Origin of the sequence: Dyadobacter soli (assembly GCF_900101885.1) — a bacterium.
Classification (GTDB): Bacteria; Bacteroidota; Bacteroidia; order Cytophagales; family Spirosomataceae; genus Dyadobacter; species Dyadobacter soli.
On record NZ_FNAN01000004.1, the window covers coordinates 113,588 to 344,273 of the forward strand.

Sequence of the window (230,686 nt, forward strand, 5' to 3'; positions counted from 1 at the left end):
AAAGAATGCGATTACCGTCGTCATGATCGGGCAGACGAGGTAAGCGAACGACGCCGCTTTCACGCTGATGTGGTTCATCACGTAGATAAAGAAAAACCAGTTGGCCGTCAGTAAAACGCCGCCGATCAATGTCAGGAATGCAACCTGCCGTTTCCCCGTTACCGGCATTTCCCTGAATGCCGCGACACTCTCTTTCAACACTTTAACCCGCACAAACAGGCTGATCACCGCCATCACCGCCGCGCACATAAACACGCGGTAGAAGAGGATATCGAGCGACGGGTAGCCTTTCAACGGCTTCAACGCCAGACTGAAAAAACCCCAGATCAGGAACGAAACAAATGCGGTGAGGTAGTATTTGGAGAATTTCATCGAAAGGCAACGCAGCTTGGTAGTGTATGCGAAGCTAACAGCGAAAACCGGCGGGCGGTTCTCCGGCCGCGGCGTTAGTTGTCAAATTTACAGTAAAAACGGAACCATACCCGGCTTATTTGGCTTGATTAATAAGGTACTATTGAATTAAATATGACATTTTCCGACATCCGGCTGGTGGCTACCGATATGGACGGTACGCTTTTGAACTCCAAACACGAAATCCACGAATCCTTTTTCCCTGTTTTCAGAAAACTCAAAGATCACGGGATCATTTTTGTAGCAGCCAGCGGTCGTCAGTATTTTAACCTCGCCAAGACCCTCGATGCGGTGAAAGACGAAGTCATTTTCGCAGCCGAGAATGGGAGTTATGTGGTGTTTAAGGATGAAGAAATCCACATTCAGGCCATCGATCCGGAGATTACCCGCGAGCTGATATTGATTGCCCGAAAGATTAAAAACACCTACCCGATCATTTGCGGGAAGAAAAAGGCATACGTCGAAAACGACGACGAGGAGTTTATCAACCATCTCAAACTGTATTTCGAGAGGTACGAAGTAGTCAAAGACCTGTGCGAAATCACCGACGACCAGTTCCTGAAATTCACATTATGCGACCTGGCCGGCTCCGAAGTGAACAGCTATCCGCATTACAAAAAATACGAAGAAGCATTGCAGGTGAAAGTATCCGGCCCCATCTGGCTCGATATTTCCCATAAAAAAGCCAATAAAGGCCGGGCAATGGAGGTTTTACAGGAAAAATTCAAGGTTACCGCCGAGCAAACGATGGTTTTCGGAGATTACCTCAACGATCTCGAAATGCTCGAAAAGGCGCATTACTCCTACGCAATGGCGAATGCGCACCCGGATATCAAAAAAATAGCCCGTTTCATCGCCAAAAGCAACGATGAAAACGGGGTTGTAGAAGTCCTTTCGGAAATCACGGAGTAAGGCAATGCCCTACTCCGTAATCGAATGCTTTATTCCGTATATTTTTTGAAGATCGAAGTGGCTGTGTGGCCGCCGAAACCGAAGGTGTTGTTCAGCGCGTAATTCACAGTCTGATTCAGCGATTTGCCCAACACGATATTCATTCCTTCCGGAATCGCCTCGTCGAGATTTTCGGTATTGATCGTGCCCGGAATGACGTCATTCTTCACCGCCAATGCACAAACGATGCTTTCCAATGCACCCGCCGCACCCAGCAAGTGGCCGGTCATGGACTTGGTAGCGCTAATCGCCACTGGATGATCGCCGAACACGGTTTTCATACCATGCAGCTCGCTCATATCTCCCAGGCCGGTGGAAGTCGCGTGCGCATTCACGTAGTCGATTTTGTCGGCTGAAATACCGGCTTCTTTCAATGCTTTCCGCATCCCCAATGCCGCTCCCATGCCGTCCGGAGGGGTTCCGGTGAGGTGGTAAGCATCCGCAGCCATTCCACCGCCAACGATTTCCGCATAAATTTTAGCACCTCTCGCTTTGGCATATTCCAGATCTTCGAGGATCAATGCCGCCGCACCTTCGCCCATTACAAAGCCGTCGCGGTCTTTGTCGAATGGCCGTGAAGCCGTCGCGGGGTCGTCGTTTCTTTTGGAAAGTGCCTGCGCCGCGCTGAAACCGCCCAATGCAGAATAGATAATCGCCGCTTCCGACCCACCGGCAACCATCAGTTTGGCCTTACCCATACGGATCGTGTCGAATGCGCTGATCAACGCGGTGTTGGAAGACGCGCAAGCCGAAACAGTACAGTAGTTAGGGCCGTGCAGCTTGTGCCGGATCGAAATCACACCTGCCGCGATGTCCACGATCATTTTCGGGATAAAGAACGGGTTGAAACGCGGCACACCGCCCGATGCGTGGAATTCCAGCAACTGGTCTTCGAATGTACCCATACCGCCGTTTCCTGTCGCCCAGATCACGCCCATATCGTGGCGGTCTTCCAGGCTGATGTCTGCAAAATCCAGACCTGCGTCCTTAATCGCCGTGTCCGACGCCGCAATGGCGTACTGGGTATGCAGGTCGTATTTTTTAAGCTCCTTCTTTTCAATATAGTCTTCGGGATGGAAATCCTTCACCTCGCAACCGAACTGCGTTTTGAATTTGGAAACATCCATTTTCGTAATGGTAGCAGCACCGCTTTTACCATCTACAATATTTTGCCAGAATTCTTCCACAGAATTCCCCAGCGGAGAAATAACCCCCAGGCCGGTAACTACTACTCTTTTCATACAGTTTGATAATTTGATCCAGGACATCAGGAGCGGTTAGTCAACCTCCTGAGTCAGTGTATCTTTGAAGATATCGTCGACCAGTTTCTGCACCTTCGGGCCAATCAGCAGGATGGCCGGGATGACGATCAGATACGACATGCTCCAAGATTTGAGCCAAATCACCAAAAAATTGGTAACAAATCCAATATTTAGGGAAATCAAAGCGAAGGAAATTATCCCGGTCGTAACGACGCCCATAATCATGGCGAATGCGATTTTCTGTCTCATCTCGGATGTGATTTTTGTGGTTTGAAGGTTACTTTTTGACAGCCCTTGCTCAGGCCGTTTGGAGGTCGACGTTCGGGTTCATCGCCTGCAATGCAGCCGCCGGATTGCTCAAAAACAGGTTGAATACATCCGCAGTGCGGCCTGTCAGGATTTCGTAGGTATTATTTTCAAATGCTTCCACGAGCTCGTCGGCCACTTGTTTGGCAGGGATACCATTGGTAGCACCACCTATCTCAGCTGAGAAGTCGGTATCCACCAGCGGAGGAAGGATTTCGAATACTTTGATATTGGATTTATTCAATGTGATGCGCAGCGATTGGGTGTAGGAATGCAATGCGGCTTTACTAGCAGCATAGGTAGGCAGGAAATGGTTCGGAACAAGGCCCGCAATGCTCGAAACCGTCACGATAGCGGCCTCATTGGCTTTTTTAAGCAACGGCAATAGTTTCTGGTTGAGGCGGATAATGGCCAGGTAATTGGTAACGATTTCCTCCTCGGCCAGCGTTGCGGCGTCCTGGTCGCCGTCCAAGTGATAATAGGATGCTTTTCCGGCATTGTTGATCACCACATTCAGGTCAGGAAACTCGCTTTCCAGCCGTGCCACGAATGCATCGGTTGCGTCTTTATCCACGACGTCAAAAACGATCGGAGTCACATTGCTGAGCTGTGCGGCCGCTTTTTGCAAACGGTCTTCACTCCGGCCGGTGATGATCACATGGTTACCTTTTGCTGAGAATGCCTTTGCGAATTCGAGACCGATACCAGCACTTCCGCCGGTGATCAGGATTGTATTTCCAGTAGTTTTCATTGCAGTTTTGATTTTAAATATACCAATCGGTATATTATTTGGGGAAATTTAAACCGGTGTCATCCGGCGCTGTTCTGGTGAATTGAAATTCACATGACAAAAATATACTGATCGGTATATTTTTGCAAGAAAAATCTTAAAAACTTTTGGTGTATCCACAAGAAACGGCCTGGCTATTCACCAGGCCGCTATTCTATTTCCCATAGCCAATGCTTTACTTGGCGCTCACCCGCCAGATAGTGTTCCCGGAGTCGTCATTTACCAGCAACGACCCGTCGTTCATCACCGTCACATCCACGGGCCGACCGTAGACCTTCTTTTCACTTTCTACAAAACCCGTAAGAAAATCCTCCGGCTTACCCGACGGCTTTCCATTCTTAAATGGAACAAAAACCACCTTATAACCCGACAATTTCGAGCGGTTCCAAGAGCCGTGCTGGCCTACGAAAGCGCCGTTTTGGTACTTTGCTGGAAATTGGGTTTTGTTATAAAATGCCAACCCCAGAGAAGCCGTATGCGACCCGACCGGCACATCGGGTACAATGCTTTTCGCCACGAGGTCGGGCCGCTCGCCTTTGCGGCGCGGATCTTCATTCGGCCCGAAATAGGCATAAGGCCAACCGTAAAAACCGCCTTCCTTCACGCTGGTAATATAATCGGGAACGAGGTCGTCACCCAGCTTATCGCGCTCGTTCACGGCTGTCCAGAGCATTTTCGAGCCGGGAGCCCAGTCCATTCCCACGGGGTTGCGCAATCCGCTCGCATACACGCGCTCACCCGAGCCGTCGGGGTTGATTTCCAGGATATTCGCCCGGCGCTTTTCCTCGTCGATGCCATGGTCGGCTACATTGCTCGCCGAGCCCACCGAAATGTATATTTTGCTGCCGTCGGCATTCGCCAGCAGGTTCCTAGTCCAGTGATTGTTATAGCCGCCCGCCGGCAGCTCCACTATTTTCTGGCCTTTGGAAGTGATTTTGGTTTCCCCGTCCTTGTAAGGATAGCGATAGAGGCCATCGGTGTTGGCCACGTAGAAAAAGCCATTCAACACCAGCATTCCAAGCGGTTTATTGAGTTTTTCCAGAAAAATCTCCCGCATTTCGGGCGTACCGTCCTTGTTCACATCGCGCAGGAGCGTGATCCGGTCGGCGCTCTTTCTGGTACCCGATTCGGCTACGAAAACATCGCCGTTCGGCGCAATGTAAGCCCAGCGCGGACTATCGAACTTGTCCGCGAATTTTGTAACTACGAAACCCTCAGGTGCGGTGGGCATTTTGCCTGCGGGCCACCCGGCTTCCTCGGGCCGGTTTTCCACAGATTCCGTCGCGAATGGTGCGGGTAATGTGAGGCTGTCGGTTACCGTCGCAACAGAGTCCGGGCCGCTCTGTGCCACCTCTTCTTTTTCCTTCTTGTCACTGCCGCAGCCGGCAAGTGTCGTCAGCGCCAGCATACTTATGATCGTCAAGTGGTGTTGGTTCATATGGATGTGTATTAATGTAAAAAGCTGGTCAGGAGCGTCACACTCCCAACCAGCTTTTACAATAATAATGCCACTGTCCGGCGGTTACACCAGCCCCCGCTCCTTCAAAACCGCCTGTTCGTCACCGGTAATGTATGCAAACACTTTCAACGAGCCGTTCAGGTGTTGCAGGAAATAGATCACGCTGAACTCGATGGAATCGGGCTGGCCATCCTTTTCGTAAAACGATTCCCAATACACCTCCACCATATAATGCAGCTCGTTCAGCTCGGTAATGTCCAGCTGCCGGATCTCCATTTTGGTAATGCCGATGGAACGGTAAAAATCGTAGCCTTTTGGAACGCGATCGAGAAACTCGTGGTCGTTTTTCCCGCCTATAATGCCCATGGGACTGGCTTCTACAAAAAAATCTGCAAAAGCCTCCGCGGTATCCTCTGCTACTGCATTTCCGGCGAGCCCTTCGGCAAACCGCTTTTCATACGCTTCAAAAAACTGTTCGATCTGATCATTGATATCTGCCATTGTCATGAATTCATTGGTTCAAATAGCTTTGGGAGAAAGAACTGTGCCATTTCAGCGGCCTCAGAACGAGATAGGTATGAGCACCGTGGTTTTGTCCCAGCCTATGTGCATTTTGGCTTGTCTGTCGGACGCTCCTTTTTCAAACACAATCGAAAAGTTTTCGATCGGCGTCTCTACTTTGTTCACATAAGCCACGATACGCAGCACGTCATTGGCCTCCTTGTATTTGAATGCACCCCAGTAATCGACGTCGGTGCTTAGAATGATCGTCCATTCCTTCTCGTTCGGGATCGTGAACATCGAGTAGGTACCTGCTTTCACCTTTTTGCCGCCAAAAGTAGCGTCTTCATAGAATTTGATTTCGGTAGATTCATCCGCACCCAGGCGCCACACTTTGCCGTAAGGCTCTTTTTTCCCAAAGATTTCACGACCATTCAAGAACGGACGGCTGTACGAAACCTTCACCAATGCTTTCTCTCCATCTTTACGGTCGTGCGCAAAATGGTCCGGGAAATAAGCAATGTCGCGCGGGCTCTTATCCAGCCCCCTGAATTTCTGCGCATTCGCCCCGAATGCGATCACCATCATCAAAAGGGCCAGGAAAATGTTCTTTTTCATGTTTTGGTTTTTGTTAAAGATTTTGAATGCTAATGTTAGGAAAAGTTTTTCGAGTTTCAGGATTTTGCTAAACTCACTTTTTGTAATGGAATCTACATTTCAATATCTTGATCGCATCAGGTGATACCGAATATACCAAGCGGTGCTCCTCGTCTATCCTGCGGGACCAATAACCGGAAAGATCTCCCTTCAACGGCTCGGGTTTTCCGATTCCATCAAAAGGAGATCTTTTGCAATCCTTTATCAATTCATTAATCCTTTTCAGGATTTTCCTGTCTGTCTGCTGCCAATGAAGGTAGTCTTCCCACCCTTCATCGTGAAAGAGTAGCTTCATTCTTCAATAAGCGCCCTTTCATGGAAATTCTTCCCACCATTTTCCAGGTCTGCGATCGCTCTGAGCAACCTTTCCCTATTTTCTTTGCTACTCAGCAAGTATTCCGTAGTATCCTGCTTTTCCCTCTTGGCTTTATCGACCTTGCTTTTACCAGCCATTGCCAGTTTCAGTTTACTCCAATCAACCGTTATTCTCATAGTGTGATGTGTATAAATTAGTTTATACAAATATAAAAAACTGAACTGACAATCAGCAGGCTCTATGCAATTGCCTTACCATTCAAAACAGGTCGCGGGTCTTTCGTATTGCCAATGATCGCGAGGCTTCTTTTGAACTCTACTTGCACATTTTCACCTTCAAACTTGCACCGCACGGTTTCGTAATGTGCGGTTTCGATGAAGCGCCAGGTCATTTCGAAGGTAGTATCGTCGATCCAGGCGCCGTTTGCGGCGATTTTGGTCTTTTTCTCTCCGGGAACGGGGGTTAGTACCAGTTTGAGCGGCATGGTCGATAAATCGGTAAGACCGATTTTCCAGTTACCCAAACCATTTGCCACAAGGTGTTCGCCTTTATCGTCGGTCACGCGGAAGAGACACCAGCCTTTGTCGAATTCGAAGGATACTTTATTAATTTTCAAATCATTATCCGCCAATTTGAACGACTTCCCATTCATTTTTGCCGCCAATTCGGAAGCAGGTTTTCCAGGCGTGAGCGGTAATGCGAGCGAGCCGATTTTTTTCTGCATTTCGGCTTGAACACCTTTATCGGCAGGCACACCCGTGGCCTTCACTGTCGGAAGGATGTGGTTCCAGACATGGTTCAAAATGCCTTGCATATCGCCGGTTTCACTGGTAATCGCTATCACCATGTCTTCCTTAGGCATTACAATGCAATATTGCCCGAAAGCGCCGTCGCCGCGGTAGGCACCATTGCGGCAGCGCCAGAACTGGTAGCCATAGCCTTGCTGCCAGTCGTCGTCCTCGGGCTTGCGGTTGCTGCCTTTGGACATAATATGCGAGCGCGTCGCCTCTTCCACCCACGCCGCGGGAAGAATGCGCTTGCCATTGTATTCCCCTTTTTGCAAATACAACTGCCCGAACTTGGCAATATCTTCCGTCTTCACCCGCAATCCCCAACCGCCGGTATTAATGCCTTTCGGATCCACTTCCCAGTCCACATCCTCGATCACCAACGGCTGGAATAGGCGTGGTTTGAGGTATTCGAGCAGGGTTTGGCCCGTCAGTTTCTGAATGATCGCCGACAGCATGTAGGTAGCCCCGCTGTTGTACACGAAAAACGTCCCCGGTTCATGCTCGACAGGCTGCGCCAGAAACGATTTCACCCAATTATCGCTACCCGATTCCCGCAATTTGCCGGTCGTGTCCTTATCGTGGCCTGTCGACATGCTGAGCAGGTCGCGCACGCGCATGGCCGCGAGGTTGGCACTAATGGTTGCAGGTTTGTCTTCCGGGAAAAACGAAACGACTTTATCGTCCACTTTCAGCTTCCCCTCTGCTACTGCAAAGCCGATGGCGCTGGAAGTGAAGCTTTTGCTAAGTGAGTATAAGGTGTGTTTCAAATCCGGCGCATAGGGCGCCCACCAGCCTTCGGCGACCACCTTTCCCTGGCGCAGTACCATCAGGCTGTGCAGGTTCAGCCGGTCGGTTTCGACGGCATTGGCAAAGTCCAGAATGCCTTTGGCCGACATGCCCTGCGCTTCCGGCGAGCTGCGCGGCAACTGTCCGTAGCTAAGCGACGAAGCCCAGGCCGACGCCGGGATTGCGCTGATTACACCCAATTGAAGGGCTCCAAACCCTAATTTTTGAAGGAATTCCCTGCGGTTGTATGACATGATCGTTATAAATGCTGGTGATCGAAAATTTCTGGCGAACCGGCGGACCGGCGAACCGGCGAACCGGCTCGCGGGCGGACAGTCAGCATTTGCGCAGGTAGTCTTATCTTTGCACCAATCACAAAACAAATGACCGCATGCCGGAGACCGCAACTTCCTTCCAATCGCTTGGATTGTCCGAACCATTACTAAAAACCATCGCTGAACAGAATTATACTCAACCGTATCCGATCCAGCAGGCCGCAATTCCAGCCATTTTGAAAGGAAATGATGTGCTCGGCATCGCCAAAACAGGCTCCGGCAAGACGGCGAGTTTCGTGCTGCCCATCCTGGAATCATTTCAAAACAGGCCGCCAGCGAAAAACCGCCACATTACGGCCCTGGTGCTCGTGCCTACGCGCGAGCTGGCGGTGCAGATCGGTACGGTGTTTCAGACTTTTGGCGAACGGCTTCCGCGTAAGGTGAAAACATTGGCGGTATTCGGCGGCGTGTCCATTAACCCGCAGATGATCGCATTGCAAAATGTGGAAATACTCGTTGCCACGCCGGGCCGCCTGCTTGAACTGCTATCGTACAAAGCACTCAGCTTGTCGGAAACGCGTATGCTGGTGCTGGATGAAGCCGATAAAATGCTGAATATGGGTTTTGCGGATGAAATGCGGGACATTTTCTTCCTGCTTCCCAAAAACCGCCAGAGCATTCTCTTCTCGGCAACTTTGGGCGACGAGGTCGATAAAATCAATAAAAACCAACTGAGAAACCCGATTCGGATCGAGATCGAGGAAGAAGAGCAGAATCTTGACCTGATCAAACAAACCGGCTACTTCGTCGATCCCGACCGGAAAGGGCCGCTATTGAGATATTTGATTAAATCACAGCAAATGAAACAGGTGTTGGTGTTCGTTTCGGCCACCCGGACGGCGGATAACCTTGTTGAAAAGCTGAAAAAGAACGGCATCGACGCTATGGCAATGCATGGACAAAAAAGCCAGGGTGCGCGCACCGAGGCTTTGAATAAGTTTAAATCCGGAAAATTGAATGTATTGGTGGCAACGGATCTGGCATCACGGGGTATCGACATCCAGTTTTTGCCCTATGTGATCAATTTCGAGTTGCCGCGCTCGCCGAAGGATTATGTGCACCGCATTGGCCGCACAGGCCGTGCCGAGAATCCGGGCGAGGCTATTTCACTCATTTGCCCCGAAGACGTCCATCACTTCAAGATTATCCAGAAAAAAATGGGTAAACGCGTTGAAATGATGGAGTCTTACGATATCGAGCTACACGGTTTTTAAAGCTATTTCTTCTTCGCCGCCAGCTCCACGATGTCCTTCTTGCTGCCGGTCCAGAATGCGATTTTACGGCGGTTATAAGTGTAGGTAACCGCCACCGAATCACCCCAGCTGATCACGGCCGGGTAGGAATATTCGTCTTCCTTTTTACCGGTCGCAATGTCGGTTTTGTCGGTCCAGTTCTGGCCGTCGTCGTACGAAAGGATCAGGGAAAGCGGTGAGCGGGAGCCCCAGTTGTGGTCGTCGGGATTGTAAGCGAGTACCAATGTGCCGTCGGAGAGTTTGGCAAGGTCGATACCGCTGTTTGGATTAGGCAATGCCGTTTTTTTAATGGTCGACCAGGTTTTACCGTTATCCTTCGAATCGCTGCGGCCGATCACGCCACCGGTCGTGCGCACAAGCATATGCACATTACCCGGCTCCGATTCCCACAATGTAGGCTGGATAGCGCCTTTTCCTTTGATCTCCGTCGTATCGATCTTGAAATACGGGCTTGCCGTCCAGGTTTTGCCCTTGTCCGTGCTGCGGTCTACAAAAACCTCCCAGCGGTTCACTTCATTGGAAGCACCTGCGAGCCAGTCGCCATTGGAAAGTTCGATCAGTTTATCCTTTACCGGCCCGCGGCCACCCTTGTCGCCTTTTACCAGTTCATAGGCTTCCGACCAGGTCGCACCGTTATCGGAAGAGGTTTTCACCCACGTTTCCCAATGTGCGATCTCCTTCCCTACTTTGAAATACAAAATCACCTTACCGTCGCCTGTCTTCTGCAAAACCGGGTTCCAATGCGCATCTTCCCGGATTTTGGCCACTTCAACCGGTTCGCTCCAATGGCCGGGACGACCTTTCGAAAGCCAGATACCCACGTCAGGGTTCTTCTCTTCCGTGCCCCCAAACCATGCAATCAGAAACTGACCGTCGTCGAGCCGCACCAATGTGGACGCGTGGCATTGCGGGAACGGACGCTGATCGCCGAAAACAAACTCCTTGTCATTGGTGAGTGAATCCAGTTTTTTGTCCTCCGCTGTTTCAGTCTGTTTCGAACCGCAGGATGTCATCACAATGGAGCCCAGCAGCAAAGTAGCCGCCAGCCACCTGGATTGCTTTTTGTATTGTAGCATGGATTAAAAGATAGGTTGAACGTTTTGCAGAATACCCGCACAAACTGGAAAAGGGCTATTATTTGAGCAACTTCTTCAATTCGTTCATCACCGCGGCGGGTGCGTGCTCTTCGTAAAGAATGCTGTAAACCGCGTTGGTAATGGGTAAATTAACGTGATAAGTCTTATTGAGCTCCTGGATACTCCTGGTAGCGTAATATCCTTCGGCAATCATCTTCATTTCGAGCTGTGCAGCTTTCACGCTATACCCCCGCCCGATCATATTCCCGAACAACCGGTTGCGGCTGAACTGCGAATACGCCGTCACGAGCAGATCGCCCAGGTACGCGGATGAGCTCAGGTTCCGCTCACGCGGATCGAGCGCCGTTACCAGGCTTCCGATTTCCTGCATGGCATTAGACACCAGCACGGCCTGGAAATTATCGCCATACCCGAGCCCGTGCGTGATCCCGCACGCAAGCGCGACGATATTTTTCATTACGGCTGCATATTCAACGCCGTACAGGTCGTCGAGCGCGTTGGCCGTTACGTATCGGCAGGTCATCAATTCCGCGAAATCCTCCGCTGCCGGGCATTCGGTCGACGCGATGGTGAGGTAGGATTGTTTTTCCAAAGCCACTTCCTCCGCGTGGCACGGGCCGGCGATCACGCAGGTATCTTTCATTTCGATGCCAAAAGCTTCCGCCGCCCAATCAGTAACGAGGGCATTCTGGCCCGGTACCATACCTTTAATGGCGGATACGATGCGTTTACCCTGCAAATGCTTCGCCGATAAATGCTGTAATGACTCCTGGATGAATGCGGCGGGAACCGCGAGGATAATGTAGTCCGCTCCTTTTACGGCGTCGGTGGTCTTTTCAAAAACCTTCACCTTCTTCGGCGAAAGTACCACGTCGCTGAGGTAGCTCGGGTTGTGGTTGAACTTGCGGATATGGTCGATATCCTTCTGGTTCCTAAGCCACCAGCGGATTTGAACGTGATTTTGTTCGCAAAGAATCTTGATCAGGGCAGTCGCCCAGCTTCCTCCGCCTATCACGGCAATTTTAGTATGATTTAAAAAACTCATCCGGCGGGAATGTCAGAATTTGGCTGAAATATGGGCCAAAATAGCTGAAAATAAAAAATCCTTGCAGCAAAGCCGCAAGGATTTTCCTTTTTAACCTAAACTAAATCGAACTTATTACTTTTTTACAACGCATCAGTTCGGGTTTTCATTTGATTTTTTTCCATCTTTTTTCGGTTCCTCCTTCTTTTTCTCAACCAGGTCACCGTTATTGAGGTTTTTGGATACAGCAATATACGGTCCGGAGATAATTTTGTCGCCGGGTTTCAGGCCCGAGAGGATCTCGATGTTCTCAAAATCGCTGATACCCGTCTTCACTTCCTTCATTTCCGCCTTGCCGGCTACGTCGATAAATACCACCTCCTTAATCACTTCCTGCTTCTTCGGTTTCTTCTCGTCGTCTTCCGCTGGCTGTGCATTGTTATTCGAACCGTCGCCCGAACCCGGGATCACCTGCGCAGTGCCTCCGCGCGTGGTAACGGCCGCGATAGGTACCGTCACTACACCATTTTTACGCTCGGTAATGATCTCCACCGACGCCGTCATCCCTGGTTTGAATGGGTAAGACTTTTTCGAACGCGCCGTCATCAGGTCTTTAAATGAATCATTCAGAATTTTCACCTTCACCTGAAATTCCGTCACAGCGTCCGCAGAAGTACTTGCTGCCGCGGTTGACGATGAGGAAAGCGATGCCAGGCCTGCTGCCGTGTTGGCGATTTCCTTCACCACGCCCTTGAACTTGCGGCCCGACGAACTGTAAGCGTCCACGTCGATTTCCGCAGTATCGCCGATCGAAACCCGCACGATATCGTTTTCATTCACATTCACACGCACTTCCATGTCGGCGAGGTTGGCAATGCGCATCATTTCGGTACCGGCCATTTGTGAAGTACCCACCACGCGCTCACCCGCTTCTACGTTCAGCAACGACACAATGCCGCTTACAGGCGCGAAAATGCTCGTTTTGCGCAGGTTTTCAGCCGCATCGCGCATACTTGCCTCGGCGCTCTTGATATTGAAAAGTGCGGCCGCCACGTTGGCTTTCGCCGATTCCACATCCTGTTGCGCCACGCCGAAGTTCGATGCGAACCCTTCGAAATCAGCCGATGAAATCACTTTGTCGGCAAAAAGCTTCTTATTCCGGTCAAAATTGGCTTTTGCTTGTACCAGCCGTGCTTCCGCCTGGGCTACCAATGCTTTGGTTTGCTCATAATTGGCTTTGCTCGAATTTACCGCAGCCTGCGCTCGGGCCATCAGGGATTCGTAGTTATCCGGACGGATTTTTAGTAACAACTGCCCTTTCACCACCGAATCACCTTCGGCGACATTCAATGCGATGATCTCACCAGAAACGTCCGGACTGAGCTTCACTTCCACTTCCGGCTGCACTTTTCCCGACGCACTTACCCGTTCGATGATATCCGATTTTTTGACAGTCGCGTATTCCACTTCGGTTGTTTTGGGTTTGCCGATCAGTCCGGCCTGTTTCGCCCCGAACAATCCACCGAAAAGTAGCACAACGACACCTCCCGTTATCCACCAGATCTGTTTCGAAGATTTACGTGCCATATTTTTTTGATTACAATTTTTTAGAGATAGTTGCTGATAGTACGGGAATTCTAGAAATCAGAGAGCGGTCGGTTCATATAGAAATCCAGGATTTTAGTCCTGAAAACGTAGTCATATTTAGTCTGAACGAGGTTGCCATTCGCTCTGTCGAGGTTGGCCTTGGCGATGTTGTACTCCACCGAGTTGATCGCGCCCACGTCGAAGCGCACTTGTGACACACGGAATGTTTCCGTCAATGCCCGCACCTGGTTTACGGTCGCCGAGTAACGTTTGGCAGCATTCGTCATGTCGATGTAAGCCTGTTCCACATTTTTGCGGATGGTCAATTGCACCTGCTGCGCCTGGTACTCGTAGGTCTTTTGCTGCAATTTGGCATTTGCCACATTGTATTTCGTCCTGAAATTATTGAAGATCGGGATCGACAGGTTTAGGTTAATCGCAGAGTTACGGTTGAAGTCGAGCTGGTTGAAATAGCGAAAATTCTGTGTGGAGCCGTTTGGAATCGTCACTCGCTGCATGATCGGGATCGTTTTGTTATCGATTACGATGAAGTCGGTCGGCGAAGGAAGTTCCTCGATGGTGTTTCCCGTACCATCTCCAACAAAGCGCTTTTTCGGCGCCGCACTGGAATAGGCCGTGTACACACCGCCATTCAAAGTCAGCGTCGGCATTCCTGCTCCTTTGGCGAGATCGACATTGATTTTAGACGCTTCGATCCGCATGTTGGCGGCCTTCATTTGCGGGAGGTTGTTCAATGCGGTCTCATAAATTTCCTGAATAGTCGCGTCGTAAGCCTGCATAGTGGGGTCCTTTACCGGAATTTTCACCACATTAATGACTTCGCTGCCCGGCATGTTCATGTATTGTTTCAAATTCAGTTTGGCCGTTTCCAGATTATTCTGGGCATTTACGAGGGAAAGTTCGTCGTTGGCCAACTGCGATTTCAGGTCGAGAAGATTGCTTTCCGCCAATGTACCTGCTTCCACAAGCTTGGTGGTACGTTCTACCTGCAATTGCGAGGCATCCACCTGCCGTTGCGCCACGATGATCAGTTCTTCATTGGTCACTACCTGCAAGTACGAAAGTGCCACATTGAGCATAATGTCGTTACGGGTCGCTTCCAGGTCTTTGGCGCTCGCCTGGTAGTTGGCGTTGTTGAATTTGATACTATTACTAATCTGAAAACCGCTGAAAAGCGTCACCTGTCCACCGAGCTGGTAGTTGTTCGAACTCACATTCTGCTGTACGAACTGGTTGGTGAACGGGTCGATGTTACGACCGGAACGGAAACCCTGGCTGGCGCTGAAACTGATGCTCGGCCACCGCTGCCATTTCGACTGCTCGTAGGTGTTACCATTGGTTTGCACCGTAATTTCCGATTGCTTAACCTGCGGGTTGGTTTCCAGGGCGATCCGGATGCAGTCCTCCAGCGAATAAGTATTCGCCGGTTGGCTCACATTTTGCTGCGCCAGCGACACTGTCATTCCACCGAACAATGCCAAAACCAGTGCGGAATAGCGTAAAGAATGAAACATAAGCGGTTTAGAGTTAGATGATCAATATTAAGGCTTACCTCAAAATGCGACCATCCATTTGGTACGGACGGTTGCATTTCCGTGGTAAAGGGCGATTTATTGCAGGTACTTTGGGATCAATGGAAAAAGAGGTAGCCGAGCCAAATTCCCGCGATGACGCCTATGAAATCGGCGATCAGGCCCGCTACAATGGCGTATCTCGTATTCTTGATCCCAACCGAGCCGAAATAGAGCGCTACGATGTATAATGTAGTGTCCGCCGATCCCTGGAAAATACATACCAGCCTTCCTACGAATGAATCGGGGCCAAATTCCTTCATCGCGTCGATCATCAATGCACGTGCGCCGCTGCCGCTGAGGGGTTTCATCAATGCCACCGGCAATGCGTCGGTGAAATCGGTATTCATGCCTGTTGAAGCAAATACCCATTTCAAGCCGTCGATCAGGTAGTCCATCGCCCCGCAGCTGCGGAATGCGCTGATCGCCACCAGCAACCCTACCAGATAGGGAATAATGGTAACCGAAGTGGTGAATCCGCCTTTTGCGCCCTCGATGAATGCTTCGAAAACATTGACCTTTTTATACATCGCCCAGGCAAGGAATCCCGCGATCACAAAAAGCAGTACCGAATTTCCCGCCAGGATTGAAATCGTTTCTATCTGCTCTTTCGGCAAACCGGATAAATACCACAAGATCAGTGCGATCATCGCCGTCACGCTGCCGAGGCCAAGCATTACTGTCCGGTTGAAGAGGTTAATCTTCTGCCAGGCCGCCGTGATAATCATAGCCACCACCGTAGTCACATACGTACCTACCACGCAGGGAATGAACACATCAGAAGGGCTCTCAGCACCCAGGATCGCCCGTTGCGCGATGATCGAGAGCGGGATGATCTGCAAACCGGAAGTGTGCAGTACGAGGAACATAATCTGTGCATTGGAGGCTGTATCCTTGCTCGGGTTCAGCTCTTGCAGGCTTTGCATAGCCTTCAAACCAAACGGCGTCGCTGCATTATCGAGGCCGAGAAAATTCGCGGAGAAGTTCATGATCATCTGGCCATTGGCCGGGTGATCTTTGGGGACTTCGGGAAAGAGTTTGTTGAAAAATGGGCCTATAAATCTGGCGATTACGTTGATAATCCCTGCTTTTTCACCCACATTGAGGATGCCCAGGAAGAATGTCATTACACCCGTGAGCGGCAATGCGATATCCATCACAGCCGTTTCGGCCATTTTGAGCATCCCTTCTGTAATGGCTTTGAAGGTTAGCACATCTCCTGTAAAGATGAATTGCAGGAATGCTATCAGAAAGGCGATGACAAAAAAAGCAACGAAAATGTAATTTAAAGCCATGTCAGGTTAGGGGGTGCGAAAGGCGGGATTAGTAATGATTTGTTTATAATGCATTGAGTAAAATATTTCTTTTAATGCAAATAACAAAGGTATATTGCAAACAGGTAGACCTATCAACAAACCTCAACGATTTTCCATGAAGCGTTACAGCTTTTTACTCCTCCTGGCACTATTGTGCTGCAACAAGCCCAAAAACAACGGTGAAACCGCCTCGTCCAACAGCGACGAACCCACGAAAGCCATCAACGACACCATCCCGCTCACGCGCGAAAAAGTAGAAAACAGCCCGGTAGCGAGTTACAGTGAAAAAGTCAAAGACGAGCTCAACGACTGGCGACTAGCGGTAGACGTGTACGAAACGAAACAGACCTTTAAATTCCTGATGAAGATCGAATATATGGTCCAGGAAGCGGAGGACACGCTCACCATCCCCAATTTCGGCATCATGCCCAAAGTAGAAATCCGTAAAGGCCCCGAGAAAGAATCCTGCATCGTAGGCTTTCTGGACAAGCAGGGAGAATTTAAAGAGTACAAGCTGATTGCTTTGAAAGAGAAGCAGTTGAAGATTTCGACTTTGAAGTATTATGGGCGGGCGCGGTATCGGGTGAGTAAGTGAGAGCTTAAAGGTATATAGGAGCAAAAAAGGTGCACAAAAATGCACCTTTTTTGCTTAAATGATCAGATATGTTTAGTTTAGCTTAAAAAGAGCATTCTATTGCACCTTGGTAATACAATAAGGAAACGACGCAAGAGCCTTCGCATTACACAAAATGTGCTGGCCGACATTTCCGGCGTAGGATTGAGAACCCTAAAACAGCTGGAACAGGGAAAAGGCAATCCAACATTCGATACTTTGGAAAAAATTGCCGATGTGCTTGGAATGGAAATGGTGCTTCAAATCAAATCTATGGATGCATAATCATGAGGCAGGCGGATATTTTGTACAAAGGAGAGGTCGCCGGTCTGCTTACACAGCACAACGACGGCACATTCAGCTTCACCTACAACGAAGCGTGGATGTCGAACAGCCAAAAACCTGCCGTTAGCCTCACATTGCCTAAAATTACCCGACCATATCATTCCGAAACGCTGTTTCCTGCTTTTATTAATATGCTACCGGAGGGGTTCAATAAACAGATCATCTGCAAATCGTTGAGAATAGATGAAAATGACTATTTCGGCCTTTTGCTGAATGTCGCAGAGCATGACGCCATCGGAGCCATTACCGTAAAACGCACAGCTGACTCTGCATGACATTGCCGGTAATTAAATACTGTCCCGGTACGCTTGCCCCGGCAATTGGCACAAGGAAATATTGCCAGACAATTCTTCACGCTCGGACAGGAGGCCGGGCTAAGTTTAAACAGATTCGATCTACTTTCGATGAAATGCTTTTTAACAGCGGAAAGGTGCAGCCCCTGATCAATGCTTCCTTTCTGAACGATCGCTCCAAAAGAAGCTATTTGCAGGCATATCAAACCCGTTTAAAAATCCTCACCAAAATTCACCGCTGATTGTAAGAGAATTACTCCAAAACAAGCCGCACATTTTCCGAAGAACCGTCCCTACTAACTAGCCGCAAATAATATGTTCCTCTCGGCAGATCGCCGACTGATAATGCAATGGTTCGTTCCTGTCCGAAAGCGGCCGCTGCATATTGCTCCGCCGCCTGAACCATCCTAACCTCCTTCGCGCCGGCTCCGCTAAACAGCATGATGACTTGCGGCAATTGCGTTACGTCGTATTTATCGTCAAACCGAATTTTCACCTGATCTTTCGCCGGATTAGGAAATATCTTGTAGATCGGCGTCCCTTTCGCGCAGTTGTCGACACAAATTGTAATGCCTTTCTGAACCGAGCCAAAACAATTGCTAACGGTAATGTCTATGCCATAGCAGTTGTTGACGTAGGAATTGAAATAAGCGGTTCCACCATTTGAATTCAGAATCGTATTCCCCGGATCGCTGGACGTCCATATGCCGAATTGTGTGCCCGGCTCGGCGGTGTAAGCATTCAGCATCACGCCCGCACCATTGCACATGAAATCGGGCGAGCCGCCGCCGTTGGCGGTTACAAGTAGTGAGGCGGGTAACGGGGCGCTTCTTTTGATGTTGATGGAGGTGCTGAATGCCGATGTAGTGCCGCACACCGAGGAAGTGGCGGAAACTTTTACGGTACCATCGGAAACACCGGTAATTTGTGCAGAGTTGGTATTTCCCGGCGAGTTTGCGGTAATGCCGCCAGTCGCCACCCAGTTATAACTAGTCGCATTGCTCGCACTTGCGGTAATTGTTTTGGGATTACAAAGTAGTATATCGGGTGAATTTATAACCGGTTTGGTAGGAAGCGGTCTGGTAATGGTCAGCTGAGACGATGTTGTCAGGCCAGGAACATCATTTCTCGAAGTAGTCACCTTAATAACACCGCCCGCACCTGCATTGGGCGTAAGCGTAACGATATTCCCGCTCCCTGAGATCGACCATCCGGCCGGATAGGTCCATACGTAGTTAGTCGCATTCGTTACTGGATCTACCGAGACGTTGATCGGAGCCGTGCCGCAATTGATTTGGTAACTTCCGCTTTGCGCAACTCCATTGATTTTAATATTGCCAGGTGTGCCCAGGTAGCGGATGGGGATGATTTTAGTTTGCGTTATGCCTACCGGGCATTGGTCGCACTCTTGGTTCGATGGGTTGGGCTTTCCAGTGGAAGTGACCTTCACTACTCCATTTCCATTGGTATTGTTCCAAATAACTGTAATCTGACTCTTACCACTTGCTTCAAGTATGGAAGGATTGTCAGTTGAGCCACTCACTATAACACCATTAGTCACTTCCCATTTGTACTTGCAGCCTGCACCCTTATTACAAATTGAGAACGAATTCATTACAACAGAGTAGTCATGTGCCACATTATTGGGAAGTGCATAAGAACAAGTGTTATTTGGAACTCCACAATTTAGGGTCAACGATTGCCCTTCGGCATTTACTAATAAGCCAAAGCAATAAAATACAAATGCAACCAGACCGCCTACTTTTTGAGTTTTCATAGTGCTGTATTTAAAAGTGAAAAGTAAAGTTTAACCTGCTAATGTAATTTGGCTCTATTCCAATATGCCGGTCCCGGTAATTATACCCGCCCCTCTGATTTCTGGACTTTTGCCATTGATAAGAGAAAGCCATGCAAGTTTCCACAGATGCAGAAAATCGCTTGTTGATTTGATATTTATAACCGCAAAATGGCCCCAGGCTCAGATCAACAATTGTCGTCCAGGTCTCTGGAGAAGAATATTGGTAGTTATTATTCCAATAAAGCCAGACGTCCATTCCGTAAAGCAGTTGACCCACTTTGAGGTTTCGTCTGAACTCATAACCAAAGGACGTAACGATGTTGAAAACTCTTCGGTGGAGCCAGAATTCAGCATCGGCGGGCAAAATGCCGCTCGAATCAGCACCTCTGGCATCTTTTTCACTTAACCATGAAATGTCCCCAACTGACCACCGAAAAGCACCTCTCGGATTATGGGCATGTTTTAGTGTAAAAAATGGGTTCATGCCCGATGGACTTCTAAACCGATACGCATCCAAACTGATATCCCACCGGTAGTCCGTACTAGCGTGACTATTGGAAATCTTTTCCGGAGGCTTCTTTTGCTCCTGACAATGAGCGATTTGCATTGAACCGACCAGCCCGAAAAGGGCCATAGCAATTAAGTAGCACGTTCTCTTCATATTATTTATATTTTTCGTACAAATAAACTGAGAACAAACCAAACCGATTCTGGGATAAAACAGGATCGGACCTACAAAAAGGAAGGAAATTCAGCGCTTGGCTCGAAGCTTGCTGACGTAGTTTTCAGAGATGCCTAAGTACGATGCGATGTACTTCTGGGGCACGCGGTTGAAGAGCTCGCGGGAGCGTGTGCGGAACGATTCCAGCTTCTCGGAGGCGGAGAGCGTGCGCATGTCACGGAGGAGGTCTTGATGGGCGAGCAGCAGGCGCTCGGCGATAATGCGGCCAATGCAGCATGCTTCGGGGTGATTAGCGTACAATTGGTAAAGATCGGCCCGGGAAATGTAGATGAGTACGGAAGATTCCAGCGTTTCGATGCATTCCCGCGAGGGCGCCTGCCTAAGGAAGCTGTCCGCGGCGTGGAAGAAGTCGCCCTCGCTGGCAAACCAGTCGGTGACATCCCGGAAATTGTCCTGGCCGTCGGCAACGTGGTGGTAACCCCGTATGAGACCCGCTTGCAGGTACCAGAGCTTGTCGCATACCTCGCCCTCGGCGAGCAGTATCCGCCCCTTCGGTACTTTCACGATTTTGAGCATTTGCTGGAACAATATCCTGGTTTGGTCTTCGACGGGCAGGATTTCACTCAGGGAGGAAATGAATTCGTAATACATATGATATAGTGTGCTTGTTGTGACTGTAAGTTGAAAATTTTCGGTCACATTTCTATACTACAAACGGGCACAAAAAAAGCCCGGATAACCGGGCTGTATTAGAATTTGTAAGAAGCGTAATTTATGCGTTAAACACGAGGTCCATCTTCTCACGGATAGTCAATAAACGTTTGCGGTCGCCGCCGGAAACTTCGGCCGATGCCCAGCCCGAGTAACCGATCTTTTGCAACGCTTTGTTCACGTCGGCCCAGTTGCAATCGCCTTCCATGAACTCGACATCGAAACCTTTCCAGAGGCCCAGGTCATTCTGCTTTTTGAAGCTGAATTCTTTCAAATCCAGTTTGAGAATGCGCTTATTCAATGCTTCGATCCAGGAAACCGGGTAGCCGTAACGCAGCACATTGCCCACATCGAAATACCAGCCTACCATCGGGTGCTTGAACTCGTCGACGTAGCGGGCAGCTTCCAGCGGACTGATCAAAAACTGGTTCCACACGTTCTCAAACGCGATTTTAACGCCTGTTTTCTCCGCAACTGGTAACAGTTTCCGGATTTCCGCTTGCGAGCGTTCGTAGGCTTCCGCATAGGTAACGTTCGCATTCACGACGCCCGGCACCACTAGCACAGTGGTGCCACCATATTGCTTGGTGTCGTACAATGCTTTTTCAATGGATTTGACGCATTCTTCGCGTTTTTTGGGATCCGGATCGGACAATGGAAGCTTCCAGTGCATGGAGTTGACGGTTCCCGGCAGTTCGAGGCCGGTCTTGTCGCGGGCAGCCAGTACTTCCTTCATATCCAGCTTATCGGGCGAATCGAGTTCGACGCCATCGTAGCCCAGGTCTTTCAGCAATTTGAATTTGTCCATAATCGACAAATCCTCTTTCACCATACCCCATTTCAGGCTTTTCTTCACCATCGGGCGTGCGGCTGCGGCCGGCATAGCATTAGCTGCTTCGGTGCTCGCTAGCACCGAAGAGCCCACCGCCACGGCAGATGCTGCCATGGCGGTGTTTCTCAGAAAATCTCTTCTTTGCATAAGGTATCAGGAGAATGCAGTGATACCTGGTTTGGCCACCTCTACAACCGGTGGTTTCATATCGAAGCTGTAAGTATCGGGTCCAAGCTTCTCGGTGGAGTTCAATGCCTCGTTCCAGGTAACGCGCTTACCGGTGTAGGACGCCATTCTACCCATAATGGCGGTCAATGTGCTGTGCGCCATGAATTCGCCGTCGTTGATGAGCTTACCGCTGCGGATAGATGCAAATAGTTCGTTGTGCTCTGTCTGGTACATATCGTTTTGCGCGCCTTCGTATTTCCATGGATTGGCACCGGTGATCTCGTGTACGTTACGTGCACAGTTCACCATCGCACTTCCTTTTGTACCGAGTGTTTGTACGAGGTAGCTGTTTTCGCAGTTAGCTTGCTGACGCGAGTGGTGGAAGCCTTTCACGCCATTGTCGTAATCGTAAACGACCGAGAAGTGGTCGAAGATGTTACCGAACAAAGAGTCGGTGCGAACCTGACGACCGCCTGTCCCTACCGCTGAAATTGGTAACTTGCCACCCATTGCCCACGCCATCATATCGATGCTGTGTACGGCCTGCTCCACGATGTGGTCACCGGCGAGCCAGGTGTAGTAAGTCCAGTTACGGAGTACGTATTCCGCATCTGTCCAGCCCGAAACGCGTGGGAACGACCACAGTGTACCGGTGTCGTAAGTGTTATAGATAGCCGTAATGTCGCCCACCGCGCCATCGAGGATCCGTGCGAAGCTCGCACGTTTCGGCTCGTGGTAACGCCAGCAGAAGCCCGACATCAGGGATACATTCTTTTGCTTGGCCAGTTTCGCTGCGTCCAGCACTTTGCGAACACCGGGAGCATCTACTGCCACAGGTTTTTCACAGAAAACGTGCTTACCTGCATTGATAGCCGCCGTGAGGTGCTCGGGACGGAAGTGAGGAGGCGTAGCGAGCAACACTACATCCACACCCGAATCCAGCACTTTTTTGAATGCGTCGAAACCAATGAACTTACGGCCTTCATCCACTTTCACTTTCGGGCCGTGTACTTTGGTAAGGTTTTCGAGCGACGCGTCCATTTTGTCCTTGAAAATGTCGCCCATTGCCCACAATACCACGTTCGGGTCGGCTTTCAGCGCCTGGTTGGCAGCACCGGAACCGCGACCACCGCAACCGATCAAACCTATTTTGAGGGTATCGGCGTTTACGCCTGCAAAAGCGCGATTGGGGTTCAGGATCGCGAAGGTCGGTAGCGTGCTACCAGCCAATGCAACTCCCGCCATTTTCAAAACATCTCTCCGAGAAGTACTCATTGCAATTAAGGATTAGGTGATGGAATGACTGTTTTTAACTGATTTATCTGTCCGTAATGCCAGTGATACAGGATCTTAAAGGCATTAAAGTTAATGCAAAACCACAATATTTCCTGCTAATATAATCCAAAATTTCCATTTGCGTGCTCGACCACACACAAAAGTTAAGATATGTTAAGTTGACATTTTATGTAGTTTTATATCTTCGAACTCCGAAATACTGAATATGATTCTTGAGAACTTATTACTGATCATCTCGCTGCTTTTCGTGGTTTCAATGCTCACCATGCTGAGCGAAAAGATCGGCATTTCCTACCCTATTTTCCTGGTCATCGCGGGTCTGCTGATCAGCTTCATTCCCGGCATGCCTCATTTCCAGCTCGAACCGGATTGGGTATTCCTCATTTTCCTGCCGCCACTGCTTTATGAAGCCGCCTGGAATACGTCGTGGAAAGATTTCTGGGCTTCCCGGCGGGCCATCGGGCTGTTATCGATTGGTTTAGTTGTATTTACGGCGACGGCCGTGGCCTACATTTCCCACGCATTGATCCCAGGCTTTACATTGGCAATGGGTTTTGTGCTCGGAGGCATCATTTCGCCTCCCGACGCCGTGGCGGCGACGTCCGTTCTGCATGGTATCAAAGTCCCGAAACGGGTAGTGACAATACTTGAAGGTGAGAGTCTGGTAAACGACGCATCCTCGCTGATCGTGTTCCGCGTGGCGCTCGCGACGATCGAAACCGGCAATTTCGTGCTCTGGAAAGCGGGTGCGGATTTTCTGATGGTGGCTGTAATGGGTATCGTCATTGGCCTCGCCATTGCACACGTGCTGTATGTAGTGCACCGCTTTTTCCCGACTACACCGAGCATCGACACCGCATTGACCTTCATTTCACCCTACTTAATGTACATCGCTGCCGAGCATTTCCATTACTCGGGTGTGCTGGCGGTTGTGAGCGGCGGGCTGTTCCTGAGCTTCCGGGCGCATGAATTGTTTAGTTACCAATCACGCATGCAAGGCAATTACGTGTGGCAAACCGTGACATTCCTGCTGAATGGTATTGTATTCATACTCATTGGCTTGCAGCTCCCCGAAGTAATTCAGGGCCTGAACGACTATACCATCACCGAAGTGGTCAGCTATGCCGTCATTATCAGCATCGTAACAATCCTGATCCGCATTGTCTGGGTATTTCCAAGTACCTACCTGCCCCGGATACTTTCCGCCTCGGTGCGCAGAAAGGAGAAGCGGCCCAGCTGGCAAACAGTCTTCATCGTAGCGTGGAGCGGCATGCGCGGCGTAGTTTCCCTGGCCTCTGCATTGGCGGTACCACTTTTAATGAACGGAAAACCATTCCCCCACCGCGACCTGTTCCTTTTCATCACGTTTGTAGTTATCCTGTTCACACTCGTTTTTCAAGGACTTAGCCTGCCAACTTTAATTAAATGGCTAAAAATCGAGGACAATGACGACAGTCTTGAAAAAGAGAATGCGATGATGAATTCACGGCTGGCGGCTGTGAGCCTCGATTACATGAAGTCGAACTACGACGCGGAAATACAAGATTTTGAACCGTTCCGGCTGTTGAAAGACCGCTATGAGAAGATCATCGAAATGTCGGACTACAAGCTGCTGCATTCGGAAGACAACAGGTCTATCGACCACGTGCGCAAATACCGCAAGATGCTCGTCGAAATTATTGGGGTCAAAAGGGAGGAAATTGTGAAACTGCGACAGGAAAGAGCTTGCTCCAACGAGCTGATCAGGACGAAAGAAAACGAACTCGATCTCGAAGAAGCAAGGCTCAGAAAGTCTCCCTAAGCGGGCCTCCCTAAGCGGTCAATCCCATTCCACTTCTACCACATAGTCGCGGAGGTCGATTGTCGTAAATCTTTCGTTATTCTGGCGTTTGAGCGACACCTTACCGTTTTGAACTTTTGCCACCTGTTGCGCGATCACATCCTTTTCGCTCTTTTTGCGGTAAATAGCTACCATCGAGTCCTGGCTGGTCACTTCCACCTCGCACGTACGGCCTTTGGCAGTGATCAGTTTGGAATTATTAGGTAAATAAGGCGCTTTCGCGAGTGCCAGCGCGCGGGAAGCCTGCGGCACGCCGTAGCCTACGAAGTTATTACCATAAGGATACAAATGCGATGATTTCTCGATCAGCGAAATCAGGTCCTTGTTGGAAAGCTGGGGATTAGCTTGAAGTAAGCACGCGGCAAAACCGGTAATTACGGGAGCCGAAAGCGACGTACCATATAATGAGAAACAGGAGACATTGGGCTTCACATAAGACAAAAACTCCGGCCCGACGCTACTGTAACCGATTCTATTCCAAAGCTTTCCATTAGTCGCACCAACCGAAAGTACTCCTTTCGCATCCGCAGGGGCGGAAACAATGCCCCAGCTTTTATCGTCACCCTCGTTACCGGCGGAAACGATGATCATAATGCCTTTTTTATCGGAAGCAATCTGTGCTGCCTTGCTGATCGCGCTCGTTTTACCGTCCATTTGAGACGGCTGGTAGTTCTCTTTCGGGTCTGAGAAGCCTTTGGCATAACCTAATGAAGTATTGATCAAACGCACGCCGAGGCTGTCCATCCATTCCATTGCCGCGATCCAGTTGTCTTCTTCGCCACGATACTCGCGCATCGAATAATCGGTGCGGGCGAGATAGAATTTCGCATTGGTAGCCATACCATATTGCACCTGATCCTGGTAGTCGATGCCTGAAATGGCTGCAAGTACCTCGGTACCATGCATATCGGAGAACGACTCGGCGGTGCTGAACAGCAAATCGCCGGGGCGGCCCGGCTTCACGTAATCGCGAATGCCTAAGATCCTTTTATTGGAAAAAACCTGTGAGAGCGAAAGTGAAGAATCGGCACCGTAGAAACCCGCGTCAATAACCCCGATGGTAACGTCTTTGGCGGTGATGTTTTCTTTCAAAAATGCATTGGCCTGCACCTGCGACATTACCGGCGCCATTTGTGCTTTTTCGGTCGGCTGCGTACGTGCGATGTAAAAGCCAGGATCGATCATGACCACATCGGCTACGAAATCCAGTTCCCTTACTTTCATCGCCTGCTCGCTCGTGAGGTTGGCCGATACTGCATTAAGCCATTTGGACCGGTTGATGATATTGACAGACTGTTCGCGCAATTTGGATTCGTAAGCTTTATTGACCGGCAAATCGGTTTCATCCGAAAGTACCAGGCCCAGTTTCTGCCGGTTTTCCAACGTGAGTGCAGACACCGCGGGGCTTGTACCCAGGTCTTTATTTTTCAGATAAATCCAATATTTGGGGCTTGCTGACAACACCAACGGCACAAATACGAACGCAAGCAAAAGCAGTCTTCTCATCAACGGTTTTAGTTAGGTATTCTTAATCAATTTGGTATAATAATACTTTCAAAACTGCATTTGCACGGCAATAAAACCATTCCGCGCGCAGGCAGATGTTTAGAATTTTTGAACAAGATAAACGTAATTTTACAAATTAAATTACCTGATCCGAAAAAATACAGACATGCGATATTCCCCCATCGACCAAAAGCTTTTTATTGAAAACAGACGCCGTTTAACGACATTACTCAAACCCAAATCGCTCGCCATTCTCAACGCCAACGACATTATGCCGACCAACGCCGACGGCACAATGGGTTTCAAACAAAACAGCGATCTGTTCTACCTCACCGGCGTCGACCAGGAGGAAACAATCCTGCTCATCTTTCCCGACCACCCCGACCCGAAGTTCCGCGAAGTGCTTTTCCTCCGCGAAACCAATGAGACGATCGCCGTGTGGGAAGGCGAAAAACTCACCAAAGAACAAGCCCGCGCCGCCACCGGCATCCAGAGCATTTATTGGACCCACCAGTACGATACCGTGTTCGGCAATATCATTTTCGAAGCGGAAAATGTGTATCTCAACACCAACGAGCACACCCGCAACGACTCGTACGTGCAGTCGCGTGACGCGCGGTTTATCGAGTATTTCAAAAGACAATACCCGCTTCATAACCTCGTACGCCTCGCGCCACTAATGCACCAGCTCCGCGCCGTTAAGCAGCCGCAGGAAGTTGCATTGCTGCAAACGGCTTGCGACATTACCAAACAAGGTTTTGAAAGGGTATTGAAATTCGTCAAACCTGGCTTGCACGAGTTCGAAATCGAAGCCGAGCTGCTCCACGAGTTTGTCCGCAACCGTTCGAAAGGTTTCTCCTACCAGCCGATCATCGCTTCCGGCGCGAATGCGTGTGTGCTGCATTACATTCAAAACAACCAGGTTTGTAAAGACGGGGACATCCTCCTCCTCGACGTAGCCGCCGAATACGCCAACTACGGCGCCGACCTCACGCGCAGCATACCCGTGAACGGCCGCTTCACCAAGCGCCAGCGCGATGTGTACGACGCTGTACTCCGCGTTTTCAAAGCCGCCAAAAGCCTGCTCGTACCCGGCAACATCTGGGACGAGTACCACCAGGAAATCGGCCGCATTATGGAAAGCGAGCTCATCGGCCTCGGCCTGATCACCAAAGAGGACATTGAAAAACAGGACCCGGAATCGCCTGCCTACAAAAAATACTTCCCCCACGGCACCTCCCACTTCCTCGGCCTCGACATCCACGACGTAGGCAACAAATACCGCCGCTTCGAAGCCGGCATGGTCTTCACCTGCGAGCCCGGCATTTATATCCGCGAGGAAGGTTTGGGCATTCGGCTGGAAAACGATATTCTGATTACCGAGAATGGAAATGTGGATCTGATGGCCGATATCCCGTTGGAAGCCGAGGCGATCGAGGAGTGGATGAATGGTAAGTGATTCTTTGTAAATTTGTTGGGCGCTATAAACATTTCTAATGTTGGTTATGAAAGAGGGGGTTATTGAAGATGAGGAGCCCACGAAAGAACAGATACTTGCTGATTTGAAGGAAGATTTGGTGGCATTAAAAAACGGCACGCTTGAAACTCGTCCTGTTAAGGACATTTTGAATGAGCTGTAAAATGGAAGCATTGATAGCCAGCTAATTCATCCAATGCTATTACATGCCTACGGCATTTGCATCTTTGCTGGATTGCGGCTGCTACCGATATTGCATCGCTAACGCGATTCACAGCTTGGGAAGTGCCGCTAGGCACGCAACATTGGTAGCAAAAAGAGACCATTTAAATTAAAAATCCCGTAGGGATGTAACAACATTTGATAGATAAAACTTAAACATACACTTATGATCAAAAAACAAGAACTCTCCGCGCAGGACGCTATCACCGAGGCGAAACGCTACTTGAACAACGCAAAGGACATTCTGCGGGAAAAAGGAGCGAAAGAAGGAGGGCATTATCGGGATGCTAAATACATCAAAATGGCCGGACACACCGCCTATTCCGGTGTGCTGTTCGCGTTGGATCATTACTTTGGCAAGAAAGGTAAAGGCAGAAAGGACGTAGACTGGTATCGTGTAAATCTGTCGAAAGAAGATCGTAAAATACTCGACTCTTTCACTACCGTTTATGAACAATTACACCTTGTAATGGCATACGACGGCGTAGGGCATGACGAGGTGGTAAAAATTGGATTTAGAGAAGCCGAGCGCATCATTGCTTGGGCGGAAACTCGAACAGAAGCCGCCTGAGATAATTGTTGTTACATGCCTACGGCATTTGCATCTTTGCCGGGTTGCGGCTGCTACCGATATTGCATCGCTAACGCGATTTACAGCCTGGGAAGTGCCGCTAGGCACGTAACATTGGTAGTAAGGGCAGAAACCATTAAATCGAAAATCCCGGAGGGATGTGACAACAATAAAGACTTTTTAACTTAAACATACGCTATGATCAAAAAACAAGAACTCTCCGCGCAGGAAGCGATAACCGAAGCTAAGCGCTACTTGAACAATGCAAAGGACATTCTGCGTGAAAAAGGTGCTAAGGAAGATGGTTTTTACCAGGATTCGAAGTACGTAAAAATGGCCGGACATACTGCTTATTCAGGCGTCCTTTTTGCATTAGATCATTATTTAGGCAAGAAGACTAAAGGCAGAAAAGATGTTGAATGGTACAAGTCCAATCTGGCTCAGCAGGACAGAAAAATATTGCAAACGTTCGTATCCGTATATGAACAACTACACCTCGTGATGGCCTACGACGGTGTCGGGGATGCTGAGGTTGTAAAGCTCGGCTTTCAACGAGCTGAAAGAATCATAGACTGGATAGAGTTACGTTCTGCGGCCTGAACTATAACATTGCAGCATTGCAAAGCCGGGAGATTCCGCATCTGCCCGGCTTTATTTATGAATACAAATTACATTGAATGGACCTGTTACCCGAAGACATCTACAAACTCCTCATTTCCTTCACCCTCGGCGGGATTATCGGCGCGGAGCGCGAGTACCGAAGCAAGTCGGCAGGACTGCGGACGCTGATTTTGATCGCGATGGGGTCGACCTTGTTTACAATCCTATCCATTAAAATCAGTTCGGATGCCGGGCGGATCGCGGCGAATATCGTGACGGGTATCGGTTTTATCGGCGCGGGGATCATTTTCCGGGAGAATAACCGGGTGGTCGGGATTACCACGGCGGCGATCGTGTGGGTGACGGCGGCGGTGGGAATGGGTATAGGGGCCGGGTTTTACGAGGTCACGATCGTTTGTTTCGTCATTTCCGGGATGACGCTCGTGATCCTGGCGCCGGTACAGAAGCTGATCCGGCGGAAAAGCCAGATCCGCAACTACCGCATTATGTGCGTGTACCAGCGCAAGACTTTGAAAACCTACGAAAACCTCTTTAAGGAATACGATTTAAAAATTCTGCGCGGTGAACAAAGCCGCATCGGCACGCATATCACCGGTAGCTGGACGTTACAGGGTTCGGAAAGAAAACACGAAAAACTCACCCATCACCTGCTCAACGACGCCGATATCCTCGAATTAGACTTTTAACCGGCAGTTACAAATGATATTAGTTTTTTATTAAAACTGATATCAATCATGCCGTAAATTGAGCCAAAACGGCCATCACTACGTTATAAATAGCCGGGAGGAAACTTTATACCGGCAAACAGGCATTATAGCAATAACCCGGCATCCATCATGTTTATACGGCCAAAACCGGTAAACGGGATCACAGACAATAGTTATGTCCGATATTACTAAACAGAAAATTTGGGAGATCGTCGCTTCGAACACTTCGGCCGGCGAGGCTGAGTGGTTGCAGCAAAAAAGTGCTTCCGCACCGGGCGTAACAACGCCCTTTGAACTGATGACGGCCTTCGTGGCCGCACCCCGGTTTTTAGCCAAAAAAATCATCCATACCACCGACACCGAGAAGGCTGCATTGAACCTTGAAATCCCCGGACTTTCAGTCGAAGGCTGGTCGCTCGTACGGCTTAGCCGCGTGTGGCTGCTCACGCAGCTCGACCCTTCGGACAAGGACGAATATGTCAAAAACATCGAAACGCTGTTCGATACGGCGGAAATGAACGAGCTGGTTGCGCTTTACTCGGCTTTACCGCTGCTTTCTTATCCCGATCAGTGGCTGTTCCGCGCGACGGACGCGGTGCGTTCCAATATGGGTTTCGTGTTCGATGCGATTGCATTGCATAACCCCTATCCCGAAAAGCATTTCAGCGAGCTGGCCTGGAACCAGCTGGTGCTCAAAACGATATTTAACGACAAGCCCATTCATTTTATAGAAGGACTGGAAAACCGCACGAACGAGAAGCTGGCGGTGACGCTTTCGGACTTTGCGCATGAGCGCTGGGCGGCCGGACGCAGCGTACCCGCACAGGTATGGCGACTCGCCGGAAAATACCTGAACACGGCATTGCTGGCCGATATGCAGCATTTGTTTGATTCGGAAAAAGAAGAAGACCGTCAGGCGGCCGCATTGGCGTGTGGCGAAGCGACGCTTCCTGCTGCCAATTATCTTTTGGCAAAATATACCGATCTGGAAAAATCCGTAAAATCCGGCGCATTGACCTGGGCCGACCTCGAACATTGACATTATGTGCGCTAACCACACCGAAATAACCCCGAACCCTTCGCATTTCGAAGACAGCGAAGAAGCCAGCCAGGCCCCCGCGCACCGCGACATCGCCTGGAACGATTACAAGGACCTCATCAAAGGAATGCGGTTTTTCGACCCGCATATCCACATGGTCTCCCGCACAACGGACGATTACCAGGCCATGAACCAGGCCGGAATCGTGGCGCTGATCGAGCCTGCATTCTGGGTAGGCCAACCGCGGACAGGCTTATCGACATTCAAAGACTATTATAGCAGTCTGGTAGGATGGGAACGCTTCCGCTCCTCGCAGTTTGGCATCAAACATTACTGCACCATGGGGCTGAACTCCCGTGAAGCGAACAACGAGCCGCTGGCGGAACAGGTAATGGAGATTTTACCACTATACATTTATAAAGAAGGCGTGGTAGGCGTGGGCGAGATCGGTTTCGACGACCAGACACCCGCCGAAGAAAAGTACTACCGCCTCCAACTCGAACTCGCCAAGGAAGCGAAACTGCCGGTTCAAATCCATACTCCGCACCGCGACAAAAAGAAAGGTACCGAGCGCAGCATGGCCATTGCATTGGAACATGGTATCGACCCGTCGTGGGTGATCGTGGACCATAACAATGAAGAAACCGTGAAAAGTGTGCTCGACCAGGGCTTTTACGCCGCATTTACCATTTATCCTTTTACCAAAATGGGTAATGAAAGGATGGTGAAAGTGGTGGAACAATACGGTCCGGAACGCATTATGATCAACTCTGCTGCCGACTGGGGCATTTCCGATCCGCTAGCTATCCCGAAAACAGCTGCGTTGATGAAAATGCGCGGCATTTCCGACGAAACCATCCGTCTTGTCACTTACCAGAATGCCATCGATGCATTCGGTAAAAGCGGGCAGATCGACGTGACCGATTTCGAATCGGGTTACGCGGTGGATCAGACGGAGAAATTTCATGGCAACAGCATTCTGAGAGGCGGCCAGCAGCCTGCTCCGGTCAAAGACTTTTTAGTGATCAATTAAAGTGAGCAGCCTCAAACCCTATTTGCAGCTGACGCGCCCTGCTAACCTGGTAACCGCCATTGCGGACATCCTAGCCGGTATGGCGATCGCGCAGTTTACATTCTCGGATTTCTCCTCCGCATTGCTCGTACTTTCCACGCTCGGCCTTTACGGCGGCGGTGTGGTGATGAACGATGTTTTCGATGCCAAACTCGACTCGGTAGAGCGGCCGGAGCGACCGATTCCAAGCGGTAAGGTGCCGCTGGCGCAGGCCACTACGATGGGCATTTCGTTATTACTTTTGGGCATTATCGCGGCAGGCGCATTCAGTTTACAAAGCGGGATGATCGCGGTCGTGGTAGCAATGCTCACGGTTTTGTACAACCGTTTTGCCAAGCATCATGTATTCTTCGGTCCGCTCGTGATGGGCATGTGCCGTGGCGGTAACCTGATCCTCGGCATGAGCGTATTGCCCGAATCGTTCCAGCAATGGGCATTCATTGCGGTTTTCCCGATCATGTACATCGGCGCGATCACGCTGATCAGCCAGGATGAGGTGCATGGCGGAAAGAAACGGACATTATACATTGCCGCATTCCTTTACCTGGCCGTGCTCGCCGCCCAGCTGACAATCGCGCAGGGCAAGGGTAACTTTTTATTCACGATTCCATTTGTATTGCTGCACGCGTGGTTCATTTTCCGGCCGCTTTGGAATGCAATGCAGAATCCGATTGGCCCGCTGATCGGGAAGGCCGTTAAAGCAGGGGTAATCTCCTTAATTGTCATGAATGCTTCGTGGTGTGCAGCATTTGGGCTACTACCTATTGCTATCGCAGTGCTTGCATTGCTGCCGCTTTCGATGTATTTGGCGAAGGCATTTGCGGTTACTTAATATAGGGAGTAACGGAGGAAAGGGAGGATGGAGGAAGTGATACTGAATGGTGGTTTCTGCCTAATAAATTAATTGGACGATGACGGGACGGGGAAAACCTTGTAATTTTAGTCTTTATATCAATGATTTTGAGCTTAATATTCAATACCCACTTTTGCTAGTGTAATGCAAAATTCAATGCAACCCATAAAACAACGTTTCCAGGTGGAGTACAACTATGCTGTATTTTTCACCCAACATCTTTTTGACACCCAGAACCCGTTACTGAAAGATTTTTTTCAAGAATATACCGAACAGGGCTTTCAACGCAAGGCCCTGGTGATCGTGGACGAGGGGTTTGAACAGACACAGCCGGATTTGAAATCCAATATCCGCACCTATTTCGCACAAAATGCGGCACACATCCAGCTCGCTCCCGAAATCATTTCGGTACCGGGCGGCGAAGCTTGCAAAAACGACCCGTCGCAATTCGACAAGCTCGTGGAAGCCGTCGACGTTTTTGGTATCGACCGGCATTCATTTGTGATCGGTATTGGCGGAGGCGCCGTGCTCGACCTCGTGGGTTACGCGGCCGCGGTTTCGCACCGGGGCATCAAGCTGATCCGCATTCCGACGACCGTTTTGGCACAGAATGACTCGGGCGTTGGCGTCAAGAACAGCATTAATTTCCACGGCAAAAAGAACTTCCTCGGCACATTTGCACCGCCGGTGGCTGTTTTCAATGACCTTACCTTCCTGCGTACCCTCGACGACCGCGACTGGCGCGGCGGTATCGCGGAAGCCGTGAAAGTAGCATTGATCAAAGATGCCGCTTTCTTTGAATGGATCGAGGAGCACGCGACGGCGATCGCAGCACGCGATGAAGAGGCTATGGCCTACCTCATCCACCGCTGCGCCGAAATGCATACCGACCACATTGCCGGCGGCGACCCGTTCGAGTTCGGCTCCTCGCGCCCGCTGGACTTCGGTCACTGGGCCGCGCACAAGCTGGAATTCCTGACCGGTTTCCAGGTGCGTCACGGCGAGGCGGTGGCCATTGGTATTGCATTGGATTGTGTGTATGCCAATAAAATAGGCATGCTGGCCGAAAGCGACCTGCACCGCATTATCGATGTGCTAACCAAAGTCGGTTTTGAATTATACCATTCAAAACTTGCTGAAAACGATAAAATCAACCTCCGCAACGGCTTGCACGAATTCCGCGAGCATTTGGGCGGCAGGCTTACCATCATGCTTTTGGAGAAGATTGGAAAAGGAGTGGAAGTCCATGAGCTCGATGCCGACATTATCGCACAGTCGGTGGATTACCTCGAAAGTTCCAAAAACATTCCTGCATGATCACGCCTTACGGACACCTTACCTATTGCAGCAACATCCATCCCGGTGAAAAATGGGAAGACCATTTCCGGTCGCTGCGCGAAACGTTACCATACATCCGCGAGCAGCTAGCGCCGGGCAGGCCATTTGGGCTGGGCCTGCGCGTGGCGAACGAAGCGTCCATTGAGCTCAGCAAGCCGGAAGTACTGGAAGAATTCAAAACCTGGCTCGCAGGAAACGGCATTTATGTGTTTGTGATCAACGGCTTCCCGTATGGCGGCTTTCACAACACCCGCGTAAAGGACGACGTGCACACGCCCGACTGGACGACGCAAGACCGGCTGGATTATACCAAACGCCTGTTCAACATCCTGGCCGCATTGCTGCCCGCCGATATGCACGGAGGTGTTTCCACGCCCCCATTGTCGTACCGGCTTTGGTGGAAATCCGAGGCTGACAAGCAGCAGGCTACCGAAACTGCGACCGACCACATCCTCGAACTCCTCGACAAGCTGATCCGCATCGAAAACGAAACCGGCAAGTTCCTGCATTTGGACATCGAACCCGAACCGGATGGCATTCTCGACAATACCGGGGATTTCGTAACCTGGTATACCAATATGCTGCTTCCAAAAGGCACTATTTATTTGGTAGAAAAGTACGGGATCGATGGTGAGGCGGCACAGGCGCTGATCTTGAAACACATTCAGCTCTGCTACGACATTTGTCACGCGGCGGTGGGTTTTGAAAAACCGGAAGACATTGTCGATTCGCTGAATGAATACGGCATTCAGGTCGGCCGCATTCAGGTGAGCTCGGCATTAAAAGTGAATTATAATATTGAAAAGGAAATCAAGCGCAAGGCCATTGAGACCTTCGACGAGCCGGTATACCTGCATCAGGTGGTAGCCCGCCACGACGACGGCCATTTCACACATTATCCCGACCTGAAAGAAGCATTGACCGACTGGGACGAAACCCATGAAGAATGGCGCGTGCATTTCCACGTTCCGCTGTTTGTGAGTACTTACGGCGTGCTCGACTCGACCCAGGGAGATATTGTGCAAACACTCGCATTACAAAAAGAGAAGCCATTCTCGACTTATCTCGAAGTGGAAACCTACACCTGGGGCGTCCTGCCGGAAGACATGCAGAAACCCATCGGCGAATCCATCGTGCGCGAGCTCGAATGGGTGAAGAAAGTTTTGAATTATGAATAAAACCGTAGTTATCGATATTGTAGGACTAAGCGCCAACCTGATCGGCGAGCATACGCCGTTTCTGGATGCTTATGTCAAAAAACGGCATCTGACGCCCATTAAACCCGTGCTTCCGGCTGTTACTACTACTTCCCAAAGTACCTATGTGACGGGCAAATGGCCGGCGGAGAATGGTATCGTCGGCAATGGCTGGTACGATCGCGAGGATTCGGAGGTAAAGTTCTGGAAACAGTCGAACAAGCTTGTGCAGGGGGATAAAATTTGGGATAATGCGCGAAAGGCCGACCCTAATTTTACCGTTTCGAAGATGTTCTGGTGGTATAATATGTACTCCACCGCCGACTGGTCGGTAACGCCGCGGCCGCAGTACCACGCCGATGGCGTGAAAGCGCCCGATTGCTACGCCTACCCGCCCGAGCTGCGCGATGAATTGCAGGCCGAACTCGGCCAGTTCCCGCTTTTCAACTTCTGGGGGCCGAATGCGAATATCAAATCCACCCGCTGGATCGCCGATGCTTCGATGTCCGTAGAAAAAAAGCATAATCCTACGCTGACGCTCATTTACCTGCCGCACCTGGATTATTGTTTGCAGAAATTCGGGCCGGATTTTTCCAAAATCAGCAAGGAACTGAATGAGATCGACGAGGTTGTCAAAGACCTGATTCTATTCTATGAGGCTCGTAATGCAAAGATCATCCTGCTTTCGGAATACGGCATCAACCCCGTGAACAACCCGATCCATATCAACCGCATTCTCCGTAATGAAGGGTTGATTTCCGTGCGCGTAGAGCGCTGGTATGAGTTGCTGGATGCCGGTGTTTCCAAAGCATTCGCCGTGTCCGATCACCAGATTGCACATGTTTACCTCAATGATCCTTCGGTGAAAGAGCGGGTCATGCAGGTGTTGAAAAAAACGCCGGGTATTGACCTTGTTCTCGATAAAGCAGCGCAGAAAGACTACCATATCGATCACGAGCGTTCGGGAGATATTGTGGTGGTAGCCAAACCGGACAGCTGGTTTACCTACTACTACTGGCTCGATGACGCGAAAGCACCGGATTACGCGCATTTGGTGGACATTCACCGTAAGCCCGGCTACGATCCCGTAGAGATGTTTATGGACCCGAAAAATCCGCTGATCAAACTCCGTGCAGGCTATAAACTGGCGCGCAAGCTGCTCGGTTTCCGGTACTTGATGGACGTCATTCCGCTGGATGCGACGTTAGTCAAAGGCTCGCACGGCGGCATTAACATTCCCAAAGAATATTACCCGATCATCGTCACCGACCAGGCAGCCGAAAAGCAGGAGCTGGAAGCGGTAGACGTGTATGATGTAATCTGGAAACATCTGATTTAAAATCAATTCCAAAATTAAAATGGCTTTCATGACGTTGTTGTAGAAACGTACTACTACACCTCATGAAAGCCATACTTCGCCTTACGCTCATTCCGCTGGCATTCGCCATAGCCATTTTCGCCTGCAAATCCGATGATCCGGAAACCCCGCAGGACCCCGAGCTTCCGGAAAACACCATCGATTCCAAAGACATTTTCCCGGCACTATCGTTCGATCAGCCGGTGGATCTCGTGCAGGCCCCCGGAGACAGCAGCCGGTTCTTCGTTGTTGAGCAAGGCGGTACCATTAAAGTGTTTTCCAATGCTGAAAATGTCTCTTCCAGTTCTACTTTTTTAGATATTAAGAGCAAAGTTAGAGCCGGCGGCGAGCGCGGGTTACTCGGCATCGCATTCCATCCTGATTTTAAGACGAATGGCTATTTCTTCGTCAACTATACCGCCGGCACGCCGCTGAAAACGGTGATAGCACGCTACAAAGCCACGAGCACCGCCCAGGCCGATCCCGGTAGCGAGGCCATTCTTTTTACATTCAACCAACCTTATGATAACCATAATGGCGGTTCGATGCAATTCGGGAAAGATGGCTTCCTCTACATTGCCACCGGTGACGGCGGCAGCGGCGGCGATCCGCAGAACCATGCGCAGAACCTGAAAAGCCATTTGGGCAAAATCCTGCGCGTGGATGTAAACGGAACCGCAAAAGGCAATTACAGCATTCCTTCGGATAACCCGTTTGTCGCGGGTACCACCGGCAATCTGCCCGAAATTTACGCCTATGGCCTCCGCAACCCGTGGCGCATCAGCTTTGATATGGGCGGTGATAAGCTCTTTGCCGGTGATGTCGGCCAGAATGAGCGGGAGGAAATCGATATTATCACCAAGGGCGGTAACTACGGCTGGCGTATTAAGGAAGGCGTCGATTGCTATAATCCTTCATCCAACTGTGACCGCCCTGGACTCATCGGACCGGTGCATGATTACGACCAGGACGACGGCGACCGCTCCATTACCGGCGGCTATGTATACCGCGGCACGGCCATTCCCGCGCTCGCGGGCAAGTACATTTATGGCGATTACGTGAGCGGCCGCATATGGGCGCTCGAACTCGATGGCGACACCCGTAAAAGCAACACGCTGGTCATGGAAGGCAAGGGCAATATTTCGTCTTTCGGGCAGGATATCAAGGGTGAAGTGTACTATTTGAACTATGGCCAGGGCAAGGTTATGAAGGTGGTTAACGGAAATTTAAATTGAAAAATTAACCGGTCGTCCTATCTTTGCCGGAAATTTAAAACTATTAAAATGTCCAAGGTTCTTATCATTGGCGCAGGCGGTGTCGGTAGTGTTGTGGCACACAAATGCGCATTGAACAGCAATGTTTTCACCGAAATAATGCTCGCCAGCCGCACCAAGGCGAAATGTGATAAAATAGCAGCCGAAATCAAGGAAATGCATGGCGTCGACATCCAGACCGCACAGGTGGATGCCGATATCGTGGCCGAAACGGTACTGCTTATCAAGCGTTTCCAGCCCAAAGTGTTGATCAATGTGGCATTGCCTTACCAGGATCTGACGATCATGGATGCCTGCCTCGAAACCGGCGTACATTACCTCGATACCGCCAATTACGAACCAAAAGACGTTGCGAAATTCGAATATAGCTGGCAATGGGCTTACCAGGAGCGCTTCAAAGAGGCCGGTCTGATGGCCGTCCTCGGCTGCGGCTTCGACCCGGGCGCTACGCAGGTTTTCACCGCGTTCGCTGCCAAGCACCAGTTCGACGAAATGCATTACCTGGACATTATCGACTGTAACGCAGGCGATCACGGCAAAGCATTCGCAACCAACTTCAACCCCGAAATCAACATCCGCGAGATCACCCAGCCGGGCCGCTATTGGGAAAACGGCGAATGGGTCGAGATCCCCGCGATGTCCATCCATAAGCCGATCGATTACCCGGGCATTGGTCCGAAAGAAAGCTACGTGCTATACCACGAAGAGCTCGAATCATTGGTTAAAAACTTCCCTACCCTGAAACGCGCCCGTTTCTGGATGACGTTCGGCCAGGCTTACATTACGCATTTGAATGTGCTGGAAAACGTAGGTATGACGAGCATCAAGCCGATCAAATTCAATGGCATCGATATCGTTCCTTTGGAATTCCTGAAAGCGGTACTGCCCGCTCCCGATACTTTGGGCGAGAACTACTCCGGCCAAACCTCTATCGGCTGCCAGATCAAGGGTATCAAAGACGGTGAAGAGAAAACCTACTACGTTTGGAACAACTGCGACCACGCCGAATGCTACCGCGAAGTACGTGCACAGGCGGTGAGCTACACGACGGGCGTTCCTGCCATGATCGGAGCAATGCTCATGCTGACAAACGACGAATGGATGAAGCCGGGCGTTTACAATGTAGAAGAGCTAAATCCCGATCCTTTCATGGACCTGCTGAACATTCACGGCTTGCCGTGGCACGAAGCAGTGAACATAGAGCTTCCACACGAATACTAATCAATGCAAAGAGGCGGTTTGAAAACCGCCTCTTTTGTTATCCTTCCATCGTAATCACCGCCCGGGTGCAGACCCCTCCTATCGGCGGATTGAACTTCGAAACTTTCACAGTCACTTTCTCCACCGTCGGGTAATGCTCCCGTATTTTTTCAATTACATTAAAACCAATGTGCTCCAAAAGCTTGGCCGGTTCTTTCATAACCTTGGCCGTGAGCTGGTAAATGGTTTCGTAATTGACGGTCTCGCTCAGCTTGTCGTGCTGGGCTGCGCGGAAAAAGTCCGTGGTAATGGTAATGTCCAGGGCGTATTTGTTACCGATGCGTTGCTCTTCGGGGTAATAGCCGTGGTATGCAAAAAATTCGAGTCCTTCGAGACTGATCGTTCCCAATGGTGGTAATTAGATTTGGTCAAAAAATGAACCGCCGCCCGATTTCTTCGGTTGGCTGCTTTCTCTCGGCCGGTTGATACCCGCCGAAGAATCCCTGGCCTTCTCTGCCACCTTATGCATTTCCGCCAGCACTTCCTCGGCCTCTTCCGCGGCAGTTTTAGGCGTTTGTCTTGGTCTGTTATAGGCAACCGGCTCTTCGCGAACGGGTTCCGGCTCGGGCGCTGGTGCCGGCTCAGGTTCCGGAACATGCGTAGCGAACGGCGCAACAGCCGGGATTTCTTCTTCCGCCTCCGGCTCAGGCTCACCGGGCAGCTCGGGATCGACTTCGAATACCGGTTCCGCTTCTGGCTCTTGCTCCGGTTCGTTTGCCACCTCGAATACCACTTCCGGCTTATCGTCCTGTAAAATCACTTGTGCCTCAGGCTCATCGGCAGGCTCCTCGATTTCGATTTTCACCGGCTGCTGGAATGTGATCTTCTTCGGAATCTCGATCTCGGCAACGTGCTTTTTAATGTCCTCCATTTTGTTGAGGACCGATTCTTTATCGTATTTCTGCTCGAAACGTTCTACGGTTTCCAGCGCGCTATTGGCCAGTGAACTAAGCTGTACAATGAGGTTGTCGCGGAAGTTCTCGATGGCACGGAAATCGCGTTCCTGAAACTTTACTTCCTGTGCAAAATCCTCCTTGAATTTGGCCAGACGATCTTCCGTTTGCCTGATGATCTGGCTTGTACGCTGTTCTGCTTCCGTCACCAGCTCGTTCGCCGTCACGCGCGATTCTTCGATCCTTTTTTCCGCGTTTTCGTTGGCTTCTTTCTCGATTAACTTACTGGTATCCTCGGCTGCTTTTAAGGTTCTGAATAAGGTTGATTCGATATCTTTCAACTTCGCCAATTCCTTCTCCGCGTATTCCAGCTGCATCTTAAGCAAGTTGTTTTCGCTTGAATACCGCTCCCATTCCTGAGACAAAGAGTTCAGGAAAGCATCGACTTCGTCCGGGTCATAACCTCTGAAAATCTTTTCAAAAGTGTGCTTGCGTATCTCAATAGCGGATATTTTCATGATGCATTCTTTGCTTTGATGCCTGAGTAAAAACGGTCGTGTAAGTTAAAGATATATGATTCATTTTTCAAAGTATTTACCAACATTACCATATTATAAGTATTGGCTTATAATACCTCCCAAACGGATATCATGCGGTCGTCGCTGCACGAAATCAGCTGGTTCTCAAAGCCCGTCCAGAGCAGCTTGTTCACAGACGTTCCATGCCCCGCATGACGTGCCCGGTCGATAATTTTTTTAAGCTTGAATGTGGCTGCATCCCACAGTTTTATGGACTTATCCATACTGCAAGTTGCGAAGAGGGAGCGATCGGGACTGAATGTAATGTCGTTGATCGCGTACATGTGCGCGGGGATGTCGGAGACGATGCCGTATGCATCATTGACGTCCCATATTTTCAGGTGCGCGTCCCGGCCGGTGGTGAACAGGTATTTACCGTCCGGTGAATACTTAACGGAAAAAACCGAGTTAGTATGCGCCTGGATGGTCTTTTTTAATTTAAAACCGTCGAGATCGAAGATATGGACGTTGCAATCGCTGTCGCCGGTGGCGAATTCGTTGGTCTCCAGATTCACCGCAATGCTGCGAATGCTCTTGCCCGCTATTTTTATATGTTTCTGAATGGAAAATGACGGAATGTCCATCACTACCACCACGCCGTCGCCTACCGCAACGAGCGCTTTGTCGCCTGCGAAACGGATGTCGAATATGGCTGCATTCGTAATTTTGGAGGTTTTTTCAATTGTATTTTCCTGCGTATTCAAAACCTGAATGCCCTCGAAGTTCTGTCCTATCCAGACCGAATCGCTGCTTTCATGCAATGCAAGCGCATACACGGAGGTACCGGCGCGCGCGACGAGTTTTCCCAGATCGGGCTTTTGAAGGTCCCATTGGATTACAAAGCCATCGGCGCCCGCAGAATAAAAGCCGCGGCCTGTTGCATCAGAAATAATTGTATAAACACTGTCCCTATGACCGGAAAAAGTATCTACTTTGCGAATATTCATTCTTTATATTTTTGTAGCAAACAGTATTACCATGCCCCTCGTTCATTCCGAAAAGATCGAAGATAGCAGCACATTACTGCTCTGGAAACTGACGGAAACCGAAGCGGAACTTCAATATGCTCTGGGTAACGGCTTTAACCAGCAGGAACTCGACCGGATTTCCCACCCGCAAAAAAAGCGGGAATGGCTCGCCAGCCGGATGCTGATCAAAACGCTGGCCGAACAATTCCGCATTAATTACGTGGGCATTCACAAGGACGAGCACGGCAAGGCTTTCCTGATCGACAACGATTCGCACATTTCCATCACCCACACCGCCGAGTTTGTAGCCGTAGCCATTAATCCTACCGCCGCCGTAGGCATCGATATGGAAAAGACCGATCCGAAATTGCAGCGGACTTCAAAAAAATACCTTTCCCCTCCCGAGTACGATCACGCACAGGACGAAATGGACCGCCTTTGCATGTACTGGTGCGCGAAAGAAGCATTATATAAGTTGTACGGAAAGAAAAAGATCAGTTTCAGGGACTCGATTTTTATCAGCCCATTCGAAAATCCTGACATCATCCTCAGGGGAACGCTTACCGACGAAGACCTCGTCGTCCCTTCCAACATCCACGTCCGCTGGTTCGACGGCCATTGCCTGGCCATCGCGCTCTGATCAGCCTTCGGGCAGCTCGTCGAGCGTCGATTTCAATATTTTCTCGATTTCCCGGATTTTGTCCTGCTCGCTCGTTTTTTCGTAAGACAATATAAGGTTACGCAATACCCGCTGCACAATTTCGAGGTTCGTACAGGGCTGGTAGAATATGTCTTTGGATTTGATATTCAGCTGCGCGATGTAGTGATCGATATCCGTTTTGGAAAAGATAATCCCGCGGTTGAAAACATTGATATAGAACTGCGTTTTGTCGCTTTTATAAGTCAATACAAAAAGATTAGGCAAATTCACGCCGTAAACCGGCATGCCCAGTTTTCTTGCTATCAATAAATAAATCACGCACAATGTGATCGGGTTACCGCGCCGGCTTTCGAGCACGGAATTGATCATCGAGTTCGTGGGGGAATGGAAGTTCTTGGTATTCGCCGCGAAATTCATCACTCCGAAGAAAATGCTATTGATCCGCTTCACCTGGTCCACCGCGTTCATCTCTTCCTGGAACTGGATCCAGATGTCGTAGTAAAGCTGTTCGATGGTAGTTTTCAACTTTTCCATCGACAAATCGGGATAATGGTAAGTAGCGATGATCCACATGCCTTCGAGCAGGTCGAGCCCGCCGCCGTTTTTCCACGCTTGTAACCGTTCGATCATAATGCTGAGCTGCAATTCGTGGATCAGCTCCTCGATTTTACGCTGCACGATCGGGTTAAAACTATCTTCCCATTCGGTCTCCAGAAAAGGTATCACTGTTCCTCCCAACGACAATATCTTCCCTTCAACATGCTGACTCACTTCATGATCTTCATCATCAAGCAAGGATATCAGTGCCTTGATTTCTTTCTGGTTCATTTTCCTCAAATCTGCGTTTTACAACCAACGGATAAATAAAAACATTTTTTTTTAATGGACGTCAAATTTTCTACTTTTGCCCGGAAAAAAAGCGGTTTACAAACCGTTTTGAAGACCATCTATACCACCATATTCTCTTAAAAAACGCACATAACGCATGAAAATTCTCGTTACCGGAGGGGCCGGTTTTATCGGTTCCCATACCGTTGTAGAGTTGCACAATGCAGGGTTCGAACCGGTCATTATCGACAACCTGTACAACTCCAATCTCAACGTTTTAGAAGGAATCAAAAAGATCACCGGCAAGGAGTTTCCGTTCTACGAAATCGACTGCAATGATGCCGACAAGGTAAGGGCCTTGTTTGAAAAAGAAAAGTTCGACGGCGTAATCCACTTCGCCGCATACAAGGCTGTGGGTGAGTCGGTTGAAAAACCTTTGAACTACTACGAAAACAACCTCATTTCCTTGCTGGTGCTGCTTCGCGCGGCACAGGAATTCAATGTCGATAAGTTCGTATTCTCCTCCTCGTGTACGGTATACGGCCAGCCCGAAAAGCTGCCGGTAACCGAAAGCACGCCGCGCCTGCCGGCCAACTCGCCGTACGGCAACACCAAGGCGATCGCCGAGGACATTATCCGCGACCATGTGCATTCAAAGCCGGGCATCAAGGCAATTTCATTAAGATATTTCAACCCGATCGGCGCACACGAAACGTCGCTCATCGGCGAGCTGCCGAATGGTGTTCCGAGCAACCTGGTACCATTCATTACGCAAACCGCTGCGGGCCTGCGCAAGTCGCTTACCGTGTTCGGTGACGACTACAACACGCCCGACGGCACCTGTATCCGCGACTTCATCCACGTGGTAGACCTCGCAAAGGCGCACGTGAAGGCGCTCGACCTGCTCGAATCGCAGACGGATACTAACTATTATGATGTATTTAATGTAGGAACGGGCGAAGGTTATACCGTTTTGCAATTGATTAATACTTTTGAGGAAGTAAACGGCGTGAAACTCAACTATACCATCGGGCCACGCCGCGAAGGGGACGTAGAGCAGATTTACGCGCAGTCCGACAAAGTAAATAATGTAATGAAATGGCATGCCGAGAAAACCATGGCGGACGCATTGCGCGACGCGTGGAACTGGCAATTAAAACTTCAAGCTCAAAAATGAAAAAAATCTTGATTACGGGAGGAGCGGGTTTCATCGGCTCACATGTGGTTCGCCGGTTTGTCAACTTTCACCCGGAATATCATATATATAACCTCGACGCGCTTACGTACGCCGGTAACCTCGAAAACCTGCGCGACATTGAAAATGCGCCGAACTATACATTCGTCAAAGGCGATATCGTCGACGCGACGTTTATCGACAAGCTGTTCGCTGACAACGACTTTCACGGCGTGGTACACCTCGCGGCCGAAAGCCACGTGGACCGCTCGATTTCCGATCCGATGTCATTTGTGATGACGAATGTGGTGGGTACGGTAAATCTTTTGAATGCTGCTAAAAAAGCATGGAAAGACGATTTCAGCGACCGTCGTTTCTACCACGTTTCTACCGACGAGGTGTACGGTGAGCTGCACGATCCGGGCACATTCTTCCTGGAAACGACTTCATACGACCCACGCTCGCCGTATTCGGCTTCAAAAGCGTCTTCCGATCATTTTGTAAGGGCATACCATAACACTTACAAGCTGCCGGTAGTGATCTCGAACTGTTCGAACAACTACGGCCCGAACCATTTCCCCGAAAAGCTGATCCCGCTGATGATCCACAATATCATCCAGCAAAAACCACTTCCGGTTTACGGAAAAGGTGAAAATATCCGTGACTGGTTGTTCGTGGAAGACCATGCGATCGCGATCGACGTGATTTTCCACAAAGGCGCCAATGGTGATACATACAATATCGGCGGCCACAACGAATGGAAGAACATCGACCTCGTGCATTTGCTTTGCGAGATCATGGACCGAAAGCTTGGCCGCGGAGAAGGTGAAAGCGTGAAACTGATCACTTACGTAACCGACCGTGCCGGACATGACCTGCGTTACGCGATCGACGCCACCAAATTGTCGGAAGAACTGGACTGGAAACCTTCATTGCAATTCGCGGAAGGCCTGGAAAGAACGGTTGACTGGTACCTGACCAATCAGGACTGGCTGAACAACGTGACTTCCGGCAACTACCAGAAATATTATGACGAAATGTACCAGGATCGTTAATCCGGCCATTTCCTTACTCAATTGAAACTCTATTTATGAAAGGCATTATTCTGGCCGGCGGTTCCGGTACGAGGTTACATCCGCTTACATTAGCGGTAAGCAAGCAGCTCATGCCGGTTTACGACAAGCCGATGATCTATTACCCGCTGTCGATACTGATGCTGGCGGGTATCCGCGAAATCCTGATCATTTCGACACCGCACGACCTGCCGCATTTCGAAAAACTGCTCGGCGACGGCAGCCGCCTGGGTTGCGAATTTACCTATGCGGTACAACCTAGCCCGGATGGCCTGGCGCAAGCATTCATTATCGGCGAGGAATTTATTGGCGACGATAAGGTTGCATTGATCCTCGGCGACAATATCTTCTACGGATCGGGCCTTTCGACATTGCTCCAATCCAACAACGACCCCGACGGCGGTGTAATTTTCGCCTACCAGGTACATGATCCCGAGCGTTACGGCGTTGTAGAGTTCGACAAAGACAATCATGTGATTTCCATTGAAGAAAAGCCGGTTGAACCCAAATCCAACTATGCGGTGCCGGGCTTATACTTCTACGACAACGATGTGGTGGAAATCGCGAAAACTATCCCTCCTTCCCCCCGCGGCGAGCTCGAAATCACGGATGTGAACCGGGTATACCTCGAACGCGGCAAATTGAAAGTAGGTGTCCTCAACCGCGGCACGGCATGGCTCGATACGGGTACATTCCAGTCGCTCATGCAGGCCGGGCAGTTTGTTCAGGTAATCGAAGAACGCCAGGGTTTAAAAGTGGGCTGCATTGAGGAGATCGCGTACCGCATGGGCTTTATTAATGCAGAACAACTGCGTGAAATTGCCCGGCCATTGCTGAAAAGCGGCTACGGTACTTATCTGGAACGCATTGTAGCGAACGCCTGACGGCCAGTCGCATCCGGGATTAGCACATATTATATTCGAATGAAGTTTTTGGTAGAGGAAATAGAAGAATATTCCGAGGCCCACACGGAAGATGAGAATGCATTGCTGAAATCCCTTAACCGGGACACACATGCCAACGTTCTCAGCCCCCGTATGCTCTCCGGACATATGCAGGGGAGGTTTCTTTCGATGATTTCCAGGATGATCCGGCCCGACCGCATCCTGGAAATCGGTACGTATACGGGCTATTCGGGCATTTGCCTCGCCGAAGGCCTCAACCCCGGCGGCAAGCTCGTCACCATCGATGTGAACGAGGAACTTGAAAGTTTCACCAGGCGCTATTTCGACCAGACGCCTTTCAAAGATCAGATCGACTACCGCATCGGCAATGCGCTGGATATCATTCCGACGCTTACCGACACATTCGACATCGTTTTTATCGATGCGGATAAAATCAATTATTCTGCTTATTTTAACCTCTGCCTCGACAAAACCCGCACAGGCGGCTTTCTTATAGCCGATAATGTGCTCTGGAGTGGCAAAGTCGTGGAACAGTTGAAAAAAAATGATAAAGACACGCAGGCATTGCTGGATTTCAACCGGATGGTGCACGAAGATCCCCGGGTTTCCAACATACTGCTACCAATCCGCGACGGATTGATGATTCTTCAAAAATTATAGTACTCAATAGTCCAGGCGAGCATTTACTTTTTTATGGCCAGAACTTCCATTAACAACATCATCTCTTTTGTTACCGTCCTGCTGCTGACTGCCCATGCAGTTATCGCGCAGGCCCCCGAAATCCCGTCCAGCGTCTCATTCGGCGGCATTACCGTCAAGTTCGATAGAGGTGCGCAGGATATTATCGAGGAAGACGTCAAAAGTCTGATGTCGAACCGGAAATTCTGGGAAGAAAAAATGGACCGGGCCATTATGCACTTCCCTATCGTGGAGGGCATTCTGATGGACGAAGAGGTTCCGATCGATTTCAAATACCTGGCTGTTCAGGAAAGCTCTTTCCGTCCCGACGTCGTTTCGAGCTCGAATGCGGTAGGTTACTGGCAGTTCAAACCCGAAACGGCACGCGAACTGAACCTGCGTGTGGATAATGATGTGGATGAGAGAAAGAATATCAGCTCGTCAACACACGCCGCAGCATGGTACCTTAAAAAGAACAACCAGCAGTTCAACAACTGGGTAACGACATTGTATTCCTATTACCAGGGTGCGGGCGGTGTAAAAAAAGTGGTTCCCGCGAGCTGGGCATACGCACGCGAAGTGACGCTCACCGGCAAAACCGACCGCTATATGCTCCGCTTTTTTGCCCACAAAATCGCATTGGAAGCCGGTATCGAGCGATATAAGTCGCCGAATGCCTATGTTTTGATGGAATCCGATTACGGCAAAGGCCAGTCGCTCGACGAGATTGCGAAATCACTTGGCGTTCCGGCTGCCGAGCTGAAAAACCATAACAAATGGCTCAACGACGACAAAATCCCGAACGACCGTGAATACCTTGTAACATTGCCTGTGCCGGTAGACCAGGTAGCGTCTGTTCGTGAAAAGCTTTCTCTGCCTGCTCACCAGACGGCGGTTGCTTCCGTTTACGAAGACACTGGTTATCCCGTATTGAAAAAGTCCGCTGTTCAACTGGAAGAGCCTAATTCGCCCACACTTTACGAAATCAATGGCTTACCGGGTATCGAGGCCCGCGCCGGCGACAAGCCTAAAACACTGGCCAAAGCAGCGGGCATTCGCACGCCCCGCTTCATGCGCTATAATGACCTGCTGGCAGATATGCCGCTCGTTCCGGGACAAGTATACTATTTGTCGCGGAAACACAGAAAAGCCGACACGCCCTCGCACGTGGCACGCCCCGGCGATACATGGCTGAGCGTTTCGCAACAATATGGTCTCCGGTTGGTAAGCCTTTTGAAATTCAACAGAACCACGAGCCGCAACTACCCTATCCAGACCGGACAGGTGCTTTTCCTGACCAAAAAACGTCCGCGCAAGCAGCCGATCGAGATCATCGCCCCACCGCAACCAACTGCACCTGCTAAAAAGGATTCAGTCATCGCTGTTGTGCCTCAAAAAACGCCGGCGGCGGCCACTACATCACCCGCTGCATCGAATAACGACATTCCCAGCAATCCGTCGGGCCGGAAGAAATACACGCCTGTTTTGGTTGAAAAAAGTGAAAGCAGCGTAACAAAAGAAACCGAGCCTGCTGCGGCACCTGCCGGAGCCGCTGTTGCGGGAGCTGCTTCATCAGCCGGGAAAACTGCCGGAAATGCAGCGGGGTTGTACAAACCTTCCGGCAAAAGCAACGCAGGAACGCCTACACCTGCCGCGGGAACGCCCGCCGCAGGGACGCCTGCCGCAAACACCAACGACCGTGTCGTGATCATTACCCAGGACGATACGAACAGCACATTTAAATCAACCGAAGAGGAGAAACCTGCTGCTAAGGCTGCTACGCCGGGCAAAGTTGTAACGCCAAACACTACGCGTACGACCGCCTCGTCCGGCTCTGTGTACACACGTATGCGTGCAGAACGTGCGGCGGAAGGTGAAAGTGAGACTCCGGCTAAGAAAGAAAATGAGCCTGCCAAATGGAGCAATGACGAGGAGAAAACCGAGGCAACAGCACCAGCGGCGACGAGCTACCATACCGTGCAGTCGGGCGACACGTATTTCGGCATTGCCAGCAAATACAACCTGTCGTTGCGTGAATTGCTGACGCTCAATAACCGTTCGGCGCAAAGCCGCCTGGTAACGGGCCAGCGACTAATCGTTTCGAAATCTGGTGAAGCAGCTGCACCGGCGGCCCCAACCAAAGTAGCTGTGGAACGCCCCGCTCCTGCTTCGACATTCAAAACGCCCGAGGAAATCAAGCAAGAAACCAGGCTTGCCGCCACGCCCGGCAGCGAATTTCATACAGTTCAGAGCGGACAGACCTATTACAGCATTTCAAAAGCTTACGGCATTTCCATCAAAGAACTGCTTGACTTAAATAACCTGAGCGATTCGGACCGTTTGAAATCGGGTCAGAAGCTGCGTGTGAAAAAAGGCGAAGGTGGTGAATCGACTGCCGAAAGCCAGCCCGCCGGTGCACAAACGCATACGGTGGCGCCCGGTGAAACGCTTTTCCGCATTTCCCAAATCTACCATATCAGTGTGGACGATATCAAGAAATTAAACAATATGTCCGGAAATAGTGTTATGGTGGGACAAAAACTTAAAATACCTCAGCAATAAGCTGTTCCATTATGATTCTCATTGAAAATACGTGCGTTAGCGACGACATCGAAGACCAGGAGTTTGTCTGTAACCTGGACAAATGCAAGGGTGCATGTTGTGTGGAGGGAGATTCCGGCGCACCGCTGGATGAGGATGAGCTCGCAATTCTCGATGAGATTTATCCCGAAGTAGAGCCCTACCTCACCGAAGCCGGCAAAAAAGTGATCGCCGCCGAAGGCACCTGGACCAAAGACTGGGACGGCGACTACGTGACGCCGATCATCAACGGCCGCGAATGCGCTTATGCTATTTACGACCAGAAAGGCATTCTCAAATGCGGCATTGAGGAAGCTTACAATGATGGTAAGATCAGTTATAAAAAGCCGCTTTCCTGCCATTTGTATCCGATCAGGGTTACGAAATACGAACAGTACCACGCGCTCAACTACGACCGCTGGGAAATATGCAGCCCTGCGTGCAGCCTGGGCCAGCAATTGAAAGTACCGGTTTACAAATTCCTGAAAGATCCCCTGATCCGTGCTTACGGCGAGGATTGGTACCGCCAGCTTTCCGACGAAATCGACGAGAGACAACAAGCCCGCGCCAACGAGCATGAAAAAGGGGAATGACTTTTTCAATGACGTTTACGACGTGGTAAGGCAAATTCCCGCAGGCCGTGCCACTTCTTACGGCGCCATTGCCGCGTATCTTGGCAACAAGCGGGGCGCAAGGCAAGTAGGCTGGGCAATGGGCAGCAGCTATACCGAAGACGGCATTCCGGCACACCGCGTGGTGAACAAAGCGGGAGAACTCAGCGCCAGCCAGCTCTTTGAAACACCTACTACCATGCAGGAACGCCTCGAAAGCGAAGGTGTGAAGGTAGCAAACAACCGGATCGTCGACTGGGCAGAATGCTTTTGGGATCCTGAAAAAGAATTACATTGAATTAAAAAATCCCGGCCTTCGAAAAAGACCGGGATTTTTTATGGATTCAGCATTCATCATTGCAGCGAGATCATTTTGGAACTGGTGCTCTCGATGTTCACTTCCTTTACCTTTTTGTCTTTTTTGTGCGACAGCTCGAAATAGTAAGTTCCGTCGCCCATTTCGTCGAGGTTGAACACGCGGCGGTATTTCGTATCGCGGTCGTTGAACACTTCCGAGTAGAAGATTTTACCGGCTTTGTCTTTAAGCACCACACGTAGTCTTTCATTTGCACTTTTGTCAACCGAGAGGCGCACTTTGTTGCTGTCCCCGATTCTGTACAATGCAGCGTCAAAAGTTACCGCGCTGGCGGTCTCTTTTTCTTCTTTGTTTTTCTTTTTGTCAGCCGCAAAAGATGTGAAAGACAATGTGAGCGCGAAGGCGCTGGTCAGGATGGAAGCAATTGAGATTTTCATGGCTAATAAGTATTTAAAGTTTGGCTCTGTACAATCGCACAGTTGACTTTAAATAAAAAAAGGATGTGCCAAACGTGGTTTTCATAAACCAAACGCCGGCACATCCTACTTTTAATACACTGACAGTGAGTAGATTACATTTATTTTCAAAAAACTTTCAACTACTTCGTGACCGGTAGCTGGCTGTTCGGTACCGAACATTTGTGCCTGAAACCGAACGCGTTATAGGCGGCACGCGGGCGTGTTGCACGTGGCCGTGTTGCATGGGGTCAAATTTTTCCTCTGCTTTCGTTGGCAATCTTCTGGATCATCGGCAGCCTGCTGGCGGGTATCGGGTGGCGATAATCCCAGAATGCCGACACGCAGACGATCTTCCATTCACCGCCGATCTTTTCAAGCAGCCTTACCTCTTTGCTATGGTGAAAATTCTTCTCGGATTTATCGCTGTTGAACTGGTCCCAGGTAAGGTAAGCGACATCATCGTCATAAAATTTGAAAATCATATTCTTACGCTCCACGATCGGGTGGCTGGATACCGGTTCAGGGTTCGACTGGATGTATTTACCTACCTGCTTGTTGATATCCGTCCAACCTACATTCGAATCGAACGTACCGTCATCATTACTCCAAGCCTGAAATGCATAGTCGGTTTGCGCATAATTCGATTTCCAGGCATTGAAATCCCGGGCGAAAAATGACTTTGTTTCATTTTCTATGACTGCTTTAATGGCTTGTTTCTCTTTTTCCAGATTGGCTTGACGGGCAGCTTCCTCCTCTTTGGCTTTATCCTTGCACGAAACACATAGTATAAAGCCCAACAAAATGACTGACAGTGTTTTCATATTGCAAAAGTTTAGTTTGTTAAATAAATAACCGAACTCAATCTTTCAACGAAACATCCATCAAATAGCGTGAAATACACACCTGATTTTATCAGAAAGTTAATATTTTTTTGGATATATGCAAGAAAAAACCCTGGAATTGTGTAACCGTTTCCAGGGTTTTTGAATCTTAATATTTTGCAAAGAAAATGCCGGCTGTTTATGCCTGGGGCACATATCGTTTCCCGGCGCGGTCGTGTAGTAACCAGAGGCCTATGAAAGTAATCAACCCATTGATAATGAGCCTTTCGAATCCAAATTTATAGCCATTGAACCACTCGGCGGAATGGTCATTGATAATGTAGGTCAATATCGGGGCAAGAATGCAGACGAACGGAACGAAGCGGTCCTTCACCGGCCGTTTGAGGAATGCTCCGAAAGAGAATAATCCAAGCAGCGGCCCGTAAGTGTAACCCGCCAGGTCGAATACCGCCGTGATCACTTCCTTATTATTCATCCGGTTGAAAATCAGGATCACCAGGTAGAAAACTACCGAGAAGCCCACATGCACCCAGAACTTGATCGACGACCGCTTTTCTTCCGGGCGCTTTTCGATATTCATAAAATCGATACAGAATGCGGTCGTCAGTGCGGTAAGCGCCGAATCGGAGCTCGCATAAGTAGCCGCGGTAATCCCGAGCAGGAACGTAATGCCTACCACCAATCCGAGGTGGTTCAATGCGAGCATTGGGTAGAAATCGTCCGTTTTCGGAGTTGTGGGAATACCTTGCGCCTCAGCATATACGTAAAGCAATGCGCCAAGCGAGAGGAAAAGGAAGTTGACGATCACGAGAACCACCACAAACCAGAACATGTTCTTCTGCGCCTCACCGATGTTTTTACAGGTAAGGTTCTTCTGCATTAAATCCTGGTCGAGGCCCGTCATCACAATGGCGATGAACACACCGGCGAAGAACTGTTTGAAGAAGTTTTTGGGGTCGTTGGTGTCCCAGTAGAATATTTTGGAATACCCGCTCTTTTGAACGCTGGTCCAGATATCGCCTATCCCGTTCAAATTCAGCTCGCTGGAAACCAGTATGATTGTCAAAATCACCGCGGTTATGAGGAAAAACGTTTGCAGCGTGTCCGTCACGATAATCGTCTTGACCCCGCCTTTGAATGTATAAATCCAGATCAGGAATATCGTAATCGCCACCGCCACTTCGAATGGAACACCCAGCGGCTTGAACAATGCGAGTTGCAGCACCTGCGCGGCCACGTACAGGCGCACGGCCGACCCTATCGTGCGCGAGAGCAGGAAAAAGCCCGAACCGGTTTTGTATGACCAGAAACCGAACCGCTGTTCGAGGTAGGAATAAATGGAAATCAAATTCAGCCGGTAATAGAGCGGCATCAGCACCGTACCTATCACAAAGTAGCCGAGAATGTACCCGATCACCACCTGGAAGTATGAAAACTGGATATTCGCCACGGCGCCCGGCACCGACACGAACGTGACGCCCGACAGCGAAGTACCGATCATCCCGAACGCCACCAGGTACCACGGCGACTGCCGGTTGGCGGTAAAAAAAGTGTTGGTATCCGCTCCCCTGGAAGTAAAAATGGACACTGTGATCAGCATTCCAAAATAAACTACCAGTATCGCCAGGGATATGTAAGGGTTCATTAAAGTGGGTATTTGGGGATTCAGGAGTGGATTAAAAGGCGCTTAAAAGCTTCGGATAGTCTCCGTTTTTAATTAGATTTGCTAATCAAACAGAAATTTGGTTGTTATGCAAGCGCTCACAGAAACAGAGCTGGAAATTCTGGAAGAAACCGTAGATACGGATATTAAAAAGCTGGTTATCTACAATGACGACGTGAATACCTTCGATTGGGTGATCGATACGCTGATCGAAGTTTGCGGTCACAGCAACGAGCAAGCCGAACAATGCACGATTATTATCCATTACAAAGGCAAATGCTCCGTCAAGGAAGGATCTTTCGAAGAGCTGGCCGGGATGCGGAACGAAATTTGCCGGAGAGGCATTTCAGCGGAGGTGCACTAAGCTGCCCAGCCTTCGCCAAGCATCATCAACACTCAGCATCTTCTCATGAACTACCCCTCACGTCTTATTGAGGAAGCCGTCTCCGAAATTTCCCGTCTGCCGGGAATAGGCAAAAAAACCGCATTGCGCCTGGCACTGCATTTGCTGAAAAGAGACGAGGAGCAAACCCGCTCGCTGTCCGATGCATTGCTGAACATGCGTACCAAAACTACCTACTGCACCCGCTGCCACAACATCGCCGACGACGTACTTTGCAACATTTGCAGCAATAACAAGCGCGACCAGACGATTATTTGCGTGGTGGTGGACACGCGCGACGTATTGGCGATCGAATCGACCAACCAGTACCGCGGCTTGTATCATGTGCTCGGCGGCATTATCTCGCCGCTGGAAGGTATCGGTCCGTCCGATCTCGAAATCGACTCATTATTGTCGAGAATTGAAAAACAGGAGGGGGACGAGGCGGTTCAGGAAGTGATATTGGCATTAAGCCCTACTATGGAAGGCGATACCACCGCTTTTTACCTGCAAAAAAGGCTGAAAGTTACGGGCGTCAAGATAAGCACTATCGCAAGAGGTATCCCCATTGGCGGAGACCTGGAATATGCGGACGAGATCACACTCGGCCGCAGCATTGTAAGCCGGGTGGCTTACGATTAACACTAAACACTTGATGTACTATTATGAATAGAACAGACTTTTTGAAGACACTCGCCGGCAGCGCACTGACTGTTAGCGCATTGGCTGAGCAATCAATCGCCGGGGCGTCGTCTAATACCATACTCGCGGAAACCGCGCCATTCAAGCAAGCCCCGCTACCTTACGATTTCGGCGCATTGGAGCCAAGCATCGATAAGCTGACAATGGAAATCCACTACGGCAAGCACCACGCGGCTTATGTCAAAAATCTCAACGACGCTGTAAAAGGAACCGAATGGGAGAAAAAATCCCTTGAAGATATTATTAAAGGGATCAGCAAAGCGCCTGCGGCCATCCGCAACAACGGCGGCGGACATTGGAACCACACTTTCTTCTGGGAAGTAATGGGCCCGAAAAAAACCGCAGCTCCCACCGGCGCCGTAGCCGACGCGATCAATGGCCAGTTCGGTTCATTCGATAAATTCAAAGAAGAGTTCGGCAAAGCCGCAGCTACCCGTTTCGGATCAGGCTGGGCATGGCTCGTAGCCAAAGATGGTAAACTCGCCGTAGGCTCGACGCCCAACCAGGATAACCCATTGATGGATGTTTCCGATTTCAAAGGAACGCCCATCCTCGGCATCGACGTTTGGGAACACGCCTACTACCTCCATTACCAAAACAAACGCCCGGATTATGTGAAGGCATTCTGGGATGTGGTAAACTGGGATAAAGTGGCTGAGAATTTGAAGAAAGCTAAGTAAGGAGGAAAGGGAGGAAGGAGGAAGGGGAGGAATGGCGATGCCGGTATGCTGGTGCAAATTTCTGATTTGTACTTACTATTTGAAGGCCTCCGGCCGGACTATACTGCAAAACGATCTTGCGGTATTGCCGGCCAGAGGCCTTCGAATATGTAGTCACGAAGGGAAGACCTTCGCGCCATTTTGCGCTTACTAGCATTCCATCCTCCCTTTCCTCCATCCTCCCTTTTCTCCTCTAATTACAATACGCCCCAATAACCTTATAAGCCTGCTGATACCCCAGCTCTCCCGCCTTACTCAAATCAAGACAGCCGTCGTTGATCTCTCCCAGGCTATTTTTCACAATACCTCTCAAATAATACGCCTCCGGATAATCCGAACGTAGTTTAATGGAACTGGTAAAATCCAGCACTGCACCCATTTGGTCGCCAGATGCGGAACGGATCATGGCGCGTGAGAAGTAGGCATTGGAATAAGTCGGGTTGAGCTCGACGGCCGTTGTGAGATCGGACATGGCCCCTTTGAGTTCTCCTACCCGCGATTTCGCGATCGCGCGTACGTAATATGCCTCCGCGCGCTCGTTCGTGAGGTTATCTATTTTGACATTAATCTGCACCTGGTCGCGCAGTTCGTCGAGTTTTTCCTTGTTGATTTTGCCTGTATAAGCATTCTTTTTCGGATCGCCGGTATAAGCGTTTTTTACTTCGATTGACCTGGACAAATCGGCAATGGCACCGCGCGGATCATTCAGCTTACCTCTCGCGAAACCGCGGCCGTAGTAGGCATTGTAGTTTTCAGGATCGAGCTGAATGGTTTTGTCAAAATCGATGATCGCTCCCTGGTAATCTTCCTGTTTGGTTTTGGCTAAACCTCTGTTGTTATAATATTCGCTGTCATTCGGGCTTAGCTCGATGGCACGGGTAAAATCCGCTGCGGCACCCTGGTAATCTCCAAGTTCGAGTTTGGCGAGGCCTCTTCCTGCATAGGCACCGGTTCTTTTAGGGCTTAGTTCAATTACGCGTGTAAAGTCGGCCAGGCTGCCTGCATACTCCTGCAAATCCTGCTTGCAATTTCCCCTGGCATACAATGCGGCGAGCTCGTCGGGATTCAGAGCCAATGCATGGTCGAGGTCGATCAATGCATTCCGGTGGTTTTTCAGTTTGGCATAACTCACACCACGATTGTAGTACGTTTTGGGCTCTTCCGGGTTGAGTTCAATGGATTTGGAATAATCATCGATCGCCGAGCGAAAATCCTCCTGCAAACTTTTGCTCACACCCCGGCTTTGGTAGTAAAGCGCCTCTTTGGGGTTCAGCTCGATGGCCTTGTCGTAATCGCCCATCGCGCCGCGGTAATCTTTGAGATTGGCTTTGGCGAGCCCCCGGTTGAAATAGCTGGGCGCATGATCGGGACTCATGGAAATTACAGTCGTATAGGCTTGCATTGCCCCATTAAAATCACCTGTGCCGGCTTTGGTATTACCGTCTTCAAAATATTCGGCAGCTGAACGTTGGGCGAAGGCAGGGCAGTAAAAGGTAAGCGCAAGGAGAAATGAAATGCCAGTAAATTGAAGTCTCATGAATGTAAACCTTTTCCTCAAATCGATGTTTTTTAAATAGTGTATAAAAGTATTCAAATTCCGAGTCAGCATCAAAAAAAGAAAAGCCCTATTTTTGGAAAGGCTCGTATCCACATCCAATCACCAGAACTACACCAGTTATGTCGTCAACCGCCAAAAAACTATCGCTCATTCTACTCCTGGTAATCGCCGGGGCGGCTGTTTATTTTGTATTTTTCAAATCGCCCGTGCAGGAGAACAGCCCGGTTGCAGGAACGGCTGCCGCGGGATCGCCCGGCGCGGAAACGCCTGCCGAGGGAACGCCCTCCCAGGAATCGGTGTACCTGCCGCTTACGGATCTGACGGGCAAAGAAGTGACCATGGACGAAAACAAAATTGCATTCGTGAACGTGTGGGCGACCTGGTGCGGGCCGTGTAATATGGAAATGCCCGGCATTCAGACATTGTACAATAAATATAAAGACCATAACAAAGTCGCCTTCTACATCATCTCCGACGAAGATGCAGAAACCGTGAACCCGTTCATCGCACGCAAAGGGTACCAGCTGCCATTCTACCAGTATGCAGGTCCCTACCCTTCACAGCTCGACGGCAATGCAATCCCGCGGACGTACATTATATATAAGGGCAAGATACTCGCGGAGGAAATAGGCGCTTCGCAATGGGACCGCCCGGAAGTGATCGAATTGATCGAGAAGCAATTGGCCGAGATATAAAACAGAAAAGGCGTCACACAAATGCGTGACGCCTTTTATATGAATTTCAGGTTCGCTTATTCAACGATGAAGCTACCTTTCATCAGCGCGTAGTGGCCTGGGAAGCTGCAAATGTAGGTGTAAGTTCCTTTTGCAGGAGCTGTGAACTCGATCGTATCGCTTTCACCACCGCCTACCAGTTTGGTATGCGCAAGAATGCTCGCTTTTTCTGATGCAGGGATGTAATCTGTTTCTCTCGCAGCAGCAGCTTTCGATCCGAATGCAGCTACGTCGGTACCTGGTTTCAGAAGCACCCAGTTGTGGCCCATAGCAGCTTTGGCGAGTTTACCCGAGTGAGTCAGGGTCAATTTCACTTTCTGACCAGCTTTCACTTTGATCTCTTTCAGGTCGAACTGCATTGCATCACTTCCTTTGATCACGATCGTCTTAGCTTGCTTCACATCGCTTGCTACTTCTTTTGCAGGAGATATTTTAGCCGAAACAGGGTTCAATGTAACTGCTCCGAAAGCCAAAACAGAGGCAAGAAGCATTACGCCATACTTGGTCCTTTTCATATTCTGAGTATTAGTAAACTTGTGTTGGTTAAGATTAACTGGTGCAATTTACGACACGCGCTCCGAAAAATGCAATCCATTAACAATTGTTTGAACTTAAAAAAGGATCTTGTACTGGTCGCGCACGGCCCTGCCCACGCAAATGACCGATAACACCATCATGTAGTGGTTGATATCCACCGGGTCCATAGGCAATGGCAGCTTTCCCGACTTGGTCGAAAGCGCCAGCAGCATCATCGAAAACAAGGTCCATAATGCGCTCTTCTGGCGGTTGGCAAGCCCCACGCAAGAGATGAGCAATGTTACCAGAATGCAAAAAGCTTTGATGATCAGGCCCACATATTCCACCCGAAACCAGGTGATGCAGTACAGCAGCAACGTGCCCAGCCCCACCGTTGACCAAAACAGGAACGAGCCGCTTTCATACCGCATGATGAGGCACCACGAGGCCGTTACCAGGCACAGCGCGCCCAGCGTCATCTCCCCTGCTTCGAATACTTCATGGGCCATCGCCAGCCCTTCCACACCGGCATAAAACAGGAGATCGGTAAAAGCGACGAGCGCGATACTCCCGAAGAAAATGCCCCAGAGCCACCGCACTAAAACCTGCTGTTGCCTGAAATACCGGGCAAAGACAAATAAACTGGTGATCGCCAAAACGAGGTTGGAAAATATATGTGGATTAAGAAATATGTTCATAAACAGCCATCATGATGTCAAAAAAGCAATTTACAAATTATGCCTACATTTTGCTACTTCGTGCTTTTCGTCCTACTTTTACCGAAAAAACTGATTTACCAACATGAGCGTTTTAGTTAATAAAAACTCCAAGATTATAGTTCAGGGATTTACCGGTTCGGAGGGCTCGTTCCACGCCCAGCAAATGATTGAATACGGTACGAATGTCGTAGGTGGTGTTACGCCTGGCAAAGGTGGGCTTTCTCATTTGGAAAGACCTGTTTTTAATACAGTTGACCTTGCCGTACGCGCTACCGGTGCAGACGTTTCGATCATTTTTGTTCCACCGGCTTTCGCTGCCGACGCGATCATGGAAGCTGCTGATGCTGGTATCGGCGTTATCGTTTGTATCACCGAAGGTATTCCTACCAAAGACATGATGCAGGCAAAAGAATATATCAAAGGCAAAAACACGCGCCTCATCGGCCCTAACTGCCCTGGAATTATCACTGCGGAAGAATGTAAAGTAGGTATCATGCCTGGTTTCATCTTCAAAAAAGGAACGATCGGTCTCGTATCGAAATCCGGAACACTTACTTACGAAGCGGTAGATCAGCTTTCACGCGCCGGATTGGGCCAAACTACGGCAATCGGTATCGGCGGTGACCCTATTATCGGTACTACTACCAAAGAAGCGGTAGAGCTGCTGATGAACGACGACGAAACGGAAGCGATCGTAATGATCGGTGAAATTGGCGGAAGCATGGAAGCGGACGCTGCTGCATACATCAAATCTACCGGTAACAAAAAGCCTGTTGTAGGTTTCATCGCCGGCCAGACTGCTCCGAAAGGACGTCGCATGGGCCACGCGGGTGCGATCATCGGCGGCGCTGATGATACTGCGGAAGCGAAAATCAGAATTATGAAAGAGTCGGGCATCTTCGTGGCAGAATCTCCTGCATTGATCGGCGAAACGATGCTTCTTGCACTTGGAAAGAAATAATCATTGCTAACTGACTTTGATCAAAGGGCTGGGGAAACCCAGCCTTTTTTGTACCGATGAAGTCCATTTTTTCGACTGTTTTTTGGGCTTTTTTTACGGCAATAACCTTGTTGGGCTCGCTGGCGCACGGCGCCGCCAAAGTGAACCCGCCGGGCCAGTTCTTCCCCGTTTACAGTTACCAGGACGACTGGCTGGTTTACAATGAGGGTTACAAAAACTATGTTCCTTTTTCACAGGGCGTCAACGAAGGAACACGCTTCGCAAGCCTTTACATTGACCTTGTCAAAAACAGGCGCTATTCCCTACTGGTACATTCCGAAAACGAGAGCTACCTTTTTCTTGAAGGTGCATTGCAAAACCGCATTGCCGCAGGTAAATGGCAGGAACTTAACCTCGACAGCCTGCACCGCATTTACCGTAAAGACGAACTGCTGCTGACCATCTACGGTAGTCCGGGCATTGGCGATAAGACGGTCATTCTTTGTAACAAGAAGAAGCTGACGGACACCGAGGCCATCTCACCGGCGCGCTCAGGTTTTATCAATATCAAGCCGATTTCCTTCACGCCTTTCGGCACATTTGCAGGGATCGCATTGATCATTATCCTGATACTGAATGCGTGGATTTTCAACCTGAACCCGCTTTCTTTTATCCGTTTAATAAATCCTATTGAATTTTTCAACAACGACCCGCGCGACCAGCTTTCGAAGATCAACAAGCCTTACAGTAACACCGTGATTTTCTTCGTTGCGATCAGTTCGATGATGATGGGTTTTACAGTGATCTATCTGTCCATTAACCGACTCAACCTGTTCTCAGTCAGCACAATACTTTCCGACAAAGTCAACACATTACAGATACTTGGTGACTTCTGCATTCTTTCGGTGATCTTCTTTTTGCTGATCTACGCGAAGTACATATTCATGGTCCTGGCGGGGAATATGCTCAACCTGGACAAGCAAGTCGACATTATTTTCATCAAGATCGTACAATCGTCGTACCTGTTTTACGCTTTGGTGTTTCTGGTCATTTTCGGCCTGTACTCCAACCATATCAACTGGCTGGAAGCGGGCAGGCCGTACGTGCTTCTGCCATTTCTTTTTTTCTACATTGCCCGGTTCATCGGACTATATGTTGTAGCCAAGCCGACAGGCTCGTTGATTAATCTCTATTTATTTTCTTACCTTTGTGTCATCGAAATAATCCCGCTCATTGTGAGTATGAAGTTTGCTTTGTAGTCAGGAAACATGAGTTGGGAATAAACTAATGAGGATTATACATGAGTGATACCATCAATTTTGATCAGGACAGGCTTAAAAAAGTAACCAGCCTTTTAGTAAGTCAATCCCGACCAGCAGACGAGAATTCACCTTACTATGAATTAGCCAGAAAGTATAATATCAAGGTTGATTTCCGGCCGTTCATTCAGGTCGACGGAGTTTCCTACAAAGACTTTCGCAAGCAAAAAGTTAACATCCTGGACCATACGGCTGTCATTTTCACAAGCCGTAACGCGATTGACCATTTCTTCCGTATTTGCAACGAAGGCCGCGTAGAAGTGCCGGCTACTATGAAATATTTCTGTATTTCGGAGCAGACGGCCAATTACCTTCAGAAATACATCGTGATTCGCAAGAGAAAGATCTTCACAGGTACCAAAACGGCCGCCGAACTGATCGAACTGATGCGGAAACATAAAAAGGAGAAATTCCTGTACCCGTGCTCGGATGTGCGGAAGAACGACATCCCTGAATTTGCGGACACGGAGGAATTCCACTTCACAGAAGCCACTATGTATCAGACGGTTTCAGCGGATCTGTCCGACCTGGAAGATGTGTATTACGATATCATCGCATTTTTCAGCCCGTCTGGGATCAAGTCACTTTTCGACAACTTCCCTGATTTCAAACAGAACAATACCCGCATTGCAGCATTCGGCCCTACCACGGCGAAGGCGGTTGAAGATGCAGGGCTCTTCCTGGATATCCAGGCGCCACTGCCCAATGCACCTTCGATGACAGGCGCACTCGACCTGTACATCCGCAAAGCGAACAACGTATAAACAGCTTTACAATAGCACAAAAAGCCCCGGAAAAAATCCGGGGCTTTTTCATGTTTATATCAATTTTTTTAAGCAATATGCGTTATCAATCTAAATCCGAAAGCATATCAGCGTGATCCTTAAATCTATTCCTGCGGCATGACTTTGACCTTTACTCTTCGAAGTACCAGATATATCCGGCTCTTTGCATTAATGCTTTTCCTACCGCTTTGCGCCATTGCCCAGAAGGACGCGCAGTTCAGTTTGTTCTCGCTGAACCAGCTTTACCTGAACCCGGCGGCAGCAGGTGCCGATGGACTCACCAAGTTCCAGCTCACGCACAGGACGCAATACGCAGGTTACCAAGGCACTAACATCGACGATACAGGCGGTGCACTTTCCACACAGCTTTTCTCTTTCAGTATGCCGATCAAAAACTTCGGTATTGGTTTCTATGCATTGAACGACAAAAGCGGCCCCAGGACGGACCAGGATTTTAAACTGAGTGCAGCATATCAACTTCCTCTTGGTGGCGGTAAATTAGGGGTTGGCGTTAGCGCGGGGTTGTTCCGCCAGGCCATCGACTACGGCAAGCTACGCGCCCGCGACCCTGACGATCCATTGATCCTGACGGGTACTGTCGCCGAAATTAATCCGGATTTCTCTGTTGGCGCTCGTTATGAAAACGAGACTTTCTATGCAGGACTTTCTTTGAACCACTTCCTGAAACCGAAATACCAGCTCGGCTCGGAAACAGGTACCAATCCGCTTCCACGCACGCTTTACTTCAATGCGGGTGTAAATCTGGAACTGGGCTACCTGCTCGATATCCAGCCGATCGTACTTGTCAAGTCGGACATTAATACCGTATCGGTTGAAGGTGGCGCCACATTGACTTATAACAAACGCTACTGGATTGGCGGTACTTACCGTCAGCAAGATACCTACTTCATCATCATGGGCGGCATTTACCTGCTGTCGGATCAATCTCTGCGGCTCTCGGGTGCGTATGACATGGTCGTAGGCGGCAACAAAGCGAAGTCACCTTCTTCTTTCGAAGTACTGCTTTCTTACGCCCTTCCTTCTCCGAAATTCGGTAAAAAAGCTCCTATCCGGACACCGCGTTTCCGCTTTTAGCAGGTTCGCCTAAACGCCATCCGATATAGTAATATTTTATCATCAAATTATTAAAAATCCAAGAATTGGCTATCAAATCGACGCTTTTTACAAACCTCTTGGTAAGTCGTGTGAATCAGTTTGCGAAACTTTGATTTATATTTGTAAAATGTTCGGCTTCCATACCAATTGCATTATTCTTACGTTAAGTCGATAAACACCTGATTTAGTAACTGATCCGTGACGATTTCGATGGCGAAATCATCCGGAGCCCATTCGGACAGGCGTTCACATTTTGTTTTATTTCAAGTATACTAGATATCATTCGTTGACGTTTTTAGGCTAGCATTTTATTATCAAAATTTACAAAACCACTATGAATGTGAAAGTGTTCTATCGGGATGGAGTCAAAAGCCTGCTTCTGGTAGCCGCAATAATGCTCTTGCAAAGCTGCGGTTTTCTCAAAAGCAAGTTTGGCAAGGGAGGAAAAGAAGAAAGCGGTATTCAAAACGGTGAAATCACTGCTACTGCCCGCAAGGGTTTCAAGCAGACTACACCGGCCGGAATGGTCGTGATCCCCTCAGGTTCTTTTGTGATGGGCCAGGCTGACGAAGACATCGCTTCCTCCATGAACAACATGAACCGCCGGGTGACTATCAGTTCATTTTTTATGGATGACACTGAGATCACCAACAACGAATATCGTCAGTTCGTGAATGCGTTGCTCGTTGACTCGGTATCCGTACTCGGTGAAGAGGAAATCATGGCCAAGTACTATCCCGATACTACTGTTTGGAAGAAAGACTTTGCATATTCCAATGGTGATCCGTTCGTAGAATATTACTATCAACACCCAGGCTTCGATACTTATCCTGTGGTAGGAGTGAGCTGGATTGCGGCGACATACTTTTCAAAATGGCGTACCAACCTGCTTCACGATTTCCAGAACAAAGAAGGCCAGTTCAACTCTACCGGCTTCCGTCTTCCAAGCGAAGCGGAGTGGGAATGGGCTGCAAGAGGTGGTCGCGCGGTTGCCAAATATCCTTGGGGTAACCCTTACACCATGAATGCAAAAGGTTGCTTCCTGGCGAACTTCAAACCGCAGCGCGGAAATTACGACGCCGACGGCTATCCATACACCGGCCCGGCCAATGCCTACAACCCGAACGACTTCGGACTTTATAACATGGCAGGAAACGTAGCAGAATGGACCGGCGATGCCTATACCGACAATGCGACGGCCATCGTATGGGATATGAACCCGAAATACGACGAACCAAGCGAACCCCGCAAAGTAGTGAAAGGCGGTTCCTGGAAAGACATCGCATATTATCTGCAAACAGGTACACGTACCTTCGAGTACGAAACCGAAACCCGCGCATTCATCGGCTTCCGTTGTGTAATGGATAACGTAAACGACCGAGGAGGCGCGCGTGCCCGTCGCTAATAAGGACTTTCACATCAAAAGAAGCAGCGTTCACACACTGCTTCTTTTTTACGATCTGCCCGAATCAATCTAACACTTTACTTACTATAATTTTTCACTGTAACCGATTTCAATTCACATGGCTAAGAGTAGCGGACCTAATTTTTTTTGGGATAAACTAGTACCAACAATATACAGTGCGGGTGCTGCCGTCGTAATTTTAGGAGCTTTGGCAAAAATTCAACACTGGGATTTCGGTGGCCCGCTTTTGACAGCAGGTCTTGGAACCGAGGTTCTGATCTTTTTGCTTTATGCATTGCAAACTTTGACCCAGTCGACAGATAAAGAGCCGGATTGGACGAGAGTTTACCCTGAACTTGCCGACGATTACAGCGGACCAGCTATCTCAAGAAGCTCAGCCCCTAGCAGCAATATCACCGCCAAACTGGATAACATGCTCGACAATGCTAAAATCTCTCCCGAGATTTTCGACAGCTTGGGCAAAGGTTTCAGAAACCTGTCTGAAACAGTTGGCAAAATCAGCGATCTTACCGACGCAACTGTTGCTACTAACGATTACGCAAGAAATGTAAAGACTGCTTCAACCGCTATCAGCGACATGAACAAGTCCTACGGCGTAGCGATCAACGCGATGTCATCAATGGCTGATGCTACGAAAGACGCACAGTCGTACCGCGACCAGTTCCAGCTTATCACCAAAAACATGGGTGCATTGAATGCTGTGTACGAACTGGAATTGCAAGACACTACGAAACACCTGAAAGCGATGAATGCTTTCTACGGTAACCTGACAGCCGCTATGGAAAACATGGCTGACGCTACGAAGGAGTCGCAAGTGTTCAAGAGCGAAATGGCGAGACTTACCAACAATATCTCTTCATTGAACGGCATTTACGGAAACATGCTGACCGCAATGCGTGGCGGCAATGCGTAACAGCGCTCAGACGATGACTCTGTAATCCTCCTGTCCGGGGCCTTCCCGTTGGGATTGCCCACCCAGGTTTGCAGAGTCATTGTTGTTAGTTAAATAATTCGATCACTGAAAACTGATTACACAACAATATGGCAGGTGGAAAAGAAACACCCCGTCAAAAGATGATTGGAATGATGTATCTGGTACTTACGGCGATGCTCGCATTGCAGGTAAGTTCAGCTATCATCGAAAAATTCATCCTACTGAACAATTCTTTGGAATTATCCTCCGGAGCAGCGAATAAAATCAATCAGGAAACGGTGCTAAAAATTAAGGCTGCCGTTGAGAAATCGGGTAACCGTGCAGCTGACGTCGCTGTGATCAAGCAAGCTGACGAAGTCCGCAAGCTTTCATCGGACATGACCAACCAGCTGAATGCCCTGAAACAGGAAATCATTACCAATGCGGGTGGCGGCTTCAATGAAGAAGGCGGAATTAAGAACCCGCAGGAAGAAGCCAAAGTAGCGGAATTGATGATTGGTGTAAGAAAAAATGGTAAAGCATACCAATTGAAACAAACACTGAACGGCTACTCTACATCGCTCAACAACTATTCACCTAACAAATTCCCTGGACTCGCACTTGACGGTCGCGAAGACCCTGTTGCAAAAGGTAACAAAGACCAGCGTAACAAAGACTTTGCAGAGCTAAACTTCGAATCTACTCCTGTTGCAGCTGCATTGGCAGTATTGAGCCAGAAACAAACCGACATCCGTCGTATGGAAGGTGAAGTACTGAATTACCTTGCCAGCAAAGTAGGTGCAGCCGATATCAAATTCGACCGCGTTTTGGCAATGGTGAGTGCCGATGCAAAAACGGTGGTTGCAGGTACCAAATTCAAAGGACAAATGTTCATCGCGGCTTCTGCATCGGGTATCACTCCCCGCATGAGCTTGAACGGATCACCTGTTAAAGTTGAAAACGGCGTGGGTATGATCGAATTCACTGCGCAAGGTGGCGGTTACAACGCAGAAGGTATTGCCAAAAGAGAACTTCGCGGGCAGATCACCATCCCTACCCCCTCCGGGAAAGACACTACTTATACAATGACCCAGGAGTACTCCGTCGTGAAGCCTTCCTACCAGATCGAAACCGGGACATTGCCTCCATTGTATTTCGGTTGTGCTAACAAGCTCAGCATCCAAAGCCCGGCTCTTGGAGCACTTTGGGCGCCTAACTTTTCAACAGACGGCGGAGAGATCATTAACAGCGGTCAGAAAGGCAAGTTTACGATTGTCCCTAACAAAGCCAGCCTGAACATCACAGTAAGCAATGCAGGTAACGTTTTGGGTTCAGAACCATTCAAGGTGAACCGTGTTCCAAAGCCTTCGCTGGAAGTTCGCGTAAACGGAGCAGCATTCGACGAGCGTAAAGGTACTCCTGCATCAGCCGCAAGAAGCATTCAGGTTATTGCCGTTCCTGACGAAGGATTTAAGAACTTTTCGCCGGACGATGCGAAATTCCGCGTGTCACAGGTTGAAATCTCGCTTGCCCGTGGTGCAAGAAGAATTAATGGCGTTACATTGAATGGCGGAGGAGGATCTATTTCCTCCCTGGCATCGCAAGCACAGCCGGGTGACCGTTACGTTATTTCAATTCTGAAGGTAGAACGCCAGAACTTTAAAGGTGCTGTGAGCGAGGTAGAAATGGGCAACCAAACTCGTAGCGTGATACTATACTAATCCGCCGCTTTTAGTCGTTGATTGGACAATACAACTTTATGTATGATATGAGAAGAATGAACGGAAAAACGATTGCATGGTCTTTGCTGTCGCTGTCTCTTGCAAGTACTGCCGCAATTGCGCAGGAGAAAGAGGATTCGACTGCGAATCAGTTCTCGTCACGCCCGATTGCTGATGGCGACGTGATGATGAAAAGAACGCTCTGGAGACGGGTCGATTTGAAAGAAAAGCAGAACATTTCCATGTTCTCTAAAAACAATGAGATCACACGTTACTTATTGGACGCGGCGAAAGCAGGCTTGATCGATGCTTACACAAACGACTCCTGCGCAACGAAAATCGGTGGTGACGAACTACATAAACGCATCCTGGTTCCTAACCAGACCGCGGGTCTGTCTGCGGAGGAACTCGCAGCAGGTTTCGGCGAGCCGGCCAAGAGTGATGGTTGGGATACCAAAGCCAAAACCGACCCTAGCAAACAAGCGGCCACTGCCGACGACGGATGGGGTAATGCGGCTAAAAAGGATACCAAGAAAGAAGCAGCACAGGAAGACGACGGATGGGGACCTCCTAAGAAGAAATCTTCGAAAAAAGGCGCTAAAACTGAGGTAGCCCAGGAAGAGCCGAAAGTGGAAGCACCTAAACCAGACAGCACTTCTTTCGAAACACAACAGGTAGCTGCATCAGAGGAGGAATATTTCCCTAATCAGCTTAGCATCCTTGAAGTAAAAGAAGACTGGGTTTTCGATAAGAAACGTTCGCGTTTGTATAACGATATTCAGACGCTGACGATCGTTCTCCCGGCTGACCAGACAGCAACAGGTCTTGAACTTCCGGTAGCTTCCTTCCGCTGGAAAGATGTTGAAAGACTGTTCAGAAGCGATCCTAAGAAATACATTTGGTATAACACCCATAATACCGCCCAAAACAAGAACCTCGCGGATGCATTCGACCTTCGCCTGTTCTACGGCCGGATCACCAAGTTCTCGAATGCCAACGATAATGCCTTCCTCGACATCTACAACGGCGAAAAAGAGGCCCTTATCAAATCCCTGAACTACGAACAGGAACTGATGGAACTGGAACACGGTCTTTGGGAATACTAAGACAAACAAGCATCAAAATACGAAAGAGCTTCCGATTGGAAGCTCTTTTTGTTTGCAGGCACATTCAAATAATCCCTTTTTACATTTCTCCATTACAAGCGTATGAACTGCAAGGTTGTCAGACAATGTAAGCTCATAAAAAAAGGTCAGTGAAGAGATATAATTCTCTGCACTGACCTTTTTTCTTTCAATTTTCTGACTCTTATTTAGCCCGTTGGATATGTGATTGCCTTTTCAGGTTCAACTTCAATTTGCTGGCTAATTTCACTGGTGCGTCTGTCAAACCAAGAGCAGTGATCGTTTTATTGTAATCTTTGAGCGTCTCAGCACTTAAACGGCCAGCCTCTACAACTTCGCCAGGAATGATGACAATGCGCAAATCCTGGAAAGTTCTTTTTGGTGCATCGTCCTGATCCTCGCTCCAATTGGTTGTAAACAAATCGACAAAGAATGCTGATTCCTGTATACCGTGAGCGAACGAGAACGAGCTGAATTTGTTCCCAGTAAAAAGAACGAGGCCGGGAATTGACCAATAGGCGTTTCCTGATTTCACGTAAACCAAAATGGCTGACGAACTCAACGCACTGTCCTGTGCAGGAGTTAGGTTCTCAATAACCGCAAGATACCCTCCGGTGCTGTCTGTTTCGATTTCGCCAGTTGATATAATCAATGCGCCGCCGCCACCAGTGCCATCTTCACCGTCCTGACCAGCTGGGCCCGCAGGACCGGCAGGTCCCTGAGCTCCGGCAGGGCCAGCGGGGCCAACAGCTCCATCGTCTCCTTTACAACTTATCATGGCAATCATCAACACCACAGAGGCGAATAGTAATAATTTTTTGAACATAACTGTTAAAGTTTAGAAAGTGATTAAAAAGAACTGTACGAGTGGATACGCTGGCAAATCCCGTTCTGATGAGGACAGGGGCGTTTAACGCATAAATTATATAAAAAAAATAACTATTCCTTTCCGCTGTCCAAAGAATCGATTTGCGCTTCCAGTGTACGGTAATTGTTAAACTCACGCAGCATCGCCACATTACCATCGGGAAGTTTCATCTCCACAGTCCAATTCATGGAAGCAGCTAGCTGAAAGATCATCAGTTGCACCTGATTGCCCGCAATGCGAGGCAAATCGCTTTCCATAGCCTTATCGTTCATGGTTTGCTTGGCCTCGTTCAGAATGGCGGTGTAATCGTCGCTGTGGAAGCGGTTCAGCCAGCCTTGCTCGATATCGTAAAACTTGTAGTCGGTATCGATTGACAGTATTTCGGGAGCAGGAAAGAAATCGATTACCAGTTTACGCTCGCCGTCGGGCCTGTGGAATTTCAGTTTGCTAAAATCATAACCAACCAGCACCTTAGCCTTGGCGATAATCAATGCTTTCTTCTTGTCATTGATCAGGTTCCAGATGTTCTTGTCGTTCTGATAATTGTAGATTTCGGTAAAATAACCCTCCGCCATTACCACTTTAAATACCTTTTCGATCCGTTCGATCAGCACGGACGCTTCCTGCGTGGACACATATTTCTTGGACTTCCTGCCCTGCAACCAGGTATTGAGCGCGGCACCAGCCAGGCCACCGGCGATAAGCGTAATGATCAAAAAAAATAGTGTAGAGGAATCCATATCTCTATTTTTGTGCTGATTAAAATTCAAATAAAAACGGCACAATGCCAAATAGCCCACAGAAATACCTGGTTACAATAGCAGGCCCGACGGCGGTAGGGAAAACCGCATTGTCCATCAGGCTTGCCCGCGACCTCGGTACTGAAATCATATCCGCAGATTCGCGCCAGTTTTTTCGTGAACTGAGCATTGGTACTGCAAAACCCACGCCGGAAGAATTGGCCCAGGCGAAGCACCATTTTGTAAACTCCCATTCTATTTCAGAATCGTACAGCGCCGGCGACTTCGAACGCGATGCACTGGCATTGCTCGGCGAGCTCTTTCAAAAGTATGATATCGTAATCATGACAGGCGGCTCGGGTTTCTATGTCAAAGCCGTCCTGGAAGGCCTCGACGACCTGCCTGCGCCTCTTCCAGGTCTGCGTGAATCGTTAATGCAAAAACTGAACGACTCCGGCCTTGCTTCGCTCCAAGACGAAATCCGCGCTATCGATCCGGTATTCGCTGATACGCCCGAGATCGCCAATCCGCAGCGCGTTGTGCGTGCGCTGGAAGTGTTTCATACTTCGGGTATGCCTATCAGTCAGTTTAAACTAAACAATGCCCGCAGCAGGCCGTTTCAACCCATTAATGTCGCATTGGACCGCGATCGGGCAGAACTTTATCAGCGAATAGACCATCGGATGGACATCATGCTGCAAGAAGGGCTGGTAGAGGAAGCGAAAAGCGTGATAGCATACCGGGAGCACCACGCGCTCAAAACGGTCGGATACCGCGAAGTTTACAGCTACCTCGACGGCGAATATGACGAAAAGGAAATGGTGCGGCTTTTGAAACAGAACTCACGGCGCTATGCCAAGCGGCAGCTTACGTGGTTCAGGCATCAGGGGAATTTCGAATGGTTCAACCCCGGGGAGTACGACCGGCTTTTAGCATTTGTCCGGGAACAAGCCAGTTTTCAATAATACATTTGACGGAGCTCTCGGCCCCGTCAAATGATTGGTATTAGTCTTCCAATTCGCGGTAGGCCAGAATCCCTCCCAATACATTGCGTACATTGGAGAAGCCTTGCGATTCGAGGTAGCGGGCAGCTTTGCCGCTACGAGCGCCTGAACGGCAATGAATGATGATTTCCTCATCTTTCAAAGCTTCCAGCTCATCCAGGTGATCGGGAAGCTCGCCGAGCGGGATCAATATCGCACCGAGGTTATCCTCTTCGTATTCGTGTTCTTCGCGAACGTCGTAAAAGTGCAGATCTTCGCCCTTTTCAAGACGTTCTTTCAATTCTTCAACGGTAATATCCATATTTCAAAAATTTGTGACGACTGAGTCTATTGAGAGATTAACATTTTTTGCACAAAAGAACGTTTCCCATCGGTGGCCTTAAAGATATAAATACCCGGGTTCAAATGTTCAACCGGAGCGGACTGCTGATCGCGGGCGGGCGCCAGCGAATGTACCAGACTGCCTCCCGTGTTATAAACTTCGATCTTTTTGAGCGATTTATTATTCCAGCGCACGTCACCTCTGGCCGGATTCGGATAGAAAATAGCATTGATCTTGTCAGCCGGCTCATTGCCGGTAATGATGCCTTGCGCCTTTTTTCCCAGGTAAGGACGAATCATAATCGAGCCTTTGAGGGACGTTTCCTTAGCCCATTCGGTTCCTAGGTTATAATAAACCGCATTTCTACCTAAAAGTGAATTGCGGTCGAAGCCTACGGTTACCGGCTGGTCGTTGATCTGCAACCAACCTACATAGAAAGTATCTGGCACCGCTACCGGAGCGGCGAATGCGTAATCGATAAAACCATCACGTACCGCCGGGTAACGCACCGCAACGGATCGCTGGGCAATGATCTGATCGGGCTTACCGCCTTTGCTTCCGTATATCTGGATAGTAAAGCCTTGTCCTGAAATGTCCTTGTTAAAAGACACCATCGACATCCGTACGCCGCCAATCGTGTCGGCCTTGGCGAGCACATATTGTACGGCTACCTTGCCCAGTTTCTGGTTCACCTGCACACCATACTCGGCACTGCCGTCGTCGTAGGCGAAGTAGTCCGTCAATGCAGCCCTTGCCACAATGGTATCATTCATTTTGAGATTCGCGCCCGGGATTGTGTCGGTAGTAGCGACGAAGAATTTGCTGATCAAATGCAGGCTATCGATTTGAGCAGCCGCATTTAAGGGAGCAATCTTAGCTGCCAATCCCTGTGATTTCAATGCCGCGACGAAGATCGAACGCTGCACAACGCGCGCGAACTCGGTGCCCCGCTGCGCGTCCGTGAGCGTATAGGTGCTCGTGAGGACGTTGAAGTTATTGAAATGATTGACAATATCGGTCTTCACAGAATCCGCAGTCGCTGCTGCCGGGTTCACGCGATATTGCCGCAGCGGCATTGCAGTGTATTTTTTGAGAATATTAGAAACCGGTTTCCGCATTGCCACATCAAACAAATAGGGCTGTTTGACGGATCTTTTTGTATTTAAATACACATAATCCAAATGCCAGGTATCGTAAGGCCCCGAACTCCGGCCATAGGATCTGAAACGGAACTGGAAAGCATCGTGCAGGTAATTAGGGTCTTTAATGGAAATGAACTGCTGATGAAAAAGTGTGTCCACCTCGTAGCCCAGTTGTTTCCACACCGGCACCCATTCCTGTGTTTTACCGTAAAATTCCAGTTGCAAATAGTCACTCGAATCGGGCAATTCGCCCAGGCCTTTCGCAGCCCAGTAAAAACTGAGGTAAATGGAGTCGGCTGCTACCCTGCCATTCAGATTGACAGGTTGGGAAGTAAGCGTATCGGTGTAGCCTTGCGTCAACGGGTTCACCAGATTGTAGGGAACGCCATTGGCATTCAACCCATCGAATGTAGCCACATTAACCGATGGATGTGAGGTAACAAGCGTGTTATTAATGTAAACCCCACTTCCGGGAAGCCAGTATCTGGAGCTCGGAGAAAGGGTTTTGGTAGTAGAAAAATCATCAAAAAAAGGCAGGTTCAACGAAGCCTGGGTGCGGAGGTGCTGCGAATCTGACTCATCAATTTCATCACTATACCGGGCCTGATCGATCGGTACAATGCGCAACTGCGCACGCGCGACCTGGCTTTGCACCATGGCCAGCACACAAACCCAAATAAAAATCCTGTGTGTGAAGAATTTCTTACTGCTGCGGTTGATTTTCATTATCCGTCGTTTCAGGCGCCTGCGGGGTTACCCACAAGTCGATTACGTCCCCTATTCTTACCTTGTTGCCCGCGTCGGGGTTTTGCCGCACGATCGAGCCCGGCGCCTGACCTTCCTCGGCAGGCACTTCCATTACCTGGCCTACTTTCAGCCCTGCTCCCACAATCGCTATTTTCGCTTCATCCAGCGGCATTCCAATCGCCGACGGCGCTTCAAACTGTGCCGTACCCAGCCCTTCCCCCAATTCCAGATCGATTTTCGTGCCCTTCGCGACCGGCTGACCCGGCAGGATTTCCTTACCATTATACAATTGCCTCAAAACCGCATTCTGTGCCATATCCGGAACATAGGAGATGTTACCCTCTTCCAGGCCCACACTTTTCAGCAGCATTTGCGCGCTGCGATGCGTCATATCCGTCAGTTTCGGCATTTTGATCAGCGGTGCGGTGCGGGAAACCACCGTTACGTAAATTTTACGGCCTTCCTTCACCTTTGAGCCGGGCAATGGATATTGCGAAATGATGGTCAATGCGGGCACGTTGGTCACAAAAGTACAGTCGACCTCATAGCGCAAGTCGCGATCGCCGAGGAAGTCGTCGAGCTCCGCTACACTTTTCTTTTTCAGGTCGGGCACTGTAATGGCCTCGCCATGATTGGTTGTAAAAGGAAGGTAAACGAAAAAGAACCCCAGAAATAGGACCAAAAGCAGCGAGACAATGATTCCGATGTGTATGAAAAGATCAGTTCTGGACTGTGTACTTATTTTGGCCATGAATGTATTTGATGCGCTTTGGGATTATAAACGGGTAAAAATAAACGTAATATTCCAAGATGCCAATATGCTAAACCGCATACGAACCGAGAATTCTCTTGATGTATTTACCCAGAATATCAAATTCCAGGTTAACAGTATCCCCGGCCTTTAACGAATGGAAATTGGTAAAGTTATAGGTGTAAGGGATAATAGCGACCCGAAATGAGTTTTCACCCGAATTGAACACCGTGAGACTCACACCATTAATGCAAATAGAACCTTTTTCCACAGTAATATTGCCCTTCGAAGCATCATATTCAAAATCGAACAGCCAGCTTCCGTCGCGCTCCTGCACCTGTGTGCACGTGGCGGTTTGGTCTACATGACCTTGTACGATATGCCCGTCGAAACGGCCGTTTGCGGGCATACAGCGTTCAAGATTTACTTTACTGCCTGCCGTAAGGTCGCCCAGGTTGGTCTTCAAGAGTGTTTCCTCGATGGCCGTTACCTTATATTGGTCGCCGTCCACAGCCACTACCGTAAGGCAAACGCCGTTGTGGCTCACGCTCTGATCTATTTTGAACTCGTTGGCGATGCCCGATTCGAAAGTAAAGGTCTTGTTGGTCCCTTCCGTCACTACATTCACCACCTCCGCGGTTGATTCTACGATTCCTGTAAACATTTTAATATCGGATTATAATGCAAAGTTACAATTTCCTAACCGCTCTCCTACCGTACAAAATTCCCGCATCCGGCATTATTCATGCGCAACTGCTTTTCAATTAGGCATTCTTTGCGAACTTTGCGAAAAAAATAAGCGCTGCTTTAATGAAAAAAGTCCTATTTATCGATCGCGACGGTACGATCATCGTTGAGCCACCCACCGATTTCCAGGTTGATTCCCTCGAAAAGCTAGAATTCCTGCCCAAAGCCATTTCTGCACTACGTAAAATCGCGGAGGAGACAGATTATGAACTGGTTATGGTGACTAATCAGGACGGCCTGGGTACCGACTCTTTCCCGGAAGATACGTTCTGGCCCGCTCAAAACAAGATGGTGAAAACGCTCGAAGGTGAGGACATTCGTTTCGCCGACGTGCATATCGACCGCAGCTTTCCGGAAGATAACCTGCCTACCCGCAAACCGGGCATCGGAATGCTTACCACTTATTTTTCGAATGAATATGATCTAGCCAACAGCTACGTGATCGGCGACCGCCTGACCGACGTGCAACTGGCTGTAAACCTCGGCGCAAAAGCCATCCTTTTCCGTTCCGAACTGCCGCAAGAAGGCGTCAGCGAACCGATGAATGAAGCCACCGCATTGGTTACCAGCGACTGGGACGCGATATACGAGCATTTAAAACTGCCTTCCCGCAAAGCTTTTGTGGAAAGAAATACCAAGGAAACGCAGATTAAAGTGGAGCTGAACCTCGACGGCAGCGGCCGCTCGAATATCCATACCGGCCTCGGCTTTTTCGACCATATGCTCGACCAGCTCGCCCGCCATTCCGGTGCTGACCTGACGATCCGCGTCGAAGGCGATTTGCATATCGACGAGCACCATACCATTGAGGATACCGCCCTTGCATTGGGCGAAGCTTACCGCCAGGCGATCGGCGACAAACGCGGAATCAGTCGCTATGGCTTCCTATTGCCAATGGACGAAGCATTGGCGCAAGTTGCGATCGACTTTTCGGGCCGCCCGTGGATTGTGTGGGATGCCGAGTTTAAAAGAGAGAAAATCGGGGAAATGCCTACTGAGATGTTTTTCCACTTTTTCAAGTCATTCTCAGACACTTCGCTTTCAAATCTGAATATTAAGGTGGAGGGAGACAACGAGCACCATAAGATCGAATCGATTTTCAAAGCATTTGCCAAGGCGATTAAAATGGCCGTCAAACGCGACCTTAAAGCGCTGGATTTCATGCCATCGACAAAAGGAGTACTTTAATTTTTTGTGAACAACGAGCCGATATGGCATTTTTTAGCTATTTTTGCTCATCTTACGTTGCATTATAATCGAGTACAACTATGACAATGACTATTATTATGATTGCCTTTTATGTAGTTCTGTTGAGCAGCGCGTTCCTCGTGGGGCGTTGGTTGGAGAACAACGAAAAGCAATGGAAAGTAAATAAGTAAGGGTTGTTGATACGACCCTTTTTTTATTTGTTTTGTCAAATTCTTATCAGATTTTAATCAGGTTACACTAAAATGTGCCTTATCGAACGTTTTAGACGCGTTAGGTGTTAACTTGGTTCTTAAAAAACTGTTTTTCCGTGTTCAGAACACTTTGTCTCATACTACTTACGGCCTTCCTCATCTGTAAAGCCACAGATGTTGCCAGCTTGTTGCTGGCCAAGGAAAAGGCATCTGTGGTTTGTGATACCGGTTCCTGTGACAATGAGGAAAAAACAGAGGTTGAAAAACTGAACGACGACCAGCTACTCATTTCACATAGCGTACATTTTGACCGCTCGGTAACGCTAATCCCGGTCAAAAGCTCATTCTTCTACACTTCGAATTTCGATAACGAAATCTACCGCAACCTGCTATCTCCGCCCCCGGAGCTAATCTGATTTCTTTGATCCAGACCCGTTCGGGTCAGTTACCGTCGTAACGCGATGCGGTATTTCCGCGTCCCTGCGCACGTGTTGCTCTATTTTTTACTCCAAATTCTAATCAAGAAATCATGATAAGGGCTTATAACCAGTTATTTGAAAACAATAAGAAGTGGGCGGAAGAAACAACCAAGGAAAATCCTGAATTTTTCTCAAACCTGGCAAAAGGACAGTCTCCGAAGTTCCTCTGGATCGGCTGCTCGGATAGCCGCGTGCCTGCCAACCAGCTTACCGGCACCCAGCCTGGCGATATTTTTGTACACCGTAACATTGCTAACATGGTGATCCACACGGACATCAGCATGCTAAGCGTACTCGACTATTCCGTAAACGTATTGGGCGTGGAGCACATTCTCGTGTGCGGACATTACGGCTGCGGCGGGGTAATCACGGCCATGGGCAACAAGCAGGTAGGACTGATCGATAACTGGTTACGTCATATCAAGGACGTTTACCGCCTGCACGCACAGGAGCTCAATGCGATCGAAGACGTCAAAGCAAGAGCCGACCGCTTCGTGGAGATCAACGTTCAGGAGCAGGTGCGCGACCTCGCCAAAACGACCATCGTACAAACCGCATGGGCAAATGGAAAGCCTTTGCAGGTACACGGTGTCGTTTACGATATTGGCAACGGTATCCTGAAAGACATGGGCGTAACGATCGACGCGACCAACTTCGCCGACGACGTATACCGTCTCGAAATACCGCATTTAGTCTAGAAAAGCGGTTCTGCATTCCGAGTAGTCCAATTAATGATCCTTACTGACTCAATCGTATGTCATTGAATAATAAAAGTTTGTTCGCCAATATCAAATACGATTTACCTTCCGGGCTTGTCGTATCCCTGGTAGCGCTGCCGTTATGCCTCGGTATCGCGCTAGCCTCGACCGGGCGCTCCGATCTTCTTTTTTCGGGTGTTATTGCCGGTATCATAGGCGGAATCGTAGTAGGCTCGTTGAGCGGCTCCTCCCTGGGTGTGGCAGGTCCGGCAGCGGGTCTGGTTGTGATTGTACTCAATGCGCTCGATACCCTGGGCAGTTTCGAGGCATTTCTGCTTGCCGTGGTGCTTGCAGGTGCTTTGCAGATTCTCGCGGGCTTGCTTAAAGCAGGTATAATCGGTTACTATTTCCCTTCATCGGTGATCAAGGGAATGCTGGCAGCCATTGGTATTACCCTTATTTTAAAGGAGATACCGCATGCATTCGGCTACGATGCCGACTTCATGGGCGACGAGGCATTTGCGCAGAAGGATGGCCGTAACACCTTCTCGGAGGTTTACTACTCGCTGCGATACAACAGCACTGGGGCAATCATCATTTCGGTGATCTCCATCGCGATGCTGATCCTGTTCGACAAGCCGTTTATGAAGCGCATTCAGCTGTTCCGGTACATTCCGGGCGCTTTGTTTGTCGTAATTACCGGTGTAGTCCTCAATCTTGTATTCGGTGCCGCGGCGCCTCAATGGGCATTGACCGGCGAGCACATGGTGCAGCTTCCGGTAGCATCCAGTGCAGCGGAGTTTTTCAGTTTCTTCAAAACACCTGATTTCTCCGCATTCAGCAAACCCGAGGTTTACACCGTGGCATTAACATTGGCCATCGTGGCCAGCCTCGAAACGCTGCTATCCGTGGAAGCTACCGACCGCCTCGACCCGTTCAAACGTACCACGCCTACCAACCGCGAATTGATAGCCCAGGGCACGGGTAACATGATTTCCGGGCTGATCGGCGGGTTGCCCGTAACACAGGTAATCGTTCGCAGCTCTGCTAACATCGATTCAGGTGGTAGAACCAGGCTGAGTACGATGATTCACGGTACCATTCTGCTTATTTCTGCGGTGTTTATTGCCAAATACCTCAACTATATCCCGCTCGCATCGCTGGCGGCTATATTGCTCATGGTAGGTTATAAGCTGGCGAAATTCGAGCTGTTCAAAGGAATGTACAAGCTGGGACTCGAACAGTTCATACCGTTTGTAGTGACCATTATCGCGATCCTAAGTACCGATTTGCTGAAAGGTATCGGCATTGGAATGGTAGTGGCCATTTATTTCATCCTGAAAAAGAACCACAAGCATTCTTACCATTATATCAAAGAAGAGCACCGCGACGGCGAGGTGATCACGCTTTTACTTTCAGAGGAAGTCACATTCCTGAACAAGGGAAGCATCAGCGCAACGCTGGATAACCTGCCCGACGGCGCTACTGTGGTGATCGACGGCTCCAAATCGATGAACATCGATTACGACGTGCTCGAAATCATCCAGGATTTCAAAAAACACCAGGCGCCGCTGCGCAATATCACCGTGGAAACGCGGGGAGTAGGCGAAGTGGAGGCTGTGGGAGCTCATTAGCATTAACCTTCTATAAAGCAAAGGCCCGCTTCCGAAATGGAGCGGGCCTTTTGCATTTGTAATAAGTCGACAAGCAGGTTAACTTAATTCTTTTGTTTTAACCGCTGGATCAGCATGTCGTTAAACGTACGCTCGGCCTTGTATAATTCGATCACCTGGCTAGCGGTAATGACCTTTAAAAACTTGTTTTGGTATTCCTTTTCCAGATCGAGTTCCTTTTGGCGAAGTTCCTGCACCTCTTTCAGGTTGCTCAGCACCGCCTCGTCGTTCTGGCCTTCTGCCTTCTTGTCGTTGATGATCTTACGCTGCGCCCGGTGAATTTCGCGCCTTTTCTGCGCATACTCATTATACATGGGCCAGAAGCCGGTGGACTGCTCGGGCGTAAGGTTCAGGCGGTTGGTAATGATCGCTACCTTCGCGTCCTGGATCTTCTTTATTTCTTCTTCGGAACGACGTTGAGCGTGAGCCGTTGTGGACACGGCACCAATGAATAAAAGCAAAAGAGCAAAAGTGTTCCGATACCGTTTGAATTCAATTTGTAAGTTCATTTCGATTGTTCGTTAGGGTCAAATCTTGTCCGGGGCAAGCATAACCTCCTCCAATTGCTGGCGAAGAATATCGTCTTCCAAACCATCCAGATAATTCAGCACCGTCGAATCGGATTCGAATGCTTTCTGAACCACCTTGTGTTCGCTTAGATCATAATAACTGAGGTCCTGGTCTTCCAGGTAACTGACGATAGAGGCATTACTGATGCCGCTCAAAGGCTCCTGCCCCAGCGATCCCTGGCGCTCCGGCACCGTTACCCACACCAGCACGAGAATGAGCGCGGAAGCAGCCGCGAGGCCGACAGACCGTTGCCACGACCAGCTTACGAGGGGTTTACGGACGGGCTCCGCGGGAATCCGGGACTGGATCATTTGCGGCAGCTTGTCAAAATAACCTTCCGGCACGGAAAAGGGCGTCTCCCTTTTCAGATCATCCAGCCGTATACGTTTTTTGTCCATGATTATTTATATTTCCTATCTTGTGAAGGTTTGACCAATGTGAATGCAAATAGTTTAATCCGTATCGTTCAAAAAATCCTCAATTTTTTTCGAAGCCCAATGATATGAGGCTTTTAGCGCTCCTACCGACGTTCCGGTGATTTCCGAAATCTCTTCATAGGGTAAATCTTCAAAATATTTCAAGTTAAATACCAAACGCTGCTTTTCCGGTAATTTTAATATTGCCTTCTGTAATTTCAGCTGAATGGCGTCGCCGCTTACGTCGGGGTCGGCTTCCAGTTTTTCGCTCAGCTCATTCTCCACATCGTAAATGGGAATGAAATATTTCCGGCGCTTTTTATTGAGAAAATTAATGGCTTCGTTGCTCGCAATGCGGTAGAGCCAGGTGTACAGCTTGGCATCGCCGCGGAAATTTTCCAGCGCTGTCCATGCCTTGATAAATACATCCTGGGTAATGTCATTGGCATCATCATGATCGACCACCATCTTCCTTACCAGCCAATATACTTTTTGCTGGTACTTCCGCACCAGCTGATTGAAAGCGTTCCTCCGCGTTTCGGGATTTGCAAAAAGGGATAATAATTCTTCGTCGGACATTTAATCAGTATTAACCTGATCGTTTTTTACAGGGAAATCCGCGTGACCAATAATTGTACCGGAGCCCGAAGTCAACGCCGATCAATAATAGTTTATTTTTTTGTGGAGGACAAATAAAAAGAGCTCTGAGATAGCAAAAATGGCATTTTGCATTCCCAGAGCTCCTGATTCCGAACTATGATCAAATCTGATTAGTATTCTGATTGGATCAATATCTAATCATTTGATCAATAATAATCTAATCTCTAATCAATTCCCGTCGACTTAAGTCGACGGCAAGGCGATGCATTTTGTGAGATGTCATTGTGACATTCGGCACTGTAATGCAAGATGCCTTTTGATCCGATTCCGTCGACTTGAGTCGACGGGCAAGGCGATGCATTTTTTGTGAGATGTCATTGTGACATTCGGCACTGTAATGCAAGATGATGCATGTTTGAGCAATGTCATGATGCATTATGGCACGATGACATTGCAATGATGCTATTTTCTTGCAATCGCGCGTTTCGCGGCTTCTACGATGTGCTTTGCATCGAGGCCGTATTTTTCGAGCAATTGCGCCGGCGTGCCGCTTTCTCCGAAGCTGTCATTTACAGCTACGTACTCCTGCGGAACAAGTTTGTTTTTAACCAAGACTTGCGCAACGCTGTCGCCCAATCCGCCGATGCGGTTGTGCTCCTCTGCAGTTACTACGCATCCCGTTTTCTCAACTGATTTCAGAATCGCTTCTTCATCCAACGGTTTGATCGTGTGGATGTTGATGATCTCTGCATTGATACCCTCTGCTTCGAGGATTTCGCCAGCCTGGATCGCTTCCCATACCATGTGGCCGGTCGCGAAGATGCTGACATCTGTACCTTCGTTCACCATCCATGCTTTACCGATTTCGAATTTTTGGTCCGGATCAGTGAAAATAGGAATAACAGGGCGGCCAAAACGCAGGTAAACTGGCCCTTCGTAGTCAGCGATAGCGATGGTAGCGGCTTTGGTCTGGTTGTAGTCGCATGGGTTGATGACGGTCATGCCTGGAAGCATTTTCATCATACCGATATCTTCGAGGATCTGGTGGGTAGCACCGTCTTCACCCAAAGTCAAACCTGCGTGTGAAGCACAGATTTTCACGTTCTTGTTAGAATACGCTACACTCTGACGGATCTGGTCGTACACACGGCCTGTCGCGAAGTTCGCGAAAGTGGTAGCGAAAGGAATTTTGCCCCCGATAGTCAAACCAGCCGAAACGCCGATCATATTAGCCTCGGAAATACCGCATTGGATAAAACGCTCAGGGTTTTCTTTGATAAACGGTTCGAGTTTCAAAGAACCCACGAGGTCGGCGCAAAGCGCTACAACGTTGGGATTTTGCTGCCCCAGCACGTGCATTCCGGCACCGAAGCCCGAACGCGTATCTTTCTTCTCAGTGAAGGTGTATTTTTTCATTTTGAATGTCTGTTTTATGAAACCGCGTGCATGACCACGCTGGTCCGGATATTAATAATCTCCCAAAGTTTCGTCCAGCTGAGCCAGTGCCGCCGCCAATTGCTCGTCGTTTGGCGCTACACCGTGCCATTTGTGGCTGCCCATCATGAAATCGACGCCGTAACCCATACCGGTGTGCAGCAATACCATGATCGGTCTGCCATGTCCCAGACGGCCTTTGGCTTCGTACAGGCCTTTCACTACTGCGGCCATGTCGTTTCCTTCTTCGATGTTGATTACTTCCCATCCGAATGCTTCATATTTGGCACCCAGGTCGCGGTTGTTCATTACCTTGACAGTCGGGCCGTCGATCTGCTGGCCGTTCAGGTCAATAAATGCGACCAGGTTATCCACCTGGTGGTGCGGTGCGAAAGTAGCGGCTTCCCAAACCTGGCCTTCCTGCTGCTCGCCGTCGCCCATCAGTACATATACCGTCCCTTTGTCGTTGTTCAGTTTCTTAGCCGTTGCAGCGCCTAATGCTACCGACAATCCCTGGCCCAGCGAGCCCGACGCGATGCGGATACCTTCAAGGTGCTCGTGCGTGGTAGGGTGTCCTTGCAGACGTGAATCCAGCTTACGGAAAGTAGCCAGCTCCGATACAGGGAAATAGCCCTTACGTGCCAATACGCTGTACCATACCGGGGAAATGTGGCCGTTCGAAAGGAAGAAAAGGTCTTCGTCCTTACCATTCATATCGAATACAACCTTGCCATCATTCTCTTTAAGCTTCATGCGCTCAAAGTACAATGCTACCAACAATTCGGTGCAGCCCAGCGACCCGCCAGGGTGTCCCGACTGACAACCATGTACCATGCGTACGATGTCCCTGCGAACCTGGGATGCTACTTTTTCTAATTGTTCAATTTCCATTTTTATTTATTTTCTATTGGACTGTCCTTAATCCGGTTAACCCGAAGGCGGACCATTTAGGCGGCGTAAATGTCCTGCTATTCGGAATGGTAAAATGACTGATTATTATTCAGTTTTTCCAAGAATTTGATCAGTGTGTTTCGATGATTCCACTTTGGAAATGATCTCCTCGATGATCCCCTTTTTGTTGATGACGAACGTTGTCCGGAGTACACCCATATAGGTGCGTCCGAACGTCGTTTTCTCTCCCCAAACGCCGTAGGCTTCGACCATTTTATGCTCTGTATCCGCCAGCAGGGAAAACGGAAGCTCATGTTTTTTAATGAACCGCTGGTGCGATTTCTCACTATCAGGGCTCACTCCGAATACCTTGCAGCCTTTTTTGAGGAACAATGCATAGTTATCGCGGATGTTACAGGCCTGATTGGTACAGGTAGGTGTGTTATCTTTGGGATAAAAGTACAAAACAACTTTCTCTCCTTTCAAATCCGACAGCTTTACTAAATTTCCGTCCTGGTCTTTTACTGAAAATGCGGGTGCGGGGTCACCGACTTGTAGTCCCATAATCTATCTTCTACGTTTTCTGGTTTTCTTAGGTTTAACAACCAGATCCACCAATTCTGTTCGCAAGATAGTACTATTTCCCGCCCTATCTGTCACCTCCAACACGAGTTCGCCATCAAAAACCTGGTTTTCGTCAAGTTTTTCCGACCAGATATAGCCCTTTTTAAAATCATAATTCAGTAACACCCATTCCCCGTTCACAAGCGCCTTGAAATTGGCAATTCCCGACAAACCATCCCCGATATAACCCCGGATGCTCTTCTTGCTATGCTCTACCAACCTTGCACGCGGCGGTACCGTATCCTGCTGGATCACAAATGTACCGAGCTCGCGGGTGTCGAAACGGATCTGATCGCCATCCCATTTGCCGCCTAGAAACCGGTAGTCGCCATTCAGGTAACGGTACACGTAAGTGCGTGATTTGTCCTCGGGCGCCTTGTCGGGCATGAATGCGACGTGAATGTAGTCGTTCAATGCCGTGCCGCGGTTGTTAATGGTCAATGCATTGAAATTCCGCTGGCCCATTAAAAAAAGCGTATCGAACAAACTGGTGTTATCCAGGTCCACCGACCATTTCTCCTCCTTCACTGACGACGCAATGCCCGGCAGCACCTGACGGCGCAGAAAGGTCTTCGTGGTGGTAGTGCCCACTTTCACGGAATCCGGCATTTCTTTCCTCAAATCAGTCAAAAACACAGCTGATTCACCTGCGTAAAGGCTCGGCGCGCGCTTCTCTTCCTTTCCTTTAATATAGAAAATCGCCGACGGCTCCTGGCTGCGGTAGTACTTTGCCTTTACTACTAATGTGTTCTCGCGGATCTCAGTTTGAACATACTCAGGATTGACTTCCGTATTGAACACCGGCAGCGGCTGGTTCTGCACCTCGCCTTTGACAGTAAATATCAGTTCAGAAAAATTCTCATAGGAATCCGAAATGCGGACTTTCACCTCGTGGCTCAATGTATCCGCGATATTCAGCTTACCATTGATCGCATTGGTTTTGTATAAATTAAACTGATTCCCGTCGGGCACGTAGCATTTCAGGAAACGCTGGCCGGTAGCCTGCTCGGTTTCGTAATCGATGAGGTTGTTGTAATCGCGGGTCGATGCATTGGGAAACACTTCAATATTATAGGAAAACACTTCCTGCCCGTCCATTCTGATTTCAATGCATTGCAAACCATAACGAAAACCGGTGCCCGTCATCTGGTCGAATGCGATCAGATCTATCCCCACAATACCGGTAGCGGAAACCGTGTCAGGCAAGCGCCAGGTACCGTCTTTGAGTTTCACCGGCGCGTAAACTTTCCGATCGAATTGTCCGTTTACCCGGCCATTAATGTCCATCGGACGGATCGCCAGGTTCACAAATTTCGGCGGCGTCACGTCTTTGATTTCATTAAACCCAAAATACAATGGATTGAGATAATTATCCTTCGAATCGCGCACCTCGAAATGCAAATGCGGCCCGGCCGAACCGCCGGTATTACCCGATAATGCGATTACTTCGCCTTTTTTGAATGTAAATTGACCTGCTTCCGGAAAAAGATCGATTTCGAATGTCTGCTTTTTATATTGCTCCTGCCGTACCCAGCTTGCCAGCGGATCGCTGAATTTCAGCAAATGGCCGTACACCGTCGTTTGCCCATTGGGGTGCCGCAAATAAATTACATTGCCGTAACCGGTGCGCTGAACTGCTACTTTGTACACATAACCTTCCGCAGCCGCGTACACGGGCAAGCCCTCGCGCTGCTGCGTGCGGATATCCAGCCCCGCATGAAAGTGATTGCTCCGCAAATCCCCTAACCCACCTGCCAGCGAGTTCGATAATCCCGGACGGATCGGAAACTGATAGTAACCTTTTGGATACGATTGTTTTTGGGCGAAAGATTCCTGTGCAACACCTGCCAAACCCAATACAAACAGCCCTGAACGGACAAATGCCCGAAAATAATGACGCATGAAAAAGTGTATGAATAGTCGGTACGGCCGACCGGGTGATATGAAGAGTACGGTTTACTTAACGAACAGTTCGAGCATCTTCTTGCCTTCGATGGAGGCCGTGAGCTTATCGCCGACTTTCACCGGCCCCACGCCTTTTGGTGTGCCTGTGAAGATCAGATCGCCCTTTTTGAGCATGAAGAATTTGGAAACGAAGGAAATCAGGTAATTAATGCGGTAGATCATCATCGACGAGTTGCCATTCTGGCGCGTCTCGCCATTTACATCAAGGCTGAAATTGATATCCTGAATGTCGGCAAAATCCGAAACCGGCACGAATTCCGACACCGGCGCCGAGCCGTTGAACGCTTTCGCCAGCTCCCAGGGAAGCCCTTTCGCTTTCAGTTCCGATTGCAGGTCGCGGGCCGTAAAATCGATCCCGATCCCAATTTCACTGTAATATTTATGCGCGAATTTTTCTTCGATATTCTTCCCTACCTTATCAATTTTCACGACAAGCTCCACTTCATAATGAACGTCTTTTGAAAATTCGGGGTAGTAAAAATCATCCCCGAGGCGGATCTGTGCGGTTTCAGGTTTGAGAAATATAACCGGGGAATCGGGTGTCTGGTTGTTCAGTTCGGCGATATGCTCTGCGTAATTCCGGCCTACACAAATAATTTTCATCAGGGGTCAATGCTAATTTAAAAGGAATGAACGTCAGGGACAAAGCTACTTACAAAGCCGGGGCCTCACAATATTTGCCACAATTTTTCAGGCTGAATGCAGTTAAAATAATAATGCTATTTTTGAAAAAGTAATCAGGCCAATTTCGCTTACGCATGAAAAAGTACCTTTCCCAATCCCTTTCCTGCACCCTATTCACCCTCCTGATCACGACATTCCTGTTTTCCTGCGACACGCTCCGCAAAACACCCGAAAGAAATTCATCCTACCGAAGCTCACGAGGCACAGCCTCGCGAAACACCGCATCCCGGGGACGTACCTCGCCGACACGCAAACCGGTAGCCAAAGCCCCTGCCAGAAAGCCTGCACCCACACGAACTACCACCGCGTACTCGCGTCCCGGCGATGCCAATACCGCGAACGTACCCGAGGTGGTGCAAATCGCACGCACCTACACCGGCACGCCCTACCGCTCCGGCGGCAACGATAAAGGCGGTATCGACTGCTCGGGCCTCATTTGCCAGGTATATTCCGAAATGGGCGTAAAAGTACCCCGCATTTCCTGGCAGCAATCCGAGTTCGGGCAAGAGGTAGGTAGTATAGCAGAACTTAAACCCGGCGACTGGCTCTTTTTCGTGCCCGAGGCAGGCAAGGAAGGTTACGTTTCGCATGCCGGCATTGTCACCGACGTCCGCAGCCGCGACGAAATCATATTCATCCACGCATCCACCTCGCGCGGCGTGCGGGAGGACAACCTTTTTTCGACCTATTTCAAAGGCCGTTTCGTGAAAGCAATGCGGCCGTTTTAACTAGTACCGACCGTTCACGAACTCCGGTCCGTTAAAATACACAAAGTCATAGGGGTAGCGCGGAATCTGATTGTCCTTTTTCGAAATTTGCAATCATAACTCAATTCCTCTCCGCAGTATGCAAGATACCATTGCCCCTCCGCCGATAACCGGCGACCGGACATTAACCATTCAGGCCAGTCCGGGTATACCCATTTACATTTACGCCACTATTTTCGCATCGTTTTGCGTCATTACCGGACTCATCTGGGACATTTGCTGGCATATGAGCATCGGTCGCGACGGCCTGCTGTCGCCGCCGCATTTGGTCATATACCTCGGTGCCGTGGTGGCAGGGCTGTTTTCGGGTTACGAGATTTTGAGAAAGACATTTTTTGGAAATGATATTGAAAAAGCGGGCAGCGTCAAAATCTGGGGCTTTTTTTACAGCTCCCTCGGCTCGCTGTTCTGCGTTTGGGGCGCATTATCGATGCTTACATCCGCGCCATTCGACGACTGGTGGCATAATACCTACGGGCTTGATGTTACCATTCTTTCCCCGCCGCATACGGTATTGGTACTAGGCATCATCGGCATTCAGTTCGGGGCGATGATCAGCGTGATCGCCTTGAAGAACCAGATGAAGCTCTTCCGCAGTTTTGCAGAAGAAAAGGTCAGGGCATTGGACAAAACGCTTTTCTGGCTTTTCGTGCTGTCGGCAGGATTCCTGCTAACCATTTGGTTCACATTACTTTCCGAAGAATTGGGACGAATGCGTACGCACCGGTCGAGCTACTATATATTTGCGGGAGCCGCATTCCCGCTGCTTATGATGGCGGTAGGTAAAGCCGTTTCGCACAAATGGGCCATTACAGCCGTGGCGGGCGTTTATACCGGATTAATGCTCGGTACGCTCTGGATCATCCCGCTCTTCCCCGCCGAACCCAAATTAGGGCCGATCCTCAACCACATCACCCATTACCAAGGCTTCTTTTTTCCGCTCTTGCTAATCGTTCCCGCCGTGGTAATCGACATCCTTCGCTACCGCTTTGCCCATTGGAATGATTGGGAACTCACATTACTGCTCGGTGTGGCATTCCTGGCTGTGTTTTTTGTAGTTCAATGGTTTTTCGGTGGCTTTCTGATGGAGTCGCCCTATGCCCGCAACTGGTTCTTCGGAAGCCATTACTGGTATTTCGCAAATGACCCGAACTGGGAATATCGCTACAAATTCGGCCCGTGGATGGTCGAAGAAACGCCTGAACTGCTCAAAGGGCTGGGCATTGCATTGGTATTAACATTAATCTCAACCCGCATCGGATTGGCGTGGGGTAACTGGATGCACAAAATTCAACGATGAAAAGATATATTTCCCTCATTCTGTTAATGTTGCTCAGCGCAGCCTCGTATGCGCACGTCGGTAGCGCTGGCGTACAAATGCAGGCGCAGGCCGGTGGCTATAAGGTACTGGTAAGTGTAGTCCCGCCGGATGTGATCCCGGGTACGGCGCAGGTTTCCGTTTACATTGAATACGGCGAAGCCCGGAAAGTGTCGGTGCGGCCCATTTACTTTTATTCGGGTGACAAAGGTGCGCCTACTTCCGATCCGCTCACGCCGGTCCCGGGGCAGAAAGGGCAGTTTCAGGGAGCGGTGTGGCTCATGGAACCGGGCTCGTCCAGTGCGCAGATCAGCATCGAAGGGATACAAGGCGATGCCCAACTCGTGATTCCCATTGTAGCTGTGTCAACCGCAGAGCGCGAAATGCCCAAAGGACTCGGCATTGGCCTTAGCATTGTGGGGTTGCTGCTCTTCCTGCTCATGATCACAACCATCGGCGCAAGTGTGAGCGACGGTTTGCTTAAACCCGGCCAGCACCTTACCGTCGCTCAGAAACGTAAGCGCTGGATCAATATGGGCATTGCTACCGTGGTATGTTCCCTGATTTTGTACGGCGGTAGCAGCTGGTGGGATAGCTGGGCTGCCGAATACAAACAATGGCTCTATAAACCGCTGAATGCAAAAACAGCAGTGATCGAAGCCGACTCCCAGCGCGTGTTTCAGCTCAAAATAGACACTACCAACTGGGACCACCGGATGAAAAGAAGCATGCTCAGCCTGCTCGTTCCCGACCATGGAAAGATCATGCACACATTCCTCGTGCGCACGCCGGGCCTCGACGCATTTGCACACGTCCATCCCGACCGCAAGGACAGCCTTACATTCGAGGCCGCATTACCCGATCTTCCGGCCGGAAAGTACCTGGTGTACTCTGATATTGTACAATACACCGGCTTTGCCGAAACGATCGTCGACACGCTGGTGATCGGCGAAAAGCCATCCGCGCACATTCCAAAAGCATTGTCCGAAGACGATACTTACATCATTACCGACCCGCTCGATACGCCCGGCAAGGTGCCCATGGGCGAGAACGTGGTCATTTGCGGTAAACCGGGCACTAAAACCGTTTTCAAAGATGGCTCTTACGCTATTTGGGAAGGCAAACCCGACAAGGCGCTCGAAGCCGGAAAGCCGTATCAGCTTAATTTTGAAATATTTAATCCCGACAATAGCCCCTGCTTTCCAGAACCTTACCTTGGAATGATGGGCCACGCGGTGGTCATGCGCTCCGACGGCTCGGTGTACATCCACCTCCACCCAAGCGGCTCCTATTCGATGGCCGCGGAGCAGTCGTTCGAGAACCGTATTTCGGACACCGCCCACGTAGCCAAGTGGCCCAACCCGCATACCTTCCGCGACAGTATCGACCGCCATTTGGCGAGCCTCAAAGCCATGCCGACCGTCGACCGGGAGATATTTCTCATGAAGGAAATGGGGATGTACAATGTGACCGAGGGAGGCATGACCGGCATGGAGCACGGCACACGCATCTCGTTCCCTTATGCTTTCCCGAAAGGCGGTCAGTACCGGATTTTCCTTCAAATCAAAAGAAACGAAAAAGTACTGACCGGCGCATTCGACGTTAAAGTCGATGATCCGGTCACATTATAGCATTTCAGCCACCAGGCATTTAAAAGAGCGCAGCGATCTTTTCGTAGGAAAGGTCGCTGTAATCGTTTACATATAGATTACACGGTGGCAATTCCTCTCGCGTATGCGAGCTGAGCACGCCTACCACGCGCATACCTGCATTAAGCGCGGCCGAGACGCCGGAAAATGAATCTTCGAATACTACGCACTGGCTGGGTTCAACGCCCAGGTTTTTTGCCGAAGTAAGGTAAACTTCCGGATCGGGCTTGTGCTTTTTCACATCTTCGCTGGCCAGAATCGATCCCAGCATTTCCTGAATGGGCACTTTACTCAGGATAAGGTCAAGGTTAGCGCGCGGCGCGGAAGTGGCCACGCCGAGTACTGCGCCGTTGGCTTTCAAATCCTGCATGAATGCTACAATGCCGTTGATAGGCTCTACATAAGGTGCATAGAGCTCACGAAACAGCCCTTCCTTCTCTTCTTCCATTTGCAACAACTCATCCCCTTCTACTATGCGCTGCAAAAAATGGCTCAGAATATAGCTGTTGCTTTTGCCATACATATGTTGTGCAAACTCCTCTTCGGTAGGAGCAAGATTTCTTTTTGAAAAAAATTCGCGGAATGCGCGGGAGTGGTACGGATTTGTATGAACGATTACGCCGTCCATGTCGAAAATAACTGCTATTTTTTCTTTCATCCGGCAAAGTTAACCATCGGAATAGCTTCCGGAAAATGAAATGCAGAACTAAAATCGAGCGCAAAAAGTGAAATAGTTTGACAACTTAAATTCAAACTTTTTACAAACGACTGCCTTTTTTATGGAGCATTCTATTAAATTTACCAACGACGCCTCACACTATCCCTTCAAAACTTCCTTACAGTCAACGTTATAAGCGTCCTACTTTTACCCGACCCAATTTCCTGATCAATTAATTGCAGTGTATGAATGAATTAGAACGAGCTGGCAATGGAGTTAACGGCCAGGCGGTTTCCAAGCCCAAAACACTCACTTCTCTCGAAGTGTACGATCAATACGGAGCGATGGCTTACGGTATAATCCTGCAAATCCTGCCACAGGTACACCTTGCGCAGGAGGTGCTGGTTAGCGTGTTTTCCTCTCCGCAATTGCAATCTTGTAACAGTTATCCATTTACGTTTGCCGCCTGCGTGATCAAACTGGCGCGGGAAAAAGCTGTTGAAGCCAAACGTAAACTCACTGCCCTGGTACCCGCAGGAGCCGAATACGCAAGTGGGGATACTTCTCCTCAAAGCATTTTCGACCTCGCATTCCGGCAAGGTTTCACGCCGGACGAAGTAGCAGGCAAGCTGAACATTTCCAAGAAGGAAGTGCTGCATTCTTTTCACGAGTTTTTCAAATCATACCGCAACGCATAACCTTTACACACATTGAGCAAGCAGGAATTTATAGAAAGCGGCATTCTCGAATCGCACCTGATGGGACTGGCCAATGAAGAAGAGCAGCAGCTCGTTGCGGAAATGATGCTGTCCGACAATGCAATGTCCGAATATGTAAATGATCTTGAAGACGATATCAAGCGCTATTTTGCAGAAGGCTCGGTACCTCCGCCCGAAGCTGTGAGAGAAATTATATTGCTCCGGAGCATTCGGGAGAAAAAAGGCCCGAGCAACTACGGCGTAGGCGAAACGGTGGATGCCAAGCAATACCTCGATGTGGAGGTGAACGACACGCACATGAAAGTGCACAAGCTGTGGCGCCCCGCATTCATTGCCGTATTCATCCTGTCAAAAATCTTCCTGATCGCAGGTTTGTATTTCTATTTCAAATCGGTGGCGCAGCAGGAGGAAATCGACAAGATCAAAACTGAAATGCAACAGAACAATCCGTAAAAATATCGACCTGTACACACGAAAGCCGGCGGACCTTGTGATCCGACCGGCTTTTTTCATGTTTTGTAAATGCTATTTCAGGAATGCGCGGAGCATCCAGGCCATTTTCTCGTGTTCTCTCAAAAGACCGGTTACGTAGTCGCTCGATCCGAGGTCTTTGTAAGTGTCCGCAAACTCGGTTACGAGTGGACGGAGGATACGAATGATTGTTTCGTGGTCGTCCAGCAGGTTTTGCAGCTGCGTTTTCGAGTCGCTCGTATATTCTTGTTCGAGCAGGTCGGTCAGTTTGAGGATATCCGACAGGCGGGCTTCTGAATAGTGGCCAATCGCGCGGATACGTTCTGCGATATCGTCGAGGATCACCTGCAGTTGCTCGTATTGTCCTTCAAACAGCTTGTGCAATTCGAAGAAATTCATGCCGCCGATGTTCCAGTGGTAGTTACGGGTTTTGGTGTAAAGTACAAACTCGTTGGCGAGCAACTTATTCAACTGGTAGGCTACGGCCTGGGTATGCTCGTCAGATATTCCGATGTTGGTTTTCATGCGTCTTAAAATTAGGTATAGTTAATTGTGTTGATTCATATACGTAACCAAAGCTAATCGGTAAAAAGTTGCCCTGCAATGTCAAAGAATACGATTTTGATGGCATTTTTAACCGCAGGAAAATTGCCGCACGATATATCGTTACCAAAGCCCCATTCTTCCGTATAGGTAGGAAAGAATTGTTATATTTGTTAACGTGCTTTTCACATGACCGATCGCGAACGAATCAGTAATCTGGAAGAAATGGTAGCGGACATATTACTTAAACTGGACGAAATTGAGCGCATGCTCAACGACATTCCCCGTTTGGAAGATTACAACGAGTACAATCTTAAAACGCTGGAAGAAGGATTGCTGGAACTTGCCAAGAAAGAGCTTGTCTTGAATGACCGGCAGACGTTGCTCGAAAAGAGTTTTGCACTACTCATGGAAGTGTGCCGGAGAAATTCAGAAGAAATTGAAGCGATTCGTAAGATCCGGGATGCCCCCCAGCCGAGCGATAACAACGCAGAGTTGTTCGAATTCCTGATGTCAAAATTTGATGCGGTAGATGAGCGTTTCCAACAGCTGGACATATATTTCAGGCAGATCGACGAACGTTTCAGACAAGTTGACGAACGTTTTGAACAGATAGACAAACAATTCAATCGATTTAAAAGATTGATATACACCCGGACGAATCGACTGGAATTCAAACTAACACAGCAGGAAGATGAGCTTAAAAAAATTTCTCTCGAGATTCAAGCTCTTGGAGATCTTGTGAACAAGCTCAAGACAGAAGTCGATTCGATTAAAAACAAACTATTTAATTAATAACACCCCGAATACACCTATTATGTTCCCATTCCGCGTAGGCCAGGGCTACGATGTTCATCAGTTGGTAGAAGGCCGGCCGTTTTGGCTCGGCGGTATTTTAATCCCTCATACACACGGTGCCAAAGGGCATTCCGACGCCGACGTGGTTTGCCACGTAATGTGTGACGCGCTCCTGGGCGCAGCCAATCTCCGCAATATCGGTTACCATTTTTCCGACAAAGACCCGCAATGGAAGGGCGTCGACAGCAAGATCCTCCTGGCCAAAGTACTGGAAATGATCCGCGAAAAGGGTTTTGAAGTCGGAAATGTGGATGTGACCATCGTATTGCAAAATCCTAAACTGAACCCGCATATCCCGGCCATGAAAAGTTGCCTGGCAGAGGTTACGGGTATTTCCGAAGAAGACATTTCAATCAAAGCTACCACTTCCGAGCACCTGGGGTTTGTGGGAAGGGAAGAAGGCATCGCGGCGCATTGCGTAGCATTGATTTACCAGCCGGGCATATTCCCCGGTGTTGCATAGCAAACGTTCCTGATAAAATAGATTTGCATGAAAAAAGTAGTACTGTTCCTCTCCCTTTCCATGGGCGTGACATTCAGCGCGTGCGCCCAGCAATCATCCGCACCACTCGCCGAACAACCGCTCGGTTTTGAAGAATACGATCCAATCTCCACTTTGAAAGTGGAAGAGCACCCGCTGAAAAAGGCAAAATTCCCGTTTATCGACGTCCACAATCACCAGTATCAAATGCCTTCACAGGATTTGAAAGCGCTTGTAAAGCAAATGGACGCGCTCAATATGGCCATTATGGTCAACCTCAGTGGCCGAGGCTGGTCGCAGGAATGGGCAGAGGGGACAGCTACCTTGAAAGGGTCATTGGAAAATGTGACCAAAAACGAGCCGAAGCGTATCGCTGTTTTCACTAACCTGCAATTCAAAGGATTTGGCGAAAAGGACTGGTCGGCGAAGGCGGTGAAGCAATTGGAAGAAGATGTGAAAATGGGTGCCAAAGGTCTGAAAATCTATAAAAGCCTGGGTTTCGCAGGCATTAAGGACGACAAGGGCAATCGCGTACCCGTGAGCGATCCGCGCTTGCAGCCGGTTTGGCAGAAATGCGGCGAGCTGGGCATTCCCGTACTGATCCACACGGCCGACGTACCGTCGTTCTGGGACCCGATGGACCGCTACAACGAGCGCTGGCTCGAACTCAAAACGCACCCAGGGCGCAGACGCGGCCCCAACGATCCCATTCCGTTTGACTCACTGATCGCCGAGCAGCACCATATTTTCAAGATGAACCCCAAAACGACGTTCATCAATGCGCACATGGGCTGGTACCCCAACAACCTCAAAAAGCTCGACAGCCTGATGATCGCATTCCCGAATATGTATGTGGAAATAGGCGCCGTAATAGCGGAACTGGGCCGCCAGCCGCGCACTGCGAAGAAGTTTTTTGATAAATACCAGGACCGCGTGCTATTCGGGAAAGACAGCTGGGTACCCGCCGAATACGCTACTTATTTCCGGGTGTTGGAAACCGAGGACGAATATTTCCCCTACCACAAAAAATACCACGCGTTCTGGCGCATGTACGGCATGGGGCTGTCCGACGAAGTCTTGAAAAAGCTTTATTACAAGAACGCCTTGAAGATCATCCCGAGACTCGATAAAAGCCAGTTCCCGAACTGATCACATCCCATTATCCTATTTGAATGCCTTGGCTTCCCGCACTACCGACCGGTATTCGGCTTTGCCAAGGCATTTTTTATAATACTCCTTGGCTTTCGCTTTGTTGCCCGCCCGTGCGGAAATGCGCGCGAGGCCCGCGTAGGCGAATGCATGATACTCTTTCGTGTATTGATCGTCGTGCGGGGTTTTCAATGCGAGTAGGTATTCTTTCTGTGCCGCAGCGTCGTTCTTTCTGTCTTTTTCTTCCAAAATCCCCTGAAACGTTCGCCACGCGACCGGGAAAAAGCCGGTGTTTTGTTTACGAAGGAGCTGAACGCCTTCATGTGCCTCATCATAATTCCCTGAAAGCAGCTGCGCTTCCACGTTTTTCATCAAATAAATAGGGTTACGCGGGTATTGATCCACCAGCTTTTCCATGTAAACGGCCGCCTTCTCCGGCTTGGCCTCGTATTTCAGGTAAATGTGTGAAATGTAAAAGCAGGATTCCGCTTTGGTGATCGTCCCGACTTTGGTAGCTGTATCTATTTGTTTCAAACCCAAAGCTTTATCACCATTTTTGAAAAACACCAGCAATGGCTTCACGATCGGATGTTCTTCCGGATACACTTCCACATAGTAATTATACATTCCCGAGGTGAAGTAGAACTCCGGGTTCTTGTGCATCAGCTTGAAACCTTCTACAAACGCATTATAAGCCTTTTTCCCCTCGCCTGCCGCCGCCATCATTTCGCCGCGATAGTTGTACATCATAGCCATATAACCCCGCGCCACCATCGTATAAAACACGGCTTCGGGATCGGTACTATTCTTTCCGTAGCGCTTGGTAATCGCTTCCAGGCATTGATCGAGCTTTTGGATGTATTCTTTGGATTTCGTCGGATTATCCTTGATCGGCAGGTATTTCCAATACAAAATGAAGGAATCGAGAATGTAGGAAACGGGGTGATTGGGATACTTTTTTTCGACTTGATCGATAATCTGGACCGCTTCGTCGAACTCGTAATTGTAAATTTTGTCGAGGCTGTTTTGAATGTGTTTTAACGAAGCAGGGTCATTCAGTAACTGTGCATTGGCCTGCGTTGTGCATAGGGCAAACAAAACCCATATGCACAGCGAACGAAGTGTAATTTGCATGGCTCTCAACTAAATTGGTTTGGTGGTGTCCCAGCTGAACAGTAGCTTTGTTTATAACCCATAATTGAATGCGCGGGTTTCGGTCCCCGGTTTTATTTTGGCTAAAATCTCAACATTCAACTTCCTTTTTGATAAAATATGATTCGCTATAAGCAGTTCACACTGGGGAATGGCCTTCGGGTATTTGTCCACGAAGACTTTTCGACACCCATGGCTGCGGTCAATATCCTTTATAATGTAGGCTCGCGCGACGAGGACGAGCAGCGCACAGGATTCGCGCATTTGTTTGAGCATTTGATGTTTGGCGGTTCCAAAAATATTCCCAGCTACGACATTCCGGTGCAAAATGTGGGGGGTGAAAACAATGCATTTACGTCACCCGACATTACCAATTACTACATCACATTACCTGCTGATAACGTAGAAACGGCATTCTGGCTCGAATCCGACCGGATGCTGAGCCTGTCGTTCGATCCCAATGTGCTCGAAGTGCAGCGCAAGGTGGTGATCGAGGAATTTAAACAACGCTACCTCAATCAGCCTTATGGCGATATGTGGCTAAAACTGCGGCCATTGGCCTACAAAACACACCCTTACCGCTGGGCGACGATCGGAAAGGACATCGGCCACATCGAACGCGCCACGATGGACGACGTGCAGGATTTCTTCTTCCGCTTCTACCGGCCCAACAATGCGGTAATGGTCGTTGCGGGCGCCGTACCATTCGAAAAAGTGCAGGAACTGGCTGAAAAATGGTTTGGTAATATTCCGGCGGGACCAGCTTACGTCCGCAATCTTCCGGCCGAACCTGTGCAAACCGAAGCCCGCTTCCTCGAAACTTCGGCGAATGTTCCGCTAAACTCGCTGATCAAGGTTTTCCACATGCCGGGAAGGTACGATGCCGGTTTTTACGCCGGCGATTTGCTGAGCGACATTTTGGGAAGGGGTAAATCTTCAAGATTGTATCAAAAGCTGCTCAAAGAACGCGCATTGTTCAATAGTATCGGCGGCAGCATTATCTCCTCGCTTGATCCAGGTTTGCTCATGATTAAAGGAAACCTGAACCCCGGCGTCACATTGGAAGAAGCCGACGCTGCGGTGACTGAAATTTTGCAGGAAATCGTTGAAAATGGCGCTACGGAGGAGGAAGTAACGAAGGTGAAGAACCAATCGGAAGCATCGCTGGCATTTTCGGAGGTGGAACTGCTCAACCGGGCGATGAACCTGGCATTTGCCGCCAACGCAGGCAATGTGGATTGGGCCAATGCCGACGCCGACATTATCCGCGCGCTCACTACCGACGATATTAACAATGCCGCGAAAGCCATTCTGAAACCTGAAAACGCCTCGACGCTCTATTACCGGGCAGAAGCGAAGTAACAATACACGATAAGCAAAAAGCGCTGCCGGTACCATTGGACCAGCAGCGCTTTTTGTTTTTAATACCAAAATATCATTCCTCAGGCAGGAACGTGAGGTAGCTGAAATTCTGCTCATTGAACATTTCCGTTGCGATTTCCTGCAACTGGGCCGCCGTAATCTGCTCAATTTCACCAAAAATCTCCGGTAACGAATCGACTTTACCGGTATCGAGAATGCTTTTGGCCATCATGAGCATAAAACTCATATTGCTCTCCTCCGACATCGCCAGCTGGCCCATGAGCTGGACCTTCGTCTGATGAAGCTGCAAAGTACTGAGCGGAACCTCGCGAATGCGTTTCAACTCCTTATTAATCAGGAAAATGCTCTTACTCAGCTGTTTTTTCTCCGTACCAAAGAAAATGCCCGTAAAACCAGTATCGAGGTAAGGCGTGTAATTGGCTTCGATGGAATAGACAAAACCATACTTCTCCCGTAGCGAAAGGTTAAACCGGGAATTCATCCCCGGTCCGCCAAGGAGGTTGACCAGCATAAAAAACGGCAACCGCCGATCGTCGAGCAATGCATAGGCGGGCTGGCCCATCGCGACCTGCGCCTGCTGGATCGGGCGTTCCCGCTCCTGGCGTACAGGTGTGTAGATCACCGGCGCATTCCGCTTCCGATTGGTAGTGCGGTGCGGCACACCGCCGAGGTATTTCTCGGCAATGCGGATCACGCGTGCAAACGGCAGCCGGCTCACCGACGACACCACAATGCGCTCGGTATCGATATTATGGTTGATAAATTCGTACAAATGCTCCCGGCCGAATGAATTGACCGTTTCTGCCGTACCGAGGATGTTGGTGCCCAGCGCGTGTTCCGGGAAAATCAGCTGATCAAAATCGTCCTGAATGGCGTCTTCCGGCGAATCGACATACATCGACATCTCTTCCAGGATCACATTCCGCTCGCGCTCGATCTGCTTGTCGGGAAACACCGAATGGAAAGTAATATCGGCCAGCAAATCCATCGCCTTCTCGAAATGGTCGTCGAGTACCGAGGCATGGAAGCAGATTTTCTCTTTGGTAGTATAGGCATTCAGCTCGCCGCCGACGTTTTCAAGCCGGTTGATCACGTGGTAGGAGCTTCGTTTTTCAGTACCCTTGAAAGCCATATGCTCCCAGAAATGGGCCAGGCCTTGCTGGTGAGGCAATTCATCGCGACTGCCGATATCGAGCATAATGCCGCAATGCGCTATTTGCGTGTAAGGAACCTGCTTGTGTGCAATGCGGATCCCGTTGGCCAGCGTGTGTATCTGATATTCTTCGGCTGTTGAAAGGGAGGTTGCTTTGGGGTTGCCCCGTTTGCGGACATTGTTTCTCTTCATTCCTTTGTAACACAAAATAGCCACCAATAATTTTCGGTGGTATCCGCAAAAATACGGACTTTTGCCCGGAAAGCCTTGCAGTTACACATCATGCGCATCGGATTTGACGCCAAAAGAGCGTTTGCCAACAAAACAGGTCTGGGAAATTACAGCCGCTTCGTACTCGACGCACTAATGGCGCACCAACCCGGTCATGAATATTTAGCCTACACGCCTAAAAACAACCGAAATCTGTTCGACGAATTCCCTAGTGGTTCAATTCGTTATCCCAAAGGTTTTATCGACCGGAAACTTTCTGCATACTGGCGCTATGCAAGCATTACGCGGCAGCTGCGCGGGGAAAATATCGACTTGTACCACGGCCTCAGCAACGAAATTCCGCAAGGATTGCAGCGTGCAGGCATCCGTTCGGTGGTAACCATTCACGATTTGATTTTTGAAAGGTTGCCCCATCTTTTCAAACCAGTCGACCGCGCCATTTACCGGCACAAATTCCAATCTGCCTGCCAGCGGGCAGATTCCGTTGTGGCAGTAAGCGACCAGACACGCCGTGATTTAATAGCGTTATACGGTGTCGACGATTCGAAAATCAAGGTCATTTACCAGGATTGCAATCCGGTATTCCAAAAACAGCTTGCACCGGAAGAACGGGTCCGCATTTGTGCTGAATATGGAATTACCGGACCGTTTGTGCTTTGCGTAGGCACATTGGAAGAGCGTAAAAACCAGCACCGGCTGGTAGAAGCATTTGCCCGGTTGAAAAATCATGACTTCAAACTGGTACTGGTTGGCAAGCCGACCGCCTATTTAACCAAAATTAAAGAAACAGTCCATCAATTGAAGCTGGAAGACCGGGTAATGCTGCTGCACAATGTATCCACACCGCATTTACCCGCATTGTACCAGGCCGCAGATGTGTTCGCCTACATTTCCATTTATGAAGGCTTCGGCATTCCCATTGTGGAAGCATTGCACAGCGGAACGCCGGTTTTAGCGGCCAAAGGTTCCTGCCTGGAAGAAGCAGGCGGCCCGGGCGGGCTTTATGCAGATCCCTATCAAACAGAAAACATCAGCGAACAGCTGCAAAAACTGGTCACTGATGTTCATCTTCGGAATACTTTATCGGAAGCGGGGCGGGAGCATGTCAAACAATTTGCTGGTCAGCATATCGCCGGGCAGCTTGTTCAACTGTACGAAAGCCTTCGCTAGCTATTTTTCGCGGTATTGTTCGATAATGCGGTACAATGCTTTTTGTTTTTCCAAATCAGGGAAGAAGTCGAAAAGCTGTTCGTGACCATCGTAATCGAGCGTGAGGCCGATTTCCAGGTTTACCAAGGCTTCGCGGTACTGGCCTCCGTGGATCTGATAAACGGCCATTCTATAATACAAATCCGCTTCTTCGGACATCTCATCGATCGCCGCCTGCAACAAGTCGCAAGCCCGGGCATAATTGCCCTGCTCGAACAGCACATACGACCATTTCAGCCAGATATCCGGGTTAGACGGCTCTATTTCCGCCGCTTTCTCAAATGCTTCGAACGCGGAAACCACATTTCCTACTTTGAACTCCGTTTCGGCCAATGCAAGCCAGTAGTCCGGGTTCAATTCTGTGATCTGGATCGCTTTGCGCAAAAAACCGACGGCCTCGTACCAACGGCCCAGTTCGCTGAAACAAATGCCGAGGCCATACCAGCCGTCGTCCCACTGGCTATCCAGCTTCACGGTTTGGCGGTAGTACTTAATGGCAGTTTCGAATTCACCTAATTTCTCGTAGCAAGTCCCCAGGTTACAGCAGGTTTCAGGCTGCTCGCCTTCGAGTTCTATCGCCCTGATGAATTGCGCTTTGGCATCTTCATACTTTTCGAGCGCCATATAAGAATGGCCGAGTTGAAAGAATGCCGACGCGAAATCGTCCTTGATCAGCGTCGCATACTCGTACGCGTGAACCGCGTCCTCGTGGCGTTCCAACTTACTAAATGCGATGCCCAGATTGTACCATGCCTGATGCGAAAACGGATCGCGATCCACTAACGCATTATAGTAGTCAAGATGACTTTCTAACTGCCCAACCAGGTCGAGACAATGGGCCAATTCAAAAAGCGCATTCTCATTATTCAGATTGTTGCGAAGCGACCTTTTGTAGTACTTGATCGCATCCTCGTATTTGCCCCAGTTCTGGTAAGTCTGCCCGATCTGGAAATAGATTTCATCCCTGTCCTCCACCCTGCCGAGCAGGTTTTCGAGGATTTCGATCGCCTCTTCATATTCTCCCATCATGTTGGCTACCGCCACTTGCATGAAAGAAATTTCAATGTCGCCCGGATGAAAAAGTGATGCCCGTTCCAATATTTCGAGGGCCAATTCGTGCTCGCCGCGGTTGGCGTGCAACTGGACCATGCTAAGCAGCAGGTCGAGCGAATAGGGGTAATCCGACAGGCCCATCTCACAAGCTTTGAAAGCTTTTTCCCAATCCCCCTTTTCTATGTAATGTACTGTAACCTTTTCGTAAGTATCCAAATCGAAAAAGACCGGCTCGCTGGTTTTCAGCATTCTTTCGAACCTGAGCAGTGTCTCCTTCATATAATCCTTCCTTTCACCGAAATTTTTCTCCATCATACGAACCGCTAGGTTATAATCGAGGGCAAATGCACCACTGTTAATGAAAGAAAGTTATAAAATAATTCCCCGGATTTCAAACTCTCCCGAGCAAACTTTCACTAATGCGGGACACCGTTTCCTCAATAGGCTGAAATTGAAAATCTAATGCTTTCTTCACTTTGCCATTGTCATAAGTGATTTTTCGGGCGGCAGATTGCGCTGTTTCTTTGGTAATCAGGGGCTTTGTTCCCAACAACCAGGTCCTCACCGCTTCCACCCGCCATATCACTCCCGCCAACCCGGCACCGACCTTAAAGGACGGCCTTTTGCGGCGCATTTTATCCGCTATCATATTGAACAAATTATGGTACGAAATGCTCCCCGCATTAAGCAGGAAACGCTCGCCCGTAATGCCGGAACCTGCCAGCCGGTACACGATCTCGGCCACATCCTTCACGTCCACGACGTTGGCGATGCCTTCCGTATAAAATGGCTTTTCGCGGTATATGTACCTGAAAATCTGCGTACTGCTTTTTTCCCAGTCACCTTCACCGAGGATCAATGTAGGGTTAACAATCACCGCATTAAGCCCTTCCGCAATGCCGCGCCACACTTCCAGCTCCGCCATATGCTTGGTTTTGGCATATTCAGAATTCTCGGGCGAGTCTTCCCAGCGCTGTTCCTCGTTTAGTACCACCGCCTGCCCGGCAGCCTGCTTGCGCTTATCGGGCCGGCCGATAGCGGCAATGCTGCTTACGTGCACCAGTTTTTGTGTTTTGTATTTCAAACACACATTCACCACGTTGGCAGTGCCTTCCTGGTTTACCTTATACATCATTTTCCGGTCGCGCGGCACGAACGAGACTACCGCGGCCGTGTGTACGACGTAATCCATGTGTTCGATGGATTGTTCCAGTGAAAGAATGTCGAGAATATCTCCTTCCACCCAGGTCAGTTTCGGATGCGCTTCCGCAAGCAGGCGCTTGTCCGCACCAGGGCGCGTCAATGCGAATACTTCATGATTTTCCGACAGGAACCTTTTGGCCACTACACTGCCCACCAGGCCCGTCGCACCGGTAATGAGTACTTTCATGTAGGCAAAACAAATTGTTTGGGTCAAAGTTCGTAGTAAAAAAGTAGTTTGTCACACCATTGCAAGCCTTTTTGCTAATTTTGCGCTCCGGCCACACCCGGGGAGCCTTGCCGCTCCTACGATTATACCATATTCAAATCCCTGAATTCAAATGCCGATTTCAAATCCTGAAAGATATACCGTCACAGCAGCGCTGATCTACGCCAACGGCCCGATCCACATCGGCCATTTGGCGGGCTGTTATGTACCGGCTGATATATACGTTCGCTATCTGCGCGCCTCCGGCAAGGAAGTTGCATTCATCAGCGGCACCGATGAGCACGGCGTGCCCATTACGATTCGTGCAAAAAAAGAAGGCTTGACGCCCCAGCAGGTGGTCGATAAATATTACGAGCAGATAGACGCTTCCTTCAAATCGCTAGGTATTTCTTTCGATGTGTATTCCCGCACCAGCAAGCCGATCCATCATGAAACTTCCCGTGAGATTTTCAGGGATTTGTACGACAAAAAGGTATTCGTCGAAGAAACGACCGAGCAATACTATGACGAAACCGCGCAGCAGTTCCTCGCCGACCGTTACATTGTAGGCACCTGCCCCGTTTGCGCGAACCCGAATGCATATGGCGACCAATGCGAACGCTGCGGTTCGACATTAAGCCCGCTCGAACTGAAAGACCCGCGCTCGACGCTCTCGGGTGCGAAGCCGGTTTTAAAAGCGACTAAAAACTGGTACCTGCCCCTGAATAAAATGCAGCCGGATATTGAAGCCTACGTGAACGGCCATTCTGAATGGAAGACCAACGTATTCGGCCAGTGCCAGTCGTGGCTGAAAGACGGACTCAAACCCCGCGCCATGACCCGCGACCTCGACTGGGGCATTAAAGTACCCGTGGAAGATACCGAGGGAAAGGTACTATATGTGTGGTTCGAAGCACCTATCGGCTACATTTCGGCTACCAAAGACTGGCTTATTCAAAAGAATGGTACCGACGAAGGCTGGAAAAAGTGGTGGCAACCGACGAACGGTGGAGGCGAAACCAAGCTCGTGCATTTTATTGGCAAGGATAATATCGTATTCCACTGCATTATCTTCCCGGCCATGCTGATGGCCGAAGGCAACTACATTCTGGCGGATAATGTGCCAGCGAACGAGTTCATGAACCTCGAAGGCGACAAGATTTCGACCTCGCGCAACTGGGCCGTGTGGCTGCACGAGTACCTCGAAGAACTGCCCGACAAGCAGGACGTCCTTCGCTACGTGCTCACCGCAAATGCACCTGAGACCAAAGACAGCGAATTTACCTGGAAAGATTTCCAAACCCGCAATAACAGTGAGCTGGTAGGCATTTACGGTAACTTCATCAACCGCGCCGTGGTGCTCACGCAGAAATTCTGCGAAGGCAAAGTGCCTCAGCGTGGCGAGTTGCAGGAGATCGATCAGGCTGCATTAAACGACCTGGCCGCATTCCCCGCACGCATTGCCGAATCAATGGAAAATTACCGTTTCCGCGAGGCTTTGTCGCTCATTATGGACCTGGCGCGCACGGGTAACAAATACCTGGCCGATACCCAGCCATGGCACGTGATCAAAACCGATCCGGAACGCGTAAACACGATTTTGAATATTGCATTGCAGATTTCAGCCACGCTTTCGATCGTTTCCGAGCCCGTATTGCCATTTACAGCAGCTAAAATCCAGGAACAGCTGGGATTGTCGGGGAAAAATTGGCAGGATGCGGGCAATGCGGATTTGCTGCCGGCAGGTCAGCCCGTTTTGGAAGGAAAACTGCTTTTTGAAAAAATAGAAGACAGCTTGATCGAGAAACAGGTGCAAAAACTGCACGATGCCAAACGTTTGAATGAGCTGGAAGGTAAAACTGTCGCCCCGGTAAAACCCGAAATCCAGTTTGAGGATTTCGGCAAAATGGATATTCGCATTGCGACCATCCTGGAAGCCGAAAATGTGCCGAAAAGCAAGAAGTTGTTGAAGTTGCTGATCGATATCGGGTCGGAACAGCGGACGGTATTGAGCGGTATTTCGGAGCATTTCAAAGCCGAAGAAGTGATCGGCAAAAAGGTATTATACCTGGCAAATCTCGCCCCGAGAAAGATGATGGGAATGGAAAGCCAGGGCATGATTCTCATGGCCGAAGACCGCGATGGCAGCCTCGCATTTGTACAGCCGGGCAAAGACGTTTGGAACGGCGGGACCGTCAACTAATCCTTTCGGGCCCTGCATCGGCGGAGTACCTTGCAGGGCCTTTTCCCTTATTGAAATTCTTTCTTCACCGAATCATAGATCGTCTGCACGCGCTCCACGAGTGAGTGGCATTCATGATCGCTAAGATGGTCGATGGTGTTGCTTACCGCATTCGAAACAATACGGCCCTCCTCATTGACTTTGGCACCCTTCTGCTTGATGACGGTAAGAATGCTTTCCCACTCGCCAACTAATCCTTCTGAAAAATACCTGGGTTCGATGATGTTGAAGTAGGCAGACTGCGATTTCAGTTTCTGCCTCAGTTTGGACTGGTCTACTTTGAGTTCTTCAACCAGCTTCGTAAGCTCAATAAAAGCGAAAATATTAGACTTTTTCATATACGTTGAGAAATTGACGAGCACTAAGGATTTGTAATGCAAGATACAGATAGGAAATTCCTTTTTTAGAGAAAGTGTGGAATCTTTACTCAATCTTAATGCATTCTATTGGAAGCGTACAAGCACTACTCGGATAAGTACCATAGACCAATCGAAATACTTCGCAATTTTTGTCGAAAAGTGCCCTGAGCACGCCCACAGGCAACAAAAAAAGCCTGGCAATTTACCAGGCTTCTCATATGAATGATCACTAATTTCTACCAACGTTCGATATCCACCTTGCGGTGATAATCACCCTGCTCATCTCCAAAGGGAAGGAAGAGCACCAATTGACGATGGTTATCGTCGTACCTTGCCGATATATTGTCTATATCCACTCCGTCCGGGATGACGAAGGTATTGATGAAACGAATTGTCTTCCACTGCTCGTCATCGGGCAAATTTTCCTGTGAAAAAATAGGCAGTAAGTGGAACAACTTCAAGTTATTAGAGTTTCTCTTACCTTTCACAACTTCCAATTGCAAGTCCTCAACCTCGATGCCTGGAATTTTCACAACTACTTCGAAACCGTCCGATCCTTTGTCAAGCTTGATAGAGGGCTCACTCATTCCACCGTTCACTGTGTTGATAAAATCTATATTCATCAACATCTCCCGTGGTATTTTCAGTTTGCTTTCCATAGCTATCGCGTTTTAGGTTCACAAGTTTTAACTATTAACGAAAAACTGCGTGCCAAAGATCGTTTTATGTCAAAAACTATGATGAATGGGCGATGGTAAGGACGGGGTTGAGAAATTAAAAAACGGCCGTCAGGACAGATCAATGCCTATAATGCATTTCACCCGATTACGTGAAACAGCCTCCAATACGCACGCCAAAATTGCAGTCCATCCAACACAAATGCGCCAAAATGACACAAATACTTGGGGTAATACGGTTAGCGATCGCTATGCCCCAGGCTGCGCTCGGGCGCGATGATGTCCCTTACCCGCTGCTTGATTTCCTTCGGCTCGGGGAAATGGCCTTCCCGCTTTCTATCCCATATCAGTTCCTCATCCAGTTTGATGGTATACCGGCCCGCTACCTCGGACGGGCGCAGCTGCACCGCATGCAGGTCCTCGGCAAAGGTAGTTAGTAGCTCCTGGGCCATCCAGGCCGCCCTGAGCAGCCAGCCGCATTTGGGGCAATATTCGATTTCTATGGTTGGTTTCATTTTTAGTCATTAAACGAATGCAAATTAATTACACCCATTGAATGACAAAAGCACAAGTGAGATTTTCACTTGTGCTTTGATAAACGTAGCTAGCTGCTTTTTAGCAATTACGCGGACACAACGGACCACCGCCTCCTGTCTGCGGCGCTCCGTCTGTCGTCTTCGCGTTTACAGGTGCTGTTATATCATTACCATTCTTATCAACGCCAATAAATACGAGCGTTGTCTTGCCTTCTTTATCCTTTGCAAAGTAAAAACGAATCCCTACACAACCCTTTTGAGAAAGGACTTGCTCAAGAACAGTTTTACCATAAGCCACTGCTCTAGTATCTTCTGATCCTACCGATTTCTTAAATTCTTCCTTCATTTGCTGAAAATCATTTAAAGAGATCGCAGCTCCCATTCTATCAGCAACCTGTTGTTCCTCAGCCGTCAGTTGTGAGGACTTTTGCACTTCCGGCTTAACCTTTTCTTCTTCTTTCTGACAAGCCCATGTGAGAGTAACAAGGCACAACGCAGATACAAAAATTTTTTTCATTTGATTGATGGGGGTTGAACTGTGAGAATAATAATCGAGCTGCGCACACTCGGTTACATAATTACCCTTTCGCCAAGGTATACACAATGTTTTGTAACCGTTTTTATCAAAAAACTGATTTAACGGCAAAAAGCCACAACGGATACCATTGTGGCTTTCGAGTATAACCTAACCCTTTAATCTTGTGAGAAAGCCTTTATAAGTCTTCCCTAACGCTTTACAAATGTAGGCTCCTTCATGTAAGCATTTTAGCGCAAAAATCCCCGTTTGATGATTCAAGTAAGCCTACAAATGCGTCTTGGTAATTTTTCCCGATACTTATACGTAAAATTACGCGATTTTAAACTCAATTGAATAAATTCGATTGATTCACAACTAGTTACAATTAACCGTTAAATCAATTCACTATATGCCATTTGGCTACATTGGGGGTGGGGATTAACTTTACTCATCATTGTTCAACCTTAATTAATCAGAAGAGAATGGCCAAGTACACAGGACAGGAAGGTCAGCTGATCTCTGCGAGAGAAGCGAAACTTTTCACAACCAACCATCAAAATGTCAAAGAGCTTATCGAAAAGGATGGTAAGAACTACGTCGAAGCTGAGTTTTTTGGCCTCGAAACTTTTAATAAGCTTTTAAAGGGATGTGGTGGAAAACCTATTGGTTTTCGCATTTACTACGGTTTGAGAGAAGAAAACCATGACGAGGATGAGCCGATTGTAACGAGCGGCGGTAAAGGTAGACCTACACCACGCCTTGTAATCGTGCCAGTCGATGCTGATGGTCAGGAGCTCTCAGGACTTACGACTATTGGCGGACACAAAGATATGCCGTCTGATGGGCAGGCAATGGCCAACGGACCTATTTGCCCTCGCCGTTGCTAACATTCAAAATCATTGTCGATGCTTGAGAATTACTGCTCCTACATTATAAGGCAGCCAGTCATCAGCGCGCCGGTATTTCTAAACTTGCTACCTATTTTGCTAATCTGGCGGAAGAGAGCATACAATGATAAGATGTTTTTCATCCTATTTGTCTATTTGATTTTAAAGTTTGGGGTCGACCTTGTGATGTTTGATCTGGCTTCACAAAGAAAAAATTCGGTTCTATACTACAACCTGAACATTCCGGTAAGATATGTATTGACGAGCTGGATGTTTTATTACAAATTAGATTATAACGCACAGCGCAAGTGGCTGATGCTCTCATGGATTTTATTCGTAGCATTTTCGGCTTGGGATATTATACATACAAATCCATCCATGGGTGACTTATATAACCACAAGATGGTGTTGTATTCCACTACATTGGAAAGTCTCTTGATGCTGTTTTGGATCATGTTATACTTCTACAATACGATGCGCGCACTCAAAATCCCAAACTTGCTTACTTATCCTTTTTTTTGGATTTGTTCGGGATTCCTATTATATTATTCCAGCCTCCTCTTTATTGCCCCAGTTCTTCACTACGCTTCGAAATGGGATCAATGGATGGATATCGGATCTTTAGACTACATACCTTACGCATTTGAAACTGTAAGTCTTTTACTTTTTAGCATTGGGATCGCCCAATACACTGGTAGCTCTTATGCAAAGTAACGAAGAACTTAAACTGGGACTACTCATTGCATCCATTGCGATGCTGATGATGGCATTTTTCGTCATCATGTTCGTAATGTACTACCAGAAAAAGCGGTTCGAAGAAGAAAAGCGGATCAGCGACATCGAGAAAAACTACAATCGCATGTTGCTCGACACCGCGTTGAATTCGGAGGAAACGGAGCGGCGGCGGATTGCGCAGGATTTGCATGATGATATCGGCACCATGCTGTCGCTTACCAAGTTAAGTCTCAACCAATTGAGTAAATTAGTAGCCAACTCCGGCGACGAGAAGGAAGAGAGCATTATGAAAAAGTCGCAGTCGCTGGTGGAAGAGACGATCCTGCATGTGCGACGTATCACGCGCGACCTGGTGCCGACTACGCTGGAACGGTTCGGGCTGATGGAGGCGATCGAAGAGTTCATTCATAAGCTGGAAGAGGACAACAATCTGGTAATTGCCTTCCAATCGAATACAGAAGAATTTCCGCGTCAGGGCCAGAAGCTGGAACTGACGCTTTACCGTATTATGCAGGAGTTGGTCAACAATGCGATCAAGCACGCGAGCTGCACAAAAATCGATATTGTGCTGGAAATCGATGAAGAAATGATAGGTTTGCGGGTTACCGACAATGGTGTCGGTTTCGACCCCGAAAAAATAAAAGAAAGCAACCTGGCCGGGCTGGGTTTGCTTGGTATCGAAAGCCGGTTGGCTATTGTGAACGGAACGGTCCAGTACGAACAGCCGGCCAAGGGCGGTTCCAGCGCCATCGCGAGGATTCCGGTGAATCCGGCATCCGGTAATAAACCTGAACCATTACATCCATTCCGCCGGGAACGAGTGAATATTTAATGCTATGAGCACCCTTAAACTAGGAATCGCCGACGATCACGAACTATTCAGAAAGGGGTTTATCTCCATGCTGAGCGGCATTCCCGATTTCGAATTTATACTGGAAGCCGGCAACGGCCAGGAACTCCTGGACCGCCTGCCCGCCAACACGCCTGACATCGTTTTCATGGATCTGCAAATGCCCGTCATGGACGGCATCCAGGCCACGGAAGCTGCCTTCGAACGCTTTCCTAACATCAAGATCATCGTCGTTTCGATGTACAATGAGGACCGTTTCGTGATACATATGCTCGAAAAGGGCGTACAGGGCTACTTGCTGAAAGATACCAGCCCCGACGAGGTCGAAAAGGCGATCAGAAGGGTTCACGAAGAGGGTTTTTACTACAACGACTTCGTTTCCAAGGCCATGCACCGTAAAATGGTGAACCGGCAGGTGAACAAGCATCCATTCTTCCCGAATGCGTGTAACGTAGCGCTCTCGTCACGCGAGAAAGAAGTACTTCAATTGATCTGCGACGGCCTCTCGACGACCGAAATCGGCGACAAGCTGTTCATCAGCGTGCGCACGGTGGAAGGGCACCGGTTGCGGGTTTTGGAAAAAACAGGCACTAAAAGCACCGCGGCGGCGGTTGCATTCGCTTACAAAAATCAGCTGCTGAGCTAAGCACAATGCTTTGGTAATGGAAACTTCCCGGGTTTATGCTATATTACCCGGAGTCATCTCCATGTACAGCTATGAAAGTCCTGATCGTCTGCACCAACCACGACACTTATCCGGCCAAAACCTCGAAAACAGGCCTTTGGCTGAATGAATTGACGCACTTTTATGACGTAATGGCTAAAAGACGCATCCTCATGGATGTTGTCAGCCCACTCGGCGGTGCCATACCGGTGGATGAACGAAGCCTCGACCTGAAAGACGAATGCAATGCGCGGTACTGGGAAGATGCGGCATTCAGGCAAAAATTGCAGAGTTCGCTGAAACCATCGGAAGTCTACGCAAACGACTACCGGCTGATCTATTTCACCGGCGGCCACGGAGCGATGTGGGACTTGCCTGAAAATACCGAGCTGCAAAATCTTGCCAAAGCGATTTACGAAAGAAACGGCATGGTAACCGCCGTCGCGCATGGCGTTTCAGGTTTGCTTAATGTCAGACTTTCGGACGGCTCGTTGCTTATCCAGGACAAATATGTTACAGCCTACTCCAACGTCGAAGAAGCGCTCGTCAGCTTTGTAAGCGAAGTACCGTTTTACCTCGAAGACCAGTTGAAGGAGCGCGGCGCGAATTACACCAAAGCGATGATCCCTTTTGTGGAATTCATCGAAATGGACGAGCGGCTCATTACCGGGCAGAATTCACATTCGGCCCGGAAGGTGGCTACCAAAGCCCTGGAAGAGCTTTTTGAAAAATAGGTTTTGAAATTTACTTGACCAACTCCCCAAAAAGTGAGCGGAATGTAGGCAGGATCAGGTCCTTTTCCGACACGATCGGATCGGTGATTCCCCAGTCGATGTTCAGATCGGGATCGTTCCACAGTATACCCGACTCGGATTCCTTATTATAAAGATTAGTGCATTTGTAGCTGAAAATAGCATCTTCCAACGCCACAAATCCGTGCGCAAAACCTTCCGGAATGTAAGCGATATTGTTCAGCTCACCGCTTAATTCAAATACCTCGTGCTTCCCGAATGTCGGCGAATCCGGACGGATATCGACCGCCACATCCAGCACTCTGCCCGAGATCACGCGCACCAGTTTCCCCTGAGCAAAAGGCGCATTCTGGAAATGCAGGCCCCTTACCACTCCTTTTTTCGAAAACGATTGATTGTCCTGAACAAAGTTGACAGGCAGACCGAGTTTCGCAAATGTCTCCTCATTATACGATTCAAAAAACATTCCACGGTCGTCGCCGAAGACCCTTGGAAATATTTCAACTAGACCGGCAATGGAAGTTTCTCGAATCTGCATATAGTCGCTATGAGTTGGTTGGAGCAAAGTTTAATGTTGGGGCAAATTTATGAATCTATTGCCAGAGGTTGTAATTTCGCCGCAATATTTACAAAATCATGACTTATCAAGAGCTCTTCCAGCAAATTTCGACTAAAAGGTCTTATTTGTGCGTGGGTTTGGATACCGACATCCAAAAAATCCCGGCACATTTGTTGAAAACCGACGATCCCATCTTTGAATTCAATAAACAGATCATCGACTCCACAGCGGACTATTGCGTTTCTTACAAACCGAACATCGCGTTTTACGAAGCATTGGGGCCAAAGGGTTGGGAGAGCCTTCAAAAGACCGTCGAATACATTCCCAAAAGCCATTTCACGATCGCGGATGCCAAGCGCGGCGATATCGGGAATACGTCGGGCCTCTATGCCCGTGCGTTCTTCGACAAATCGTCGTCCGGCCTCGATTTCGACTCCATTACCGTGGCGCCTTACATGGGCAGCGATTCGGTGACGCCGTTCCTGGCATTCGAAGGTAAATGGGTGATTCTGCTTGCATTGACGTCCAACCCGGGCAGCTCTGACTTTCAGCGGTTGAATGTGGAAGGCAATACTTTATTTGAAAATGTATTGCGCACATCGCAGGAATGGGCTGGCGCGGAACGTATGATGTATGTAGTAGGCGCAACACACCCGTCCGATTTCCAGAAAATCCGTGCCATTGTACCCGACCATTTCCTGCTTGTACCGGGCGTTGGCGCGCAAGGCGGCAACCTGGAAGAGGTTTCGAAGTTTGGTATGAATAAAAGCTGCGGGCTACTTGTGAATGCGTCGCGCAGCATTATCTACGCAAGCAACGGCACCGATTTCGCCGAAAAAGCGAAACAGGAAGCCCAGGCACTCCAACAGGAAATGGCCATCTACCTCGACAAATATTTATAATCAGAACATTCCCGCACATTAGCTGCCACCCATACCAACGAAATGCAACTCTCTGACCATTACCCATATTCCATTCAGGGAATCGACCCTGTTCAGTTAATTAACCAATACGGAAGCCCGCTGTACGTGTACGACGGCGCGACGATCCGTCGGAAAGCCGCCGAGCTGCAACATGCATTTGCGGGGGTTAATATGAAGATTAAATATGCCTGCAAAGCCAACACGAACCTTGCTATCCTGCGTCTGATGCGCGAAATCGGGGTGGAACTCGATGTGGTATCCCCTGGTGAATTCGAAATGGGTAAACTGGCGGGTTATGACGCCGACCAAATCACATTTACGCCCAGCGGCGTGCATTTCGAAGAGGTGCGCGAGGCGGTGGAAGCCGGAGCGATCGTGAATGTGGACAGTATTTCATTGCTCGAATGGTTCGGCCAGACTTACGGCAATACCAAACCTTGCATGATCCGCATTAAGCCCAATGTGGCCGCGGGCGGGCATACCAAGATCATGACTGCGCACGCCGATTCCAAATTCGGGATCTCGGTGTTGTTGCTGGACGATATTCTCGCGGTTATCAAAAAATACGATATCAAAGTAATCGGCCTGCACCAGCATACCGGTTCGGACATTAAAGATGCCGAGCCGTTCCTGAAAGTAGCCGACATTCTTTTCGAAACCGCGAAGCATTTCCCCGATCTTCAAGTCGTAGATCTGGGCGGCGGGTTTAAGGTTTCCTACTTGCCCGGCGATGCGATTACGGATATGGATTTGCTGGGTAAAAAAATATCCAAACGCTTCCAGACCTTCTGCCAGGAGTATGGCCGCGAGTTGCAGCTTTGGTTCGAGCCGGGCAAGTTTCTCGTGAGCGAATCGGGTTTTCTTTTTGTGACTACCAATGTGGTGAAAGAAGATCCGGCGCGCAATTTCGTGCACGTGGATTCGGGCCTTAACCACCTGATCCGCCCGATGATGTACGGTTCTTACCATCATATTCTCAACATTTCAAACCCGAAAGGAGAATTGAAGCACTACAATGTGGTGGGCTATATTTGCGAAACCGACACATTCGCTTCCGACCGCGAACTGCCCGAAGTACGCCAGGGCGACGTGCTGGCGTTCCTGAATGCGGGTGCGTACGGGCTGACGATGAGCTCCAACTACAATGCGCGCGTCCGCCCGGCCGAGGTGCTGATCGATAATGGCGTAGCGAAGCTCGTCCGACGCCGCGAAACGCTGGAAGATCTGCTCAAAACGCAAATGGATATCTGATATTGGTTTAGAAATTTCGAGCAAGAAGCTGCACTGGATCACCCGTGCAGCTTCTTGCGTTTCAGGCATTCTTTTAAGTCAAAAAATCAATACATTTAAACATTAACCCATAAATCGACCGACTATGAAAGCCCTGTACATCACACTCCTGATTCTCGCGTCACTGATCGCCCCAAAATTCGGTTACTCCCAATCCACTGCTTACGATTCGACGCTAGCCAAGAAGCTCGGCGCGGATGAGTATGGCATGAAAAAGTATGTAATGGTGCTCCTGAAAACCGGAACGGCTACCGGCCTGCCGAAAAGCAGGACTGATAGCCTTTTCGCCGGGCATATGCAGAATATCAACCGCCTGGCCGATTCCGGAAAGCTCGTCGTAGCAGGTCCGTTCTTCAAAAACGACAAGTACCGCGGCATTTTCATCCTCAATGCAGAATCCCTCGAAGAAGGCAGGAAGCTCGTAGAAAGCGATCCGGCGGTGCAAGCGAAGCTCCTCGATATGGATTTGCTGATGTGGTACGGTTCCGCAGCGTTGGCCGAAACGCTGGAAATCCACAAGAAAATCGAAAAGAAAAGTCATTGATTTCTTGCCATTTTGTCCGACAAAACCTCTTCAAGTCACATTTTTGAGACAAAATTTCCGATTTAAACGGTCGGCACACCCTTTTTTGAATAGCATTGTATCATTAACGACGTGACCAACGCTATGAACTTTAACCAATATACTATTAAGGCGCAGGAGGTGATCCAGCATGCCGCTCAGATGGTCCAGGGCAACCAGCAACAGGCTATCGAAACGGGGCATGTGTTGAAATCCATTTTGGAGGAAGACCCGAATACGTCATTGTTTTTACTGAATAAGCTCAATATCAGCGCAGACGTACTCAACAACCGTTTGCAGAAGCTATTGGATGGCTACCCGCGTGTGAGTGGGGGCCAGCCCTACCTGGGTAACGATATGGCCGCTGCCAGCGGCAAGGCACAGAATTACCTGAAAGAATTCGGCGACGAATTCATCAGCATCGAACTGCTGATACTGGGTATTCTGAGCGGAAAAGATTCCACAGCCACCCTGATGAAGGAGCTGGGATTCAGCGAGAAGGAACTGATCAATGCTATCAAAGAACTTAGAGGAAAGAATAACCCTGTGAAAGATCAAAACGCAGAAGCCAAATACCGCTCCCTGGAACGGTACAGCAAAAATTTGAATGAATTGGCCAAAGCCGGCAAAATTGACCCGGTGATCGGTCGTGATGAGGAAATCAGGCGGGTATTGCAGATTTTGAGCCGCCGTACTAAAAACAACCCGATCCTGCTCGGCGAGCCGGGTGTGGGTAAAACCGCTATCGTGGAAGGTCTTGCGCAACGCATCGTGCAGGGCGACGTTCCCGAAAACCTAAAATCGAAGACGATCGTATCCCTCGACCTGGGCTTGCTCATCGCAGGTGCGAAATACAAAGGTGAATTTGAAGAAAGACTGAAAGCGGTTATCAAAGAAGTGACCGATTCGGAGGGGGAAATCGTACTCTTTATTGACGAAATACACACGCTGATCGGCGCGGGTGGCGGAGGCGAAAGCGCCATGGACGCAGCAAACCTGCTGAAACCGGCACTGGCGCGTGGCGAACTGCACGCAATCGGCGCTACTACTTTGAAAGAATATCAAAAGTATGTCGAGAAAGACAAGGCACTAGAACGCCGTTTCCAGGCTGTAATGGTAGACGAGCCTAACATTCCAGATGCGATCAGCATTCTGAGGGGTATTAAGGAGAAATATGAATTGCACCACGGTGTCCGCATCCAGGATGACGCGGTAATTGCGGCGGTGGAGCTATCAAACCGTTACATCAGCGACCGTTTCCTCCCCGATAAGGCCATCGACTTAATGGACGAGGCCGCCTCGAAGCTGCGACTCGAAATGGATAGCGTTCCCGAAGAACTCGATGAACTGAACCGCCGCATTATGCAGCTCGAAATCGAGCGCGAGGCGATCCGTCGTGAAAATAACAAGGACAAAGAAACCGTCCTGAACAAAGAAATTGCCGACCTAAGCGAGCAACGCAATGCCCTGAAAGCCCAATGGGAGAATGAAAAGGGTAAGGTAAATGAGGTGCGTGCATTGAAAGAGCAAAGCGAACAGTTGCGCCTCGAAGCCGAGCAGGCCGAGCGCTCGGGCGACTTTGGTAAGGTTGCGGAGATTCGTTACGGACGCATTCCGGAAGTGAATGCCAAGCTGGAAGAACTGCAAAAATCCGAGAATGCGGAAAGTTTAATGCAGGAAGAAATCACGCCAGAGGACATTGCGGAAGTAGTGGCCAAATGGACGGGTATCCCGGTGAGCAAAATGCTCCAAAGCGACCGCGAGAAACTCCTGCAACTCGAAGAACATCTGCACCAGCGCGTAGCAGGCCAGAATGAGGCGATTGAAGTGGTATCCGACGCCGTTCGCCGCAGCCGCGCAGGTTTGCAGGATGCGAAAAGGCCGATCGGCAGCTTCCTCTTCCTCGGTCCGACCGGGGTAGGTAAAACCGAACTCGCGAAAACGCTGGCCGAGTACCTGTTCAACGACGAGAATGCCATGGTACGGATCGATATGAGCGAGTACCAGGAACGCCACGCGGTAAGCCGCCTCGTGGGCGCGCCTCCGGGATACGTGGGTTACGACGAAGGCGGGCAGCTTACCGAAGCCGTGCGCCGCAAACCGTACAGCGTGATCCTGCTCGACGAGATCGAAAAAGCGCACCCGGATGTGTGGAATATCCTGCTGCAAGTGCTTGACGAGGGCCGTCTGACCGATAACAAAGGTCGCGTGGCGAACTTCAAGAACACGATCATCATTATGACATCGAACATCGGCAGCCACATTATCCAGGAGAAATTCGCGGAAGACGAAGGCTGGAACCGCACGCTGATCGTCGAGGAGGCCAAACAGGCTGTGCTCGACCTGTTGAAAGCATCGGTAAGGCCCGAGTTCCTGAACCGTATCGACGAGATTGTGCTGTTCGAACCATTGACGCTGAAAAACATCCGCAAAATCGTGGATATCCAGTTCAAAGGCATTCAGAATATGCTGAAAGAGCAGGGTATCACGCTGGATGCGACCGACGAGGCGCTCACCAAACTCGGTGAGGACGGTTTCGATCCCGCATTCGGTGCACGTCCGCTGAAACGGGTACTTCAAAGAAGAATCCTGAATGAATTGTCGAAAGGCATTCTGAGCGGGCAGGTTGCGAAGGACGCAGTGATCATGATGGAGCTCGATTCGAAAGGTGAGCTGGTATTCGAGAATGTCGGCGGCGTGGAAATCTGAATCACAAAATAATGCTAATACAGGGAGCGGCAGCAATGCCGCTCTTTTTGTTTTCCCCAAATCGGGAATGGCGCCAGGGCATTTTCCCAAGTTGTGGAACCGCGTTAAACTGCTTTTACTGCGTGCTCGACGCCAAAGCAGTTCGATTTTTTGGCATAATTTTTGTACAATTATTTATCCCAATAATCTAACTCTTTAATCTACACCTAAATCCATGGAACAATCACTGAATTTAATTAAGGTCGCGATACTGGTTGCCGATGGATTTGAGCAGGTGGAAATGACCTGCCCCAGAAAAGTCCTAAACCAGCATGGCGCGACTACCCACGTGATTTCACCCAATAAAGACATCGTGAAAGGGTGGAGCCACCTGGATTGGGGTGAAAACCACCGCGTGGATGTGCCGCTGGACATGGCGCGCCCCGAGTATTACGACGCGCTGCTGCTTCCGGGAGGGGTAATGGGTCTCGATGCATTGCGCATCAACCAAAAAGCGGTCGACTTTGTCCGGTCGTTCTTTTTTGCAGGAAAACCGGTAGCTGCGATCTGCCACGGCCCACAGATCCTGATCGACGCGGATGTGGTAATCGGCCGCACGCTGACCTCCTATTCCGCCATCCGCCACGATCTCGAAAATGCAGGTGCTATATGGGTAGATCAGGAAGTGGTGACCAATAATGGCCTCGTTACCAGCCGCACAACCGACGATCTTTCGGCGTTTGTCGAGATGATGGTCCGAGAATTCAACATGGAATTGCATCACTAGCGATACCTGCCACTGATTCAAACGCTTAGCAAGAGCATCCCGCAACGGATGCTCTTTTTGTTTCCATTTGAGGCTAAAATTTTGGTATTTGCCCTTTCATTACCTGCTTTTCGCATGACACTCATTTCGCTTCAAAACGTCTCCGTCCGCAAATACGAATCAACGGTCCTTTCTGAAATCAACTGGAATATCGAGCAAGGGAAAAATTGGGCGATCATCGGCCCGAACGGCTCCGGCAAATCGGTGCTGCTGGAAGTGATCGCGGGGAAATGGCCCGTGCTATCCGGCAAAATCGCCTACGGCTGGACCACACCCGTGCGTGAAAATATCGAACTCGCCTCCAACGATTACTCGTTCAACCGCATTGTAAGCGCCGGCGCTGAGTATTACCAGCAACGTTTCCACGCGTACGAGTCCGAGCGCGCGCCTAGCGTGCGTGCGATTTTGACCGACCAATTGAAACCGGTCGGAACCGTCGACGACAAATCCGTAAAATTGGCGCCGTCCAAAGTAAGCGACGAAGAACTCGCGCGCGTGAGTACGCTCCTATCCATTACCCATCTGCTCGACCACCCGTTTGTGACGCTTTCCAATGGCGAAACGAGAAGAATGCTTTTGGCGAAATCGCTGCTGAAAAAACCAAAGGTATTAATGCTCGACAATGCGTTCAGCGGCCTCGACGTGCATTCACGCGAGGTACTCCGCAATGCATTGACCGAACTGACCAACCAGGGCGTGACCATCGTTATGGCCACCACCGCCACCGAAATCCCGCCATGCATTACCGATATACTGGAACTGGAAGCGGGCAAAATCGACGCACAAAAACCGGTCGGCCAGTTCCGGTCCGCGGCGACGCATGCCCCGCATTTCCCACAGCCCGATCCGGAGAAGCTGGCGCATTTCGGTCACCCGGAATTTACCGCGTTTGATTACGCATTGGATTTGAGGAATATCCGGGTAAAATACGGCGAAGACCAGATCCTCGACGGTGTAAGCTGGAAGATCGCAAAGGGAGAGAAGTGGGCATTATCGGGTCCGAATGGCTCCGGCAAATCTACATTGCTGAGCATTATCACAGCCGATAATCCGCAGCGCTTTGCGAATGATTATGATTTGTTCGACCAGAAACGCGGCGGTGCTGGCGCTTCCATTTGGGATATTAAGCAAAAAATCGGGCACGTTTCACCGGAATTGCATTTGTATTTTCCCAGAAATACGACCGTTTTCAAAACCATCGCATCCGGCTTTTTCGACGCTACGGGGGTATTTTTCAAAAAACTCACGGAAACTCAGATCGAGCGCGTCCATGAGGTAGCTGAACTGCTGCATGTCCATGAATTGATCGAAAAAGACTTTTCCCAATTATCAAAAGGGCAGCAAAGAATGGTACTGCTCGCGCGTGCATTGGTTAAAAACCCGCCGCTGCTGATCCTCGACGAACCTTGCCAGGGGCTGGATACCGAGGCGATCGACTACTTCAAATCAGTGGTAAATGCGATCTGCGATACCGATCAACGGACGCTGATCTACGTTTCACATTACCCGAACGAGATACCGAGCTGCGTGACGCATTGTCTCAAACTCGCGAACGGCAGGGTGGTTAATGGTCAGGTTTAGTCAGGGATAGTCAGGTGTGGTTAAGTATTGTCAGGTGTGGTCAGGGGATAGTCAGGTGTGGTTAAGCATTGTCAGGTGTGGTCAGGGGATAGTCAGGTGTGGTTAAGTATTGTCAGGTGTGGTTAAGCATTGTCAGGTGTGGTTAAGTATTGTCAGGTGTGGTTAAGCATTGTCAGGTGTGGTTAAGTATTGTCAGGTGTGGTCAGGGGATAGTCAGGTGTGGTTAAGCATTGTCAGGTGTGGTCAGGGGATAGTCAGGTATAGTCAAATATTGTCATGAATAGACAACGAATGACTAAACATAACAACTCTTGACAACACCTGACCATCCTTTACAACACCTGACCACTCTTGACAACACCTGACCATCCTTTACAACACCTGACCACTCTTGACAACACCTAACTAAATATGACTACTCTTGACCCGATTTCTTCACAAACCCGTTTTTCAAATTCATCACAACCGAAATGGAGCTGCTGCCAAAGCCGGGGACGTATTGCGCCCGGCCGTAGCCGACTTCAAACCGCTTAATGCGCAGCCACGCGCCGAATGAGAAACCGGCTAATGCACCCCGGTTGTTCAGGCGGAGCTCCTGCCTTCTCAAATGGTCGTAACCAAGCAGGATACGGAAATTGGGGTGAGCGAGTATTTCTGCTCCAAGTGATAAATGCCTGCCGAGCTTTTCAGCGACGCCCGTCTTTTTAGGCAGTTTATTGCCATTGAGGTCATAAGTGTAAAACAGATTCGGATCATTGTAAACCATATCGAAACGGTTCAAATGATGCGCCGTCAGCGAAACCCGGATGGGCATATATTTAGGTTTGAAAGTCACTCCTACCCGCATATCCAACGGCAGTACCGGCGTATTCCCGCCATTGTAGTTCTGCTTTAAAAAACCAAAGTTTTTGGCAACGAAACCAATGGTAAGGTCTTCCCTCGGGTGCCGGAATGTAGCCCCCCAATCGAATGCCATTCCCCAGGTTTGGTAGCTTTCGATGGACGCCCCGACGAATTTGGCCGTTGCACCGAGCGTGAATGCGCCTAATGTGTGCCCATAACCTGCCGAGAGGCCATAATCGGCCGCCCGGAACTCCCCTACTACATTTCCGATGTCGTCGGTTTCCTGCATGGTGCCGTAGTTCAGGTATTGCAGCCCCACCGCCCAAATGCCGCCGGTTTTGCGGAGACGGTTGGCATAACCCATATTCACAAACTTGGTATCCGCCAGGTAAGGCATCAGGTTCAGCGACACATTGTTAATCTTCGCCGTATCGAGCAATGCGGGATTTTGGAGGAACAATGCAGGATCATTCCCCTGCGCGGTGATATGGTTGGAACCCAGCGCGGTACTGCGCGCCTGGGCAGGTAATTGCAGAAAATCCAGTCGTGAGCGGCCGCCCGTTACCTGCGCGTATGAGACATTCCACAGCGTGCAGAGCCCTATGATCAGGAAAAGCAAACCACATCCTGTCGACCTCATAAACGTCCAATAATTTCCCGAATCATTAAAATGCAGCTATATTTATAACCGTTCACCAACAAATGTAACCATATCCCCGCATTACATGGAATCCGTATCCGCCGCTGTTTCAAAAAAAGAACTTTTAGACCAAAAAAATGCTGAGGCTGAGCTGGGCGGCGGTGAAAACAGGATCCAGGCGCAACATGCCAAGGGCAAGCTCACAGCCCGCGAACGCATTTCCATCCTGCTCGATAAAGGTTCTTTTGAAGAAATAGGCCGGTTTGTAATGCACCGCAGCAAGGATTTCGGGCTGGATAAGGAGCATTACCTCGGCGATGGCGTCGTGACCGGTTATGGCAAAGTCAATGGCCGGCTCGTGTACGTGTTCGCGCAGGATTTCACGGTTTTCGGTGGCTCGCTTTCGGAGACCCATGCCGAGAAAATATGTAAACTCATGGACCTGGCCATGAAAAACGGTGCCCCGCTCATCGGCCTCAACGACTCCGGCGGCGCGCGCATTCAGGAAGGTGTGCTTTCGCTGGCGGGTTATGCCGATATTTTTTATAAAAACACATTGGCTTCCGGTGTAATCCCGCAAATCTCGGCGGTAATGGGCCCCTGCGCAGGCGGCGCCGTGTATTCGCCGGCGATCACGGACTTTATATTAATGGTTGAAAACACGAGCTATATGTTCGTGACGGGGCCTAATGTCGTTAAAACCGTTACGCACGAGGAGGTAACTTCCGAAGAGCTCGGCGGGGCAATGACGCACGCGACAAAATCCGGCGTGACGCATTTCGTTTCTGCTAACGAGGTCGAATGCCTCCAATCCATTAAAAAATTACTGAGCTACATGCCGCAAAACTGCGAGGATGACGCCCCGCGATACCCCTACACGCCCGGCGACGAGCTGCGTCCGGCATTGAACACGCTCATACCCGGGAATGCGAACCAGCCGTACGACATGCGGGAGGTGATCACCGAGCTTTCCGATCCCGACAGTTTCTTTGAAGTACATGAAAATTTCGCCGAAAATATCGTCGTAGGCTTCTCGCGCATTGCCGGCCGGAGCATTGGCATTGTGGCCAATCAGCCTGCGGTACTTGCCGGCGTTCTCGACATTCATGCAAGCCAGAAAGCCGCGCGTTTCGTACGCTTTTGCGATTGTTTTAACATCCCGTTACTGGTTTTGGAAGATGTTCCTGGCTTCCTTCCCGGCACCGATCAGGAATGGAATGCGATCATCAGCAACGGCGCGAAGTTGCTGTATGCATTCTGTGAAGCCACCGTCCCGCGCATTACCGTGATCACGCGTAAAGCGTACGGGGGCGCGTATGATGTGATGAATTCCAAACACATCGGCGCGGACATGAATTTCGCCTGGCCATCTGCTGAAATCGCCGTGATGGGTGCGAGCGGCGCGGCTGAGATTATCTTCAAACGCGAGATTGCCCAAGCGGAGAACCCTGCCGAAAAATTGCAGGAAAAAATCGACGATTACACCACCAAATTCGCCAATCCTTACCGTGCCGCCCACCGCGGTTATATCGACGAGGTGATCTACCCCGACCAAACCCGTGCGAAGCTCATCCGGGCATTCGAAATGCTCGAAAACAAGGTGGATGTATTGCCTAAAAAGAAGCACGGCAATATCCCATTGTAACGAGCACGCAGCGCGTATTGCCTGTTTTTTGCTACTTTCTTGTCGATTTCGCAGCCTTACCTCATTAATATCAGGTAATGCCCGGGAATGCTTTGGCGCATTCCTCATATTGTCCTAATTTCACAAGCACTAAACAATCACAATTACTTCCTAAAAGAACCTTAACGAATGAAAGAAGAGAAAGGAACGTCCGCAGGCGAAGCCTCTCCGAAGGGCACTTCCCGCAGGAGCTTCATCAAGGGCTCGCTGGCCACGCTGGCCACGGTTTCAATCGTTCCCCGCCATGTACTGGGGAAAGGTTACCTCGCCCCGAGCGACACGCTCACCAAAGCCATCGTCGGCACCGGCTCCATGGGGCGCGGCCACATTCCTTACGCAGGCACCAAAGTGGTTGCATTGTGTGACGTGGATAAAAAGCACCTCGACATTGCCGTAAACATGGTGGATAAGGGCGTCAAAACCTTTTCCGATTACCGCGAGCTGATCCAGCTGCCCGAGGTGGACATCGTGCACGTTGCCACGCCCCCGCATTGGCACGGCATTATCGCCGCCGACGCCGCCCGCGCCGGTAAGGATGTATGGTGCGAAAAGCCGATGACGCGTACGATCGGCGAAGGAAAACGCCTCGTGGAGGCTGTGCAGCAGCATGGCCGGGTGTTCCGTCTCAATACCTGGTTCCGTTTCGAAAGCAATTTCTACGGAATGAATACAACCGTAAAACCCATTAAGAAGCTCGTTCAGAGCGGATTGCTCGGCTGGCCATTAAAAGTGACCGTGAGCAAGCATACCGGTTTCGACTGGAAGTTTTATTGGGTAGGTAAAACAAATAATGCGCCACAGGCGGTACCGGCCGAGCTCGACTACGATATGTGGCTCGGACCAGCCCCCTTCAAGCCGTACAGCGAACACCGTGTGCACCAGACGTTCCGCGGCTACTGGGATTACGATGGCGGCGGATTGGGCGATATGGGCCAGCATTACATCGACCCTATCCAATATTTCCTTGGAAAAGACGATACCAGCCCCGTAAGCGTCGAAGTGGATGCGCCCCAGCAGCATACCGAAGCCGTAGGAACCTGGCGCCGCATTACCTACACTTATGCCGATGGCTGCCAGATCGTGCTCGACGGCGAAGCCAAGGATGATAAAGTTGCCTACATCGAAGGCCCGAAAGGCAAGCTATACCCCAATTTCAAATCGGATATTCCGGACCTGGAAAAGAAACTCGCCGCATTCCCCGATCCCGAACCGCAGGTTACCGACTTTGTGGACGCTGTTAAGAACCGCAAGAAGTTCGCATTGAACGAAGAAAACGGCCATCGCTCGTGCACGATCGTAAATATGGGCCTCATTGCATTGCGCCTCGGCCGCTCGCTGAAATACGATCCTGACAAGCAGGAATTTATAGACGACGAAGGTGCAAACCGGCTCATCAACCAGCCAATGCGTGCTCCCTGGACCATTTAAAAACCTAACAGCTAACCTGACAGGCCTCCCCGGCTTGCGGCAACGGCATATCCGATGAAAAAAAGACTTTACCCTATAATGGCCCTCTGCCTGGCTTCCTCGCAGCTCATGGCCCAATCCGACAATTCGCTCGACGCCAAAGTCAAAGCCGTGTTGTCGAAATTCCCTTCCCAGAATGAAGCGGCATTGAAGAAAAACATGGAAGAACTGGCGCAGCTCGGCAAGCCCGGCCTCGTGCAGATTGCTTCCATGCTCACGCCTTTGGGCAAAGGGGATAATACTAAAATACAGTTCGCATTGGGTGGTTTCACCTACTATGCATCCCAGGCCGGCAAAGAGGCATTGCGCAAGGACGCTGCCGAAGCCTATGGCGAAGCATTGTCCAAAGTGAATGATCCCGACAGCAAAAACTTCCTCATTTACCAATTGCAAACGGTTGGTAAGGATGAGTCCGTGGAAGTTTTGAAGGGGTATCTCAAAGACGAAAGGCTTTCACAGCCGGCGGCGCGCACATTATCCCGCATTGGTTCACCTGCTGCCGGTGCTGCATTGCTCCAAGCGCTGGGTAATGCCAACGGAAGCGCGCAGCTGGCGATCACCGAGGCATTGGGTGGCGCGCATTACAAAGAAGCGGCGGGCGCTATTGAAAAAACAGCCGCGAGCAACGAGTTGAACCTTCGTAAAGTAAGCTTGTACTCCCTTTCGGAAATCGGTGCTCTTTCTTCCGAGACGATTCTGGCGGGAGCTGCGCAAAAGGCTGCTTATGGCTATGACGAGGCCGATGCAACGGCGGTTTACCTGAAATACCTTGCTAATCTGGCCGCCAATGGCAATGGAGCAGCAGCGGAGAAGTCAGCGCTTGCACTGATCAAGGCGACGCCGGATGTGAAACAATCGGCCACGCGCTCTTCCGCATTGAAGATTTATTCGGATATCAAAAAGAGAGAGTCCGTACCGGTGCTGGTAAGCGCATTGCAAAGTACCGACGCGCAATACCGTGCGGCTGCATTAAAACTCGGCCAGAAATACCTGATGGCTGATGGCACTACGCCTTGGTTGAATGCATACAAAAAGGCTAATCCAACGGTCCAAGCGGAGATTATTACCATGCTCGGCCGTGCGGAGTCGAAAGATGCATTGCCTGTGGTACTGAAAGCGCTTACTTCGAAGGATAGCAAAGTAAAAACGGCTGCTATTTGGGCGGCTGGCAGAATCGGGCAGGAAAGCAGCGTTGCGAAACTGATCCCGGTTTTGAAAACAGCTAATGCAGACGAGGTAGGAGCAGTGAAAAGCAGCCTGCTGACGATCAAAGGCGCTTCCCTGGTAGATCAGGTTGCTACGGCCATTCCTACTGCGCCTGCTACTGCCCAATCGGCGCTGATCGACGTGCTGGCTGCGCGTGAGGCGAGCGCCAAATTGCCGGTTGTTTCTGCGCAGTTGAAGAATTCCAACCCCGAAGTCCGTAAATCGGCATTCAATGCACTGAAATCGCTGGCTACCGGTAATGATTTGCCTCAGCTCTATACTTTGCTGAATAGCGGTGGCACAGCCGAGGAGGTTACCGCGACGCAACTGGCTATCAGTGCGGCCATCAAAGAAAGCGGTGACGCAAACAGCCAAACGGAGGCGATTTTGAAACAAATACAGGCCTCTCCCGCCGACAAACAAGGCAATTACCTCCCGGTACTGGCCAGCATTGGCGGCAAGAAAGCATTGGCGGCGGTAGTGGAAGCTTCCCGCAATGCTGCTCAAAAGAAACAGGCGATTGCGGCGCTTTCCGCATGGACGGACGCCAGTGCAGCCAAAGAACTACTTGCGATTGCACGCACCACTTCCGATTCGGACGATTTCAATGCGGCATTGACAGGCTATGTGGCAGCAACCGCGAAATCGGGCAAAACTGCCGCTAACAAAGTGATTATGCTCCGCGAAGCATTGGCCATTGCCAAAACCGATGCCCAGAAAGAAGCCATTTTGAAAGAACTGGGTCGTAGCCGCACATTCAATTCATTGTTACTGGCCGGCAAATACCTCGACAATGCTGGTACGCAGCAAGCCGCGGCACAAGCGGTGATGAACATCGCATTGGCGAACAAAAACCTGTACAGCGCCGAGATCCGCGCGCTTTTGACCAAAGCGGCACCGCTTTTGAAAGGCCAGGACGCCGATTACCAGCGCGAATCGATCCGCAAGCATTTGGCTGAAATGCCTGCCGGTGAAGGTTTCGTTTCGTTGTTTAATGGTAAAGATTTGTCGGGCTGGAAAGGTTTGGTGCAAAACCCGATCGCACGTCGCAAAATGGGCGCGGATTCTTTGGCTTACAAACAAAAAAAGGCGGATGAGTCCGCATTCAAGGATTGGTTTGCCAAAGACGGCGAGCTGGTTTTCTCCGGCCACGGCGATAACCTTTGCACCGTAAAGCAATACGGCGACTTCGAAATGTACGTCGACTGGCAGATTCAGAAGGACGGCGACGCCGGCATTTACCTGCGTGGTACACCTCAGGTGCAGATCTGGGACACCTCGCGTGTGAGCGTAGGCGCGCAGGTAGGCTCGGGAGGACTTTATAACAACCAGAAAAACCCCAGCAAGCCTTCCAAAGTAGCCGACAATGCCATTGGCGAATGGAATACTTTCCACATTACCATGATCGGCGACCGCGTATCGGTGGATTTGAATGGCGAGAATGTGGTGGATAATGTGGTACTGGAAAACTACTGGGACCGCAGCCTGCCGATTTTCGCGAAAGAGCAGTTAGAATTGCAGGCACACGGCAACGAGATCCACTACCGCGACATTTACGTCCGCGAAATCCCACGGCCTGAATTCACACTGCCCGAAGCGGAGCAGAAAGACGATTTCAAAGTGCTGTTCGACGGTACCAATATGTTTGAATGGGTTGGCAACAAAACCGACTATTTCATCCAGGACGGAGAGCTCGTGGTTGATCCGAAAAAGGGCGGCAAAGGCAATCTCTACACCAAAGACGAGTACAGCGATTTCGATTTCCGTTTCGAGTTCCAGCTCACACCGGGCGCTAACAATGGATTGGGTATCCGTACGCCGATGGAAGGCGATGCCGCTTACGTAGGCACCGAAATCCAGATCCTGGACAATGACGCCGAGATTTACAAGGATTTGCATGAGTACCAATACCACGGCTCGGCTTATGGCATTATTCCAGCCAAAAGAGGCTTTCTGAAACCGAATGGTGAATGGAACTACGAAGAAGTGCGCGTGCAAGGCTCAAAAATCAAGGTAACCCTGAACGGCACCGTAATCCTCGACGGCGACCTCGCCGAAGCCAGCAAAAACGGCACGGTCGATCACAAAGAGCATCCGGGCCTTAAACGAACCAGCGGCCACCTCGGCTTCCTCGGCCACGGCTCCGAACTCAAATTCAGGAACATCCGCATCAAGGACCTGACCAAAGTGGCGCCGGAGCCTGTTGAAACAGGAAAGAAAAAGAGTAAGAAGAAAAAGTGATTTACGAAATGCCCTGCTATTTGCGGGGCATTTTTAAATTCGTACATTAGTATAAAATTATACTTAACTGAGTAGATATTTAAATCACCATGAAAAAGCACACACCTAAAAATTACCCTGAGCCTGGGGACCTGCCCGGCCCTGCGTTTAACGAGCCTTATGTTGCCTACCATGGCACGCCACATCCGGGCATTATCTTTAAAACTTCCCTGCAAAAGCCGGAAAGCCAGATGACCAGCTTTCAGAAGATCGATATGATCCGGAAGGGGATCAGCAAAAATGATTTTGAGCGGTTCAAGGACAAGGCGGGATTGGATTATGATCAGCTTGCGCACGCATTGTCCGTTGCGCGTGCGACGCTGATCAATAAAAAGGGGGATGAGAAGTTCAATCAATCTTTAAGTGAGCGGATTGTGAGCCTGGCGGATATTTATTCATATGGCTATGAGGTTTTCGAAGATATCGAGCGCTTCAACGACTGGGTTTTCAGGCCTAACCAAGCATTGGGCGGTCAGCGGCCTTTTGATTTCCTGGACAACCAGTTTGGCCGGGAGGAGGTCAAAAACCTGATCGGGCGCATTGATTACGGGGTTTATTCTTAATGCCGTAGCCGATGATCGTGTACAGAGTCGGGCGCACACGTTACGCCCACGACCTCGATGGCGAGGGCGCCCGCCTGCATGGCGGCCGCTGGAACCACCCACTTACGCCCTGCATTTACACCTCCGAAAGCCGCGCGCTGGCATTATTGGAATACACCGCGAATGTGAACATCGACGACATTCCGAGGGCGCTCAGCATTACGACATTTGAAATAGACCCGGCGTATATTCTGGATCTGCCTGCAAGCGCATTACCGGGCGACTGGAAGTATGCGCCAGCACCCGCGTCGACCAAGGATTTCGGCACGGCATTGCTCCGGAAAGCCGATTACGGGGTCATCAAAATCCCGTCGGCGATCATGGAAGACGAGTTCAATTACCTGCTCAACCCCCTATTCCGCAAAGCTACCGTCTACACCATTCAGTCGGTCCGAGATTTTGTTTACGACGTCCGACTCAAATTATAGAGAAAAATTAAAAAATGCCCCCTTGGATCACTTTGGGCAATTTTATTTAGCTTTGATATAATAATCAGAAAATCAAGACCGAGAAAAGTAAATATGCCGGGTTTGGCTCTTGATATGAAAATAAAAGCTATCCGGTGGTTCGCATAGATTTCGTGGCATTTCAATTCGAGTAAACATATTTTTTTTACATCTAAATCAATAAAAAACAAGGCGTTTCATGGACATTTTTGTTGGGAGTCTTTCTTTTAAGTTAAAGGAAAGCGAGCTGCGTGAAGCTTTCGAAAAGTATGGCAAAGTTAGCTCGGCGAAAATTATCATTGACAAGATCACGCGTCAAAGCAAAGGTTTCGGGTTTATAGAAATGCCCGATGAAGTGGAGGCCAGAACCGCCATTAATGCATTGAACGGGGCGGACATGTATGGCAGGCCACTCGTTGTGAATGAATCCCAAAAGAGAGAACCCAGAGGCGACGGAGGTGCTCCGCGACCCGATAACCGCAACCGCGAGGGTGGATACAATCGGGAAGGTGGATATAACCGGGAAGGTGGAGGCAATCGTGAAGGAGGCTACAACCGCTCGCCAAGACCGGCCGGTAATGACGGCCCTGGCGGGAGTAGACCGTACCCGACCGATGACAGGAATACAGGCAGGGACCTTAACCGCGCATCGTCATCCGACGACGACGATCAGGACGACGACGACGCACCAAGCGCACCAGCCAGACCTGCCGAGCGCAGTTTTGGCGACCGCAGCTTCGCCGGTGGTGGAGGTGGTGGAAACAACTTCCGCCAGCCCGATAAACAACGTGACAAAGGACACCACGACCGCAGTCATGATCACAACCGTCACCAGGGAGGCAGACCCAAGACCGAAGATCGTTACAGCAACAAAAAAGGCGGAGGCGGTTCGAAAGATTACGGCCGCCGGTTCGGTGGTGGCGACGATTGGGATTGATACATTACATCATAAAAAAAGCCTGCAAGTGATCAACTTGCAGGCTTTTTTCATTTCCTGAATATGAAGTAAACCGCCAGGACGAGAAAGACGAACCCGACGAGATGGTTCCACCGGAATGTCTCCGTTTTGAAAAACACCAGGGTGAAAACGGTGAATATGACCAGTGTGATCACTTCCTGGATAACTTTCAGTTCCACCAGCGAAAACGGGCCTCCATTCTCTTTGAAGCCGATGCGGTTGGCGGGAACCTGAAAACAATATTCAAACAGGGCTATTCCCCAGCTGATAAGGATGATGGAGAACAGCCCCAGTTTGCTAAACCAACCCAGCTCCTTGAATTTCAAATGCCCGTACCATGCCATTGTCATGAAGGCATTGGACAATATCAGAAGGCCGATGGTCAGGAAGGATTTCATGCGGTTGCCTTAACCTTGTTATCCCGGAAGAACAACACGAAAAGTACCAAAACCACCGCCGCAATGCCCGCAGGTACCATCCAGATGGACGTCCAGTTTTTCACATTGTCGACCGTGTACATATCTGCTACCACACCGGCGATCCATGAACCGATACCCATTCCGATACCGTAGGTAGCGATGGAGATCAGGCCTTGCGCAGACGAGCGGTATTGCTCACCAGCTTTGCTATCCGTGTAAATCTGGCCGGTAACGAAGAAAAAGTCATAGCAAACACCATGCAGAACGATTGCGAGGTAAAGCAGCCATTCGCTGGAAGCGTCGCCGTAACCGAAACCGATGAAGCGGATGATCCACGCCACAAGTCCTACCACCAGCATCCATTTCACGCCGAAACGGGCAAATGCGAGCGGAATCAAAAGCATAAACACCACTTCGGAAGCCTGGCCGAGCGACATTTTATTCTCAACGTTGGTCATACCCGAATCCGTCAGCGATGGGTTGGCCATGGCGTAGTAGAACGACAGCGGGATACAGATCAGCAGGGAAGAAATGAAGAAGATCGCGAAAGAGCGGTCTTTGAATAATTTGAATGCATCCAAACCCAAAATATCGGAAACCGATGTGTGTGAGGTTGGTTTTGGAGGGGTATCAGGCAAAAAGAAAGAATAAACACCCAGGAATGCCGCGGTGAACATCGAAATCTTGAAAATCAATGCAGTACCACCGATTTCGTAGTATCCGATAATGTTCGTCACCGCGATCCACGCCACAGTTCCCATTACACGGATGGCCGGAAAGTCTTTTTCAGAGTTGGTAACCTGCTGCATGGCAATGGACGTCGTGAGCGACATGGCGGGTGCAAAAGTGATGCAATAGGCCAATATCACCCAGAAGAACGTGTCGGGGTCTTTCACTTCCGACAGGACATACAAAATCGCCGCGCCTGCGAGGCTTAGCACGCCCAGCACTTTCTGCGCCGCGAAGTAACGATCGGCGATCATCCCCACGAAAAATGGCGCGATGATCATCGCAATGGAGAATGCGGCATAAGCATTTCCCACCTGGACGCCCGTTGCGCCCAATTCTGTAAACATATACTTACTCATTTGCCCGTACCATGCTCCCCACACAAAATAGAGCAGGAACATCATGGCCATCAACTGAAAGCGGGTGGAGTTTTTCATAAACTAGGTTAGCGGTTATAGGGAATTGATTGGTATTATATTAAACATAGATTATTTCTTGACGAGCTTCTGGAACTCATTCAGTTTCAGCAATGCTTCGATGGGAGATAGTGTGTTTACGTCTACGAGCAGCAGCTTTTCTTTCAGTTCGTCGAGCTTGGGGTCGGCCGGTTCGAAAATGCTGAGCTGGAAGTTGTTTTTCGGAATGTCTTTCACGCGCTTTTTGTGCTCATGCGCTACGTGGTCTTTTTCCAGATGGTGCATGATCTCGCTGGCACGGAGCACGATCGGCTGCGGCATGCCGGCGATCTGCGCCACGTGGATACCGAAGCTGTGCGCGCTGCCGCCAGGTTTCAGTTTCCGGAGGAAGACCACCTTGTTATCCACTTCCTTTACGGCTACATTGAAGTTTTTGATGCGCGGGAAGTCCTCGGCCAGCTGGTTCAGTTCGTGGTAATGCGTTGCAAAAAGCGTTTTGGGACGGCAATTGGATTGGCTATGCAGGTATTCGGTAATGGCCCAGGCAATGGAAACACCGTCGTAAGTACTCGTCCCACGACCGATCTCGTCCATCAGCACGAGGCTCTTGCTGCTCAGGTTGTTGAGGATACTGGCCGTTTCGGTCATTTCGACCATGAACGTACTTTCCCCTTTGCTGAGGTTATCGCTCGCTCCTACCCTGGTGAAAACCTTGTCCACCAGCCCGATCGTCGCCGATTTTGCCGGCACGAAACTACCCATTTGCGCCATGAGCACAATCAATGCGGTCTGCCGGAGCAATGCGGATTTACCGGCCATGTTCGGACCGGTGATGATGATGATCTGCTGGCTCGCGTCGTCGAGGTAGACATCGTTCGGTACGTAGCTTTCGCCCACGGGCAACTGCTGTTCGATTACCGGGTGGCGTCCTTCTTTGATATCCAGCTCATTACCTTCGCTGATCACCGGTTTCACATATTTGTTTTTCCGGGCAGCCAATGCAAACGAGCTCAGCACATCGAGCGCCGAGATCACCAATGCATTTTGCTGGATGGCAGCTACATATTCGGCAGCCGTTTGCACAATTTCACTAAATAGCCTGAACTCGATCGCCGAGATCCGGTCCTCCGCATTCAGGATTTTTTCCTCGTATTCTTTGAGCTCCGGGGTAATATATCGTTCCGCATTCACCAGCGTCTGCTTCCGGATCCAGTCGGACGGAACCTTGTTCTGATGTGCGTGGGTAACTTCGAGGTAGTAGCCGAAAACCTTGTTATAGGCGATTTTGAGTGAGCCAATGCCCGTCCGTTCAATTTCGCGGTTTTGAAGTTTGATCAGATAATCCTTACCCTCGTAAGAAATGGCATGCAGTTCGTCCAGTTCACTGTCCACGCCGCTTTGGATCATCCGGCCCTGGTTGGAGAGTACCGGCGCATCCTCGCGGAGCTCCCGTTCGATTTTATCAACCAGCGCCTCGCACGCGTCCAGTTGCGCGGCAAACTTGTCCAGAATGCCGCCCGCCAGCAATGCTTTTACGGGTGCGATCTGTTTGAGTGATTTTTTAAGCTGAACCAATTCCCGCGGATTGATACGCCGTACCGCCACTTTGGAAATCAGTCGTTCCAGGTCGCCGATCTGTTTGAAATACCCTACCAGCGACTCGTGGAGTTCTTCTTTCGCGAGGAAATGCTCTACCGTGGCGAGACGCTCTTCTACTGGCGTCTTGTCTTTCAACGGCAGCACCATCCATTTCCGTAACTGCCTCGCACCCATAGGCGTCACCGTATGATCGAGAATGTCGATCAGCGGCACCCCGCCTTCCTGCTGCGCATACACGAGTTCCAGGTTCCGGACCGTGAAACGATCGAGCCACACGTATTTCTCTTCTTCCAACCGCGTAATGCGGCTGATATGCGCCACTTCCTTATGCTCCGTTTCGCGGAGGTAATGCAAAATCACACCCGCCGCGATAATACCCAGCGGAAGCGATTCGATGCCGTAACCTTTTAAAGTAGTAGTCTGAAAATGCCCGGTAAGTTGCTCGTAGCCATAATCATAGCCGAAGCACCAGTCTTCCAGGTGAAAAGTATGGTATTTGCCTCCGAAGAGCTCGTTGAATTCCTGTTTGAACTTCTTGCAATACAGCACCTCGGCCGGGCCGAAGCCTTGCAGCATTTTATCGATGTAAGCCGCATTACCCTGCGAAGCCATGAATTCACCCGTCGAAATATCGAGGAAAGCGATTCCGTAGAGTCCGTCCGCGCCATTATGCACCGCCGCCAGGTAATTGTTCTTGCGGATGTCGAGCACATTGTCGTTGAACGACACGCCCGGTGTTACCAGTTCGGTTACGCCGCGTTTCACAATGCCCTTTGCCGTTGCTGGATCTTCGAGCTGGTCGCAAATCGCCACGCGCTCGCCTGCGCGAACAAGCTTAGGCAGGTAGTTGTCCAGCGAGTGGTGTGGAAAACCGGCCAGTTCCTCGTGCGCGCCGCCGTTGTTCCGGCGCGTGAGCACGATGCCCAGGATCTTGGAAGCCCTTACCGCATCCTCTCCGAAAGTCTCATAAAAGTCACCAACCCGAAACAGCAGCAGTGCTCCGGGATATTGGGCTTTGATCTGATTGTATTGTTTATTAAGCGGAGTTTCTTTGTGTGCCTTTGCCAATTATCAGCCTAATTTTTAAGAACAAGGATTTGTACAAAATTAAGCCTTCTCTCCGGTTTGGCAAGTCAGGGCAAATGATTTATACCGTCGTCAAAAGGTCCTTTCATAAAAAAGTTTAGCCTCTTTCGGTGTAACTTCCCATACGTCCCCTGGTTTAGGAAATTTTATTTTCTTATCCGCTAATGAAATTTTTCCGATAGACCACCGCACCAGCCGGAGTGTCGGGAAACCGACCGCCGCCGTCATTCGCCGCACCTGCCGGTTCTTCCCTTCATGCAATGTAACCGACAGCCACGAAGTAGGGATATGCTGCCGGAAACGGATCGGCGGGTTGCGCTCCGGTAATGCCGGTTCTTCTATTTTGGAGACCTCGGCAGGGAGTGTTTTGTATTGTTTTCCATTGATGGAAATCGCCACGCCGCTTGACAGCTGCCGGCAAGCCTCATCCGTCACCTCGCCTTCCACCTGCACGTAATACGTACGCGTGTGCCGGTTGCGCGGTTCGAGCAGTTTTGTTTTAAGGAAATTGTCATTCGTCAGCAGCAAAAGCCCTTCGCTATCGGCATCAAGCCGGCCGACGGGGTAAATGTCTTTGGCAAATGTAAAATCGAGATCGGCCAGCGTCTGATGATCGCCCTCGCGGGAGAATTGCGAGAGCATGTTGAATGGCTTGTAGATGAGGAAGTATTGGAACAAAATAATGTAAATTAATGAAGGTCAGTACTTAACTGACCCATTTACTCAAATTGAGCGTAAAACCTGGTAGCACATCCTCCCCGGATAGAACTGCATTTATCTCGACGGTTTCAACCGACCCATCCGAGCGGAATATTCGAACCTTTTTGTCTAACCGGTCGATAAGCCAACCAAGTCTCGTACCATTATCAATGTACTCCTTCATTTTGCTAATGAGGTATTTCAATCCGTCCGAATCAGATCGTACTTCCACCACAAAATCGGGACATATCGCAACGAAGCGATCTTTCTTTTTATCAGACGCTACCCTTGCCCATCGCTCCTTTTCAACCCAAGACATGTCAGGAGCTCTGACAGCACTATTGGGTAATGTGAAGCCTGCGGCAGAATCAAATACTTCGCCTAACCCGGATTCCGCATTCCAGTTATACAAGGCCGCCAGTACGTGCGGATGAAAATTACCTGTAAAAGTCCCAGTTGGTGACATAAGAATAATGTTTCCATGCGAGTCCCTTTCGAACTCTAGTGTGTCATTGATTTGGCAGAACTCAAAGAATTCTTCATCGCTCATCGGCCTAACCGTTCTAAAAGTCGTCAGCATCTCGGTATCCATAGGTCATTGAGTTTTCGCTTCTACCAAAAATAAACAATTATCACCTGCATTAAAACACCCATTTCCCCAGATGCATCATTGAATTTCCAACCACACCGGACAGTGGTCCGAATGGACGGCATCATTGTATTGCCGGCTGGCGAGGATTCGGGGTTTGAGGGGTTCGGAGACGGAAATGTAGTCGATACGCCAGCCCTTGTTATTGCCGCGGGCGCCGGCGCGGTAGGTCCACCAGGAGTATTGGCGCAATGTCGGGTTCATGAAACGGAAGGCGTCGGTGTAGCCGTTGGCGAACCATTCGGTCATCCAGGCGCGCTCTTCGGGAAGGAAACCGGACGATTTCTGGTTCCGTACCGGATCGTGAATGTCGATTTCTGTGTGCGCGATATTATAGTCGCCGCAGATGACCAGGTTCGGGCGCTCTTTCCGCAATTCATTTACCCAAATATAAAAATCGGCCAGGAAGCGCATTTTTACGCCCTGGCGTACGTCGCCGCTGGTACCCGACGGGAAATAGCAGTTGAGCACGGTAATGTCACCAAAGTCGGCCCTCAGTACACGGCCTTCCGAATCATAAGCCGGAATACCGCAGCCGGCTACCACATTATCGGGTTTGATTTTGGAAAAAATAGCTACGCCGCTGTACCCCTTTTTCTCGGCCGCATGCCATCCCGCGAGTTCATAACCCAGCGCCCGGAGGCCCGAGAGGTCGACCACGTCGGGTGTGGCCTTCACTTCCTGGAAACAAAGAATATCGGCAGGCGTGGTTTGCAGCCATTCCAGCAGGCCGTTTTTTAATGCGGCACGGATGCCGTTCAGGTTATAGGTAAGTATTTGCATAAATGAGGGCGCCGTTCAGGCTTAGTAAAAGAGTACCTGCTTTCCGGTACCAGCCGACTCCCATTGCCGGGAGTCATTGCGGGACATTATCCACGCCCGGTATTTTCCCTCGGGAAGCTTGGGTTTGTAAAGCGAGTACTCGTAATTGTTACTGTAATATGAGGCTTTTTGCAAGAAATCGGAAACACTATTCGGTTGCGGAATGGCCGGGAGCACGATATTATGCCGTGGCGATTCGAGGACAATGTAAAAAGTCTCCTCTTGCGGTTTTTCAGGTGTGACAAAAAACCGGAAGTACTTGTCGGGCAGGTTGTTCACGCTATTTCTGTATTGAAATTTGGCACCGAAAGTGCCGATAAACGGCTTTCCGGTAGCTGTCTTGCGGATCAGATCTTCCTGGGCAGGCATGTCGTAATATTGGTAGAAATCCGTGATGCCGTCCGATTCGAGGCCGATGATAAGGTCGCGCATGCGCGTGGGATGGTTCCAGAACGGAATATCGGTGAATACATCCCCAACGGTGAGAAATGTCTTGTAGTTTTTCCAGAAGTAGCTATCGATCACCAGTTCGTCGTGCAGCCTTCTGATGGAAACAATGGAGGTGAAGTAGCTTACGAAGTTCAACCCCAGAAAAAACAGCATTGCGATGATCGCTACCAGGTTGTTCCACCGTTTGAAATTCTTCAAAAACACCACCACACAAACATAGCAAACCGCCACCAGCACCACCCCGAATATCATATACCGCCTCGAAAACACGGTACCGCCGTACATGACGTAGTTGTTGATCGGACGGCTGATAACGAACATTGCGCCCGTACCCATCACGAACATCATCGCGCCCAGCAGCAGCCAGTCGGAGAAGGTGGGCTTGCGGGTGAGGAATATCCTTCCTGCCCAAATTGCAAATACCAATGCAAGCCCGGCCCCCAGGAACACGCAAGCGATGAGGTCCTGATGCAATACCGGCACGAGCGGGTGCCGGACGTCGAGGTACAATGCATTGCCCCAGAAAGCCATCACGAAGATCGCATTGAAAACCGGGTGGTTCCACACTTTTTCGCCCTGCGAGCTGATGAACTGGTAGTCGAAAAAGAAATAGAAAAGCAGCACGGCCGCGCTGCCGACGATCCACCATAGCAGGTTTTTGACGCGCTTTTGCAACGCCAGCATGACCATTCCGACGATCCACGCCAGCAATCCGCTTCCACTGGTAAAGGTGGTCAGCAATGCGGCGATGAGCGCGATCCGGAAGCCCTTATCGTCTTCGCGCGCCAAGCCGTAGGCGGTGAGCATCGCAAAGAAGATGAGGGGCGTGTTTTGCAACGCTGCTATTCCCCAATAGGCGTTTTCAAAATAAACCAAGTTGAAAAGTATGTACGGAACCGGGATGAACCAATACCAGGTAATGCGCTCCTTTTTCAGGCCCAGGTAAAGCAGGTAAGCTATTCCGAGCATGAAAAGATCCCCGATGATGATCTGCGTTTTGATATTCACCGTGCCCGTAAGCAGGAACATAATGAGCATTACAATGCGCTCGAAGCCGAACCGGTGCTGGTTTACCTGTTCGAAGAGCGCTTTGAGCATGTTCGGAAAGCTATCGGCATTGCGCAGCTTTTGAACGGTTTCGAGCAGGTTAAAATCGTCGGTGTAGGGAATGTTGACGAGGTGTGCGTCGAGGAGCATGAAGAAGTAAATAACCGGAAGCGCGATGAGCCCGATACCGAGCCATTGCCGCATACTTTTCATTTTTTCAATTAAGAACGTAGCTCCGAACAGCAGCAGCAATGCTACGACGACGCTGTAATACTCAAACAAATGAGGATCTTCTAGAAATAGCTTCAAAACACGGTGGTATTAGGGGACTAACTGAACCAGGTTACCGCGCACCGGTGATCATCTGGCTGGTGATTTGCTTTTCAAAAGTAATGTAACCGGGGTAATTGACCTGCTTCCCAGCGATATCCAATGTCGGACGGACTTTTACGACGAATTTCGAAGGTTTCGCATCAGACTTGCCCGTTAGCGCGAGGATCATGTTAATGAACTGGTCACGCGTTTGATCGTTCGAAAGCAGCTGGTACGCATTCGTTTGCAGGCTCACGGGCACACGTGTTGGCGTGGTACCCGGCAGTACTTCGATCAGCTGGCTCAGGTAGCCATTGAATATCTCGCTTTCGGTAAGCAATACTTTGTATTCCAATTGGTTTATCGCGGCGCGTTTGCGGGTCGGGTTGGTAATATCCACATTCACACGGAGGTTCAGGGGCACATTTTTTCTCAGCAAACCCATTGCCAGACCAGGATATTTGGCCAGGTCGAAATCGTTGAAACTTCTGAGATTCCGGAATTCACGGACATCGATACCGGCGAGGTAGACGCTATCGACCGATGCGATATCATATTTACAATCACCAAAAACCTTCGCTTCCGAAACCTGGCGACTCACGCCGCAGCTTGTCATTACAGCCGCAACAAGTACGATTACGGCCATCCAAATGTGTTTTTTCATTACAATGTATTTTACGCAAGTTAAACAGTAGGTATCAGAACGCATACCAAGGGCAGCGATTATTAGTTTAAGGAGTTATTTTTTTGCGTGCTTTCGAGCCAGCATCTACATTTGCAGACTCAAATTTTCACCCAATCGACACGAACAATGGCCAGCTGGTATTTAGGAAAAATTCGGTATCAAAAAGAAGATGAAGCAGGAAGGTTGAAAACGATCAATGAGACGTATCTGGTGGATGCGGTTTCATACACCGAGTCGGAAGCGAGGCTGTACAAGCAGATCGTGACGGACGCCAGCGATTTTAGTGTAACCGCCATCAGCAGAATGCGCCTGGCGGATCTTTTTGCCTACGAAGACGGCGAGCAGTGGTTTAAAGCAAAGGTCATTTATTTCTCCGTGGACGAAAAAAGCGGCAAAGAGAAGAAAATCGTCAACTATATGCTGGTCAATTCCGAAGGCATCCAGCAGGCCCTCGACCGGATCAACGAAAGCATGCGCAACTTCCTGATCCCCTACGAAGTGACGGACATTAACCTTACGCCGATCCTCGACGTATTCCCATACTCCGCAGACGAGGACAAGGAGCCTGAAATTCCGGCCAATATGCGCCCTCTGAGCGAAGTTATGGCAGAACGGGCGCAGGCTACCGAAGCGGCGCCGACCGAAGCCGCGGTTCCGAATGAAGTTTCGACAGAGAATGCATAATTGTCAGTCTGAGCGGAGTCGAAGACAGTCCGTACCGCGAACATCGCGCATACGCTTCGACTCCGCTCAGCGTGACAAGGCGCTCAAAAGCGTCTTAATCATTCACCTTCAACACCGCATACCCCTTCGCATTCGCCGTGTAAGGGTCTTTCCCGAAGGCTTTCAGCTTCAAAACCACGTCCTTCGAGTTAATCTCCGAAAGCAGCAGGTCCGACGGCAACAGGTTCATATAATCGAATGAAACCGGCAGGCTTACGGCGCTTTCCACGAACTCGAGGCCGTAGATAGGGTACACGCTGAATGGGGTTTTCGTAAGCCATATTTTTTCCTGACTGCCGGAGGTGGCGTAGGTCAGGTCATACTCGGTGCTGGTAAGGCCAAATTCCTCCCTTTTGTTCTCCGTGGGAACAACGTAGGTTTTGAAATCGTCCTGCTGCTGCTTTTTGGTATCGACATCCGGCTTGAATTCTTTCACCGTTTCATTGACCCTCACTTTTTTACCGTCTTCGTCCGTCCCGCAGAAAATGTATTTCCCATCCGGAAAACCGATCACAAAATCGAACGACTTGCCGCCTTGTCCAAAACTCGTTTCCTTCACAAAACACATGGCGCCGGTAACGGGGTCCAAATGCACTTTCAGCGTACCCTCGGTCTTGTCGGACTTGTTCTGGTAATCAAAAACCAATGCGTGGCTGAAATAATATTGCCCTTCCTCGGGCTTCCAAAGCAGGGCGCGCTGCTTGTCGGCGGGTATCTTTTTCGGGGCTTGTGCGGATGCAGACAAGGCGGCGCCCAAGAGGCATGCCGAAAGGGCGAAAATGGCTAGGTATCGTTTCATTGCACGGGTTCTTTAAAATGGTTGCAAGCTAGAAAGAGCCTGCTGAAAAACCATACCATCGCTACAATTTAACAAACTCGACCCGCCGGTTGCCCGCTTTGCCTTCCGGCGTGGTGTTGGCTGCCGCAGGTTCCGTTTCTCCTTTACCGTCTGTTTCCATGCGCGAGCCATCGATGCCGAAGTCGGCCGAGAGCGCCGCCCGCACCGCTTCCGAGCGTTTTTTCGATAATGCCAGGTTCGCCGCATCGTCGCCATCGGAATCGGTATGCCCGATAATTTTAACTTTCACGGTACTATTTTCGGTTAGTACCGCCGCGATTTCCTTCAATGTACCATAGGATTCCGGCTTGATCGTCGCCGAGTTCACATCGAAATGAATGCCGGTGGTCGAGAATTTCCCTTCCGTTACCAGCTTGCTGCGCGTGTCCGGCGCACCCACCGCGAGCCGGAGATCGGAAATGAAATAGCGGTTGGCTTGCTCGTGATAGCCGTGGTTGGAGAATGCGATGAAATTGTATTTGCGGGCAGCATCGAACGCCCTCGGCAGGTCCCAAACCTTGAAATCGTCAACATACAAGCGCAGCCGGGTTTTCTGCCGCCACACCGAAACCTTCACGACATTGTGCTCCGGCACGTGGAATGCAGGAAAACTCTTTTCGTTTTTCATCAAAGAGCCGCCGTCTTCGCCAAATACATTGAACGACGCAATGCCTTGGCTACCACCTGCGTCTTTGGGATGCAGGCCCATCTCGACACCATTCTTCTTGCCCCCGTCGTACCATTTCCAATTGGTAAATTCCTTCGCAGGTGTCCCTACCTCCGCGATTATCGTTCTCAAAAAGCCTGTGTAAAAACTAAATTCCGAAGTGGTCGCCAGCCTGAATTCGAGCGTGAAATTCTCCGGCAATGCGGTTACAAACTCAGGGTAAAAAACGCCTTCAGGTCCCAGCATCAGCCATTTTCCTTCGGTACCTTCGATCGTCACAACTTCTCCCGAAGAATTTGTATTCCATTTGGCCGGAAAATCGCCCACTGCGTCCTGCGCGAAGTCTTCTACCGCTACAATCTTCGCCCCTGGAATGAAATCGAATTTGCTGTAAGATTTAAGCGTGGCTTTTCCGGGCTTCGCCCCCGCGCTTTCGCCAGCCGCACCATTTCCGGGCCCTTCCGTTTGGGCACCGCTACCGCCGGCGTTTCCTTGCGCTCCGGTTTTGGCAGGTGTTTCCGCGGCTTTTTTATCTTTCTTTTTAAAAATATTCCCAATCCCTTCCTCCAACGAATCAAAACCCTTGTCAACCGCCTGATCGATTTTACGGTTCGCCCGGTTCTCGGCTTGTCGCTCCACTACCCTGCCCGGATCGTTGATCCTCACCTGTGCCACAGACATTCCCGAGGTCCCGGCCAGCACCAGCGCAAGGCCGGCAATTCTGTTCGCTATCTTTCTCATGTGCTAAATTGAATGGGGTGAATACTATATTCAATTTACGCATTTGGCAGAACTGCCTGACATTATTTGAGTTAGTGGTTAAACGACACATCAGTGCAGGCATTTTCCGCGAACATCGTAAATTGCAGCGCATTTGCCTTATCTACATGAGTTTTTCATTCCAGCAAAAAAACATTACCCTTGCCCCGGGGCGCCGCATTTACTTCGCGTCGGACTTTCATCTCGGCGTTCCCACCGCCTCCGCGAGCCGCGAGCGCGAGAAACGCATTGTTAGCTGGCTGGAATCGATCAGGCACGATGCGCAGGTAATATTCCTGGTGGGTGATATTTTTGATTTCTGGTTTGAATACAACCGCGCCGTACCGAAAGGCTTCGTGCGTCTGCTTGGGAAACTGGCCGAACTGGCCGACGAGGGGATCGAGCTGGTGATTTTTACGGGCAATCACGACATGTGGATGTCGGGTTACCTTACCGAAGAACTCGGCGCGCCCATTTACCGCAACCCGGTGAGCTTTAACATTACCGCTCAAACTGGTCAGAAGAAACTGCTGGTAGGCCACGGCGACGGGTTAGGTCCCGGCGACCATACCTACAAGTTTTTGAAGAAAGTATTTGAAAATAAGTTTTTCCAATGGCTCTTCCGCGTGGTGCACCCGGATGTGGGCATGTGGATCGCTTCCGAATGGTCGAAGCGCAGCCGGCTGGCCAATGTGAATAAGGGGGAAGAGCGGTTTCTCGGCGCGGATAATGAGTGGTTATTCCAATACTGCCGCGAGGTGGAGGCAGCGGCACCGCACGACTATTACATTTTCGGGCACCGGCATTTGGTGCTGGATATGCACGTCAGCGCCCATTCGCGCTACATTAACCTTGGCGAATGGGTTACCCAGCAACATTATGCCGTATTTGACGGGAATGATTTGGTATTGAAAAGATTCGAACCGGCAGCGAATTAATCGCTGCTTCTCTTCTTCTGAACTTCCAGTTCGGCGGCGCTCGGCGCAATGAAATCCTGCTTGGTGATATTTTCACGCGGGGTCGCATTCAGCTCCTTACTCCAATCCTTCTGTTTCAAATCCCCGTTTTTAACCGATTTGATAAACTTCGCCCAGGCAAACGGGTTCAGGAAAGGAAAACTCGTGGCAAAACCCTTGTTCGCTGCCGATTCGCGCCCGAACATCAGCTGGTCCATCGAATAGCGGTAATTGGTCTGCGCGTTGTTCGGCACTTGCGCGGCAAGGCGGTTGATATAATCCGGGTCCGTACTTTTTGCCAATGCGTCGCGATCGGCCTGATCGGGCAATTTGAGCGCGAGGAATGCCTTTTTAAATTCTTCTTCCGTAGAATAAGGGTAGATCGTCACACCGGAGAGCGTCACGACGTCTTCGCGCAGGGCCACGATCGCCGAGTAGATATCCGTGTTATAGCCTCTCGGTATAATGTGGTATTGCTTTTTAAAACCCACATAACTGAACACGATACTATCGCCTGGAAAAACCGGGATATCGAAGGAACCGTCGCCCCTGGCAAGCGTACCCCGCCCTGCATTCACGATAAAAATACTGGCACCCGGCAAGCGCTCGGTGGATTTACCTCCCACGACCACCCCCGAGAAGATAATCGCTTTCTTTTCACCCTGAGCAAAAGCTTCCCTTCCGCACAACATTCCCGCCAGCACGAGGAAAAATATTAAAAGACTCCGTTTCATTCCTTCCAGATTACGCCCCGGGAAAGCCCGGCAACTTTGATTAGCACAATGATAAATTTTCCTTCAAATGGTGTCTGCCAAAAGCTTGTAAAAATTCCGTTCCTTATTTTACAAACGACCTGAGTAACCGGGCATTGCCCTGTGAATTATACAAAGCGGTTTTACTCAGGAAAATAACTTCAAAAATGTAACAATAAATGGCGCCGACAATAAAAGGCCGTCAAAACGGTCGAGGAAGCCGCCGTGGCCGGGAATACTGCTTCCCGAATCCTTAATGGCAATGCTCCGTTTGAACAGTGACTCCACCAGATCCCCGTAAGTACCCACCACCACGATAATCGCGCCGATGCAATACCACTTCCAGGGTTCGAAGGTACGGAAATAATGCCCCAGCGCAAATGCGATAATGCCCGCAAAGACCGCGCTGCCCATCGATCCTTCCCAGGATTTTTTGGGAGAAATGCGTTCGAACAGTTTCCTTTTCCCAAACTTCGTGCCTGCAAAATACCCTCCGATATCCGAAGCCCAGAGTAGCAACAGGCTACCGAGCACGATTTCGTAGTTGTAAGTCCCTCCGCGCAGCGCCATCACGATGATCAATGCGAAGGGCAATGCCACGTAAATGATGCCCAGGAACGTAAACCCGATGTTCGTAAAGGGTTTCAGGTCGTTTTTTTTGTAGAGTTTGATAAAAAAGATCATCGACAGCAGCGGGCTGATGATGAAGTAGTTTTCAAACTCGACAATGTCCTGTTCAATCAAATACGCAAGAAGTATCATGACTGTGCCACAGAAGGTACCATAATAGGTAAGCGGCTGGTTACCGTCGAGCCCGAGCAGTTTGTAAAATTCGAGCTGCGTGAGGGAACTGATAGCGCAAAAAAGCAGCAAAAACGACCATTCACTGTAAACTATGGAAGTGATAATGACAAATACGCCCGCCAACCCGGTGATGGTCCTTTGCTGTAAATTACTCAGGTTGTTCAAGCGCTGCTTCATTCGTCAGTATTGTTTGGGCCTTTTCGAGATCGGCCGCGGGCACATGCACTTCAAAGTTTCCGAAAATCGGGTAGCTGCTATCCTGTTTGTTCACAATCACCGCTCCGATCCCGTTTTGTTCCAAAATTTCACGGGCTATTTCAGCCCGTATCGCCTGTCCGCTCTGGTAGGCCTTCGCCCAATTCTCCTCCATTATTTTCTGAAATGTTAAATTATCTTAAAAGTTACGCGGGATGCTCGTTCCCGCCCTTTGCCCGTTCTTTTTAACTACACCTAAAATGGCCGTGGACACCACCAGGGAAGCCAGAATGAGCAGTATCGGCATCGATTTCGCCTCCTCGATATTGATCTCCACCAGACCCACATTGTGTAAATACATCATAACCAGCACAAAGCCGTTATTGACGAAGTGCGCCAGGATCGCGACCCACAAATTGCCGGTCCAATAATACAGATAGCCGAACAATGCACCAAGCATCATCCGGGGTAAAAAGCCGTAGAACTGGAAGTGAATAGCGCTGAAAATAGCCGCCGAAAGCCAGATCGCCACGTGGATGTTACGCAATTCAAGGTATAACTTCGACTGGATCACCCCTCTGAAAAGAATTTCCTCGCCAAGCGCCGGCAAAACCGTTACCACAAACAATGCGATCAGTAGCTGCCCGAAACTGGTATAGCTCGTCAGAAATTCGGTCATCACCGAGAGCTGGTCCTCCTTGTCGCGCATCCATTTTTCCAGGCCGGACAATGCGTCCGGCAGATCCATCGCCTGGTTCCATTCGATAAACTTGCTGTTCACCGGGATAAATGCCAGCACCAGCACGAATGCAAGCGCCCAGATGTACGGCGCGGGTTTCCGATCGGTATTCAGGTCGGCAATGCTGCGGCGTTCGATATAAAACCAGTAAATGAGTGTCGGAAGCAAATAGGAAAAGAAATGCACGGTACCCTGCATGATCATCAGGGCATTCCATCCGTTTGGTATTTTTTCGGGTTCTGCAAAAAGCTGGGTGAGCAGCGCTGTAACGCTCTCGGTGTCCGCGCCGAGGTAAATCGCCAGGGCCATAACCGCCAGTACATTGCCTACGGCCATACCGATGAGCATGAAGCCCACCAATACCAATAAACTGCCCCAGGTGCCGGGTACGCGCGAAACAACCAGATTCGGGTTACTATTTTGCATAATTGGTGTAAATTTACAGTTTATTATCAATTTATAAATAAGGGCTTCGCAAACCGGCCGCGTTCAAAGGGTTACGTTCCCGCAGACCCTTTCCGGCACATATTACTGCGAAGCGGTGTTGAAGGATTATGGTTAAGATTGGAAATATAGAACTGAGTGATTTTCCGTTGCTGCTGGCACCGATGGAAGACGTGAGCGATCCGCCGTTCCGCGCGGTATGCAAGGAAAACGGGGCGGATTTGATGTACACCGAATTCGTGTCGTCGGAAGGGCTCATCCGGGATGCTGCCAAAAGCGTTCAGAAACTGGATATTTTCGAGTATGAAAGGCCGGTGGGCATTCAGCTGTTCGGTAGCGATGTGGAGACAATGGGCTCATGCGCGGAGATCGCCTCCCGCGTGAACCCCGACCTGATCGATATCAATTACGGCTGCCCGGTGAAGAATGTCGCCTGCCGCGGTGCGGGCGCTGCATTGTTGCAGGACATTCCCAAAATGGTCAAAATGACCGAGTCGGTGATCAAATCGACGCATTTGCCGGTGACTGTAAAAACGCGCCTCGGCTGGGACGACAATACGAGAAATATCCAGGAAGTAGCGGAGCGTTTGCAGGATATCGGCATTAAGGCGCTGTCCATTCACGGGCGTACCCGCGTACAGATGTACAAAGGCGCTGCCGACTGGTCGCTCATTGCCAAAGTGAAGGAAAACCCGCGCATTACCATCCCTATTTTCGGTAATGGCGATATCGATACGCCCGAGAAAGCTTTGGAATACAAAAATACCTACGGCGTGGACGGCATCATGATCGGCCGCGCGACGATCGGCAATCCGTGGATCTTCAACGAGATCAAGCATTACCTCAAAACCGGCGAGAAACTGGCTCCGCCAACCATGGAGCAGCGTGTGGACGTTTGCCGCAGGCACCTCGAATTTTCGATCCGCTGGAAAGGGCCGGTAGCAGGTGTGTTTGAAATGAGAAGGCATTATACCAATTATTTCAAAGGACTGGAACACTTCAAACCATACAGAATGCGCCTCGTGGAAGCACCTACCTTCGACGAGCTCGACAGCATCCTAAAAGAAATTGCGAACGATTACACCGAAATGGTATGCTGAAAGTAAATGTGGGTAACAAGCCGCAGGCCGAGCAGCCTGAGCAAGGCAGTGCATTTGAAATAGACCAGCGGAAAGAAGGCTGGTTCATGAATGGCAATGCTTTCAATGGCGACATTGCGGCGCTTGGTAACAACCGTTTCCACGTGATCTGGAACAACAAATCCTACAATATTGAGGTCGTCGACCGTAACCCGGCTGAGAAAACGACGCACTTGCTCATCAATGGCCAGCATTACCACACCACGGCAAAGGACGATCTCGATCTTTTGCTCGAAAAAATGGGCATGCAGAATGTTTCCGCGCAAAAAATCAATAATGTAAAAGCGCCCATGCCGGGGCTGATCCAGTCCATTGCCGTGGCCGAAGGCGACAGCATTGCCAAGGGCGACAACCTGCTTGTGCTCGTGGCGATGAAGATGGAAAACGTGATCAAATCGTCGGGCAGCGGGGTCATTAAAACTCTGAAAGTGACGCCGGGACAGATTGTGGAAAAAAACCAGGTATTATTGGAGTTTCACTAAAAACTTGTGAATCTGAACTTAGTCCGCTTATTTTTACGGATCAAAACACCACATCACTACCATGCCGGAACCAAGATACAAACGTTTATTACTGAAACTCAGCGGAGAAGCACTCAACGGGGGCGATAAGGCCCAGGTCATTGACTTTAACATTCTCGACAATTATGCCAAGGAAATCAAAAGGATTACCGAGGTCGGCGTGCAGGTGGCAATTGTAATTGGTGGTGGAAACATATTCCGTGGGGCTTCCGTGGAAAAATCGGGGATCGACCGCGTGCAGGGCGATCACATGGGCATGCTCGCGACCGTGATCAACGGGATGGCGATCCAGAGCTCGCTGGAAAAACACGGAATGAACACGCGCCTGATGTCGGCCATCAAAATGGAGCAGGTTTGTGAGCCATTAATCCGCCGCCGCGCCGTGCGCCACCTTGAAAAAGGACGCGTGGTGATCTTTGGCGCAGGAACGGGTAACCCCTATTTCACAACCGACACGACGGCCGGCCTCCGTGCCATCGAATCGGAATCGGAAGTGGTATTGAAAGGAACCCGCGTGGACGGCGTTTACACGGCAGATCCCGAGAAAGACCCAACCGCTACCAAGTACTCACAACTCTCATTTGACGAGGCTTTGGCTAAAAACCTCAAAATCATGGACCTTACCGCATTCACATTGTGCAAGGAAAATGACCTCCCGATTATCGTATTCGACATGAACAAGCCTGGTAACCTTTACGACCTGGTAATGGGTGGAGAAGTCGGAACGCTGATCTCGAATCAATAGAACAATACAGCTTACTATAAAACAATGGAAGAAATAGAATTATATCTGGACGACGCCAAGGATACGATGGACGGCGCAATCAAACACCTTATTATCGAATTGGGTAAAATCCGCGCCGGAAAAGCATCTCCCCAAATGCTGGAAGGTCTTCAGATCGATTACTATGGTTCAATGACGCCGATCCAGAACGTGGCTACGATTAACACGCCCGATGCACGGACGCTGGCGATCAAGCCTTTCGAGAAGAAGATCATCAACGACATCGAAAAGGCGATCCGCAATAGTAACCTCGGCTTCTCGCCTTCGAACGACGGTGACATGATCCGGATTTCTGTTCCCCCATTGAATGAAGAGCGCCGCCGCGAACTCGTGAAACGCGCGAAAAATGAAATTGAAACTGCGAAGATCAACGTCCGTAACATTCGTCAGGACGCCAACAACTCGCTAAGAAAACTGACCAAGGAAGGTGTTGCCGAGGATCTGGTAAAATCCAGCGAAGACCGCGTTCAGAAATTGACAGACAGCTTCATAGCCAAAATCGAACAGATATTCTCCGTAAAAGAAAGGGAGATCATGGAAGTATAATACGACTGATTCCCTACCTTAACCAAACAAAAACCCGCCGAAAGCGGGTTTTTTGTTTGATTAAGGTCCCCGGACTGAAGTCCGGGGCAAGGGGATTACAATTGCTTGAAATTCTCGAAAAAATATCCAATGCCCCGGACTTTAATCCGGGGAAACCAAAATTATTGTTATTTGTTGGCGCTGAAACCTTCGAAGCCTCTGTGATTTGACTCTTCGTACAAACGCTCTTTCGGCAGGCTGCGGAAATAGTCGTAGGTAATGCGGAGGCCTTCTTCGCGGGCTACTTTCGGTTCCCAGCCCAGGATTTCCTTCGCTTTCGAAATGTCCGGCTGGCGCTGTTTCGGATCGTCCTGAGGAAGCGGCTTGTACACCACTTTCTGGTCCGTACCCGTCAGTTTGATAATTTCTTCTGCAAACTGGCCGATCGTGATCTCCTTAGGGTTCCCAATATTGACAGGCAACGAGTAATCGCTCAGCAACAGGCGGTAAATACCTTCTACCAGGTCATCCACATAGCAGAACGAGCGCGTTTGTGAACCATCACCGAACACGGTAATGTCCTCGCCGCGCAACGCCTGACCCATGAATGCAGGCAATACCCGTCCGTCGTTCAATCGCATGCGGGGCCCGTAAGTGTTGAAGATACGTACGATGCGCGTTTCCAGGCCGTGGTAACGGTGGTAAGCCATTGTGATCGCCTCCTGGTAACGTTTCGCCTCGTCATAGCAGCCGCGCGGCCCGATCGGGTTCACGTGGCCCCAGTAATCTTCGGTTTGCGGGTGAACGAGCGGGTCGCCGTACACCTCCGAAGTGGAAGCGATAATGAAACGTGATTTTTTGGCACGGGCCAATCCCAACAGGTTATGCGTTCCCATTGCTCCTACTTTGAGCGTCTGGATAGGGATTTTCAGATAGTCGATCGGACTGGCGGGAGATGCGAAGTGCATGATGTAATCGAGCTCGCCCGGTACGTGCACATATTTGGTCACATCGTGATGGTAAAACTCGAAATTCGGGTTTGGCATCAGGTGTTCGATATTACGCATATCGCCGGTGATCAGGTTGTCCATCCCGATCACGTACATTCCCTCCTTTAAAAAACGCTCGCAGAGGTGCGAACCCAGGAAACCTGCTGCTCCCGTAATTAAAACACGTTTCATTAAAATGAGTAAGTTAGAGTATTTACTAATTTATGATCAGGCCGGCACCACCTTCTCACGACCAATGCTGTAATAGGTATAACCCATTTCGCGCATCTGATCGAGTTCGTACAGGTTCCTGCCATCGAAAACCACTTTGTTTTTCAGCAGTTTACCCATTTTTTCAAATTCCGGCGTACGGAACTGAGGCCATTCGGTAAAGATCATCAATGCATCCGCATCGTCGAGCGCTGCGTAAGGCGTGTGGGTAAAAGTGATCTTATCTCCCAGAATACCTTTCACATTCGTCATCGCTTCCGGATCGTAAGCCACTACTTTTGCACCGGCCGCGAGCAATGCTTCGATGTTTTCCAATGCCGGTGCTTCGCGGATATCGTCGGTATAGGGCTTAAATGCCAATCCCCAAACGGCGATCGTCTTGCCTTTCAGGTCGCTGGCAAAGTAGTTCTCAACCATCGGAAGCAATTTCTTCTTCTGGTCGTAGTTCACATCCATCACCGATTTCAGGATCCGGAAATCGTAATCGTAATCTTTGGACGTTTTCGCCAATGCCTGAACATCTTTTGGAAAACAGCTACCGCCATATCCGATACCCGCGAAAAGGAAGCGCTTGCCGATACGGCTGTCGGTTCCGATACCACGACGAATATCGTCCACGTTGGCACCTACTTTCTCGCAAAGGTTCGCGATCTCGTTCATGAAAGTGATCTTCATAGCCAGGAACGAGTTAGCCGCATACTTGGTCATTTCCGCCGAGCGCTCATCCATAAAGATCACCGGGTTGCCCTGGCGTACGAGCGGAGCGTACAACTTCTCCATTACCTTTTTGGCTTTTTCCGAGGTAGTACCCACCACCACGCGGTCGGGCTTCATAAAATCTTCCACGGCAACACCTTCACGGAGGAATTCCGGGTTGGATACCACGTCGAAATCCACTTTCGCGTTTTTCGCGATCGCAGCGTGCACTTTCTCGGCCGTTCCCACGGGAACCGTGCTCTTGTCGATGATCACCGCGTACTGATCGAGGATCGGCCCGAGGTCGTTGGCAACTCCTAGAATATATTTAAGGTCGGCGGAGCCATCTTCTCCCGGAGGCGTTGGTAATGCGAGGAATATCACCTGCGCATCCTTGATACCTTCGGCCAAACTCGTCGTAAACAACAAGCGTCCTTCCGCCACATTGCGGTCGAAAAGAACGTCGAGGCCCGGCTCGTAAATGGGTATTTCTCCTTTTTGAAGGCGTTCAACCTTTCTGACATCGATGTCGACGCAAGTCACCTGGTTGCCGGTCTCGGCAAAGCAGGTACCTGTCACCAACCCGACGTATCCTGTTCCTACTACTGCAATTTTCATAAACGGTTAATTATATATAGCTGTTTTGGCACTTGTTTAATAAAATCCGGGAATTGTACTTAACTAAGTCCAGTGCGTGAGGACGGTTGCAAAAGTAATTTTTTTAAGCGAATGTTCACCGTCGCGATTTGGATTTGTTCGTTACTGGCTAGCGAATTTGTTGCATTCTCACTATCATTGGGTAATCACACAAATATAATCATCAACACCTATGGACACACGAGAAGATAACCTGACTAAGAACCCCTCCGACGAAATTTGTAACCTCATCAAACAAACCGTCAGGGATTTCGCTGCGCTGCACATCAAGCCACACATCCGCACCTGGGACGAAGAGCAGCATTTTCCGAAAGAACTTTTCAAAGCAATGGGCGAGCTCGGCCTCATGGGAATGCTCATTCCCGAAAGCCTCGGCGGCGCCGGACTCGGCTACCGTGAATATGTTACCGCCATCGTCGAACTCGCGAAGGTCGACCCGTCGGTTGCATTGTCGATGGCAGCGCACAATTCGCTTTGTACTAATCATATATATATGTTCGGCACCGACGAGCAGAAGCAAAAATACCTTCCCGGCCTCGCCTCAGGCGCACTCGTGGGCGCATGGGGCCTTACCGAGCCCAATACCGGCTCCGACGCAGGGAATATGCGTACAGTAGCCGTGCGGGATGGTGACGACTGGGTAATTAATGGTTCAAAAAACTTCATTACCAACGGCAAAAGCGCAGATGTTCTCGTAGTAATGACCCGTACCGGCGAGCCCGGCGACAAGCACGGCGCCACCGCATTCGTGCTGGACGCCACCACGCCGGGTTTCAGCCCGGGGCGCAAGGAGGATAAACTCGGCATGCGCGCCTCCGAAACAGTAGAACTACTATTCCAGGATTGCCGCATCCCCGACAGCCAGCGCCTCGGCGAGATCGGCGACGGATTCATACAATCATTAAAAGTGCTCGACGGCGGCCGCATATCCATTGCCGCATTGGGCGTAGGTACGGCCTGGGGTGCGTACGAGGCCGCATTGGCCTATTCCAAAGAGCGCAAGCAGTTCGGCAAGGCGATCTGCGACTTTCAGGCCATTGCATTCAAGCTGGCGGATATGTATACCGATGTGCAAGCCTCTTCGTTGCTGACTTTCCACGCGGCAGAACTAAAAGACGCAGGCGAAAAAGTGACGCTCGCGAGCTCGGTAGCCAAATACCATTCGTCGGAAACCGCCGTGCGCGTTGCCAACGAGGCTGTTCAGATATTTGGTGGTTATGGTTTTGTAAAAGATTACCCTGCTGAAAAATTCTACCGCGACAGCAAGCTTTGCACCATCGGTGAGGGGACGAGCGAAATACAGAAAATAGTTATATCAAAAGAAATATTGAAATAATTATATTTAATTTCAACCGCCTATCCCAGTGATCGACCGATAGGCAAGTTTCCCTGTATGTTAATCCCGGAACAATAGGAAGCAAGTAGGGTTATGGCTATTTTCGCCATAGACCTTAAAACCGACTTGTTATGACCCCTTTCATTGTTCTGCTCGTACTGGTGGTGCTCACCATTCTGATGACCGTCAAGGTTGTCCCACAGCAAAGTGCTTACATTCTGGAACGTCTGGGAAAGTTTTACGCCGTTCTGCAACCGGGCGTGAACTTCATCATTCCCTTTTTCGACAGGATCGCCTATAAGTACACGCTCAAAGAAGCCGCTGTGGACATTCCCGAGCAGATCTGTATCACCCGCGACAACGTGCAGGTGCGCATGGACGGGGTCATTTTTATACAAGTAATAGATCCGCGAAAAGCCGCATACGGCATTTCTGACTACACTTTTGCGGTAATCCAGCTAGCCCAAACCACCATGCGTAGCGAGATCGGTAAGCTGGATCTTGACAAGACATTCGAGGAACGTATGACCATCAACCGTGCCGTGGTGGAATCGATCGATGAAGCGGCTACGGGCTGGGGCGTGAAGGTATTGCGCTACGAAATCAAGAACATTACCCCGCCGCAAAGCGTGTTGAATGCCATGGAAAAACAAATGCAGGCCGAACGGGAACGCCGCGCGGTGATCCTGCAATCGGATGGTGAAAAGCAGGCGGCAATCAACGTCGCCGAGGGGCAGAAACAGAAAGTCGTGCTGGAATCGGAAGGTATCCGTTTACGGCAGATCAACGAGGCGGAAGGTGAGGCTTCGGCATTGAAATCGGTTGCAGAAGCGACCGCCGAAAGTATCCGTTTGGTAGCTCAGGCGATCCGCGAGGAAGGCGGCGCCGAGGCAGTCCAGTTGAAAGTAGCCGAAAATTATGTGGAGCAGTTTGGTAAAATTGCCAAAGCCGGTAACACGCTCATCCTCCCCGCCAACCTTGCCGATATGGGTTCGCTCATCGCGACGGCATTAACAGTAGTCAAATCATCTGAACAGAAGCACTAGTATCATGGATTTGACCTTACCACAGATTTGGCTCATCGTAGGGCTGGTAATGCTTCTCGCAGAACTGGTCAGCGTCCTGCTCGTATTCATCTTTTTCGCAGTAGGCGCGTTGCTGACATCCCTCCTAACCACCATCGGGCTGCTGCCGAGCACCGAAAGCCAGATACTGGCATTCTCCGCTATCTCGCTCGTTTCCCTGCTCGTGCTCCGGAAACATGCCCGACGGCTCCTGGAACGCCGCTCAACTCCCGAATACAGCGAATTTACCGGTGAAACCGCCATGGTGATCCGCGACATTCCCGGCAACGGCGAAGGCCGGATTTACTACCGCGGTGCCGAATGGAAAGCCATTTCGGAGAATCATGAGAACATTCCTGCCGGCAGCAAAGTAGTGATCAAGAAAACGGAAGGCATTGTCCTCATCGTGGAAGAATCCTGAGATCGAGTATCTAACCAAAAAACAAAAAGCCGTGTGCACGATCGATTCGTACACACGGCTTTTTTGATTTACTACTAAAAATTATTTCTTCAATGCTTCCTCCACCGGATGGCCAATGTTGCCGCTGGCCGGCAAAATGTGCAGCAATGAAGCGATGGTAGGCGCAATGTCGCAAACGGAAGTTCTTTTGACAGTCTCTCCCTTATTAATACCCCAGCCGAACATCACAAATGGCACCTGGGTATCGTAATTGTAAGGCGTTCCGTGGGATGTTCCGGTAGCAGTTCCGTAGAACCAGCCCGGCTGCGAAATCACCTGCAAATCGCCGCTCCGCTTCGCATTTACATTGTTTTTATAGAGTTCCAACTGGTAGGTATTCAGCGGCGCCTTACCCATGTCGGTCAGGTCGATCACGTCGGCGATGCCTTGTACGGTCAATGCCGCGTCGCGTACCACGCTATGCGCGGCGGCGATGGTAATGTTCTTTTTTCTCAAAAGGCTGTGGTCGAAATACAGCTGGTTGTTGTCGGTAGCGACAATGTATTTTTCTTTTCCAAATGCTTCGTTCAATGCATCGGTTACAGCATTGGTGAGCTGCTTACGATCCACCAGGCCGGATGGCAGCTTGTGTTCCTTCGCGAAGCCCGGCACATCCACTACCCCGTGGTCGGCTGTGAGGAATACGGTGTATTCGCCTTTACCCACCCAGCCATCGAGGAAGTTGAACAAATCGGCAAACTCGCGGTCGAGGCGGAGAAAGTCGTCCTGCTGCTCAATGGAGTTAGGCCCTACCCTATGCCCGATCTTATCCGTCGACGAAAAGCTGATCGCCAGGAAATCGGTATCCTTTCCTTTGCCAAGCTGCTCACCTTTGATCGCTTCGATGGCCATTTCCTTGGTAAGGGTGTTACCCCAGGGCGTGTCGGTCACGATACCAAATGCATCGCCCGCCATTCCCACGAGTTCATAAGGGAATACCGGTTTTTTAGCTCCGGGCAGCTTGCCTTCCCAGGGCACGTCGTCGGGAGAGCTCTGTGTGTAAGCATCGGCACTCAAAAGAAGGTCCCAGCCCTTTTGCGCATACACCGAAGGCATTTTCTTCGCATTGTAATCCTTGGCCCATTGCGGGAGATCTTCCATGTAGTAGGTACTGCTTACCCAGTTACCGGTTTTGGAATCGAACCAGTAGGCCGCATTCGCCGCGTGGCCGGCTGGAAGGATTGATCCACGATCCTTGATGGCTACACCAATGGTTTTGGAGCGGAAATTGGTAGCAATGCGCAGCTGGTCGGTAACTGTGCTTACCAACAGGTTTTTGGGCGACATTTTGCCTACGGCTACATTGTTACTCCCCACCGTTTTCACCGTACTGTCCTCCACGCAATACACATCCTGCTTGGCAATGGGGTCGTACCATTCGTTACCCACGATCCCGTTGATCGCCGGGATCGAGCCCGTGTATGCGGATGCGTGACCTGCGGCCGTCACCGTAAGCGCGTAGCTGTAATGGTTGTTGCGACAGTTGAAACCCTCATTCATCATCCTTTTGAACCCGCCTTCGGTGTATTGATCATAATAGCGGTACAGGTAATCGTAACGCATTTGATCCACCACGATACCTACAACAAGTTTGGGACGGGCAAGGGTAGATGCTTTTGCAGCAGCCTTCGCAGCTGGGGACTTCGCGGCGGTAGTAGCGGACTTTTTGGGAGTTTGTGCAGAAACGGCTGTCGTTGCCATTGCAGCCAATACCCAGCAAGCTAATTTTCTCACAGTCAAGGGATTTAGATAAAACAAAAAACTGCGAAGCCCGGCAGGCCCCGCAGCGGATATTCTTCTTTAATTTACTTTTTGAGTGCTTCCTGAACCGGGTTACCTACATTCCCGCTTGGAGGCAGAATGTGCAGCAATGCGGAGATAGTAGGAGCAATATCGGCAATGGAAGTACGGCGGAGCGTCTCGCCCTTGTTGATACCCCAGCCGTAAAGTAGGAACGGCACATGCGTATCGTAATTGTAAGGTGTGCCGTGGTCGGTGCCGGTGCTCATGGTCGATGCGAACCATCCCGGTTGCAGCAATACCTGCAAGTCGCCGCTGCGTTTCGCATTGATATTGTTTTTAAACAGCTCCAACTGGTAGGTATTCAATGGCGCTTTACCCATATCGCGGAGGTTGATCACATCGGCCACGCCGTCCACAGCCTGCAATGCATCGCGCAATGTCTGGTACACGTCGGCGACAGTGATCTTCTTCTCGTTCAGGATCACTTTGTTGAGGTAAAGCTGGTAGTTCTCGAATGCGGAAACGTACTCTGCCTCGCCGTACGCATCGTTCAATGCTTTCACAATGGTGCGGGTCAGGGTAGTGGCATTCATCAATCCCGCCGGCAGCTTGTGCTCCTGCCAGAATGCGGGCACATCCATGGCGCCGTGGTCGGCGGTGAGGAATACGGTGTAGTTGCCCTTTCCGGCCCAGCTATCGAGGAAGTTGAAGAAATCGGCAAATTCCATATCAAGTTTCAGGTAGTCGTCCTCTTGCTCTACGGAATTCGGCCCGAACATATGCCCAATGCGGTCGGGAGACGAAAAGCTTACCGCGAGGAAATCCGTATCGGCACCTTTGCCGAGGTTTTCACCTTTGATCGCCGCGATGGCCATTTCCTTGGTAATGGTGTTGCCCCAGGGCGAAGTGGTCATCGGGCCGTATGCATCGCCCGCATTGCCTGTGAGGTCGTGCGGGAATACAGGCTTGGTTGCGGTCGAAAGCTTACCTTCCCAGGGTACATCGTCCGGCGAGCTCTGGGTGTATTGTGCAACCGGCAGCAGCGTATTCCAGCCTTTGCCCATGTATTCGGCCGGCTTTTTCAGGTTGTTATAATCGGTGGCCCATTGCGGCAATGCATTGGTGTAATAGGTACTCGTCACAAAATTGCCGGTTTTGGAATCAAACCAGTAAGCGCCCGACGCCGCATGACCTGCCGGCAGAATGGACGCCCGGTCTTTAATGGCGACGCCAATCGTTTTCGAACGGAAATTGGTAGCAATGCGGAGCTGGTCGGTTACCGTGGTTACGAGCAGGTTTTTCGGAGACATTTTACCTACCGTCACATTGCTGCTACCTACCGTCGCCACGCTGGCATCGTCCGTACAATACACATTTTTGGCCTGCGCGGCATCGTACCAGTCGTTACCCACAATGCCGTTCATGGCAGGCATCGAGCCGGTATAAACGGCCGAATGGCCGGCGGCGGTTACGGTCAATGCGTAATGGTAATGGTTATTGCGGCAATTGAAGCCTTCGTTCATGAGCCGTTTCAGACCGCCCTCTTTGTATTTGTCGTAATAGCGGTACAAGTAATCGTAACGCATCTGATCGACAACCATTCCTACCACCAGTTTAGGCCTGGCCAGCTTGGTAGCGGCCGCAGGATTGGTTTTGGTTTGAGCAAAAACGGGTTGGCTTAGCACAAGCCCGGCGAACAAAACTCTGAGAAGCGGATGGTAGATCAATTTCATTAGCGATGCTATTGACAGCAGTAAGGTTCCGTGTAAATACTCGGCAAAGATAAAGATGTACTACGGTTAAAAGCAGAAAACCGGCGTGCTTTTCACGTCCGGTTCCCTGAATCTTAATCTTATTTTAATTTTTACTTTTTATCGCTTCCGCCCAGCTGAGCAGGCGCACCAGCGGGTTGAGCGCCTTTTTTGGCCTTCTCGAAATCTCCCGCTTTAATGATCACAAGTTTATTATAATCAATGTGTTTGTTGAATGCGGCTTTGATCTGATCAGGCGTCAGCGATTCGATTTTTTTCTCAAAATCGGCATCCCACTGCATGGTACGGTTCAGGTAGAGGTTGCTGGTGAGCGTGTTGGTGAGCGCCGCGTCCTGCGAGCGCGATACCTGCCGCGATTGCAGGTAACCCGATTTCGCAGCCTTCAATTCGTCCGCCGTAAACCCTTCCTTCATCACCTTATCGATCTCCTCCTTGAATGCAGCTTCCAGTTTCTCCGCGTTTTGAGGCGCGTAAATGGCATACGACATAAATGTACCATTCTTATCCAGCGGGCTGGCCGAGAATTGCGAACCTACGCCATAGCTCAATCCTTCTTTCTGGCGGATGCGCGTAGCAAGGCGCGAGTTCAGGAAGCCGCCGCCGAGCATATAGTTACCCATGATCAATGCCGCATAATCGGGATCGGTGTCCTGTAACGGCATATTCAATCCGGCGATAAACATCGCATTGGCCTTGTCAGGCGTTTCGATGGATTTGTTCTCCGATTTCACGGGCTGGTAAGGCGAGGCAATGCGGGTAAACGGCTTGGCGCTCTTCCAGCTACCGAACTCGTCGTTCAGGATTTTTTGGATCGCATCCTTATCGAAATCACCTACCACGGCCACCGATGCATTATTTGCACCATAAAAATCCTTATGGAACTGGCGGATCTGATCAATCGTCGTCGCTTTGATGCTCTCTACATCCTCATCGAATGTACCCACATAGCGCACATCGCTTTTCGGATAGGGTGAAACGAGGCGGCGATATTGCGTGAATGCGATCGCCTGCGGTTCGCTGCGCTGCGATTCGATGCCGGCGAGTTCTTCCTGTTTCAGTTTCTCAAACTCATTTTCGTCGAATGATGGTGTTTTGAGCACTTCCGCTACCAGTTTCATCACAGCCGGCAGGTTTTCCTTTGTGGTTTCAACACTTGCACCCGCCTGGTTGGCCTGGCCGAAGAAGCTCACACGCGCTTTGAGGCGGTCGAACTCGTCCTTCACCTGCTGGCGCGTTTTGGTTTTGGTACCCTTGTCGAGCATCGAGCCAGTCAGATCGGACACGGTCGCTTTGTTTTGCAGGCTTTTTTCGTCGCCATAACGCAGCGTAATGCGGGCAGCTACCACATTACCGCGCGTCTTTTTAGGAAGCAATGCGGTTTCAATGGTATTGGCTTTCTCCACGCGCGCCGTACGGCTCTCCACGTTGGCTGGTGACGGGTCGAATGCCTCGCCTTCCGCTACCACGGCCTCGCCTTTGTAATCTTTCACCAGATCGGCCACTTTCGGTGCTTCGGGGATCTCCGCCCGCACCGGGTTAGCTTCCGGCATGAACGTACCCAGCGTGCGGTTGGACGGTTTGAAATAATGCTGGGCTACTTTGGCCACATCTTCCGGGGTTACCTTGCGGATATTGTCGCGGAACAGGAATGCGAGGCGCCAGTCGCCGGTCGCAATGGATTCGCTGATGCTCAGCCCCACCCTTTCCGAGTTCCGGAATTCGAGGTCCCAGTTTTTAAGAATCGTCGTTTTTGCCCTTTCCACATCTTCTTTCGAAGGCTTGATCGTCGCAGTGGAATCGAGGGTAGCAGTAAATGCTTTCTTGGCCTCATCCAGCGATTTCTCTTTCAGGATTTCAGCTCCGAACAATACAAAACCGGGATCGTACAGCTGGAAAGTGTATCCGAATTGTGACGATGCCTTCTTGGTTTCTACAAGGTTTTTGTACAAACGCCCATTCGGTTCGGTGGTGAGCACTTCGGTGAGCACTTCCATGGCCGGATAATCGGCGTGGGAGCCGGGCATAATATGGTACAAGGCCATCAGCATTTGCACGTCGCCGGTGCGTTTGAGCTCCACGAAACGCTCGCCGTCCTGGGTAGGCTCCACGGTGTAGGATTTGGGAAGAACGCGGGTGGGTTTTGCTATTTTACCAAAATAATCATTCACCAATGCCAGCGTCTTGGCCTCGTCTATTTTCCCCGCCACGGTCAGTACCGCATTGTCGGGCTGGTAGAATTTCCGGTAAAACGCTTGGAGGTTTTCGATCGGCACCCGCTCAATGTCGGAACGGTTACCGATGGTAGATTTGCCGTAATTATGCCACAAAAAACCGCCTGAAATCACCCGTTCCATCAGCACGCGGAACGGACTGTTTTCACCGGATTCAAACTCATTACGCACCACACTGAATTCACTATCCAGGTCTTTTTTGGCAATGAACGAATTCACCATCCGGTCGGATTCGAGGTCGAGCGCCCATTTCAGGTTTTCATCGGACGCCGAGAAAGTTTCAAAATAGTTGGTACGGTCATACCACGTGGTACCATTGGGCCGCGCACCATGTTCGGTAAGCTCCTGGGGAATGTTGGTATGCTTCGGAGAGCCTTTGAAAACCAGGTGTTCGAGTAAGTGGGCCATACCGGTTTCACCATAGCCTTCGTGGCGTGAACCTACCAGATAAGTAACGTTCACCGTAATGGTCGGCTTCGAAGGATCGGGGAACATCAGTACTTTCAGGCCGTTTTCGAGGTTATATTCCGTAATGCCTTCGACCGAGGTCACTTTCGTCACCCCTTTCGGCAGCTGCTGTGCTTCGGAGGGCATAGCCAGCATCGCAGCGAGCATCAGCCCGACCAACGAGCCCTGCCTGAACAAATTTGTTCTTTTAGATTTCATGACCATATTAAAATCAATTAGTTTAGATTTATAATCCTTGAAAATAATGCACAATATCACATTTACCAATGGATTGGTGACAAATGGCAAAATAATATACGTTGCAACATAATGTCGCATTCCGCGTGTACTGGTTGCATATAAGTTTTTAAAAAAGTCCCTCATTGAATGCATATGAATACCTTTAAAAAAGCCCCGATCCTGTTTTCAGTTCTTGCCGCTGCCCTGCTTTCCGCCTGTGCAGGTAGCGGAATTCCGATTTCTTCCAATACCAAATACCCCATCGAAGTGCTGTACGATAACCAGCCGCTGGAACGCCCCTATTCCGAACTGGCCGTGGTGGAGATCGGCAGCGAGGATTCGCTTACGGCCGATCAGACGAAAGATAAAAGAATGATGTTCCGTGGAAACGATGCCAAAACCAAAGAGCTCCTGACGGCGCGGCTGGTGATGAAAGCGCAGAAAATCGGCGCGGACGCCATTATTAATGTAAAATACAAATACTACACGAGTGTGGACAAGGAGGGCTATATGCTGAGCGGGTTGGCCGTGCGGTACCGGGGAGAATGACACTTCTAACAAGATAAACTCAAAACCATGCTGTTTACTGCCAAACTATCCGACATGCCCGTCGAGGCGGAATCGAGGGTGATCATCCGCTTCCAGGATTGCGATCCGCTGATGCATTTGAACAACTCCAAATATTTCGATTACTTCTTCAATGCGCGGGAGGACCAGGTTTCCAAGCTATATGGTTTCAGTTTCGAAGCGATGTTCCGCGAGCTGCGCACGAGCTGGGTCGTGTACCAGCACCAGATCTCCTATGTGCGCCCGGCGCGCATCAGCGAGTGGGTGCGCATTACGTCGCGCGTGATCTACTTCAACGAAGACACGATGGTGACCGAGTATTTCATGACCAACGACCTCCGTACCGAGCTCAAAACCGTGCTTTGGACCACTTCCAAGCATATCAGCATTGCCTCGGGCCAGCGCGTGCCGCATCCGAAAGAAGTGCAGGATTACCTCAATGCAACCTGCGTGCCCGGCCTCGATTTCCCGCACCTGCATTTCAACGACCGCATTCACGCGATCAAGCAGGAACTGGCAGCGGGCGCTAGTGCGTAGCTTGTTTTTCTGAAATCAATTTCCCCGTCGTGTCCTGCGGCGCATTCTGCCGGGCGCCACTCCTGGTCGAATCGGGCAGGAAAGGAATCCGTACACCCGGCTTCGGGGCGCGGGTGAAGCGGTTGAAGCTGTGGGTGAACTGCATACTTACGCCGCCGGTCGTGAAGGTACCGGTGTTGAACATGAGGTTGTTCTGAATGTTCCGGTTATAGGCTTTCACCCGCACCGAACCTCTGGCATTGAGCCAATATTCCAATGTCCATTCGCCGAGCAATGTGGCGGCATCGTATTGTGAAGCGCCGGTCTGCGATTGCGTACCGGACGTAAAGCGGCCGTCGCGCGTGACGCGGAAGCGGTCGTTCAGGAAGCGGTACGAGAAGCGGAGTTGCAGGTTATTCAAAGCATTCTGATCCAGAGACAGGCCCGAAACCCCCACTTCCAGGTTTTCATTGATCCCCGAAGCCCAGCGGCTGATCTGGTTGGATACCAACTCGCTGATGCTGCTTCCCAGGAAGTTCTGGCTACCGACTGTCGCCAGGCTGCTTTCGGGCAGCAGCTGGTTCACCACCAAAAGACTACTCACCTGCCGGCTCAGCTCCTGCTCGTCAGATTTCAGTTTGTTCTGAAATGCTTCCAACTGGCCGCGGTACGGGCTCAGCGACGGGTTATCCAGGATTTTAAGGTCGTACCGGATGGTAGGCGACATGAGCCGTTCGGATAAACCAATGGTCACTTCCACGGGATATCTTCTCGACAATGCATCCCCGCTGGTGGTTCCGAGATTGCTCGTATTCGGCAGCACGCCCAGTAGCGATACCATCTGCGTATACCCGGCTTTCACATCCAGCTGCGCACCGTAGGGATCTCCCGCCCAGATGATCCGGCTACCCGGTTTGATATTGAATTTCTTGTTGATGACATTCTGCAATGTAAAGTTGTACTCGCCCTTCTCGATCTCGTAAGTCCCGGCCATGGTGAAATCGCCCCGTGTATCGATGTTCAGGTTGAGACGCCCGCTGCCGTTGCCGCGCAGCACGTCGCCGGTTTGCCGGTCGAAGATAATCTCGCAAGTCGCATCGGGGGTAAGGTTGAAATTGAAATCCATCTTAATGCCGCCGGCGATCTGGCTCCGGGCCACGGAATCGGTACGAACGCCGGTTGTACTGTCGACCGGCGCCATTTTACTTACAAACTGGATATAGTCCTGCGTTACCACCTCGGTAGCACCATCCAGCGGAATGTGAATGCGCGTGCCCTTATTACTGGTCACATTGGCCTCGATATTCAGCTTGTCGATCGGGCCGTAGACTGCCACGGGGCCGGTAACATAGGCCGTGCCGTAGAACATGTCATTGTCCTTCGCAATGGTGTTCAGAATTTTGAAATTGCGAAGGTCGGCATTGAACCCGAGGGAAAAATACTTAAACCCGTCATGAAAAACCCCGCCGCGCAATGTCGCCGTATTGCCATCGGAGTCGGTGACGAGAATGTTGTTGCCCGTGATCTCGCTTTCGGTAAAGTTGATTTTATCGCTGAATGTAAACACCGATTGCAGGTAATCAAACTTCATCCGGCCCTTGTCGACAGTGAGCGATCCCTCCAAAACCGGCGCATCCACCACGCCGCGGATCGACACCACGCCCTGCGCCGTGCCGCTGATATCCGACACGAGGCCCTCGGCAAATGGTTCGAGCGCCTTGAAATCGGCCTGGTTGAAAATGGCTTTCAGATTCAGCGTATTCGTTTCGAGTTTCGGGCGGTAGGAGCCTACGAGGCTGAAAACCCGGCGCGCATTCTTGTTAAGCTGTGCGTCGATCTGCAACTCGCTAGTCGTCTGGTCCCAGTCACCGGTACCGAGCAGATTACCGAATTCGTATTGCCCGTAACCCAAACCTTCGATCGCGAAATTCGCGTCGAGGATGACACTGTTGTAAATATCCTTCACCTTGGCCGAGCCGTCCATAATACCCGACAGCCGGGTGTTGAAAACCGGGTTCAAGCTGGCCAGTTTGAAGTTTTTAATATCCAGCAAAAGGCTCTTATCCGGATCTTCCGACGCCGTTCCGCTGAGGAAAATACGCTGTTTCCCACTCACCAGGCCCAGATTCGACATCGTAATGTCGTTACCCACGATCGAAATCAGGCTTTCCGAAGGCACATTCCATTCCTCGTCGAGCAGGTTAAGTTTTGAGTTTTTAAAACCAATATCCAAACCAGCCGGCAGGAAGCGTATTTCTCCCGCCAGATTGGCCTTGTTAGTACTTTTGACCTGATGCACCGCCCCGTTGAAATCGATATGGTCCACATCCCAGGTACCTTCGAGCTCCATTTTCTCTGTGGGTACCATCCTGCTGATCTGCTGCTTGTCGGAAGTCACGAGAATGGACGCGAGTACTTCGGCGCTGTTCACGAATTTCGAAGTGGTAACGTCCACCTCCGCTTTCATAAACTGGTTTTTACCATAACTCACGGTATCCGACACCGCATTGAAAGTGAGTACGGCAGTATTGTCCATTTTAAAAATCCCTTCCGCTTTGGCACCGCGTGAGATGTAAATGTCCGGGCTGAGGAATGCGAGGAACCGCGACAAGTTGTGCGTTTGCACCGCATAGTCGATCTGATACCTCCGAGAGAGCATTTTCAAAGGCTTTCTTGCGTAATATTCATTCCTGCTGGCCTCGTTTTCGAAGAAGTACAATTTATATTCTTCCAAAACCTGGCTCACGTCTTTCCAGGCCTGTGTAGGGAGGAAGTTACCCTCCACTTTTGCGGTCAGGAACTCGCTATCGACCTGCAAACTGCGCTTGCCGAGGTGGTTGCGGGAAGAAAATTCGAGCGTATCCACCACGAGATTGCGCTCTTTGTTGGTCATAACGAGGTAGGTATCGAGCAACCGGGCGTCGCCTACGAGCTCGTCGACGGTGTTACCCGTTACATTCACATTCAGTTGCGTACGAAGAGTAATAGGGTCCTCACTGAAACCGAGTTCTTTCAGATTGGCCTTTTCGATTAACCCTCTCACATCGAACATATTCTGCTGCTTGGAAAGGTCGAACTCTCCGTCGAGGCTCACCGCCAGGTTGCTGTCGCGGGCGCTCACGAGGCCATTGAAATACTGGTTTTGCAGATTGCCTTTCAAGCGAATGTTTTTGTAATCGTAATTCCGGAAACCGACCCGGTGCACGATCGCATTCATATCCGCGGACGCCACCGAAAGCTCCAAACCTTTGCCGTACACTTTCCCGTCGAAATCCAGCTCTTGCCAGTTGTCTTCATCTTCCAGCAGCGTACCAAGCCCGAAAGACGACGTTTTCACTTCCCCGGAATAGGTAGTCGTTTTTGAATCAGCAATGTGGAAAACAAGGTCGCCCGAGAGCTCGCCCAGCTCCGACGATGCCGACGCATTCACCGCGAAATCCTCCAATGTGCCCTTGAATGTACCGTCCAGCACGGTATAACCGAATTTTTGCAGATCCGGGTGCATGTCCCATTCAGGATAGTACTGCACAAGATCCGTCGGGTCGACTTTCGAGGCAGACAACCGGATGTCCATCAGCACGCCTTCGATCGTTGGAAGCCCTTTGAAACCGATATCGCCTACGAGGCGGCTGTCTTTGCCAAAACGCAGATCAGTATTGGAGACCATAAAATCATCCACCTTCCCGTTGAAGTCGCCCGATATGAGCCAGGTTTCATCCAAAGCATCGATATAACTCGAAAACAACCCCAGGTCGCGCGAATCTACCCGGCTGCCTACAAGGTGGCCTTTCATGCGGATCTTATGGTTAAAATCGCCCAGCTCGCCCGACCGGTTGTAGTAGAATATGACTTCGTTCTTCAAATGCGAGTTACCGATGTGCGCATCGAGCTCTTTCAGCTCCATTTTCTTCTGACAAAAAAGGAATTTCGTATCGAGGTCGTGCATTTCCAGGCCGGTCTGCTTATCGACCGTTTTCAGGTTTTTGGCACGAAATGCAATGGTATCTCCCTGAACAAGGAAATCGCTGAGCTCGCCGTAGAGGTGTTTCAGGCTGAAATGCGAGTAATCGAACACCCTCGCTCCGCGGTCGCGCGGCTGGCGGGGATCGTCGTAACCGAAAGTACCGTCGATAACCTTCGCTTTGCCGATGATGAAAGGCGTATTGTTTTCGGGCGCATTGGGCGGCCGGGGCACGGCAGGGGCAGTAAGTTCATTAATGCGTGCAATGAACCCGTCGATGTTGAGATCGCCCGATTTGGGGACAATTACCAGATGTACATTCGGCTGGAATACATTGACTTCGTCGAGAAATATCTCCTTCGCAGAGTCGCGGATGATGTTGTTTACATTCAGGTTCACATCCAGCCGACCGACGTCGATCATATCCGCGCCCGAAGTATCCTTCACCGAAACGCCTTCCAGCGACACGACGTCGAACCATTTGATATTGACCTTTTCGATGGTGATCGGGTAGCCGAGTTTACCGGAAATATCGGCCGTGAGGTAGCCTACGGCCCATGTTTGCACCGAAGGGAGCTGTAATGCGGTGGTAGCAATCCCAAGCGCCAGGAGCACGAAGATGACAACCACGATCAGACCATTACCAAGCGCCTTCAGGAATTTTAACATATATAGCTTCGCAGCGGGATACTGCTTATCTTATTGTTAATGCTTAATTTTGCGAATATTTTCCACAGTATGAATATCCTCGCAATTGAATCGTCGTGCGACGAAACCTCCGCAGCTGTTATAACAAACGGGAATATCCGCTCCAATGTTGTCGCTACGCAACTGATCCACACGCAGTATGGCGGCGTCGTCCCCGAGCTCGCTTCGCGGGCGCATCAGCAACACATTCTGCCTGTGGTGGACAAAGCATTGAATGACGCAAAAATAGCAAAAAAAGACCTGGATGCCATTGCTTTTACCAAAGGACCGGGTTTGCTGGGCGCTTTGCTGGTAGGTACCTCGTTCGCCAAATCGATGGCGCTCGGGCTGGACATTCCGCTGATCGAGATCAACCACATGCAGGCGCACGTGCTGGCGCATTTCATCGATAACCCGAAACCGGCATTCCCTTTCCTGTGCCTCACCGTGAGCGGCGGGCATACGCAGATCGTGAAAGTGACGGGCCCGCTGGACATGGAAATCATCGGCGAAACGCGCGACGACGCCGTGGGAGAGGCTTTTGACAAAACGGCCAAGCTCCTCGATCTGCCTTATCCCGGCGGTCCGCTGATCGACAAATATGCCGCGCAGGGTGATCCGCAGGCTTATCCTTTTCCACTTCCCGAAATACCGGGGCTTGACTTCTCATTCAGCGGGATCAAGACCTCATTCCTGTATTTCCTTCAAAAACAGGTACGCCAAAACCCGGATTTTATCAAAGAAAATATAGCCGACATTTGCGCCAGCATTCAGTTTACATTGATTGATATTCTATTAAAAAAACTGAAAAAGGCTTCGCGCGAGACTGGCATTAAAGAAATCGCCATCGCCGGTGGTGTTTCCGCTAACTCGGGATTGCGCAAATCCTTGCAGGAACTCGGCCAGCAGCTGGGCTGGAATGTGTATATTCCTGCTTTCGAGTACTGTACCGATAATGCGGCCATGATCGCCATCGCGGCGCATTACAAGTTCGAAGCGGGCGAGTTCTGCGACCAGACGGTCAGCCCGCTTGCACGAATGGAATTTTGAAATACTGAAACCCTAAACAGGATTGTATGAAGTACTTTTGCCTGAGCATTCTTTTTCTTTCAATCCTTTCGGCTGCTACCGGCCCGCTTTTTGCGCAGGCACGGGTGCTCCGCGAAGACCTGTCGATCAAACCTTTATTCCGCATTGAAGGTACTGATACACAGACCAGGATCGCCTATGATGCTTCGGACAAATCGTTTTACACCATAGCCTGGAACGGTGACCTGTTTCATATGACGAGCAATAATGCCGGAAGCTACAATATTGAAAGGCTGGCGTCGGCGCAGGATCACGGCATCAACTACATGCAGGGACTTGCCTTGTACGACGGCAGTGTTTATCTGGCTGGTAATGTCGTAATTGCGCAAGGCGTTTCAGGTTACGGAAAAGCCGTGAAAGCCAAACTGACCGGTAACAAGCTGGTTTGGACCGAGGTATTTAAAACCGCGGAACATGCTTCCTCCAAAACACTTTTCGACCACGCATTCAGCGCCATCTGCTTTTCACCCGACGGCAAGGATATGTACATTGCCAGCGGCTCCCGCACCGATCACGGCGAAGTGAAGGACAATGAGGGCCGATACCCCGGCCTCCGCGAAGTGGCATTGACCGCCTGCATTTTTAAAATACCCGCCAATACCGAAAACCTGCAATTGCCCAACGATTCGGCCGCGCTCGCGCCTTACGTGCACGTACGCGGCGTGCGCAATGCATTCAGCCTCGCATTCGCAGCCAATGGCGATTTGTTCAGTGTCGAGAACTCCGGCGACCGCGACGATCCGGAGGAAATGAACTGGATCAGGCCCGGCGCGCATTACGGGTTTCCGTGGGAAATGGGCGGCAACGATACGCCTATGCAATTTGCAGGATATAAGCCGGATGACGACAAGCTGATTAACCGCAATTATACCGCTTACCAGATCGGCGCATTTCACGACGACAAACAGTATCCCAAAAAGCCGCAGAACCTGACATTCCGCAAACCGATCCGCAATGCCGGCCCCGACGCCGACATGTACCGCGATGCCGCTACGGGCAAGGTGATGGACGCCAGCGAAAGCGGCACGACGATCGGTACTTTCACCGCACACCGGTCGCCGCTGGGGCTGGTATTTGATATCAAATCTGAATTTGGAGGTGAATACCAGGGCAAAGGCTTTGTACTGAACTTCCAGGAAGGCTCCGCTACCTACGGGCCGATGCAAGATCCGGGGCAGGACCTCCTTATGCTGGACTTGAAGAAGAACCCGGCCGGCGATGATTATACATTGAATGCCCACAGCATTGCCATCGATTTTTTCCAGCCTACCGATGCAGAGATTGTGGATAACAAGCTCTATATTCTCGAAGGCCAGGGGCAGATCTGGGAGATTACTTTTCCAAAAGCAGAAGTGGTGACCGGTACCGAACCAGCGCAGAAACCATTTAGCATTTACCCCAATCCGATCCGCGGCCAAATGCAGATTGAAGGGCCATTAACCCAACAGAATGTACAAATGACCGTTACCGATATGACAGGCCGCGCGCTGATCCGTGAAGTACGACGAGTGAATGGCAAAACAGAGCTGGATGTTTCCAAACTTCCGGCAGGCGCGTATCTGCTTCAAGTAGAGTCTCAAAAGCAACAGGTTACCACCCGATTTATCGTCAACCCGTGAGAAAATTCGTACTATTTGCATTAACGATCGTTTCGGCGATCTGGTGGTCGTGCGGCGGCGATTCGCCTTCACCTACTCCGCCCGTGACCGGCGGCAACGAGGCGCCCGAACTGAGCAGCTTTTCGCCGCTTACAGGCAAGAAAGGCACTGTTATTAAAATTCAGGGAAAACATTTCGGCAGCGATGCTTCGAAAGTTTCACTGGGAATCAATGGGTTGAAAGCAACGGTTAATGCGGTCACTGATACCGAAATAACGGCTGTTGTACCCGACAAATGCGGACTTGGGAAGCTGGTACTTGCGGTGAATGGCAAGCAAGTCACTTCTGCCGCGGCCTTCCGCTACCTGTATACCGCAACTACGAGCTATTTCTCCGGCAGCGGGAACGTGGACGGTGGCTATAAGGATGGGCCTGCTCAGCAATCGGATTTCAGGACATTGTACAACATCGCCATGGACAGCCAGGGCATCATGTTCGCCGCCGATCTCGGCAACTGTTTGATAAGACGTATCGATACGGATGGAAGCACTTCTACCTTAGCAGGCGCCGGAACGCAGGCTGGTTTCAAGGACGGCAAAGGTGATCAGGCAAGAATGTCTTACCCGATCGGTATCGAACTCGCGCAGGATGGGTCCATTTACGTGGCCGACCATAAAAACAACGCGATCAGGAGGGTATTTTCCGATGGAACGCTGGTTACCGTAGCCGGTGACTCGGCCAAACCGGGTGCTGCGGATGGTGGCCTGGCCTCCGCCCAATTTAGTGAGCCGTATGGCGTGAAACTCGACAAAGCAGGTGTTCTATGGATTTGTGATGCCAAAAACGGCCTGATCCGGAAGCTTTCCGACAGCCAGGTCTCCACATTCGCGGGCAGTACACCGGGTTATGCCGATGGAAAGTTGCGGGATGCGAAGTTTTATATGCCCGTCTACCTCAATTTCGACCAAAGCGGCAACATTTACGTCGCCGACAAACATAATCATTGCATCCGCAAAATCACCGCCGACGGCACGGTGACCACCTTCGCCGGCACACCTACCAAAAACGGCTTCCGCGACGGAGAGGCAGCGCAGGCGATATTCGACCAGCCGTGCAATATCCAGATCGACAAACTGGGTAATTTGTATGTCAATGATTTGTGGAACCACTGCATACGCCTCGTGTACCCGGATGGGTACGTGACCACGCTCGCGGGTAAGGGCGGGACGCTGGGATACAAGGAGGGGCTGGGCGAAAATGCACTTTTCCACCATCCGCAGGGGTGCGTTTTGGACAAAGACGGAAATCTTTTTGTTACCGATTCATATAACCAACGTATACGCAAGCTGACCGTCGAATAAACATGGCCATGACATTGTCAGAAATCTGGGTCTATCCCGTAAAATCCCTCGGCGGGATCAGGCTCACCAACGCATTAACCGAAGAAAGAGGACTCCGCTACGATCGTCGCTGGATGATCATCGATGAAGAAAATGTGTTCATCACCCAGCGGGTGCATCAAAAAATGGCATTGATAGACGTCGCATTGCTGGACGAGGGCCTGAAAATATTCCTGCGTACCGATCCGGACGATTTTGTACTCGTGCCTTACCAGCCCGCGACCGCGAGGCCTGTCACAGTAAAGGTGTGGGATGATACCGCGGAAGCGCTCACCGTATCCGACGAAGCCGATGCGTGGCTTAGCCGCCATCTCGCTCTCAATGTCCGGCTGGTAACCATGCCCGATTCTACCGAAAGAAAGGCCGATCCGCGTTACGCCCAGCATGATGAGAATGTAAGCTTCGCCGACGGCTTCCCTTACCTCGTCATTTCGCAAGCCTCGCTCGACGATCTGAACAGCCGGCTCGCCGAACCGATCGAAATGCGCCGTTTCCGGCCGAATTTCGTCATCAGCGGCACCGAGCCGTTTGCGGAAGACGGATGGAAGCAGATTACCATTGGCAACCTCCATTTTGAAGTGGTAAAACCCTGCGCACGCTGCGTACTCACGACCATTAATCCAGATACAGCAGAAAAAGGCGCAGAACCGCTCAAAACGCTGGCTACTTACCGGCGCAATGGCAACAAGATATTATTCGGGCAAAATGTGACGGCACAGGATTTTGGAGAATTGAAAGTAGGCGACCCGCTGACAGTCCTTGAATAGCAAAAAGCTCCGTTGGGATCAGTCCACAGCGGAGCTTTTTGCATTATAACTTGAAAACCACAAAACTTACAGCTTATTGCTTATAGCATATTACCCTACGACTGGGCCTCTGTTTCGCTTGCACCGGTGGTCTGGAAAGGGCTTTTCATAATACCCCGCTCCGAGTTGCGGATGAAGTTGATGATTTCGTCGCGCTCGTCCGAAGGCGGCATTTCCAGCTCGATCTTCTGCAACGCTTCTGCATTATTGAGACCCTTCATGTACACGTAACGGTAAATATTCTGGATTTCAATGATTTGCTCATTGGTATAACCTCTTCTACGCAATCCCACGGAGTTGATACCTACATACGAAATCGGCTCGCGGGCGGCTTTCGTAAATGGGGGAACATCCTTCCGTACAAGCGAAGCGCCCGATACGAATGCGTGGATGCCGATCTTCACAAACTGGTGTACCGCGCTCAATGCACTCACAATAGCCCAGTCGCCCACGTGGACGTGACCTGCCATTTGCACATTGTTGCCGATAATCACATTGTTTCCAACCCGGCAGTCGTGCGCTACGTGTGCGTAGGCCATAATGAGACAATCGGAGCCTACAACGGTTTTCCAATGCTCTTCGGTACCGCGGCTGATCGTCGCGTATTCGCGGATCGTGGTATTGTCGCCGACGACGGTCAGTGTGTATTCATTGTTGTATTTCAAATCCTGGGGTGTAGCCGAAACTACCGCACCGGGATAAATCTTACAGTTCTTACCTATTCTCGCTCCTGAATTAATTACAGCGTGCGAACCGATCCATGAACCCTCGCCGATTTCAACATCGCCGTGGATCATTGCGAAAGGTTCAATGGCTACATTCTGAGCGATCTTGGCGTCAGGATGGATATATGCTAATGATTGAGTCATTTTTTCTTTACCAAGCTTGCTATCATATCCGCTTCACACACCAGCTGTCCGGCTACGTATCCCCGGCCACTCATTTTGACGATCCCCCTCTTCATCGGAGAAGTGAATTCACATTTAAAAATAACGGTATCCCCCGGGAAAACATTACGACGGAACCGGCATGCGTCGATCCCGATGAGGTACGGCCAGTAATTGTCCGGATCGGGAACGCTGGAAAGGACCAGGATTCCGCCCGTTTGCGCCATGGCTTCCAATTGCAAGACGCCAGGCATTACCGGGTTACCCGGAAAGTGTCCGAGAAAAAATTGTTCGTTGATCGTCACATTCTTCACACCTACCACGCTGTTTTCGTCCAATGCGATGATTTTGTCGATCATCTGGAACGGATAGCGGTGCGCCAAAAGCTGGCCTATCTGGTTGATATCGAATACAGGCGCCTTATTAGGATCGTATTGCGGAATATCCCCTTTGCCCGATTTAATCAGTTTCTTAATTTTTTTAGCCAAAGCCACATTCGCCGCGTGTCCGGGGCGTGCGGCAAGGATTTGCGCTTTAATCGGCCGGCCTACCAGTGCAAGGTCCCCAATGAGGTCGAGCAGCTTATGGCGCGCCATTTCATTGGAATAATGCAGGTCTACATTATTAAGGATACCTTTTGACTTATCCACACTCACCTTCGGCTTGTTCAAAAGCTGCGACAGATGATCGAGTTCGCCATCCTGCACCTCGCGGTCCACGATCACGATGGCATTTGTAAGGTCACCGCCTTTGATCAGGTTTTGCTTATATAATGCTTCCAGCTCGTGCAGGAACACAAATGTGCGGCAGGATGCGATATCGTCTTTGAAAAGGGTAATATCATTCAAGGAAGCATGCTGGCTGCTGATTACGGTCGAGTTGTAATCCACCATCACCGTCAGGCGATAGTCCGAAAGCGGCAATGCCACCAATTCGGTATCCTTGTCCTTATTCTTGTAATGTACGTATTCAGGTACCTCAAAATAGTTGCGGTAAGCATTTTGCTCCTCGATGCCTGCGTCCAGCAATGCATCTACGAACTTGATCGAGCTGCCGTCCATGATCGGTGGCTCGGGGCCGTCGAGCTGGATCAGCACATTATCGATCTGCAAACCTACCAGCGCGGCAAGTGTGTGTTCAACCGTATGGATCCGCGCGCCGTTCTGCTCGATGGTGGTGCCGCGGGAAAGATCCACCACATTATCAACATCTGCATCAACAATGGGCTGGTCGGGTAAATCAACACGTTGAAACTTGTATCCGTGGTTGGCTGGCGCCGGCACGAATGTCATCGTAGCGACAACACCGGTATGTAAACCCACTCCTGTTACGGATACAGACTTAGAAATGGTTTGTTGTTTTTCGTTCATTATATCTTTTTCCTTTTCTAAATAAGGCGCTTCCGGATGGCCCGTATTTACTGAAAATCAGACGTTTCCTGCTTGCGTTCCAGGTCTTTCAGTCGTTCTTCCAGCTCAGGCAGCCTTCGCACCAGTGCCATGGACCGTAAATGTTCGTTCAGGTCCCTGGCCGGGGAGCCCGACAGCGACAGGCCTTCCTTTTTAATGGATTTGCCCAGGCCGCTTTGTGCCCCGATCTTGGTATTATTTGCTACCGTAATGTGCCCTACCAAACCCACCTGACCGGCAATGATGCATTGCTCGCCAACGGTGGTGGAACCGGATACTCCCGACTGGGCCGCAATTACGGTATTTTTTCCAATCTCTACATTATGTGCGATCTGAACCAGGTTATCTATTTTCGCTCCCTGACGGATAATCGTGGAACCCATCGTCGCACAGTCGATCGTGGCGTTGGAACCAATGCTCACATTATCCTCGATGATCACATTTCCGAGCTGCGGGATCGTTTTATAGCTGCCATCGGCCTGCGGAGCGAAACCGAAGCCGTCGCTGCCGATCACCGTGTTCGCAAAAATCACCACATTCTTGCCGATTACCGTGTTGTCGTAAATTCTCACGCCAGGATGGATCACCGAATAGTCGCCCACCTCTACCCCGTCGCCGATCCAGGCCTGCGGGTAAATCTTCACTTCCTTGCCAATGATGCAATTCTTTCCAATGTAGGAAAATGCGCCCCGGTAGCAGTCCTCGCCCGTCTGGCTGTTTTCACCGATGAAACTGGGCTGCTCCACGCCCGACTTGCGGCCGGCGATGCGTTTCTGGTATTCTTCCAGCAGGATTGTGAAGGCGGTGTAGGCATTATCGACGTAGATCAACGTCGCGGAAATAGCCTTTTTAGGCGTAAAATCTTTATTGACAATTACTGCCGAAGACTGTGTGGAGTAGATATAATGCTCATATTTGCTGTTGGCCAGAAAAGATATACAACCCGGCAGGCCCTCTTCAATTTTTGCAGCCGAATCAATTGTAATCTGATCATTTCCAACAACAGTTCCATTCAGCATCTGAGCAATCTCGCTGACAGTAAATTTCATATTTTATCGGCTAATTTCGGGTAATAGTATTCGAGTACGTTGTAAATTTTATTAATTCGGCTAGTCTTTTTAGGGGCCTGATTAACCACGCAAAGATACATTTTTACCCCAACATACATAGTACTTGCGTACAATCTTAGTCAGGGCCTCGATGGTCGGAATGTCGGATGCATCGGCGATATCCAGCAAATTCCCTCTTTTCATTTTCACGCGGATCGGGTCCTGCTCTTTCTCATAGGCCCAATTCGTAGTTTCGCCGGTGATCAGGAAATATCTCATATCCGTTTCGGAAATGCCCCTCGCCGTCAGCCGTTCCCGCAGCGGCGCCAGTACCTCTTCGCCCGGTGGCTCATCGAAAAAGGTGATTTTAAACAGGTTTCTATCCAGCAGCATCTGGCACAAAGTCGACAAAACAGGGTCTTTATGAGTTTTCCAGCCTTTTACTGATGCCCATACGTCGTTATCGTCCAATCCGTTGAATGCGGTCAGCAAGTCGGGCTGGTTGTAGAAATCTTCGAGCGTGAAGCGGTTGTTTAAGAACAATGCGAAATCGGGCGTGGCGAAAAGGTGCTCTCCCGCTGCCGCCAGTTCGCGGGCGCGGTGCATGATCTGCGTGAGCATTGCCTGCGCACTCAGGAGCGTCTTATGCAGGTACACCTGCCAGTACATAAGCCTGCGCGCATGCAGGAAGTTTTCGATACTTAAAAGCCCTTTCTCCTCCACCACCAGCTGGTCATGGCTGATATCCAGCATTTTAATCAACCTGTCGGCACCGATAGAACCTTCGATCACGCCTGTATAAAAGCTGTCGCGGTTCAGGTAATCCATCCGGTCCATATCCAGCTGGCTGGAAATCATCTGATGGTAAAACCTGCGCGGGTATGTTCCTTCGAACATTTGGATCGCAATATCGAGCCGGCCATTCAAATGGCGGTTGAGGTCCTTCATCATCGCCAGCGTGATCGCTTCATGCGGCACGCCGGGGATCACGACACTTTCCAAAACGTGGGAAAACGGCCCGTGGCCGAGGTCGTGCAGCAGAATAGCGGCCTGTGCGCCTTCCATTTCGGGCTCCCAGATCAAATGTCCTTTCTCCTGCAAGGTCCGCAACGCCTGGCTCATGAGGTGCATGGCGCCGAGCGCGTGGTGAAAACGTGTGTGCAATGCACCTGGGTAAACGATATCGGCCAGGCCTAGCTGCCTGATCCGCCGGAGCCGCTGAAAGTAAGGATGATCTACCAGATCGTAGAGCAGATCCGAAGCGATGGAGATAAACCCGTAAACCGGATCGTTGATGATTTTCCTTTTATTCAAAACCAGTTTTTTGGCAAAAGTAATAAACAACCAACGGACAAAAGAAGCTAATCTTATGGTATTCGTTTGGAGATTTGAACCGATTCGCTAATTTTGCAACCCGAACAAGGCATTGGAAAGCAGAGGATGCCGCTGAAAGTTTTTCGACAAAATCCTGGCAACCAGCACATTCCAAGTAGTATTGACGGGCCTATAGCTCATTCGGTTAGAGCAACTGACTCATAATCAGTAGGTGCCTGGTTCGATTCCAGGTGGGCCCACTTGAAAATCAAGGACTTAGATTAAAAATCTAAGTCCTTTTTCTTTGCCCAAAATAGCCTTCAAGATGGAAATTTAAGGATACTCGTCGTTGTGGGCTTAATATTATCATAACACACTATATTTGCGTTATCGTCAACTCCTCTGTTATATTCAATATCTTTGCCGCGAGACATTGGAACGGCAACCTGTCGGTTGTATAAAATTCCCGGTTTCAAAATTTTTACAGTAAACTATGCTACGAAGTATTCAGGTACTGCGCGCGCTGGCTGCATTATTAGTTGTATTTGCTCATTTTGAATATACCGAGCCCGCTGTGGGTCGTTTTGGAGTCGATATTTTCTTTGTAATCAGTGGCTTTATCATGGCCCACATTGTGAATAAATCTCCCGAGGACTTCCTGTACCGACGGATCATTCGCATTGTGCCGCTTTATTACTTAATGACACTTTTTACGACCGGATTGTACCTGTTCAAGCCGTCCTGGTTCCGGAACGTGGTCTTAACGCCAACTGCTCTCATTAAGTCACTGCTATTCATCCCCTACCATATTAAGGACAGCGGCCCTATCCTCACGCTGGGTTGGACGTTGAACTATGAGATGTTTTTTTACCTGTCCATTGCTGTCTTTATTTTCATTTTTGGGAATAAAAAGGGAATGATCGCTTGCCTTATAGGATTGTCGCTTTTCGTACTGGTCTCGTCCTTCGTCACCTGGAACAGCTATGTGGTACGCTACTGGGGCAGCACAATGATCATGGAGTTTGTGGGCGGCGCAATCCTGTATTATTTCTGGAAGCACTTTCTCTCGTCCGCAGGCCAGTCAGTCAGAAATGTGTTGGCCGTGGTAGGATTTGCAGCATTGGGCTTCCTAATGTATGCTGAGTACAAGTATGGCCTTTCAACGCTGCGTTTCTTGCTAATTGGCGGGCCTTCTCTCCTGGTTGCATGTGGCTTTTTGAGCCTGGAAAACCGGATCAATCCCCAAAATAAAATACATTCGACGATGGTATTGCTGGGAGACTCCAGTTATGCCATGTACCTCCTTCACCCATTTGTCATTTACGCATTCCTGCGATTGGTATATGTGCGCCTTAATTTGCACGGGCCCGTATTTGATTTCCTGGGCCTGGTTTTTTCTCTCGCTCTGGTTTGCCTGCTAAGTGTCGCATTGCATAAATGGTTTGAAAAGCCGATGGTTAGCTTGCTCAAGTCTATACTGGACAAGCAATTTGCTTTCGCTAAAAAATTGACGAAGAGCAGATTAAGATCATTTTGACTCTTGCTGATTTTTAGCGGCTTTCTTTTTGAATTTGATGTTTGGATTAGTACCCTATGTCTAGTATCGTATTTTTTATTAACAATATTTCGTCGGTTGGTGGAACGGAACGGATATTTTTGGGCATCATCAACGAACTTGCCAAAAGAAATCATAGTATTCATCTGCTAGGCCTCAAGGGAGATCCGGGCAACATTTTCTTTCCTTTGGAGCCGAATGTAGCGGTAACCGGCTTGCGGATAGATGATAAAAAGGGCTTTGCAAAAGCCCTGTATGCACAACGGAAGATCCGGCAGCTGGTCAAAAGCAACCACATCGACACGTTTGTGACCATTGAGTCGAACCTGGCGGTGCATTCTGTTCCTTCGCTTGCCTTTACCGGTGTTCGCCATGTGGTGTGGGAGGCATTCAATTTCAAAGTAAATCTGGGCAGAACATCCAGATCTTTGGCCCGACAACTCTCACTTTGCTTTGCCGACACGATTGTGACCCAAACGGCCCGCGATATAAAATTCTGGGAACAGGGCGCATGGTACCGCAATGCAAAGCTCGCTCACATTTCAAACCCGATGTTCCTGGAAGAACAGAAAGTGAGTGAAAACCCATCTAAAACGGTTATATCTGTTGGAAGGCTTAATTATCAGAAAGGTTTTGACCTGTTGATAGATACCTGGAACCAATTGCCGGAGCCACTTCGGAAAGAATGGAAATTGCTCATAATCGGCGACGGAAAAGACAGACCGGCTCTTGAGAAGAAAATTTCAGACCTGGGCATCGGAGAGTCAATAGAGCTTGTTGGTGCTACCAAGGCTGTTTTTAAGTATTTCGAAAAAGCCTCTATCTATTGCCTGAGCTCCCGGTTCGAGGGACTGCCGATGGTACTTCTGGAAGCGCTGGCATTCCACCTGCCGATTGTCGCCTTCGATTGCGATACGGGGCCCGAAGAACTGATCGAAGACGGCCAAAACGGCATTCTGGTGGAAGCGGAAAATGTAAGCAAGTTGGCAAAGTCATTGGCTACTTTGATGGAAGACGATAGCCTTCGTGCGCGTATGAGAAGCTACAAGTCACAAAGGCTTCCCTTGCTCGAACAAGATCTTATAATAACACAATGGGATCAGATACTGAGTTAAGCGACCATGCACCTTATTCTGGTTTGAAAACCATTCAGGGCTGCGCATATTCAAGCAATTTCACCCTCGATTCCAGGGCCTGGTTCACTTGTTTCACCGCCTGATAATCCGTTTGAAGCGCCTTGAATGCTTCGATAAGGTGGGGTATCAACCCGATGTAGTTGACCGATTTATAGCCGTTGCCGTCGGTTTCCACCAATTCCGGCAATAATTTTTCTACTTCCTGGGCTATCAGCCCCGTCTGCAATCCCTTCTGGCGATCGTTGCTTTTCCAGTGATAATTGTAGCCTGTTATACCCATCAACTTAGCCCTGCTTTCTGGCAGGGCAACCAAATCCTTTTTCAGACGGTAATCCGAATTTTGTGTCAGCGTCCCGCCCAGCGTGGCATTCCCGTTGGCATGCACATAAAAGCGCCACGCATCGCCGATGTAAAAGCCTACCTGATTATCATTCACCATCCCTATGAAAGCTGCCGGGCCAATGTTGTAATCGTCGGTTTGCGTGCCGTCCAAAAACAATCCGGCCGTATTACCGCTTGTGTGCTTGATGCGCTGCCTGCCATTTATATCCAGAATGTATCCGGGATATAATACGCCGACGCCGACGTTACCTTTTCTTAAAACGGTAATCGCATTGCGCCGGTCGTTTTCACCCGAGCCATTACCCAACTGGAATATCCGATCATTAGCGTCTGTGGAATTACTGGGAAACCCGTCACCATTGTTGAATGCTCCCAAGGTGACAGAATAGTGGTTTTTTGAGCTAACTCCGTGTCCAAGAGCAATAGCGTCTGATACAAGTGCTTCTGCACTTCGGCCGATAGCTACTGATCCCGAACCGACAGCTCTCGTATTTTTTCCTAAACCAATCGAGTAGGAGCCGATTTCAGCCACATTCCAGGCATCATTGGTTATTTCACCCGCTCTAAACGCACCTAACCTCGGGTACCAGATCAACCGGGTGCCCGGCGAGGGAACGTCGGTCAGCATACCGCCCTGACCAACCACCCCGGTTTGCACCACCGGCTGGTCGTTTTGCCAGGATGTCGCCTCCTTCGCATGCAATGCATACGGAACGCTCAGAAGCTGGCTCGTACCGGCATCGGCGAACGCATTGCCGCCTGCGGGATCTATTTCTACTTGCAGAAAGTATTTGTCATTAGCCCATTTAATGCTGGAAAATTCACCCGAAACAGGATTTCCCTCTCCTACCACGGCGGCGAACACACCGCTCGAACCGGTTGTGGCAGATTGCACTTCCTGATACTGGATCGGGCCGCCTGCATTAGTTTGTCGGACGGTAAACCGGATACCGACTGCCTGACTGGGAATTACTTTACCCGATGCGTCACGCGCGACGCCCTGGAAACTGAGCCCCTGAGGCGATTGGGACATTGCTGAAAAAGATAACAGCAGAATGAGGGAGAGAAAGATTTTCATAGCAACATAGTTTATGAAGGTTGTTATAACCCTTCCAGGTCGTTGCTAAATATATTCTCATCGATAGTCTATCCCGGCATTCGATGAACAAGTGGCAGGTACGAGATATTTTAAGGCAAAATAAATTCGGCTACCAGCTCCCTCAAAGTATCACCATAATGTCCGGATTCGGCCGGTCCTTCTTGTCAAGGTATTCCCAGGACACAATGTCTTCTTCCGGGTAAATGTTGCCCGTATCTTCCGGGCCTTCGTCGCCAATGGCTTCGATAAATGCCTTTGATGCTTTCTTGTAGGTACCTTCGCGGGGCACGCCATTCATGTCAGTGAATAAAACCAGCGATTGGTCCTCGGGGAGCTTTCTATCTTTCATTATGGTCGTTTTTCGCTTTAATGCTAAAATTTTATGCCCCGGCTTAAAACTTCCGGGCGAACCGGATAAAATTCCCCCAGTCGTACGCGGTCATATTGTGCTCTCCCTCACGGTTGTGGTAGCCGAAATGCGAACCTATAACCGGCTTGTCGATCCCCGGCGGGTCTTTGGGTAATCCGGACTTGATATTGTACAATGCATAAACCGGCTCGGCGGCTTTCAATGCCAGAAAAGTGCCTTTGGGATCGGCCCAGAGGTCTTTGGAAGCATTGGTTGCATATACAGGCCGGGGCGCGACGAGCGCGATGAGCATATGCTGGTCTACCGGCAGGGCATTTTCCTTATCGTTGTATTTTTTGTAATTGTTATTAAACCAATGTGGAAAAGTGGTATTGATACGGGTGATCCGCTCGCCAAACTGCCGCCGCGCCAGTGCAGCACCGGTATTCCCCGAGCAATTGGTAACACATGCCGCGAAACGCCGATCCTGCGCGGCTGCCCAGAGTGACGTCTTGCCGCCACGCGAATGTCCTACCACTATGACTTTTTTGGAATCTATATCCCTGTCCGTCTCGAAATAATCCATCACACGGCTCGCGCCCCATGCCCATGCGCCGATGGCCTTCATGCCGTTATCCTTTTTCAATTGCTCGGGGTAAAGCTTTTGCAAAACGCCGGTCGCATAAGTATCCTTGTCGTCGGGCGCGAGGTCGCTTACGTGGAATGCCGCGATGGCAAAACCGCTGTCTATCAGCATTTCAGCCGGCCAGAACTCACTCTTTTTAGCCCTTGTAGGGTCGGTATTTTCTTTACCGCGATTGTTAATCAGTAAAAAAACGGGCACGGGCTTCTTTGCCTGCGTAGGCACAAAAAGCACCACGTTGATCTGCACCGAATTGCCTTTCCTGAAAACCGTGACACCTACCTGCTTCAAAACCGCCTTACCGTCCATTTCCGGGCGGTCGTCTTCCGTCAATGCGTAGCGGATACTGTCGTAATCGGTCGGCATTTGTCCGTAGACATGGTCTTCGAACAGTTTCAGCACTTCCGGCCTTCTCAGCTTCTCCCATTTTTCCTCATTACGGATCACCTTTCCCGACGATGTTTTCAGTACATCCGGCAGCGTGTAATGCGGCACTTTCGCTTCATCGTAGTTTTGGGCGAACACCGGGCAACAGGTAATCAGCAGCACGCAGAAAAGCGCTATTCGTTTCATGAGAAGTAATTAGGTATCCGTTTCAAAATAAAACCCTCAAATATCTGCTATTTACTGAGAAAGTGTACGTTAATCGACTTCCGCAATTTTTTTTTCAAGACCTACCCAACCTCTGAGCCTTTCCCCGCAGTTTATTTTATTGACAGGTGGCCACCTGATTTTTTATTTCTTAAATTTTAAACACTGATGGTCATGAGAACAGAAAAATGGCTGGTATCCTGCATTGCATTGCTGCTGATCCAGCTGGTCGCCTGTGAACGGGGAAAAATGGAAGAGAATGCGCCTGCGCCGGTTTCGGCCAGGACGGGGGCGGATAGCGCGAAGCTGGACAGTATTCCCTGGGATACGATCAGGACGGACAGTAGTGGGAAGGATAGTATTTGGAAAGACACCATTTGGCGGGACAGCATTCCTCAGGACACGATCGTCAGGGATACCACCATCGCGGATAGCTCTTTCTCGGACACCCTGGGAGCCAGGCAGCGGTCTGCTATTCCGCGTGCGCTGGCACGTCTCAAAACTATTCATTAAGCAGGTCTGGCAGGAAAACCCTTTTGAACAACTTTCAGCCAACGACATTCAGGTATACCTCATGCAATTGCCCGTAGCTACGCGCCGGATTTGCGCGGCTGGCGATTCCGGGCGTGTTTGTGTCCAAAAATTGGAACAGGCATTCCGTGACTTTTATTTTCAATCCGCTGCATGCCTATTTTGGTGATAAAGAGGTGATCACGCAGCGGATGGATACAATTCGTGGATATCTGACGGTGAAAGGCCGGGACGCATTGGAATCGTATGTCCAGCCGCAGCAATGGAACATTCGCGCAGGGATATTGTTTCGCTCGCCCGACGTATTTAATAACCGGTTGCAGTTCGCATGGATGACGCTCATTCCGGTGTCCAATTTATCTTTGAGAGGGTTTAAAAGCGTAAGATCGCCCAATATGCAGGTGTCGCTGAGGTTTTTAGTTAAATAAATGGCGCGAACCGTAATGGCGCGAACGTCTACGTTCGCGTTTACTATTCGTAGGCCTCTGGCCGGTCGTGCATGTGTGACCGGCCAGAGGCCTGCGAATAGCGCACGCGAAGCAGGAGCTTCGCGCTAGCGTCTGCGCTAGCAACCAACATTACGCCGCCCCTTTCAGCTTCGCCACCGGCATATCCGGGTCGTATTTCCCGAAAATCACCGGGATCTGACCCTTATCATCCGGGCCGTGTTTAGGAAGCGACGCCAGATGCAAATACAGGTAATCGAATGCTTCCTTGATCGTCACCAGGTCGTCTTTGTTCTTGTCGGCTTCACCTTGCAGGCCGTCTACCAGGAATTTTGTGAAGTAACCATGACCAATGCTCACATTCTCGCTGGAATACTGGTACGACCGCGCGGCCATCAGCACCACCAGACCCGATTCTTCGTCCTCGAACGACCGCACCGACACCGGCTTCACTTCCACCACTTCCCGCGCCCGGTTTTTCATGCTGCCCGACATGCACGCGTCGGCAAAGCATAGTCTTGTTTTCGCGCGGCATTTTCTGAAAATCTCCTTCACTTCCTTGTGTTTCAGGCTGGTATTCATATTGCGCATATCGATGTCGTAACTGGCGAAGAAGCCATTCGCACCGTGGCCGGCAAAGTAAAAGATCACACGGTCATCCGGACCCGATTTTGCAAAAAACGATTCCATTTGGCTGATAATCTGCGCTTTACTGGCCTGATTATCGATCAGCAATGCGATATTTTCCGCCGGTACTGAGCCTCCGGCAGGGCTTCTGAGGAAATCGTAGAAAATTCGGGCATCATCGTCGCAGTACCGCAGGTCGCTAAGCTGGGCCTGGATACCGCTTTGCGGGTCGGAGCCATTGAGGTAGTCGGAGATTCCGACGATGACGGCGTAGGTATTGCCTTCGTTTCCGGAAAAATCCGAGCTTTTCAGCCATTTGTAGCCATAGAATATCCCGGCGGCCGCACCTATGAAAATCAGGATGTTGGTTATATTTTTCATTGTAGTAAAGGTCAAAAATGTTCGATTTGGTTTAGATAATGTTATCGCCGTGCGGCTTGTTTGAAAAGCTCCGTACCCACTTTTTCCCAGAATGTGCCTGCATTGCTTTTGGGTCGTTGCTGTTTGGGTTTGGCTGTGGGTTGAGAGGGCATTGCGGCATGCGCAAATGCCTGGTTTGAGCGGCCCCGGTTAAGGTTGTTCAATGCTTGCTGGGCGTTTCGGTTGCCCTGGTTGGCCGCCAGGCCATAGTAATATTTGGCGCGGGCCTCGTTCACAGGCATTCCGAGGCCCATCTGGTACATTTTACCGAGCTCAAACTGCGAGTAGCTCGAATTGCCCGCTACTGCTTTTTCAAACCAGTTTTTGGCCAGGTTGTAATCTTTGGTAATGCCGTAACCACCTTCTTCATAAATGTATCCCAGGTAGTCGGCAGCGCCCGTAAGCTGCTTTTTATCATAAGCTTCCTTGAAATACTCCGCAGCCGTTTCGAAGTTTTTAAGCGTTCCCTTACCCCAGAAATGGAGGTAGCCCAGATTGTATTTCGCCCATTCAAAATCACCGCCTCTTTCATAGAAATCCATGGCTTTGTCGAAATCCAGCGTCGCACCGCCCCGGCCATTCTGGTAGAAAATACCCAGAATGTTGTTCGTAGTGTCGTCCATTGCAAGCGTACCTGCGTACTTGTCGAGGATTTGGAACATCTGCTGATAAGTGTTCGCAGAATCGGCAGGAAGGATGTTCGAATAGTTTGCAGACTTCGCCCAAGCCAATTCTTTACGGGCAGTAGAGCGCCATAAAAAAAAATACACCAGGCCCATTCCGACCATCACCGCCGCTGCCGCGATCATTCCTTTTTTCGAAAGTATTCTCGGTATTTTAAATGTTGTCTTCTGTTTCAGCCTGCTGTTGCATTGCCCGATCTGGTACCGGGCGTGCATATGGCTGGGGTCGAGCCTCAGGATTTCTTCGTACAGGCCTATCGCGTCGCGCAGGCTTTGCTCTTTTTCAAAACCTGTTTTCGATTCGGCAAGCTGCACAAGGTGGTCGGCGCGGGCGGTCAGTTCTTTGGTATTGGCAAAAGGTTCGTCCATGCGAATCGTGTTCTCGTCGCTGGCGGGTATTCTTTCCTGCGCTTGCGTTGAAGGGGTACCAAGTATTTCCAGCAACTCCTCCGACCGCTGCACACGTTTGGCATTATCGGGCACCAGGCATTTTTTAATAATGGTCCTGAAAGGCTCCGGCACCTGGCTGATCTTGTCCGAAACCTTGCCTTTCACGATCAGCTTGCTCACTTCCAGGTTCCAGCTCTCCTGGCTCATCGACCGCGAAGCATCGAACGGCAGATCGCCTACGAACATTTGATAAGCAATGATCCCTACCGCCCATAAATCCACATTATGCCGGATTTCGCGGTTCTGGATCTGCTCGGGTGCGGCATAGGCGATGGACAACCCGATCGACGAGTTTTCTACCGAGCTCGTATTGGTATCGGCCAGTTTGCTCAGCCCGAAATCGGTCAGTTTAGGCACCCAGCGATCACCCTGGCGGTCCATAAGCACATTCTGCGGCTTCATATCCCGGTGGATGATGTGGTGTTTATGCAAATGCGCCACGCCTTTGAGGATACCTTCGAGAATCTGGTGTTTTTGAGGAATGGTTAATGCATATTTCTTCAAAACGTCGGCCAGGTTGCCTTCCTGGTAAAAAGTAAGCACCGCGAAATCGTAACGGACGGGCATAAACTGGAACCGGTAGCAATTTCCGTAGCGCGCCACATTCTCATGCGAATCGAGCTCGTCGACGATCTGTTTTTCGTAAAGCAAATTGAACTTTTCGTGCTTCACCTCGGCCACTTTAATGGCTACAAACCTTTTCTGCACCGAATCGAAAGCTTTATAAACCGAGCCGAAACCTCCTGCGCCGAGCATTGCCTTCTGGTCCTGGGTATCGAACTCGTATCGTTTCAAAAATTCTTCGTAAGTCATGATCGTAGGGATTTGAAGTTCTTTTGCCCTTTATCGGAGGTCCCGGCGGGAGGTCACCGCATTTTTTTATCTTTTTTTGAATGGCTTTTCTGCTTGCCCGGCTTGGCACTTTTGGAAGGTTTCACCGGATGCAACGCGATCACGGAATCTTTGGTAACGACCACGGGGACAGGCTTGGGTTTCACCGGCTGAGGCTTACGGTGGTGCCAGAAGTACATGCCCGAGGAAAACATCAGCACAGCAAATATGATCCAGACGTTCATGCCGGCAGATTTACTCGCGGGCACCGTTTTGGCATCCACTTTCCGGGTATCGGGTTCGGAAGGCAGCAATTCCACGACAGGTATTTCCACCCAATGGATGGGCACGAGGTAGGCCGTAAAATTATCGTTACTGAACTGCTCGCAAAGCTTCCGCACCCGCTCCATTTTGGCATCGTCGGAGATGCGAGCAGAGAGAATTTCCAGCAATGCATTTTCATCCACACTTTCGAGAATACCATCCGAGCAGAGGAAGAAATAATCCCCTGCGGTGAGGTCGGTAATGTGGTGAATGTCGGCCTGCGTATCGGGGTCGCCGCCTTGCAATGCCCGCATAATCACATTCCTGCGCGGGTGCGTGAGGGCCTGCTCTTCGGTGATCACACCCGCTTTTACGAGGTCGTTCACGTAACTGTGGTCGCGCGTGCACCAGCGCACCTGCCGGTTCCGCACGTGGTACACGCGGCTGTCACCTATATGCGCCACCGTAGCCCCGCGCTCGTGCAGGTGCAGAAGCGTGAGGGTAGTCGCCATTCCCTGCGAGCCGGGATTGTCGCGCCCGTACCGTTCGATCTCCGCCCGGGCAAATGCAATGGCGTTATGAACGGCGGCATCGTCGCTCACGGCAATGCGGTGGCGCTGGTAATATGCCGAAACCGACTGGCAAGCCAGGTCGCTGGCTATTTCCCCCTTTTCGCTGCCTCCTACCCCGTCGCACACCATAAACAGCGTGTCGCCGGTAGTGGCAGCGCCGGGGGGCGGGAAGAGGTTATCTTCATTATTGGCCCGTTTGCCCAGTCCATGGACCGTAACGGGCTGATTTATATGGATTTTCATAAAATCGTCAGAAAAGTACTGTTTTGGCAAAATCAGTATTGGCCACGGTTTCGGCAGCCTTGCGGGCGGTACCGGCAGCAGCAGCGGTTTTCAATGCCACTTTGGTTTTACCCAGCTGCATAATCACCCCGTCCACCAGTTCGACGGTCGTGCCGCGTTTGAGCGGATAGGTATCGATGAATGTAGGGTTGGTACAATCGGGATGCTCTGAAACCCAATATTTGTACACACCTTCCCTGCTTTTCACTATCTCTATCACCAAATGCCGCCGGCTCATGTACCGGTCCTGCGAATGGATCATCACCTCGCACGGCTTGCTCTCCGAAAACCGGCCCACAATCTGCAAGCCGGGTTTTAGGGGAAGCGTTTGCGATTCGGTGAATTCATCGTGGACGATCACCCAGCCTACCTCGGCGGGCTCGAAAACGAGGGTAGCCTCTTCAAATGCCGGGCGTTCCGCCTCAGGCAGTTCAATGCGGATGGGCGACTGGCAGCGGACGCAGGCGATCACCGGGTTCCGCGGCGACAATGCCTTTTCATTAACCCTTAGCCTCGCCTGGCACGATGGACAAACAACGATCATAACGGTGGTGGTTGAATGTGGCTATTATGCGATGTCCTCGGGGTTCACCCATTCTTCCAGCCCGTCGAAATCATTGTCGTAATCCTCCTGGGTGTACACGATGTCGTACGATTCCGTATCCATGCTCACGCTGTCCTCCTCGGCTACGACGGTGTCGGTTGGATTCGTGGTGGTGTCGGTCGCTACCGGTTCTTCGGTAACTTCTTCCACAGCCGGGCCCATTTCGTAATCGTAGCTGATCATGGAGCCTTCGGCGGGCAGTTCGCCGTAACCGAATGCATTATCCAGCCACATATCCTGGAAGATCTCCTTCATTTCCTGCGGCAATGCGGCATATTCATTAGGATGGCAGGTGTGGTACAATTCTCCCTTCCATTCAAAAAGCTGCGCCGGGCCCGCCTTCTCGCGCGACCATGCAAATGCTTCGTTGAAACTCATCTCGTCCGGTGCATTCACAATGCTGAGGTGATCGGGAATGAGGAATACATTGGGCTGACCGGCGGGAATGGAATCTTGAACCGGGTTATTTTCTGTAACTACCGTTTCGGCGGGAACAGCGGTTGTGCTGTCGGATTTCGCTTCGGCATCAGCGGAAGGGATACCCGCCGGTGTAGTTTCATCCTTTTTGGTATCATCCCCCGCATAGGCATCGTACGCGATCGCGCCCGCGCCCGCAGCCATGGCGGCACCAGCTTTGCTTTTTGATTTTTTGGGCGTAGCCGGTGCATCCTGCAACAGTTCGTCTTTTTCTTCGATAATCTGGGTTTGCTCTGACATGGTCGTAAGATTTTAGAAGTTTTCAAATCATTCATTTGAACCTTGATCGGAGCCTCCCCGGGAAGGTCACCGATTTTTTTGAAAAAAATTCTAAAACCATCTCGCTTTGCATTTGGGGCACTTTTTGAGGTGCTCGCAATCGTTCCATGTCAGCCAGTCGTAGTCGCGGAGCGGTTGCTGGCAGGCGGGGCATACCCACAAGCGGCGGATGTCCTCTTTCCATTTCACGCGCCGGTTTTCCAGTCCGTAATGCTTGTTCATCAATAAAATGATCACCCGACCGATATAGGGAATGGCCAGCATTACGTCGATCTTCTTCTGAATGTCGATCATCGCCTGCCGTTCGTCTTCGAGCTTTTGCCAGACCGGCTGCATTTCCCGGAACTCGAATGTGTAGTCGTCGGGCTGCTTGTCGAAACGGAAAATCTTGCTGGCTTCGAAAGGCATTTTGCCGAGCAATATGCTGCTGCGCGGCGTGAACTGCGTTTTCCGGATACGGACGCCGTCCACGAAAGTGCCGTTCGACGAGTCGTTGTCTTCGAGGATACCCGAATGGTCGGGTCCGAGGGTTACCAGGGCGTGGTAGCCGCTCACGCTCGGATGGTCCACTACAATATCATTATCCGGCTTTCGGCCGATGCGTAGTTTCTGCGGACTCATGGTAGAAATGGGGCTATAATGTTCTCAGGGGAGGGGTAATGGCATGATCTCGTCCGTTTTCCGGATGGCGTAACTGCTTTTCCCGATATGGAGGCGATATTGGCGCGTGTCCACATCGTACGCGATGCTGATCTTCTGCTGCTTTTCAGTCAGCTTGTCGGAGTATATTTCAAGAATGTCGTTGAAGCGGTAATGCGAGCGGTATGCTTTGCTTCTGATGATCGTAGCGTCGATCGTCTGCTTGTCTTGTAGTACTGGTTTAAAATCGACGGTTTTCCAGCTTAGCAGCGGCACGCGGAAGACCTCGTTCCGCTCATCCACGCGGATTTCCTGGTTGCCGGTCAAGCCATTATCCGTCTGGTTAATGTTATTCCAAACAGTCCACACACCGATGATCAGGATCGCAACGGAGGCTGCAATAGCCGTGTACGACCAATTGCCCCAATTCAGTTTGCGCTGAATGCCATTTTTCCTTTTGAGCAAATCCTCATTATCCTGCTCTGCATCTTTGCGCGCCGGCGCGGCCTCCATTTCCGAATGAAATGTGGCGAAAAGCTGGCGCAGATCTTCTTTTTCAGCCTGATTGCTGATGAGGTTCCGCACGGCTTCCTGCGCTTCCACTTCCAGGCGGAAGTCGGCGTCGGCAGCCATCTCGCTTTCAAATGCGGCTTTTTCCGCGGGGGTGAGCGTTTCGTCGAGGTAGCGGTCGATGCGCTCGGTTGGGTCTTCGTTTTCCATGGGGCTAGCTGTAATGTTGTTTCAGCACATTTTTTCCCAGAAACCGCGCTTTGTCCATACACTTGTTCTTCTGGCTTTTGGCGGAATTATCGTCCGCAAAACCCAGCTTCGAAGCGATCTGCGTCATCGTCAGCTTTTCGTAATAGAAGGCTTTCAGCAGCGTCATGCATTTTTCACCGATCTGCGTCAGCACTTTTTCGAGTGCGGGCAGATAAGGTGCGCCGTCGTCCTCCTCGATCACCGCCGTTTCCAGGTCGTCGTCGAAGCCCGACTGCATGAATTTGCCTTTCTGCCGCAGCCGGTCGATCCATTTGTAATAACAAACCGAGTATAAATAGGTGGAAAGCCTGCTGCTCAACTGATCCAGCCGACCACCCCTGATCTGCAAAACGACCTCCATCATGCAATCCTGGTACACGTCGCGCGCGTCGTCATCGCTTCCGCTGTTTTTCAGCACCAGGTGCAGGATTTTGCCAAAATTATCCTTGTAAAAAAGCCCCAGGGCCTTTTCGTTGCCGTTTTTAATAGCCTGGATTAATGCAAAATCCGGAGAACCGATTTCTGTAATCATGGGTAGGTCGTGAAGAAGAGGGAAACGTCACTATTAATTTAAAACTATTTTCCCGCTAATCATAACCGGCTGGAAGTGAATGATTGAATGAGTGAATGACTGAATGACTGAATGATTGAATGAGTGAATGACTGAATGAGTGAATGAGTGAATGAGTGAATAGCAAGAATAGCCAGAACGTAGACGTTCGCGCTATTGCTTAAACCATAGTAAATCGCGTAGCGATGTAATATTGGTACGAAACCGAAAAGGTAGGACGTTTTCAAAATCCCGTCAGGGATGTAACAGCAAAGCATTAGCGTGGTCGTTGCATGCCCAAGGGCATTTCTGGACTTGTCAGCAACCATTTTCCTACCAATGTTGCATGCCTAGCGGCATTTTACTTCGAACGATTCTATCATCCAAAATTCACCCCTATTCAAAACTCATTCACACATTCACTCATTCACTCATTCACTCATTCACACATTCACTCATTCAACCATTCACACATTCACACATTCAACCATTCACACATTCACACATTCAACCATCCGCCTCATTAAATCTTGATCCCGAACGAAACGCCCAGGCTCCTTCCATCTGAGCTCCACACGCCCGCGCCGGGATACATGGTAGGTCGTTTGGTGAAGTATTGCTTGTCGGTAATGTTGTTCACGCCGAAACGCAATTTGTAATGCTGCCCCAGGTAAAGCGTGGCATTCACATCGAGCAGGCCGTAACCCGGCACTTTACCGACGGTACCGTTCGCCGAAGGTTCCACGGTGTTCAGCGGGTTGGCGAAGTTGGAGCTCACATAGCTGTACTGAGCAGTTACCGAGAGTTTTTTGTATTGAAATTGAATGCCATTTCTTGAAATCCACGTCGGAACACCCTCTACCCGGTTGCCGGCTACGCTTTTGTTCTCGCCATTCGATACCGCCGTTCCGCGAACGTATTTCGCATCGAAATAGGACGTCGAGGTAAAAAATGAGAGTTCGGTCTGAGGCTCGCCGCCATTATATTGCTTGAATGCCGTGTATTCGAGATATGCTTCCACGCCGCGGGTTTTGCTGTCGCCGGTGGTGGTGCGGTACAGGTATGCGGTGCCGTTTTCGTCCTTCATCGACACTGTGCCCATCCGGTGGTTGATCATCACCTGGAACAGCCCGATGTCGTATTTGAGCACATCGCGGATGTTACCGCTGATGCCCGCTTCGAGATTGTAGCCGTTCGCGTCTTTCAGGTTTTTGTCCACTCTTTCTAGTACCGACCCGGGGATAATGTCCTTGAACACCACCGGACGATAAGCTTGCGAGAAGCCTGCATAAGCACGGCTGTTTTCACCGATCTTATATTGTGAGCTGATCCCGAAGAGGGGGAAGCTGTGTTTGATCATATTCGGCAGGTTCTGCGGATCGTAGTAGGTGATCTTGCCGGTCATGTCGGTACCGCCTTTCTCAATGCGCACGCCAGGCGAGAAGCTGAGGCGCGGGGTGACGAAAATGAGGTTTTCCACGAACACGGCAATGTTATCGGTGGTCATGTACATGTCACGGCCAAACTGCGGGTCGGTCAAAGCGAGATCGAAGTCGCTGCCGGTGGTGCCTTTGCCGAGCTGGCGGCGGCGGAGCTTGTTGTGCATGTATTGAATGCCGCCCGAAACCACGTTACGGAAACCCAGGAAATCATACTGGTGCACGAGGCGCAGCTCCGAAGTGAAGCTTTTGAAATTATCGATATCCACCTGGCGGGCGCGGTAGGCATTGGTCACGCGGCTGATCGTGTCGGGCACATTCGCGAACGCGTCGAACATCACGCTGTTGCGCGCGCCGTACACGCCGGAGGTCGTGAGTTTCACCTGGGTATTCGGATTGACTTTCCAGTCCATCACGATCGACGGCACGTAAATGTCGGGATTGAAATAGTTACGCGAGCGGGTCGATTGGCGCGGGTCTTCTTTGAACATCGCGTCCGTGAGCGGCCCCGGAATTTGATATACATATTCCGAACGCCCCAGCTCCGCCTTAATGCGGAACGCTTTGCTGAATTCGTACATCAAACTCACATACTGCGACTCCGCATCGGATTTCGCATTCTTGCGGTAGCCGTTCGAGTGCCGCTTCTGGTAATAGGCCGAGTAGGTGAGCTTACCCACCTTGCCGCCAATGGCATTATAGGAACTGAAAAGCCCGAAGGAACCAGCAGAATTGATAGTTTCGAATGTAAATGCCTTCGTCGTATCCGGGCTTTTGGTGACATAGTTGATCATCCCCCCGAACTGCGCACCATACTGCAATGAGGACGTTCCGCGTACCAGTTCCACGCGCTGGATGGATTCCATGGCGGGGCTGTAATGACTGGCCGGGTAGCCGTACATATCGGAGTTGGTGATGATGCCGTTTTGCCGGATGTTGTATTCCCACGAGCGGTGCGGGTCGAGGCCACGGGTGGAAATGTTGATCTGGTTGCCGCTGCCGTCCATATCGTAGACAAATACGCCTGGGATTTTGGCGAAGATCTGGCGGCCGGTTTTCTCTGCGATATTGCCGTTCACGCCGTCGATCTGGATCACCTCGCTCTTTTTACCGGCGGTAATGTAGGTATTGTGAACGTCGGGAAGGCGTTCGGTGTGGATAATGTTCTTGCGCTCGCCTACGGTGACTTCGTTAAGGTCTAAAACTTTATCGTAATCCTTCTTTTTCTCGGTTTGTGCGTAAGCAGTTTGGAGAAGTGTGCAGAGAATGAGGGTGATTGTGTGGTGTTGTTTCATTGGTGGTTGTACTTTGCTTATGCCACGAAGGCGCGAATGTTCACGAATTTTAGTATTGGTCGGTGCCGGGGTGGAAGGTGCGCCAGCTGTGCCAGAATTCCTGGTAGGCGTTGATGCGTTTCAAGTCGTTGCCGGTGCCGGTGAGGCGTTTGCCCAGGAGGTTATGGGTGCTGGTTTGGGTAAAAATAGTGTCGTTTCTGAATGTGAATGCTTCATTGATTCCTTTATCGAATGCGAAAAAGCTGTTGTGGTCGGCGCTGAGCACCAAGGCTACCGGCACAGTACCAACCTGGCTGTTGATAATATGCTCTTTTTTGAGCCGGTTCCAGTCGAATGCTTTGGCTGCGCCGCCGGCCTGGATGCCCACTACCCATGATTTGTCTTTCCAGGGTAATGTGTCGGTTTTCGTGAGTGCGGATTTGCCACGGCCCGATTCGTATCGGCTCATGGAGTCGTACGTGGCCCGGTATATCGGGTCGGGCTGCATTACCTTGCTGTCGGGATGTAATTTCAGCCATTGGCTCAATGAAGTCTGCGTGCTGGCGAGCTCCGGGAGCATTTTCCCTTTCAGCGGGCCGGCAATGGCCTCGCCGTTAACCTGCCGCCACCAGCTGCCCGTTTCACTGTCTTCGAACATCGCATTGAAATGGTCCATTCCCACCAACCGGAAGGTCTCCGGTTTGCCTTCGACGGTCGGTTCAAAAACGCGGCCTGTGCGGCATACGGTGCAATACGTAACCATAATGGGCTTCCCGCCGAGCGAATCGCGCACCTGGTGGTGGTAACCGATATACTGGATCGGATACGCCTTCGCTTCGCCGTTCGCTTCCACGCCGATCACCAGGCGATCCATTTCGACCTTGTTGGAAGCCGCATTGTGCTGGATTACCTGCGAGGGCTGATAGAACATCGTATCCGCGGCCATTTCAAAGTTGGTAACATAAGTAATACCCACCGCCAGCAATACCAGTATACCGCCAAGCCATTTCATTTTACCCGAAAAAACAGCAAACCCACCGGCAATGATCATCGCCCAGAACAAGATCCGCAGCGGCCAGCGCCAGGTATGCAGGAAATAGGCAGCATCGATGCTATTCATCTGCTGACTGCCCGGCATCGGCATAATGAAGTAAACCTTCGCTATTTCGTAAAGGATAACACCAATAACGCCAAGGTAAAAGAGCTTTTTCATATGAAAAGGTGCAGCGCACCAAAAGATTTGTAGCTAAGATTGTGACATTACCGGGTCATAATGATGCATCGCATCAAAAGATTTGTAAAGAAATGGGTTCGCCAAGCGGCGAACCCGTTTGCCTAATATATTAACCTATGATAATACGCAAAATTCTGCTCATTTACTTCTGAATGTGACGATTAATGCAATCAGAAAGGGTAATGAGAACACGAGCAATGCATTCCCGAAACCTCCAAGCACCGCCACCAGCGAGCCAATGAAAAACACCGCCGTCGCGGTAAAGAACCGGCCGACGTTAAAACAAAAGCCAGTGGCCGTGCCGCGCACCGCAAACGGAAACAGCTCGGGTATGTAGCTCGACAATGCCCCCTGGCTGATCCCGAAACAGAATGCAAGCAGCGCCGTTTCGATGTAAATAATGCTTGTAAATGTGCGGTTGGTGATAAACAGCACGCCGCACATCACCACGCAGGTAGCGAATGTGGCCATCAAGGTGTTTTTCTTGCCAAACCGGTTCATTAAAATACCCGAAAACACGCCGCCGGTAATGCCGCCCATTCCGAGCAGGATCATCAGCAGGCCCCGCTCCTTCTGGCCGTCCTGCCCGCTCGCGAGCAGCGACTGCGCCCACGTAGGAAGCCAGGAGAATATGCCCCAGAGCCCGATCAGCACCGCACCAAAAATCAACGAGCCGCGGATCACATTAGGCCGGTTTTGAGCGTCAAAAATACTTCCATGACCGGCTTTGACTTCCCTGACGCCCTTCCACCGATCCGATTCCGGCAAAAGCAGGAAGATCAGCAATGCAGCCAGCACCGGAATAACGCCAATGCCAAATCCCGTGCGCCAGTTGGAAAAAAGCAGGTTCAAACTGCCTGTTGTGACAATGCCGATCGGAAAGCAGACCGCCAGCACGCCCAGGATTACGGCACGGCTGCGATCTTCCCAAATCTCCGAAATGTATACCGTGGTGATCAACAACACGCCGCCTACGCCCATTCCGGCGGTGAAACGGATCGCGAGCAATGAGTACCAATCGGGAACGATGGTGACGAGGCAGGTTGAAATGCCGTACAATGCCGTCACGAGCGTCAACGATTTTTTCCGGCCGATCCGGTCGCTTACCACGCCGAACAGCAGCCCGCCACACATCCAGCCGTAGAGGTAAACCGCATTTACATAAGCCCCTATTTCGCCGAGCTCCGCCTCGCTCACCGCCGCGCCTTTCAGCTCGGGAATGGCGACCGGCAGATACACCGACATTAGCGTCGATACCGTTCCGCTGAGCGCGTACGCTACGACGCATAGGCCGAACGCAAGCCATTTCTGGCTGACGCTGATCGGTTCTGCACGGGTGATTTCCAATGTTTCCATAGCTGATTAGCGGAATAGTTCGTCAAAGTTCAGACTCACATAATACAGCCCGCCCACAGCCGGTGAGCCGTAAGCCTGCACGATGTATTTGTTGGTAATATTGGAACCGCCCAGTTTCACCACCGTTTTCAGGCTGGGAATGCGGTAGCTCACCTGCGCATCGAGCAAATTGTAGGCATTCACACGGCCAGGGCGCATTTCGGTGAATGTGCCGTACCAGTCGAAAGCCTCCTGCCAGTGCCACGCCACATTGAACCCGAGGCGGTCGGTGAGGCGTGCATTGCCGAACATCACATTGGTTTTCCATTTCGGGGTATTGAATGCGGGAATGTTGTTCGGATCGGCATCGCCCATGTTGAAATCGATCCAGGTCGCATTGGCTGATACTTTGTAGTTTTTAGGTAAAGAGTAGGTCAAACCGGCGCTTACACCCTGGATCGACACTTCGTCTTTGGCATTGGTATACAACTGATACAACTGCCGTCCGGCACCCAGCAGCTCCATGGCGGCCATCTGGTTCACGGAGCCGTCGGCGGCCAGGATGTTCGAAGGCGCAGCAGCTACCACGGTATTGATCATGAAATCCGTGTAATGGCTGTAATAGTAGTTAATATCAAAAAGCAATCTCTTCGCGATCAGCCCTTTATAACCCACTTCATAGCTTTTAACCTTCTCCGATTTGATGTAAGGCACACTGGACTTCACGAGTTTGTCCTTGTTATTGGCCACGGCTTGCGGAAAGGGGACGCCATTTTGCACATCCGCGCCAAATGCCGCCGCAAATTGCGAGAACGACGCGATCGTTACCGAATTGGTATAGGCATTCATCCCTTCCGAATTGACGGGAGCGCCGCCGAGAATGATGATCGGGCCTACATTCAGCTTAATGTACTGATCGCCGATCGTCGGGTTGCGGAAACCTGTCTGGTAGGAAGCGCGGAAATGGTGGTTTTCGTTGGGTGAAAAAACAGCGGACGCGCGCGGTGTGAAACGACCATCGAAATTCTCATTTTTATCATAACGGCCCGACACCGTGAGTTTCAGCTTGTCTTTCCAGAACGATTTCGAAGCTTGTGCAAACACGCCATACTCTTCGTTCGTCAGGTTTTTGTCCTTATCGTCAAAAAGCGTCCCGCCGGTGTTGAGGAAATACTTCCGGTAGTTACCTCCCACCTGGAAATTGATCACTTTCAGCAGCGAACTGAAATCGTACATGCCTTCGATGTGGTTCAGGCTGCATTGGCTGAGAATGCCGGCGCCCGCCAGTCCGCGTGTTTTGATCAGCTGATCCTTGGCTGTATTGAATGCGTCCGAACCGGGCGCAATGCGGCCCTCGTCCGCGAATGCGCGTGCAGCCGTGTGGTTTTGCTGCGTCACACCACCCACCTCACCGGTATAAGCCGCCGCATACCTTGCAAACCACGTTGAATCGGCCTTGTTGGGCGCCACGGTGTTGCCGGCAAGGTCTTTCACCCAGGTACGGTTGATCTGCTGGCCCAATGCACGGGTGTTGTACGAATTGGTAGAATACTCGTGATTCGTATAAGCACGGACGTAAAAGTTGCTCCCGCGAAGTTCCAAACGGTGCTGTACGAATTTGAAATCATTGATCACAAACCGGTTCGAACCCGTGTATTGGGCCGTACCCTGGTTGTAATTGCCCTGGTAAATGGCTTCCAGCTTGTCGGTAATGCGGTAATGCAGCGCGCCGCTCAGTTTCAGGCTGTAAACGCCGTAAGTAGCCAGGTCTTTTTCCTCGTAACCCGTGCGCGATACGCGGCCGATGTTCGGCAATGCCTGCGCCACCTCGTCGCCGTAGATGTTCAGCGCATTGCGGCCGGGATTGTTCGGGCCGCGGTTTTCCGGGTTGGTGTTCGGATCGATGTCCGTGTAATCATTGGCGTACCAGTCCGTGCCTTTCAGGTACGACGCATTGACTTTGAATGCAAGTTTGTTGTTGAAGGCTTTCGCATATCGGATCGCCAGGTCGTAGAGCGGTTTCGCGCCAAGGTCGGTACCATCGCCGATGTGGTTGATGCCGAACTTGGTCTGGGCGCTCAGTCCCTGGTATTCAAAAGGATTTTTGGTGCGTGTATTAAGCATTCCGTTGAATGCAATCGGGCCGTACAATGCGGATGCCGCGCCCGGGATCAGTTCAGCGCTCTCGACGTCGATATCATGCGGACCGAACAGGTTACCCATCGCAAAACCCAGGCCCGAAGGCTGGTTATCAACGCCATCCACCAGTTGCAAAAAGCGGCTGTTACCCGTGGTATTGAACCCTCGGGTGTTGATTTGTTTGTAGGTTAAACTACTCGTCACCATATCGAGCGATTTCAGGTTTACTAAACCATCATAAAAATTGGCCGAAGGCGTCTGCTGGATAGCCCGGGAATCCATTTTCTCGATGCTCACCGGTGACCGCAGGATATTTTCTTCCACGCGGGAAGCGGTAACCACCACCTGGTTGAGCTCCTCGATAGCCGGTACCAGATTGATCCGCAAGCTCTCCGAAGATGCCACTTCCTTTTCCTGCCGCGCATAGCCCATAAGTGAGATGAGCAGCGTCGCGGGGGTATTGGTTTTTAATTCAAAATAACCCTCAGCATTGGTAATGGTGCCGGTGTTCCTGCCTTTGACGGAAACCGAAACACCCGAAACAGGCTTTTGCGAGTCATTATCAAAGATATGCCCCGAAATTTTAGTCGCCTGCGCGACTGCATTCTGTGCCACGCCCGTCGCGAAACACAGGTTGATGATGAGGAAGAGGATGGGTAAAAGTTTTTTCATAGGTTAGGTTAAAATAGAAGTTCGATCTATTAGGTCAGGAAGGTTGTGCTTGCTTTTTCAAATGGTCGTAGCCGTTAGGTAACCGGTTGTAACCGTATTGCACTAAACGTTGGCCGAGACCGGTGTAAAACTGGGGATCGGCAGGCGCCACAGTGGCCATGCCGTCGACATAGCGGTTATAGAGGCAAAAAAGCCCGGCGATCAGCACCGTGTCGTGGATTTCGGTATGCGTAGCGCCCTGTGCCTTTGCATTGGCTATCGATTCGGCGGTTACCGCTTTTCCGCCTTGCTGCACCTGTTTCGCGAGTTTCAGCAATGCTTTCATCTTGTCGCTCACCGGCGCGGCATCGATATCCTGCTTCATCACCTCGCAGGTTTCATTTTCACCTAGCAGCAAATCGGCCGCGGCTGTGTGCGCAGCGGTACAAAAACGGCACTCATTTTGATGCGACACGATCGTCGCGATCAGCTCGCGCTCGGCAGGCGACAGCGAATTCTCGCCCCGCAAAATGAACTGCGTCAGCTGGCGTATAGGCTCGGCCGTTACGCGGCTGTATTCCAGCAAACCGGTAATGCCGGGCAGATGCTCCGGTAAAGCGATATGTGGCATAGGAAGTTGTTCTGTAATGTGTAACGATAGGCGTTTTTGTCAGGAAATGGTCAGTAAGTTGTCATGTAGTTGTCAGGGATTGTCAGAGCAATGACTCCTAATAACAACCCTTGCCTACAAGTGACTAAACTTGACTACAAATGACAAAACTTGACCATGAATGACCACTCTTGACTACACTTCCGCAACGTCCGCCTTGACCGGATACCGCACGTAACCCGTAAATGCCATCCGCTGCCCCATTTCACGATATGCCTCGTTCGCTTCCGGAGCCCAGGTACCGAGCCCGTCGACATAGCGGTTGAACATGCAGAAAGCCGCCGCGATCAGCACCGTGTCGTGGATTTCCTTGTCACCGGCTCCTTCTGCGCGGGCTGCGGCGATGTCCTCGTCCGTCACAGCTTTGCCGCTTTTCTGTACTTTGGCAGCGATATTCAGCAATGCGCGTAATTTGGGCGAGACTTCGATCTTTTGGAAACCGTCCTTAATGTCGTCGATCAGGCTCAGGTCATAACCTAAATGCGCCATCGCTGCCGAACCGTGCGAGGTATGGCAGAAATGCGTGTCATTGAGCAGCGACACATAGGAAGCGATCAGTTCGCGCTCGCCGCTTGGTAGGGGCGATTCGCCACGCAGCAGGGTTTCCGCGAGCAGTTGCAGCGGGCCAGCCGTTTCCGGCCGGAAGTGGAACAGTCCGACAATGCCGGGCAGCGATTCATCGGGTAGAGCAATATGCGCCATTTGAGGAAGAATTTCTGGGTTAGTAAATCGGTCTTTCCTCCTGTTTACGCGCACTCACAGGTGCAATCTTGCGCATACAAGTATATACCCAACGTACACACACGGACGTCCGCAATTTCAGGAAGGAATAAGAAAAAGATGAACTAGGCCAGATCTGGCGGCGGGGATGGTATGGAGTAATATTTTTCAGGCAGAACAGATCTGACGGAAAATTGCAGGGGCCCATTTTTCGATGGCTCCCATTCCAGCACGTAGAACGTATGCTGGCGACCGGCGGTCATATATTCTTTGAGGAAATGCTTTAAAACATTCGAATGGGCGTCATTCTGTGTGCCCGATGCCTGGCCCGTCACCTGGTCGTTGATTTTCGAAACGAGGTCCGAAAAGCGATCGCGGGCATTCTGATCGAACTCGCAGTGTACGTACATCGTATCGTTGATCAACTGCCGGCTTTTCATCTGGTAAAACTGGCCTTCATGCTCGATTTGCCCCTGAACGGGCTCCGGAGCGTCCCAGTCGTTCTGGTAAGGCACCGCCACCGGCACTTTGATTACAATATCCACGGAACCAGCCGCTTGCTCAACGAAATCACTTCCCGCTGCACTAATGGTATAGTGCTTTTCCGACAGGTAGACTATCGAATAGCCTACCATGTTATAAAGCAACAGCCCCAGCAGCAATATAGAAATGATCCTGCGCAATGTTGAAATATTGAAATTTTGTGCGGTTTGTACAAATGTAGGGAAACAAGTGAAAAAACCATTGGGTTGGCTTTTAAAAGTTTCAGCAATACCAGGTTCCGCCATATCTACCTGTTATCTGACTGTATACCTATATGGCAGACCGTTACTTCGTCCTTCGATTTTAACCGTCTGCTAAATGATCAGGTACCCATGCTCATTCCTTCAAAAACCGCATTGAATTATTGAAATAATACCTTGATATTATCCCAATATCGCACTCCAACACACCCATTCGGGAAAATAAAACATCAGGAAAAAGGGCAAAAATAACTGCCCTGTAAGGTTATGCCCTGCCCGGCATCTGCGCTCTTCCTCTGAGCGCGGACGTCGTCGAATAGGACGGAAGAATGGATGCAGCCCTTCCGAACCTCACGTTGTGCATCGATCAAATCTTTAACCAAACACACATTTGAACATGAAAAGAAAAATTGTCTCCTGCGCCAGCGCATTATTCTTTCTGGCCATTTTCAATTGCAAACGCGATAAGCCTGATCCTGAATGCCGGGATGCTTCGTGTTGTAATCCCTTTAACTACGATTATGTGGAGTACATCGTCGATGAGCCAGTGGCGTTGACAGGGCCTCCGTATGACGTGGTCTATTCCTTTCATTTTACTCGGAAATTCCCGACAGAAAGGCGAGAGCATTATTGGACCACTGGTGCGCTCGTCTGCGAAAAGTCTCTCATCAAGCTCGCAGGCTTTCCACCTACATACGACGCTAAGAAAGAACCCAAATCATTCCCATACAGGGTTTCTGGAAAGTTAATGGACTGGAACAGAGAGAAATACCTCGACTTGCCGATCCTCGCACTTTACATCGATAAAATCGAAAAAGTTAATTAAACCACACTTATATATGAAAAGAAAAATTGTCTCCTGTGCCAGCGCATTATTCTTTCTGGCCATTTTCAATTGCAAGCGCGATAAGCCTGATCCTGAATGCCGGGATGCTTCGTGTTGCCTTCCTTTTTTCAATGCGCATGTGGAGTACATCCAAGACGAACCTGTATCGTTAATTGGGCCACCCTATATTTCCGACTATGCTTTTCATTTTTCAAGAAAGCTCCCTAGTCGCCCCCCACGTAAAGAATATGTCTCTCACATTTCGGGCATCTGTGAAAAATCTCTTTATAAACTCGAAGGATTTCCTTTGACACATAAAAGCATAAGCGGACCAGATTCATTTCCATATCGCGTATCGGGCAAGCTTGTGGATTGGACTCAGGAAAAACTCATCGGAACACCAATCCTACATTTGTTCATAGACAAAATCGAAAAAATTAATTAAACCACACTTAACATGAAAAGAAAATTAGTCTCCTGTGCCAGCGCATTATTCTTTCTGGCCGTTTTCAATTGCAAACGCGATAAGCCTGATCCGGAGTGCCGGGATGCTTCGTGTTGCCTTCCTTTTTTCAATGCGCATGTGGAGTACATCCAAGACGAACCTGTATCGTTGACAGGCCCACCTTACTTTTCTGACTATTCTCTTAATTTTTCAAGAAAGTTTCCTAGTCGACCTCTGCGCGAGGGCTATGTCTCTGACAGATCAGGTATCTGTGAAAAATCTCTTTACAAAATCGAAGGATTTTCATTAACGCATAAAAGCAAAGCCGAGCCCGATTCATTTCCATATCGCGTGTCGGGCAAACTTGTGGATTGGACCGAGGAAAAACTTGCGGATCTACCAATCTTGACACTGTACATTGACAAAATCGAAAAAAACAATTAACACACTTGCAAAAAATGAAAACACTATTAAAATCTTCTTTCTGCGTAATACTCGCAGCGTTAGCCATCAATTGTTTGGCTCAACCAAAATACAATCCTCACTATCGGAATCACCGGGACGCCTCCTTTGATTCACTTTTCAGTAGGATGACCGACTATGGCTGGCTGTTTTTAAAAGACGACGCGGCCACAAGAATCGCACCGGATACATTTGCAGTACGATATGCTACTCAACTTGGATTATCGGAAGGATATGAACTTAGACTAGTTAGCGACATCACCGACACGACGGAAGACACCAGAATCACCATGCGGCATCAGCTTTTTCAGGTGTACTACAAAAATGTCCTAGTAGAAGGTAACGAGTTCACTCTACATTCCATTGAAAATGTATTGAAAACTGCACACGGGAAGATTGTAGCTGAACTGAATGTGGATGTGTCCGGAGGAATTGATGCAGGCGTTGCCTTGCAAGCTGCGCTGGAAAAGCAAGGACTAACACGAGAAAGTTTTGACGATGTTATACTTCCGATAGGTTCATTGATCCTTGCACGACAGGACGAGCATTTCCTTAAAGAAAGTTACCGGCTCGCCTGGGTATTCGACCTAAAATCGGAGAAGATCGAAGCACCTTACCGGGTATATGTGGACGCCAGAACCGGCAGTATCTTGAAAAACGTGCCACTATTTATGAACTGTTTCGTGAAAGTAGATGAAATAACGGCGCGACCAGAACAGCTCAAAATAGGATTGAGAACCTTGTCAAACTGGACTGCGTCAACTATGCTTCCCAATTACAATCGCTATATGAATGGCCAGCCTAATGTTATTTTCGAAACCGAGCAGGTAGGAGCCCAGTACAGGTTGAGTGCATACAATAACAAATTAAATACTCGAATCGATATCAATCATACAGGCCAATGGAATTCCAATCCTGACGTCTTCAACCCTAATAGCAACTGGGCGAATAGCAATCACAATGCTACAACCGCCCATTGGCTTGCGCAAAAAAACTACGAAATGTATCAATCATTGTTCCTAAGAAATGGGTATGACGGGAATGGGGCGTACCCAAAGGTTTTGGTTGAATGTAATTTTATGGACGCACAATGGGATGGTTCGGATATGGTTCGATTCGGGTATGCTCCCAATTCAAATAGTTTAGTCACTGCAGACATCTTCGGACATGAGCATGGTCATGCACTTATCCAAAAAATGGTCAATTTGACATATCAGGGAGAGTCAGGAGCAATAAATGAATCCATTTCAGATATTATGGGAGCCACACTCGAGTTTCACCTCTTGGGGCCAAATGGCAATTATGGAATAGCAGAGGACGCCGATCAACTAAGAAGTATGTCAAATCCTCGGCAATCCTTTTCCAACTGGGGCAATGCGGGCCATGCTCAACCGGACACCTATCTTGGCCCCGACTGGCTACCAACCAATGACCCTTCCGATAACGGCGGCGTACACCGCAACAGCGGCGTCATGAACAAATGGTATTGGTACATGCGCACGGGCGGGCCCACAGGTACGCCGCTGGATTATGCGAAACCCGCCAAGGTTGTGTACCGGGCCATGCAGTTCTACCTGCATTCCAATTCCACCTATTTCGATGCGGCAGAAGCAACGGTGCAAGGTGCGATCGATGCGTATGGTGCCTGCTCCGACATCGCGCGGCAGGCGGCGTATGCATGGACGCAGGTGGGAATTTCGTTCATTACTCCTTGTACCGACTGCAACTTTACGATCTCCACCAGCGCTTCGCCAGCCGCACCCGCGTGCGGAGCGCCGGTAACGTTGTCTGCGAACTGCTCCGGCTCTGGGTGCCCGCACATCAGCAGCCATCAATGGACAGGCAATGGCGTGGTGCAGAATGGCAAGTCCATTACCATCAATGCGCCTGCGGTACCAGGGTCGTACACATACAATATGAGTACCATTAAAAACGGTTGCATGCTGAATGTCGCACCGCTCAGTCTCACGACGCAAAACAGCTGCAACTTCAATGTCTCGGCATCGAACAGCAACGGTAACCCGGCTCCGGGTCAGGGCTTGCAGTTGCTTTACAGCTGCTCCGGAGGCGATTGTGGCGGTGTTACTTACGCGTGGAGCGGAAATGGGGCCAATGGCAGCGCATCGCCGCTCAATATCAATGCTCCCGGCGCGGCGGGCAACTATACCTACACGGTTACCGCTACCAGAAACGGGTGCGGTTCCAAAACTGCCACGACGAACATCAGCGTCGGTGGCGGAGGCGCGCTGAATGCCTGCATCGAGTCCGAAAATGCTAACGGCAACGGACCGGTAACCAGTGACCCCAATGCCTCCAACGGGCAGACGCGCGGCGCTGAAAACAATGCCAACCACTACGTCGATTATATGGTTACCGGGGTTCCTTCCAATGGGGTATATGCCGTGAAGCTCCGGTACTATTCGTCTGGCACGCCGGTTGTAAGTGTAAGTGTCAACGGCGGCGGCGGGCAGACGGTCAACCTGGCCAACTCCGGCTCGTGGAACATCGTCTGGACGGAACAATCATTTAATGTCAACCTCAGCGCAGGCACCAATACCATTAAGATCCAGGGCATCGGCGGAGGCAGTTGCCGGCAGGACAAGATTTGCGTCACCGGAGGAAGCGGCTGCAACCCGCCGAACCCACCAGCCGTGAGTGCAAATCCTTCCACCATTAACGCAGGTGCTTCCAGCTCACTCTCGGCAAGCAATTGCAACGGAACGATTACCTGGTCCAACGGCCTGGGCAATAGCAGCTCGGTGAATGTATCCCCGGGATCAACCACGGCCTATTCTGCCACGTGTACGGTGAATGGCTGTACGAGTAACCCCGCGACAGTGACCGTGACGGTAAATGGCTCGCCCAATTTCAGCCAATGCAAAGAATCTGAATTATCAGCTGGCACCGGGCCCATAACCAGTGACCCGAACGCCTCGAACGGCCAAACGCGCGGCGAGGGAAACAATGCCAATCATTATGTCGACTACCCCATTACAGGAGTGCCCACGGCCGGTACTTATTATGTGAAGCTCCGATACTATTCGTCCGCGGCTTTCTCGGTAGCCGTGCAGGTGAACGGTGGAAATGCTCAAACCATCAGCCTACCCAATTCCGGCTCGTGGAATATCGTGTGGACCGAGCAAACATTTAGTGTCAATCTCAGCGCAGGCAACAATACGATCCGTATCCAGGGAGCAGGCGGCGGAAGTTGCCGGCAGGACCGCATTTGCGTCAACAGCAATGGCAATGCCAGAATGGGTGCTGATGACCTGGAAACCAAGCCCGTCGCTGACCTTCTTATCTCACCCAATCCCAATTCTGGGGAATTCGAGGTTTCCTATTATCTGAATAAAGGAGAAAAAACCGAGCTGTCCGTGCTGGATATGCGCGGTAACGTGCATTTCAGGCAAGTGCTTTCCGGCGAGGGAATGCACCGTCAAAAGATTTCATTATCGAATGTTCCTTCCGGCACTTACCTGGTGCAGATAAAGGGAGAAAGCGGCAGTATCTCTACGCGGACCGTCATTCTAAAATAGGGAAGCTTGCCGATTCGATCCGGCTGGTGCATTGGCGCCGGCCGGTCAAAACCTGCTCGCAAGCGGGATAAATCGTAGTCTGTAAATCATTCATTTTAACTGATATGCTATGAAAACGCTACTGACAATCATTATGACCATTTATATATCCTGCCTTACCCCTGAACTGGCTGCCCAAAATACTTCCAAATGGGAGTTTGGCGTAGCCGCAGGTCTTGGGCGCACTTACTATGATCGAAATTACTACGAAGATTCCCGAAAGTTTAAAGACGACGGCGGCGGTTATATATCCCACTTTAAGTCCAACTACGTCTGGGGTACAGGGTTGTGGGTTGAAAGGCATATTAATGCAAGATTTTCCGGACTCTTACAGTTTGCCTATCATCAAACCGACATCCTGCCCGATGTTTTCAGCCAATGGTACGATTCAGGATTCTGGTACGCGCGCGAAACCCATCACCATGCACGCGCAGAAAGTGGAATACGCTGGTACATCAATCCCCGGTCGAAATTCAAGCTTTTCATAGAAGCGAAGGCAGGGATCGAAAAATTTCTGACCGTTACCGAACATCCCTTTTACGAAGAAAAACTGATCATCCGCGACGCATTCGGCTATGACCTGGTTTTGCCGGTTGCTTCGGCAACGGCCGGAATTAAATGGCGAAGGTTTGCACTGGCGGCCGATTACGGTCAAGACATTCTCGGCGCCCGGCGCGATGACCCGGAAAAATTTGGCCCCCTGCCGGAAAAAGCAGAAATTAAGACGAAGCGTATTACGGTAAAGGCTACTTTTACAATTTTCAAATAGCAATCAAATTCATCCAACAATGCCTTTCGTCAATTTTAAAACCAATAAAGTAGTCAAAATCTGGGACGGGATATATGGTACGCTCGGTCACTCGGAGCAGCAGACGTTCGGGCACTTTACGATCGATGCCGGCACGGTGCTGCCCGAGCACAGCCATTTCCACGAGCAATGGTGCCACGTGCTGGAAGGAGAGCTGGAATTTACCGTCGATGGGGAAACGATGCTGCTCACGCCGGGCATGACAGCCCACATTCCGCCGCACGCCCCGCATTCGGCGATCGCGCATACACAATGCAGGGTAATCGATTGCTTTACGCCCGCGCGCCAGGATTTTATCGAGTTGGAGAAACAGTCGTAAGCCGGACAGTCGTTAATACGTTGCCCGGCCGCCCGAGAGGTCGAACGTGAAGCCGGTAGTGAAGCTGTTTTCCGGTGAAACGATGAATGCGGCCATATTCGCAGCCTCTTCCAGCGTGCCGCAGCGTTTCATAGGAATTTTGTCGGTCATGTACTTCACCTGTGCTTCGGGCATGGCGTCCACGAGCGGTGTACGGATCACCGCCGGCGCCAGCGCATTCACGGTAATGCCCGTTTCCGCATACTCTTTCCCCTGCACTTTGGTCATTCCAAGGACGGCCGCTTTCGAAGCCGAATAGGCCAGCATACCGGCATTACCTTCCTTGCCGGCAATGGAGGCTATGTGGAGAATCCGTCCGTAGTTGGCTTGCAACATGTAAGGCAGAACAGCCTTGGCCGTGTAAAAGCTGGCCATGAAATTGATATTGAACACCTTCTGCAAATTGGCGGTATCAACTTCGTGGCTTTTGATATTAGTTGCACCGGTAATCCCGGCACAGTTGATCAAGATATCGATTTTACCAAAACGCTCCACCACGCGCGCTACTGCCTGTCCAACCCGCTGCTCGTCGGTAACATCCACGCCAATAAGCGCCTCGCGCTCTGCATTACCCACAAATTCGTCGTGCAATGCCTGCTCGTTCCAATCCAGCAATCCAATTTTCGCCCCCTCGTTCAGCAGCTTATGGGCAATAACAAGTCCCAAACCGGAAGCGGCACCCGTAATCACGGCGACCTGATCCTCGAAAGTGTTCATTTTACCAGCGTGTTTAGTGGTGGACTATTTTAGTTTTAAGTCGTTTTTGTCGTATTTTACTCTCCAATTACTCAGCCTCAGGTTACAAAACCGCCCGACCTTGTCCATCCGTATCGTCCTTCTATTGCTGTCGGTTATAACGCTTTCATTGGTGTTATCTGGCTGTATCGGCGAAAAAGATGTAGACAGGTCTGCCAAAGTGTACATAGACCACGCCGATGGCCGGTATACTATTGTGAGAAACGGAAAGCCTTTCAGCGTCCGAGGAGCAGGAGGCTATTCCCACTTTCGCGAACTCCGTGAAGCAGGCGGAAATACCTTGCGCACCTGGGATACGACCAATCTCACACAAGTCCTCGACAGCGCCCAAAAGCATGAAATTGCTGTGATTGTGGGGCTTCCGTTGCCCAACAGCGGCGATTTGGCCTTTTATAACGATCCTCAAATCACCGAAGCGCGTTACCTCGCATTCCAATCGCTTGTCAAACGGTTCAGACACCATCCTGCGGTACTGATGTGGTGCCTTGGTAATGAGCTCGATTTTCCCTATAAATGGACATACGGCGATTTTTATGAGTCATTCAATGCGCTCACAGACATGATCCACCGCGAGGACCCGAATCATCCCGTCACCACTACCATCCTGAATTTCAACCCGAAATACATTTTCAATATCCGGTTGCGCTGCAATATCGACCTGATCTCTTTCAACATTTTCAGCACCTTGCCGTTGCTGCGTAAAAACCTGGATAACCTCGCGTGGTTCTGGAAAGGCCCGTATATGCTGCTCGAATGGGGCATTAACGGTCCGTGGCAAGGAACGGAGCAGACGGCCTGGGGCGCGTACATTGAGGATACCAGTAAAAAGAAAGCCGACATATACCGGCAGCGTTACCGGCAGCACATGCCGCTGAAAGACCCGCGGTTTCTGGGCGCGTGCGTTTTCTTCTGGGGCAACAAGCAGGAAACAACCCAAACCTGGTTCAGTATTTTCGATGAAAAAGGGAATGCTTCGGAGGCAATGGGCACCATGCAGACGATCTGGAAGGGCAAATCGTCGCAGGTAATTTATCCCGAAATAAAATATATGCTGCTGAACAGCCAGGGCGCGCGCGACAACATTCTTTTGAACCCCTCAGGCCCGGCTTCTGCGGAAGTACTGCTTTTTAAGGGCCATGACCGCATCCGGTCTATCAAATGGCAACTCTTCCGGGAAGATTGGTACCGTGAGAACCGGGTTAACAGTACGCGGAAAATGACACCGCTCGCGACAACGGAAAGTAACGGCGAAAACCTGCGCCTTACATTCCCTGCTCCGAAACAGGAAGGCCCGTACCGGATTTTCGCTACGATTTACGATGATCAGGGAAATTTTGCTTCATGCAACACACCTTTTTACGTCGTAAGCCCGCCATGAAGCAAGCATTGTATGTAAAACCGCCCACCCGCAAGCAACTGCTCATGCTGCGGCTGATGATCTTCTTCGGGTTGATCTCGATGGGATTTTTCCTGTCCAGCATCCTGTCGGAGAAAGTCAGAGGCTATGCGCCATTGTATTGGATGCTCGTGGTGACGTTTGTTTTTACCTGCCTGAAAGTGCTGCATGAATGGTACCATTACCTGTTCATCACGGTACCGCCCACGCCGTCACTGACGAAGCGGTATACCGTCGACATTTTCACTACCTTCTGCGCTGGTGAACCGTATGAAATGATCGTCGAAACGCTGACGGCGATCCAGGCCATTACCTACCCGCACGAAACTTACCTGTGCGACGAAGCCGACGATCCTTACCTGCGCGATGTGTGCGCACGCCTGGGCGTACATCATGTGACGCGCACGGAAAAGCGGAATGCGAAAGCGGGGAACATCAATAATGCATTGGGTATTTCAAAAGGCGAACTCTGCGTGGTCCTCGACCCCGACCACGTTCCCTTCCCCGATTTTCTGGACCCCATCGTCTCGCATTTCGACAACCCGGAAATCGGTTATGTGCAAATTGTGCAGGCCTATAAAAACCACGACGAGGGGCTGATCGCCAAAGGGGCCGCCCAGCAGACATACCAGTTTTACGGCCCGATGATGATGACCATGAACCATTACGGGACCGTGCTGGCGATCGGCGCGAACTGCACGTTCCGGCGCACGGCGCTGGAATCTATCGGCGGACATGCAGCGGGGCTGGCCGAAGATATGCATACTTCGATGCAGCTGCATGCGAAGGGCTGGAAATCCGTATATGTACCGGCGGTACTCGCGCGCGGGCTGGTACCTTCGACGCTTTCGGCCTATTTCAAACAACAGCTGAAATGGTCGCGCGGGGTGTTTGACCTCTTTGTGCATGTGTATCCGAAGCTTTTCTCCCAATTCACATGGAGCCAGCGCATTCATTACGGCATCATACCCCTGCATTATCTGTCGGGGTTTATTTTCCTGATCAACTTCCTCATTCCCATTCTCGCGCTCGTGCTCGACGTAAGCCCGATGCATTTCGACCTTACCGATTTCCTGCTGGTGATATTACCGATGGTTTCTTGCATTGTGCTCATCCGCCATTTTGTCCAATGGTGGGTCATGGAGGACGAAGAGCGGGGCTTTCATGTGGTGGGCGGGCTGCTTATGATCGGAACGTGGTGGATATTCATTCTGGGCATTCTGTACACGATTTCCGGTAAAAAGATCCCTTATGTGCCTACCCCGAAGGATGGAAATGAAGCCAACAACTGGCCGCTGAATGTGCCTAACCTGGCTGTCTTAGCCCTCTCGCTGCTGGCCATTGCTTACGGTTTATACCAGGATCTGAACCCTTACAACCTTATCATGGCTGGTTTTGCCGGGTTGAACTGCTTTTTCATGTGCTTCAATATCGCTGCAAGCCGGCAGCAGCAAATCCGCGGGTTTTCGACCACTTCGCCTTTTCTGCGTACCGCGTTTGCCGCCATCAAGGAGTTGAAAGGTAACTTCTGGATCCTGCGTCGGCGCATTTACAGTGGTGTAAGGACGTCCGCATTCCTGATCACCGTGCTCGTTATCAGCGTCATCATTTACTTCCGGCGTTTCAATCCCCAACTTGAATATAACCTGGCCGCCGCCAGCGAAAACCAGGCATATGCGCTCAGTCTCACGAAGCGAAAGCCCCTGCGGCATCCCGATGTTCCCGCACTCTTCCGCGTGATGGGTGTGCGCGAGCCGGATACCAGTGCCGCACGCAAGCGAGCCGTGTTTTTCCAGGGTACTCGCGGAGTGAATTATACCAAAGGACACAACTGGTCGCGACGATACCCTGCATTTACCAAGCACGAACTGGAAGCCGACCTTGCAAAAATGCGACGGACGGGCATTAATGCGATCCGACATTTCGGCCCCGGCATTTATGACTACAATATCCTCCGCGCGACCGCACGGGCCGGCATCCGGGTCCATTACACTTTCTGGGTGCCCGAGACGGTTGACTTCCTGAACGATCAAAGCAGCGCCGATGAGCTTGCAGGCGAAATACTCGCAACGGTAAGCAAACTGCAATACCAGAAACATATCGTATCCTGGAACCTTGGCAATGCCGCTATCCAGCGCCACCGACGTTCCGAGCGCACGGCGGAGCAAAAGCAGTATCTGATTTGGTTAAAAAAAATCAGTGAGGCTATCAGAAGGATCGATCGCTCCCGCCCGGTGACGGTGGACCTCGAACTGAATGCGGAAACGCCAAACCTCGCCTACCTGATCAGGCAGGTGGCGCCGGCGATCGACGCATTTGGATTGGTACTGTCGGATTATGAAAGAAGACCCGACGAGGGAATTCTCCGCAAACTGGCCGCCCCGTTCTATTTCAGCTACATCGGCGCAAATGCGTTTGCGGATAGCGGGGAAAGGCGGGCAGGAATGTTTATTTCCAATTGGCAGGACGAAAAGATATTCGAGCACGTCAGTTTCGATGGCCTACGCGATTATGCCGGACGACCGAAATATTCGCTGCAATTGCTGGAATCGGTATGGGCTGCCGGGAATGCTCCCATTGCCGGAACACGTTATAAAATCCTGAAACCAGCCCTGGGTACTTTCGAAGGAGCTTCGATGGATTACTACGCGATCGCCCGGACCAATGGCCAGTGGAAGGTACTCGGCACGCCTCAGAACGGGATACAGTTTGAATGGAAGCTTGTCCGAACGGATGGTTTTGACAATCCGGTGGAGATGACGGATATCGGAAGCGGAACCCGGCTGACTTTAACCGTTCCTAAACATCCGTCGCTTTATCGGCTCTACTTGTACGTGATCGAGCAGGGAACGGTGAGGGAAATCATCGAATCGCAACTGAATACGCCCCTTACGCCATAATTGCGTTCCGCGTCACAACGCGTCTTCCAATGCAGCTACAAAACGATTCAGGGACGACCGGCTGATTCCCCAGTCCGGTGCCGGAATATCGCCCCAAACTTCCGGGTTATCGGCAAGGTTGAAATAACATGCTCCAACCACTTCCTTATGAGCCGCCAGCACGTGAGCGGCCTTCTCCAACCACGCCGACTGGAAATCTTCCGGGCCTTTCACACCAAATTCTGTGATAAAAATCGGCTTTGAGGCCAGGCGCATTCGCCAGGCTTTGCGGTTGAATATCGTTTCGAAAGACTCCTGCTTGGTAGGGTCGGTAATGTTCTTGTCGGGCAAGCCGTAAATGGCAATACTGATAAAGTCGACAACATCACTGCCGGGATACCATTCCATCGATCCTCTGTCGCCCGCCGGGCCCCATACTTTTCTTACATTCCGGATCCCTTTTCCCAGTTCCATGAAATGCCGGAATGCCTGGATATACAAAACCGGGTCCTGGCTTTGCCATGAATACCGGTGAATCGGGATTTCCATTTCATGCGCAAAACGCACATACACGGGAAGGTTCGTTTTGGATATTGTATTAAAAAGTGATTTAAACTCGTCGTCATAGATGCCGGAAACTGTATTCCGCAGTACCGACGAATCTTTCCTGACCTTTCCATCCCGCCACGGCTCCACCGTCACGATTGCCTGGTGTCCGCGCCGCACAATCGCTTCGAAATCCTTTGCAAAACCGCCGGTTTGTATATTTTCGAGATCCACAAATAAATGCTCTACATGAATGGACTTGGAACCGGTCAATGCCAGTTTAGGATCATACACGCCCAAAAGCGGTAATGCATTCGCGGCACGTCCCGCCGGTTGGTTAATGCTGTATTGCTGAAAAATCCAGCCGGAATCCCGTTTAATGTCCGCTACCGCTGCTTTCAAATCGGGCAACAGTGTATTCACCGCGCTGTCGCCTCCGGAAGCAAATACCCAAACCGGTTTGTCGATAAACCGCGTCCGTATCAGCTTTCGGCGCAGTGCGGTCCGTTGATCGGGGTCGCTCGGGTAAGCCGTCGCAGCGAGTTCACTCTGTCCGTTCATAGAAATCCCGATCGCATCGACCACGTCATCGCCCGGCCAATATTCGTCCGTTCCCGGATAGCCCGCGGGCGACCACATGATTTGCAGCTCCGGCCTCGCATTCTTGCAAAACTTCGCCACGTGCCTGAATGCCTCGATATAGTCCGCCGGTGATTGGTATTGCCACGAATGGCGCTGCACAGGCACCTCCATATCCGGGTCCCAGCGCAGGTAAATACGCTTCGCATCAGGCAGCGCTTCACAGAGCGACCTCAGGGCGTCGTCAAATGTACCTTCGGTTACCATGCCCAGCGCCCCGTCCTGCCCGGCAACAACTGTGAGCAGCAAATCCTTATCGCCGGCAAGGCCTCTCAATGCGCCATTGAATGCGCCGTCCGCAATATTGGGATAAAGTTGTAGGGAAATGTGTTGCAGACGCGGGGTAGTCACACCTAATGAATCGGCCCGGTTAATATACCCGACCGGCTGCTCGGCGAAAGCTGCATTCAGGACATCCGTAGCATATCCCGCCGATTTTGAAAGCGGAGAAAACCTTTTGACATAAAACACAATTGCCCCAACCAATACCAGCCCTGCGATCAGTAAAACGCCTTTTAGCTTCATAAAAACCCCTGAAAAGAATGCTGCGGCTCAAATTAGCAAATTCATGGAGCTTTTCGATTGGGATGGGTATATATAAAAAGGAACCGGGCAATGATCAGACTTTGCAGTCCGACCACGCCCGGCTTCAGTGTGTGTTATATCTATCTACCTAACTCAGTGCCTGATGTAAAAATTAACTGTTGCTAAACCAGCTCGCTTTCGTATTGAAACCCGATATGTGTTGGGGGATAGCTGAGAATGCGGTTAAATTCGGTGATGACCTGGTTGATCTGACGCTGTGTGATTCCACTGTATTCCATCAGAAGCATTTTGGCCTGTTGTGCGCTGGACCGCTTCATTTTCCAGTATTGCGGGTGATTAACTCCGATAGGTGTGCGAAAGTATTTTTCTTTGGGTTCGCGGATCAGAATCTCGCAGTCCGTGTCGCGCTGAGGATTGTCGTGGAGGAAGTAACTTTTAACAACGACTTTAACCTCCCTGCCGCTTTTTAATTGGAAAATTTTCTCGTGAATCATGACTTGTCTGTTAAGAATTAAGGGATCGATGAATATGCTGGACTGCTGACGAAGTTTCCGGCGTTCCTTAAAACTTTCATACCAGCAGCGCTTTAAAACTTGCACAAACTTCGCTGCTGGCATGGACATTTCCGTAAATTGATTAGTAAACGGTCGATTCGATGAGCGATCGGTAACAACCTGATTAATAGGCAAGTAAATTTACGTATTGCATTAGTCAACTACGTGCCCCACAAATTGCGCGGTGTTGTCCAAAATCTTCCCGCCCCGCCTGAATCCCAGCCCGCATGCCTCGCCCGCGTAGAACACGCCGGCCTGATAGGTATGGTTTTCCACGTCGGTCGCGAGCGTGACGTACTCCTGGTAAATCCGCGGCTGATCATCGTATTCGCCCGAAACGGTTTCGAGCGCCTCGCCGCTTTCGTCGTGAATGGTGACGTTTGCCCCCTCGCGCCCCAAAAGCACCTTACTTACCGATTTTTTGTGCGGCAGCGCAACATTGTCCGTTTGTAGCAGCAATGGATGATATGGGTAAAGGTCCCACAGAATTTTCAGGATGTATTTTGATTGGAATAACAAAGTATAAGCAGGGTTCAGGATTACCGCCTTCCTGTTCTTCACAATCTCCGTTAGCATGGCGGCCAGTTCCGGTTCGTCGGCGCCAATGTGCTCCCAGGGCGCCAGCTTGAACCAGAAATCAAACCGGACGAAATGCCCGTGCTCCGGCTCCTGGTAGAAGATGCCCTCGCCATTTGAAAACTCGACGTCGTCGATATAGGCGAATTCGACGTCGAAACCCGCTTCTTTTGCGGCTTCCATCAGCACGGCCACATTCGTATCGTCTTCCGGATAGTCACGCATAGCCGAAAACAGCATTGAAGGCGTCAGGTCACTATTTTCCTCCTTTAAGTAACCAAATTGACCTACCAGCGTTTCATACAGCGTATTGAACTGCTTCGACTCGTCCATGCCGTTCATGCGTAAATGCGCCCATTGCACGACGGCCGTTTCGGGAATGCACGTAGCCGTATCCGCATTAAATTCGATCAACTTGACCGGCTCTTCATCAAACCCGCCGGCCAGGTCGAAACGGCCATACAAATGGATTTGCCTATCGTCGTTCCAGGAATGCCTGATCAGCTCAATCAGGTTTTCAGGAATACCCATTTCCCGGAAAAGGTTTTGATCGATCGCATATTGCCCCGCCTCGACCAGCATATCATATAATGTACCCGCAGCCTCGTAGTAGCTTTCAGCCTGCTGCTCAGTCACGACTACCATATCATTCACGACATAAGGAGCCGTATCGGTACCAAGCGCCCAGTCCCAGCCGGCTTTCTGCAACGCAGCCTGCGGCGGATTGGAGAGTGATTTCAGGTTTACCATTGTTGGAGTTTAATGTTTATGAGTTTAGGAGTTCAGGAGTTTATGAGTTCGGGAGTTCGGGAGTTAATAGTTAAAGAGTTCAGTAGCTGAAAGTTAAAGAGTTAAGAGGTGTGCGTTCAAGAGTCAGGACCAGCTTATGCATCTTAAACTCATCAACTTTAAACTCATAAACTTTGCGCTCATAAACCTTAAACTCATCCACTTTAAACGCATCAACTCCTTACCCGCCGCTACGCCCAGACGATCTTCCGAAAAAGCCTTTACGGCCTCCGGCGGGCCTTGTTGTGACTGTCCGTACTGAGCGGGAAGTTTCCACGCCGAGCGCTGCGCTGCGTGAGCTGGCATACGCGCCCGGGTTGGCATAGAACGACCGGCTCTGTTCCGGGTTCATTCTGCCGCGGTAGTTGTTCATGTAGGAATAGGAAGAGTTGCGGCCGAGCAGATAGCCCATTCCGCCGTATAGCAGCATGCTCGACAGCCCGCTATGGTAGCCCATATGCGGATTCGAACGGATTTCCTGGTCGATCAGCGCCTTGGCGGCCATCGGGTTCAGCGTGTCTTTATGGCCGTCGAGGTAGGAAACTATGGCCATGGAGCTGTCGGTCGGGACATTTTCTTCGCTGATGATCTTGAACTCGCCCGGGCTTACCTCCTTGATATGCGACCGGATTCCTTTGCCGTAACTCGTTTCTTCATAACTATATTCCGATTCATCATCATTCGATGAACAGGAAACGAGCGCGGTGCCGGAAAGCAGCGCCAGCGCCAATGCACCGCCCATGCTGATATCTTTTACCTTCCTGATAAAAGAACCCTTTCGTAACTCTGTCATAATGTTGATTTTCTATTGAGGATTTTTCAAAAATAATGCATGAGAACCGCCGCATACGCTTGATTCGTGCCAATGGCTGTTCCGATGGATGTCTTAACCTGTGGACTTACAGGCGGTAAAAAAATTGAGCATAACCGGCAGCTAACCCAGCTATGCTCAATGTACATTAACCATTAAAAATATCAGGCCTTTTTCGCGATTTTCTCGATAGCGCCGACCAGCTTGTCCAGGTCGGTTGTTTTCGTGTACACATGCGGCGTCACCCGCACGCAATGGATATTCTCCCAATTGATGCCCACGGTATGGATCTGATAATCCTTCATCAGCTTGCCGTCCAGCTCCTCAGGCTTCATTCCTTCAATGCTTACACCGGCAATGGCGCAGGAAAATTCGGGTTTCAGCGAAGTGTGAATTTTCACACCAGGGATTTGCGCGGCTTTTTCGGCCCAGTATTTTTTGAGATAATGAATGCGGTCCTGCTTCCGTTTGCTGCCGATGCCTTCCTGGAAATTGATTGCTTCGCCAATCGCCTGCTCGATCGGGAAACTGCGCGTGCCGAGCGTTTCGAATTTGCGGATATTGCCGCTTTTCGGCTCGCTGTTACAGAGCAGCGGCCATATTTTCTCGATTTTATCTTTTTTGATCCACATCATGCCACTGCCCACCGGCGCGCTCAGGAACTTGTGCAGGCTGGTACCGAAGTAGTCGCATTCCAGATCGGGGATTTTGTAATCCAGTAAACCAAACGTATGCGCTCCGTCACAAACCACCTCGATACCCTTGGCGTGCGCCATTTGGGCGATCTTTTTCACAGGCATAATCTGCCCTACCCAATTGATAATGTGGGTAACGTGAATGATTTTCGTCCTCGGCGTGATCGCATCCGCGTAAGCCTTGACGATCTGTTCGTCGTTTTCAATGGGGAAATCGAAGGAAAGCTGTTTGTAAACCAGGCCATCGCGCATCTGGCGCTGCTTCCAGGCCTGCACCATATTCGGGTAATCCTGCAAGGTGCCGATGATTTCGTCGCCTTTTTCGAGCGGCAACCCGAAAATGATGGTATTCAATGCTTCGGTAGCATTACGATTGATCGCGATTTCCTCGGCATCGGTGCCCGCGAGTTTGGCCAGGCGCTGCCGGAGCGGCTCACGGCCTTTGTCCATAATGCGCCACATATAATAGGATGGCCCCTGCGCGGCAGCTTTGTTGTATTTGTCCAAAGCCTCCTGCACGACGGTCGGCGAAGGAGAAACGCCGCCATTGTTGAGGATAATGATTTCGCTCTTGCTGGCCGTGTAGGCGTCCTGGATCACCGACCAGTATTCCTCATTGCTTTCGCTCGCGGGGTTCCAGAGTTGTTCTGCTTCCAGGAATTGCCCGGCGTGGAGCTGATTGAAAAGGCTGTTGATCCCGAAAGCACCCATACCAAGGGCGGCACTCTTCCGGAAAAAAGAACGGCGGTTGTTCATAAAATTTTGTTTAAGGAATAGTAATGGAGTGAAGTACAATATATTGGATATCTACTTCAAATCCCAATTATTCAGCCCCTAAACCGTCTTTCACAGTTGCTTCTTTCAGCCAGTCGTAGGTATTGGCAGGCATCGGCAGGCCGTCGACATCGAGTTGCAGGAACATCAAATGCAGATGCGTCGGCGAGCGCTTTTGATAGGCATTATAACCCGAGCGGCCCATTTCCGAAATCTTGTCGCCCGCATTCACCCATTGGCCGGGTTGCACTTCCACGATGTTGTTGTGGGCATAGTAGAAAAGGCCGTCGAGGCAGGGATCATAAATCCAGATCCAGTTGCCGCCGCGGTACTCGCTGTCGTATTTCCAGCTGGTTTCCGTCGCCAGCACGATGCCGGAAGTGAATGCAAGCACATCGATCGGCTGCCAGGTGCGGTCGTCGAGCACGTCCTGGTCCTTATCGCGCACAAAAAGGTCCTGGGCGGGATGGCTGCCGGAGACGCTGCTGTCGAAAAGGTCGAAACCATTGGGCCGGTAGCCGCGACCGCGCGACCCGATTGATTCTCGTGCGGCATAACCTTTCACCGGATAAACGAAGTAGGAAGAGTCGATAGACCGGCAGGTATCCCGTCTGAACTCGGCGCGGAGGCCACGCATTACCGCACCGAATGCCGAGCGGGCCGAATCGGGAGAAATCACATTATCGCGGATATCGATCTGGATTTGATGGAAAGCTGCGCAGTATTCTGCAATTTTATCGGAAGATTCGCTCTGGTTTGTCAAACCAGCCATACAGATCACCAACACAATCCCGGCAATTCGCTTAAATGTCATCAACAATGCGTTAATCAAACCCTTTATTTTCACTTAAAACCCGATTTTTGAGGAACGATAGCAAGAAGGCTCACTAATAAAAAAGTTTTGCAAAGGTACCCGTTCTATGGTAAATAAATGCAGACAAGTTGTTTATAGGTCAAACACTAAAATCAGATTACAATGCAAAAACGTCGTTTTGGACGCACTGGCTGGGAAATCAGCGAAGTAGGTTATGGAATGTGGGGACTGGCGGGCTGGACGGGCTCCGACCGCAAGGAAACGGACGACTCCCTGAACCTGGCCGTCGAATCGGGTGTCAATTTCTTTGATACGGCCTGGGGCTACGGTGAAGGCCTCAGCGAGCGTATCCTCGGCGAGCTGATCAAGCGTTATCCCGACCGCAAGATTTACGCTGCCACCAAAATTCCACCTAAAAACCGCCAATGGCCATCGCGCCCTGAATTTGCGTTGAAAGACGTTTTTCCGGCCGATTACATTGTCAAATACACCGAAAAAAGTCTTCAAAACCTCGGTACCGAGCAGATAGACCTGCTGCAATTCCACGTTTGGGAAGATGCCTGGGCCGAAGAGGACGAATGGAAAGAGGCCATTCAGAAACTGACGAAAGAAGGAAAAGTAGGTGCCTGGGGCATCAGTATCAACCGCTGGGAGCCGGATAACGCATTGAAAACGCTCGAAACCGGCCTGATCGACGCGGTGCAGGTGATTTACAACATTTTCGATCAGGCGCCGGAGGATAATCTATTCCCCCTTTGCCGGAAGCTGGACATCGGCGTGATCGCCCGCGTGCCTTTCGATGAAGGTACATTAACAGGTACATTGACCAAAGAAACCACTTTCCCGGCCGACGACTGGCGCTCGACCTATTTCGTCCCCGAAAACCTGAATGCAAGTGTAGACCACGCCGAAGCATTGCGCGCCGACATTCCCGCAGGTATGACGATGGCCGAACTCGCATTGCGTTTCATCCTCAACAACCCCGACGTGCACACGACGATCCCGGGTATGCGCAGGCTTCAAAACGTACGCGCGAACGTGGCCGTGAGCGACGGCGTGCAGCTCGACGCCGCGGTGGCCGAGCAAATGAAAGCCCACCGCTGGGACCGACAGCCTACTAAATGGTCGCAATAGCGATAAAAACGAAATGCCTTCCGTCACCGGAAGGCATTTTTTTTGAATAATGTAAAATTTTAGCGGAACAACTTCGCATCGACCGAGAACCGCCCCGGCCCGGTAAGGAACAATGCCATGTAGGCGAAAAGGAAAAGCAGCCCATGCTCCTTCTTGTCGAGCGGATCGGGGCCGTGCACGATGAATATCACGACTACCATCGTGAAAATGAGTGCCAGTAATGCCGCCCGTGAGCCGAGGCCCAAAATCAGCAGGATAGAACAGCCGAATTCGGCTACGATGGTGAGCACATAGGAAGCCTCCTCGCCGATTCCGATCGGATCGGCAAAGGAATGATCGCCTCCCAGGAAGTTGGTCAGCTTCGCGTACCCGTGTGTGAGCATCATCCAGGAGATGCCTACGCGCAGGATCAGCACTGCCCAGTCCACCGGAGCGGGCAGTTTAATGGGTTTCAAAAATCTTTTCAGCATAGTGGGTTAAATTGATTACTGGCGCAATATGCAATCACAGTAGCGTTAACCAACCTCCTCCCGAAGATAGTTTCCACATCAACGATCAAATGTGACCGAATTTTTAATTTTTATATATCAAGTTTTATTTTTAGGTTTGTCTAAATTTATATTCAGAGATAAGTAAATTTTTAATTCGGCCATACTATGAAACTACGCATACTATTATTGTTCAGTTGTTTGCCATTCGGTGCCTGGGCCCAATTTTCGCTTTCTGGAAAAATTTCACTCGAAGGCCAGGTTGACCCGGCATTCGGTGCGTCGGTTTACATCAACGAATTAAAAACAGGTACCACGGCCGATACGGCGGGCCATTTCCGGCTGACGGGCATTCCCAAAGGCACGTATACGGTGCGCGTCAGCTACATTTCGCTCCCTACCATCACCGAAAAGAATGTAAGGATCGACCGGGACCTCAATAAGGATTTTGTGATGAAATCCGGCGCTAATGCATTGGAAGAGGTGGTTGTAACGGGAACAATGAAGGAAGTTTCGAAGCTCGACAGCCCGGTGCCAGTGGATATTATCACTTCCAAATTCATTTACAAAAACCCGGTTCCCAGCATTTTTGAAGGGTTAAGTTATGTAAACGGCGTGCGGCCGCAGCTGAATTGCAATGTCTGCAACACGGGCGACATTCACATTAACGGGCTTGAAGGACCCTACACAATGGTACTTATCGACGGTATGCCGATGGTAAGCGGGCTGTCGACCGTATATGGTCTATCGGGCATTCCCAACAGCCTCATCGAGCGCGTCGAGATTGTGAAAGGGCCAGCGTCTACACTGTATGGTTCCGAAGCGGTGGGAGGTTTGATTAATATTATTACCAAAAACCCTTCGAAAGCGCCGGTATTTTCCGCGGACGCATTCAGTACCTCCTGGCGCGATTATAATGTGGATCTCGGTGTAAAGTTTACCCCGGGTGCCAAAAGCAGCTCGTTACTGGGTATCAATTATTTTAATTACCAGAACCCGGTCGATAACAATGGCGACGGCTTCACCGACCTGACGCTTCAAAACCGCATTTCAGTCTTTAACAAATGGTCGTTCGACCTGAAAAACAACCGGCAGGCCAACATAGCGGCCCGCTATTATTACGAAGACCGCTGGGGCGGGCAAATGCAATGGAACCACTCCTATCGCGGCGGCGACGAGGTTTATGGCGAGAGCATTTATACCAAACGTTTTGAATTGCTCGGTAACTACCAGCTTCCGCTTACTGAGAAAGTTACATTACAATACTCTTTCAGTTCGCACAACCAAAACTCGGCATATGGCCATGTCCCATTTAATGCAGACCAGAAGATCGCATTCGCGCAGTTTTTGTGGGATAAGGAAATCGGAAAGCACAGCCTGCTTATGGGGACGCCGTTCCGCTACACATTTTACAATGACAATACCCCTGCTACCCGCTACTCCGATGGGCAGGATCACGCCGATAAGATCTATTTACCGGGCATATTTATCCAGGACGAGATCAAAAGCGGACCGCATTCTGTATTGCTGGGCGCGCGTTACGATTATAACAGCCGTCACGGAAGCATTTTTACGCCGCGCGCAGCCTACAAATACAAATTCAACCAGACCGACGTAGTGAGGTTGAATGTCGGCCGCGGCTTCCGGATCGTGAACCTTTTCACGGAAGACCACGCCGCATTGACCGGCTCGCGCGAGGTGATTTTGAAAGAAGCATTGAAACCCGAGCAGAGCTGGAATGCGAATATCAATGTGGTCAAGAAAATTGTGACGGGCAATTCGTTCATCGGAATCGACGCCTCGGTATTTTATACACACTTTACCAACCGCATTCTCCCCGACTACGATACCAATCCCAACGAAATTATTTACGATAATCTGGATGGTTATGCCGTGTCGAAAGGCATTAGTCTGAACCTGGATTTCAACTTTCCGTTCCCGCTCAAAATCATTGCCGGCGGTACTTACATGGACAACTTCCAGAGGGAGAACGGCGTGCGTTTCAGGCCGGTACTTACTGAAAAGTTTACCGGAACATGGTCGGTATCTTATGAAATCCAGAAGGCCGGGATCTCATTCGATTACACCGGGAACATTTACGGCCCAATGCGCCTGCCGATCCTGAGCGAGGAAGATCCCCGCGCCGCCAACTCCCCGGTATGGTCTTTGCAGAATATCCAGATGACCAAAAAGTTTGACAATGGACTGGAAATATATGGAGGCGTTAAAAACCTGCTCAACTTCACTCCGCCCGCTAATTCGATCGCCCGCGCGAACGATCCGTTTGACAAAAATGTCAAATTTGATGAGCAAGGGCAGGTGATCGCGACACCCGACAACCCTTACCGGCTGACCTTCGATCCGTCGTATGTCTTTGCGCCAAACCAGGGTATCCGGGCGTTTTTAGGACTCAGATACACGCTTCGATGAAGTGATGCTTGAATGCTAAAAAGTGTCGCATGAAATGTTATTATATAACTTTTCAAAGATTAAAAACATTTAGCATATTGATATTCATTGATTTGAAGATTTTTTGATTGTATCTTTGAGCCATCAACCAATTAACACTACCAATTATGGCATTAGCAAAACAGTTTGTAAAAAGTAAGTCTGTTTTCAAAGTGACGTTTACAGTTCCTGCTGAGGCAGCGTCTGACGCTAAGAAAATTGCCCTCGTAGGCGAGTTTAATGGCTGGAATCCGGAAGAAGCTATCGCATTGAAAAAACAGAAAGACGGTTCATTCAAAACCAGCCTCGAACTGGGAGCCGGAGAATATCAGTTCCGTTACATTTTGGACGGTGAGAAGTGGGAAAACGACTGGGAAGCGGACAAATATGTTCCTGCCGGCGTAGATGCTACCGAGAATTCGGTGGTGGTTCTTTAAGGGCTTTAAGCTATAAGCCTTAGGCTTTAAGCTAAAAAAACCGGGGCTGTATAAGTCCCGGTTTTTTTCATTTAGACATTACATTTATTGCTTATGGCTTATAGCTTACAGCCTATTGCTTAAAGCTCCTATATCGCAAAGCTATCGCTCTCCACGTACGCTTTGATCAGCGCTTCTTCTCCTTCTTTGCCTTGCTTCGAGTTGCCGTGTTCCATACCCATGATGAACGACTTGCCTTCTTTTTTGCTGCGGTCGTAGATGTATTTGAATATGTTTTTATAGTTGATCTCTCCGGTAGTCGGCTCTTTACGGCCCGGCTCGTCGCCGATCTGGAAGTAGTCGATCTCGCTCCATGTGCGGTCGATGTTGTAGAGCAGGCGGCCTTCATTCTTTTGCATATGGTAAATGTCGTACAGAATCTTGCACGACTTGCTGTTCACGCCGCGGCAGATTTCGTAAGTCTGGTCGGACGTTCTCAGGAACAGGTTCGGGGAATCGCTCAGCGGTTCGAGTACCATTACTAATCCGTGCGGTTCGAGGATTTCGGCACCGCGGCGCAATGCGTCGATTACGTGGCCGGTTTGCACACCGATCGGCAGGTTTCTTTCAAAATCACCCGGAACGACTGTCATCCATTTCGCATTCACGCGTTTCGCCACTTCTACGGCTTTTTTACAGCCATTAAGGAAAATGTCGATATATTCCTGCTTTCCAGCAGCGAGGGTGTTGGCGCCGTTGCCGCCTTTATCTACCACAAAAACTCCCATTTCCATGCCCAAACGGGTCATTTCTTTGGCAATGGCTTCCTGTTGCTCCACCGGACGGCCCATCATACCGTTGTCTTCCAATGCCATAAACCCCTGGTCTGCCATAAATTTAAGCTGGTCGATCACGTCCTTTCCGGCACTGTTCTGGAACATCCCGAAGTGGGAAGCGTATTTGAGCTTAAACTTGTTTTTGGCCATAGGAGCGGCGCCCAATGCATCTCCTGCTGCGATTGCGGCACCAGCCAAACCAAGGGTAGATTTTACAAAATTTCTGCGGAGCATAAATGTTTCGATGTTTTTGTTTCAGGAATAAAGATGTACAGTCCGGAAATATACCCCAAAATCGCCGCTCAATCTTCCTCCTACTGGTTTTTTCTGCGTTTTCTCCGCTCCTTTTTACCACTTTTCGGCTCGTCTGCCGGCGCTGCAGTTACCTCCTCCACAGGAGGTTTGGGTAAATAAGGCGCCAGCTGGACCTTGATCTCCTCCCGGAATGCATTCTTCACCCCTTCCAATGCGGCGTCCTTCACTTCTCCGCTGATCTGATCGCCCCGCAGCAGCTTCACCACCGCCTCTTCGCCCGGCCAGCTCGCACCCAGGTACCGCGCCGCATTCTTGCGCACACTCATTTGCTCACCCGCGTTCAGCAATGTGGAACGCAGCAAATACACCGATTCAGAACTACCAACCGTTTGAATGGACGCCAGCAATGCGGATTTCCGCTCCTCGTTCATCCCCGCCAGTTTTTGGGTAATGTAAGAAATACCAGCCTGTTCCAGCAGTAACGCACCCGCGTCACGCCCGATCACCTCATCGGATTTACTTAATGCCAGCTTGAATAACCGGTCATTCTCCGATTCCAGCTCGTAGCGGGTCATGAGGTCGATGTAATGCTCGGTACCGTACGTCTCATCGAGGAGCTTGTTCAGTGCCGTCAGTCCCTGCTGGGAATTGGTTACAAATGATTTGTCCAAATGCAGCAATGCCAGCTTACTTACCTCGATGCGGTCCGACGCCGGTACGTTCAACACATTGAGCAACGCCTGTGTTTTCTCATAACCCGCATGGAAAAAGTCGAACGAGCGGAAATAGCGCAGCCTGCTTTTAAAACTCACCGAGGTATCGGCCGCGAGCTCGCTCAGGTACGGGATCGCTTTGCGCGTACGTGCGAGCCAGATAATGTCTTTTCCGGCGTCGCTCAGCCACGGTTTGGAGCCCTGCCGTTCGAGCCAGGCCGGAAACAGCCGCTCCCATTGGTCGTAGGCGCCGATACTAAGCGCTTCCACCGTCCAGCGATCGTTACCCTTGTATTGCTTGGCCAGTTGCAGCCATACGTCCAGTGCCTCGTAGGTGTGGTTATGGTTAATGGCCAATGCGCATTCGCGTCGTACCTGCGGGTCTTTGTCCGAAGTGAGGCGTTTGATATATTCAGTCGGATCGCTGTTGCGCTGGCGCACGGCGCGCAATGCGGTAATGCGCAGGTTAGGGTTCAGTTCGCGGAAACCGATGTCGAGGTTGCGGTAATTGAAACCCTCGATGCGATTGAGCACCCATAATGCACGTGCGCGAAGCTTGGGATTACCATTGTAAAGCCTGAAAAGCTCTTCCAGAAACGGCTCTGCCGCCCAGCCGTGCTTCACACAGGCATTCCAGGCCAGGTAGCGCTGCGACAGGTTGGGACTTTGCAATGCTTTTACCGCCTGCTCGGGTATGGTGAGGTCGTAAACAGGTATTTTATAAGGCGTACCGGTCGGCGCAACGCGGAAAATGCGGCCACGGCTGCGGTCTTTCATTTTGTTCGAACCCATTACCGGGTCATACCAGTCGGAGATAATGAGCGAGCCGTCGGGCGCTACACACACGTCCGTCGGGCGGAACCACTTATCGCGCTTACCTTCGAGAACGGGCAGAATACCGGTCGATTTGTAGCCTGCACCGTCATTCTGCACCGGAAATGCGCTGACGTAGCCCTGCCCGGCATCGGCAAGTAAAATCTGGTCCCAATACCGGCGGGGAAGCAAATCGCCCTCGTAGATGGTCATACCCATTGGAAAACCAGAACCGGTTTCCAGCAAATCGGGCACTACCCCGGGATCATTCTGGTGCCAGTGGCGGCGCGGGATTTCGTCTTCCAAGTTCGTGCGGTTAAGTCGCCAGCTTGCACTGGTCATTTCATCGATATAACCGAAATTACCATTCTCCATCACATACGACACGCGGTCGGCGCCATTGCCCGGCTCCTCCTGGTCCGACTGCCACATGGTACCGTAGCTATCCACCGCTACTTCCCAGCCATTGCGGAAGTTTTCGGCCATGATCTCAACTTTGGTAAAATCCTGCTCGCAGCGGAAGGTCACGCCCTGCTTAAATTGCCTGAAATCGATCGGTCTTTCGTATTTATCGAGCAGCGGCCGGTCCTGTCCGTCGACCAACTGCCGGCCAGCATTACCGAAGTTGAAGTAGAACTTGCCATCCGGCCCGAACACGAATGCATGCACACCCGCATCGTTTTGTGAACCGCCGATTCCTTTGAAGAGAATTTCCTTTGTATCTGCCTTATCGTCGCCGTTGGTATCGGTAAAAAGCCACACGTACGGACTCTGCGAAACAACCGCTTTGTTGCCCATCACCCAAATCCCCAGCGGCGCATTGAGCTCCGGCCCCTGGTAAAACACCTTGGTAACATCCGCCTTGCCATCACCGTCTTTATCTTCCATGATCACGATCCGGTCGCCCTGGCCGAGCTCCGACTTGCCGTTCACATTCGGCCGGTAATTGTACGCCTCGCATGCCCACACGCGGCCGCGGTGGTCGACATCGATATTGATCGGGTTTATCACATTGGGTTCCGAAGCAAAGAGCGTCGCTTCGAGGCCGTCGGCAGCCTGCACGCCCGCAACCGCATTACGCGAGAAACGCCGCTCCGTCTCCGACAACGCCGCATAAGCGCTATCGGGATTAACAACTACCAATGAATCAGCAACTTGACTAAAACCTTGAAATGAAAAAGAGGTAAAAAGAACCGCAGCACACCACGCAGATCTCACGATAGGGAATTGTTTCAAAACGAATTTTTGATGATGCAGAATATTTCAAAAAACGTTATAAAAATACCTCCTATTTCGGGAATTACGAAATGGAGCTTTGGGAAATTGTAACCTTTCGGCGATTTGGAGCGGATTGATTTCGAGGTAAAATGTGAGTAAATTACATCAAGATACACATGCACTATCGGTATTTATGAAAGAAAAAATCAGGCATTTGATTGCCCTAAAACTTCACAAAAAGGCTGAATTCAAATTTGCGTCAAGTAATCTGATTGTATCAGACAAGCTGACAGAGCAAGCTCAGAACGAACTGCTGGACCAGTTGCGCTTACTCGATGAAGACATTGAGATTTTAGAAAAGATGTTAAGACAATCAAAATAAAATTATGAAAGCGACACGAAAGGAAGATTTGATCCAAGCATTTTATGACGCAAAAACGATACCTGCTCTCACAAAAGCTAACGATGAGTGGCTGGCGTTTTATAATGCTGCATCAGAGGAAGATAAAGAACACATGGGAAACGCGATGGTCAAATACAGTGAATGGCTGCTTGCCAAATCAAAGGAGTCCCGTGAAGAATTCAAGCAACTTCTGGCTGAGATAGAAGCCATGAAACTCGCAGAATCCCAGCATTAACCGGCGGCTGGAAACGGCTTCGCAAGAAGAGCAAGCTGGCTGAATTTAGTCGGAACCACATACACTATCGGTATTCATGAAAGAGAAAATCAGGCATATTATTGCCGGGAAGGTTATTGAACAAGGTCAGATAAAGACACGTATGCGCAGTCTGGCGGCCATCGACAAGCTTTCAAAGGAAATTCAGAATTATTACCTGGATAGGCTACGTAATCTCGACGAAGACATTGAAACCTTGAAAAGGATGTTAAAGCAATTGAATCAATAACTTAAAAAGCGATGAAAAAAGAGCAAATTATAAAAGCCTTATACGACGCTAACACGGAGGCATCTATTCAGGCAGCCAACGACGAATGGCTTGCCTGTTATCAAGCCGCGTCGGAGTCGGATCAGCAATACTTGTTAGAAGAATATCACAAGTTCGGTGAGCACATGAAAGAGGAAGGCGAAAAACTAAATCGCGAGATGCAAAAAGTCCTCGCTGAATTTAAGGCGATGAAACTTGCTGAATCCCAGCACTAACCGGCGGCTGGAAACGGCTTGACATTGATGTACAAGCTGACTAAATTTCGTCAGGACCACATACACTATCAGTTTTTATGAAGGAAAAAATCAGGCATTTGATTGCAGAGAAGCTTATACAAAAGGGTGAGGCTAAAATGTCACTTCACCGGCTGATCCGGATCGATGGCGCAACGGATGAGAGAGTTAACCGGATTCTGGACCACATTAGAAGTCTGGAAGAAGACATTGAAATGCTGGAAAGGATATTAAAGCAATTAAAACAATGACCGAAAAGCAATGAAAAAGGAACAGATTATACAGGCATTGTATGATGCAAACACACTTGAAGCAATTGAAAAGGCCGGCGATGATTGGTCAGCTTTCTATCAAAGTGCGTCGCAGGAAGACAAGGAATATCTTGCGAATGGCATGAGGCAATTTGCCGATTATGTGATTGAAAAATCAAAACAATCAACCCGAGAAATGCAGGAAGTCCTCGCCGAATTCGAAGCCCTAAAATTGGTCGAATCCCAGCAATAATATATAAAAAAAGGAGCCTCACGGCTCCTTTCGCTTATTACTGCTTCTTCAAATTACTCAAATAATCCACCAAACTCACCAACTCTTCCGTACTCATCGCATCCTGCAAGCCGGATGGCATCATGGAATCTTTGAGCTGCTTGATCGATTTGACCTGCGACATTTTGTATTCCTGCGTCGAGCCGCCGGGAAATTTGAGGATCAGGTCGGTTTCAGTTTTGCTGGAAACGATGCCCGAAACGGTGGTACCGTCTTTCAAAGTCACTTCAAAACCTTCATAACCAAACCCGATACCGGCGCTAGGATCGAAAATGGCGGCATATTGGGCCTCTTTGGGGAGCTTGCTTCCGATTTCAGAAAGTTTCGGACCGAAATCCATGCCTTCGCCATTCACCTGGTGGCATACCGAGCAATAGGATGTAAAAACTTGCTTGCCCTTGGCCAAATCGCCTTTCATACCTACCAGATCTTTCACCTCAGGATGCTTTTTGGTAGCCACGGTCGCACCGTCGAGGTATTTGGCGGCTTCCAGCTTCACCGATTTCCGCCATGCTCCGGCCAGGCCTTTTACGGCGGCAGTTTTGGCTTCGCCGCTCAGTTTGCCTTCTTTCAGCAATACCAGCACCTGATCCTCACCGCTCATGGTACCGCCTAAGGATTTCGCAGCGGTAATCTGCTGGTTTTCTGAAAAACCGCTTTCGGTAGCGACCGTTCTGAGTATATCGAGCGCGTCTTTGCTGCCGACAGATTTCAATGCAGTCAAAACGGCGACACTTTTAGCTTCGTCAGTCCCTTTTACCACTTTCCAAAGCATCGGCGTTCCGCCTTGTTTGATCAGCTGCGACGCCGCCGCCGATCCTGAACGGCTATTCGACTGCTCTTGGGTCATCGTTAAGAGCCGCTCATTTTCAGAGGGCAGCTCATATTTGGCAATAAGTTCAAGGTAAGCTTGTGTACCATAAGTCAAATCGAGCATCTTTTTCAATGCGGCCATTGCTTCGGGGGTCTGCTTTACAAATGCAGGGTCGAGGTGGCGCATCACCAGCTCATTCACTTTGTCCTGGTCCTTGCCGGAGCCGTTAGTTAGTTTCAGCAATGCCATAGACTTCTCGCGACCGGCGGAGTTAAAGTCGAATGCCCGGAAATAACGTAGCCTGCTTTTCAAATCGACCGTCGGATCGCCGGCCAATGATGCGAGCAACTGAACTGACTCTTTCCCGCGCGAACGCCATACAATGTCCTTACCTGCCTGCGTACCTACGGGATTTGCACCCGCTTTACCGAGCCATGCTTTGAAAAACGGATCCCATTGCGCGTCGGCGCCGATCCCCAGCGCTTCAAGGTACCAGCGGTCTTTGCCGTCGTACTGCTTCGCGATCGATGCCCACAATGCAGGCGCATCAGGTGACGGGTTATGGTGCAAAAGCAATGCACATTCGCGGCGTACCTGCGGTTCGGCGTCTTTCACCAATGTTTTGATATAAGGAATCACATCCACGTGCTTCGACTCGGAAGCCGCGCGAAGGCCTGCAATGCGAATGTCGGCATTGGCGTCCTTAATCGCCAGATCGATGGTTTTCTTTGTCGTAAATGGCCATTTGCTCAGCAGCCACAGCGCACGGGCACGCATGCGGGGCTCTGCATTTTTGTTGGCAAAAAGCTTTTCAAGCGCTGGTGCCGCCTTAACACCCATTTCGTTCAATGCAGTCCAGGCGTGGTAGCGGATTGAGAGGTTGGGACTCTGCAATGCTTCCACCGCGCCGGCTGCGGTTGTAAAATCTGATTTTGGAACACGGTAAGGCGTATTCAGAGGGGCAATGCGGTAAATGCGGCCCTTGCCCTGGTCGCCTGCCTGGTGACCGCCTACGCCCGGATCGTACCAGTCGGAAACGAGCAGGGAGCCGTCCGGCGCCACGCAAACATCGGAAGGCCGGAACCATTGGTCCCGCTTGCCGTCGACGACATTTACGATTTTGGCAGTATAACCTGCCCCCGATTTCTCCACAGGATACGAGCGGACCACATTATGCCCGGGTTCGCAGTGGATCATTTGTCCCCAAAACTCTTTGGGAAGTAATTTTCCTTCATAAACGACCATTCCGGTAGGCGAACCGGAACCGGTTTGCAGCAGGTTCGGGACAACGCCCGGGTCGTTCAAATGCCAGTGGCGGTAAGGAATCGAATCCTCCATATTGGTACGGTTCGCGCGCCAGCCGGCACCAGTCATTTCGTCGGTGTAGCCGTAGTTGCCGTATTGCATCACGTAATTGATCCGCACGCCTTTGTTGCCGTCGTCGTCATTGTCCGACTGCCACATGGTACCGTAGCTGTCGACAGCAACTTCAAAGTTGTTGCGGAAGTTGTTTCCGAGTGGTTCTATATTGGTAAAATCAGGATCACAGCGGAAAACCATGCCCTGTTTCAACTTCGAGAAATCGATGGGTTTGCCGTCTTTTCCTACCACAGGATTACCCTTTCCGTCGAGCAGGTGGTCGCCTTCGTTTCCGAAATTGAAATACAGCTTACCATCCGGCCCGAACACGAATGCGTGCATACCGTGGTCGTGCTGGTCGCCGCCGATGCCTTCGAAAATGACTTCTTTTTTATCCGCTTTCAAATCACCATTCTCGTCCGTGAAAAGCCACACATAAGGACTTTGCGAAACAATCACCTTGTTACCCATCACCCAAACGCCCAGTGGTGCATTGATTTCTGCCCCCTGATAAAAGACGGTTGACTTATCGGATTTGCCATCGCCATTGGTATCTTCCAGCACCACAATGCGGTCGCCCTCATTTTTGGTAGGGTTTCCGTTGATCGCCGGGCGGTAGTTGTACGCTTCGCAAACCCAAACACGTCCCAAATGATCGACATCGATGTTAGTCGGGTTGGTGATTGTTGGTTCCGAGGTAAAAAGCGTTGCTTCCAGACCATTCGCGGTCGTGAGGCCCGCTACGGCGTAGCGCGACGAGCGCTTTTGGGCATCCGAAAGATCCTTGTAAAGCGTATCGGCCGAGGCGGCATCGATCGTGCTGGGATTCGAACGCTGGTAAG

General features: G+C 50.2%; 217 protein-coding genes and 1 tRNA gene (2 of these 218 cut by a window edge). 108 read left to right on the forward strand and 110 right to left on the reverse strand.

All coding sequences use genetic code 11. The annotated features are described in order from the left end of the window. On the reverse strand, positions 1-372 hold the start of the coding sequence (locus BLQ88_RS06975; protein WP_090147969.1) for an EamA family transporter. Its footprint begins 528 nt before the window's first position; only the first 372 of its 900 coding nucleotides appear in the window; it begins with the start codon at positions 370-372; the stop codon falls past the left edge of the window. Positions 373-525: 153 nt separating this feature from the next. Here BLQ88_RS06975 and BLQ88_RS06980 point away from each other — a divergent pair, with 153 nt between their 5' ends. After that, positions 526-1,323, forward strand: a complete 798-nt coding sequence (locus BLQ88_RS06980) for an HAD family hydrolase (protein ID WP_090147970.1) — start codon at positions 526-528, stop codon at positions 1,321-1,323. A 29-nt stretch (positions 1,324-1,352) separates the two neighbouring features. On the opposite strand, the gene fabF is transcribed toward BLQ88_RS06980, so the two are convergent. From fabF to BLQ88_RS07025, 9 genes are all read right to left on the reverse strand, one after another. Then, on the reverse strand, positions 1,353-2,603 hold the full coding sequence (gene fabF / locus BLQ88_RS06985) for a beta-ketoacyl-ACP synthase II (protein WP_090147972.1): 1,251 nt from the start codon (positions 2,601-2,603) through the stop codon (positions 1,353-1,355). A 36-nt stretch (positions 2,604-2,639) separates the two neighbouring features. After that, positions 2,640-2,873 carry a DUF2798 domain-containing protein gene (locus tag BLQ88_RS06990; protein WP_090147974.1) on the reverse strand — a complete coding sequence of 78 codons (234 nt, stop codon included), beginning with the start codon at positions 2,871-2,873 and terminating at the stop codon, positions 2,640-2,642. Between the two features lie 49 nt (positions 2,874-2,922). After that, complete coding sequence (locus BLQ88_RS06995) at positions 2,923-3,681, reverse strand: SDR family oxidoreductase (RefSeq protein ID WP_090147976.1); 759 nt, start codon at positions 3,679-3,681, stop codon at positions 2,923-2,925. A 214-nt stretch (positions 3,682-3,895) separates the two neighbouring features. Continuing rightward, positions 3,896-5,158, reverse strand: a complete 1,263-nt coding sequence (locus BLQ88_RS07000) for a PQQ-dependent sugar dehydrogenase (RefSeq protein WP_090147977.1) — start codon at positions 5,156-5,158, stop codon at positions 3,896-3,898. 84 nt (positions 5,159-5,242) lie between these two features. Continuing rightward, positions 5,243-5,680 carry a DUF6841 family protein gene (locus tag BLQ88_RS07005; RefSeq protein ID WP_090147979.1) on the reverse strand — a complete coding sequence of 146 codons (438 nt, stop codon included), beginning with the start codon at positions 5,678-5,680 and terminating at the stop codon, positions 5,243-5,245. 60 nt (positions 5,681-5,740) lie between these two features. Continuing rightward, complete coding sequence (locus tag BLQ88_RS07010; protein WP_090147980.1) at positions 5,741-6,298, reverse strand: DUF2911 domain-containing protein; 558 nt, start codon at positions 6,296-6,298, stop codon at positions 5,741-5,743. Positions 6,299-6,371: 73 nt separating this feature from the next. After that, complete coding sequence (locus BLQ88_RS07015) at positions 6,372-6,632, reverse strand: Txe/YoeB family addiction module toxin (protein WP_090147982.1); 261 nt, start codon at positions 6,630-6,632, stop codon at positions 6,372-6,374. Beyond that, positions 6,629-6,829, reverse strand: a complete 201-nt coding sequence (locus BLQ88_RS07020; protein ID WP_090147983.1) for a type II toxin-antitoxin system Phd/YefM family antitoxin — start codon at positions 6,827-6,829, stop codon at positions 6,629-6,631. The genes BLQ88_RS07015 and BLQ88_RS07020 overlap by 4 nt, the downstream gene beginning before the upstream one ends. A gap of 62 nt (positions 6,830-6,891) precedes the next feature. Continuing rightward, the gene (locus BLQ88_RS07025) at positions 6,892-8,484 is read right to left on the reverse strand and encodes a serine hydrolase domain-containing protein (RefSeq protein ID WP_090147985.1); all 1,593 of its coding nucleotides are present in this window, start codon (positions 8,482-8,484) and stop codon (positions 6,892-6,894) included. A gap of 137 nt (positions 8,485-8,621) precedes the next feature. Here BLQ88_RS07025 and BLQ88_RS07030 point away from each other — a divergent pair, with 137 nt between their 5' ends. Then, positions 8,622-9,779, forward strand: a complete 1,158-nt coding sequence (locus BLQ88_RS07030) for a DEAD/DEAH box helicase (protein ID WP_090147986.1) — start codon at positions 8,622-8,624, stop codon at positions 9,777-9,779. A 2-nt stretch (positions 9,780-9,781) separates the two neighbouring features. Here the strand turns inward: BLQ88_RS07030 and BLQ88_RS07035 are convergent, their stop codons facing one another. The 5 genes from BLQ88_RS07035 to BLQ88_RS07055 form a co-directional block, all read right to left on the reverse strand. Beyond that, positions 9,782-10,894 (reverse strand): sialidase family protein, encoded by a 1,113-nt coding sequence (locus BLQ88_RS07035; RefSeq protein ID WP_090147988.1) that lies wholly within the window; start codon positions 10,892-10,894, stop codon positions 9,782-9,784. A 58-nt stretch (positions 10,895-10,952) separates the two neighbouring features. After that, positions 10,953-11,960: an NAD(P)H-dependent glycerol-3-phosphate dehydrogenase gene (locus BLQ88_RS07040; RefSeq protein ID WP_090147989.1), complete on the reverse strand. Its 1,008-nt coding sequence runs from the start codon at positions 11,958-11,960 to the stop codon at positions 10,953-10,955. A 132-nt stretch (positions 11,961-12,092) separates the two neighbouring features. Beyond that, positions 12,093-13,526, reverse strand: a complete 1,434-nt coding sequence (locus BLQ88_RS07045) for an efflux RND transporter periplasmic adaptor subunit (RefSeq protein ID WP_090147991.1) — start codon at positions 13,524-13,526, stop codon at positions 12,093-12,095. 50 nt (positions 13,527-13,576) lie between these two features. Next, complete coding sequence (locus BLQ88_RS07050; protein ID WP_090147992.1) at positions 13,577-15,061, reverse strand: TolC family protein; 1,485 nt, start codon at positions 15,059-15,061, stop codon at positions 13,577-13,579. A gap of 116 nt (positions 15,062-15,177) precedes the next feature. After that, positions 15,178-16,413, reverse strand: a complete 1,236-nt coding sequence (locus BLQ88_RS07055) for a spore maturation protein (protein ID WP_090147994.1) — start codon at positions 16,411-16,413, stop codon at positions 15,178-15,180. Between the two features lie 136 nt (positions 16,414-16,549). Here BLQ88_RS07055 and BLQ88_RS07060 point away from each other — a divergent pair, with 136 nt between their 5' ends. The 3 genes from BLQ88_RS07060 to BLQ88_RS07070 all read left to right on the forward strand — a co-directional run bounded on the left by BLQ88_RS07060 (position 16,550) and on the right by BLQ88_RS07070 (position 17,667). After that, positions 16,550-17,029, forward strand: a complete 480-nt coding sequence (locus BLQ88_RS07060; protein WP_090147995.1) for a hypothetical protein — start codon at positions 16,550-16,552, stop codon at positions 17,027-17,029. Between the two features lie 99 nt (positions 17,030-17,128). Beyond that, entirely contained in the window at positions 17,129-17,332 is a 204-nt protein-coding gene (locus tag BLQ88_RS07065; protein ID WP_262485693.1) for a helix-turn-helix domain-containing protein, read from the forward strand. A 2-nt stretch (positions 17,333-17,334) separates the two neighbouring features. After that, positions 17,335-17,667: a HipA N-terminal domain-containing protein gene (locus tag BLQ88_RS07070; protein WP_090147999.1), complete on the forward strand. Its 333-nt coding sequence runs from the start codon at positions 17,335-17,337 to the stop codon at positions 17,665-17,667. Positions 17,668-17,938: 271 nt separating this feature from the next. Here BLQ88_RS07070 and BLQ88_RS07075 read toward each other — a convergent pair whose 3' ends face one another. The 5 genes from BLQ88_RS07075 to BLQ88_RS07095 all read right to left on the reverse strand — a co-directional run bounded on the left by BLQ88_RS07075 (position 17,939) and on the right by BLQ88_RS07095 (position 23,121). Further along, the gene (locus BLQ88_RS07075; RefSeq protein WP_229212608.1) at positions 17,939-19,300 is read right to left on the reverse strand and encodes a PKD-like domain-containing protein; all 1,362 of its coding nucleotides are present in this window, start codon (positions 19,298-19,300) and stop codon (positions 17,939-17,941) included. 172 nt (positions 19,301-19,472) lie between these two features. Continuing rightward, positions 19,473-20,144 carry a hypothetical protein gene (locus tag BLQ88_RS07080; protein ID WP_090148000.1) on the reverse strand — a complete coding sequence of 224 codons (672 nt, stop codon included), beginning with the start codon at positions 20,142-20,144 and terminating at the stop codon, positions 19,473-19,475. A gap of 90 nt (positions 20,145-20,234) precedes the next feature. After that, a complete protein-coding gene (locus BLQ88_RS07085; RefSeq protein ID WP_090148002.1) occupies positions 20,235-20,816 on the reverse strand; it encodes a Crp/Fnr family transcriptional regulator in 582 nt (193 codons plus the stop codon). 121 nt (positions 20,817-20,937) lie between these two features. Continuing rightward, a complete protein-coding gene (locus BLQ88_RS07090) occupies positions 20,938-21,855 on the reverse strand; it encodes a sugar phosphate isomerase/epimerase family protein (protein WP_090148004.1) in 918 nt (305 codons plus the stop codon). Between the two features lie 6 nt (positions 21,856-21,861). Further along, positions 21,862-23,121, reverse strand: a complete 1,260-nt coding sequence (locus BLQ88_RS07095; protein WP_090148006.1) for a Gfo/Idh/MocA family protein — start codon at positions 23,119-23,121, stop codon at positions 21,862-21,864. Positions 23,122-23,377: 256 nt separating this feature from the next. Here BLQ88_RS07095 and BLQ88_RS07100 point away from each other — a divergent pair, with 256 nt between their 5' ends. Next, on the forward strand, positions 23,378-24,973 hold the full coding sequence (locus tag BLQ88_RS07100) for a Na+/H+ antiporter (RefSeq protein ID WP_090148007.1): 1,596 nt from the start codon (positions 23,378-23,380) through the stop codon (positions 24,971-24,973). An 18-nt stretch (positions 24,974-24,991) separates the two neighbouring features. On the opposite strand, the gene BLQ88_RS07105 is transcribed toward BLQ88_RS07100, so the two are convergent. Beyond that, positions 24,992-26,518 carry a S8 family serine peptidase gene (locus tag BLQ88_RS07105; RefSeq protein WP_090148009.1) on the reverse strand — a complete coding sequence of 509 codons (1,527 nt, stop codon included), beginning with the start codon at positions 26,516-26,518 and terminating at the stop codon, positions 24,992-24,994. Between the two features lie 166 nt (positions 26,519-26,684). Between BLQ88_RS07105 and BLQ88_RS07110 the strand changes: the two genes are divergently transcribed. The 13 genes from BLQ88_RS07110 to BLQ88_RS07165 all read left to right on the forward strand — a co-directional run bounded on the left by BLQ88_RS07110 (position 26,685) and on the right by BLQ88_RS07165 (position 39,466). After that, on the forward strand, positions 26,685-27,977 hold the full coding sequence (locus BLQ88_RS07110; RefSeq protein ID WP_090148010.1) for an aminopeptidase P family protein: 1,293 nt from the start codon (positions 26,685-26,687) through the stop codon (positions 27,975-27,977). Between the two features lie 46 nt (positions 27,978-28,023). Next, the gene (locus tag BLQ88_RS37345) at positions 28,024-28,158 is read left to right on the forward strand and encodes a hypothetical protein (RefSeq protein WP_262485694.1); all 135 of its coding nucleotides are present in this window, start codon (positions 28,024-28,026) and stop codon (positions 28,156-28,158) included. Positions 28,159-28,383: 225 nt separating this feature from the next. After that, positions 28,384-28,788 carry a DUF5618 family protein gene (locus tag BLQ88_RS07115; protein ID WP_090148011.1) on the forward strand — a complete coding sequence of 135 codons (405 nt, stop codon included), beginning with the start codon at positions 28,384-28,386 and terminating at the stop codon, positions 28,786-28,788. 198 nt (positions 28,789-28,986) lie between these two features. Next, on the forward strand, positions 28,987-29,388 hold the full coding sequence (locus BLQ88_RS07120; RefSeq protein WP_090148012.1) for a DUF5618 family protein: 402 nt from the start codon (positions 28,987-28,989) through the stop codon (positions 29,386-29,388). 77 nt (positions 29,389-29,465) lie between these two features. Continuing rightward, positions 29,466-30,095, forward strand: a complete 630-nt coding sequence (locus BLQ88_RS07125) for an MgtC/SapB family protein (RefSeq protein WP_090148014.1) — start codon at positions 29,466-29,468, stop codon at positions 30,093-30,095. A 196-nt stretch (positions 30,096-30,291) separates the two neighbouring features. Beyond that, the gene (locus BLQ88_RS07130; RefSeq protein WP_090148016.1) at positions 30,292-31,155 is read left to right on the forward strand and encodes an EboA domain-containing protein; all 864 of its coding nucleotides are present in this window, start codon (positions 30,292-30,294) and stop codon (positions 31,153-31,155) included. A 4-nt stretch (positions 31,156-31,159) separates the two neighbouring features. After that, positions 31,160-32,188, forward strand: a complete 1,029-nt coding sequence (locus tag BLQ88_RS07135; RefSeq protein WP_090148018.1) for a TatD family hydrolase — start codon at positions 31,160-31,162, stop codon at positions 32,186-32,188. A 1-nt stretch (position 32,189) separates the two neighbouring features. Further along, positions 32,190-33,059 carry a UbiA-like protein EboC gene (gene eboC, locus BLQ88_RS07140; protein ID WP_090148019.1) on the forward strand — a complete coding sequence of 290 codons (870 nt, stop codon included), beginning with the start codon at positions 32,190-32,192 and terminating at the stop codon, positions 33,057-33,059. 177 nt (positions 33,060-33,236) lie between these two features. Then, positions 33,237-34,397 (forward strand): 3-dehydroquinate synthase, encoded by a 1,161-nt coding sequence (locus tag BLQ88_RS07145; RefSeq protein WP_090148426.1) that lies wholly within the window; start codon positions 33,237-33,239, stop codon positions 34,395-34,397. Next, positions 34,394-35,596: a metabolite traffic protein EboE gene (gene eboE, locus BLQ88_RS07150; RefSeq protein WP_090148020.1), complete on the forward strand. Its 1,203-nt coding sequence runs from the start codon at positions 34,394-34,396 to the stop codon at positions 35,594-35,596. Before BLQ88_RS07145 ends, eboE begins: the two co-directional genes overlap by 4 nt. Next, a complete protein-coding gene (locus BLQ88_RS07155; RefSeq protein WP_090148022.1) occupies positions 35,589-36,953 on the forward strand; it encodes an alkaline phosphatase family protein in 1,365 nt (454 codons plus the stop codon). The genes eboE and BLQ88_RS07155 overlap by 8 nt, the downstream gene beginning before the upstream one ends. 62 nt (positions 36,954-37,015) lie before the next feature. Next, positions 37,016-38,206, forward strand: a complete 1,191-nt coding sequence (locus BLQ88_RS07160; RefSeq protein WP_090148023.1) for a PQQ-dependent sugar dehydrogenase — start codon at positions 37,016-37,018, stop codon at positions 38,204-38,206. A gap of 3 nt (positions 38,207-38,209) precedes the next feature. Next, positions 38,210-39,466, forward strand: a complete 1,257-nt coding sequence (locus tag BLQ88_RS07165) for a saccharopine dehydrogenase family protein (RefSeq protein WP_262485695.1) — start codon at positions 38,210-38,212, stop codon at positions 39,464-39,466. A 37-nt stretch (positions 39,467-39,503) separates the two neighbouring features. Here the strand turns inward: BLQ88_RS07165 and folB are convergent, their stop codons facing one another. From folB to BLQ88_RS07180, 3 genes are all read right to left on the reverse strand, one after another. Further along, positions 39,504-39,854 (reverse strand): dihydroneopterin aldolase, encoded by a 351-nt coding sequence (folB, locus tag BLQ88_RS07170; protein WP_019940367.1) that lies wholly within the window; start codon positions 39,852-39,854, stop codon positions 39,504-39,506. Between the two features lie 9 nt (positions 39,855-39,863). Continuing rightward, on the reverse strand, positions 39,864-40,916 hold the full coding sequence (locus BLQ88_RS07175) for a DivIVA domain-containing protein (protein WP_090148027.1): 1,053 nt from the start codon (positions 40,914-40,916) through the stop codon (positions 39,864-39,866). A gap of 107 nt (positions 40,917-41,023) precedes the next feature. After that, on the reverse strand, positions 41,024-41,923 hold the full coding sequence (locus tag BLQ88_RS07180; protein WP_090148028.1) for a WD40 repeat domain-containing protein: 900 nt from the start codon (positions 41,921-41,923) through the stop codon (positions 41,024-41,026). Positions 41,924-41,954: 31 nt separating this feature from the next. Between BLQ88_RS07180 and BLQ88_RS07185 the strand changes: the two genes are divergently transcribed. Beyond that, complete coding sequence (locus BLQ88_RS07185; protein ID WP_090148030.1) at positions 41,955-42,584, forward strand: 4'-phosphopantetheinyl transferase family protein; 630 nt, start codon at positions 41,955-41,957, stop codon at positions 42,582-42,584. Here the strand turns inward: BLQ88_RS07185 and BLQ88_RS07190 are convergent, their stop codons facing one another. Further along, on the reverse strand, positions 42,585-43,433 hold the full coding sequence (locus BLQ88_RS07190; protein WP_090148031.1) for a transglutaminase-like domain-containing protein: 849 nt from the start codon (positions 43,431-43,433) through the stop codon (positions 42,585-42,587). A gap of 157 nt (positions 43,434-43,590) precedes the next feature. Between BLQ88_RS07190 and galE the strand changes: the two genes are divergently transcribed. The 7 genes from galE to BLQ88_RS07225 are packed head-to-tail and all read left to right on the forward strand — an operon-like array spanning position 43,591 to position 50,752. Then, entirely contained in the window at positions 43,591-44,610 is a 1,020-nt protein-coding gene (gene galE, locus BLQ88_RS07195) for a UDP-glucose 4-epimerase GalE (RefSeq protein WP_090148033.1), read from the forward strand. Then, complete coding sequence (rfbB, locus tag BLQ88_RS07200) at positions 44,607-45,662, forward strand: dTDP-glucose 4,6-dehydratase (RefSeq protein ID WP_090148035.1); 1,056 nt, start codon at positions 44,607-44,609, stop codon at positions 45,660-45,662. The genes galE and rfbB overlap by 4 nt, the downstream gene beginning before the upstream one ends. Before the next feature lie 35 nt (positions 45,663-45,697). Then, a complete protein-coding gene (gene rfbA, locus BLQ88_RS07205) occupies positions 45,698-46,564 on the forward strand; it encodes a glucose-1-phosphate thymidylyltransferase RfbA (protein ID WP_090148036.1) in 867 nt (288 codons plus the stop codon). A gap of 39 nt (positions 46,565-46,603) precedes the next feature. After that, positions 46,604-47,245 (forward strand): O-methyltransferase, encoded by a 642-nt coding sequence (locus BLQ88_RS07210; RefSeq protein ID WP_090148038.1) that lies wholly within the window; start codon positions 46,604-46,606, stop codon positions 47,243-47,245. A 33-nt stretch (positions 47,246-47,278) separates the two neighbouring features. After that, positions 47,279-49,825, forward strand: a complete 2,547-nt coding sequence (locus BLQ88_RS07215; protein WP_090148039.1) for a LysM peptidoglycan-binding domain-containing protein — start codon at positions 47,279-47,281, stop codon at positions 49,823-49,825. A gap of 11 nt (positions 49,826-49,836) precedes the next feature. Next, on the forward strand, positions 49,837-50,436 hold the full coding sequence (locus tag BLQ88_RS07220) for a DUF3109 family protein (protein WP_090148040.1): 600 nt from the start codon (positions 49,837-49,839) through the stop codon (positions 50,434-50,436). Next, positions 50,420-50,752 carry an MGMT family protein gene (locus BLQ88_RS07225; RefSeq protein ID WP_090148041.1) on the forward strand — a complete coding sequence of 111 codons (333 nt, stop codon included), beginning with the start codon at positions 50,420-50,422 and terminating at the stop codon, positions 50,750-50,752. Before BLQ88_RS07220 ends, BLQ88_RS07225 begins: the two co-directional genes overlap by 17 nt. 56 nt (positions 50,753-50,808) lie before the next feature. On the opposite strand, the gene BLQ88_RS07230 is transcribed toward BLQ88_RS07225, so the two are convergent. From BLQ88_RS07230 to BLQ88_RS07240, 3 genes are all read right to left on the reverse strand, one after another. Continuing rightward, positions 50,809-51,207, reverse strand: a complete 399-nt coding sequence (locus BLQ88_RS07230) for a hypothetical protein (RefSeq protein ID WP_090148042.1) — start codon at positions 51,205-51,207, stop codon at positions 50,809-50,811. A gap of 269 nt (positions 51,208-51,476) precedes the next feature. Next, positions 51,477-52,049, reverse strand: coding sequence for a hypothetical protein (locus BLQ88_RS07235; RefSeq protein ID WP_090148043.1), 573 nt, complete (start codon positions 52,047-52,049; stop codon positions 51,477-51,479). Between the two features lie 199 nt (positions 52,050-52,248). Further along, on the reverse strand, positions 52,249-53,715 hold the full coding sequence (locus tag BLQ88_RS07240) for a sodium:solute symporter (RefSeq protein ID WP_090148044.1): 1,467 nt from the start codon (positions 53,713-53,715) through the stop codon (positions 52,249-52,251). Positions 53,716-53,821: 106 nt separating this feature from the next. Here BLQ88_RS07240 and BLQ88_RS07245 point away from each other — a divergent pair, with 106 nt between their 5' ends. The 3 genes from BLQ88_RS07245 to BLQ88_RS07255 are packed head-to-tail and all read left to right on the forward strand — an operon-like array spanning position 53,822 to position 55,497. Continuing rightward, positions 53,822-54,097 carry an ATP-dependent Clp protease adaptor ClpS gene (locus BLQ88_RS07245; protein WP_090148045.1) on the forward strand — a complete coding sequence of 92 codons (276 nt, stop codon included), beginning with the start codon at positions 53,822-53,824 and terminating at the stop codon, positions 54,095-54,097. 45 nt (positions 54,098-54,142) lie between these two features. After that, positions 54,143-54,757, forward strand: coding sequence for a recombination mediator RecR (gene recR / locus BLQ88_RS07250; RefSeq protein WP_090148046.1), 615 nt, complete (start codon positions 54,143-54,145; stop codon positions 54,755-54,757). 23 nt (positions 54,758-54,780) lie between these two features. After that, positions 54,781-55,497, forward strand: a complete 717-nt coding sequence (locus tag BLQ88_RS07255; protein WP_090148047.1) for a superoxide dismutase — start codon at positions 54,781-54,783, stop codon at positions 55,495-55,497. Between the two features lie 232 nt (positions 55,498-55,729). Here the strand turns inward: BLQ88_RS07255 and BLQ88_RS07260 are convergent, their stop codons facing one another. Continuing rightward, positions 55,730-57,073 carry a tetratricopeptide repeat protein gene (locus tag BLQ88_RS07260; RefSeq protein ID WP_229212609.1) on the reverse strand — a complete coding sequence of 448 codons (1,344 nt, stop codon included), beginning with the start codon at positions 57,071-57,073 and terminating at the stop codon, positions 55,730-55,732. Between the two features lie 140 nt (positions 57,074-57,213). Between BLQ88_RS07260 and BLQ88_RS07265 the strand changes: the two genes are divergently transcribed. Continuing rightward, the gene (locus tag BLQ88_RS07265) at positions 57,214-57,789 is read left to right on the forward strand and encodes a TlpA family protein disulfide reductase (RefSeq protein WP_090148048.1); all 576 of its coding nucleotides are present in this window, start codon (positions 57,214-57,216) and stop codon (positions 57,787-57,789) included. A 56-nt stretch (positions 57,790-57,845) separates the two neighbouring features. Here BLQ88_RS07265 and azu read toward each other — a convergent pair whose 3' ends face one another. Both azu and BLQ88_RS07275 read right to left on the reverse strand, forming a co-directional pair. Beyond that, the gene (gene azu / locus BLQ88_RS07270; protein ID WP_090148049.1) at positions 57,846-58,343 is read right to left on the reverse strand and encodes an azurin; all 498 of its coding nucleotides are present in this window, start codon (positions 58,341-58,343) and stop codon (positions 57,846-57,848) included. A 96-nt stretch (positions 58,344-58,439) separates the two neighbouring features. Continuing rightward, positions 58,440-59,042, reverse strand: a complete 603-nt coding sequence (locus BLQ88_RS07275; protein WP_090148050.1) for a hypothetical protein — start codon at positions 59,040-59,042, stop codon at positions 58,440-58,442. A gap of 103 nt (positions 59,043-59,145) precedes the next feature. Here BLQ88_RS07275 and sucD point away from each other — a divergent pair, with 103 nt between their 5' ends. From sucD to porN, 8 genes are all read left to right on the forward strand, one after another. After that, entirely contained in the window at positions 59,146-60,024 is an 879-nt protein-coding gene (gene sucD / locus BLQ88_RS07280; RefSeq protein ID WP_015812376.1) for a succinate--CoA ligase subunit alpha, read from the forward strand. 56 nt (positions 60,025-60,080) lie between these two features. Continuing rightward, positions 60,081-61,262, forward strand: coding sequence for a DUF4271 domain-containing protein (locus tag BLQ88_RS07285; RefSeq protein WP_090148051.1), 1,182 nt, complete (start codon positions 60,081-60,083; stop codon positions 61,260-61,262). A 41-nt stretch (positions 61,263-61,303) separates the two neighbouring features. Beyond that, complete coding sequence (locus BLQ88_RS07290; RefSeq protein WP_090148052.1) at positions 61,304-62,086, forward strand: uroporphyrinogen-III synthase; 783 nt, start codon at positions 61,304-61,306, stop codon at positions 62,084-62,086. Positions 62,087-62,224: 138 nt separating this feature from the next. Further along, entirely contained in the window at positions 62,225-63,202 is a 978-nt protein-coding gene (locus tag BLQ88_RS07295; RefSeq protein WP_176884928.1) for a PorP/SprF family type IX secretion system membrane protein, read from the forward strand. A gap of 355 nt (positions 63,203-63,557) precedes the next feature. After that, complete coding sequence (gene porK, locus BLQ88_RS07300) at positions 63,558-64,628, forward strand: T9SS ring complex lipoprotein PorK/GldK (RefSeq protein WP_090148054.1); 1,071 nt, start codon at positions 63,558-63,560, stop codon at positions 64,626-64,628. Positions 64,629-64,746: 118 nt separating this feature from the next. Further along, on the forward strand, positions 64,747-65,562 hold the full coding sequence (porL, locus tag BLQ88_RS07305) for a type IX secretion system motor protein PorL/GldL (protein WP_090148055.1): 816 nt from the start codon (positions 64,747-64,749) through the stop codon (positions 65,560-65,562). A 128-nt stretch (positions 65,563-65,690) separates the two neighbouring features. Continuing rightward, positions 65,691-67,283 (forward strand): type IX secretion system motor protein PorM/GldM, encoded by a 1,593-nt coding sequence (gene porM / locus BLQ88_RS07310; protein WP_090148057.1) that lies wholly within the window; start codon positions 65,691-65,693, stop codon positions 67,281-67,283. Between the two features lie 38 nt (positions 67,284-67,321). Further along, positions 67,322-68,389: a type IX secretion system ring subunit PorN/GldN gene (porN, locus tag BLQ88_RS07315; protein WP_176884930.1), complete on the forward strand. Its 1,068-nt coding sequence runs from the start codon at positions 67,322-67,324 to the stop codon at positions 68,387-68,389. A gap of 202 nt (positions 68,390-68,591) precedes the next feature. Here the strand turns inward: porN and BLQ88_RS07320 are convergent, their stop codons facing one another. Together BLQ88_RS07320 and BLQ88_RS07325 are read right to left on the reverse strand one after the other, a co-directional pair. Beyond that, positions 68,592-69,233 (reverse strand): hypothetical protein, encoded by a 642-nt coding sequence (locus tag BLQ88_RS07320; RefSeq protein WP_090148060.1) that lies wholly within the window; start codon positions 69,231-69,233, stop codon positions 68,592-68,594. 113 nt (positions 69,234-69,346) lie between these two features. Continuing rightward, complete coding sequence (locus BLQ88_RS07325; RefSeq protein ID WP_090148061.1) at positions 69,347-70,015, reverse strand: DUF4230 domain-containing protein; 669 nt, start codon at positions 70,013-70,015, stop codon at positions 69,347-69,349. A gap of 44 nt (positions 70,016-70,059) precedes the next feature. On the opposite strand from BLQ88_RS07325, the gene miaA reads away from it, so the two are divergent. After that, positions 70,060-70,980, forward strand: a complete 921-nt coding sequence (gene miaA, locus BLQ88_RS07330; RefSeq protein WP_090148063.1) for a tRNA (adenosine(37)-N6)-dimethylallyltransferase MiaA — start codon at positions 70,060-70,062, stop codon at positions 70,978-70,980. 40 nt (positions 70,981-71,020) lie between these two features. On the opposite strand, the gene BLQ88_RS07335 is transcribed toward miaA, so the two are convergent. From BLQ88_RS07335 to BLQ88_RS07350, 4 genes are all read right to left on the reverse strand, one after another. Continuing rightward, positions 71,021-71,320 (reverse strand): rhodanese-like domain-containing protein, encoded by a 300-nt coding sequence (locus BLQ88_RS07335; protein ID WP_015812387.1) that lies wholly within the window; start codon positions 71,318-71,320, stop codon positions 71,021-71,023. A gap of 26 nt (positions 71,321-71,346) precedes the next feature. Beyond that, positions 71,347-73,209 (reverse strand): T9SS type A sorting domain-containing protein, encoded by a 1,863-nt coding sequence (locus tag BLQ88_RS07340; RefSeq protein WP_090148064.1) that lies wholly within the window; start codon positions 73,207-73,209, stop codon positions 71,347-71,349. Further along, complete coding sequence (locus BLQ88_RS07345) at positions 73,187-73,981, reverse strand: PASTA domain-containing protein (protein WP_090148066.1); 795 nt, start codon at positions 73,979-73,981, stop codon at positions 73,187-73,189. The genes BLQ88_RS07340 and BLQ88_RS07345 overlap by 23 nt, the downstream gene beginning before the upstream one ends. Positions 73,982-74,051: 70 nt before the next feature. Next, positions 74,052-74,645: a riboflavin synthase gene (locus BLQ88_RS07350; protein ID WP_090148067.1), complete on the reverse strand. Its 594-nt coding sequence runs from the start codon at positions 74,643-74,645 to the stop codon at positions 74,052-74,054. Between the two features lie 146 nt (positions 74,646-74,791). Between BLQ88_RS07350 and hisB the strand changes: the two genes are divergently transcribed. The 4 genes from hisB (at position 74,792) to BLQ88_RS07370 (ending at position 78,939) form a co-directional block, all read left to right on the forward strand. Next, positions 74,792-75,916: a bifunctional histidinol-phosphatase/imidazoleglycerol-phosphate dehydratase HisB gene (gene hisB, locus BLQ88_RS07355; RefSeq protein WP_090148069.1), complete on the forward strand. Its 1,125-nt coding sequence runs from the start codon at positions 74,792-74,794 to the stop codon at positions 75,914-75,916. A gap of 328 nt (positions 75,917-76,244) precedes the next feature. Then, positions 76,245-76,544, forward strand: a complete 300-nt coding sequence (locus BLQ88_RS07360) for a hypothetical protein (RefSeq protein WP_229212610.1) — start codon at positions 76,245-76,247, stop codon at positions 76,542-76,544. A gap of 113 nt (positions 76,545-76,657) precedes the next feature. Further along, the gene (can, locus tag BLQ88_RS07365; protein WP_090148073.1) at positions 76,658-77,305 is read left to right on the forward strand and encodes a carbonate dehydratase; all 648 of its coding nucleotides are present in this window, start codon (positions 76,658-76,660) and stop codon (positions 77,303-77,305) included. Between the two features lie 56 nt (positions 77,306-77,361). Next, a complete protein-coding gene (locus tag BLQ88_RS07370; RefSeq protein ID WP_090148075.1) occupies positions 77,362-78,939 on the forward strand; it encodes a SulP family inorganic anion transporter in 1,578 nt (525 codons plus the stop codon). A gap of 83 nt (positions 78,940-79,022) precedes the next feature. On the opposite strand, the gene BLQ88_RS07375 is transcribed toward BLQ88_RS07370, so the two are convergent. The 8 genes from BLQ88_RS07375 to BLQ88_RS07410 form a co-directional block, all read right to left on the reverse strand. After that, positions 79,023-79,439: a hypothetical protein gene (locus BLQ88_RS07375; protein ID WP_229212611.1), complete on the reverse strand. Its 417-nt coding sequence runs from the start codon at positions 79,437-79,439 to the stop codon at positions 79,023-79,025. A 66-nt stretch (positions 79,440-79,505) separates the two neighbouring features. Beyond that, positions 79,506-79,946 carry a hypothetical protein gene (locus BLQ88_RS07380; RefSeq protein ID WP_090148078.1) on the reverse strand — a complete coding sequence of 147 codons (441 nt, stop codon included), beginning with the start codon at positions 79,944-79,946 and terminating at the stop codon, positions 79,506-79,508. Positions 79,947-80,000: 54 nt separating this feature from the next. Then, complete coding sequence (locus BLQ88_RS07385; RefSeq protein WP_090148079.1) at positions 80,001-80,543, reverse strand: RNA polymerase sigma factor; 543 nt, start codon at positions 80,541-80,543, stop codon at positions 80,001-80,003. Positions 80,544-81,026: 483 nt separating this feature from the next. Further along, entirely contained in the window at positions 81,027-81,980 is a 954-nt protein-coding gene (locus BLQ88_RS07390) for a transketolase family protein (RefSeq protein WP_090148081.1), read from the reverse strand. 51 nt (positions 81,981-82,031) lie between these two features. After that, a complete protein-coding gene (locus tag BLQ88_RS07395) occupies positions 82,032-82,889 on the reverse strand; it encodes a transketolase (protein ID WP_090148083.1) in 858 nt (285 codons plus the stop codon). A gap of 105 nt (positions 82,890-82,994) precedes the next feature. Next, complete coding sequence (gene bcp, locus BLQ88_RS07400) at positions 82,995-83,453, reverse strand: thioredoxin-dependent thiol peroxidase (RefSeq protein WP_090148084.1); 459 nt, start codon at positions 83,451-83,453, stop codon at positions 82,995-82,997. A 3-nt stretch (positions 83,454-83,456) separates the two neighbouring features. Next, positions 83,457-85,415 (reverse strand): M23 family metallopeptidase, encoded by a 1,959-nt coding sequence (locus BLQ88_RS07405; RefSeq protein ID WP_090148086.1) that lies wholly within the window; start codon positions 85,413-85,415, stop codon positions 83,457-83,459. A 54-nt stretch (positions 85,416-85,469) separates the two neighbouring features. After that, on the reverse strand, positions 85,470-86,081 hold the full coding sequence (locus BLQ88_RS07410; protein ID WP_090148088.1) for a fumarylacetoacetate hydrolase family protein: 612 nt from the start codon (positions 86,079-86,081) through the stop codon (positions 85,470-85,472). A 155-nt stretch (positions 86,082-86,236) separates the two neighbouring features. Between BLQ88_RS07410 and BLQ88_RS36705 the strand changes: the two genes are divergently transcribed. The 3 genes from BLQ88_RS36705 to BLQ88_RS07425 all read left to right on the forward strand — a co-directional run bounded on the left by BLQ88_RS36705 (position 86,237) and on the right by BLQ88_RS07425 (position 89,878). After that, positions 86,237-86,890 (forward strand): C40 family peptidase, encoded by a 654-nt coding sequence (locus BLQ88_RS36705; RefSeq protein ID WP_176884932.1) that lies wholly within the window; start codon positions 86,237-86,239, stop codon positions 86,888-86,890. Between the two features lie 118 nt (positions 86,891-87,008). After that, the gene (locus BLQ88_RS07420; protein WP_090148090.1) at positions 87,009-88,229 is read left to right on the forward strand and encodes a hypothetical protein; all 1,221 of its coding nucleotides are present in this window, start codon (positions 87,009-87,011) and stop codon (positions 88,227-88,229) included. After that, complete coding sequence (locus BLQ88_RS07425) at positions 88,226-89,878, forward strand: DUF8832 domain-containing protein (RefSeq protein WP_090148092.1); 1,653 nt, start codon at positions 88,226-88,228, stop codon at positions 89,876-89,878. Before BLQ88_RS07420 ends, BLQ88_RS07425 begins: the two co-directional genes overlap by 4 nt. A 19-nt stretch (positions 89,879-89,897) precedes the next feature. Here the strand turns inward: BLQ88_RS07425 and BLQ88_RS07430 are convergent, their stop codons facing one another. Beyond that, positions 89,898-90,554 (reverse strand): HAD family hydrolase, encoded by a 657-nt coding sequence (locus BLQ88_RS07430; protein ID WP_090148094.1) that lies wholly within the window; start codon positions 90,552-90,554, stop codon positions 89,898-89,900. 245 nt (positions 90,555-90,799) lie between these two features. Between BLQ88_RS07430 and BLQ88_RS07435 the strand changes: the two genes are divergently transcribed. Together BLQ88_RS07435 and BLQ88_RS07440 are read left to right on the forward strand one after the other, a co-directional pair. Then, positions 90,800-91,252, forward strand: a complete 453-nt coding sequence (locus tag BLQ88_RS07435) for an RNA polymerase sigma factor (RefSeq protein WP_090148096.1) — start codon at positions 90,800-90,802, stop codon at positions 91,250-91,252. A gap of 12 nt (positions 91,253-91,264) precedes the next feature. Further along, entirely contained in the window at positions 91,265-91,726 is a 462-nt protein-coding gene (locus BLQ88_RS07440; RefSeq protein ID WP_229212612.1) for a hypothetical protein, read from the forward strand. 72 nt (positions 91,727-91,798) lie between these two features. On the opposite strand, the gene BLQ88_RS07445 is transcribed toward BLQ88_RS07440, so the two are convergent. After that, the gene (locus BLQ88_RS07445) at positions 91,799-92,269 is read right to left on the reverse strand and encodes a Dps family protein (protein ID WP_090148097.1); all 471 of its coding nucleotides are present in this window, start codon (positions 92,267-92,269) and stop codon (positions 91,799-91,801) included. Positions 92,270-92,476: 207 nt separating this feature from the next. Between BLQ88_RS07445 and BLQ88_RS07450 the strand changes: the two genes are divergently transcribed. From BLQ88_RS07450 to BLQ88_RS07460, 3 genes are read left to right on the forward strand one after another with little or no spacing between them, the layout of a single operon-like run. Beyond that, positions 92,477-93,082, forward strand: a complete 606-nt coding sequence (locus BLQ88_RS07450) for a hypothetical protein (RefSeq protein ID WP_090148099.1) — start codon at positions 92,477-92,479, stop codon at positions 93,080-93,082. A 22-nt stretch (positions 93,083-93,104) separates the two neighbouring features. Then, the gene (gene ispF / locus BLQ88_RS07455) at positions 93,105-93,608 is read left to right on the forward strand and encodes a 2-C-methyl-D-erythritol 2,4-cyclodiphosphate synthase (protein WP_090148100.1); all 504 of its coding nucleotides are present in this window, start codon (positions 93,105-93,107) and stop codon (positions 93,606-93,608) included. Positions 93,609-93,635: 27 nt separating this feature from the next. Continuing rightward, complete coding sequence (locus BLQ88_RS07460; protein WP_090148102.1) at positions 93,636-94,775, forward strand: amidohydrolase family protein; 1,140 nt, start codon at positions 93,636-93,638, stop codon at positions 94,773-94,775. A 15-nt stretch (positions 94,776-94,790) separates the two neighbouring features. Here BLQ88_RS07460 and BLQ88_RS07465 read toward each other — a convergent pair whose 3' ends face one another. After that, positions 94,791-95,909: a tetratricopeptide repeat protein gene (locus BLQ88_RS07465; RefSeq protein WP_090148103.1), complete on the reverse strand. Its 1,119-nt coding sequence runs from the start codon at positions 95,907-95,909 to the stop codon at positions 94,791-94,793. 138 nt (positions 95,910-96,047) lie between these two features. Between BLQ88_RS07465 and BLQ88_RS07470 the strand changes: the two genes are divergently transcribed. Next, a complete protein-coding gene (locus tag BLQ88_RS07470) occupies positions 96,048-97,289 on the forward strand; it encodes a M16 family metallopeptidase (protein WP_090148105.1) in 1,242 nt (413 codons plus the stop codon). A gap of 73 nt (positions 97,290-97,362) precedes the next feature. Here BLQ88_RS07470 and BLQ88_RS07475 read toward each other — a convergent pair whose 3' ends face one another. Further along, the gene (locus BLQ88_RS07475; RefSeq protein WP_090148107.1) at positions 97,363-98,655 is read right to left on the reverse strand and encodes a M16 family metallopeptidase; all 1,293 of its coding nucleotides are present in this window, start codon (positions 98,653-98,655) and stop codon (positions 97,363-97,365) included. A 90-nt stretch (positions 98,656-98,745) separates the two neighbouring features. Between BLQ88_RS07475 and BLQ88_RS07480 the strand changes: the two genes are divergently transcribed. After that, positions 98,746-99,864 (forward strand): glycosyltransferase family 4 protein, encoded by a 1,119-nt coding sequence (locus tag BLQ88_RS07480; protein ID WP_090148108.1) that lies wholly within the window; start codon positions 98,746-98,748, stop codon positions 99,862-99,864. Here BLQ88_RS07480 and BLQ88_RS07485 read toward each other — a convergent pair whose 3' ends face one another. After that, a complete protein-coding gene (locus BLQ88_RS07485; protein WP_090148110.1) occupies positions 99,865-101,271 on the reverse strand; it encodes a tetratricopeptide repeat protein in 1,407 nt (468 codons plus the stop codon). 76 nt (positions 101,272-101,347) lie between these two features. Next, positions 101,348-102,346, reverse strand: coding sequence for an NAD-dependent epimerase/dehydratase family protein (locus tag BLQ88_RS07490; RefSeq protein WP_090148112.1), 999 nt, complete (start codon positions 102,344-102,346; stop codon positions 101,348-101,350). 151 nt (positions 102,347-102,497) lie between these two features. Here BLQ88_RS07490 and metG point away from each other — a divergent pair, with 151 nt between their 5' ends. Continuing rightward, entirely contained in the window at positions 102,498-104,567 is a 2,070-nt protein-coding gene (gene metG, locus BLQ88_RS07495) for a methionine--tRNA ligase (protein WP_090148113.1), read from the forward strand. 47 nt (positions 104,568-104,614) lie between these two features. On the opposite strand, the gene BLQ88_RS07500 is transcribed toward metG, so the two are convergent. From BLQ88_RS07500 to BLQ88_RS07515, 4 genes are all read right to left on the reverse strand, one after another. Further along, positions 104,615-104,944, reverse strand: coding sequence for a hypothetical protein (locus BLQ88_RS07500; protein ID WP_090148115.1), 330 nt, complete (start codon positions 104,942-104,944; stop codon positions 104,615-104,617). A 257-nt stretch (positions 104,945-105,201) separates the two neighbouring features. Continuing rightward, positions 105,202-105,624, reverse strand: coding sequence for an Hsp20/alpha crystallin family protein (locus tag BLQ88_RS07505; protein ID WP_090148116.1), 423 nt, complete (start codon positions 105,622-105,624; stop codon positions 105,202-105,204). 257 nt (positions 105,625-105,881) lie between these two features. Then, positions 105,882-106,157, reverse strand: a complete 276-nt coding sequence (locus BLQ88_RS07510) for an Rdx family protein (protein WP_090148118.1) — start codon at positions 106,155-106,157, stop codon at positions 105,882-105,884. 100 nt (positions 106,158-106,257) lie between these two features. Further along, positions 106,258-106,695, reverse strand: a complete 438-nt coding sequence (locus BLQ88_RS07515) for a hypothetical protein (protein ID WP_090148119.1) — start codon at positions 106,693-106,695, stop codon at positions 106,258-106,260. 482 nt (positions 106,696-107,177) lie between these two features. On the opposite strand from BLQ88_RS07515, the gene BLQ88_RS07520 reads away from it, so the two are divergent. The 4 genes from BLQ88_RS07520 to BLQ88_RS07540 all read left to right on the forward strand — a co-directional run bounded on the left by BLQ88_RS07520 (position 107,178) and on the right by BLQ88_RS07540 (position 110,565). Beyond that, entirely contained in the window at positions 107,178-107,582 is a 405-nt protein-coding gene (locus tag BLQ88_RS07520) for a hypothetical protein (protein ID WP_229212613.1), read from the forward strand. 703 nt (positions 107,583-108,285) lie between these two features. Next, on the forward strand, positions 108,286-109,149 hold the full coding sequence (locus BLQ88_RS07530) for a sensor histidine kinase (protein WP_090148122.1): 864 nt from the start codon (positions 108,286-108,288) through the stop codon (positions 109,147-109,149). Between the two features lie 4 nt (positions 109,150-109,153). Then, entirely contained in the window at positions 109,154-109,813 is a 660-nt protein-coding gene (locus BLQ88_RS07535) for a response regulator transcription factor (RefSeq protein ID WP_015812427.1), read from the forward strand. A 71-nt stretch (positions 109,814-109,884) separates the two neighbouring features. Next, the gene (locus BLQ88_RS07540; RefSeq protein ID WP_090148124.1) at positions 109,885-110,565 is read left to right on the forward strand and encodes a type 1 glutamine amidotransferase domain-containing protein; all 681 of its coding nucleotides are present in this window, start codon (positions 109,885-109,887) and stop codon (positions 110,563-110,565) included. Positions 110,566-110,575: 10 nt separating this feature from the next. Here BLQ88_RS07540 and rfbC read toward each other — a convergent pair whose 3' ends face one another. Further along, positions 110,576-111,121, reverse strand: a complete 546-nt coding sequence (gene rfbC / locus BLQ88_RS07545; RefSeq protein WP_090148125.1) for a dTDP-4-dehydrorhamnose 3,5-epimerase — start codon at positions 111,119-111,121, stop codon at positions 110,576-110,578. 98 nt (positions 111,122-111,219) lie between these two features. On the opposite strand from rfbC, the gene pyrF reads away from it, so the two are divergent. From pyrF to BLQ88_RS07575, 6 genes are all read left to right on the forward strand, one after another. Beyond that, a complete protein-coding gene (gene pyrF, locus BLQ88_RS07550; RefSeq protein WP_090148127.1) occupies positions 111,220-112,044 on the forward strand; it encodes an orotidine-5'-phosphate decarboxylase in 825 nt (274 codons plus the stop codon). 42 nt (positions 112,045-112,086) lie between these two features. After that, positions 112,087-113,316, forward strand: coding sequence for a diaminopimelate decarboxylase (gene lysA, locus BLQ88_RS07555; RefSeq protein ID WP_090148128.1), 1,230 nt, complete (start codon positions 112,087-112,089; stop codon positions 113,314-113,316). Positions 113,317-113,440: 124 nt separating this feature from the next. After that, the gene (locus BLQ88_RS07560) at positions 113,441-113,899 is read left to right on the forward strand and encodes a YciI family protein (RefSeq protein ID WP_090148130.1); all 459 of its coding nucleotides are present in this window, start codon (positions 113,441-113,443) and stop codon (positions 113,897-113,899) included. A gap of 123 nt (positions 113,900-114,022) precedes the next feature. Then, positions 114,023-116,626 carry an ATP-dependent chaperone ClpB gene (clpB, locus tag BLQ88_RS07565; protein ID WP_090148131.1) on the forward strand — a complete coding sequence of 868 codons (2,604 nt, stop codon included), beginning with the start codon at positions 114,023-114,025 and terminating at the stop codon, positions 116,624-116,626. Between the two features lie 214 nt (positions 116,627-116,840). After that, on the forward strand, positions 116,841-117,392 hold the full coding sequence (locus BLQ88_RS07570; RefSeq protein WP_090148132.1) for a type 1 glutamine amidotransferase domain-containing protein: 552 nt from the start codon (positions 116,841-116,843) through the stop codon (positions 117,390-117,392). Positions 117,393-117,506: 114 nt separating this feature from the next. Further along, the gene (locus BLQ88_RS07575; RefSeq protein WP_090148433.1) at positions 117,507-119,012 is read left to right on the forward strand and encodes an ATP-binding cassette domain-containing protein; all 1,506 of its coding nucleotides are present in this window, start codon (positions 117,507-117,509) and stop codon (positions 119,010-119,012) included. Positions 119,013-119,427: 415 nt separating this feature from the next. On the opposite strand, the gene porQ is transcribed toward BLQ88_RS07575, so the two are convergent. After that, positions 119,428-120,495: a type IX secretion system protein PorQ gene (gene porQ / locus BLQ88_RS07580; RefSeq protein WP_090148134.1), complete on the reverse strand. Its 1,068-nt coding sequence runs from the start codon at positions 120,493-120,495 to the stop codon at positions 119,428-119,430. Between the two features lie 85 nt (positions 120,496-120,580). Between porQ and BLQ88_RS07585 the strand changes: the two genes are divergently transcribed. The 6 genes from BLQ88_RS07585 (at position 120,581) to rbp (ending at position 129,117) form a co-directional block, all read left to right on the forward strand. After that, on the forward strand, positions 120,581-122,140 hold the full coding sequence (locus BLQ88_RS07585; RefSeq protein WP_090148135.1) for an acyl-CoA carboxylase subunit beta: 1,560 nt from the start codon (positions 120,581-120,583) through the stop codon (positions 122,138-122,140). Between the two features lie 168 nt (positions 122,141-122,308). Next, positions 122,309-123,607: a Gfo/Idh/MocA family oxidoreductase gene (locus tag BLQ88_RS07590; RefSeq protein WP_090148136.1), complete on the forward strand. Its 1,299-nt coding sequence runs from the start codon at positions 122,309-122,311 to the stop codon at positions 123,605-123,607. Between the two features lie 54 nt (positions 123,608-123,661). After that, positions 123,662-127,093, forward strand: coding sequence for a 3-keto-alpha-glucoside-1,2-lyase-like domain-containing protein (locus tag BLQ88_RS07595; RefSeq protein WP_090148138.1), 3,432 nt, complete (start codon positions 123,662-123,664; stop codon positions 127,091-127,093). Between the two features lie 89 nt (positions 127,094-127,182). Continuing rightward, positions 127,183-127,695: an Xre family toxin-antitoxin system antitoxin gene (locus tag BLQ88_RS07600; protein WP_090148140.1), complete on the forward strand. Its 513-nt coding sequence runs from the start codon at positions 127,183-127,185 to the stop codon at positions 127,693-127,695. A gap of 11 nt (positions 127,696-127,706) precedes the next feature. Next, positions 127,707-128,162: an RES family NAD+ phosphorylase gene (locus BLQ88_RS07605; protein WP_090148141.1), complete on the forward strand. Its 456-nt coding sequence runs from the start codon at positions 127,707-127,709 to the stop codon at positions 128,160-128,162. Between the two features lie 217 nt (positions 128,163-128,379). After that, positions 128,380-129,117, forward strand: a complete 738-nt coding sequence (gene rbp, locus BLQ88_RS07610) for an RNA-binding regulator (RefSeq protein ID WP_090148143.1) — start codon at positions 128,380-128,382, stop codon at positions 129,115-129,117. A gap of 50 nt (positions 129,118-129,167) precedes the next feature. Here rbp and BLQ88_RS07615 read toward each other — a convergent pair whose 3' ends face one another. The 8 genes from BLQ88_RS07615 to BLQ88_RS07650 all read right to left on the reverse strand — a co-directional run bounded on the left by BLQ88_RS07615 (position 129,168) and on the right by BLQ88_RS07650 (position 138,030). Continuing rightward, the gene (locus BLQ88_RS07615) at positions 129,168-129,536 is read right to left on the reverse strand and encodes a DMT family protein (protein ID WP_090148144.1); all 369 of its coding nucleotides are present in this window, start codon (positions 129,534-129,536) and stop codon (positions 129,168-129,170) included. Continuing rightward, a complete protein-coding gene (locus BLQ88_RS07620) occupies positions 129,533-130,723 on the reverse strand; it encodes an MFS transporter (protein WP_090148146.1) in 1,191 nt (396 codons plus the stop codon). The genes BLQ88_RS07615 and BLQ88_RS07620 overlap by 4 nt, the downstream gene beginning before the upstream one ends. Positions 130,724-130,774: 51 nt before the next feature. Continuing rightward, a complete protein-coding gene (gene mutS, locus BLQ88_RS07625) occupies positions 130,775-133,369 on the reverse strand; it encodes a DNA mismatch repair protein MutS (RefSeq protein ID WP_090148148.1) in 2,595 nt (864 codons plus the stop codon). Between the two features lie 90 nt (positions 133,370-133,459). Next, positions 133,460-134,065: a pseudouridine synthase gene (locus BLQ88_RS07630; RefSeq protein WP_090148149.1), complete on the reverse strand. Its 606-nt coding sequence runs from the start codon at positions 134,063-134,065 to the stop codon at positions 133,460-133,462. Between the two features lie 28 nt (positions 134,066-134,093). After that, positions 134,094-134,678, reverse strand: a complete 585-nt coding sequence (locus BLQ88_RS07635) for a Uma2 family endonuclease (RefSeq protein ID WP_090148151.1) — start codon at positions 134,676-134,678, stop codon at positions 134,094-134,096. Positions 134,679-134,753: 75 nt separating this feature from the next. Further along, positions 134,754-135,518: an exodeoxyribonuclease III gene (locus tag BLQ88_RS07640; RefSeq protein WP_090148152.1), complete on the reverse strand. Its 765-nt coding sequence runs from the start codon at positions 135,516-135,518 to the stop codon at positions 134,754-134,756. A 21-nt stretch (positions 135,519-135,539) separates the two neighbouring features. Then, positions 135,540-137,363, reverse strand: coding sequence for a hypothetical protein (locus BLQ88_RS07645; RefSeq protein WP_229212614.1), 1,824 nt, complete (start codon positions 137,361-137,363; stop codon positions 135,540-135,542). Between the two features lie 34 nt (positions 137,364-137,397). Further along, positions 137,398-138,030: a hypothetical protein gene (locus BLQ88_RS07650; RefSeq protein ID WP_090148153.1), complete on the reverse strand. Its 633-nt coding sequence runs from the start codon at positions 138,028-138,030 to the stop codon at positions 137,398-137,400. A 147-nt stretch (positions 138,031-138,177) separates the two neighbouring features. Between BLQ88_RS07650 and BLQ88_RS07655 the strand changes: the two genes are divergently transcribed. Further along, positions 138,178-138,735 carry a DUF4494 domain-containing protein gene (locus BLQ88_RS07655; protein WP_090148154.1) on the forward strand — a complete coding sequence of 186 codons (558 nt, stop codon included), beginning with the start codon at positions 138,178-138,180 and terminating at the stop codon, positions 138,733-138,735. Positions 138,736-138,829: 94 nt separating this feature from the next. Here BLQ88_RS07655 and BLQ88_RS07660 read toward each other — a convergent pair whose 3' ends face one another. Together BLQ88_RS07660 and BLQ88_RS07665 are read right to left on the reverse strand one after the other, a co-directional pair. Continuing rightward, positions 138,830-139,573, reverse strand: coding sequence for a hypothetical protein (locus BLQ88_RS07660; protein WP_090148156.1), 744 nt, complete (start codon positions 139,571-139,573; stop codon positions 138,830-138,832). Positions 139,574-139,634: 61 nt separating this feature from the next. Then, on the reverse strand, positions 139,635-141,020 hold the full coding sequence (locus tag BLQ88_RS07665) for an OmpA family protein (RefSeq protein ID WP_090148157.1): 1,386 nt from the start codon (positions 141,018-141,020) through the stop codon (positions 139,635-139,637). Between the two features lie 146 nt (positions 141,021-141,166). On the opposite strand from BLQ88_RS07665, the gene BLQ88_RS07670 reads away from it, so the two are divergent. Next, positions 141,167-141,976, forward strand: a complete 810-nt coding sequence (locus BLQ88_RS07670) for a UDP-2,3-diacylglucosamine diphosphatase (protein ID WP_090148159.1) — start codon at positions 141,167-141,169, stop codon at positions 141,974-141,976. Here the strand turns inward: BLQ88_RS07670 and BLQ88_RS07675 are convergent. The 4 genes from BLQ88_RS07675 to BLQ88_RS07690 form a co-directional block, all read right to left on the reverse strand. Continuing rightward, positions 141,973-142,728: a carboxypeptidase-like regulatory domain-containing protein gene (locus tag BLQ88_RS07675; RefSeq protein WP_090148161.1), complete on the reverse strand. Its 756-nt coding sequence runs from the start codon at positions 142,726-142,728 to the stop codon at positions 141,973-141,975. The two genes, BLQ88_RS07670 and BLQ88_RS07675, sit on opposite strands and share 4 nt — an antisense overlap. Positions 142,729-142,893: 165 nt before the next feature. Then, entirely contained in the window at positions 142,894-143,727 is an 834-nt protein-coding gene (locus tag BLQ88_RS07680; protein ID WP_090148162.1) for a phosphatidate cytidylyltransferase, read from the reverse strand. Further along, entirely contained in the window at positions 143,699-143,920 is a 222-nt protein-coding gene (locus tag BLQ88_RS07685) for a putative signal transducing protein (protein WP_090148164.1), read from the reverse strand. The genes BLQ88_RS07680 and BLQ88_RS07685 overlap by 29 nt, the downstream gene beginning before the upstream one ends. A gap of 24 nt (positions 143,921-143,944) precedes the next feature. Further along, positions 143,945-144,910, reverse strand: a complete 966-nt coding sequence (locus BLQ88_RS07690) for a CPBP family intramembrane glutamic endopeptidase (RefSeq protein WP_090148166.1) — start codon at positions 144,908-144,910, stop codon at positions 143,945-143,947. Between the two features lie 128 nt (positions 144,911-145,038). On the opposite strand from BLQ88_RS07690, the gene dusB reads away from it, so the two are divergent. The 4 genes from dusB to frr all read left to right on the forward strand — a co-directional run bounded on the left by dusB (position 145,039) and on the right by frr (position 147,918). After that, positions 145,039-146,028 (forward strand): tRNA dihydrouridine synthase DusB, encoded by a 990-nt coding sequence (gene dusB / locus BLQ88_RS07695; protein ID WP_090148167.1) that lies wholly within the window; start codon positions 145,039-145,041, stop codon positions 146,026-146,028. After that, positions 146,022-146,549: an acyl-CoA carboxylase biotin carboxyl carrier protein subunit gene (locus BLQ88_RS07700; protein WP_090148169.1), complete on the forward strand. Its 528-nt coding sequence runs from the start codon at positions 146,022-146,024 to the stop codon at positions 146,547-146,549. Before dusB ends, BLQ88_RS07700 begins: the two co-directional genes overlap by 7 nt. A gap of 61 nt (positions 146,550-146,610) precedes the next feature. Further along, positions 146,611-147,333, forward strand: a complete 723-nt coding sequence (pyrH, locus tag BLQ88_RS07705; RefSeq protein WP_090148170.1) for a UMP kinase — start codon at positions 146,611-146,613, stop codon at positions 147,331-147,333. Positions 147,334-147,357: 24 nt separating this feature from the next. After that, positions 147,358-147,918, forward strand: a complete 561-nt coding sequence (gene frr / locus BLQ88_RS07710) for a ribosome recycling factor (protein WP_090148172.1) — start codon at positions 147,358-147,360, stop codon at positions 147,916-147,918. A 167-nt stretch (positions 147,919-148,085) separates the two neighbouring features. Here the strand turns inward: frr and BLQ88_RS07715 are convergent, their stop codons facing one another. Both BLQ88_RS07715 and BLQ88_RS07720 read right to left on the reverse strand, forming a co-directional pair. Then, entirely contained in the window at positions 148,086-149,078 is a 993-nt protein-coding gene (locus BLQ88_RS07715) for a UDP-glucuronic acid decarboxylase family protein (RefSeq protein WP_090148173.1), read from the reverse strand. Positions 149,079-149,114: 36 nt separating this feature from the next. After that, positions 149,115-150,431, reverse strand: a complete 1,317-nt coding sequence (locus BLQ88_RS07720; protein WP_090148175.1) for a UDP-glucose dehydrogenase family protein — start codon at positions 150,429-150,431, stop codon at positions 149,115-149,117. A gap of 211 nt (positions 150,432-150,642) precedes the next feature. On the opposite strand from BLQ88_RS07720, the gene BLQ88_RS07725 reads away from it, so the two are divergent. From BLQ88_RS07725 to BLQ88_RS07735, 3 genes are all read left to right on the forward strand, one after another. Continuing rightward, positions 150,643-151,806: an acyl-CoA dehydrogenase family protein gene (locus tag BLQ88_RS07725; RefSeq protein ID WP_090148176.1), complete on the forward strand. Its 1,164-nt coding sequence runs from the start codon at positions 150,643-150,645 to the stop codon at positions 151,804-151,806. Between the two features lie 131 nt (positions 151,807-151,937). Continuing rightward, positions 151,938-152,852 carry an SPFH domain-containing protein gene (locus BLQ88_RS07730; RefSeq protein WP_090148178.1) on the forward strand — a complete coding sequence of 305 codons (915 nt, stop codon included), beginning with the start codon at positions 151,938-151,940 and terminating at the stop codon, positions 152,850-152,852. Between the two features lie 4 nt (positions 152,853-152,856). After that, complete coding sequence (locus BLQ88_RS07735; RefSeq protein ID WP_090148179.1) at positions 152,857-153,291, forward strand: NfeD family protein; 435 nt, start codon at positions 152,857-152,859, stop codon at positions 153,289-153,291. A gap of 81 nt (positions 153,292-153,372) precedes the next feature. Here the strand turns inward: BLQ88_RS07735 and pafA (BLQ88_RS07740) are convergent, their stop codons facing one another. The 3 genes from pafA (BLQ88_RS07740) to BLQ88_RS07750 all read right to left on the reverse strand — a co-directional run bounded on the left by pafA (BLQ88_RS07740) (position 153,373) and on the right by BLQ88_RS07750 (position 159,748). Further along, on the reverse strand, positions 153,373-155,031 hold the full coding sequence (gene pafA, locus BLQ88_RS07740) for an alkaline phosphatase PafA (protein ID WP_090148181.1): 1,659 nt from the start codon (positions 155,029-155,031) through the stop codon (positions 153,373-153,375). Positions 155,032-155,135: 104 nt separating this feature from the next. After that, on the reverse strand, positions 155,136-156,806 hold the full coding sequence (gene pafA, locus BLQ88_RS07745; RefSeq protein WP_090148182.1) for an alkaline phosphatase PafA: 1,671 nt from the start codon (positions 156,804-156,806) through the stop codon (positions 155,136-155,138). A 131-nt stretch (positions 156,807-156,937) separates the two neighbouring features. Next, complete coding sequence (locus tag BLQ88_RS07750) at positions 156,938-159,748, reverse strand: M16 family metallopeptidase (RefSeq protein WP_090148436.1); 2,811 nt, start codon at positions 159,746-159,748, stop codon at positions 156,938-156,940. Positions 159,749-159,910: 162 nt separating this feature from the next. Between BLQ88_RS07750 and BLQ88_RS07755 the strand changes: the two genes are divergently transcribed. Then, positions 159,911-160,312, forward strand: coding sequence for a hypothetical protein (locus BLQ88_RS07755; RefSeq protein ID WP_229212615.1), 402 nt, complete (start codon positions 159,911-159,913; stop codon positions 160,310-160,312). Positions 160,313-160,339: 27 nt separating this feature from the next. Further along, positions 160,340-160,867 carry an acyl-CoA thioesterase gene (locus BLQ88_RS07760; protein ID WP_090148185.1) on the forward strand — a complete coding sequence of 176 codons (528 nt, stop codon included), beginning with the start codon at positions 160,340-160,342 and terminating at the stop codon, positions 160,865-160,867. Here BLQ88_RS07760 and BLQ88_RS07765 read toward each other — a convergent pair. Further along, positions 160,857-165,476: a translocation/assembly module TamB domain-containing protein gene (locus BLQ88_RS07765; RefSeq protein WP_090148187.1), complete on the reverse strand. Its 4,620-nt coding sequence runs from the start codon at positions 165,474-165,476 to the stop codon at positions 160,857-160,859. The two genes, BLQ88_RS07760 and BLQ88_RS07765, sit on opposite strands and share 11 nt — an antisense overlap. 69 nt (positions 165,477-165,545) lie before the next feature. On the opposite strand from BLQ88_RS07765, the gene tsaD reads away from it, so the two are divergent. Genes tsaD through BLQ88_RS07785 form a run of 4 tightly spaced genes read left to right on the forward strand, consistent with a single transcriptional unit; the run spans position 165,546 to position 170,348 of the window. Beyond that, the gene (gene tsaD, locus BLQ88_RS07770) at positions 165,546-166,544 is read left to right on the forward strand and encodes a tRNA (adenosine(37)-N6)-threonylcarbamoyltransferase complex transferase subunit TsaD (RefSeq protein WP_176884934.1); all 999 of its coding nucleotides are present in this window, start codon (positions 165,546-165,548) and stop codon (positions 166,542-166,544) included. A 26-nt stretch (positions 166,545-166,570) separates the two neighbouring features. Next, positions 166,571-168,202 carry a T9SS type A sorting domain-containing protein gene (locus tag BLQ88_RS07775; protein WP_090148190.1) on the forward strand — a complete coding sequence of 544 codons (1,632 nt, stop codon included), beginning with the start codon at positions 166,571-166,573 and terminating at the stop codon, positions 168,200-168,202. Further along, positions 168,199-169,542, forward strand: a complete 1,344-nt coding sequence (locus BLQ88_RS07780; protein ID WP_143016807.1) for an IPT/TIG domain-containing protein — start codon at positions 168,199-168,201, stop codon at positions 169,540-169,542. Before BLQ88_RS07775 ends, BLQ88_RS07780 begins: the two co-directional genes overlap by 4 nt. A gap of 2 nt (positions 169,543-169,544) precedes the next feature. Beyond that, positions 169,545-170,348 carry an MOSC domain-containing protein gene (locus tag BLQ88_RS07785; protein ID WP_176884936.1) on the forward strand — a complete coding sequence of 268 codons (804 nt, stop codon included), beginning with the start codon at positions 169,545-169,547 and terminating at the stop codon, positions 170,346-170,348. Between the two features lie 95 nt (positions 170,349-170,443). On the opposite strand, the gene lpxA is transcribed toward BLQ88_RS07785, so the two are convergent. From lpxA to BLQ88_RS07805, 4 genes are all read right to left on the reverse strand, one after another. Then, positions 170,444-171,256 (reverse strand): acyl-ACP--UDP-N-acetylglucosamine O-acyltransferase, encoded by an 813-nt coding sequence (gene lpxA, locus BLQ88_RS07790; protein WP_090148193.1) that lies wholly within the window; start codon positions 171,254-171,256, stop codon positions 170,444-170,446. Next, positions 171,253-172,644 (reverse strand): bifunctional UDP-3-O-[3-hydroxymyristoyl] N-acetylglucosamine deacetylase/3-hydroxyacyl-ACP dehydratase, encoded by a 1,392-nt coding sequence (locus tag BLQ88_RS07795; RefSeq protein ID WP_090148197.1) that lies wholly within the window; start codon positions 172,642-172,644, stop codon positions 171,253-171,255. The genes lpxA and BLQ88_RS07795 overlap by 4 nt, the downstream gene beginning before the upstream one ends. 47 nt (positions 172,645-172,691) lie before the next feature. Next, a complete protein-coding gene (gene lpxD / locus BLQ88_RS07800) occupies positions 172,692-173,732 on the reverse strand; it encodes a UDP-3-O-(3-hydroxymyristoyl)glucosamine N-acyltransferase (protein WP_090148198.1) in 1,041 nt (346 codons plus the stop codon). A gap of 81 nt (positions 173,733-173,813) precedes the next feature. Further along, positions 173,814-175,046 carry an HD domain-containing protein gene (locus BLQ88_RS07805; protein ID WP_229212616.1) on the reverse strand — a complete coding sequence of 411 codons (1,233 nt, stop codon included), beginning with the start codon at positions 175,044-175,046 and terminating at the stop codon, positions 173,814-173,816. 186 nt (positions 175,047-175,232) lie between these two features. Between BLQ88_RS07805 and BLQ88_RS07810 the strand changes: the two genes are divergently transcribed. The 3 genes from BLQ88_RS07810 to BLQ88_RS07820 all read left to right on the forward strand — a co-directional run bounded on the left by BLQ88_RS07810 (position 175,233) and on the right by BLQ88_RS07820 (position 177,716). Continuing rightward, positions 175,233-175,306 (forward strand) — tRNA-Ile (locus tag BLQ88_RS07810). A gap of 233 nt (positions 175,307-175,539) precedes the next feature. Continuing rightward, the gene (locus BLQ88_RS07815) at positions 175,540-176,583 is read left to right on the forward strand and encodes an acyltransferase family protein (protein ID WP_090148201.1); all 1,044 of its coding nucleotides are present in this window, start codon (positions 175,540-175,542) and stop codon (positions 176,581-176,583) included. Between the two features lie 56 nt (positions 176,584-176,639). Then, positions 176,640-177,716 carry a glycosyltransferase family 4 protein gene (locus tag BLQ88_RS07820; RefSeq protein ID WP_090148203.1) on the forward strand — a complete coding sequence of 359 codons (1,077 nt, stop codon included), beginning with the start codon at positions 176,640-176,642 and terminating at the stop codon, positions 177,714-177,716. 34 nt (positions 177,717-177,750) lie between these two features. Here BLQ88_RS07820 and BLQ88_RS07825 read toward each other — a convergent pair whose 3' ends face one another. The 3 genes from BLQ88_RS07825 to BLQ88_RS07835 form a co-directional block, all read right to left on the reverse strand. Next, the gene (locus BLQ88_RS07825) at positions 177,751-179,157 is read right to left on the reverse strand and encodes a tail fiber domain-containing protein (RefSeq protein WP_090148204.1); all 1,407 of its coding nucleotides are present in this window, start codon (positions 179,155-179,157) and stop codon (positions 177,751-177,753) included. Positions 179,158-179,299: 142 nt separating this feature from the next. Further along, a complete protein-coding gene (locus tag BLQ88_RS07830) occupies positions 179,300-179,527 on the reverse strand; it encodes a hypothetical protein (protein WP_090148206.1) in 228 nt (75 codons plus the stop codon). 43 nt (positions 179,528-179,570) lie between these two features. Further along, positions 179,571-180,743, reverse strand: a complete 1,173-nt coding sequence (locus BLQ88_RS07835; RefSeq protein ID WP_090148207.1) for a glucuronyl esterase domain-containing protein — start codon at positions 180,741-180,743, stop codon at positions 179,571-179,573. Between the two features lie 192 nt (positions 180,744-180,935). On the opposite strand from BLQ88_RS07835, the gene BLQ88_RS07840 reads away from it, so the two are divergent. Together BLQ88_RS07840 and BLQ88_RS07850 are read left to right on the forward strand one after the other, a co-directional pair. Continuing rightward, positions 180,936-181,274 carry a hypothetical protein gene (locus BLQ88_RS07840; protein ID WP_143016808.1) on the forward strand — a complete coding sequence of 113 codons (339 nt, stop codon included), beginning with the start codon at positions 180,936-180,938 and terminating at the stop codon, positions 181,272-181,274. 146 nt (positions 181,275-181,420) lie between these two features. Then, entirely contained in the window at positions 181,421-181,720 is a 300-nt protein-coding gene (locus BLQ88_RS07850) for a hypothetical protein (RefSeq protein WP_143016809.1), read from the forward strand. A gap of 150 nt (positions 181,721-181,870) precedes the next feature. Here BLQ88_RS07850 and BLQ88_RS07855 read toward each other — a convergent pair whose 3' ends face one another. The 15 genes from BLQ88_RS07855 to BLQ88_RS07930 all read right to left on the reverse strand — a co-directional run bounded on the left by BLQ88_RS07855 (position 181,871) and on the right by BLQ88_RS07930 (position 199,320). Then, a complete protein-coding gene (locus BLQ88_RS07855) occupies positions 181,871-182,746 on the reverse strand; it encodes a caspase family protein (RefSeq protein WP_090148213.1) in 876 nt (291 codons plus the stop codon). Between the two features lie 41 nt (positions 182,747-182,787). Then, complete coding sequence (locus tag BLQ88_RS07860; protein WP_090148215.1) at positions 182,788-184,731, reverse strand: serine/threonine-protein kinase; 1,944 nt, start codon at positions 184,729-184,731, stop codon at positions 182,788-182,790. 53 nt (positions 184,732-184,784) lie between these two features. Further along, the gene (locus tag BLQ88_RS07865) at positions 184,785-185,828 is read right to left on the reverse strand and encodes a PP2C family protein-serine/threonine phosphatase (RefSeq protein WP_090148216.1); all 1,044 of its coding nucleotides are present in this window, start codon (positions 185,826-185,828) and stop codon (positions 184,785-184,787) included. Between the two features lie 7 nt (positions 185,829-185,835). Further along, positions 185,836-186,411 carry an FHA domain-containing protein gene (locus BLQ88_RS07870; protein WP_090148218.1) on the reverse strand — a complete coding sequence of 192 codons (576 nt, stop codon included), beginning with the start codon at positions 186,409-186,411 and terminating at the stop codon, positions 185,836-185,838. A gap of 24 nt (positions 186,412-186,435) precedes the next feature. After that, the gene (locus BLQ88_RS07875) at positions 186,436-187,188 is read right to left on the reverse strand and encodes a hypothetical protein (RefSeq protein WP_090148219.1); all 753 of its coding nucleotides are present in this window, start codon (positions 187,186-187,188) and stop codon (positions 186,436-186,438) included. Positions 187,189-187,278: 90 nt separating this feature from the next. Beyond that, entirely contained in the window at positions 187,279-187,848 is a 570-nt protein-coding gene (locus BLQ88_RS07880; RefSeq protein WP_090148221.1) for an FHA domain-containing protein, read from the reverse strand. Between the two features lie 24 nt (positions 187,849-187,872). Further along, positions 187,873-188,586, reverse strand: coding sequence for a hypothetical protein (locus BLQ88_RS07885; protein ID WP_090148223.1), 714 nt, complete (start codon positions 188,584-188,586; stop codon positions 187,873-187,875). A 4-nt stretch (positions 188,587-188,590) separates the two neighbouring features. Further along, a complete protein-coding gene (locus tag BLQ88_RS07890; RefSeq protein WP_090148224.1) occupies positions 188,591-189,157 on the reverse strand; it encodes an RNA polymerase sigma factor in 567 nt (188 codons plus the stop codon). Between the two features lie 541 nt (positions 189,158-189,698). Further along, complete coding sequence (locus BLQ88_RS07900) at positions 189,699-191,909, reverse strand: TonB-dependent receptor family protein (RefSeq protein WP_090148227.1); 2,211 nt, start codon at positions 191,907-191,909, stop codon at positions 189,699-189,701. A gap of 49 nt (positions 191,910-191,958) precedes the next feature. Next, the gene (locus BLQ88_RS07905; protein WP_090148229.1) at positions 191,959-193,101 is read right to left on the reverse strand and encodes a DUF3179 domain-containing (seleno)protein; all 1,143 of its coding nucleotides are present in this window, start codon (positions 193,099-193,101) and stop codon (positions 191,959-191,961) included. Between the two features lie 159 nt (positions 193,102-193,260). Continuing rightward, positions 193,261-194,478: an MFS transporter gene (locus BLQ88_RS07910; RefSeq protein ID WP_090148230.1), complete on the reverse strand. Its 1,218-nt coding sequence runs from the start codon at positions 194,476-194,478 to the stop codon at positions 193,261-193,263. Between the two features lie 6 nt (positions 194,479-194,484). Beyond that, positions 194,485-197,268 carry a TonB-dependent receptor gene (locus tag BLQ88_RS07915; protein WP_090148232.1) on the reverse strand — a complete coding sequence of 928 codons (2,784 nt, stop codon included), beginning with the start codon at positions 197,266-197,268 and terminating at the stop codon, positions 194,485-194,487. A gap of 34 nt (positions 197,269-197,302) precedes the next feature. Continuing rightward, positions 197,303-197,878 carry a carboxymuconolactone decarboxylase family protein gene (locus BLQ88_RS07920; RefSeq protein ID WP_090148234.1) on the reverse strand — a complete coding sequence of 192 codons (576 nt, stop codon included), beginning with the start codon at positions 197,876-197,878 and terminating at the stop codon, positions 197,303-197,305. A 174-nt stretch (positions 197,879-198,052) separates the two neighbouring features. After that, positions 198,053-198,619, reverse strand: a complete 567-nt coding sequence (locus BLQ88_RS07925; protein WP_090148235.1) for a carboxymuconolactone decarboxylase family protein — start codon at positions 198,617-198,619, stop codon at positions 198,053-198,055. A 143-nt stretch (positions 198,620-198,762) separates the two neighbouring features. Beyond that, positions 198,763-199,320, reverse strand: a complete 558-nt coding sequence (locus tag BLQ88_RS07930) for a hypothetical protein (RefSeq protein WP_090148439.1) — start codon at positions 199,318-199,320, stop codon at positions 198,763-198,765. A gap of 457 nt (positions 199,321-199,777) precedes the next feature. Between BLQ88_RS07930 and BLQ88_RS07935 the strand changes: the two genes are divergently transcribed. From BLQ88_RS07935 to BLQ88_RS07950, 6 genes are all read left to right on the forward strand, one after another. Then, positions 199,778-200,206 (forward strand): hypothetical protein, encoded by a 429-nt coding sequence (locus tag BLQ88_RS07935; protein ID WP_090148236.1) that lies wholly within the window; start codon positions 199,778-199,780, stop codon positions 200,204-200,206. Positions 200,207-200,219: 13 nt separating this feature from the next. Next, on the forward strand, positions 200,220-200,651 hold the full coding sequence (locus BLQ88_RS36400; protein ID WP_143016811.1) for a hypothetical protein: 432 nt from the start codon (positions 200,220-200,222) through the stop codon (positions 200,649-200,651). Positions 200,652-200,663: 12 nt separating this feature from the next. Next, the gene (locus BLQ88_RS36405) at positions 200,664-201,095 is read left to right on the forward strand and encodes a hypothetical protein (protein WP_143016812.1); all 432 of its coding nucleotides are present in this window, start codon (positions 200,664-200,666) and stop codon (positions 201,093-201,095) included. 806 nt (positions 201,096-201,901) lie between these two features. Then, complete coding sequence (locus BLQ88_RS07940; RefSeq protein ID WP_374754754.1) at positions 201,902-204,649, forward strand: M4 family metallopeptidase; 2,748 nt, start codon at positions 201,902-201,904, stop codon at positions 204,647-204,649. A gap of 109 nt (positions 204,650-204,758) precedes the next feature. Beyond that, entirely contained in the window at positions 204,759-205,457 is a 699-nt protein-coding gene (locus BLQ88_RS07945; protein WP_090148239.1) for a hypothetical protein, read from the forward strand. A gap of 19 nt (positions 205,458-205,476) precedes the next feature. Next, on the forward strand, positions 205,477-205,815 hold the full coding sequence (locus tag BLQ88_RS07950) for a cupin domain-containing protein (protein ID WP_090148241.1): 339 nt from the start codon (positions 205,477-205,479) through the stop codon (positions 205,813-205,815). Between the two features lie 12 nt (positions 205,816-205,827). Here BLQ88_RS07950 and BLQ88_RS07955 read toward each other — a convergent pair whose 3' ends face one another. After that, positions 205,828-206,571: an SDR family NAD(P)-dependent oxidoreductase gene (locus BLQ88_RS07955; protein WP_090148242.1), complete on the reverse strand. Its 744-nt coding sequence runs from the start codon at positions 206,569-206,571 to the stop codon at positions 205,828-205,830. A 100-nt stretch (positions 206,572-206,671) separates the two neighbouring features. On the opposite strand from BLQ88_RS07955, the gene BLQ88_RS07960 reads away from it, so the two are divergent. Further along, positions 206,672-207,988, forward strand: a complete 1,317-nt coding sequence (locus BLQ88_RS07960; RefSeq protein ID WP_229212618.1) for a glycoside hydrolase family 2 TIM barrel-domain containing protein — start codon at positions 206,672-206,674, stop codon at positions 207,986-207,988. Further along, the gene (locus BLQ88_RS07965) at positions 207,952-210,906 is read left to right on the forward strand and encodes a glycosyltransferase family 2 protein (RefSeq protein WP_229212619.1); all 2,955 of its coding nucleotides are present in this window, start codon (positions 207,952-207,954) and stop codon (positions 210,904-210,906) included. Before BLQ88_RS07960 ends, BLQ88_RS07965 begins: the two co-directional genes overlap by 37 nt. A gap of 12 nt (positions 210,907-210,918) precedes the next feature. On the opposite strand, the gene BLQ88_RS07970 is transcribed toward BLQ88_RS07965, so the two are convergent. The 6 genes from BLQ88_RS07970 to BLQ88_RS07995 all read right to left on the reverse strand — a co-directional run bounded on the left by BLQ88_RS07970 (position 210,919) and on the right by BLQ88_RS07995 (position 217,629). Next, positions 210,919-212,595 (reverse strand): glycosyl hydrolase, encoded by a 1,677-nt coding sequence (locus tag BLQ88_RS07970; RefSeq protein ID WP_090148247.1) that lies wholly within the window; start codon positions 212,593-212,595, stop codon positions 210,919-210,921. 182 nt (positions 212,596-212,777) lie between these two features. Then, entirely contained in the window at positions 212,778-213,239 is a 462-nt protein-coding gene (locus tag BLQ88_RS07975) for a hypothetical protein (protein ID WP_229212620.1), read from the reverse strand. 84 nt (positions 213,240-213,323) lie between these two features. Further along, a complete protein-coding gene (locus BLQ88_RS07980; protein ID WP_090148249.1) occupies positions 213,324-214,496 on the reverse strand; it encodes a glutathionylspermidine synthase family protein in 1,173 nt (390 codons plus the stop codon). A gap of 220 nt (positions 214,497-214,716) precedes the next feature. Continuing rightward, a complete protein-coding gene (locus tag BLQ88_RS07985) occupies positions 214,717-215,328 on the reverse strand; it encodes a Cj0371 family chemotaxis-regulating polar lipoprotein (protein ID WP_090148251.1) in 612 nt (203 codons plus the stop codon). A 182-nt stretch (positions 215,329-215,510) separates the two neighbouring features. Continuing rightward, positions 215,511-216,797: an aminotransferase class V-fold PLP-dependent enzyme gene (locus BLQ88_RS07990; protein WP_090148252.1), complete on the reverse strand. Its 1,287-nt coding sequence runs from the start codon at positions 216,795-216,797 to the stop codon at positions 215,511-215,513. A 67-nt stretch (positions 216,798-216,864) separates the two neighbouring features. Next, the gene (locus tag BLQ88_RS07995) at positions 216,865-217,629 is read right to left on the reverse strand and encodes a M23 family metallopeptidase (protein ID WP_090148254.1); all 765 of its coding nucleotides are present in this window, start codon (positions 217,627-217,629) and stop codon (positions 216,865-216,867) included. Positions 217,630-217,791: 162 nt separating this feature from the next. Between BLQ88_RS07995 and BLQ88_RS08000 the strand changes: the two genes are divergently transcribed. Then, a complete protein-coding gene (locus BLQ88_RS08000) occupies positions 217,792-218,763 on the forward strand; it encodes an aldo/keto reductase (protein ID WP_090148255.1) in 972 nt (323 codons plus the stop codon). Between the two features lie 59 nt (positions 218,764-218,822). Here the strand turns inward: BLQ88_RS08000 and BLQ88_RS08005 are convergent, their stop codons facing one another. Then, on the reverse strand, positions 218,823-219,233 hold the full coding sequence (locus BLQ88_RS08005) for a DoxX family protein (protein WP_090148257.1): 411 nt from the start codon (positions 219,231-219,233) through the stop codon (positions 218,823-218,825). A gap of 186 nt (positions 219,234-219,419) precedes the next feature. Here BLQ88_RS08005 and BLQ88_RS08010 point away from each other — a divergent pair, with 186 nt between their 5' ends. Continuing rightward, on the forward strand, positions 219,420-221,681 hold the full coding sequence (locus BLQ88_RS08010; protein WP_090148258.1) for a TonB-dependent receptor: 2,262 nt from the start codon (positions 219,420-219,422) through the stop codon (positions 221,679-221,681). Positions 221,682-221,827: 146 nt separating this feature from the next. Next, a complete protein-coding gene (locus BLQ88_RS08015) occupies positions 221,828-222,136 on the forward strand; it encodes an isoamylase early set domain-containing protein (RefSeq protein ID WP_090148260.1) in 309 nt (102 codons plus the stop codon). 128 nt (positions 222,137-222,264) lie between these two features. Here BLQ88_RS08015 and BLQ88_RS08020 read toward each other — a convergent pair whose 3' ends face one another. Both BLQ88_RS08020 and BLQ88_RS08025 read right to left on the reverse strand, forming a co-directional pair. After that, entirely contained in the window at positions 222,265-223,185 is a 921-nt protein-coding gene (locus BLQ88_RS08020) for a hydroxypyruvate isomerase family protein (protein ID WP_090148262.1), read from the reverse strand. Between the two features lie 80 nt (positions 223,186-223,265). Next, positions 223,266-225,875: a PVC-type heme-binding CxxCH protein gene (locus tag BLQ88_RS08025; protein WP_090148263.1), complete on the reverse strand. Its 2,610-nt coding sequence runs from the start codon at positions 225,873-225,875 to the stop codon at positions 223,266-223,268. A 268-nt stretch (positions 225,876-226,143) separates the two neighbouring features. Between BLQ88_RS08025 and BLQ88_RS08030 the strand changes: the two genes are divergently transcribed. The 6 genes from BLQ88_RS08030 to BLQ88_RS08055 all read left to right on the forward strand — a co-directional run bounded on the left by BLQ88_RS08030 (position 226,144) and on the right by BLQ88_RS08055 (position 227,632). Beyond that, a complete protein-coding gene (locus BLQ88_RS08030; protein WP_090148265.1) occupies positions 226,144-226,332 on the forward strand; it encodes a hypothetical protein in 189 nt (62 codons plus the stop codon). A gap of 4 nt (positions 226,333-226,336) precedes the next feature. Beyond that, a complete protein-coding gene (locus tag BLQ88_RS08035) occupies positions 226,337-226,588 on the forward strand; it encodes a hypothetical protein (protein WP_090148266.1) in 252 nt (83 codons plus the stop codon). A 76-nt stretch (positions 226,589-226,664) separates the two neighbouring features. Beyond that, positions 226,665-226,856 (forward strand): hypothetical protein, encoded by a 192-nt coding sequence (locus BLQ88_RS08040; protein WP_090148268.1) that lies wholly within the window; start codon positions 226,665-226,667, stop codon positions 226,854-226,856. An 11-nt stretch (positions 226,857-226,867) separates the two neighbouring features. Beyond that, complete coding sequence (locus BLQ88_RS08045) at positions 226,868-227,110, forward strand: hypothetical protein (RefSeq protein WP_090148270.1); 243 nt, start codon at positions 226,868-226,870, stop codon at positions 227,108-227,110. Positions 227,111-227,187: 77 nt separating this feature from the next. Continuing rightward, positions 227,188-227,379 carry a hypothetical protein gene (locus tag BLQ88_RS08050; RefSeq protein WP_090148271.1) on the forward strand — a complete coding sequence of 64 codons (192 nt, stop codon included), beginning with the start codon at positions 227,188-227,190 and terminating at the stop codon, positions 227,377-227,379. Between the two features lie 10 nt (positions 227,380-227,389). Continuing rightward, positions 227,390-227,632 (forward strand): hypothetical protein, encoded by a 243-nt coding sequence (locus tag BLQ88_RS08055; RefSeq protein WP_090148273.1) that lies wholly within the window; start codon positions 227,390-227,392, stop codon positions 227,630-227,632. A gap of 37 nt (positions 227,633-227,669) precedes the next feature. Here BLQ88_RS08055 and BLQ88_RS08060 read toward each other — a convergent pair whose 3' ends face one another. Beyond that, positions 227,670-230,686, reverse strand: the 3' portion of a protein-coding gene (locus tag BLQ88_RS08060) for a PVC-type heme-binding CxxCH protein (protein ID WP_090148274.1). It continues 67 nt past the right edge of the window; the window shows 3,017 of its 3,084 coding nt (coding positions 68-3,084); the start codon falls outside the window, past its right edge; it ends in the stop codon at positions 227,670-227,672.

Bases quoted from the DNA above. Each gene is read 5' to 3' on its own strand.
- BLQ88_RS06980 (WP_090147970.1), top strand. From the start codon at position 526: ATGACATTTTCCGACATCCGGCTGGTGGCTACCGATATGGACGGTACG.
- fabF (WP_090147972.1), bottom strand. From the start codon at position 2,603: ATGAAAAGAGTAGTAGTTACCGGCCTGGGGGTTATTTCTCCGCTGGGG.
- BLQ88_RS06990 (WP_090147974.1), bottom strand. From the start codon at position 2,873: ATGAGACAGAAAATCGCATTCGCCATGATTATGGGCGTCGTTACGACC.
- BLQ88_RS06995 (WP_090147976.1), bottom strand. From the start codon at position 3,681: ATGAAAACTACTGGAAATACAATCCTGATCACCGGCGGAAGTGCTGGT.
- BLQ88_RS07000 (WP_090147977.1), bottom strand. From the start codon at position 5,158: ATGAACCAACACCACTTGACGATCATAAGTATGCTGGCGCTGACGACA.
- BLQ88_RS07005 (WP_090147979.1), bottom strand. From the start codon at position 5,680: ATGGCAGATATCAATGATCAGATCGAACAGTTTTTTGAAGCGTATGAA.
- BLQ88_RS07010 (WP_090147980.1), bottom strand. From the start codon at position 6,298: ATGAAAAAGAACATTTTCCTGGCCCTTTTGATGATGGTGATCGCATTC.
- BLQ88_RS07015 (WP_090147982.1), bottom strand. From the start codon at position 6,632: ATGAAGCTACTCTTTCACGATGAAGGGTGGGAAGACTACCTTCATTGG.
- BLQ88_RS07020 (WP_090147983.1), bottom strand. From the start codon at position 6,829: ATGAGAATAACGGTTGATTGGAGTAAACTGAAACTGGCAATGGCTGGT.
- BLQ88_RS07025 (WP_090147985.1), bottom strand. From the start codon at position 8,484: ATGTCATACAACCGCAGGGAATTCCTTCAAAAATTAGGGTTTGGAGCC.
- BLQ88_RS07030 (WP_090147986.1), top strand. From the start codon at position 8,622: ATGCCGGAGACCGCAACTTCCTTCCAATCGCTTGGATTGTCCGAACCA.
- BLQ88_RS07035 (WP_090147988.1), bottom strand. From the start codon at position 10,894: ATGCTACAATACAAAAAGCAATCCAGGTGGCTGGCGGCTACTTTGCTG.
- BLQ88_RS07040 (WP_090147989.1), bottom strand. From the start codon at position 11,960: ATGAGTTTTTTAAATCATACTAAAATTGCCGTGATAGGCGGAGGAAGC.
- BLQ88_RS07045 (WP_090147991.1), bottom strand. From the start codon at position 13,526: ATGGCACGTAAATCTTCGAAACAGATCTGGTGGATAACGGGAGGTGTC.
- BLQ88_RS07050 (WP_090147992.1), bottom strand. From the start codon at position 15,061: ATGTTTCATTCTTTACGCTATTCCGCACTGGTTTTGGCATTGTTCGGT.
- BLQ88_RS07055 (WP_090147994.1), bottom strand. From the start codon at position 16,413: ATGGCTTTAAATTACATTTTCGTTGCTTTTTTTGTCATCGCCTTTCTG.
- BLQ88_RS07060 (WP_090147995.1), top strand. From the start codon at position 16,550: ATGAAGCGTTACAGCTTTTTACTCCTCCTGGCACTATTGTGCTGCAAC.
- BLQ88_RS07070 (WP_090147999.1), top strand. From the start codon at position 17,335: ATGAGGCAGGCGGATATTTTGTACAAAGGAGAGGTCGCCGGTCTGCTT.
- BLQ88_RS07075 (WP_229212608.1), bottom strand. From the start codon at position 19,300: ATGAATTCGTTCTCAATTTGTAATAAGGGTGCAGGCTGCAAGTACAAA.
- BLQ88_RS07080 (WP_090148000.1), bottom strand. From the start codon at position 20,144: ATGAAGAGAACGTGCTACTTAATTGCTATGGCCCTTTTCGGGCTGGTC.
- BLQ88_RS07085 (WP_090148002.1), bottom strand. From the start codon at position 20,816: ATGTATTACGAATTCATTTCCTCCCTGAGTGAAATCCTGCCCGTCGAA.
- BLQ88_RS07090 (WP_090148004.1), bottom strand. From the start codon at position 21,855: ATGCAAAGAAGAGATTTTCTGAGAAACACCGCCATGGCAGCATCTGCC.
- BLQ88_RS07095 (WP_090148006.1), bottom strand. From the start codon at position 23,121: ATGGCGGGAGTTGCATTGGCTGGTAGCACGCTACCGACCTTCGCGATC.
- BLQ88_RS07100 (WP_090148007.1), top strand. From the start codon at position 23,378: ATGATTCTTGAGAACTTATTACTGATCATCTCGCTGCTTTTCGTGGTT.
- BLQ88_RS07105 (WP_090148009.1), bottom strand. From the start codon at position 26,518: ATGAGAAGACTGCTTTTGCTTGCGTTCGTATTTGTGCCGTTGGTGTTG.
- BLQ88_RS07110 (WP_090148010.1), top strand. From the start codon at position 26,685: ATGCGATATTCCCCCATCGACCAAAAGCTTTTTATTGAAAACAGACGC.
- BLQ88_RS37345 (WP_262485694.1), top strand. From the start codon at position 28,024: ATGAAAGAGGGGGTTATTGAAGATGAGGAGCCCACGAAAGAACAGATA.
- BLQ88_RS07115 (WP_090148011.1), top strand. From the start codon at position 28,384: ATGATCAAAAAACAAGAACTCTCCGCGCAGGACGCTATCACCGAGGCG.
- BLQ88_RS07120 (WP_090148012.1), top strand. From the start codon at position 28,987: ATGATCAAAAAACAAGAACTCTCCGCGCAGGAAGCGATAACCGAAGCT.
- BLQ88_RS07125 (WP_090148014.1), top strand. From the start codon at position 29,466: ATGGACCTGTTACCCGAAGACATCTACAAACTCCTCATTTCCTTCACC.
- BLQ88_RS07130 (WP_090148016.1), top strand. From the start codon at position 30,292: ATGTCCGATATTACTAAACAGAAAATTTGGGAGATCGTCGCTTCGAAC.
- BLQ88_RS07135 (WP_090148018.1), top strand. From the start codon at position 31,160: ATGTGCGCTAACCACACCGAAATAACCCCGAACCCTTCGCATTTCGAA.
- BLQ88_RS07145 (WP_090148426.1), top strand. From the start codon at position 33,237: ATGCAACCCATAAAACAACGTTTCCAGGTGGAGTACAACTATGCTGTA.
- eboE (WP_090148020.1), top strand. From the start codon at position 34,394: ATGATCACGCCTTACGGACACCTTACCTATTGCAGCAACATCCATCCC.
- BLQ88_RS07155 (WP_090148022.1), top strand. From the start codon at position 35,589: ATGAATAAAACCGTAGTTATCGATATTGTAGGACTAAGCGCCAACCTG.
- BLQ88_RS07160 (WP_090148023.1), top strand. From the start codon at position 37,016: ATGAAAGCCATACTTCGCCTTACGCTCATTCCGCTGGCATTCGCCATA.
- BLQ88_RS07175 (WP_090148027.1), bottom strand. From the start codon at position 40,916: ATGAAAATATCCGCTATTGAGATACGCAAGCACACTTTTGAAAAGATT.
- BLQ88_RS07180 (WP_090148028.1), bottom strand. From the start codon at position 41,923: ATGAATATTCGCAAAGTAGATACTTTTTCCGGTCATAGGGACAGTGTT.
- BLQ88_RS07185 (WP_090148030.1), top strand. From the start codon at position 41,955: ATGCCCCTCGTTCATTCCGAAAAGATCGAAGATAGCAGCACATTACTG.
- BLQ88_RS07190 (WP_090148031.1), bottom strand. From the start codon at position 43,433: ATGAACCAGAAAGAAATCAAGGCACTGATATCCTTGCTTGATGATGAA.
- galE (WP_090148033.1), top strand. From the start codon at position 43,591: ATGAAAATTCTCGTTACCGGAGGGGCCGGTTTTATCGGTTCCCATACC.
- rfbB (WP_090148035.1), top strand. From the start codon at position 44,607: ATGAAAAAAATCTTGATTACGGGAGGAGCGGGTTTCATCGGCTCACAT.
- rfbA (WP_090148036.1), top strand. From the start codon at position 45,698: ATGAAAGGCATTATTCTGGCCGGCGGTTCCGGTACGAGGTTACATCCG.
- BLQ88_RS07210 (WP_090148038.1), top strand. From the start codon at position 46,604: ATGAAGTTTTTGGTAGAGGAAATAGAAGAATATTCCGAGGCCCACACG.
- BLQ88_RS07215 (WP_090148039.1), top strand. From the start codon at position 47,279: ATGGCCAGAACTTCCATTAACAACATCATCTCTTTTGTTACCGTCCTG.
- BLQ88_RS07220 (WP_090148040.1), top strand. From the start codon at position 49,837: ATGATTCTCATTGAAAATACGTGCGTTAGCGACGACATCGAAGACCAG.
- BLQ88_RS07225 (WP_090148041.1), top strand. From the start codon at position 50,420: ATGAAAAAGGGGAATGACTTTTTCAATGACGTTTACGACGTGGTAAGG.
- BLQ88_RS07230 (WP_090148042.1), bottom strand. From the start codon at position 51,207: ATGAAAATCTCAATTGCTTCCATCCTGACCAGCGCCTTCGCGCTCACA.
- BLQ88_RS07235 (WP_090148043.1), bottom strand. From the start codon at position 52,049: ATGAAAACACTGTCAGTCATTTTGTTGGGCTTTATACTATGTGTTTCG.
- BLQ88_RS07240 (WP_090148044.1), bottom strand. From the start codon at position 53,715: ATGAACCCTTACATATCCCTGGCGATACTGGTAGTTTATTTTGGAATG.
- BLQ88_RS07245 (WP_090148045.1), top strand. From the start codon at position 53,822: ATGCAAGCGCTCACAGAAACAGAGCTGGAAATTCTGGAAGAAACCGTA.
- recR (WP_090148046.1), top strand. From the start codon at position 54,143: ATGAACTACCCCTCACGTCTTATTGAGGAAGCCGTCTCCGAAATTTCC.
- BLQ88_RS07255 (WP_090148047.1), top strand. From the start codon at position 54,781: ATGAATAGAACAGACTTTTTGAAGACACTCGCCGGCAGCGCACTGACT.
- BLQ88_RS07260 (WP_229212609.1), bottom strand. From the start codon at position 57,073: ATGAGACTTCAATTTACTGGCATTTCATTTCTCCTTGCGCTTACCTTT.
- BLQ88_RS07265 (WP_090148048.1), top strand. From the start codon at position 57,214: ATGTCGTCAACCGCCAAAAAACTATCGCTCATTCTACTCCTGGTAATC.
- azu (WP_090148049.1), bottom strand. From the start codon at position 58,343: ATGAAAAGGACCAAGTATGGCGTAATGCTTCTTGCCTCTGTTTTGGCT.
- BLQ88_RS07275 (WP_090148050.1), bottom strand. From the start codon at position 59,042: ATGAACATATTTCTTAATCCACATATATTTTCCAACCTCGTTTTGGCG.
- sucD (WP_015812376.1), top strand. From the start codon at position 59,146: ATGAGCGTTTTAGTTAATAAAAACTCCAAGATTATAGTTCAGGGATTT.
- BLQ88_RS07285 (WP_090148051.1), top strand. From the start codon at position 60,081: ATGAAGTCCATTTTTTCGACTGTTTTTTGGGCTTTTTTTACGGCAATA.
- BLQ88_RS07290 (WP_090148052.1), top strand. From the start codon at position 61,304: ATGAGTGATACCATCAATTTTGATCAGGACAGGCTTAAAAAAGTAACC.
- BLQ88_RS07295 (WP_176884928.1), top strand. From the start codon at position 62,225: ATGACTTTGACCTTTACTCTTCGAAGTACCAGATATATCCGGCTCTTT.
- porK (WP_090148054.1), top strand. From the start codon at position 63,558: ATGAATGTGAAAGTGTTCTATCGGGATGGAGTCAAAAGCCTGCTTCTG.
- porL (WP_090148055.1), top strand. From the start codon at position 64,747: ATGGCTAAGAGTAGCGGACCTAATTTTTTTTGGGATAAACTAGTACCA.
- porM (WP_090148057.1), top strand. From the start codon at position 65,691: ATGGCAGGTGGAAAAGAAACACCCCGTCAAAAGATGATTGGAATGATG.
- porN (WP_176884930.1), top strand. From the start codon at position 67,322: ATGTATGATATGAGAAGAATGAACGGAAAAACGATTGCATGGTCTTTG.
- BLQ88_RS07320 (WP_090148060.1), bottom strand. From the start codon at position 69,233: ATGTTCAAAAAATTATTACTATTCGCCTCTGTGGTGTTGATGATTGCC.
- BLQ88_RS07325 (WP_090148061.1), bottom strand. From the start codon at position 70,015: ATGGATTCCTCTACACTATTTTTTTTGATCATTACGCTTATCGCCGGT.
- miaA (WP_090148063.1), top strand. From the start codon at position 70,060: ATGCCAAATAGCCCACAGAAATACCTGGTTACAATAGCAGGCCCGACG.
- BLQ88_RS07335 (WP_015812387.1), bottom strand. From the start codon at position 71,320: ATGGATATTACCGTTGAAGAATTGAAAGAACGTCTTGAAAAGGGCGAA.
- BLQ88_RS07340 (WP_090148064.1), bottom strand. From the start codon at position 73,209: ATGAAAATCAACCGCAGCAGTAAGAAATTCTTCACACACAGGATTTTT.
- BLQ88_RS07345 (WP_090148066.1), bottom strand. From the start codon at position 73,981: ATGGCCAAAATAAGTACACAGTCCAGAACTGATCTTTTCATACACATC.
- BLQ88_RS07350 (WP_090148067.1), bottom strand. From the start codon at position 74,645: ATGTTTACAGGAATCGTAGAATCAACCGCGGAGGTGGTGAATGTAGTG.
- hisB (WP_090148069.1), top strand. From the start codon at position 74,792: ATGAAAAAAGTCCTATTTATCGATCGCGACGGTACGATCATCGTTGAG.
- can (WP_090148073.1), top strand. From the start codon at position 76,658: ATGATAAGGGCTTATAACCAGTTATTTGAAAACAATAAGAAGTGGGCG.
- BLQ88_RS07370 (WP_090148075.1), top strand. From the start codon at position 77,362: ATGTCATTGAATAATAAAAGTTTGTTCGCCAATATCAAATACGATTTA.
- BLQ88_RS07380 (WP_090148078.1), bottom strand. From the start codon at position 79,946: ATGGACAAAAAACGTATACGGCTGGATGATCTGAAAAGGGAGACGCCC.
- BLQ88_RS07385 (WP_090148079.1), bottom strand. From the start codon at position 80,543: ATGTCCGACGAAGAATTATTATCCCTTTTTGCAAATCCCGAAACGCGG.
- BLQ88_RS07390 (WP_090148081.1), bottom strand. From the start codon at position 81,980: ATGAAAAAATACACCTTCACTGAGAAGAAAGATACGCGTTCGGGCTTC.
- BLQ88_RS07395 (WP_090148083.1), bottom strand. From the start codon at position 82,889: ATGGAAATTGAACAATTAGAAAAAGTAGCATCCCAGGTTCGCAGGGAC.
- bcp (WP_090148084.1), bottom strand. From the start codon at position 83,453: ATGGGACTACAAGTCGGTGACCCCGCACCCGCATTTTCAGTAAAAGAC.
- BLQ88_RS07405 (WP_090148086.1), bottom strand. From the start codon at position 85,415: ATGCGTCATTATTTTCGGGCATTTGTCCGTTCAGGGCTGTTTGTATTG.
- BLQ88_RS07410 (WP_090148088.1), bottom strand. From the start codon at position 86,081: ATGAAAATTATTTGTGTAGGCCGGAATTACGCAGAGCATATCGCCGAA.
- BLQ88_RS36705 (WP_176884932.1), top strand. From the start codon at position 86,237: ATGAAAAAGTACCTTTCCCAATCCCTTTCCTGCACCCTATTCACCCTC.
- BLQ88_RS07420 (WP_090148090.1), top strand. From the start codon at position 87,009: ATGCAAGATACCATTGCCCCTCCGCCGATAACCGGCGACCGGACATTA.
- BLQ88_RS07425 (WP_090148092.1), top strand. From the start codon at position 88,226: ATGAAAAGATATATTTCCCTCATTCTGTTAATGTTGCTCAGCGCAGCC.
- BLQ88_RS07430 (WP_090148094.1), bottom strand. From the start codon at position 90,554: ATGAAAGAAAAAATAGCAGTTATTTTCGACATGGACGGCGTAATCGTT.
- BLQ88_RS07435 (WP_090148096.1), top strand. From the start codon at position 90,800: ATGAATGAATTAGAACGAGCTGGCAATGGAGTTAACGGCCAGGCGGTT.
- BLQ88_RS07445 (WP_090148097.1), bottom strand. From the start codon at position 92,269: ATGAAAACCAACATCGGAATATCTGACGAGCATACCCAGGCCGTAGCC.
- BLQ88_RS07450 (WP_090148099.1), top strand. From the start codon at position 92,477: ATGACCGATCGCGAACGAATCAGTAATCTGGAAGAAATGGTAGCGGAC.
- ispF (WP_090148100.1), top strand. From the start codon at position 93,105: ATGTTCCCATTCCGCGTAGGCCAGGGCTACGATGTTCATCAGTTGGTA.
- BLQ88_RS07460 (WP_090148102.1), top strand. From the start codon at position 93,636: ATGAAAAAAGTAGTACTGTTCCTCTCCCTTTCCATGGGCGTGACATTC.
- BLQ88_RS07465 (WP_090148103.1), bottom strand. From the start codon at position 95,909: ATGCAAATTACACTTCGTTCGCTGTGCATATGGGTTTTGTTTGCCCTA.
- BLQ88_RS07470 (WP_090148105.1), top strand. From the start codon at position 96,048: ATGATTCGCTATAAGCAGTTCACACTGGGGAATGGCCTTCGGGTATTT.
- BLQ88_RS07475 (WP_090148107.1), bottom strand. From the start codon at position 98,655: ATGAAGAGAAACAATGTCCGCAAACGGGGCAACCCCAAAGCAACCTCC.
- BLQ88_RS07480 (WP_090148108.1), top strand. From the start codon at position 98,746: ATGCGCATCGGATTTGACGCCAAAAGAGCGTTTGCCAACAAAACAGGT.
- BLQ88_RS07485 (WP_090148110.1), bottom strand. From the start codon at position 101,271: ATGATGGAGAAAAATTTCGGTGAAAGGAAGGATTATATGAAGGAGACA.
- BLQ88_RS07490 (WP_090148112.1), bottom strand. From the start codon at position 102,346: ATGAAAGTACTCATTACCGGTGCGACGGGCCTGGTGGGCAGTGTAGTG.
- metG (WP_090148113.1), top strand. From the start codon at position 102,498: ATGCCGATTTCAAATCCTGAAAGATATACCGTCACAGCAGCGCTGATC.
- BLQ88_RS07500 (WP_090148115.1), bottom strand. From the start codon at position 104,944: ATGAAAAAGTCTAATATTTTCGCTTTTATTGAGCTTACGAAGCTGGTT.
- BLQ88_RS07505 (WP_090148116.1), bottom strand. From the start codon at position 105,624: ATGGAAAGCAAACTGAAAATACCACGGGAGATGTTGATGAATATAGAT.
- BLQ88_RS07510 (WP_090148118.1), bottom strand. From the start codon at position 106,157: ATGAAACCAACCATAGAAATCGAATATTGCCCCAAATGCGGCTGGCTG.
- BLQ88_RS07515 (WP_090148119.1), bottom strand. From the start codon at position 106,695: ATGAAAAAAATTTTTGTATCTGCGTTGTGCCTTGTTACTCTCACATGG.
- BLQ88_RS07520 (WP_229212613.1), top strand. From the start codon at position 107,178: ATGGCCAAGTACACAGGACAGGAAGGTCAGCTGATCTCTGCGAGAGAA.
- BLQ88_RS07530 (WP_090148122.1), top strand. From the start codon at position 108,286: ATGCAAAGTAACGAAGAACTTAAACTGGGACTACTCATTGCATCCATT.
- BLQ88_RS07535 (WP_015812427.1), top strand. From the start codon at position 109,154: ATGAGCACCCTTAAACTAGGAATCGCCGACGATCACGAACTATTCAGA.
- BLQ88_RS07540 (WP_090148124.1), top strand. From the start codon at position 109,885: ATGAAAGTCCTGATCGTCTGCACCAACCACGACACTTATCCGGCCAAA.
- rfbC (WP_090148125.1), bottom strand. From the start codon at position 111,121: ATGCAGATTCGAGAAACTTCCATTGCCGGTCTAGTTGAAATATTTCCA.
- pyrF (WP_090148127.1), top strand. From the start codon at position 111,220: ATGACTTATCAAGAGCTCTTCCAGCAAATTTCGACTAAAAGGTCTTAT.
- lysA (WP_090148128.1), top strand. From the start codon at position 112,087: ATGCAACTCTCTGACCATTACCCATATTCCATTCAGGGAATCGACCCT.
- BLQ88_RS07560 (WP_090148130.1), top strand. From the start codon at position 113,441: ATGAAAGCCCTGTACATCACACTCCTGATTCTCGCGTCACTGATCGCC.
- clpB (WP_090148131.1), top strand. From the start codon at position 114,023: ATGAACTTTAACCAATATACTATTAAGGCGCAGGAGGTGATCCAGCAT.
- BLQ88_RS07570 (WP_090148132.1), top strand. From the start codon at position 116,841: ATGGAACAATCACTGAATTTAATTAAGGTCGCGATACTGGTTGCCGAT.
- BLQ88_RS07575 (WP_090148433.1), top strand. From the start codon at position 117,507: ATGACACTCATTTCGCTTCAAAACGTCTCCGTCCGCAAATACGAATCA.
- porQ (WP_090148134.1), bottom strand. From the start codon at position 120,495: ATGAGGTCGACAGGATGTGGTTTGCTTTTCCTGATCATAGGGCTCTGC.
- BLQ88_RS07585 (WP_090148135.1), top strand. From the start codon at position 120,581: ATGGAATCCGTATCCGCCGCTGTTTCAAAAAAAGAACTTTTAGACCAA.
- BLQ88_RS07590 (WP_090148136.1), top strand. From the start codon at position 122,309: ATGAAAGAAGAGAAAGGAACGTCCGCAGGCGAAGCCTCTCCGAAGGGC.
- BLQ88_RS07595 (WP_090148138.1), top strand. From the start codon at position 123,662: ATGAAAAAAAGACTTTACCCTATAATGGCCCTCTGCCTGGCTTCCTCG.
- BLQ88_RS07600 (WP_090148140.1), top strand. From the start codon at position 127,183: ATGAAAAAGCACACACCTAAAAATTACCCTGAGCCTGGGGACCTGCCC.
- BLQ88_RS07605 (WP_090148141.1), top strand. From the start codon at position 127,707: ATGATCGTGTACAGAGTCGGGCGCACACGTTACGCCCACGACCTCGAT.
- rbp (WP_090148143.1), top strand. From the start codon at position 128,380: ATGGACATTTTTGTTGGGAGTCTTTCTTTTAAGTTAAAGGAAAGCGAG.
- BLQ88_RS07615 (WP_090148144.1), bottom strand. From the start codon at position 129,536: ATGAAATCCTTCCTGACCATCGGCCTTCTGATATTGTCCAATGCCTTC.
- BLQ88_RS07620 (WP_090148146.1), bottom strand. From the start codon at position 130,723: ATGAAAAACTCCACCCGCTTTCAGTTGATGGCCATGATGTTCCTGCTC.
- BLQ88_RS07635 (WP_090148151.1), bottom strand. From the start codon at position 134,678: ATGGATACCGAGATGCTGACGACTTTTAGAACGGTTAGGCCGATGAGC.
- BLQ88_RS07640 (WP_090148152.1), bottom strand. From the start codon at position 135,518: ATGCAAATACTTACCTATAACCTGAACGGCATCCGTGCCGCATTAAAA.
- BLQ88_RS07650 (WP_090148153.1), bottom strand. From the start codon at position 138,030: ATGAAAAAACACATTTGGATGGCCGTAATCGTACTTGTTGCGGCTGTA.
- BLQ88_RS07655 (WP_090148154.1), top strand. From the start codon at position 138,178: ATGGCCAGCTGGTATTTAGGAAAAATTCGGTATCAAAAAGAAGATGAA.
- BLQ88_RS07660 (WP_090148156.1), bottom strand. From the start codon at position 139,573: ATGAAACGATACCTAGCCATTTTCGCCCTTTCGGCATGCCTCTTGGGC.
- BLQ88_RS07665 (WP_090148157.1), bottom strand. From the start codon at position 141,020: ATGAGAAAGATAGCGAACAGAATTGCCGGCCTTGCGCTGGTGCTGGCC.
- BLQ88_RS07670 (WP_090148159.1), top strand. From the start codon at position 141,167: ATGAGTTTTTCATTCCAGCAAAAAAACATTACCCTTGCCCCGGGGCGC.
- BLQ88_RS07675 (WP_090148161.1), bottom strand. From the start codon at position 142,728: ATGAAACGGAGTCTTTTAATATTTTTCCTCGTGCTGGCGGGAATGTTG.
- BLQ88_RS07680 (WP_090148162.1), bottom strand. From the start codon at position 143,727: ATGAAGCAGCGCTTGAACAACCTGAGTAATTTACAGCAAAGGACCATC.
- BLQ88_RS07685 (WP_090148164.1), bottom strand. From the start codon at position 143,920: ATGGAGGAGAATTGGGCGAAGGCCTACCAGAGCGGACAGGCGATACGG.
- BLQ88_RS07690 (WP_090148166.1), bottom strand. From the start codon at position 144,910: ATGCAAAATAGTAACCCGAATCTGGTTGTTTCGCGCGTACCCGGCACC.
- dusB (WP_090148167.1), top strand. From the start codon at position 145,039: ATGGTTAAGATTGGAAATATAGAACTGAGTGATTTTCCGTTGCTGCTG.
- BLQ88_RS07700 (WP_090148169.1), top strand. From the start codon at position 146,022: ATGCTGAAAGTAAATGTGGGTAACAAGCCGCAGGCCGAGCAGCCTGAG.
- pyrH (WP_090148170.1), top strand. From the start codon at position 146,611: ATGCCGGAACCAAGATACAAACGTTTATTACTGAAACTCAGCGGAGAA.
- frr (WP_090148172.1), top strand. From the start codon at position 147,358: ATGGAAGAAATAGAATTATATCTGGACGACGCCAAGGATACGATGGAC.
- BLQ88_RS07715 (WP_090148173.1), bottom strand. From the start codon at position 149,078: ATGAAACGTGTTTTAATTACGGGAGCAGCAGGTTTCCTGGGTTCGCAC.
- BLQ88_RS07720 (WP_090148175.1), bottom strand. From the start codon at position 150,431: ATGAAAATTGCAGTAGTAGGAACAGGATACGTCGGGTTGGTGACAGGT.
- BLQ88_RS07725 (WP_090148176.1), top strand. From the start codon at position 150,643: ATGGACACACGAGAAGATAACCTGACTAAGAACCCCTCCGACGAAATT.
- BLQ88_RS07730 (WP_090148178.1), top strand. From the start codon at position 151,938: ATGACCCCTTTCATTGTTCTGCTCGTACTGGTGGTGCTCACCATTCTG.
- BLQ88_RS07735 (WP_090148179.1), top strand. From the start codon at position 152,857: ATGGATTTGACCTTACCACAGATTTGGCTCATCGTAGGGCTGGTAATG.
- pafA (WP_090148181.1), bottom strand. From the start codon at position 155,031: ATGGCAACGACAGCCGTTTCTGCACAAACTCCCAAAAAGTCCGCTACT.
- pafA (WP_090148182.1), bottom strand. From the start codon at position 156,806: ATGAAATTGATCTACCATCCGCTTCTCAGAGTTTTGTTCGCCGGGCTT.
- BLQ88_RS07750 (WP_090148436.1), bottom strand. From the start codon at position 159,748: ATGGTCATGAAATCTAAAAGAACAAATTTGTTCAGGCAGGGCTCGTTG.
- BLQ88_RS07755 (WP_229212615.1), top strand. From the start codon at position 159,911: ATGCATATGAATACCTTTAAAAAAGCCCCGATCCTGTTTTCAGTTCTT.
- BLQ88_RS07760 (WP_090148185.1), top strand. From the start codon at position 160,340: ATGCTGTTTACTGCCAAACTATCCGACATGCCCGTCGAGGCGGAATCG.
- BLQ88_RS07765 (WP_090148187.1), bottom strand. From the start codon at position 165,476: ATGTTAAAATTCCTGAAGGCGCTTGGTAATGGTCTGATCGTGGTTGTC.
- tsaD (WP_176884934.1), top strand. From the start codon at position 165,546: ATGAATATCCTCGCAATTGAATCGTCGTGCGACGAAACCTCCGCAGCT.
- BLQ88_RS07775 (WP_090148190.1), top strand. From the start codon at position 166,571: ATGAAGTACTTTTGCCTGAGCATTCTTTTTCTTTCAATCCTTTCGGCT.
- BLQ88_RS07785 (WP_176884936.1), top strand. From the start codon at position 169,545: ATGGCCATGACATTGTCAGAAATCTGGGTCTATCCCGTAAAATCCCTC.
- lpxA (WP_090148193.1), bottom strand. From the start codon at position 171,256: ATGACTCAATCATTAGCATATATCCATCCTGACGCCAAGATCGCTCAG.
- BLQ88_RS07795 (WP_090148197.1), bottom strand. From the start codon at position 172,644: ATGAACGAAAAACAACAAACCATTTCTAAGTCTGTATCCGTAACAGGA.
- lpxD (WP_090148198.1), bottom strand. From the start codon at position 173,732: ATGAAATTTACTGTCAGCGAGATTGCTCAGATGCTGAATGGAACTGTT.
- BLQ88_RS07815 (WP_090148201.1), top strand. From the start codon at position 175,540: ATGCTACGAAGTATTCAGGTACTGCGCGCGCTGGCTGCATTATTAGTT.
- BLQ88_RS07820 (WP_090148203.1), top strand. From the start codon at position 176,640: ATGTCTAGTATCGTATTTTTTATTAACAATATTTCGTCGGTTGGTGGA.
- BLQ88_RS07825 (WP_090148204.1), bottom strand. From the start codon at position 179,157: ATGAAAATCTTTCTCTCCCTCATTCTGCTGTTATCTTTTTCAGCAATG.
- BLQ88_RS07830 (WP_090148206.1), bottom strand. From the start codon at position 179,527: ATGAAAGATAGAAAGCTCCCCGAGGACCAATCGCTGGTTTTATTCACT.
- BLQ88_RS07835 (WP_090148207.1), bottom strand. From the start codon at position 180,743: ATGAAACGAATAGCGCTTTTCTGCGTGCTGCTGATTACCTGTTGCCCG.
- BLQ88_RS07840 (WP_143016808.1), top strand. From the start codon at position 180,936: ATGAGAACAGAAAAATGGCTGGTATCCTGCATTGCATTGCTGCTGATC.
- BLQ88_RS07855 (WP_090148213.1), bottom strand. From the start codon at position 182,746: ATGAAAAATATAACCAACATCCTGATTTTCATAGGTGCGGCCGCCGGG.
- BLQ88_RS07860 (WP_090148215.1), bottom strand. From the start codon at position 184,731: ATGACTTACGAAGAATTTTTGAAACGATACGAGTTCGATACCCAGGAC.
- BLQ88_RS07865 (WP_090148216.1), bottom strand. From the start codon at position 185,828: ATGAAAATCCATATAAATCAGCCCGTTACGGTCCATGGACTGGGCAAA.
- BLQ88_RS07870 (WP_090148218.1), bottom strand. From the start codon at position 186,411: ATGATCGTTGTTTGTCCATCGTGCCAGGCGAGGCTAAGGGTTAATGAA.
- BLQ88_RS07875 (WP_090148219.1), bottom strand. From the start codon at position 187,188: ATGTCAGAGCAAACCCAGATTATCGAAGAAAAAGACGAACTGTTGCAG.
- BLQ88_RS07880 (WP_090148221.1), bottom strand. From the start codon at position 187,848: ATGAGTCCGCAGAAACTACGCATCGGCCGAAAGCCGGATAATGATATT.
- BLQ88_RS07885 (WP_090148223.1), bottom strand. From the start codon at position 188,586: ATGGAAAACGAAGACCCAACCGAGCGCATCGACCGCTACCTCGACGAA.
- BLQ88_RS07890 (WP_090148224.1), bottom strand. From the start codon at position 189,157: ATGATTACAGAAATCGGTTCTCCGGATTTTGCATTAATCCAGGCTATT.
- BLQ88_RS07900 (WP_090148227.1), bottom strand. From the start codon at position 191,909: ATGAAACAACACCACACAATCACCCTCATTCTCTGCACACTTCTCCAA.
- BLQ88_RS07905 (WP_090148229.1), bottom strand. From the start codon at position 193,101: ATGAAAAAGCTCTTTTACCTTGGCGTTATTGGTGTTATCCTTTACGAA.
- BLQ88_RS07910 (WP_090148230.1), bottom strand. From the start codon at position 194,478: ATGGAAACATTGGAAATCACCCGTGCAGAACCGATCAGCGTCAGCCAG.
- BLQ88_RS07915 (WP_090148232.1), bottom strand. From the start codon at position 197,268: ATGAAAAAACTTTTACCCATCCTCTTCCTCATCATCAACCTGTGTTTC.
- BLQ88_RS07920 (WP_090148234.1), bottom strand. From the start codon at position 197,878: ATGCCACATATCGCTTTACCGGAGCATCTGCCCGGCATTACCGGTTTG.
- BLQ88_RS07925 (WP_090148235.1), bottom strand. From the start codon at position 198,619: ATGGCGCATATTGCTCTACCCGATGAATCGCTGCCCGGCATTGTCGGA.
- BLQ88_RS07935 (WP_090148236.1), top strand. From the start codon at position 199,778: ATGAAAAGAAAAATTGTCTCCTGCGCCAGCGCATTATTCTTTCTGGCC.
- BLQ88_RS36400 (WP_143016811.1), top strand. From the start codon at position 200,220: ATGAAAAGAAAAATTGTCTCCTGTGCCAGCGCATTATTCTTTCTGGCC.
- BLQ88_RS36405 (WP_143016812.1), top strand. From the start codon at position 200,664: ATGAAAAGAAAATTAGTCTCCTGTGCCAGCGCATTATTCTTTCTGGCC.
- BLQ88_RS07940 (WP_374754754.1), top strand. From the start codon at position 201,902: ATGAATGGCCAGCCTAATGTTATTTTCGAAACCGAGCAGGTAGGAGCC.
- BLQ88_RS07945 (WP_090148239.1), top strand. From the start codon at position 204,759: ATGAAAACGCTACTGACAATCATTATGACCATTTATATATCCTGCCTT.
- BLQ88_RS07950 (WP_090148241.1), top strand. From the start codon at position 205,477: ATGCCTTTCGTCAATTTTAAAACCAATAAAGTAGTCAAAATCTGGGAC.
- BLQ88_RS07955 (WP_090148242.1), bottom strand. From the start codon at position 206,571: ATGAACACTTTCGAGGATCAGGTCGCCGTGATTACGGGTGCCGCTTCC.
- BLQ88_RS07965 (WP_229212619.1), top strand. From the start codon at position 207,952: ATGCAACACACCTTTTTACGTCGTAAGCCCGCCATGAAGCAAGCATTG.
- BLQ88_RS07970 (WP_090148247.1), bottom strand. From the start codon at position 212,595: ATGAAGCTAAAAGGCGTTTTACTGATCGCAGGGCTGGTATTGGTTGGG.
- BLQ88_RS07975 (WP_229212620.1), bottom strand. From the start codon at position 213,239: ATGTCCATGCCAGCAGCGAAGTTTGTGCAAGTTTTAAAGCGCTGCTGG.
- BLQ88_RS07980 (WP_090148249.1), bottom strand. From the start codon at position 214,496: ATGGTAAACCTGAAATCACTCTCCAATCCGCCGCAGGCTGCGTTGCAG.
- BLQ88_RS07985 (WP_090148251.1), bottom strand. From the start codon at position 215,328: ATGACAGAGTTACGAAAGGGTTCTTTTATCAGGAAGGTAAAAGATATC.
- BLQ88_RS07990 (WP_090148252.1), bottom strand. From the start codon at position 216,797: ATGAACAACCGCCGTTCTTTTTTCCGGAAGAGTGCCGCCCTTGGTATG.
- BLQ88_RS07995 (WP_090148254.1), bottom strand. From the start codon at position 217,629: ATGACATTTAAGCGAATTGCCGGGATTGTGTTGGTGATCTGTATGGCT.
- BLQ88_RS08000 (WP_090148255.1), top strand. From the start codon at position 217,792: ATGCAAAAACGTCGTTTTGGACGCACTGGCTGGGAAATCAGCGAAGTA.
- BLQ88_RS08005 (WP_090148257.1), bottom strand. From the start codon at position 219,233: ATGCTGAAAAGATTTTTGAAACCCATTAAACTGCCCGCTCCGGTGGAC.
- BLQ88_RS08010 (WP_090148258.1), top strand. From the start codon at position 219,420: ATGAAACTACGCATACTATTATTGTTCAGTTGTTTGCCATTCGGTGCC.
- BLQ88_RS08015 (WP_090148260.1), top strand. From the start codon at position 221,828: ATGGCATTAGCAAAACAGTTTGTAAAAAGTAAGTCTGTTTTCAAAGTG.
- BLQ88_RS08020 (WP_090148262.1), bottom strand. From the start codon at position 223,185: ATGCTCCGCAGAAATTTTGTAAAATCTACCCTTGGTTTGGCTGGTGCC.
- BLQ88_RS08030 (WP_090148265.1), top strand. From the start codon at position 226,144: ATGAAAGAAAAAATCAGGCATTTGATTGCCCTAAAACTTCACAAAAAG.
- BLQ88_RS08035 (WP_090148266.1), top strand. From the start codon at position 226,337: ATGAAAGCGACACGAAAGGAAGATTTGATCCAAGCATTTTATGACGCA.
- BLQ88_RS08040 (WP_090148268.1), top strand. From the start codon at position 226,665: ATGAAAGAGAAAATCAGGCATATTATTGCCGGGAAGGTTATTGAACAA.
- BLQ88_RS08045 (WP_090148270.1), top strand. From the start codon at position 226,868: ATGAAAAAAGAGCAAATTATAAAAGCCTTATACGACGCTAACACGGAG.
- BLQ88_RS08050 (WP_090148271.1), top strand. From the start codon at position 227,188: ATGAAGGAAAAAATCAGGCATTTGATTGCAGAGAAGCTTATACAAAAG.
- BLQ88_RS08055 (WP_090148273.1), top strand. From the start codon at position 227,390: ATGAAAAAGGAACAGATTATACAGGCATTGTATGATGCAAACACACTT.